This is a genomic window from Vibrio sp. SCSIO 43140 (genome assembly GCF_023716585.1).
Lineage (GTDB): Bacteria > Pseudomonadota > Gammaproteobacteria > Enterobacterales > Vibrionaceae > Vibrio > Vibrio maritimus_B.
Genome location: NZ_CP071851.1, coordinates 1 through 230,686, shown reverse-complemented (window position 1 = coordinate 230,686; position 230,686 = coordinate 1). Strand labels below are relative to the sequence as shown.

The window sequence follows — 230,686 nt, the reverse complement described above, 5'->3', positions numbered from 1 at the left end:
GGGAAATATGCGGATGGTTAACGACCCATGTCAGCACTGGGCTGTATTCCGCCGCCTATCTGAGCCGCAAAATGGATCATCGGCACAGATCTCCATCTTGAATGTCGGCGATGAGCCAAGGATCTACTGCTGCGAGTCGATTAATATGACGGATCCTGCTGGGAACAATCGAGTCTTGTGCGCCGGGATTGACCTTAACCCGGCAATCGACGCTCAAGGCGGCAATGCATTAGAAATTGCTAGCGAGCTTAAGCGATCATGCGTAGAAGGAGGGGGAAGTGTTGCTATTCCTCGCGGTATCAAAAAAGATCTACAAACCGTCGCCAAGATACTCAACATCAATTGGGTTGAGAGAGGAATCGAAGGAGATGCTCGTTTGATTTGTTCTCGCGGGGCGGTATGCCCACGTAAACCTAGTTGTTATGAAGGATGCCAAGATGAATCGGAAAGCCCACTGGGGGATATTTTCTAACGGAGTCATTCTTTTCACAAAAAGCTAGGTTGATAGACAGTCGACCTGGCTTTTTTGATGTTAAAAAAGAAAAAAAGCCAGCCACAAATTGTGTGACTGGCTATATACAAGTGTGAACAATAGAGGTTCACTAACAACGTCAGTTGGCTAGGTGACCCTCGGCTTAAAAAGGGTCGCTTTAATTAATGCAGTATGCGTGCCAACTTTTAAAACGTACAATTTTATTGAATTCGGTCAAATATAGACCGCTTTCAGGGAAATAGCGTTCATATTAATTTTGCAATTTGCAAAATTAGATGCAAATTGCAATTACAACCATTCCCATACTGAAAATAATGATAAATTACGCACTTTGAAAGTTATACTTGTTTCATATGTTAACTATATAGAAATATCTAAGTAGGCTTCATCATAAGGCAGTCAAATGATAGGCTCATCGCTGTCAAGAGCTAGACGACTCCAATTCTAGTAACTTTAGTTTTCGTTCTACGCCACCAGCATAGCCCGTTAATTTACCATCCTTGCCAATCACTCGATGGCAAGGTACGACAATAGAAATTGGATTTCTCCCATTTGCCGTCCCGACAGCTCTTACCGCCTTTGGGTTCCCGACTCGATTGGCAAGCTCTTGATAGCTGATCGACTCCCCGTACGGAATACTACACAGCACTTCCCACACCTTACTTTGAAATTCTGTCCCTTTCGCTGCTAATGGCAATGAAAACTGCTGGCGTGTTCCCGAGAGATACTCCGTCAATTGCGTTGCCGCATCAGATAAAACTGGATGCTCAGGCTGATAGTGACCCAGTTCATTTGGCAAAGTCGTATGTTGTTCAAACCAGATACCTAATAGCCCTTCGTCGCTTGCCTGAATGGTAATAGGGCCCAAGTCGCTTTCCAATATGGTGTAGTAGTTCATTAATAGTGGCTCCAACAATGTAGGGTGGCATAACTTCCCCAAGGGGAAACGCCTTCCTCACTCATCAATTTATTAGTTTTTAGGTATTTTTTAACAATCAGATCAGAGCTCAAGAATAAGTCCGGCTCTGATTGCCCTCGCATCAGTGCGTAGTTAACGGTCCATGGACCAATTCCCTTGAGCGCTAACCAGTTATTCGGTGAATCATCACAGTGTTCTCGAAGGTGGCTTGCTAAGCGCGCCAGTGTATCTTTACGGCTTTGCGGCATACGTAAAAAGCTCAAATCTGCATTCGACACTACGCCGGGTGTTGGAAAAACCAATTGACCAGACACGCGATAATCAAGCGACTCACTAAGCAGGTTTAACTGACCAATTGCCGCTTTTACCGAAACTTGCTGCCCGAGGACCGCACGAACGCCCGCTTCCCATGTTGACCATACTCCAGGTAGCCTCAATCCAGAGTGAACGATTAACTCGTGATTGATGCCATTCAGATGTGACTCAACCGCGGTGATGTCGGTATCGAGGTCAAACACCCGTCTGATTGTCGTAAGGAGAGTTGACAGTTTAGTGACATCCTCTATTTCAAACTCAATCTTGACGGTTTGCTTGCCCTCATGATCCGCGAAAATCTTGAACCACGCCAAACTGCCGCTGATCTCCACATATCGCTCATAACTTGTATCAGTCACTTTCTCTATGCCATTAATGGCTCTTTTCTGATAAAAGCTGAGCAGTGATTGCCAGTCATAAGCGCCTCTATACGCCAAATAAACAACGTTTCGCGCTTCTTTGTCCAAGCCATGACGACGAAGCTGAGAGGGTGTGAGATTCAGCGTCTTCTTAAAGGCATCATTAAACCGCCTAGTACTATTGAAGCCACAAGCAAAACCGATGTCAGAGATCGATAACATACTATGATGCAATAATTGCTTGGCGAACATAAGCTGATGATATTGAGCATATTTTTTCGGCGAAACACCCAGATGTGTTTTAAAGAGCTGGCGGAGATAGCGGCTACTGATACCAAGCCTATCGCTGAGTTCCTCGCAGCTTGATTGGTTCAATGCACCTTGCTCTATCAAGGTTAATGCGCGTCGAAAACTTGTCTCAGCGCCTAGCCAGGCCCAAGAGTTTGGCGCACTTTCTGGACGACACCTCAAACAAGGCCTATAACCGGCTTCGAGTGCCATATGAGCGTTAGTGAAGTACTCCACATTCTGCTCTTTTGGTGGATTTGCCGGGCAGATTGGGCGACAGAAAATGCCTGTGGTTTTCACCGCAATAAAGAAGACACCATCAAATCGTGAATCTCTAGAGAGTCTTGCACTTTGATACTGCTCATTGGTCATCGAGGCTCGATTCAACACCAAAATACACATCCTTATTTTCTATTGATGCCAACAGTGTAAACCAAGTAACTCTATAAACTAGCCATTTTCGGAACCAAATGATGCAAGAAAACCTTCACGGATTGGTCATTTAACCTTCAAATTAACAAGTAAAAGTAACGTCCTAACAGACACTTAAATTTTTCATTGGTTAAAATTTAACCAATAGACAAAGCTCTGTCTATACTGTGGCAGAGTTCGATGATAAACGTCATTTTATGAGGGTGACTATGCAAAATGTAGATTTTCGTCTTGGGAAGAAACCGTTCTACGACAACAAACGATTTCGACGTGGATTTGCAAAATCCGGAGATTTTACCATTGCTGAAGAGGAGATCCTGATTCGCTTCGGGGACACAATGAACTTGTTAGAGCTGGGAGAACTATCTCCAGAAACTGACGAAGAACGTCACTTTTTACAGGTTCTATCCGATGAAAAACAAGCGGAAAATAAGCTAGAAAAGACGTGGGTCAAGTATATCCACCTCGCAAGAGATAGGAAAAAGTTTCATACGCTGAATGGTAAAAAAGCAGCGACAGAACCCGCTGACGCTAACATTGACTATGACGACAACGACGATATTGGAGACGATATTGTTGATGACGACTCAACGTCAGATGATTAATATCAGGGCAGTATGGATACGTACTGCCTTCCTAAACTTATAAAGTTACTGCAAAAATTAGAGTAAGAGCTCATTTTTGCCAGTTCAAGCCTCTCGTTTTCATAGTTGCCGTATCACTCGCCGTTGTATCAGTCTAATCTTTTAACTAATAGGATTAACAATACAAGGAAAGCCATGCCCACAACACTGGAAGAGGTATACCAAGTTCTCTCTTGCCTTCCCGACCCCGTTTTCATTCTCAGTGAAGATGGCGAGTACGTCGATATTTTAGGGGGCACCGACTCTCAATCATATCACGATGGCTCTGTGTTAGTAGGGCAGTCATTACATGAAGTACTTCCTAAGGACAAAGCTGACTGGTTTATCAGTCAGATCGTTTTCGCGCTCGATCATAATGAAGTTATCACTGTCGAATACGATTTAGGTGCCTCCGATGTTGACGGGCTGGATGAGGCGTCAGGTCCATCAGGAACACTTAGATTCGAAGGTAAGATCTCTCCCCTCTCCTTTACAAGAAATGGACGAAGGGTTGCATGCTGGTTAACCCGAAATATCTCTACTCGATACCACCTCGAAAAACGGCTACGTAAGCAAAGCGAAACCGACTCACTGACTCATATCGCCAACCGGCGTTTCTTTTTTGACACCTTGAAGTCAACCTTAGCCAGCAAATCGCCAAGCTCGTTGATTCTTTTCGACATTGATTACTTTAAGAACGTCAACGATACCCACGGTCACCTAGCTGGTGACTTAGTATTAAAACAAGTAGCTAAACGAGTGAATGCTATCATCCGCCCAGAAGATACGTTTGCGCGGGTCGGTGGAGAGGAATTTGCCGTATTACTCCCTAGATTAGATCGTGAGGCCGTAACAGTGATTGCAGAGCGACTACGAGAGGCTATTGACAGTGACCCATTTCTATTTGAGGGTCAACAGATTCATGTCACAGCGAGTTTTGGAGTCACTAGGACTGTCGATAGTGACCAAGATACGAGTGTCTTCTCTCGAGTAGACACCGCTCTCTATCAAGCAAAACTGCAAGGTCGAAATCAAGTCGTCTACATGGAGCACTGTTGAATAGAAAGTTGGAGACTGAGGTAAAGGCGTGCTCTTGATAACGCCCCAACTCATCCACCGATTCAAGATAGGTCCAGCCAGAAGTGAAGCTTACGTTGAACTGCAATAATATATTACAAAGTCAGTTGCATATATAATTGATATGCAATTAATTTTCCATATCATTCCTTTCAAAAATAACAAAAGGAACATGATATGAATATTAAAAAGCCTATTAGCCTACTCGCCGCAGCTTCACTTTCATTCGCTGCAAATGCTCAAGTCGTTCTAATCAACCCATTTGCAGTTACTGAAGGTCATGTGGAAGAAACCCTGGTGTTTTGGGAAACGGCACGTGATTTTTTGCAAGAGGAAGATGGATATGTGTCCACGAATCTTCACAAGGCACTCAGCGAGGGTGCAACGTTTGAGTTTATCAATGTTGCCATTTGGGAAAGTGAAGACAGCTTCAAAAAAGCGACCGGTAATATGCAAGCCTATTTCAAAGAGAATGGCATCAAAGCACCCGAAGGTGTAAAACATGATCCTGCACTGTATCAAGTGATCAGAAACTAGTAAAAAAGCCGCCACTTTTGAAGTGGCGGCTTTTTTGTTCGCTAGTCGATTAGCTTTTTGCTGTTTACTAACTCATAGCTAGGTCCAGCGGTATCTGCCGTCACAAGCTCCAGCTTCTCTGTATCTGCACCCGCGCCTTGATACTGGTTAAAGCCGTTAGTTACCGTCATTTCTGGTAGTTCAAGTGAATAGCTGCTTAGCTGGTCTTCACCTACTAGCGTCTGAGTGTAGAACTCGTTCTCGTAGGTCGCATTCACAAGCGGGAAATCCTCTGTCGCACGCACACTTACGAACGCAGGATTCTTTGAGTTATCAACAACATTGTTTTTGAAGTTGATATCCACGCCAGCAAAGATGTTTTCAACTTCATCGTTGTTAAACAGACTTACGCGGTGAGTTTGGTTACCGTAAACCATGCCCCACTCTGTATCGACAAACGTGTTGTTTTCAATATCGATGTTTTTAGGTGTCCATTGCTTATTGAGTTCTTTGCCCTTCACAGACTGGTCTAGCTGTTCACCATTTTTGACGTCGATGATACCCGTGTTAATCACAACAGCACCACGTAGGTCAGCATTACCCTCGATCAAGCCATCACGGCCACGAGTGTTAGCGATGTAGTTGTTGCGAATCACATGGTCCTCATCATAGATACGAATACCGCCCGTTAGCAGCTTCTCGTTACCTAGGATGATATTGCTCTCAACCTTATTGCCTTTGCCGTGACGCAAAGAGATTAGTGCAGCACTTTCAAAGATAGTATTGCCTGAAATCTCGTTATCACCAGATTTGATCGAGATAAGCTCACGCTCACCATCCATATCTACAAGCAGGTTGTTGATAAACTTAGAGCTTGAATCCCATTGAGATGCTTTTGAATCACCAATTCGAATCGCTTCCCAGCTGTTACCGTTATAACGAACCGCTTCTTTGATCGCTAGCTCATTAAATTGGTTTTGCTTCTGATCAACAAAGATGTTGTTCGCAATCAGGTGGTTGTCAGGTGTCTCATCTTTTTGAACACCGATGAGTGTACCGCGCTTTTGCTTACCTTCGAAACGGTTGTTGATCACCTTGCCATCTTTACCCCATAGAGAAACCCACAGGTACTTCGGATACTCAGAGCGACGCTCATCAGGCTCGTATGCATAATCGTGGTTAAAGTAGTAGAAGGTCGAGTTTTGCAGTGTATTGCCATTACCCATCATGCGAACGCCACCAAAACGCTCTGCAGGACCACCTTCAGTAAACACTAGGCTATCAAGCGTAATATCATTACCCGTCAGTTCAAACTGAACTAAACCGGTCAACCATACCTTGCCTTCTGTCTCTGCCTTAATTGTCACACCGTTTGCTTTTACTAGCATGTGACCAAGGTTGCTGTACTTACCGTCAGCGATGGTGATGGTTTCACCGTCTTTGGCATTTTCGATCTGAGCTTTAAGTGCTTCAACTTGCTCAGCAGACACTTCGGTAAGCTCTGCACCATCTACTTTGACCAAACGGTCACTTGAAAGTAGGTAATCGCGCGTCACTTCATTAAATGCAACGGTTTCAGCTGCAACAGAGGCTTCTTGCGATTGAGCGTCGGTATTTGAGTTTGCACCACAGCCAACCAGGACTGCAGACGAGAAAATTGCTGTCAGGGACAGCGCAATAGCTTTCTTTTTCATAACGAAGATATCTATCTCATGGAACAGGAATAGAGGGAGAAAAAGCGGCCAAAGTGGCCGCTTAATTTAAAGTAAATACGATTACGCGTTGTTCGTTACTGCTTCCGCATCTTCTTGCTCAACAGACTCATCGACTGCTTTCACAAGTAGAAGACCAACAGCAAGTACAATCACACCACACAGTACGAAGATCATGCGTCCCCATAGTGGGTTAGGTAGAAGGAACATCGCCATCACACCAACACCCGCACAAGCAATTAGAGAACCAAGCATGCGACGCTGTTTGTTGTCTAGCTTCTTCTGCTCTGTAGACTCAGCTACTAAAGGTGTTGCTAGGTTGTTGAAGAACTTGTCTACATCTTGCTGACGCTCTTCAGATAGTGGCTTGTAGAACAGTGTTGTTAGGCAGAAGAAACCTGCTGTGAACACTAGGTGACCAATCAGACCGATAGCAACTTTCAAGTCAGACCATTCACGACCTGTTAGCGGCTCTAGGTTGAACCAGTTAGCAACCATTTCTGCATTGATAACAAAACCTACGTAGTAAGAAACAACCGCACCAACCACTAGTGTGCCCCAACCTGCCCAGTCTGGAGTCTTCTTGATGAAGAAGCCACAGAATGCTGGAATGGTCATTGGGAAGCCAATTAGTGCGCCAACATACATCATAGTGTCGAATAGGCTTAGACCTTTAAGCGAGTTGATAAAGAGTGCAACTAGGATAATCGCAATACCAAAGAAGGTAGACGTTAGCTTAGAAACAACAACGAGCTCTTTCTCTGTTGCGTTAGGACGTACGATTGGCTCGTAGAAATTCTTAACGAAGATGCCCGAGTTACGGTTTAGACCAGAGTCCATAGAAGACATCGTTGCCGCGAACATCGCTGCGATTAGTAGACCAACCATACCTGCTGGCATGAATTCTTGTACGAAGTACAGGTAAGCAAAATCGCCCGCCTTAGAACCTGCATCTGGGTAGTGAGCAGCAAGATCAACACCTTGACCAGCGATGAACCAAGAAGGCATGAACCAAATTAGTGGGCCCATAGTCATCAGGATACAAGCTAGAAGTGCTGCTTTCTTCGCGTTCTTTGAGTCTTTCGCCGCAAGGTAACGGTAAGAGTTCAGCATGTTGTTAGTAATAGAGAACTGCTTGAAGAAGATAAAGAATGCCCAGATACCGAAGATGCTTAGGTAGTTCAGGTTGTTACCAGATACAAAAGACGCGCCTTCTTGAGTTGGGAAGTTATTGATGATTTCACCAACACCACCACCTTGAACAATAGCAACGACAGCACAAGTCACGGTTACTGCCATGATGATAACCATCTGCATGAAGTCAGATGCGATTACCGCCCATGAACCGCCTGTTACTGACATCACTAGTACAACAAGACCTGTCAAAACAATCGTCGTTGTCATGTCGAAGCCAAAGATACCGGATGCAATGATCGCTAGACCATTTAGCCAGATACCAGCAGAAATCACGCTATTTGGCATGCCAGACCAAGTAAACACTTGCTCGTTGAACTTGCCAAAGCGCATACGAATCGCTTCGATAACCGTTACAACACGTAGCTGACGGAACTTCGGCGCGAAGTAAAGGTAGTTCATAAGGTAGCCGAATGCGTTCGCAAGGAAGATGACAGCAACGGCGAAACCGTCAGCATAAGCTTTACCTGCAGCACCGGTAAACGTCCACGCACTAAACTGCGTCATAAACGCCGTAGCACCAACCATCCACCAAAGCATACTGCCGCCCCCGCGGAAGTAGTCACTGGTCGTGCTTGTAAATGTTCTAAACATCCATCCTATTGCGATTAGAAACAGGAAGTAGATGCCAACAATGGTAGTATTGAGATCCATCTTGAAACCTTTTGATGAGTTATTGGGTTATCTTCACTATACCCTTGCTTCCTTCTTTTTGTAGTACAATATAATTATTGCGTGACCTAGATCGTTAATTGTTAAACCGATATTGTATTACTTATGATCCGCCTCATATTTTTAATCCTAATGAGATCAACATCACAAAAACTCATGCTAACTCGCTAATTTTTATCAATATACAAGATTTTCAGTGGGTTACTAACTAACAGGACAGTAAGAAACTTGGTAGGAAAGACTGGATGGCAGCAGTGCTTATTGTCAGACATAAAAAAAAGACCCTCGCACCACCTGTAATAATGCGAGGGTTAAAACGACATTAGGAGATCCATAGTTAAAGGGGGTGACGCCCACTTCAACTCCGGGGGTAAGTGAACATTGCTCAATCGACAATGCCCTAGTTCTTATCAAGTAGGTTTGGTAATTACCTCTATCGCTTGGGGTCGAACGAGATAATGGGGTCGCTAAGCCGCATTTTGCGACTCAACAGATTCTTGAGACACACTGTGCTCTCGAACGCTATTAATCTTAATGTATTACAAATAAGATTAATGAGACATAGATCAAGTTTTGGAGATATTCATATTATTCAGATAGCTGACAAATGACATGACATACCAAACAATCTTCATAAATAACTGTTTTGTAGAGCAATTAAGCTCACATTACTGTTCAAAACACCGTTATAACTCTGAGAATTATTTTAGTTATGAGTTGGGTCACAGAACCAAACCGTACATTTATCGTACCTTTATTGTATTACATAACAGTCGCTAAATGTTCGTTCTGCCTGACACTTATCGATGAAATGTCAGGCGAGACGTCATAGGGACAACCCTTTCAGCAAACCTAAGCTCTGAGCAAACAAAACTTTGAACAAGCCCGGCTTGCTGCGATCAGAATAAATGGAACACGGAGTATTATTCTGCGATGGACAGATTCAACATGGGCTTTAAGTCCAAACTCATCTTAGCCCTGACCACCACAACAGCTATCTCGCTTTTGGCCACCAGCTACTTCTCCCACTCTATGCTCAGCGAACAGGTCAATCAGCGGATATTGTCGGACATCGACCACTCGCTCACCATAGAAGTGAACGAACTTGAAAACACGGTGCAAAGAACCATTGATACTGTCAACGCCGTCGCTCAAGAGTATCAAACCAACAATAACCAAGGCATTCCTAGTGAAAAGTTGATGCATATGGCCTATCGTTTTGGCGGTATCGACAAAATGGTGATTGGGTTTGACGACGGCTCCTCTTTTACCTCACGTCCGTCAGAGTCATTTCCTGATGGTGTCGGTATCAAGAGCAAGTACAATCCAACTGAGCGCCCCTGGTATCAAGATGCGAAGAGACAGAGTGGTTTGTCTTTAAGTGACGTGTTCTTTACCAAGAGCGACCAGACCCCAATGATCGGTGTCATGTACTCATTGGGTAATGGTGTCATCATGGCAGATATCCGATTCAACGATGTTCAGCAAAAGCTCACAGAGCTCGAAACCATCAGCAATGCGACCGCCTTTGTTATCGATGATAAAGGTATGGTTATCGCCTCAACATTAGAAGGTGTAGAACCTCAGCGCCGCGTTCAAGATTCAGTTATTGCTGCCGACGTAACGAGTATTATCCGCCAGCCAGAGCAGTTTTCTGAACTCAAACTGGCAGGTCAAGATCTACTGGCCATTTCGAAGCCAATTGAGCTTGGCAATCAGACCACATGGCAGATGGTGGTCGCTCTAGACAAGTCCCTAGCTTTGTCAGAACTCGATAGCGCGAGCCAAAAATCGATGATGATTATTGTTGTGGCGCTACTGGCAGCCCTGGCAATCGTCGTGCTGGTGCTGAATAAACTCTATCAACCTATCGTATCACTCAAGGCGATCATTGAAGATCTCGCCAAAGGGAACGGCAATCTAACACAAAGGCTTGAAGTCCGTTCAAGCGATGACCTGGGTAAGATTGCTGAGGGCATCAACCGATTTATCGACGGATTGCAGTCCATGCTTAAAGAAGTGCAAACCTCGACCCGAGATTTGGGCACAAAAACACAACTTATCGAGTCTAGCTGTCAAGATACCCACACGACACTCGATACCCATACTAACGAGACAACTCAGATAGTCACTGCGATTGATGAATTGTCTCACTCGTCGGTTGAAGTAGAAAAACACTCGCGAAGTGCAGCAGATGCCGCACAAACAGCGTCTGGCCTGAGCAACGAGACCAAAGTCATCAACACCTCCACTCAGCAGCACATTGCCGATTTGGAACAGCAAATCACAGCAACCTCTAGTGATATTTCTCAGATGGCCCTTGAGACACAGAGTATCCAATCTATCGTCAATGTGATTGGTGGGATCGCTGAACAAACCAACCTGTTGGCACTCAATGCCTCTATCGAAGCGGCACGTGCCGGTGAACATGGTCGAGGATTCGCTGTCGTTGCAGATGAGGTTCGCGCACTCGCTAACCGAACTCAAGTCAGTACTTCAGAGATAGAAGCGGCACTGACTAAACTTCAAGAACAATCTGACAGCTTGGTTCAGTCAATTGAGCAAACCAAACACAACTGTGAGGGAACACGTCAGCAAGTCGATCAGTCGATGGAAATGCTCGAAACTCTCGATCAACAAATCGAGACCATCAGCCGCTTTAACGACGAAATCTCAACCTCTTCCAGTGAGCAAAATACTGTGATTCAGAGCGTGAATCGTAACATTCACCGAATCAACGACATCGTCAACGAGCTCAATCAGCTCAGCGACAAGCAAGTTGGAGAGTCTCAAGAGGTGATTGCACTTAACAGCAATGTAGTAGAGCTAGTAGGACGCTTTAAAGTCTAATATCGCTCTCTAAGCTGACCCTAGAACCCGCTATCTGCCCTCTGTTTTTTGACAACAATAGAGGGCACTTTTTTGCCTATAAAAAAAGCAAGCTTTTCGACAAAACCTAGGTTATTATCCGCGCCCTAGTTTTGTATTACAAATATTCTCAATGTCCAAACACGCGAATCAAGCTATTCTATTATTGGTACTTGCCAACCTACTCGCCTCCTTTTCAGACGTATCGCTAAAAGTGCTCAACGGTGAGGTGCCTACCTTTCAGTATGTGTTTATCAGGCAAGTACTTAGCGTACTTTTGCTATTTCCCGTTTGGATACGTTTGCCTCGTCAAACTCGCATGGATGGCTGCGGTTCTATCGCTTTTTTACGCGCTCAGTTTATCCTTGGTGGCAGTGCTTGTGCGATGGTAGCCATCACTCACCTAACGCTTGCGACAGCAAATGCGATGTTTTACGTGGGCCCTATTCTTATGATTCCACTCGCCATGACGCTGCTAAAAGAGAGACCAACCAAGGATAAGGTCATCGCGACGTTGATCGGCTTCAGCGGCGTCGTGGTGGTACTTAGACCTGAGCATTTCCATTGGGCAGCCATCGCCGGACTAGGAAGCGCATTAGCAATGGGTGTAAGCAACATACTGGTGAAAAGACTCCCCGCTGAGCAGCATATCGTCTCGACGCTGTTTTGGACCGGGGTGATGACCCTTCCCGTTGCCCTGATCTTAGCAGTGCAACAGTGGCAACCACTCAACCTCGTCCAGCTCGGATGGATAATGGCGATCAACCTGTTTGTATTAGGCTATCATGCGCTGATCGTTATCGCCTATAAAAAGGCACCAGCCAATCAGATCGCACTTGCTGAATATTCAGGTCTTGTGTTTGTTACTCTATTTGGCGTGATGTGGTTTGATGAAGTACCTGACGTTCTAACATTTATTGGGATTCTATTAATCGTATTGCCTATGATGCCAATCAACTGGAAAAAACGCTTCAGCACCTCGAAAGAAGCCATTAACATTTCGAATTAATTCAGATCACAGAGTGGTGATATAACTTCGCCACTCTTAATCTTTATCATCTATCCAATGGTCATTATTGATATAATCATCACTGAAAATAACAACTCATGGATGAATGATAGATGTCACAATATACAATCTCTTCTATCCTACCAAAATTAAAACATTCAAATCTATTTGGAGAACTCACTTCAAAGTCAATGTTTGGTGGTTTTGGTATTTTCTCTGATGGGAATATCTTTGCTTTAATTAGCAAAGGTAAAGTATTTCTACGTATTCCAGAAACTAAAGTTGCTGAGACTCCAATAGAGCAGAGATTCAGCTACGAGAAACAAGGGCAAATCGTCATTACACGCTATCAGAGCTTTGAACCTGATAGTGACGAACAGCTTGTAGAAAACTGCCGAACAGCTTTAGATCGGGCAATGCAAGAAAAAGAGCAGCAACAAAACAATGATGTCGTTCGCATAAAAGACCTGCCGAACATGAAATACACCACAGAACGGATGCTCGCCAAAGCAGGTATCAAGACCATTGGTCTACTGCGCGTTCGAGGCGCAGTGGGCGCATACCGAGCGCTAGCTAAGTGCCATAAAAATGTTAGTGAGCAATTACTTTGGCAGATTGAAGGGGCACTGACAGGCATGCATTGGATGGTTATTCCAGATAAACGTAAGAAAGAACTGCTCGCAAAAGTGAGGCGCTAATTAAAAAGAAGGTCGATACATTTACATGTATCGACCTTCTTTATTTGGGGTGTTAGTTAGATGTGTGCCTGATTTCCACCTCAGAGAAGCTTACTTCGAACAGCTCGCCTGCATGCTTCTCATCTGGTCTAAATTGGGGGTATATCCCCGCCTTAAAGTAATACGCCACGTCTGCGTCTGCCCAGCCCTCAGCTAGTGTAACAGTGCCATTATTGGTGTCATGGTACTCCTCTCCCCAAGCTAGTTCGTGTTGGTTAACATTGCTGCCGTCGGTATCTGAAGTACTCACCAAAATGCCGTTACCATCCACTGTTATCTCGTAGTTCCAATCCATGTTGGCGGGATAGGTGCCAAGGTTAACGCTAAACGACCAATCCTTACATTCCGGATACTTCGACGTGCCCTCTTCGCAGCTTTGATTATTCTTATAGAAGTCTTTGTTGAGTATCGCTCGAACCGGTTTTGATGGACCATCCCATTGAATCTTTACTAATGCCTGCTTAATCTTCCAGCCGTGAACCTGCCCAACGATGACTTTAGGCTCTTGTCCGGAGATATTTGGGTACTCATCAACGCTTACCGTAGACTTTAAGGTGTGGCTTTGAGTATTAGTCGCCTTATCATCGATAAACCAGCTTGTGTTGCTTGAACTAGTACTGCACGTTCCCATACGTTGAGCGTTAAATAGCTCTCTTAACTCAGAGCGTATGTAATTGGAATTAGCCGTTGTGGTTCCAAATCCCATGTTGGTCCGAAACACCATTCTCTCGTCTTTAACTTCAAAGAAAGTGACGTCATGCGGCTTGTGGAAGATCACCGAATCGTTACTCAGCACGTCTTTGCTCGATACACAGTGTAGAGGTTCTAGTTCAGCCGCACTCGTACCGCCACTGCCGTACCAATCATCTTTACTAGCAGGAATGGTTATTTTCCATTGGTCGATATCCCAGGCGTATTCACCTTCATTTGGTGGAGAACCCTCTTCTGGTGGAATGGTACCGCCTGATGAGGAATCACTATTACAGCCAGCCATCAGCAGAGAGCCCAGCATTAAGCTTAATAATTTTGTTCTATTTTCCATACTTCTATTCACAAAAAAGAGCGCAACGAGTAGGTCTAGTTCCTCGCAGCGCTCCTATCTTATTTACCTAATTATTAGAAACGATATTTGTAGCCAAACTCGATGGCGTTATCGCGCTTGCCATACCAATCGTACGCGCTGTTTGCATGGCTATCTTTAAGCAGTTTTTGCTTTAGCTTAAACTTGCCATAAAATGCATGGGCGCGCGCTTCTGGTAGACGGTATTCGGCGCTAAACTCGTTCTCCATCGCAAAGCGTTCGTTGTTGTCGTATACGTGTTGCTCGACACCACTGCTATTCTCGAACGAAGAGACTTTTTGTAGGAAAATCGCATCCCAAACGAAGGTCCAGCTGTTCCAACGATAGGTTAGCCACAAGTCGTAACGCATCTCCTTGTTGAAGTCTTCACGGTCGCTACCTGGCTTAAGGTTGCCACTACTGTCATAACTATCTAGACGCAAGCGGTCGATGTTTTGTGAGTAACGTGCACGAACTTTCGCATCGAAGTTACGTGTAAAGCGGTAACCATAGAAAGCACCAACACGCACGTTTCTTGCTGTCTCTTTCAACTGATAATCCAGTACCGGACCAGCTTGATGCTCATTACGATCACCCCAACGATGACGATAGTCGGTTTTGAACGTCAGCTCATACTGCTCTGGCGCGTAGCCTGTCTCGTACTTATCTTTACTACGGTCATACTGCCAAACTTGCTCAAAGCCAAATTTGAAGCCGTTATCCATACGGTGGCCGAACTCGAACTTAGGACGGTCGGTACGGCCATCGAGTAATTTATGTTCCCACTTAACGGTAATGGTGCTGTCGGCTGCGAATGCAGCGCCAGAAGACATCGCAAATACACCAGCTGCTAGGGCTAATTTCTTCATCATAATATTCTCTATATAAATTTCTACTAGTTCAGGTCATTTAAGAAAAAAGTGTTATCTGTACGTACATTTGCGTTCTCACTTGTAACAGCATCGTCAGTAGCAAATATAGACACTATTCTTTCCTTCCCTGAGCCTGATAATGAAGATAGGTCTTGGTAATATCCATCAAATGTATTTCCTTGAATATATACATTACAACCTACTGCTGTCTGTTCTCCTCGGCTTGAATTGCCTACTTTTATCGCTGCAGTTTCTTTATCACCACTATCATCTATGTAGAACTCATTATTTATTAATCTAATCCCTAGTTTGTTAGCATTATCATTGCATGGCGTGTAGAAAGCATTATTTTGAATATTGGATTTAAGATTATCAAAAATACTTTCCGAAATATGAACATGTCCAGCAGAGTAGACCCAACTAGCTTTCTTATATAGTCCTTCTTCTGTGATTAAACTTGAATCAAAGTGTAAGCTTTTCAAAACAACTGGTTCATCCTTATCAGATGCCCCTTTTTCAATAGTAATCGCACCACGGCGACCATCGCTGTCTTCAGCACTACACTCAGCACCAATCGCGCTGTTATTGAAGTTAACACCAATGACAGAAGCACCAGGAACCGTTACTGTGATACACGCACTACCATTAATAGTCGCTTCTCTCTCACCATCTAGTGTCACCGCTTTGTTTAACGTAATCATGCCTGCTGAGTAATCACCATCCGCCTTGAGCTTAATTACATCACCCACGCTGGCGGCCGCGATCGCCTCATTGAGCGCTTCTACGTCGTTATCTGGATCCGTTGGAGGTGGCGAACCTACATCGGTATAGGTATTATCTGAAATGATGTTGGCACCTGAGGCATCACCGTCGATGACCGCAGCAATGGTATCTTCTAGTGCCGTTTCTTCAATGGCAAAGCCAGCAAAGCTATTATTTGTAATTTTCGCCGCACACTGTTTAGTGGGGTCAAACTGACCAGCAACCACGCCTGAAATATTTGCAGAGTTGGCAACCAAAGCAACACTGTTGTTTTCAAAAGTCGGATTACCAAGCCTTGCACTACCACCATTGATTCGGTTACTACCACAGTTCAGATAAAGGATACCTGTTGCAGTATTGGCTACGGTTTTATTACTAAACTCGCTCTCCGATACATTGACCAAACCACGAGAGTAGATCCACGCTGTCGGTGCGCTTGTTGACTCTGCAAAGCTTGCTCCATCAAACGTTAGGTTTTTCAGGTAAACCGGCGTGTTGCCATCGCCGACTTTACCAATATTAATGATAGAGCGAGATGTATCTTCGGTACCACAAGTGGAAAGCTCTACACCCTGGAACTTAATGTTATGCAGTGTAATACCCGTGGTACCTTTTAGAACTTGGTCAGCGGTTGTTGGAACATCGATACAAGTTGCACCACTGATCACCGCTTGGTTCTCACCATCTTCACTGAGATCACCGTCGGCAGTGACCGATGTTAGCGTGAGAGGCTTTTCAAGAACCACTGTCCCCATTGAGGCATAGTCACCGCCTTCTTTAAGGCCGATGATTTCACCCTCTTTCGCCGCAGCAATTGCAGCAGCGAGCTCAGCAGCGTTTTCAACAATAATATCAACACCTTCAATCGGTGGATTGCCACCACCTGGCTCTTCTGGAGTTTCACCACCAGGAGGCTCATCATAAAAGTTACAGCCAGAAAGTGTCCCTGCAGTTAACGCCACTGCAATTAGCGTAGATAAAGTCTTGAGCTTCATATTGTAAATTCTCTTGGGTTAAGGGGCCCAAGGTGAGCCTCTAAATAGTAAGGGGATTACTTTGAGTTATTTGGTGATTCGGTAGCTTGCACCAGTGTCATTCATGGTGAGTACAGTCAGGTTACGAGCGCCGCCGTCAAAGTTGGTTGCTTCTAGCAAGCCATTCTCTGCTGGGGCAAACTTAGGGTCGCGATACAACACACCTTCCCATGGCAGCTCAGTACCTGTCACTGGACCAAAGTAGATGTCATTGTCGTAAGTTGGATTCACAAGCGCGGCAATAGAATCGTTACCTTTCAGCGCAAGGCTATTTGATACGCCTGCGTAAGAGATGTTGTTTCTAAAGGTCACGTCTGTGCCGGCAAAAACGGTCGTCACTTTTGAGTTATCGTAAAGGCTCACGCGGTGACGCTTATCTGAGTAAAGGAAGTTCTGACGCGAATCGATGATTGAGTTATTCTCAATTGTCACATTGTATGGAGTAGCTTGTTTATTAAGCTCTTTGCCTTTGACGTCTTGCGATAGTGTCTCACCGTTAACAACATCTGTGATACCCGTGTTAATCGCAATGCCACCACGTACATCACCGGTACCCATTACGCGCTCGATGTAGTTGTTACGAATCACGTGACCAGCGTCGTAGAGACGAATACCACCGCTGAAGCGCTTGCCGTTACCAAGGATAACGTTGTTCTCAACCGTGTTATTTACACCGTGACGCAAAGAGATCATGGATGCGTTATCAATAAGTGTATTGTTACGTACCACGTTGCCCGCTGACTTAAGTGAAATCAGCTCTGTCTCACCATCACTTTGCAAGAATAGGTTGCCTTCGATGGTCGTCTCTGAAGGGTAAATTGAACTCTTTGAATCACCCAGACGAATTGCTTCCCAGCTATTAGAGTTATAGCGTTTCGCTTCTGCTATATCGAACTCATTATACTGGTTGTGTTTCTGGTTGTAGAACAAGTTGCCCTTGATCAAGTGGTGATCAGCGGTTTCATCGCCTTTAGCTTTTTGTACACCAATCAAGGTGCCACGCTTGTGTTTACCTTCAAACGTGTTGTTCACAAGCTGGTTGTTCTTACCATACATAGCAATCCAAAGTGTTTTTGGATACTCAGAACGTCGATCGTCTGGCTCATACGCGTAGCGGTCATTGAAGTAGTAGAACGTGGAGTTCACCAATTGGTTGTCATTACCACGGAAGATAATGCCACCCATACGCTCTGCCGGGCCACCATCGGTAAAGACTACGCCTTCCAACTTGATATTGTTGCCACGTAGATTGATTTGAACCAGGCCTGTTAGCCAAGCTTTACCCGCTTCTTCGGCTTTAATCGTCACGTTACTGGCGGTTATGTCGAACTGGCCAAGGTCCTCATATTGTCCGACAGGGATGATCAGTTCATCGCCATCCTTCAGATTGAGTAGCTGACTCTTTAAGCCTTCTGCATCGCCTTGTGGGATCTCGCTGGCTGCAATAAAAGGTTTGGTATTGGTTGCAAGCAGCGTTTCGGTATCTAAACCACGTTCTGCAGCTGAAGTCACTTCACTTGACCCAGTCGAGCTACATCCAGCCATAGTTGCCGCTGCTATCATCAATGCCACAAGATTCTTTTTCATCTAAAACTCCTCATTTGTATGATGATATTTTTTATTATTTTTTTAGCTACGACTGTGACATCAGACATAATTCCATTTATGAAATATATATTTACATCCATGGGTATCATTTAGAGTGATGCGCTTGAAACGCTAAGTCATTGATTAAAATAGACCAAACAAGAAAGAATGGAAAACAGATCACATTTTATAATTTTTTGGGAACGTTGAATTAGATCACATGAAGTGCAGTGGGAGTAGAATGATAAGTTCGTGCTACTTAGAGTTTTTTGTCCTACATATTTATGAAATTGTTAAATCAATGCTATCAAGCATTAGCATTTACTGTACGGGCGACGTTAATGATAATTGGCCTAATCGAGCTTGATTGAAAACTATTATCACCTAAAAGCTAAATCTCTAAGCTATTGCCTCTGAAGCTAGGAGACCGTCACTGGCACGCGAATTTGGTTTTGTAGTATAAATAGTCCTAAAACCTTCATTATGTACATCACATTTCTATCCATAAAGGCAATCGAGCATCTCACAACCAATTAGAAAAAATAGCCATTAAAATAAGTAGTTTAACTAAAATTCACGCTTTCTCCCATTCTAAAGAGACCTAAAACCTACCGTACTTGGCGATCTAAGTCACATAAAAATGGCGTTTATAACAGTAATATATTTGTCATACATTATCATAAACAATAAACCTTAAGGGCTATAGATGAGCACTCTAAACAAAGTAACAGTGGCATTAGTTTCTGTGTTCGCAACGGCAGCAGTAACCGCTGCTTCTCTCGACTTACGTCAAGAATATAAGCATGACGATGGTAGCTACGCTAGCCGCGTTAAAATCGGTTCAAGCGTTGGTAACCACTACTTCGGCGTTGAAGCTAAACAAAAAGGTAAGCCTTTCTCTGACCTAGAGGCTGGAGACAACGAATTCGAGTACGGCTATAACTTTAACCTAGACGAACATTGGCGCATTCAAACTTCTATGCCTATCACTTTCGGTGGCGGTCAAACCACTTATAAGCCTCAAGTTCGTGTTCAATACAAATTCGATAGCGGTCTAACGGCTAAAATGCGCTACCGCCACGAGTTCCGCAACTATGCTGGTGATAGAACAGCGACAGGTCGTGATGGCGATGAGCACGGTTCACTGAACCGCAGCAAACTAACGGCTAACCTAGATTACAACTGGAACAACTGGCAGTTTGGCGCTGAAGCAAACTATGCAGAAGATGTGTTCAACAAAGACTGGCGCATGGGTACCAACGAGCGCTACGAGTGGGATTACAACTTCAAGATTGGCTACAAAGAGTCTGATTGGGCGTGGAGACCATATGTTGAGTTTGGTAACGTTCAATGCACTAGTAGCGATGTATGTGACTCAGGTCGTCAGCTACGTAGCCGTGTCGGTGTAACGTACAGCTTCTAAGAAACACTTTGGGAACAGATCGAAAGAGGCGCTGAAATCAGCGCCTCTTTTTTGTTTCATTACTGGCTCAAGCGATAGAGCTTACCTATGCTAGGGTGCCCTTTGTTATACAGTCGGTTGGATTGCGCCAAGAAAAGCTCCGCTGTTGCGATAGCATCTATTAACGCCTCATGACCATTGTACTCAGGCAGTCCATATCGCTCTCGAGTTTCCGATAATCGAACATCAATATCCGCTTCTTTATTCACCGCGACCGCCATTGCTTTCTCCATGGCTAGAGTGTCTAGCCACATCACAGGTAAACCATTGATGCCATACTTTTCGTGCAGATATTCATTCACGAACTCAGATTCAATCATGGCACCATGCGCAATCAATACCTTGTTTTTCGCCGCTTCAAACAGCTGCCACATTGCGCTGTCCAGTGAAACGCCATTTTGCAGCATCTCTGGCACAATATGGTTGATGATAGCGGTCTCTGCTTTGACTTTATCTGGAGTTTCAATAAAAAGCTGTCTAGCAGTGTGAACATTGATGGTCAGGTTACTCACCTCAACCCACCCCATGCTAAGGATGCTGTTACCTTTGGCGTCGATGCCCGTGGTTTCAAAATCGACCACTAGATACTGCAAGGAGCTAGAATCCGTATCCATATCCGGCGCAGACTCACTCAGAATCGACAACACCTCTTTGGGCACTGAGTTATCGCCTAGATATTTCTCTCGCTCTTTTAAGTAATGGTTGTAGACGTGAAACTGGTTCATCACCTGTTTGAGTATGCCTACCATCGATTACATTCTCCCAGCAAAGCGGACTTTTGCTGCCTCTTGCAGTGACGAGATAATTCTAAATGCATCTTTTAGATTACCACGCTCGAAACTACCAAATGAGTCCGGATTGATATGGTTATCCGGCTCTTCTCCTTTTTTGAGCGCTTCGAGCTGATGATGTTGTCTAAACATCAGGATATATTGATAGGTGTTAAGAATATTCTTGTAAGCATCTTCGCTCAACATGCCACGCTCATTGGCTCGAGTAAAACGCTCTTCAGTATTAGAAGAGTCACACTCAACTGCAAGCCCATAGATACGTGCCAAATCAATAATTAGGTTGATGGCGTACTTCTTGATATCAAGCGTTTTTTTGTTCTCGCCAGTTTTCTCAAGCACCAAGCTATTAAAGACGCCTAATGGTGGTTGAGTATTGATGGCATCACGAGTCAGAATGCCAAGGAACTCGCGGTTGGCGCGGATGTTGGCGTGGAGCTCATCGCGCAGAATCTCTGCGTAACTCGCCTCACCGTAAACACAGCGAATCTCTAAAAATACACTGATGTTGAGAAGACGTTCGTATTCCGGGTTAGCGACCCATTTCTTATAGTAATGTTTCCAAGTCGATAGTGGTTGACACCATTTTGGCGTGGCAGCCATAAACTTACCTGGACACAACGGATAACCGCATGCAGCAAGACCATTGGCCACATACTGTGACAGATGGCGGAAATAAACTTTATCGCTTTCCGTTGCATCATCACTCAGTACCAGTGCATTGTCTTGGTCTGATAACATGTGGACTTCATTTCGGGCATGAGATCCCGCGACAATCCATGAGAACTTACATGGCGGCTCACCTAACTTATCAATAGCAATCTGAATAAGGCGACGGTTATAGGCATCCATAATCATCGACATCACACGCCCGATGATATCTGGCGCCACGTTGCCATCAACCAAGGCTTCAAAAATGGCTTGGCGCTCGGTAGTAAAGCTTGCCAAAGAGCGAACACTATTCGCGTATTTAATCTTTTCAATCAGGAAGATAGCCTGCATTCGGTGATTTTGAACCAGATGAGAAGTAGTCAGCAACCCTACTACCTTGCCCTCTGATACAACGGGCAGACCACGGACATTGTGCTGCATCATTAGCGATGCAGCGTGTAACACGAGATCATCAGGACTGACGGTTAGAGGCGCCGTCGTCATGACCTCTTTGATCGGCGCGCTTGGATCATACCCTTCAGCGATCACACGCTTAGTCATGTCTCGATCGGTAATGATCCCCACCAGTTTGCCGTCATCACAGATCACCGCGGTCGATGAACGTTTTACAATCCGCATCTCATGGGCGACATCCTTAATGGATGTCGACGCATCAACAATGGCAATCACACCACTGGCAACATCCGATACCTTTTTGATGAACAGCCCTTTCTCTTTGTTCGACCATACGACGTCCAGGGCTGACTTTAAGCGGATTTGAGCCTGTGAGGCGAAGTGTTCTGCATACTCAGGATTGGTTTTGAAGATTCTCTCAAGCGTTGCGTGTGGAATTAGGTACAGAAGTGTATTTTCCATCGCCACCGCATGATAACCGCTCTCAGACGTTACGTTATCGTCTAGAAAGGTAAAACCAAATAGGTCTTCAGAGCCTAATCGAGCTCGCAGAACACCGTCAGCTTGTCGTTGCTCCATGGAGCCGGTACGAATTACATAGAGGTATTTGTGCTTTTTGCCTTCACCCTCAATGTTAGGTTGTGAGTCATCCACCGGGCCTACCTGTTCACCGCAGGGATCGATCGTATCACCTTTACCCAAATAGGTAATTTTGATCTCAGAGGCGACTTCACGAACTAACTCTTTCGGAAGCTTATCAAAGGGATCAATATTACAGAGAAACTGAGTAATATTGGGTAGCAAGGCGTTCGGCATAACGGGCTCCAATGGATTTATTTTGTATTATTATATCAACACATTTTGGTGTTTGACCTAGTGAAAACAAAAAAAGGCAGCGTCGCCGCTGCCTTTTTATTCAAAATGTTATCTGGAACATAAAGTTACCGGTTAACTTGCTACCGGAAGACGGTGATTTTCTTCACGTAGGTGACTTGCTGATGCTTCACGAGCTTTGTCTGCGTCACCAGCCATAATCGCTTCATAAATCGCACGGTGTTCATTGATACAGGTAGAACCGCCGTCTGAAGAGTACTGAATAAAGTTGAAGAACATCGTAGTTAAGATGTTACCGAACGGAAGGTAGAAGTCGTTACCCGTCGCATTGAAGACAAGACTATGGAAGCGAGTGTCAACGTCCAACCATTTCGCTTGGTCGAAGTTCTCTTCTTTCGATACTTCCACCATTTCTTGGAAAGTTGATGACAGTTCAATACGTTGCTCTGCCGTTGCAAACTTAGCCGCTAAGGCACATGCCTCTGGCTCAATCGCGCGGCGAAGGCCAAGGAATTGACCGCAGAACTGCTCAACATCGTTAAGGCCGTCCATCCACTCAATAAGCTGTGGGTCGAGGAAGTTCCAGTATGCACGGTCAACGACACGCGTACCGATCTTCGGTCGAGACTCTAGTAGACCTTTCGATGTTAGTAGCTTAACGGCTTCGCGAAGTGCAGTTCGGCTAATGCCAAACTGTTCACATAGCGCCATCTCGCCTGGGATGATAGATCCTTCTGGTAACTCACCAGAGAGGATGCCACGTGCAATCTCACGAGCAACCTGAACATGGATGCTTCGTTTTGAGCCCGTAATAGAACTGAACTTACCTGACATAGTATTATCGCTTACAAAAAGTGTTTATGTATTATTTTAGCAGTGATTCTACCACCATTCGCGTTTGAATAGATGTGACAAAGCGCATTTATTCGATATAAGTCGCCTTTTGCTTCGTGATTTCCTATCACTTCTACGAGTAAAACCGCCTAATTAGTGAGTTCCATGTCACATTTTTCTCAATATCTTTCTAGAATTATTGATGGGAATTGTCATTTCTACCAATTCCCTATTGACGCATTAAAGTGCTATTGTATGATTAATAAATCAAACCAATGATAAGGCTTAAACTGATGTTTGAAGATCTCAGAGGAAAACGCGTTCTAATCACCGGTTCCACCGCAGGGATGGGATTAGCGGCAGCTCGACTTTTTGCGCAACATGGTGCAAAGGTTGGTCTCAATGGACGACGAGTAACCCCAGAATCACAAGCAGCAGTTGATGAGCTAAACAAGCTTGGTGGTGAAGCCGCTTTTTTTCAAGCTGACTTAACCAAGAGCGATGAATGCGAACGTTTAATCGACGCCTATACCTCTCACTTTGGCGGGTTGGACGTTCTCATTAACAACGCAGGTGGTCTTGGCGGTCGTAAAGGGCTGGAAAGCATTGACGACGCTCTGTTCGACCACGTAATGAACCTAAATGCGCGCAGCGCGCTTATGGTCACTAAATATGCCATCCCTCATCTACGCCAATCAGCAAAGGAATCTGGTCAAACTGCAAGTGTGATCAGTACTGGCTCAATCGCGGGTCGAGAAGGTGGTGGTATTGGCGCAGGTATGTACGCTGCATCAAAGGCTTGGTTGCACGATATTCATCGCAACTGGGTAAAAGAGTTCACTAAAGATGGCATCCGCTTCAACATCGTTTCTCCTGGTACCATTGATACCGCCTTCCACGATGATAAAAGCGACGACCTAAAAGGCAATATTGCTAATAGTATTCCAATGGGCCGTTTTGGCACCATTGAAGAAGTGGCACCAACATTTGCCTTTTTTGCCTCTCATGCCTGCTCTGGTTACATCACAGGTCAGATTCTTGATGTAAACGGCGGACAAATCGCGCCCTAATCAACCCAAGGTGTATACATGGCCACGTTCCATACAGTAGCAGATTCAAGTCGTCGAATTCATGTTCAGGTTGCTAAAGAGATCGCCATTAAGATCCTTACTGGTGAGCTGAAACCGGGTGAAAAACTCCCGAGCGAGTTAGAACTCTGCGAGAAGTTCGGCATCAGCCGTACAGCGCTTCGCGAGTCAACCAAGCTTTTATCGGCAAAGGGACTTATTACATCAAAGCCCAAAGTCGGTACCAATGTAATGTCTCGTCAGCATTGGCACTTCTTAGACCCTCAGTTTTTAGATTGGGTAAAAGACACAGACAACGTTCAACGATTCTTAACCCAGTTCCTTGGTTTAAGAAAAGCGATCGAGCCAGAGGCGTGCTCACTAGCAGCAAGAAATGCTTCAATCGAACATCGTAAAGCGCTGTCGGTCTGTTTCCAGAACATGAAGCATGCGGCGTTTACTCACAATTATTCTTCGTGGACGTTGAACGACCACGAGTTTCACAAAACCATTTTTTTAGCGACCGCAAATCCGTTTTATATCCCGTTCTCCAATATTTTGGAGTCGCTGTTCAAGACCTTTATTGATGAAGCCGCGGTCGGCGGACGATTCTGTCTTGATGAACACGGGGCTATCTACGACGCGATTATGATGGGTGATGCTGAGCGAGCAAAAGCGGCATCTCAACTATTACTTAATGATCACAACCAGAGGCTTGCCCTACTGGAAGCGGTCTAACGAATACCTAGAGGAAAGACAATGTTTGTATACAACAAAGACTCAGTACTTGAAGATCAGGGTGGCGGTCTACGTCGTAAAGTTCTAGCATACTGCGAAAACATGATGACTGTAGAAGTTCACTTCGAAACAGGTACTGTTGCACCAATGCACAACCACCCACACGAGCAAATCACTTACGTGGTTTCTGGTGAGTTCGAATTCACTGTAGGTGACGAGACTAAGATCGTTAAAGCTGGTGACACTGTCTATAAAGTGCCAAACATCATGCACGGTTGTAAGTGCCTTAAAGAAGGCATCCTAATCGATAACTTTACTCCAATGCGTAAAGACTTCGTATAATAGCCAAGCTATTAATAAAAATATTATAAAGGAACGGTTTCATATAACCGTTCCTTTTTTATATTTACAGGATGATATTAAATTAAGTAGACATCACATATTCGACATAATCGTATTTACCTATTTAGACCAAGTGATAATATGAAATAAATAATTACAAATTATAAACGTAGCCATGGAAAGCACAAAAGAGAGTATTCACGTAAAGATTTCCAGTGAAATTGCTAAAAATATCATTACAGGTCAGTATAGTAATTGTTCACTACCGACCGAAATGGAGCTTTCTAGCCATTACTCTGTGAGTCGAAATAGTGTTCGCGAAGCACTCAAAATTCTCGCATCTAAGGGATTATTATGTTCCAAGCAGAAAGCAGGGACAAAAGTTACCCCGCGGAGTGAGTGGAATTTCTTAGACCCACAGTTGTATGAGTGGTTTTCTGAACTACCAGAGATGGAAGGCGTTATCGCAAAATTCATTCGCATGCAAAAGCTATTGATACCAGAGGCTTGTGCAGATGCGGCACTGAATGCAACCGGTGAACAACGTGTACAACTATCACGGGTTTTCCAAGCCTTTTCAACCCATATTCGAGAATCAGAGAACGACTTACTCAGTTCAAAACCGTTACTCAGTAGCTTCTACAGAACTCTCTTCATCGCATCCAATAACGAGCTTTTTTCTCCATACGCAAAAATTCTAGATATTTTATTCCACTCGAAAGATTATCAACTTTCTCAACCGACGATAAACACATTAGAAATATATCAAAAAATTTACGATTCCATTATGATTGCTGACGAAATGTCAGCACGAAAAGCTGCGCGAAAATTATTCAACTAGGTACTAAATTTCAAAATTTAAAAAGCCCGCTTCAAGCGGGCTTTTGTTTTACATTATTTATTCATAACGTTAATAAGCATAGCCTTGGTGTTTATTTTCGACTTTATAGAACGTAGCCTGAACATAGTCATTCGCATCACCGGTGTTATTCTGATTATATACACCCGCTTTAAAATACATATACTGCCCACCAGCATCATAACCACTGCTCGACATATCTACTTCTTGAACAACATCAGCTTTACCTTCACGCATAATCGTCACTGTTAAGGTATTACCTACCACTTTGATTTGATAGCTAAAGACCTCGCCGAGTTCAATACCGTCTGATGGGTTGCTCGCACTACTCGAGCGGCTACCGATCATATCGTACCAACTGTCTGAACCACCATTTGGTTCATGTGCAATATATATCGCGCCTTTGCTGTTGCCTGGAAGTTTACGATAGTAGATTCGAACCGGTTCATCATCATTTGCATGTATTTGCCCAACAATGACACGTCCAATTTGGCTACTGCTACCTGTTGTCGTGACATGATCTACTTTAAGCGTTGCATCTAAAGTACCATCAACACCACCAGCTGCAGTTTGGTCACTCGATGGCGCACTTGAGAATACCCAGTTATTTTTGCCGACACCCTTGGTACTATGTGAGGTATCGCCGCGACGCAGCATTTCACGCAGCTCCGAACGAGTGTAACTCGTATTGGTCGACGTTTTCGCGCCATCGACGGGTGCTTTAAAGGTCATGCCACCATCAGCTGCAGTAAAGAAAAACTCATTGTTTTCGTAGCTTGCCGACAACTCGTTCTCTTTAATAGTATCTGCTTTACCATCACCGTCGGTGTCTACTGGGATGCTGAGCGTCCAGTCCAACAAATCAAAATTGCCTGACGGTGCGACATTCGGATCCAAATCACCACTTGGTGGAGGCGTTACTGGAGGAGGCGTTCCATCTGAGCAGCCAAGGATTTCTGTTTCAAGGATACTGTTCCAGTTATTTGCGGAATTGCCTTCCCCAGTGATTCGAACGTAACGAGCACTCGTTTCTGTAACAGGGTAATTTTCAAAGCCAGTCGTGTTACCACTTGACGTCTGGTTTGATAGTACTCGCGTCCAACTGCTGTTGTCATCTGACACATCAACACTAAAGTAAGAGCTGCGGCTATTGCCTTTAAACCAGGCGATATTAACTTGTCCTACTGTTGTCGATGACCCGAGATCATAAGTAATGGTTTTGCCGATACCTTCTGATGACCATCGAGATTCATCGGCTAGACTTCCATCAATCGTCCAACCAGGTAAATGGCCATCGTTGGTTCCATCATCCGTTGCTGAAACAATAGTAATATCACCACTTTCACAGTTACCACCAGACGATGAGCTACCTGTCAGAACAAAGTCGTCAAACCTTCCTTCAGATTGGTAATAAGCACCACCAATTTCAATTGATGTTGCACTGCCAGAATTTAATGTCAGTTCAACTTTCGACCAACTACTCGAATTAGACGTTTTGCTGTAAACGGAACCTGCGACATTAGCACTGATCTCACCGCCACCTTTTACATAAGCAGATAAGGTGTAATCGGTATTAGAGCTGACTGAGACAGACTGGCTAAAACTGCCGCCCGAGCCAGAAATTTTTGCAGAGTGAAGCCCTGTATTGGCATCACCAGAGATTGAGGAGGGATCGGCATCTTGCCATCCGTCCCAATTACCATTTTCAAAACCATGGTTAGTTATATTAATAGACTCTGCCCATAGGGTACCGGGAGCAGCAGTCATAGCACTACACAACAAAACCTTATACATTAACGTGCGTTGCATGTTATTTCCTTGTATTGGATTGAGGGAGCCCTCGACAACTTACTGAGGGTAGAAAAGTTGTTGTCTTTCTTATTGTCTGAATTTTGGATAAAAAAATAGGAAGGCCCGATCCCTTCCTATTTCTAATTTGATTGCGTTACTTCGCTTCTGCTTCTTGCATGTTCGATTCAACACTTTCGTCGACAGCTTTCACAAGCAGCATACCGACTGCGAATACGATAGCACCACACAAGATGAACACTCCGCGCCCCCACAGTGGGTTAGGTAGTAGCGCCATTAGACACACACCAACACCTGCTACCGCGATTAGCTTACCAAGCATTTGACGCTGCTTGTTATCCAGTTTCTTCTGAGCCGCTGACTCAGAAACAAGTGGCGTTGCTAGGTTACCGAAGAACTTGTCTACGTCTGCTTGACGCTTCTCAGTTAGTGGCTTGTAGAACAGCGTTGATAGTACGAAGAAGCCACCTGTTAGTGAGATATGAGCCATTAGACCAATCGCTACTTTCACATCAGACCATTCACGCTTAGTTAGCTCTTCTAGGCCGAATGCCGCTGAAACCATCTCTGCGTTGATAACAAAACCTACGACATAAGAAACGATACCACCAACGACTAGCGTACCCCAGCCAGCCCAGTCAGGCGTTTTCTTGATAAAGAAGCCAAGGAATGCTGGAATCGTCATTGGGAAGCCGATCAAAGCACCCACATACATCATGGTATCGAACAAGCTCAGACCCTTCAGTGAGTTGATGAACTGTGCGATTAGGATGATAGCGAAACCAAATACTGTTGAAGTGATCTTAGAAACCGTTACTAGCTCTTTCTCAGACGCTTGACCCTTACGAACGATCGGCTCATAGAAGTTCTTAACAAAGATACCTGAGTTACGGTTAAGGCCAGAGTCCATTGAAGACATGGTTGCTGCAAACATTGCGGCTACTAGTAGACCTACCATACCTGCTGGCATGTACTCTTGAACAAAGTATAGGTAAGCAAAGTCACCCGCTTTTTTGCCTTGTTCTGGGTAAGCAGCTGCTAGGTCAACACCTTGACCTGCAATGTACCAAGACGGCATGAACCAGATGAATACACCACAAAGCATTAGTACACACGCTAGTAGTGCAGCTTTCTTCGCGTTCTTTGAGTCTTTCGCCGCTAGGTAGCGGTATGAGTTAAGCATGTTATTTGTGATAGAGAACTGCTTAACAAAGATGAAGAATGCCCATAGGCTGAAGATGCTTAGGTAGTTTAGGTTGTTACCCGCTAGGAATGAACCACCTTCTTGTACTGGGAAGTTGTTAACGATTTCGCCAACACCGCCGCCTTGAACGACAGCAACGACAGCACACGTCACGGTTACCGCCATGATGATAACCATCTGCATAAAGTCAGATGCGATAACCGCCCAAGAGCCACCAGTTACTGACATCGCCAATACAACAAGACCTGTTACCCAAATGGTAAGGTTCATGTCGAAACCGAAGATGCCTGATGCGATAATTGCTAGTGCGTTTAGCCACACACCCGCAGATACGACACTGTTAGGCATTGAAGACCAAGTAAATACTTGCTCGTTCGTTGCACCAAAACGCATGCGAATCGCTTCAATAACGGTTACTACACGCAGCTGACGGAACTTCGGCGCAAAATACGCGTAGTTCATAAAGTAGCCAAATGCGTTTGCTAGGAAGATAAAGGCGACTGCAAAACCATCGTTGTATGCTTTACCTGCTGCACCTGTAAATGTCCAAGCACTGAACTGAGTCATAAAGGCGGTAGCACCAACCATCCACCAAAGCATGTTACCGCCCCCGCGGAAGTAATCACTGGTGGTATTAGTAAATGTACGGAACATCCAACCTATTGCCATTAGGAAGAGGAAATAGACGCCCACAATAACTGTGTTTAAATCCATGATCTGTGAATCCTTGTTGTCTTACTTGTTGTTACAATTCAATATACTCAGTTACGACGAACAATTGTAATACAATATACCCATACGTGACATGGTTATCGTTTTTCGCCAAGAAAAAGTCCAACTTAGTTACCCCGATCAAACTTTGTTACGCTTGTCATCCAAGCCTTACACTTTCTCTGCACCAACAGTAAGCAAATGACGCTGTTTGAATCTTTTTTCAAAACGACGTTTCAGCTAGCTTTTAGTGATTTTTATAGTCAATCATAATAAAAACCATGTAATTCATAGCACTATAAAGAGAATTCGCTCATTACACTCCCCCGCGAGGTCACACTAAAATGGGGCACCAAGTGTGAACAGATGTAAAAAAGTGTGAGCCAAATCTGTATATCAACAAAAACCAAGGGAACTAAAATGAAATATTGAGCCATTTCACAGAAAGTTCCCACTGACCCCATTAATATTTGTCATACATTAATTCAATAACAAAATAATTAATGAAATGGACTACCACGAGATAGGCTTTTGTCGGATGTTTCGGGAATCAAAGGGAAAACACCCAGCATTGGCTATTAAGTGAACAAGAAACACAGTCCCTCTCTATATACGGTGATAAACGATTATTGCGCTGACATCTAGCCGGCACAGTATCCGTTTGTCTCCACAAAGAAATGAAAATATAAATACACAAATAAGGGAAATATCAGTATGAAACTTAAGCAATCTGCTCTTGGTGTTGCGCTTGTATTACTGGCTGGTTCTGCAGCTGCGACAAGTTTGGATTATCGTACGGAATATAAGCATGATTCTGAAGATTGGGCTCACCGTATTAAAATTAGTGACTCAACAAAAGTTGCCGGTGGTAAATTGGCATTTGGCGTAGAGCAGAAGTTTCAAAGTGAAACTAATGATGATGAAGTAGGTAGCCAAGATTTTTGGAAAGGTGTATCACGTGGCGATTCTGAGTTCTCATGGGACTACACAAAAACAGTTGGCGAAAGTGGAAAATGGTATATCCAACCAGGTATGCCAATTACATTCGGCAGCAACAAAACAACCTGGAAGCCTCAATTCCGCGTTGGTTATAAAGCAGACTTCGGTTTGACTACAGCACTACGTTACCGTCATGAGTTCCAAGTATTCAACGCGAACGGCGGTACGACTAACCTAGCGGGCGGCGGTAAACTAGACCGCACAGATTCAACGATTCAACAAGGTAAGTTGACTCTAACGGGTTCATATAAGTTTGCTAAAGATTCTCAGTTCAAAGATCTAAAATTGAGCTACGAAGCAAACTATAACCACAACTACGATAACGTTCGTCTAGCGAACGACAAAAACTGGGAATGGGATCTAGGTATTAAAGCGGGTTACCAAATTGGTGACTTCCAGCCATACCTAGAGCTATGGACTATCGATGGCCTATCATCTGCAACAAACGAGCGTCAGCTACGTACTCGTCTAGGTCTTAAATACAGTTTCTAATTATCGCAGTAACAAAACAAGTAATGCCCAGATCTCTGGGCATTTTCCTTCATCTATTTAATAGAGAAGAAAACGATGAACCCGAATACTTTAGCGAAGTACCTAGGCTCTGCAGCACTTGTTGTCTCTTTTGTTAGTTTTGCGGATACTGCTCCATACTCTTACACTCAATACCAGTCAGTTCTTGACGATTCTTACCTTCAAGCCCCGACCAGCACTAAGCTGATCAAACAAGGGGACTTTGCAGGTCAATACAATCAATATTTCCACGTCCCTGATTTTGGTAATCAGTGGATGACGTTCACCGTTACTGGCGACCACAAACGCTCTGAGTTACGCCAAGTCTATGAATGGTACAGTGACGATGGCGACCTCAACAAAATGATTGGCGAAGTCTTTATTGACTCCCCGCTATCTGGCTCAGTGGACGAAATCACCTTCATGCAAGTCCACGACGTAACGAACAATGGCAATGCCATTAACAAACCCCTCCTTAGACTCGTTTGGTTGCGAGAGAGAAACAATATAGAGAATGGCATTTGGGCTGTTATTAAGAAAGATGCCGATGCATCGAGTAGTAGCTACGACAAGATCTATATTACCCAACATCTCGAATCTCAACCGATTAAATTCGAAGTAAGAATTCAAAATAATGAAATGACCATCAAAAAAGATGGTGCCGCAATAAATGGCCTTTCTAAATACAACATCTCCTATTGGAGCAATCTAGAAAGTTACTTTAAAGCGGGCGTTTACAATCAGGATGATGGTACTGGTACGGTTCAATTCAAGAGCCTCAAGTACTACACGCAATAATTTCTTTTTCTTAGAAAGTTACAAAAGAACCACGTTTATTTGGTTGCCCCGTCGGCAACAAGGAGTAGTTATGTCTGGTGTTCAGTTAAATAACATCGTGAAAGCGTATGGCGATACCAGTGTCGTGCATGGAATTAATTTAGAAGTAAAGTCGAAGGAGTTTATTGTTTTAGTGGGTCCTTCCGGCTGCGGGAAGTCAACGACACTAAGAATGTTAGCTGGCCTAGAAGAGATCACCGATGGTGATATTCATATTGAAGACCGCCGAGTTAACGAAGTAGCACCAAAAGACCGTGACGTCGCTATGGTGTTCCAAAACTACGCGCTTTACCCTCACCTCAGTGTTTTCGAAAATATCGCGTTTGGCCTGAGAATTCGCAAGGTACCAAAAGATGAAGTCACTAAGTCGGTTAATGATGTTGCGGAAATCTTAGGTTTAACCGAGCTCCTAGAGCGCCGTCCTGCCGATCTGTCTGGTGGTCAACGTCAGCGCGTTGCCATGGGTCGAGCGATTGTTCGCCATCCTAAAGTGTTCCTATTTGATGAACCCCTTTCGAACTTGGATGCCAAACTACGCACTCAGATGCGCGCTGAGATCAAACGCCTACACCATCGCCTAAGTGTCACCAGCGTCTATGTTACCCACGATCAGGTCGAAGCGATGACACTCGCAGACCGTATCGTCGTTATGAGTAACGGCAAGATTGAGCAAATTGGTACCCCGATGGAACTGTTCAATAGTCCGGTTAACACCTTCGTTGCTACGTTTATCGGTTCACCACCGATGAATCTTATCGAAGCACGTGCCTCTTTACATGAAGATGGTTGGTACGCTGAGTTTGAAGAAATCGAATGCAAACTGCCAAATGTCGCAGGTCTTGAGCACAACAAGAGCATTCTTCTTGGCATCCGACCTGAATACATTGATATCGAACCTATCGATCATGCTAGTGCTATTCCAGTTCACATCGACCTTGTGGAGACGTTGGGCTCAGAAGCACTCCTCCACACCAAGTTTGTTGGTAAGCCATTTGTGGTTAAGGCAGAAACCCATGGTCGAATCGATCATCTCGATCGCGTGAACACGCTCTATTTCCGTGAAGATGCCATCACTGTATTTGACCAATCTACGGGCAACGCCCTCGAGCGTATTGCGGTGAACTAAACGGAGCATGTGTTATGGAAAACCTTCATCAGAACTCTGGTGAGACACTTAAATCGTCTACTCCGCAGAGCAAACTGCAGAAAAAAACAAAGTGGCTCATCAATCACTTCAAAAATGAGTGGCAGCTTTATGTGTTGCTCGCTCCGACCGTAATTTGGTTTTTAGTCTTCCTCTATAAACCTATGTACGGCCTGCAAATCGCCTTTAAAGACTACAGTGTGTTCCGTGGTATCACTGAAAGTCCTTGGGTTGGCTTTGAACACTTCGTAACCCTGTTCGAGAACGATCAGTTCCTTCGAGCCATTCGCAACACCGTCATGATCAGTGGTGCCAGCCTTATCTTTGGCTTCCCCGTGCCGATTATTCTTGCGTTAATGTTCAACGAAATTCTCAATGCCAAGTTTAAGCGCACGGCACAAACGATTGTGTATCTGCCGCACTTTATCTCAGCGGTTATTATCGCCGGTATCGTGATCACCGCATTTTCACCCTCTACTGGCGTGGTGAACTTGTTCCTCAATGCGCTTGGTTACGACTCGGTTTACTTCCTGACCAAACCGGAATGGTTCCGTTCAATCTTTGTCGGAACAGGTATTTGGCAAGAAGCGGGCTTTAGCTCCATCGTGTTCCTCGCTGCCATTGCTGGCGTTAACCCATCGCTTTATGAATCCGCAGTCGTAGACGGCGCTTCACGCTGGCAAATGATGTGGAAGATCACGCTACCTTGCATCTTACCGACGATCATCATCATGTTGATCATCCGTATCGGTAACATCCTAGAAGTTGGCTTCGAGATGATCATCATGCTCTATCAGCCAGCAACTTACGAAACCGCAGACGTCATCAGCACCTTTATTTACCGTCAAGGTATTCAAGCTGCTCAGTACGATCTCGCCGCTGCCGCAGGTCTGTTCAACGCTGTCATCGCCTTTATTTTGGTTATGACCGCCAACAAGATCAGTCGCCGCGTCTCTTCAACATCGCTGTGGTAATGGAGTAAGTTATGAGCCAAGCAATGAACATGAACCTCTACTCCCGCGGAGATAAGGCGTTTGTCTATCTGAATATGTTCCTCGTGGGTATCTTTACGATTAGTACGCTTTACCCGTTCATCTATGTCGCTTCTATGTCGATAAGTGCCGGTGATGCGGTGACAGCAGGTCAGGTTGTGCTAACGCCAGTCGATATCACCTTCGCGGCTTACGAAAAGGTCGTTACCGATCCTGCGTTTTGGATCTCTTATAAAAACACCTTTATCTACACTTTCGGCGGAACCCTGGTCAGCCTACTGATTATCGTTCCGGGCGCTTACGCGCTTTCTAGACCACAACTACTAGGCCGTAAGTACTGGAACATCTTAGTGGCGTTTACAATGTGGTTTAACGCCGGGATGATTCCGTTCTTCTTGAACATGCGTGACTTGGGACTACTTGATAGCTACTTCGGTATCATCATTGGTTTCGCCTGTAACGCATTCAACATCATCCTATTGCGTAACTTTTTCGAAGCGATCCCAAAATCGTTTGAAGAAGCCGCGCGAATGGATGGTGCGAATGACTTCCAAGTGCTCTGGAAGGTATTCATCCCACTCGCAAAACCTGCCCTCGCAACGGTCACTCTGTTCTGTATCGTCGCACGTTGGAACGGCTTTTTCTGGGCCATGGTGTTACTTCGTGACGAGAGTAAGGTTCCACTCCAGGTTTATCTGCGTCAGATCATCACTCAACTTACCGACGACGATACGTTCGCCAGTACTTTGATTAGCTCAGCCTACTCATTTGAAACAGTCAGTGCGGCAATCATGATCTGCTCAATCATTCCAGTACTTCTGATTTATCCATTTATTCAAAAGTACTTCAACAAGGGAATTATGTTGGGTGGGGTTAAAGAGTAACCCCCTCTTCCTAATACAAAAACAATATAACGAGAAAGGAAACAAAAGATGAATGTAAAAATCACTGCGTTGTCTACCCTGATCGCTGCCACGCTTGCTACCCCAGCATTCGCAGCGGAAGATGGTGCATACAAAGTGGCAGATAAGCCAATCAAACTCGACATCCACCTGCATCAGAAGAAATTTGTATACAGCAACGACTGGCCGGTAGAGAAAGAAGCGGCGCGTCTAACAAACGTTCACCTAAACAACGTTGCATCCATGGCGACAACCAAAAGTGAGGAAGCTTTTAACCTACTGATCGCATCAGGTGATTTGCCTGATATCGTTGGTGGTTCAAGCATGAAGAACAACGTAAACACCTATGGTCCAGAAGGCGCGTTTGTTCCCCTAAACAAGCTGATTGAAGAGCATGCACCAAACATTAAAGCCTTCTTTGACGCCAACCCAGATGTCTGGGCATCGATCAAAGCGTCTGACGGCAACGTGTATTACATCCCTTACCTTCCAGATGGTAAGTACGGTCGTGGCTACTTTATTCGTTATGACTGGTTAGAAAAACTTGGTCTAGAGCCACCTAAGAACGTTGATGAAATGTATGAAGTGCTTAAAGCCTTCCGCGATAAAGATCCAAACGGCAACGGCAAAAAAGATGAAGTACCTTTCTTTGCTCGTCACTGGCAAGAGATGGTTCGTCTGGTCACACTATGGGATGGCCGCACATCTGGCTCTGATGTCTTCCACGACTTCCATGTGGTCGACGGCCAAATCAAGCATGGTTACGCCGGTGAAAACTACAAAGTGGGCATCCAAAACCTAGCAAAATGGTACAAAGAAGGATTGATTGACGCCGAAGTATTCACGCGCGGCAGCCGTTCACGTGAGTACTTACTATCTGCTGACCTAGGCGGCATGACACACGACTGGTTCGCATCGACCTCTGGCTATAACGACTCATTGGCAGATAAAGTTGAAGGCTTCCAATTTAAGGCGTTCGCGCCACCAGCCTCTATTAGTGGCCAGCGTGTTGAAGAACACCGCCGCGCAAAAGTAAAACCTGACGGCTGGGCTATCTCCTATACCAATGAGCATCCAATCGAAACCATTAAATACTTCGATTTCTGGTTTACTCAAGAAGGTAAGCGTCTGGCTAACTTTGGTATCGAGGGTGAGCACTACGATTTAGTTGATGGCAAGCCTATGTTCAAGAAGGAAGTTCTCGAGGCAGATACACCAGTGAATGCGCAGATGTGGGCGATTGGTGCTCAGGTTCAACGTGGCTTCCCGATGGATTACCAAAACGAAGTGCAATGGTCCAACAAATACGCGCTTGAAGGCATCGAGCTATACGATCAGGGTGACTACCTGCTAGAACCATTTATGGGCGTCTCGCTAAATACAAAAGAGAAAGACATCTATGACAAGCACTGGGTGACGATCCGCGACTATATGGTGGAGATGCAGCAAGCTTGGATTCTGGGCTCTCGAGATATCGAGAAGGATTGGCCTAAGTATCAAGAAAGCATTGAACGTATGGGTTACAGCAAAGTGGTTAGTGCAATGCAAGCCGCTTACGACCGAGCATACAAAACAAACTAGTTGTTTCTGGGAAGAGAGAAGTTTAAGGGAAAGCGGCCGCTTTCCCTTTTTTAGTTAATGGGAGTCAGCTTCCAAACGATTGCCGCTCTAGATTTTGGCATTCGACACTGATTGCAGTAGTAACCTACGTTACCGCATGCCTTCATTGCGTCTAGTTTATGGCTACAATCTGGGCAAAATGGCGTTTTGTCATAGCTAACTTTGCAGTGACTGCAGGTTCGACCGCCCTCATTTTGTACATCAATGTGACAGGTCGGACACGGTAATGTGAGTGCCTGTATTGTCGCGTGATCCATATTTCCACTCTCCACTAAACGATTACCACCACGTCACTTTTCATCGCTTGCAATGGATAGACTTAATCAAAGCGCCAGTATAAATGCTTCTTTTCGATGGAGAAAAATTCACCGGCATCCATACCCACAATTATCGAATGGTACGGCACAGCACCTATAGTTGTTATGCAAAGATTCGTTATCGTGAGCGCGTTTGGGGATTACGTGAATGAGATCAAACAAATTTAAAACTGCATTTCAAATTTGTTGATTAGGACGTGTTTGTCATATAGAGTTAGCATTATATGTCATACATTATGACTAGATAAAGTCATTCATCGATTCGCGTAACGGGACGCAGACTATGATTCTCAATGCATTCAATCTAGAAGGGAAAGTGGCCATCGTCACTGGCTGTAATACGGGTCTCGGTCAAGGGATTGCGGTCGGCCTAGCAGAGGCTGGCTGTAATATTGTGGCAGTAAACCGCTCTGCGCCAACCGAAACGGAATCGAAGGTCACAGCGTTAGGTCGTCAGTTTCTCGATATTCGAGCAGATCTCATGACCACTCAGGATATTCCATCGATAGTTGAGAAAACGATCGAAACGTTCGGTCGCATCGACATCCTTGTCAACAACGCTGGCATTATTCGCCGCGCCGATGCCATTGAATTTACTGAAAAAGATTGGGACGACGTGATGGATGTGAACGCCAAAACCGTCTTCTTTTTATCTCAAGCCGTTGCAAAACAATTTATCGCACAAGGCGAAGGCGGCAAGATCATCAACATCGCGTCCATGCTGTCATTCCAAGGCGGGATCCGCGTGCCTTCTTATACGGCTTCAAAAAGCGGCATCATGGGTGTGACACGCCTAATGGCAAACGAGTGGGCTAAGCACGGTATTAACGTTAATGCTATTGCGCCTGGCTACATGGAAACCAACAACACCGAGGCTCTGCGTGCCGACGAAACTCGTAATCAAGAGATCCTAGCGCGCATTCCAGCTGGGCGTTGGGGAACACCAGAAGACCTAGCTGCGCCATGCGTATTCTTAGCCTCACCAGCTTCTGATTATGTGAACGGCTACACCCTCGCTGTAGATGGCGGCTGGCTGGCTCGCTAATAGCACCGACAACGAATTTAACCTGGAGATCCAAATGAAAATTGCACTAATGATGGAGAACAGCCAAGCGGGGAAAAACGCGGTTGTACTTAACGAACTTGAGCAAGTTGCACGGACACAAGACGATACCGTATTCAATGTGGGCATGAGCGATGAAAATGACCACCACCTTACTTATATTCACCTAGGTATCATGGCTAGCGTTCTTATCAACTCTAAAGCGGTCGATTTTGTTGTAACGGGTTGCGGCACCGGACAAGGGGCAATGATGTCTCTGAACATCCACCCTGGTGTTGTCTGCGGATACTGCCTAGAGCCGTCTGATGCATTTTTGTTTAACCAAATCAACAACGGTAACGCCCTGTCTCTTGCTTTCGCAAAAGGCTATGGTTGGGGTGCTGAGCTCAATGTCCGCTATATTTTTGAGAAGGCATTTACGACTGGTGAACGCGGTCAAGGCTACCCACTAGAGCGTGCTGAGCCACAGCAGCGCAATGCAGGATTGCTTAACGATGTTAAAGCAGCAGTAGTGAAAGAAAACTACCTTGAAACACTAAAAGCTATCGAGCCAGAACTGGTTAAGACAGCAGTCAGCGGCGAGCGCTTCCAGCAGTGTTTCTTCGAGAACAACCAGTCTCCAGAGATCGAAGCTTATATTCGTTCAATTTTGGACTAATAGATAAAAGTCCGCTCCGGTATGTACAGACATAGCGGAGCGGATACTGAGTTAAATTTCTACAACTACCTTGCCAGTAGCCTTGCCTGCTGACAATCTCTCGTGTGCCTTGCCGATATCTTCCAGTGTAAACTCAACATCATCCAACACCGGAGATAACTGTCCAGATTCTGCTAACTTAGCGACTTCTTTAAGAATATCTTGATGCTCCTGTTGGCGTACGCCGTGAATCATTTGAATCAGCATAAACACCACATGCAGCGATAATCCCTTCATATGTACCAAAGAAAGATCAAGCGACAGCAAGGTTACGGTAGAGGCTACATGACCGTTCAACTTCGCCGCTTCAAATGACTTCAGCATGTTCTCACCACCGACAGAATCAAAGACCACATCAAACCCAGCGCCACCTGTATATTTGGCGACATAGTCTTCAACTTTATCAGTTTTATAGTTAATCACTGACGCGCCGAGCAAGTTCATCAATGGGACATGTTCATCACGCCCAATCGTGGCACTGACGTCTGCGCCCATCGCTTTAGCAATTTGAATCGCGATATGTCCTACCCCACCAGCGCCGCCATGAACTAGAACCTTATCCCCTGCTTTGGTATTGGCACGCGTTAAGCCCTCATAAGCAGTGATGGCAACCAGAGGCAGTGCGGCGGCCTCTTTCATAGATAAGTTACTCGGCTTGTGAGCGATTAGCCTCTGGTCAGCGGGCATGTATTCCGCTAATGAACCTTGAAGAGCGCCTAAGCCACCCGCGCAGCCATACACTTCGTCACCAACCTGAAAATCAGTCACATCATCAGCGACAGCTTCTACCGTTCCGGCAAAGTCCATACCCAAGATCGCAGGGGTCGCCGGGGAGAATGGGAGCGCCTCACCGAGTTCGCGTATCATTGTATCGACCGTGTTGACGCTAGAGGCAGCAACCTTAACGAGAACTTGTCCTGATTGAATGTCAGGCTTGGCGACATCCGCCACTTCAAACGCATCGGGACCACCATAACTATTAACTACCATCGCTTTCATTGTGACTTTCCTTACTGTTGGGTTTGGTGAAGCTATGAACAGTATAGGTGGTAATGGAGGGATTCGATCAGTCAGTTTTGGGGCCCGCTAAAGCATAACAGCAAGCAGAGAAATCATTTTTCAGTACCAGAAATTTACACTACATGACTGGTACTGAAAGTTGTAGGTTATTACTTTAAGCAAGATTGACGTTTATTAGCTTACTTTGCACACTCACTATTATTAATTTCTGCATCACTGGAAACGGTACATACTTTTGCAGTGCCGTTATTTAGAGCTTGATTTAAGTCTTTGGCAGTAGGATTGCCATTAATAACAACATCTTCAAACTGATTAATCTGAGCTTGACTTAACACACTATAATCAAGACCATAGTTGCTGATAATAGGGTCTTGTGTACCATTCTCAAAACAGTACTCATTTAACGTATAGTTAAAGACCGTTATAGTATCATTACTATATTCACCATCAACAAAAGCTTCTAACTTACACACCAGCGCTCCCTGATTTTTTTCATCAGTAGATGGTAGTCGAGGTACACCCGCAAACATATAAAACTGATCTGAATCACGGGTCAGGGTAAAGGTCTCTGAATTATGATTCCAGTATCCAGTGTCTGGAAGTCCTTTTCCATAGCCCCAAATTGATGTCGTATCAATGTTACCTGTATACATAAGGTTATTACAGGTATTATTGAAAAAGTGGTAACTATCCCTTTTCTCATTTTCATCAATAACACGAACAACTTTCGAGTTATTGGCACAAACGCTGCTTGTACCACTGCCGTCAACACCATCCCCGTCGCCTGAACCACAGCCATAAAGCACACCCAAAACACTAAATAGTACAATTGTCTTTTTCATTATTAATTCCATGTAAACCACTGATATATTTTTATAAATTCGTGGCAATTATTCCAAATATTAAAATCAGTTGCTTATTGAAATTATAGTTTTTTAGTTGTCATCACGTTTTGTAGGGAATTGATGGGTATATTCGTCACATAATGTACAAACTTAAAAGAAATAACACGACCGTTTAGTAACATACTAATATAATGCCAGGTGTTTTTATTCGATATGGAAATAGTAGAAATATATGTCGACTAATTTATCCTCTTTTTAAAAGACAAATATGTCAGTACGAGCGTATTTTCCATACGCTCCCTAAAAAACAACGAAATTTTCACCAAGTATCAATGCAAACTTGCTATAACTATTTTGTGCTCGAAGCAAACAGCGCACCACCAGCAGACATAAAGAAGCCCCCCATCACCTTGTTAAAGCGCTTGATGTTTTTCTTACTCGATAGCCAGGGGTTAACCTTAGCGCCAAGCCTTGCATACACCAACATGATCAAGGTATCGATCACAACCCATGTCAGAGCGAGCACCACAAACTGGCTAAGTTGAGGCGCATTCACGTTAATGAAGTTGGGAAACAGCGCGGTAAAAAACAGTAGGTCTTTAGGATTGCTGATACCCACCATATAGGCTTTTTTGAGAATACCACGCTGGGTAAACGCGACTTTCTCTTGTCCGGTATCTGCACTCAACCCCGACTCAGTTCCCGTATCTCTCCAAGCCTGGTATCCAAGATAAACAAGATAGAGTGCACCAAAGATTTTCAGAAGCAAAAAGACTTCTGATGATGCCGCCAAAATAGCGCCCAAACCGACAGCAGAAAGGAACATCAAGGTTAGCGACGCGAACGTCCCGCCAAATACAGTCGCAAGGGCACTAGACTTCCCATATTTAACGCCGTGTGCAATGCACAGCATCGCCGAAGGACCGGGTGATGAGATTAACACCGTAATCACGCCCACATACGCCAACCATAAGCTCCATTCCATTTTTCGTCCTCCTTGCGTGTAGCCTATTCTTCAAACGTATGCTCTGAAGCACACATATCCCCCAACCTTACCGCTGTCGCCTCTTCAAGTCGAACAAAAAATATACATACCATTGAATAAGCTAATCTAAAGAGGAGGATTCCACCCATCAAAAGCGATTCGTCTCCGAAACCATTCTCCCGTAGTTTTTCCTCACCACTTATTGAATCTACTTTCGAGGACTAACTATGAAAGACGTAATTTTTGGCATCATGGGAAACATGGGACCGCAAGCCGATGCGCTATTTCAAGACATCATCGCACGTGAAGAAAACAAACAAGGTGCGCAAAGCGACCAAGAGCACATGAGCTTGGTTGTGATCAACAACTCAGATATTCCAGATCGCTCTGAAGCCATCAACGAAGGTGGACCCGATCCTGTCCCTGAAATGGTTCGCTCAGCACAGATCATGGAGTTGAACCACGTTGAGTTTGCAGTAATGCCTTGCAATACTGCGCACCACTTCCGCCCAGACGTTCAAAAACAGACCAGCGTCTATTTGGTGGACATGCTTAAAGCAACCACAGAGAAGATCCAAGCGCAAAACCCACAAGCCGTGGTTGGCGTGCTTTGTACTACTGGCACCTACAACTCTGGGATCTACGATCGCTACTTGACTGAAGATGAGATCACTTACTTCAAGCCCAACACTGAAGAGCAAGAGAACTACGTTCATAGCGCAATCTACGGACACAAAACGGGGGACAAAACCCCAAGTGGCCAAGACATTCGCGAAAAATGCGGCATCAAAGCGGGCGAACTGGACAAAAACGCTGACCTTCTCAGCAAAGCCATTGAGTCTCTAAAAACTCAAGGTGTGAATACCGTTATCCTTGGCTGCACTGAGCTGCCACTGGTGCGCCCTGCGCTTGAGAAAAACTTCCCAGAGATCTACTTCATCGATCCAATGGAAGCGGTTGCAGAGCGTGTTGTTCACATCTATCGACGCGCAGATAAAATCCTGAACAGCACCCCCATCACAGACACCACACCAATCAACATTGCCGATATCGTCAATGAAGACGACATGGTGACGTATGTAGTGGAAAAAGCTCGTCAGGCAAGAAGAGAAGCGCTACTCAAAGCATCATAAGTATTATGGTTTGAGTCATCGCATCGTTAAGAGCGGTGATAAAGTCCAGTAGTAGCGGTTAGCGCTATCGACTGTTATTACTGGCCACTAAGCAATCATAAAATGCCAACGCAGCAGGCGATAATGCGGTCTTTGCTCCCTTTAATACAACCGAAAAGTCACTCGTAAACCACCACTGTTCTGGGTTCACTGCCACCAGTGACTGTTGAGATCGGTTGCTTTCAATAAGATGACTAGGGAGAAAGCTCAAATGCGTACCCGCCATCGCAAGCAAAGCGCCAGATTCAACATTCCAGCCATCGATAAGTTTTAATTGTTGGTATTGGCCTACATTCAAAAGCTTACGCATTACCTCAGAGGCGTAACCACCAATGTTAATGCGTCGTCCCTCGAGCGAGTGATTGCGAGTTTCAATTTCCTTTGCAACGTCTTCACGGGCAAAAAGATAACTCTTTTCAGTGAACAGAAACTCTGTGTGACTGAAAACATCAACTTGATGTTCGGCAAGAACGACGATCATCATATCTAGCTGGCCCTTCGCCAGCTTTTCATTAAGTAAGGTGTAATCGCCAACTTCTAGCATGAGCTCCACGCTGTCGCTCAGCTTATAAAAATTTTCGATAGCGGTCGGAACCGGATTACTAGGAAGCGTAATGGTATTATCGAGAATACCGACACGCACTTGCCCCGTCAGTTTTGACTGTACTCCCTTCAATTTAAAGGCAAAATCACTAAGAACATTACTTAGCTCATTTGCATAACCATACACAGTGTGCCCTTCACTTGTTAAATCAAACCCACTTCGGCCGCGCTTACAAAGCGTCACGCCCAAGCTCTTTTCGAGCTCTATTAACTGATTACTTAGCACTGGCTGACTCAGCCCAGTACTTACGGTAGCATTGCTGATGCCGCCCTGCTCAACGATCTCGCAGAAAATCTCTAATCGTCTCAGGTCGCGCTTGTCCAGTTTCTCAATATGAATAGCCATAATTTAATACATAACTAAAAACGAATGTTTGTATCTAATAATATGTATTTATTTGTATGTAACAAGCTGCTAACTTTTTTTATGTGAACTTTATGGATAATTATTTAGGAGCTTAGGATGGCGAACACACAAACAACACGGAAGATTGATGACTTTGAGTTAGAGCCCGTACCCGAGAAGGCAAAACGCTCGTGGTACGTCATCAGTCTGATCTGGCTTGCAATTGGTATTGATATCTCTGGTCTGTTCTTGGGTGCGTTTCTGAGTACCGGCCTCACCATTCACGACGCCCTATTTGCGACGTTCGCAGGCTCTGCCATTCTCGCCGTACTTGCCATGCTTTGCGCTAATATTGGTTTCCAATCTGGCGTCTCCACACCGCTAATGAGTAGCTCTGTATTTGGTCGCCACGGTGGTAAGGTCCTCGGCGCTATCAACGGTATTTCTCTTGTCGGCTGGTTCGCGTTTCAAGCGGACTTTTTCGCCTACATACTTGTCGATGCGCTAGCGCAGTATGACATCGTCGTCTCTCACTTTATTGCGCTTGTTGGCGGTGGTGTACTCATGATGATCACCGCTATCTATGGTGTCCGAGCGCTTGGTAAGCTGAGTGCCTATTCTGTACCACTCATGGTGACACTGATTACCGTTGGCCTATTTATGGCGGCAGGTGCACAGAGCGCGGGTGACAAGGTTATTGAGTCACCATTATCTATGGGTGAAGCGATTTCCTATGTCATGTCGATTTGGATCCTTGCTGCTGTCGCGGCTCCTGATATTGCCCGCTACGCGAAAACGCGCAAGGACGCGATTCTAGGTGCCGGTTTTGGCTTCCTATTTGGTAACAGCGCAACGATTGTGGTTGCACTGCTGCTCACGCAAATGACCGGTTCCGACGACCTCGTCAATGTGTTCTTCGGTATTGGTTTGGGTATGGCTGCAATCATCGTGCTGGTGTTTGCTCAGTGGACGACCAACAGCAGTAACCTTGTCTCGGGCGCTCTGGGCATGTCGGTTGTGTTGCCAAATGTACCGCGTCCTATTTTGGTCATCATGATGACCATTCTTGGCCTCGCTATCGCTCAGCTTGGCATGATCGATATGTTTACTGCGTTTCTCACACTTCTGGGTGTGACGATTGCGCCTTCAGCGGGTGTTTACCTAGCTCAATACTACTTCTTAGATAAGTCTGCACTTGAGTTTGAACGTATTCAAAGTGCGCCAAACTGGATGCTAAAAGGCTTGGTTGCTTGGGCATTTGGTAGCACGGTGAGTGCATGTACCGCAGGCGAATTCTTCAACCTATTCTCATTAACCAGTATTTCAGCGATTGACGGCATTCTTGCGTCATTCGTTGCCTACATTGTGCTTGTGAAGCTGTCAGTATCAAATAAGGAAGCGGTTCGTGATTTTCAATGATCAAATGATTGATGACATTGCCCTTGGTGCCACTGTACTTGGCACCGGAGGGGGTGGTGATCCCTACAGTGGTGCGCTGATGGCTAAAGTTGCCATCGCCAATGCGGAAAAGCCTGTTGAGCTTATTTCGCTGGATGAGGTGAAAGATGACTGGATGACAGTGCCTTCGTCTATGATCGGCGCGCCAACCGTCGCCATTGAGAAACTCAACTCCCAAGATCAAATGTTGGTCGCGTTTGAAGCGATGGAACAAGCCGTCGGTGAGCGTATCGAAGCGACCTTCCCTATTGAGGTTGGCGGTTTCAACTCATTGATCCCTATTTTGGTTGCGGCTCAAAAAGGGATCCCAGTGATCGACTGTGATGCTATGGGGCGCGCATTCCCAGAGTCGCAAATGGTGACCTTTTACTTGGACGGTCTACCATCCGCACCCAACACGCTTGCTGATGAAAAGGGTAACGTCGTGACTTTACATCCTATCGACGGTGTTTGGTCTGAGCGATTTGCTCGCCCAATCACTGAGCAAATGGGTGGCTCTGCAGCGATGTGCGATTATCCTATGTATGGTAGAGAGCTCAAACGCAGCGCACTCGGTGCGACCCTGACCAAAGCCATGCAAATTGGTAAAGCCATTCGTGAAGCCAATGCTCGTGGTGACAGTGCAGTCGATGCCGTGTTGGACATCGTTGAAGGACACCGAATTATTAGCGGAAAGATTGTCGATATCGACCGAAATACCGGCGGTGGTTTCGTCACTGGCGGTGTCGTCATTGAGCCGCTTAAAACCTCTGAAAGCAATGCGGATCCCGTCTACGTTCATTTCCAAAATGAACTGTTGCTCGCTCACAAGGGAACTAAGGCGAGTGATATGAACCAAGAGTCGCTCCTAGCGTGCACACCCGATTTAATCAGCATCCTAGACTATGAAACTGGGCAGCCCATAACGACCGAACAGCTTAGATACGGACAGCGAATTGAGCTTATCGCTTACCCTTGCGATTCCAAATGGCGAACCGCTAAGGGTATCGAAGTCGCCGGTCCCGATTACTTTGGCTATGGCGTTGAGTATGTCGCCATCGAAAACCTTTCGAAACGTACAAATACGGAGGCAGAACTATGACAACCGCTATTTATCGCCTCGGTATTGATGTCGGTGGAACTAACACAGACGGTGTCCTTTTGGATGAGTCGCTCAGGGTTATCTCTAAGGTGAAAGTAGCGACAACACACGATATTTCGACGGGCATCGATAACGCCATTGATGAACTATTGCATCAAGCAAACCTGACAGGTGAGAGTGTCAAACATGCCATGCTTGGCACGACTCAATGTACCAATGCCATTGTTGAGAAGCGAGGTCTCGACAACGTAGGCATGCTTCGCCTAGCACTGCCGAGCGGCAGCGCTGTGCCACCTCTTTGTGGTTGGAGCGCATCTTGGCAAACCTTACTCGGCGAGCATTTCTATCAAGCCCACGGTGGCTATGAGTACGACGGTCAAAAAATCGCCGACGTGGATGAGCAAGAGATCCGTCAGCTATGTCAGAAGATGAAGGGCAAAGTAGATTCTATCGCGATTTGTGGTGTGTTTTCTCCCGTTAACGGTGACCAAGAGCTATTGGTTGAACAGTGGGTGAGAGAGGAACTGCCAGAGGCTAATATTTCCCTTTCACACAAGGTTGGCAGTCTAGGTATCTTAGAGCGTGAGAACGCCACTATTTTAAATGCGGCCCTGCAAGGCACAGCGAAACGCTTTGTCGAAGGATTTTGCCACGCGCTAGAGAAACACCACATCACTGTTACGCCCTATTTCGGACAGAATGACGGAACACTGATGTCGCAAGAATTTGCGCTTAAGTACCCTATTCTTACCGTAGCGTGCGGTCCTACCAACTCCATTCGCGGTGCTAGCCACCTGACTAAGCTTGATGATGCCATTGTGGTCGATGTCGGCGGTACTACGTCAGATGTAGGTGCACTGACACATGGCTACCCTCGCGAATCCAGCGTAGCGGTCGAGCTTGGTGAAGTGCGCACTAACTTTCGCATGCCGGATATCTTGGCCATCGCCATTGGTGGTGGTACCAAGGTGACGCTCACCGATGGTGATGTTCAATTAGGTCCTGAAAGTGTCGGTCATGAACTGACTCAGAAGGCGCTCAGTTTTGGTGGAGACACGTTAACCCTCACCGACGTAGCACTCACTAAACAAGTGATGGAATGGACAGGTAAGGCAAAGCAAGAGTCTATTGATTTGGAATCAGAAACGGCCAATCAAATATACGCTCATATGGTGGAAAAGGTTGAAGATGCCATCGACCGAATGAAGACCTCTGCCACTAAAGTGCCCGTTATTCTCGTTGGCGGTGGTAGCGCGCTAATGCCCAATGAATTTGAAGGTGTCAGCTCTGTCGTTCGTCCTGAACACTTTGAAGTCGCCAATGCGATTGGTGTCGCGCTCGGCGAAATATCGGGTCAGCTAGACAAGATTGTACCCATCGAGCCTAACCAAAGAGCAGAGGTACTGGCTGACCTGGAGAAAGAAGCCTGCCAACTCGCCATGGAAGCCGGTGCGTGTGCAAACAGCGTGTCAGTGATCGAGCGCAGTGAAATCCCCCTGAGTTACCTTCAGGGCAACATGGTGCACATCAAAATAAAAGCCGCAGGCAGAATCGCTTAAGTTATTGCTTTAAAAATAAAAACGCCTCATCGAATAATCGTTCGACGAGGCGTTTTAGTATCAATAGAAGATTAATACTTAAAGCGACGAATCTGGCTATCTAGCTCTGTGGTATTCGAGGTAATCGCCTCTGCAAGTACTTGAAGCTCATCGTTGACAGTGCGCATGTCAGCGGCGCTAGTATCGAGTTCACGCATGTCTTGCGCGACCGTATTACTTACATTGGATTGCTCTTCACAAGCACTTGCGACCGAGTCCACCATTGCGTTGATGCTGGTTACCGCTTCAATCATCTTAGTCAGTGCTTCTTGAGCTTCATCAGAGCTCACCTTAGTTAACTCAACCAACTGCTTGGACTCTTGAGTTGCATTGAAAGACTCGGTTGCCTCTTGCTGAAGGCTCTCGATAATAGACTCAATTTCACTCGTTGAATCATGAGTCTTGCTAGCGAGCGCTCGTACTTCGTCCGCTACTACCGCAAAGCCGCGTCCGCTCTCACCTGCACGCGCAGCTTCAATCGCAGCATTAAGTGCCAGAAGGTTTGTCTGCTCAGCAATGGCCTTAATAACCTCTACCACTCGACCGATGTCATCACTGCGATTCTTAAGTGCGTTCGCACGTTCTGCTGCTGTTTCGAGGTTAAGGGATAAATCCTCAACGTTTGATACGTTTTGAGCGATCGCCTGCTCACTCGATGCGCCTAATGATAGTGCGTCATTAGACTTAAACAGCGTATTTTCGGTGTTCGCTGCAATCTCGCTGGTTGCCAGATTAAACTGCTCAATCTTACTCAAACTTTCGTGAGTGAGCTGAAGCTGATTCTCTGTTTGCTCACTCACTGAAGAGCGCACTGAAGTAATAGCAGAACCGTTTTGTTTTAGGCTCTCTGTTGTGCGAGCGGTATCGATAACAATCTCTTGAACTGTCTCCACAAAGCGGTTGAACGCCTTCGCCAAGTCGCTTACTTCGTCATTAGACGTTGCGGTAACGCGAGATGTCAGATCACCTCCACCAGCGGCAATGTCATTCATACTTTTCGCCATGCCTTTGATTGGCGTAACGACCAAGCGATCCATGATGTATCCCAGTGACACAATCACCACAAGATACAAGGTGCCAAACATCATAAGCGAACGAAGCATTAAGCTTTGCAGCTCGTTTCTCGCTTGCTCACTGTTAAAGCCCAGTGATACTGAACCAATGGGCAAACCGTCCCATTTAATGTCAATACGCGATTCAAACTCAGCCGCTTGCTGGCGAACTTGGTTCATCTCTTTACCATTTTGATCGCGGACCACAATACTCGAGATGGTGCCATTTTTGATATAGGCATCAAGGATGCTGCCGATTAGCGCTTTATCGTATACGTAAACCGGCTCTTGCAAGATAACTTGCAGCTCTTGCTCAATTTCTGCTGTGACCTGTGCAAGGTCCGCCTCGACATTCTTCTTGGTTAAAACGTACTGCGTTGATAGAGCAATCGCAGTCACAAGTGTCATGACTAGCGTCACAACAAGGATTATTTTTTTCGTCAATCTGTTCATAGTGCTACCGTGATTACTCTGCTAACGGGTCAAAAAAGAAGTGCTCTGGGATCGCTTTGGTCGCGCGGGTGATATTTGGGTTGTCGAGATCGAGAATGACACGCTCACCTAAATTTGCCTGTTTCAATGCGGCTTTGATTTCGTTATCCGCAAAGAACATGGTTTCGTAAAGCCCCTCATTGTGGATATCGAGCATGATATTAAACAGATGCTCTTTGAGGGCATCATTACCCTTACGCACAAACAGGAAGTACGGCATCTTGTAGCGAAGCATCACGTTACTATCCACCTTCAGTGGCAGATGAGGATGAGATTTCACCTCTGCCCAAGGCTCCATAACACCACGCATAAACGCATCACAGCGGTTACCTGCCACCAGCATGTCAAAGATGTTTGGGTATTTGAGCGATTTAGCAATCGATAGACCGTTTGCTTCCATAATGGCAGTATCCGGCCAGGTTTTGCCTGAACAAATTGATAGACGTTGCAATTGTCCCACAGACTTTACCGACTCAAGCTGGTTAGCTCGCTCTTTACTTACCAGTCCAATACGCATCCCCAACATGCCACGATAGATAGGAAACGGAATGGCATCGAAGCGCTGCTCAAGCTCTTGACTGGTCGCAGTCCAAACGACGTCAAGCGCGCCATTTTCAAGATCGGCAAGCAGACGTGTACCAGCAGGTTCGCCGGTTTTTGCGTAGATGTAATCGATGGAAGAATACTGCTCGGAGCGAGAAATGATCTCTTTAATCAAGGTTAGATGGAGTTTGTCATCATCTGGTTTACCGGCCACTTTGAGCGGTTGAGCTAAAGATGAGAAAGACAACACCCCACACAAAGTAGCCAAAAGCAACTTTTTCATGGTGCACCTAATATTCTGATACTAATAACCACTGCGACATCAAACGACGCCTCAGTACAACGGGGTATGCCTGAAAGACTCAGGTTTGTAAGGGGAGGTGTAATCGCTATTTGCAGTCTTCGCCACAATACGCAATTTGTCGTTATTTTGGCGGGAATGTAACCGCTTAGTATTTTACAGTCAACGATTCGGTGAATTGAAAAATACAACCGTAACAGATTTTTTGACCATAGTCACAGCCTGTAACTTGAAGTTAATTTTTTACTAAAGTTAAAACACAAAACTAATATCTATTCCCTGAATTCATCGTGCTACAAATGCGCAGACATCCGTTTGAACAAAAGTTAACCACAAATTTCTAGAAGCCAGCTAGGTTAATAAAGCCCACACACTGACGTCATAGATTTATTAAGAACTTTCTGACGTAAGTAACCGCGTCAAAGTATTCACCGAAACACATTTTTACACTCGTTGCTGCAATCAAATTTCCTTTACTAAGGTCGTGTTGTTGGAAGTAACACAACCCTAAAGGAAAAAGTAATGACAACCACATTTGAACCAAAATTAAACACGCAACTCGCTATTGGACTGTTGCTCACAAGACTGAGCATCGGCTTGGTCTTTCTTATGTGGGCATTAGACAAGGTACTGGTGCCGGAGCATGCCATAAAAGTATTCGCTGGGTTTTATGGGCTCAATATCTCTAGTGGAATTTCTATCTTACTCGGTGCTTTGCAAATCGTTTTTGTGCTAGCGTTCGTCGTCGGATATAAGAAAAATATCACTTACCTATCTGTTCTAGTTCTTCATGGCATCTCAACGCTGATCTCTTTTCCTAAGTATCTTGAACCAATGAGCAATCTCCTTTTCTTTGCTGCTTGGCCTATGCTGGCAGCCTGTTACATTTTGTATGTGTTGAGAGACTATGACGGTTTCGTAATTACTGCATCACGCAACAACTCTTCAACTGTTGTTAGTTAGGCGACAACTTACTGTTGATAAAAAAGCCAGTGGAGGTATTCCACTGGCTTGACGATTTTCTATTTAAAGATAATACCTAGTTCGCAGCAAACTTATTATGTGACTTCTTCAACTGATAAAAGGTCGCTTGAACATAATCATCCGGGTCACCCGTGATATTTTGGTTGTAAACACCTGCTTTGAAGTACATGTATTTACCGCCAACGTCGTAGCCACTCTCGCTCATGTCAACCACCTGAACCACGTCTGGTTTGCCTTCTCGCATCAGCGTGACCGTCATTTCGTTGCCGACAACCGCAATTCGGTAGCTGAACACTTCACCAAGAGCGATACCGTCACCGTCTTTTGGTACACCTGTCATATCGCCGACAAGATTGTAGTACTTGTCAGTGCCTTTAATGGTATTTTCATGAGCGAAGTAGACCGTACCTTTTTCTTGGTTTGGAAGCTTACGGTAGTAAAGACGAATAGGCTCATCATCCTTGTCGTGGATCTGGCCAATAATAAAGCGACCCACTTCGTTGAGTTCTCCGGTTGTCGTGGTGTGGTCTATCTTCAGTGTCGCTTCAAGAACACCATCAACGCCGCCTGCGACTTTTTGGTCCTCGATCGGTGCCGAGCTAAATACCCAGTTGTTCTTATTCACACCTTTGGTATCAACACTCTTATCACCTTGACGTAGCATCTCGCGCATCTCTGTACGAGCGAACTTAGTGTTCTTCGATGTACGGGCACCTTTAATGTAGGTCTTGAATACAAGGCCACCATCATCGGCCGTGTAAAACAGTTCTGGGTGCTCGTAACCGTTAGCAAGATCCCACTCATAAACATTATCTGGTTTGCCGTTTTTATCATGGTCAAACGGCATAGATATATACCAAGATGTTAGGTCAAAGTTCTCACCAGGCTTATTGCCCGCTTTTGGCGTGTCTGGCAACACAGGTTGTTGTAACGGTACATCCCACTTACAGCTTGTTGCACACGGCAACGCGACAACGGCACCAAAGTTACCCTTGCGAAGATCTTTTCGCTTATCATCCACTTTCGCTGTCGCTTTTTTCTTTGCTTCTGCGGCTTTTTCTGCTGCAATCACCTCTTCGGTGATGATGTGATTGGTAGGACAGGAGTTAATGGCACAATTCAACGCGGCAAACTCAGTCACACTGTTCCAGCTACTCTTTGAATTGCCTTTACCCACGTATCGAACATAACGCGCTTCTACCGGATCGAAAGAAAAACGCTCATAACCGTTGACCGCACCAGAGCTTGCGCCTCCTTCCAAGGCTTTGGTCCACGTCTTGCCATCAACACTCACTTCAATATCAAACAGCGTTGAGCGAGCATTACCTTTATGGAAAGCCAGACGAACCGCATCAAACGTATTAACGCTGCCGTAATCATAGGTGACATTTTCACCGGCACCATTAGCGGACCAACGGGTCTTCAAATCATTATCAAACATGCGCTCAGGGCCATTACCATCGTGGCTAGTCGCCTCAATAAGCACAGGTTTTAGAATATCGGCTCTTGGCAGCTCTTGGTCTGAACAAAAGTCCGTTTTACAGTTCACACCGACAAACTCAGTCACACTGTTCCAAGCACTACTACTGTTACCTTTGCCGACATAGCGAATATATCTTGCCGTCGTTTCTGGAAAATCAAAGCGCTCTAGGTTGAGCGATTTACCTGTGCTTTCGCCATCCGTCACGGCCTTGGTCCAAGTTGACCCATCTAGGCTGGTTTCGATATCAAACTTGGTCGTGCGTTTATCGCCTTTGTGGAAGGACAGTTTCACCGCATCAAATGCCAAACTCTGACCATAGTCGAATGTCATCGACTCACCGACACCATTGGCGGACCAACGTGTTTTCGTGTTTCCATCAAGCACCATTTCCGGAGCATTTCCGTCATGGCTTGATGCCACCACTGAAACAGGGGCGGGTGTATTGATTGTCGTTGAATTCGCTGCGAATGCACTCCCGGTCATTGCAAGCACGATAGATGAAGCTAGTAGGGATTTGAGATAGTTTTTCTTCATGGTTCCATCACTTATGAGTTGTTCAACCACCCATAAAGCAAGATGTACTACCTAAGCTCTTGCTTACACAGGCTTACCTTTTGACACATTTATAATCTCATAATCTTGTATTACAAAATAAACAGAAAAAACCTCAAATGAGAGAATCGTCGGATAATTGTGGTCTTTTGTGATGGCGGTTAGATTTTAGGCAGGATAAGAAATGGCTCTCCCTGTTGCGACAGAGAGAGCCTCTAGATCACTTGGTGTAACGCTTCATGCTCATCGTATTGGCGTCAAGGTGAGACATAAACTCTTTCGCCGCTTCCGCTGTCATGAAACTGTTCATCGAGGCGTCAGCATCTTCAATGGTTTCCCAATGAACGACCACCAGCCACTCACCATTTTCACCATGTGCCGCTTCACGTGAAATGAAACCAGGTTGCTGCGAGACGTGCTCCATTTCCACCGCTTTGTCGAGTGGGGCAAACTCTTCTACTGAGACACCTTCGTTGAGTTTAAATGTCGCAATTTCAATCACTTCCGCATTAGCGGAGACTGAAAATAACGACGCGGTGAGTAGTCCAAGCATTGTTATCTCTTTCATAAGACATCCTTTATACCAAAACTCAAAATAGTTGAGCGAACTACTTAGGTATTGCCGAAGAGCGTTCCGTTGTCAATGTAAGTCCCGCTACATGGGCTTGTGGCTTATTCTTGAGACGCTAAAAATAGAAAACCCGCCTTTAGTGACCTAAAGACGGGCAAATACATCCCAGAGATTATCAGCTAGGCGCAGAAGTCTCTTTCTCTTCGAGTTTAACCTTTTCTTTAGGTTTACCCTTATCGTTCTCCGCTTCTACCCACTTCATAAACACTTGATAACCGGCAGTGAGGAAAGCGGCGCCAATAAACATGCCTAAGATACCACCCGACATCATGCCCCCTATCGCGCCGATAAGCACCACTGGCATTGGGACACTTAATCCCCTACCCAGCACCATAGGCTTAAGGATGTTATCGACCAAACTCGCAGCAATAATCAATACTGAAAAAATCGCATTGTGAACCGTCGAGCCATCGGTGTTCGACCAAAGCATTGTAACGGCGACAATCGCGATGATAGTGACGGGAAGCTGGGTAATGGCAAACACTAAAGCGACGACCGTAAGCAAGGCAGCTGCTGGTACACCCGCTAACGCAATGACGGCGCCAAATATGGTTGCGGTGAGAAAAGCAATCCCAATAACACCAACGGCCACCTGCCTGATGGTTGCTGTTGTTAAGTTGTGTAACTCTGGGCCTTTCTCGTCGTCTGCAAAGCTAGTGAAGATGCGGCGCATTGCCTTGGTCCCGTCTTCGGCCCAAGCGAGCATAATGCCTGCGATTATGACCGCGCCAATCAGTAAGAAGACACTGCTGGCGGCACCACTCGCTTTATCAACAAACCACGCCGAGGCGTTCTTAAGCTGAGGTTGGCGCTTATCAACAAAGGTCGGGAGATCTCGCGCGGCTTCGCCCCAAGCTAGGTAAGTATCCTCACCAATCAAAGGCCACTCTTTAACCTTTTGAGGCGGAGGCGGAACATGTAGCTCACCATCTTGATAATGCTGGTAGGTCTGCAAAGTTTTGACTGCTAGCGAGTTACCCACCAGTGCTACCGGTGTACCAAGCACCAGTACACCAACCAAGGCTATCGCTGTTGAACTGCGTTTCGATGTCCAGTTGAACTTCCTTTCAAAGAATTTTCTTACTGGGAACAGAGCAATGGCTAATACCAACGCCCACAAAAGAATCGGTAGGAATGGGGCAAATGCCCACCAACACATAATCACAATAAACACTATGGTTGAAAACCGAATCAAAGACGCGGTAAACGCTTCTGATAGGGCTTTTTTGAGGTTGTCCTTTTCGTTACTCACTGGAGACTCCATTTCTAGTGAAAGCATTAATGGTAAGCCAAGTTCTCTTCAACACTTTACTTTTCCGACCCAAAATCTTGGCTAACGTATTGATCCCATTAGGCTATATTATGAAAGTTTAGCTAACTTCAACTATAGTTCACCAAAGTGGGCTAGCAAGAAGATAGACAAAATAAAAGCCAGCAACGGTGCTGGCTTTTATTACGTTATTTGAGTCGGGGTTTAATTGGCGGATAGCTCACAAGGCTCATCGCCTCCTTTTCGGGTACGGTATAGGTGTGTACCAGCGAGCAGTATTAGCGCACCAATCACAACGAAGATACTGGCCCCATGCAAAGAGTCCGCAGTAATACTGACTAACATCACCAAGAAACCAAGCACCTGACACATACGGCCAAGATACGCACCTTGCCTATAATCCACCGGCGCCTCTTCCTCTTTGCTTATTGGTGTTGCTAGATTGGTTTTGAGTTGATTCAACTCACTCTTTCTCGATCCAACTGGGTCGCGATAAAACAGAGTAGTGAACATAAAGAATCCACCGGTAATAAAGATATGCGCTAACATGGTCGAGGCCACCTGCAGGTCTACCGTTTCACGGTGGGTAAAGCTTGCCGCGTCAAACAACGGCAGCAACCAACCCACTTGAAACACGAACTGCATGAATGCCGAGACACATAAGCCAACCACAATTGTCGCCCATCCAGACCAATCTGGCGTCTTTAAAGTGACAAATGCGAGTAACGACGGAATTGAGATTGGCGTTTGTAGCAATGCGCCAAACAACATCATGATGTCGAAGAAGCTGTACTCTTTAACCGATGCAAATAGCAAAGCAGCAAACACACACAGCACACCGTTTACTAACGTCGCGACTTTGCCAACTGTCAGTTGCTGGCTCTCGGATGCTTGAGGGTTAATGACCGACTGATAAACATTACGCACAAAAATACCCGCGTTACGGTTAAGTGCCGTCGTCATCGGCGCTATTGTCGCTGCAATCATTGCCGCAAGTACTAGACCCAGCATCCCCGTCGGGAGATAGTGGTCGATGTAATAAACGTATGCCGCGTTATTAGCACTTTCCGCGAGTTTGGGATAATAGGCCATCAAATCCACGTTCATCGCCGCAGTAACCCAAGGCGGAATGAACCACATCACAGGTCCAATGATAAACAGCACACCCGTAACAAACGCTGCTTTCTTAGCTTCTCGCTCGTTAGTCGTCACCAGGAAGCGATAACATGACAGCGCGTTGTTGGTGTTCATCGTCTGCTTCATCATCATGATCACGCACCACAACCAGAAAATCTGCCAGTAGCTGATGTCATGACCCATAAAACTATCTGTCGGATAGGCGTTAGCAAGTTCGATAGGACCGCCTATTTCAATCAGTGCAAACGCACCAACAGTCATGGTAATCGCCACTAGCAAGATAAGCTGAATAACATTCGTTGCCGACACCGTCCAAGAGCCGCCGCTAACAGCAATAAAGGTCACAAGTACGCCAACACCTATGATGGTGACCATCAAATCGATATTGAACACGGCTGACGCGAAGATCCCCAATCCATTGAGCCAAATCGCTCCAGACAATATGGTCAAAGGGAATGAAATCCAGGTATATACTTGTTCTGAACTTCGACCGAAGCGAATCTTAATCACCTCCATCGCTGTTTCAACGCGCAGTTTTCGGTATCGCTCAGCAAAGTACCAAGCGGCGACAAAGAACCCGAGTGCGTTGCCCCAGAAAATAAACAGTACAGTAAGACCATCTTCGTAGGCTTTGGCGGCTGCCCCTGTGAATGTCCAGGCAGAAAATTGAGTCATAAAAGCCGTTGCACCCGCCATCCACCACATCATGGCACCGCCGCCTCGAATAAAGCCTGATGAGTCAGTAGTAAACCGTTTGAACGCCAGTGCGGCAAAGAGCACAAACGCGAAGTAGCCAACAATAATTACACCGTCAAGTGTCTCCATGATTCTCCTTACTTACAAACGCAAAAAGCCGGGCAATGCCCGGCTTGAATTAAAAACTGTTTTATAGCTTAGCGAATGAGCCAGTAAAGCTGACTGTCTCTTCTCCTAGGCTAACCTCGTGAAGAGAGTCTTGCTCTGCTTCTACTCGGTTGCTAATAGCGAAGCGATACGCATTGCCGGAAGTCGTCTTCACTTCGATAATGGTGGCATCGTCATTGTCAGCAAGCGTTGCTACCGACTCAACCAAACCGCGTGCACCTACGGATGCTTCGAACTCTTCGTTGAAGTAACCGTGAGTTTCTAGCACAGATGCGAATACGTGGTTTTGACCAGACTGACGCAAGATCAGAGCCGGCTCGCTACGAAGGTTGAAATCTGGATCGTTAGCGCCAAGGCGTGCGAAGAACACTTTTGAACCTTCAACTGCACTTGTCACTAAGCTGTAGTAGCTGTTGCCATGTAGCCAAGACACAAGTGAGCTACCTTCAACATCGCCGCTACCTAGGTTCCAAAGGTGCTGATAACCGAAGTTTTCACCCATCGGACGTAGCGTAGACTCTGCGTTGTATTCAAAGTCGGTGCGAATGATCTGACCAGAGAAGTGAACTGGTAGGTCATAAGAGTGCTCTTTGTCTGCCTTGATACGGTAAACGTCGATAACCAATGGTTTTTCGAACTCTTCAATGTCAGCCAGTAGTACGGAACGCTGCATGTCAACGCCGTCGAAGTACTCACTGATTTTACCACTCATACCTTGCAGTTTTGCGTCATCCGCTTTAAAGAACTGCTTCGAGCCAAAGCGAGACTCAGCCGTTGCCGTGTCAAAGTTGTTTTGCGTTCTTTGATCAACCGTAACTGTGTTATGAGCAACCGTCTGCTTACAGTAAGACTTGTTCTCAGGAATGTAGCGACCACCAAATTTCGGCTCTACGTTTACCCAACGACCGAAACCATAGTCGTGCAAGACTTCTTGGCCGCGGTTAAAGACGCTGAGGTGAAGGCCATCATAATGACCGTGGTCAAGAGCAGAGTGATACTGGTGATCAGAGCCGTGTTGACCAAACCATAGAAGAGCCATCGTATCATCGTCTTGAGCATCACGATGGCGGAGAATAGTAAGTCCACCTTTCTCACCTTTAGGACCGTCAGTTACGTATAAGCTACCCCAGTTAAACGGTTTGATTTCATCCGCAGCATCCACTGCATCAGACAGAGTTTTACCTGCTGATTGAACCCAAACATCTTGTTGGTGGTTCGCCATGCTAAGTAGCGTTTCGCTTTGCTCATAGCGGTGGTAGCACACGCTTGTCGCCATGATAACGCCTTCATCATTAATGCTGATGGTTTTCGACGAATCGTTGAGTGCTGGTAGCGTACCGTCTGGGAATGCTGTAGAAAATACCGCGTAAGACGTTGTCTTGATCACTGAGTCGTTGAACTCATAGATACCGATCTCTGGCTGACGACGCTCAATCGCTTCTGCGAACAGGTAAATTGGACGCAATGAGAAGCGGTGGTAGTAAGGACCTTCCATGTAGTAGCCATCAGGCGAGAACAGTTGGTCTAGCTGCGCTAGGAAACCGCCGCTTACTTTGTCTAGCTTCAGACCGTAAAGCGCCTTGTCAACAGATTCTTGATCGTTGATCGCGTAGCCACAAATACCCACAGCAGCTACTGCCCACAGACCGTGGTTGTGTACGATGTCGAAGTCGTGACCGTAAGTCACAACGAATAGGTCGATCATCTGTTTGAATAGGTCTGTTTCGATGTGTTGCTTTTGCTCATCCGAAAGCGTGTGGAACACACAGCTGTATGCGCAAGATGCGTAAAGCATCCACATGTTTTCGTTCAGCGTTTGGTGGAAGATCTTACCCGGAGGGTTAGTATCACGGCTAACGTTGCTTTCCAGTGTTGGATAAACGTTCGCGTACGCTGTTAGCATCTCAACGATGTAGTCACGGTATTTAGTTTCCTCAGTGATAAGGAACAAACGGCCTGCTAAATCGATGTGGATGTAGTTTTGCTTATGACGGTTATGCTCGTAACCGCCGCCTTCACCGTGGCCAGGGACTTCAATGCCCACTTCAGCCATGTAGTCATTCACTTGAGCAATATCACGCGCTAGTTTCTTACCTAGCAAGGTTTCCTTACCTAGATCTTTGCGCAGCTCCGCTGCTTCCTCAAAGTTCAATAGTAGTGGTTGATAGCTCATTTATAGTGTCTCCTGCTCAATCGCGAAACAGCCAACCCAAGAGTAGGTTTTGCCTGCGATCTCAGCATTGTTGGTTGTATCTTTAGTAACTTGTGGGTCGTTGCTCACCATTAGCGTAAAGCGAGAGGTTTCCGTCTCAATCTCTACCACTGACGCCTGTGCGTTGTGACCAACAACTTGAATATTTTTAACGCTGCCACGGGCACTGACAGATTGTTCAAACTCTTCGTTGAAGTAACCGTGTGTCTCGAGTACCGATGCGAATAGCGTGTCTTCACCCTTAGTGCGAAGGATAAAGCTTTGCTCACTACGTAGGTTAAAGCTTGGATCATTAGCGCCCGTGCGAGTGAAAATAACCTCGCCATTGTTATTCGAGCTGGTGCCTAGCCAAGTATAGTAGCTGTCTTCTTGTAGCCAGCTGACTAGCGCCGTCTCGTTTGCTTCGCCTTGTGCCACATTCCAAAGATGACGATAGCCAAGCTCTTCGCTCAATACATTAAGCTCTTTATGTGCCTGGTATTCAAAGTTTGTGCGGATCACCTGACCATCAAACTGATGCGAATAATCGTACTGGTGCTCGCCCTCGCCTGTTAGGCGGAATAGATCGATGAGTAATGGCGCTTCAAGATCGTCATGTTTGAACATGAACACGCTGCGCTGCTGCTGCACACCATCATAGTGCTCATTAGCAAATGCACTCATACCAACGATCTGCTCGTTGTCTGCAGCAAAGAAGTGTGGCAGACCGTGTACGCTGTCAGCACGCTCTACGTCAAAGTAGTTTTGGCACGTTTCGTCAACCGTCACTGCGTTGTGAGCAATCGTCTGACGAGCATAGGTTTTGTTCTCGTCTAGGTAGCGTCCACCAAACTTAGGTTCAACGTTAACCCAACGGCCAAAGCCGTATTCACGAAGCACTTCTTTACCTCGGTTGAAGTAAGAAATACCCAGCGTATCAAAGTTGCCATGTCCCATACCGTGCTGACCATAGTTCATCACTAGCTGGAATACGTCTTTGTTTTTGTCCTGCACGCGCATAAAACCTTGCGCACCGCGGTCTCCATTTGGTCCTTCGTTGAGCTCAACGCTTGGCCAGAATGGAAGACCCACATCCGTCGCTTTTTCAAACGCTTGTGATAGCTCCAGACCACAGCCGTGAACCCACACAGAGTCTTGGATCTTCGCCATACCAAGTAGGTTATCGTTGATACCATAGTGCTTCGCGTACTGACTTACTGCGACCTGTACACCTGCATCATTGATGCTCATCGTACGAGATGCATCGTTAAGTGCTGGGAACTGACCATTCGGGTATGCCGTTGCAAGCATGGCTTCAACCGTATTACCAATCACACCATCTTTGTAATTGAAGATGTCGAGCTCTGGCATATGACGATGAAGCACCTCAGCAAACACACACAGTGGACGAATCGCATAGCGGTGGTAGTAAGGACCTTCAATGTAGTAACCCGACGGAGCAAACAGTTGAGTGATCTGCGCTAGGAAACCACCCGTGCCGTTGTTCTCAAGACCAAATACGGATTTCTCTAGGAACTCACGACGGTTAACCGCTAGGCCACAAATACCAACGGCCGCTACTGCCCAAACACCGTGGTTATGAATACGATCGAAATCATGGCCGTATTTCACCGTGAACATGTCCAGCATTGGGTTAAACAGACGGTCAACCACGTTTTGGCGTTCTTCTTCACTCATGGTTGCAGCAACACATGAGTATGCAAGGCTAGTAAACATTAGCCATACGTGTTCGTTCAGAATTTGGTGGAACAGACGCCCTGTTGGGTTCGTGTTCTTTTGAACATGAAAATCGAAGGTGAGATATAGGTCTGCGTACATTGCCAGTAAATCACGCACAAACTTAGCGTAGCGATCATCACCCGTGATAAGGAACATACGACCCGCTAGGTTCATGTAGGTATAGTTTTGCTTGTGGCGGTTGTGCTCGTAGCCACCCGCTTCACCATGACCTGGCACTTCAAGAGGAAGCTTCATGAATGCTTCAACATCTTTGATGCTTTTTGCAATCGCTTTACCCATTAGAGTATCGCGGCCAACTTCTTTCTTCAGTTGTTCAATTTCGCTATCACTTAGCAAAATGGGTTGCACTAACGTAGACATTTTCACCCTCAATCTAAAAATTCCATATCATCTGCGCTATAAAGTAATACAATATGCCTTTTGATTACATTGAAAAGTGAAAGAAAACGGACTTTAGTCACATTTAATCGTTATGTCTTTGTAGAAAAGCTACTAATCAAGCCCGTTTACTGCTAAATTAGCACCAATTAAAACGATGTTTCAAAAAAACAAACTCGATCAAGATCACAATAGCTTAAGCTTATTGTATTACAAATCTCTTGATTTGGTTATGATGTCGTCATCAAAGTATGTAGAAGTAGACAGTCACATCGTCTAGGAGTCAGTTAGTGCACAAGTTTTTCTCTGCTGATGAACACCCGTGGGAACAGGTAAGTCAAGGCATCAAACGCAAGGTAGTGGGTTTTACAGACGACCTAATGGCCGCACATCTTTGTTATGACAAAGGTGCAAGCGGCGTGATTCACAGACATGAGATCCACGATCAGATTGTCTATGTTGTCAGTGGTCGTTTTGAAGCCATTGTGGATGGTGAACGACGTGAGCTCAAAGCAGGTGATGCTTTTATGGTTAAGAAACTACTCGACCATGGCACCAAGGCACTAGAACAAGACAGCGTTCTACTCGATATATTTTCTCCTTCACGTGAAGACTTACTCAGTTAATCACACCAAAGTTGGATAGCAATCTATGAACCAATTCAAAATCGCAATCATCGGCGAATGCATGGTAGAGCTGCAGCGCAAAGATGAACTACTAAAGCAAAGCTTTGGTGGTGACACATTAAACACAGCTCTATACCTGTCTCGTCTGACTCAAGGTCGTGACATTCAGGTGAGCTATGTTACTGCTCTGGGCAACGACCCATTCTCTGCTGAAATGATCAACGCATGGTCAGAAGAAGGCATCGATACCTCTCTTATTCCACGTCTGAATGACAAGATGCCAGGCTTATACCACATCGAAACTGACGAAACTGGTGAGCGTACTTTCTTCTACTGGCGTAGTGATGCTGCTGCAAAGTTTGTTTTTGATCAGCAAGATAGCGCGACGCTTATTGAATCACTGCTAGAGTACGATGCGGTTTACCTAAGCGGTATCACCTTAGCTATCTTGACTGAAAACGGTCGCGAAAAGCTATTTAGCTTCCTTGAACAATTCAAGGCGAAAGGCGGTAAAGTTTTCTTCGACAACAACTATCGTCCAAAACTGTGGTCTGACCGTCTAACAGCAGTAAAAACTTACAAAGCTATGCTAGGCTTCACCGACACTGCTCTTCTAACATTTGAAGACGAGCAAGAGCTATTCGGTGATATGTACGTTGAACAGTGTATCGAGCGTACAAGCCAAGCTGGCGTAGCTGAAATTGCAATCAAGCGTGGTGCAAAAGAGTGCCTAGTGATTGCAAACGACAGTGCAAATTATGTTGCGCCGAAGCCAGTAGACAACGTTATTGATACAACGGCTGCTGGTGATTCATTCAGCGCAGGTTACCTTGCTAAACGCCTAACTGGCGGTGATGCGCTTGCATCTGCAGCAATGGGACACAAAGTCGCGGGTACAGTTATTCAACACCGCGGTGCTATTATTCCTAAAAACGCAACTCCAACTCTTGATTAGTAGGACAAATAACATGACGACATTGAACGAACAGCTAGCAAGCTTAAAAGTAATCCCAGTAATTGCGATCAACAAAGTTGAAGACGCAATTCCACTAGGTAAAGCGTTGGTAGACAACGGCATGCCTTGTGCTGAAATCACTTTCCGTACAGAGTGTGCAGCAGAAGCTATCGCTGTAATGCGTAAAGAATTTCCAGAAATGCTAATCGGTGCTGGTACCGTACTAACTAACGAGCAAGTAGACCAAGCGATCGACGCGGGTGTTGACTTCATCGTAAGCCCAGGTTTCAACCCACGTACAGTACAATACTGCCTAGACAAAGGTGTTGCTATCGTACCTGGCGTTAACAACCCAAGCCTTGTTGAACAAGCAATGGAAATGGGTCTACGTACACTTAAGTTCTTCCCAGCTGAGCCTTCAGGCGGCGTTAACATGCTAAAAGCACTAACAGCGGTATACCCTGTTAAATTCATGCCTACTGGCGGTGTAAGCCTTAAGAACGTTGATGATTACCTATCAATCAAATCTGTTCTAGCGTGTGGTGGTACTTGGATGGTACCAACTAACCTAATCGACGAAGGTCGTTGGGAAGAGCTAGGCCAGCTAGTTAAAGATGCAGTAGCGCACGTTAACTAATCGAGCTATCCTCTCATTTATCGGGAACAAAGCGAGCCTCCGGGCTCGCTTTTTTTGTCCCACAAATAGGGTAGTAATCTGCTCACATGCGATGCAAACCATTACATTCGCAATCGACCACGCCTATCAACCTCCAATCCTTGTCACAGCTTGAATTACACTTAACTAACTGTTTATTAGAGAATTTAATTTGTGACAAAATATGTTCTACAAATAACCCCAAACAAAGATGCGTGCCCCATCACACTTTAGGCGTATTGTATTACAAAAGTACAAGGAAATTCTTTACTATAATCGACAGTATGAATGATATAAGGCTGAAACATGACTATTGATACTCTTGTAGTACTCGCCTACTTCTTTTTCCTAATCGCTATCGGTTGGATGTTCCGTAAGTTCACGACATCGACAAGTGATTACTTCCGAGGGGGCGGTAAAATGTTGTGGTGGATGGTGGGTGCTACCGCCTTCATGACACAGTTTTCAGCATGGACGTTTACAGGTGCCGCAGGACGCGCGTTCAACGACGGTTTCGTTGTTGTAATCCTATTCTTAGCCAACGCGTTTGGTTATTTCATGAACTACCTCTACTTCGCACCGAAGTTCCGTCAACTACGTGTAGTGACGGCAATTGAAGCGATTCGTCAACGCTTCGGTAAGACTTCAGAGCAGTTCTTCACTTGGGCTGGTATGCCAGACAGCTTGATCTCAGCAGGTATTTGGCTGAACGGTCTAGCAATCTTCGTGGCAGCTGTATTCAACATCCCAATGGAAGCAACAATTGTTGTTACTGGTCTAGTACTGATGCTAATGGCAGTAACAGGTGGTTCATGGGCGGTTGTAGCGTCTGACTTCATGCAAATGTTGGTTATCATGGCTGTAACAATCACTTGTGCAGTTGCAGCATACTTCCACGGCGGTGGTCTAGGAAACATCGTAGACAACTTCCACGGCGACTTCATGTTGGGTAACAACCTGAACTACGTGAGCATCTTTATCCTTTGGGTAGTGTTCATCTTCGTTAAGCAGTTCGGTGTTATGAACAACAGCATCAACGCTTACCGTTACCTATGTGCAAAAGATAGTGAAAACGCGCGTAAAGCAGCGGGTCTTGCATGTATCCTAATGGTTGTTGGCCCACTAATCTGGTTCCTACCACCATGGTACGTAGCGGCATTTATGCCAGACTTCGCTGACCAGTATGGTTCAGTAGGTGGTGACGCAGCTTACCTAGCATTCGTACAAAACGTAATGCCAGCAGGTATGGTGGGTCTACTAATGTCAGCAATGTTCGCAGCGACTATGTCTTCAATGGACTCTGGTCTAAACCGTAACGCTGGTATCTTCGTGATGAACTTCTACAGCCCAATCGTGCGTCCACACGCATCACAAAAAGAGCTGGTTGTAGTAAGTAAGCTGACGACTATCATGATGGGCTTCATCATCATCGGTATCGGTCTGTTCATTAACTCGCTACGTCACCTAAGTCTATTCGACATCGTACTTAACGTTGGTGCTCTAATCGGCTTCCCAATGCTGATCCCTGTACTACTTGGTATGTGGATTCGCAAGACTCCAGACTGGGCAGGTTGGGCAACACTTATCGTTGGTGGTTTTGTTTCTTACATCTTCGGTATCTCACTACAAGCTGAAGACATCGAAAACCTATTCGGTATGGAACAAGCACTAACTGGCCGTGAGTGGGCTGACCTGAAAGTTGGCTTGAGCCTAGCAGCACACGTAGTGTTCACTGGTGGCTTCTTCATCCTAACGACGAAGTTCTACCGTGGCCTATCACCAGAGCGTGAGAAAGAAGTTGAGCAGCTATTCACAAACTGGAACACACCTCTTGTGGCAGACAGTGAAGAGCAGCAAAACCTAGATACGAAACAGCGCGGTATGCTTGGTAAACTAATCAGTACAGCTGGTTTTGGTATCCTAGCAATGGCACTGATTCCAAACGAACCAACAGGACGTCTACTGTTCCTACTATGTGGTTCGATGGTACTGACTGTAGGTATTCTACTGGTTAATGCTTCTAAATCTGGCAACAAGCAAACGCAAACAGCCAGCTAAATAAGTAAGCAACACAAGTCTCAAACGCCTCACTGTTAAGTGGGGCGTTTTTCTTTGCAGGAAGCGTTTCTGCGCTGAAATGACATCTACCATTATCTCTCCATACCAGTTGCCAGTTGCATCCAATGCAATCGAGACAGACCAAAGTCATTTTAATCTCCCTATATCCCCTCCCTACTCTTATCTCAGTCCTGCACGAGCATTAACGCAATGATTTGAGTTGGTGGAGTTTAATCACAATGAATCAGTGCTACCTATGCACAGGGAATCAAATCGCATTTCGCTAAAGTTAGGGATAATAATTCGTGGTGGCACGAGACAACCTTTTTCTGGTCACCTCCTCCACCTCTTTACTATTGTACGGCTAAGTTCTCACGACTCTCTGTTTCATCCACGTTGGGTTCAATCGATACCAACTTATGTGCACAGTCATAACAGATTGGGCGACTGCTGATGAATGAGATGTATCGAAAGTAACTTCGATCGCGTCTTTTTCCGCAGCAAGTACATTTAGCAAATCCATGAGTGGTCATTCAACACCTCCGATAAATTCCATTTAAATAAAGACTGATTGCTTCCTGCTATCGCTCTCTGCAGCGCATAAACACGAAGTAAAAAAAAGCCAGTCTCGAAGACTGGCTATTAAATTCCCGATAAGGAATGGAGGACAAACATTTGAACTGGTATGTCCTAGAGGCCACATAGTGTGCCTTAGTCAATCAGTGTGCGAACGTACTCAGCAATTTCAGGAACCTGGCAGTGAGCGAAGAAACACTCTTGGAACTGAGTGCTGCCTACCGCTTGCTTAACTAGCTCTTGGTCGATAGCTTTCAACGAAGAAACCACATCTTTGCAAACCGCAGCTTTAACTTCATTCAAGATTGCAGCATTTTGTTGTTGCGGTACAACACGCTCAACTGGGTAACCTTCACCGCGAGCGCCTGTGAATGCTTTTTCAAAGATATAACGAACATTAAGCTCACCAGCCCAACCAAAGCCTTTCGCAAATGCCAAAGAAATCGCATTACCATTGTTAATTTGGTTGAAAAGGAATGCATCAGATGGCTCAAGACAGTAACCACATACAACACCAGGGTGAAGGTTACTTGCCATTAGCGCACCTTGACCCGTACCGCAGCCCGTTACAACGAAATCTACCGCTTTTGAGTTCAGTAGGATGCTCGCCATAATACCAAGGTGGATATAGGTCAGATGATGATCGTTCTCATCCGTCATACCCGTGTTAAACACGTCATGACCTAGGCCGCCCGCGACATGGTTTAGCTCAGACAACACCATAGCGTTCTTTGGTGCTTGGCTGTTTTCCAACATTAGTGCAATTTTCATAACTTTTCTCCGGCGAGATTCATCGCCAATAATTTAAACTTTTAAACGAAATCTTTACGCATTGGTGTGAACGTGTCGATGAGCGTACCCGCTTCAACACAAACACAGCCGTGTTCAATATTTGGTTCTTTATACATGGTGTCACCCGCCTTCACGATGTGCTTTTCATCACCGATCGTAAACTCGAACGCACCTGATAGTACGTAGGTAAGTTGCTCATGCGGATGCGAGTGCATCGCGCCCACGGCACCTTTTTCAAAATGGACTTCAACCGACATCATGTTGTCGTTGTGCGCCAAAACTTTGCGACTTACGCCATCGCCCAAATCTTCTAACTGAATATTTTTGTTAAATACGAACATGTTTAAAACCTAGTATGATTGTATCTTGGTCGACGATTCTGTGTGCATTCGACATATGGTTGTAATATTCGTGGCGATAAGCGTCGCTTCGAGCAGCATCCCGCCGATAGAGCCCACTAAGATATTGTTTACCAACCAACACGCTGCCCCTATCAAAAAACCTACCCGCATAGCAATGCCCGAAAGAGCGAACATGCAATAGGTTCCTATTGCCGTGCCAATTATTGGCCACAGCTGTGACACGTCCTCGGCAAAATAAGCACCAAGAGCAGCAGCGAAACTTATAAACAACCAAGCCACTAACTTGGATTGTGTATGAATTGATGCAAAGGTTCTCAATGCCGACAATAAAGCCGCAACTGCAGAGATAAGTGAACCAAGCAATAAATAGTGGAGAAGATGATTGATATTAAAGACCAGCATTAGGATTTTGAGCTGTCTGTCATTTTTCTGGTAAAAGGTGGAGATTCCTAAACCAAAACTCAAAAAGCCTAATGCTTGTCCGACAGAAAATAGGTCAACCATCTTCTCGCAACCTAGTTAGCGAGACAGCCAGCCGCCATCAACCGCAATGGTGTAACCGTTGATGTAATCAGAAGCTTTTGATGCCAAGAATACGCATGGTCCTGCCAAATCTTCTGGCGTGCCCCAACGATCCGCTGGAATACGCTCTAGAATTTCTGCATTACGTTTTTCGTCTGCACGCAATGCAGCTGTGTTATTAGTCGCCATGTAACCAGGAGCAATGGCATTCACATTAATGCCTTCTTTTGCCCACTCGTTTGCCATTAAGCGAGTCACGCCCATAACACCGCTTTTTGACGCTGTGTAAGATGGCACGCGGATACCGCCTTGGAATGAAAGCATCGATGCAACGTTGATGATCTTGCCGCCTTCACCTTGTGCGATAAACTGTTTAGCCACTGCCTGAGACATAAAGAACACCGACTTGATGTTGATGTTCATCACGTCATCCCAGTCTTGCTCTGAGAAATCAATCGCATCGTTACGACGGATAATACCCGCGTTATTGACCAGAATATCGATTCTACCCAGCTCGGTCACCGCACGGTCTACAATACCTGGGATATCATCTAGCTTCATAAGATTGGCACGAATATCAACGAACTTACGTCCTGTCTCTTCCATCATCGCGATGGTGTCTGTTGGTTCAACGATGTTCACGCCAACGATGTCACAACCCGCTTTAGCAAGTCCTAGTGCCATACCTTGACCAAGACCAGTATCGCAACCCGTTACGATTGCTACTTTACCTTCAAGGCTGAATGAATCAAGAATCATAGTCTGTTCCTTTGTAGTGTTTGTTTGGTGAACAAAGGGGGTTGCTCACTGTGTTAAAACAAACATACACAAAAAATGACACGATCAAAAGTTATTTTTGAAATTGCGTTTCAATTTTTTATTTACCTTTTGTTTATTGTGATAGCCGTCTCACAAATTGGTTTCAAATTAATGAAATGGCTTTTTGAAATTGCTGACGTACACATTCTTGTCGGGTATAATTCATAACCATTGGAAACAAAAGCCAGAGCATGACATGGAAAAATCAACCCAACCAGAAGCAGTATCCTCCGTACTAAAAGTGTTCAACATTCTGTCTGCACTAGCAGAACAAAAGGAAATTGGTGTATCAGAGCTGTCACAGCGTTTGATGATGTCGAAAGCAACGACATACCGTTTCTTGCAAACAATGAAAACACTTGGTTACGTAGAGCAAGAGGGTGAGGCTGATAAATATGCTCTCACATTGAAACTATTTGAACTTGGCTCTAAGGCCTTAGAACATGTTGATCTGATCGATTTAGCAAATACTGAAATGGCTAAGATTTGTCATGTCATCAATGAGACTTCTCACCTTGGTGCGATAGATGAAGAGTCGATAATCTACCTGCATAAGATTGACTCAAGTTATCACCTAAGAATGCATTCACGTGTTGGTCGTCGAAACCCCCTATACAGCACGGCAATTGGCAAGGTCTTGATGTCACATATGTCTGAAGACGAAGTACGTGAGTTGTTGGCGAATGTTGAGTTTAAAAAGCACACTGAACATACTCATGAAAATGTCGAGCAGTTGCTTGAAGAGCTGAAACTCGTGCGAGAACAGCACTATGGTGAAGATAACGAAGAGCAAGAACCTGGTTTGCGTTGTATTGCCGTGCCGATCTACGATCGCTTTGGTGCGGCTATTGCCTCCATTTCAGTTTCTTTCCCAACGATTAGATTCGATGAAGAAAAGAAAGAAGAATACATTGCCCTGTTGCATACCGCAGGCCGTAACGTTTCAGAACATCTGGGTTTCCATAACTACCCAGTTTAAACAGCACCTCACCATTGAGCAGCATTCGTGCTGCTTTTTTTGCCGCCAGAATAATTAGTGAAACAGCGTTTTGATTTAAGGACATCTATGGGTACTTCGGCTTCCAATAACGTTTATGATTTTCTCGTCCACCTCGATCCGTTTGATCTTCTCCCAAACCATGTGGTGGAGTTACTCGCAGGCGCAGTCACCGTCAAGTATCTGGCTAAAGGTGAAAGCATCGAGTTCCAAGCAATGTGTGAGAAGCGTTTTCTCTATGTGATTCGAAAAGGAGCCATCGAACAACGCACTCAACTTAATAAGCTCAGAGCCCGCCTGGGAGAAGAGGATCAATTTGGGTTTACCTTTTTAGAGCCATTAAAGGATGCCGAAGATGGCTATCGAGCTGAGGCCATTGAAGACTCTTTACTGTACCTTATTCCTCACGCCATTATTCAAGAAACCTGCGAACAGCATCCTGAATTTAAGGACTACTTTGCCGCGACGGCTAAGACACGACTTCATTCTGCAATACGCTCCATCGTTAACAAAGAAGATAAGGGACTCTTTTTTCGCACGGTTGGTGAGGTGGCGAGTGAGAACATTACGGTGGTTAGAACAAGCGACTCAATAAAGTATGTCGCCAAAGCCATGTGCGGTAAAAAACGCAGCTCATGTGCGGTTGTGCTCGAGAACGAGGAAATCGTTGGACTGGTGACCGACCGAGATATGACGCAGCACGTTGTTGCGGAAGGTGTTGATACCAGTCGTCCCATTAGTGATGTTATGACCACCAATCCTATTCTTATCAATAGTGAAGATAAAGTCATTCAAGCCATCTCGCTCATGCTGCAATACAATATTCGCTGTTTACCTGTGGTAGCTAACCATCGAGTTAAGGGCTTATTAACTACTACTCATCTCGTTCATAACCACAGAACCCAATCTTTGTTTCTGGTAGAAAAAATTAAGTACGCCGACTCCATTAGCGCGCTCGCCAATCTTCGAGACGAAAAAGAGACCATATTCCAAGCCCTCGTTGAGAGTGGAGTCAGCGCAGAAATCCACGGTCAGGTCATGTCAATGATTATGGATGCCTTCACAAGACGTATTATTCAACTAACAGAAGAGGTGCTTGGCAAGCCCCCATGTGACTATGCGTGGATGGTGGCGGGCTCCCATGCTAGGAATGAAGTCCATATGTTGTCTGACCAAGACAATGCGCTCGTCTTAGCTAAAGACGCCACAGAAAATGACCGATTCTATTTCTCTTACTTCGCCATGCGCGTATGCAATGGTTTAGCCGCTGTGGGCTATCCACTTTGCAGTGGCAAGTACATGGCAGCAACAGCAAAATGGAACCAAAATGTAGAACGCTGGAAAGAGTATTACACAAAATGGGTGGCAAGCCCTGAATACAACAAGCTGCTAAGTATCAGTGTTTTCATGGAAATTCGCTCTGTTTATGGCAACGCCGATCTTGTCGAACAACTACAAAATCATCTGCACAATACCATTCATGCTAACCCACGCTTTATCCCCGCGTTGACCCGAGATGCGATAGAAACCTCCCCACCGCTTGGTATCTTCAATAGTTTGGTGTTAGAGAAAACTGGTGACAATACGAAATCACTTAATATTAAGAAATTCGCACTGAATCTAATCATCGATCTAGCTCGGATATACAGCCTAGCTGCAGGAGGCTCCCTTACGGGGACAGAGGAGCGTTTTCGCTATGCGGTAGAAAAAGGCACGCTTTCCCAAGAGAGTTGCGACAACATTATCGGTGCTTACCGTTTTCTGACTCAGGTTCGCTTTAAACATCAGCTAAACGCAATTCTTAGAGACGATACCCCTGATAATCACATCCGACCAGATGAGTTCAGTAGCTTTGAACGCAAACACCTCAAAGAGGCATTCAAGATCATCAGTGAACTTCAGGATGTAGCCAAGCTTAAATTTACTAGTGGATTCTGACATGTTAGCGAAAACACTTAGACGTCTTTTCTCAGATGAGAATAGAACACAGGTGATACACTCACAATTAGCGAATCAAAAATGGAATTCTGATTCTTTAGCGCATTTTTTTAATCGACCGCTTCCAGATCTTAAATCTCCGCTCAGCGAGCTAGAGTTTGTTGCGATTGATTTTGAAACAACCGGTTTAGAACCTCAGTCCGATCGTGTCCTCTCAATAGGCAGTGTAGAGCTCAACTACGAAGAAATTAATCTTGGTAGCATGAATGAGGTCTATTTACGTAATGAGAGCTTTGTTCGCGCGGAAAGTGCGGTAGTGAATGGCATCATGCCGCAGCAAGTATTGCTTGAGGGTATCGACTCAAGCGAAGCTTTTGACCAACTTCTCGAACGTATCTCCGGAAAAGTAATCATCGCTCACAGTGCTTGTATCGAGTATGGCTTCATCCAAACATTTCTGTCACAACGTTATGGTTTAGCCGATTTCCCCTGCTACATGGTGGATACTTTGGCCCTCGAAAAACAATTTAGCTACCTTGGAAAGAACCGAGGTCACAGTAGCTTTCAGCTCGATGATTTACGTCAACACTACAATCTTCCCCCGTATCAAGCGCATTCCGCTGCCAGTGACGCACTTGGATGTGCCGAGTTATTTTTGGTACAAGTCAAGCGGCTAAAGCTTTGCCACCGCCCACTTGCAGAAGTGCTTTGGCGACCATAATAAACTAACAAAAAAAGACCACTCTATGATTCCATAGAGTGGTCGAAACAACGTCAACAAGTAGAACGACTCATAAATCAAAAGCTATAGGTAATACCGATACGACTTCTAAGTTGACGGTCGCTAGATGTGCTTGAAACGGAAACATTGGCAAACTCTACATAAGGTCTCCAGTTCCAATCTTCTCCTTTGTATCCAAGCTTGAATAAAGCGTCCCAGTTAGTGTCACCATTGTTGAAGAACTTCTGGTCATCGTGACCTTTCTCGTAGTTACCTTCTAAACCAAACTGAAATCCGTTGTAGTTGTAGTCAATATTGGCTGTCACTTTACTCTTTTGCTCTCCAGAACGGTCATCCGAGAACTGTCTGAACTCATGACGATAGCGAAGCTTAGTGACTAGCCCAGAATCGAATTTGTATTGAGCGCGTAGTTGAGGCTTATAGGTAACATGTCCAGGGAAGAAGGTAATTGGCATACCTGGAATTAAAGTCCAATGATCATCAATCTTATATTTATAACCAAAGTCGAATTCATTCCCTTTCGACTGCCACTCGGAAAAAGGTTTTCCTTTTTGCATGGCCTCTACGCCAAAATATACGTTACCAACACCCGCTCCAATTTTTACTCGACTAGCATAAGTTTCACTTTCATGTTTATATTCTTGACGAAAGTCTAATGACGCAGCCGAAATTGAGGTACTAGCAACTAATGCTACAACCGCAGTTGCAGCTAATTTATATACTTTAGACACGATTTAATTCCTTTTTATTTAAATAATAGATTTGCTACTTTTTTGCTATTTACTTTTTCTTTACCAAGCTCAGAAAGAGCGTCTGTAAATAAGGGGGAACCATAAGCTTTTTGCGCATAGAGCAGATTCACATAGGCTTTAGATCCATCAAAACCTTTGAGTTCTTTATATTTCCATTCAGTCGGTTTGTTTGCGTGCTGGGCAATATACTCGTAACCTTTTTTAAGCGAGTGTTTGTCAACCTCATACAGCCAAACATCAACGCCTAACTTGTCACCAAAATGGCCCAGATGGTTATAAGCCTCTAAATTGAAATTTGAATAATGCCAAGGGCGAGTTCGCTCAAGTTCGCCATGCTGGCGACCGTTCATATCGAATTGACTGCCGATTCTTCGCATCTGGGTAATTCTGAGACGCTTCTTAGCGATATCATCATCGCCCACAAAAATTGCAAAAGCGGCAACTTGAGCGTCATACCACGTACCATGGTTGTTATGCCAATTGTCTTCTTCAAAGCCGTGATTACTGGTGAGTAGCCAATCATTGAAATCGCTGAACCAGGCCACAATCGCTTCGTATTGAGAAGGCTCTATCTCATCTTTGAGGATGTTAATGCTATCAAGTACTGGAATAAGCAAACGGCTATCGATGATACCTATGCCCCGACCATCAACAATACCGGGTATCGCTTGAGCGTGATTGAGGTTTGGATTCATTCTTGTTGTTGGGTCAACAAACCAGGCATTTAGCTGCGCGACGGCCTTGTCTGCATAGGCCTTGTCATCAGTAAAGTAGTAAGCCAGACCTAAATCCGTGACATCTTTTGCGAAGCGGATAAACCGGTGTTTATCTGTAGCAGCACTTTTTGTTGCCATGTTGTATTCACCATCTCGACGAACATAAGGCAATCCATCCTTAGTATCTGGATTTGGCCACCAATAAGGCCCGAAGCTAAAGTAGTCGTGCTTATCTCCACTCGCTGGTAATAGTGTCTTATTAGTTACTGGATCAATGTCAGCCTCTAATGCTTTATTGGCTTTTTGCACCAGCATTTCAAAGGAGTTTTTCTTGATATAAAGGTGCTGCTTATTATATTCCATGGCAGATTCATCATATGATATAAAATTAATCTCACCAGCTACAGAACCAAAAGACAATGCTATTGAAGCGACTAGAAAAGCTTTGCGAAAAATCATAAAACCTCCTTAATTGATTTACTTACATGCTAATTGAAACATCGGTTCAAAAAAGAGATCAAGATCATTTAACTTCATTTAAAGATAGATAAATATGTCAAATGTGACTTTCATCAACAACTGTACACTGAAATAAATTGTGGTTTTTAAAACAAAAAGAAAGAGCTTATGGAAAGCTCTTTTTACAATTAAAATGGTATATTAATACGCCCTAAACTTTACGTACTGACAGTTATTATCACTCGTAAACGTTATTGTAGTGCCTGTAATTGCGCTACCGCTAACATAATTTGAGCTAATATTCATGCTGCCATTGCCATCAATGCTCGACAGTGTGCCTCTAAAATCACAGCTATCGTTGCTATCACTATCCCAAACCTGTACGTTTTTGCCTGCAAGATCCCTATCTAGCGTAATGCACTCGGTTAAAGAAAGATCGATCTCCATCTTACTGCCCCAAGCATATTGAGCTGTTGTCGTACAATCACCTGAGACTGGAGGATCTACTGGCTCTACTGGTTCCCCTTCTTCTGGCGGCCAAGAGCCTCCAGCGATGCTCACCCCTGAACTTGGTATTTGCTGGTAGACCCCTTCTGCCAACTCTTGATTCCATGTCGAAACTGGCTCACCATTAATATTCAGATGTTGGTATTTCGTCCCATCCCAGTTAAGTGCATATTCCACCCCAGGTTCGTCGAACAATCCCCAACGCACTATAGTAGCACCTGCACTTTTCGCTTTCTGGAGTGTGTTATCAACCAGAACATTGTTTGGCCCTGTTGGACCGGACCATTTACTCGCATGATCACCCGATCCCACCCAAATAGGCTGCCAAGTTGCACCAGATTCCGGAGCACCATTTGACCAACTGCGATGTTCGAACGGGACCTCAATTTGGTTGGCACGAATGAGATTATTGCGCTCCCAACCGCCATGAAGATTCATATCAACATTGAGTACATTACGCTCGACGATATTACCGGTCGCGGACCATTGTAGGGCTAAGTGGCGAATGTTTCGGATATCGTTGTTGTGAATCCAACTATTGTAGAGTTTCGAGCCTCTAATATAGCCGTTACCACCAGCACCTTTGTTCCATGAGCCGTCAATCTTGTTGTTCGAGATGGTAATATCTTTTGCAAACTCGGTAACGATAGGATGAGAACCTATCATATCGATTTGAACGTTATCGACCCAACCATTGTTCGCCCATTTAAGGATGATTCCATGAATGGCATCTTGCGCACAGACATTCTCATATCGGTAGAGAACACCATTAGGATTACTCTCTGATACCTGGTTGCGATTGTATCCCTCACAATGACTGCCCTTTGTATCCAATGTGAGGTAGAAATCTTGTAACCCAAAATTTTCTATTGCACTTACTGGCATCACACGGCTGTTGTAACCATTTTCATTGTTGAGCGGGACATCAAACTCAAGCGGTCTATCCAGCGTCACGGTATTAGCGCCACTATTCACCGACGCAATATTGAAGATTTGCGTGCGCATGTGACCCGTTTTAATATGACTTGCGCTGCGTCTTGACTCGGGCACCTGCCCTAGATCAAGAAACGCCTTGTCGCTAGCTGCGCCAACATAAATCAAATCACCTTGGCTAAACTCCGCTGCTTTCCCTGATTCCAAGATAAGCGTGCGATCCCCCATTTTGGCAGGTTGCCCAAACTCTATACTATGCTTCCAATGGAAGTTGACACTACCTTCGTAAGCTTGTTCTTTGGGGTGTTTTTCACGTGTCTCTACTCGGAACACACCAAATCCAGGCCAGTACTTTTTATCAAAGTCCGGCGCATTACTCGCATCGACACCATAAGGCGACCATGAGCGAGCCACAATTTTTGTCCCTGTGAGTGGATCACTACCTGCTCCTTTGATCACCACGCCCGATTTGTCGATGTGGATTTCGTCGCTCAGATTAATCTCACCTTTGGGTAATACGATGACAGTATTCACCTCGCTAGAGGCACTGATATGGTTATCGATGATGGCTTGAAGTGCTTCTGAATCATCGATGCCATCGTTGGCAATCACACCATGGTCGACAGCATAAATCGTATTCTGAAATTGCGTAGGCAATGCTTTACCTTTTTCATAACCAGGTGAAGCTAATCCATAGGCACTATAGAGGGTAATTGGTAGCAGCAGTGCTAGTTTGTTCACTTTCATTTTCACGTTGGTCTCCCTTCCGTGTTTATTGATATGTTATGTGGGTGATAAAAGAGGAGCTACTGTGAACTGCGTAGCTCCTAATTAAGGGGGGATAGAGATGTAAAACCTTAGCTCGCCGTGCTTGCGGTTAGCTTATCGGCTTGCTTAGCGCTTTTAAGTAACAAACTACCTACGGTGACAATGACAGCTCCACAGAACACGAATGCCATTCGACCCCAGAATGGATTTGGAATCAGCACCATTAAGGTAACCAGTGCGCCAAACACAAGAATCAGCTTACCAAGCATATTACGTTGCTGGCGGTCGTACTCGTCCTGACCTGCTTCTTCAATAACTGGTGTCGCAACATCATCCCAAAACTCCGTAAGTTCTTGTTTGCGCTCGCCAACAGGTGCTTTGTAGAACTTAGTTGTTAGGCAGAAGAAACCACCAGTAATGAATAGATGACCCATAATGCCGAGTAGGACTTTAAGATCTTTTGCTTCGCGACCGGTAAATGGTGTCTCTAGATTCAGCCAGTTAGCGACAACATCTGCCGTGATAACAAAGCTCACTAAATAAGAAACAACGATACCCACTACCAATGTTGCCCATGCAGCCCAATCAGGAGTTTTCTTAATGAAAATACCGAAGAAAAGCGGAACTAGGATTGGCATCTGAAGCAAAGTACTTACATACATCATCGCGTCAAACAAGCTCAAGCCGCGTAGCGAGTTAATGAACAATGCCACAAGGATAATCAAACCGCCGAAACACATAGTCACAAGTTGACTAACACGCATTAACTTTTTGTCGTCTGCTTTCTTGTCGATGATCGGCGCATAGAAGTTACGCACGAAGATACCAGAATTTCGGTTTAAGCCTGAGTCCATTGAAGACATAGTCGCAGCAAAAACAGCTGACATCAGTAGACCGACCATACCAACAGGCATCGCATTTTCTACAAAGACCAGATACACCGCATCTGCCGCTTTTTTACCAAGCTCAGCCGCATGCACCGTCGCCGCATCTGGATACATTACCGCTGTTACCCAAGGTGGCAGGAACCAAATAGCCGGACCAATAAGCATTAGCACAAAAGCAAGTAATGCGGCTTTACGAGCGTTGGTCGAATCTTTTGCTGTAAGAAAACGATAGGAATCTTGCATGTTGTTGATATTTTGTAGCTGCTTAACAAACATAAAGATAAACCAAGATACGAACAGCAATGAATAGTTCATATCAGAGCCCATGATCGAATCCGCTGGGAACTGCTCAATCAGATTTGACGGACCACCAATTTTAATCAATGCCGCAACCGCACAAACCACGGTTACCGCCATGATCACCACCATCTGTACAAAGTCTGACGCCACAACGCCCCACGCACCGCCAATCACTGAGATAAACAGTACGATCAAACCCGTCACCACAATGGTGGTTTCGATATCCACTTTAAATACCGCACTCACGAATAGAGCAAGGCCGTTTAGCCAGATACCCGTGTAAACAATGCTGGTTGGCATGGTTGCCCAGGTAAAGACCTGCTCATTGGTGGCCCCAAAACGGCGGCGTACACCCTCAATAGGAGTGACAACGCGCATTTGACGGAAGCGATAAGAGAAGAACAACCAAGAGAGTAAGAAACCAAACGCGTTGGCCATGAACACAACCATAATAGGGAAACCGTCGGTAAAGGCTTTACCTGCGGCACCTGTAAAGGTCCAAGCACTGAACTGAGTCATAAAGGCGGTAGAGCCCACCATCCACCAGAGCATTTTACCGCCCCCACGGAAGTAGTCACTTGTAGAGCTACCCGCGAAGCGTTTAAAGATGACGCCTATCGCTATCATAAAGATAAAGTAAACGCCCACGACGAGCATATCGACATTCATTCTGAACTCCTTTTACATTTTTTGTCTTTGTAACTTTTTAAAACTCCGTTTCATTATTTGATAAATACCGTTTTTATAAAGATCAATTCGCATGATATGTGACCTATGTAACTAAATATGTCCAACAAGTCGCTTTTGTGTTAATGCGATCAAATAATGCGCAATGGGAGGAAAAAACACGTCAGATACCGATAGGCTTCTGAGCTAAAGAAGTAGTTAAGCCAAGACTACAACAGAGTAGAAAACCAAATAATTACTTTAAAATCATCAACCTAAGACTTAACTGAGAGAAGCAAATTATCATCAAACCAATGACATATCCTCAAGCTAGCTCTGACTGGTACTCATCCTTAGATAGCTTTAACCCTCTGACTTTGAGAGGTCATAACCCATTGAAGTTGAGAGTTCCGCCATCAACATGCCCCATCTTAGTCACCTAGCCTCTCAATGCATTCACTCTTCAAATGACTCCCCACATTACACCCCCTACTTTCATAAAAAAATGAAAAACCGTTTCATTCATCACAAAAATGGATAGAAGTGTAGCGCCCACACCTCAGTTATTGCATTATTGAACCACTGTTTTAATTTTTAAAGTTCACAATTTCATTTTAGGGGTAAGTGTAATGAATATCGACATTTTCGTTGTCGGCGTCTACTTCATCTTCATGATCGCTGTAGGTGTCATATTCAAGCGTCTCGCTGGCAGTTCAACCAGCGACTACTTCCGTGGGGGCGGCAAAATGCTCTGGTGGATGGTGGGCTCTACCGCCTTCATGACGCAATTCAGTGCCTGGACGTTTACTGGTGCTGCAGGTAAAGCTTTCACAGATGGCTTTCCGATTATGGTCATCTTTATGGCTAACGCCTTCGGCTTCTTGCTTTCATGGTTGTTCTTCTCTTATCGCTTCCGCCAGATGCGTGTGGTAACGCCTGTAGAAGGGGTTCGACGTCGTTTTGGTGCAACCAATGAGCAGGTCTTTACCTGGGCAACCATGCCAACGAGTATCGTATACACCGGTATTTGGCTTAACGGTCTTGCTTTGTTTGTGAGTGCGGTGTTCAAGATCGACATTGAAACTACGATTGTGGTTACAGGTTTGATCGTACTGTTTATCTCTGTGATCGGCGGCTCTTGGGGTGTGGTCGCGTCTGACTTTGTACAGATGGTGGTGATCATGGCGGTAACTGTGGTTTGTGCAGTTGCGGCATTGATTAAGATTGGCGGTCCATCAAACCTGATTGAGCAGTTCCCAGCAGACTCGATTATGGGTCCAAACATGAACTATCCACTACTATTTGTAGCTTGGTTTATCTTCATGTTTGTCAAACAGCTTCAAAATATCAACAACATGCAGGACTCTTACCGTTTCCTAACGGCTAAAGACTCTACCAATGCACGCAAAGCGGCATTGCTTGCCTTCGTTCTCATGCTAATCGGCCCAGCGATTTGGTTTATGCCGCCTTGGGTAACCGCGGTTCTCTATCCAGATGCGGCACTGGCTCACGCTGACGCGCTGGGTGGAAAAGCAGCAGATGCTGTATATCTGGTATTCGTAGAGCGAGTCATGCCTGTCGGTATGGTGGGTCTTCTGATGTCTGCTGTGTTCGCAGCAACCATGTCTTCGATGGACTCAGGTCTAAACCGTAATGCGGGTGTCTTTGTTCGCAATTTCTACAGCCCGATCATCAACAAAAATGCGTCTGAGAAGAAGCTAATGCGCGTGAGTCAGGGTGTAACCGTTGTCTTCGGTGCTCTAATCATCGCAGTCGCACTCTTCATTAACTCGCTGCGTGGTCTAAGCCTGTTCGATGCCATGATGTACGTCAGTACACTGCTGCAAATGCCAATCCTAGTTCCTCTGTTCTTCGGTATGTTTATTAAGAAGACACCAGACTGGGCAGCATGGGCAACATTGGCTGTCGGTATGGTGGTGTCTTACATGGTGAGCTTTGTGATTACGCCTGACGTTATCGCTAACCTGCTTGGTATCGAGGGTGGTTTCACTAGCCGTGAAGCAGCAGACATGACCGTCATGAACGGCATCATTGGTCACCTAGTATTTACCGGCGGTTTCTTCTGCCTAACAACTAAGTTCTACAAAGAACCTGTGGGCGAGCGTGAGACTGAACTCAACGAGTTCTGGACTGACGTAGCCACTCCAGTTGTTGAAGAAGCGGGTCAAGACACGGTGGATCGCCAGCAACGTAGCATGCTTGGAAAGTTAATCCTGGTGTTTGGTGCTTTGGTTATCACCATGGTTCTTATTCCGAACCCATTCTGGGGTCGCATGGCGTTCCTATTCTGCGGTGGTGTTGTTCTAACGGTGGGGGCTTTACTGCTTAAAAGCGCAAAAGAAACCACAGTTCTCACTCCACAAGCACAAAGCTAATTGACCTTACAGGGGCTGGTCACCAGCCCCTTGTTTAGAGTGTTAAGTAAGGCAAAAAATCAGTGTCTTACTTAGTATTTTGAGACAAAGCGTATGAGCAAAGACTATATCAACGACAATTTTCTTTTAGCATCACCTCTCGCGCAGCATCTTTATCACAGCTTCGCAAGCGAGATGCCAATTATCGATTATCACAACCACCTTGATGCCAAAGAAATTTGGGAAGACTACTGTGCTAGCAATATTGCCCAAAGCTGGTTGCACAGTGACCATTACTTGTGGCGTGCCATGCGTAGCAATGGTGTGGATGAGTACTATGTTACTGGTGATGCAAGTGATAGAGAAAAGTTTGAAAAGTGGTGCGAGACTGCCCCGTTTATTTTAGGTAATCCCCTCTATCAATGGTCGCATCTAGAATTAAAGCGATTCTTCAATTGCGAGCTATTGCTAGATCCCAAAAACAGCGACGCCATCTGGGCACATTGCCAATCAGAATTGGCGACGCAAAGACTCAGCACTCGAAATGTGTTGAAGCAGTGCAAGGTCAAAACGCTTTGCACAACCGATTCTCCCTTGTCAGAGCTTAACTACCACCAGCTCATCGCCGAGTCTGATTTCGAGGTAGACGTACTACCGACATTTCGAGCTGATGATCTGTTTGGCTTTACCGATGTCGAAAGCTATCGCCGCATTATCAATACATTAGAACACCTAACGGAATGCGACATAACGTCTCTTAGTGATCTGATGCATGCCATCACGATAAGAATGGACGTATTCCATAACTTGGGCTGTCGACTCTCTGACCTTGGGCTGACTATCGTTGAATTTGAGTCTTGCTGCCAAAACAAAGCATCAGACATTTTCCAAAAAGTCCTCGAGCAACACCCCCTAACAGACAAAGAAGTCATTCAGTTCAAAACCTATCTATTTCAGGAACTTGGTAAGCAATACCATGCGCGCGGCTGGGCAATGCAAGTTCATATCGGTGTACTCGTCAATGTGAACGAGAGAAGAAAGCTGGCTCTCGGTGGTGGGACTGGATTCAGTGTGATTAATGATCGTTTGATCGCCGAAGGGCTAACACAACTGCTCAGCGCGCTCGATGCCAGTGACCAACTACCAAAAACCATCCTCTACAGCGTCAATCCAAATCACAACGCCCTACTCAGCTGTATTGCTGGGGCATTCCAAGACAGCGATACCGCAGCCGGAAAAATTCAGTTTGGCGCAGCATGGTGGTTTAACGACCACAAAGATGGCATGGAGGCTCAGCTAACCACGCTCAAAAACCTCGGAGCGCTCGGTCGCTTTGTTGGCATGTTAACGGACTCACGAAATATTTTCTCAATGAGTCGTCACGAATACTTCCGCCGCGTTCTATGTAACCTCCTCGCATCTTGGGTAGAGAGTGGGGAATTGCCCAACGATGAGAGTCTTCTCAAACAAACGATTCAAAATATCTGTTATTACAATGCACTGCGCTATTTCAACTTTCCTCAACATGAAGTCACAGGGGACGCACAATGATCCAATTCAGTGAACAACAAATCCAAACCATTAGACAGCGCGCCTCTGAAGAGACTATTTCACAACTAATTAAAGATAATGAGGTGGTACTCAACAGCGACACACTAGTACCATCAGACGGTCGTGCAACCTGGAACCTCTATTATTTTTGCCCCGAGCACGGCGTTCGTCTGACTTGGGATAGAAACAAACCTAACTCTCACTGCTGTCCTGTCGATGGCAAAGAGTTTACTGGTGAACCTTATGACGGTGCATGGTGGCGTTGGCTGAACGGATTAAATGCAAAGGCTTGCTATGACTTAGGTCTACTTTGGAACCTTACTGGGGAGTCGCGCTTTCTTGAGAAAGTAAAAGAAATCCTGCTGCAGTCTGCCAAATATTATCCGGACTACGAAGTGCATGGTGGCATTCCCTACAATGGTCCAGGTAAAGCCAACGCACAAACACTTTGTGAAGCCAATTGTCACTTGGATCTAGCTCGCGGCTATGATTTTGTTCGCTCCGAGTTTACTGCCGAAGAACGTGACTACATAGAACAGCGTTTATTGCGTGAGGGCGCTGAGTTCTTGATGGAGTATCGTACCGATCAGTTGCACAACCATGAGATGAAAATCAATGCCACTATCGGTGTGATCGGATTAATACTCGACGAAAGCCGCTACATCGAATTCGCGCTGAATACTGACTACGGTATTCACTACCAACTCAATAATGGTTGTACCGAAGAGGGGATGTGGTTCGAAGGCTCAATCCATTATCATTACTATGCCCTGCAAGCACTGTTAAACTTCGAGAAAATGGCGTATCACACCCCTTACTCGGTGAGCTCAAATCCGAACTTCCTGAAGATGCTCAAGTTTCCATTGAACCTGGTACTAAATACAGGCGACTTCCCGCGCCTTAACGATTGTATTGCTGGGCAAGAGAAAATCACGCACTCTCATTTGTTCGAGTTCGCTTACGCTCAATACCCATGTGACGAGTTTGCAAGTGCTCTCTCTAGCATCTATCAGAACATCTCACGCGACAATATCGATGCACTGCTCTACGGTGTCGATAACTTACCGAAAGCGCTGCCGTTACAATGCCGCTCAATTCATACTCCGCAAGCAGGTGTGACGATTCATTACGATCAACTGCAAAATAACGCCATGCTTCTTAAGCACAGCCCATACGGCGGTGAGCATGATCACTACGATCGACTAGGCCTTATTCTGGTACGTAATGGCAAAGAGATCCTGCCCGATCTCGGTACCACTGGCTACGGAGCAGAGCTTCATTATGGTTACTACAAAAATACCGCCACCCACAACACACTCGTTGTGAATCAGCAAAACCAATCGCCAATTAACCCAACATTGCTGCACTTCTCCGACTCTCCGATCTGTAAGGTCATCGATACGTTAGCAGATTGGAATCAACCACCAGCGAAAGTTGATAGTCACACCATTGAGCAATGGGATAACGCCTCTTATCAGAATGTGATGTTTAGACGCATTCTATTTTGTGTGGGAGATGCGTACATTGAAGCAAACTTCATAGCGAACCCGCATAGACAACAGCTCGATTTGACCTACCATGTTCGAGGTACTCACTTCGAGCTTAAGGACTTTGAATCTTGCAAAAACCCGCTAAATGGACCGCTAGAACGGATGACCGAGACTCATATTTTAACTTCGGTTCAGGCCTACAACGGACATTACGACATAGAAGGTCAACAGCCATTTAAGCAACACATGCGCTTTGATTCGCCTTGTGATGTATTGATTGGTGAAGCACCGGATAATCCAGCAACGTCAAATTTAGCCTACACGCTAGTACGCTCTGATGCGGCAACATTGAATACAATAGTGCTGCACGATATGTCGAACTCGGATGGTGATACGACTCTTAGTGATGTCTCTTGGAATGACAACGAAGTATGCTTCAGCATCATTCAACAAGGGCAGACAACCGCGATCACCTACAACTTGCATTCACATTCTTTAAGAGTGCGCGCGTAAGTCAGAGAAACCTTCAAACACCAGTAAGCCCCGCATTCAATGCGGGGCTTACTGTTTACGGTGCACTGATCACGATGCAATATCGAGCGGGTTGCTATTTTGAACTATCTGCGGACTCGAAGAAGAGTGTAAATCCCAATCCATAATATTGCTTGAGCTGGTATTGTTATAGAGCAGTTTATCACTGACACTATTTAGGATTGTCGCCGCTCGCCAAGCGGCTAAGCTCAATTGGGGCTCAATAATACCGTGGTTGTGAGTACCCGAGTTCACGACAAATAGTTTGCTGTCAGTCGGCTGCTTCCAAAACGCCGCATAATCCTCATTCAATAAAGGACGCCCCAGCTCATCAAGTTGTAGCTGGTCAGCAATGTTCTCTAAACACGGCGCTAGCACTCGCTTGAACCCAGTACAAAGAATCACGACATCAGCCTGTAGGGCCTTAATATTATTAGTAATCCCATGCTTGAGTGTGAGCTGGTTTAGCTCATCTGCCGTTTCTAAACCTACTAGTTCCTGATGAGGCTGAATGCTCCACCACTTAGGGTTTTGCAACACATACTTGTCATGATACAAAGCCTGATAAAGGGTACTCAGGCAGTCGTCTGTAATACCGTCGCTGGTGAGTTTTTGCCGAGAGACTTCGCGTGCTTGCTGCGCTTTGTCCAGATGATAGAACTGATTCACGTAATCTGGCATAAAGAACTGGTCGCTGAAGCAACTCTCATCCAACCCTTCAAGATTTGCTCGGCGCGATACCCAATCAAGCTGACGCGGCTTACCAAAGTCACCCGCAAAGATGTGCTGAAAGATGTCAGCACCAGTTTGTCCGCCACCAATAATCACCACTCGCTTGCCGCGGAGATCAGGTTTGCGTTGCATCATTTCGTGAGCGTGGAAACAGTTGTCGGTCAGCTTACCCTTTGCACAATCCGGCACGACAGGTTGGGTTCCGGTCCCTACTAAAAGATGTTTGCTAGTGAGAGTCTGCCCGTTGGACTGAATAACAAAATGATCGCCTTCGAAACGCACATCACTCACCCCAGCATCGAACTGGGTGTTTGGTAGCTGTTTCGCGACCCACGCCATATAATCTGAGAACTCTAGACGAGAAATCATAAAGTCGCCGCGCGCCGTAAACGGATAGAACTTCTGTTTTTGGACCAAATAGTTCAAAAACGAGTATGGGCTTGTAGGGTCAACCGCGGTGACTAAGTCTTTTAAGAAAGAGGTCTGCATCTTGGCATGGTTTAGGAGCAATCCGGGATGCCACGTAAACTCTGGCTTTCGCTCCAAAAACTGCGTGCTGATCTCTGACTTCGGTGCTGCTAATGCTGCAATACTTAAATTGAACGGGCCAATGCCGACACCTACTAAATCAAAATCTATTGTTTTCATTCTATTACCTACCTAGCCTGGGACGTATAAAACTCAAAGAAGCGTTCGCGCTTGCATTGCAGCATCGCCGCTCTCTTATGTGGGAAATCGAAATCAAACAGATGCTCAAATCCAATCCGTTCGGTGAGTGCGAGGACTTTTTTGTTATCCGCTCTCGGCTCTCCCATTACATTGTTGGTATGGGCGTTAACCAGGAAGCAGTAGTGCACGATGCCTCTAGACCAAACTGAGAAATAACGCCATCCACGAAAACGAGGATTAGCCGAGAGCATATGTACGCCCCGGTCAAAGCCTTGCGCTTGATAGTATGGCCCTAAGCGATCTTCTGGCGTCCAGTAGATTTCAAAGTACCCAAATGGCACCCCATCAAACTCACCAATAACTGGAAACTGATGAGGATCCGATTCCATTTTAGTTAAGTAGTCGATATGGTCTTGGTGAGACCCTTCCAACTCCCATACAGGCGAAATCGCAGGATCATTGTGCCAACGATTGAAGCACTCAAGATCTCTGGAAAGCGACGCCTTTCGAAACGTCAGCACCTTATTCAGACCGTAGATATAGCGCTGATAAAAAACGTCTACCGGCTTAGCGGGTCTCGGCGGATGAGTTAAACCATTACTCGCCGCTAACCTAATTTCATCGGTCGGATTATCATCTGGGTGATGCCAAATTGGGGCATGTTCCAAAAAACTCGCTCTCGTCATTCGTTGCTCAGTATCAAGACAACCTCGGACAAACTCGGGTGCGTGTTCACAGGTGATTTGTTGACAATCCAGCGCAAAGAAAGCGTGCTCTAGACCGGACCAATAGATAAGCGGGTCGTCAGTATCGACGTTGACAGAGATAGCACCGCTAGTCTCATGTACGTTTAAAAGACCGCACTCAATCCCATTGGTTCTGAGAGACCATTGATTTGTCGCGACCGAATAAATCGCCACTTCAGAGCCATCTGGCAGGGGCTTTACGCAATCAGGGAGCGCGCCCTCACTGAGCGGGTTAGCGATTTCACGGTAGATCTTAGTCGGGTCGCTAAGTGTGGCTTCATTATGCTCTTCTACAAAACATAAAAAGTTTCGCTTCCAGTGCAGGGTATCTGAGTTCAACAAGTAGCTATAAAAACTAGAGTCAACCGGAGATGCTGCTGCCAACGCCGCTAGCTTTTCTCGGCATACCTGATATAGCGCTTGTTCTGTCACCATACCGCTTGCCGCAATGGCAGCCACTGTGTTGATCAAAGAGTTGCCAATCAGATAATAGGCAAGGTAAGGATTCACAAACTCACCTTCCATGAAATATTCTGGCTTTTCACCTTCAAACACTGAAGCAAAATGCTCTAAGGCAAGTTCTGTCAAGCCACTGCCTTGGCAGTCGCGATACATCATGCCCGCTGGCATTCCGTTCTCAACCCGTAAAAGTATGTTCTGTTGATGGGCAAGCATAACCACACCGTAATCGCTGCGCGCAATACATAGTGGCGCAATGACGTTTTGCATAAACGCACCAATCCAATCGCATGCCGCTTGATGTTGAGAAATGCCTTCGCGCTTCGCGACTTGCTGAATCCAACTGACAACTTGAGCTTGCTGCTGTCCTGCGCAGACTTGGTTAACCGTTGCAAGCAGATGAGTATTGTCTTCATTCACTGAAGTGCTCACCGAGCGGGTGCGCTTTTCAGCAAAGAATGAATTATCGCGCAAACTAATCAAAGGCAAGTCTAACCCCTCTCCTTGTGGGTTTGTGACCGTTGCCCATGCAGGCTCCTCGATAAAGGTTGTCGTTGGTAAGCGCTGAGCCAATTCATGCCCGGCTTCATGCGCCAATAAGCGGCTAAACAGAGTACCGCGTTTTGCCTCTTTAACTGACAGCAAGCGCAGCGAATTGGTCAGCTTGATAGGGAGTGAAACCTTAAGCATCCATGGCATATCAGGATGATAAATAGCACGCGTCGAAGAGGTCGCCCGCCACCCTGAGCTGCTTGTGTTCAAATCAACCATGTCACAGCCCATCGCGGCGTAGTCATCACTCTTTCGCCACGCCTTTGCTTGCAGAGGGTGCATTGGGAAAGCCACATGATTTTCGGCGATATTCGGTCGCTCGCTATCCGCAGTGCTTAACTTAAATAGCGTCTCCAGTTTGGAGTGAGCAGATTCCCCAACCGACTCTGACATCAGGCGATCTTTCGCGACGGAAAACCACTCTATCTCAAAACTGTTTTCAAACTCTGGAAGGTATACTGCTTGCTGCTCTTGAGTCAGTGGCGCACAGCTTTTTGGTGTTGGGTGCATGCTATGCCCACCAATCAGTGACTGTTCCGATTCGATAAAGGTCACAGGCTCGCCAACACCACGCTTTTGCTTAGATTGGCTCGCACGCTGAACAAACTCATCTGATGCACCAACGCGCTGAATGAGTCGATCTCGCTTCGCCGCATCGCCATCATCGTAGTTTGCTAACACCCAATCTAGCGCTTCTGGGAAAGATAGAGACTGGCAATGATCATCTTGATTGAGATAAAGCGTCCCCTCATACCGATGACGACCTGTTGATGAGCAGTAACTAAGTGGCAACCAAAGTTGGGCATTATTAAGCTCAAAGGTCGCGCACTGTACCGCTTTGTGTTTGATTTGGCAGAGGTTCGTACTTCCCTGCATATCGACGAATAAACTGTTAAAGAAGGACTGAAAAGTCAGTGAATGTGTCATGTTTTGCTAATCCTTAATGCTCGTCTAACCAATGAGTGACTTGGTTAGGTCCGTGCCAAACTTGAGTATGTGCGCTCACACTGCCTCTGTTTTTAGTTCGCTTTTCTATTGGTGTTCCGAACACCATAAAGCCCACGGGGACGTGTGCTTCCATAAGTCCGAGTAACTGTCGAATACCCGGCAACTCAATCGCATCGGTGGAGTACCAAACGCCGCCAAAACCTAATTGATCGGCGGCGAGTAAGGTCATCTGACACGCTGCCGCCGCAGAGAGCAGTTGATCTTGTTTGCTCACTTCGCGATGGTCTTGCACCTGCGCAGAGATCAGAACTAGGCTGGGCGCCTTAGCGAGATAGTCCGCTAGTCGATTCGCTTGCGCGGTTGATACCTGTTTGTCGTGTGCGAGCCACGCATCACGTAAGTTCGCGATCATATGAGGAATTTGTGATGGCTCGATCACCAAGAAATGCCAAGGTTTTAATCTGCCATGATCTGGAGTGCTCATTGCAGCCTGGAGAATGGCTTGCATTTGTTTATTGTCGGGCGCAGGCACGCGCATTTCATGCACGTGATAGGACACGCGCTGGTATAGATAACTGAGTTCTTGTTTCATTGTTATATTTCTTGAGCCAACTGACGTTTGATAGAAGTTTGTCGTTCTTAAGGTCAATCTAGATACTCACCCCCATCAGGGGAGGTGAGCCATAATTTGACTAGAACTCAGCACTGTAGCTAAGTGCGAAGGTTCGACCCTGACCGTTGTATTTGAATAGCTCTGGTGCCGATACTCCGCTGTAGAGCACTTGCGCTCGTTGACTCCAGATCGTTTCGTATGTTGTGTTGAATAGGTTCTCAATACCGAAGTTGATCTGACCAACAGGCAGCATGTAGTAGCTAGACAGGCCCACGATGTTGTAACCATTTAGCTTGTTGTTATCGGCATCTTCATAGTCAGCCAGTGACTGCAAGAACACTTCCACACCATAATCAAGATTGTCGTAACCAACGCGAGTTACCGCGCTTGATGGGCTAGCAAACTGGACGGTCATATCCTGCCAAGCACCTTGGTTTTTCTCTTCGCTACGGATCCACTGGCCTTGTAAACCAGCGTAAATATTCTGAGTGAAGTAGTAATCAAACTGGCCTTCAATACCGTAGATTCTGCTCTCTTCACTGCCGACGTCCAACGTCAGATCACTGGTATTAATCTTCTGCGTTTTATCCGATAGCGAGTAGTAGCCTGCAATCTGAGTTTGATAGTTATTACCGCTGGCACGCCAACCCAGCTCGACCGAGTTCGTTTTCACCCCTGGTAGCGGTGTATTATTGATGTTAACACTGTTAGTTAGTGTTGCGTGTCCTGGGTTGGATGTCAGATCATAGGTACCTTTTCCGTAGAATTTGGCAGGGTCCGGTACGTTAAATCCTTGGCTAAAGTTCGCCCAAAGCTGCTGGCTATCCGTTAAGTCATAAACACCACCAGCATTAAACAACCAAACGTCTGTTGATGAGCTGCCACCAGGGATAGCATCGGCACCAGAGAGTAAACCTGCAGCGACATACTCTTGCTGCGATAAGCCGACAAAATCACTGACATCAAAGCTGGTCTTCTGATAGCGCACGCCACCCGTTAGTAACCAATCTTCCGCCACGCGCCAGTTAGCCTGAGCAAACAGCGCTGCGTTTTGCGTATCGATATCAGGGTAGCGCTGCAGTTCACGAAGCTTTTCAAACTCCATCGCACCAGACGCCATCGCTTTTTGCAGATCAAATACGCGCTGCTTTGCACTGAAGGTTTCCGAGGCGTATTCACCACCGTAATTTAGTGCCACATCTTGCCACTCTTTTTGCAGCATCAACTTGCCGCCAAATATGCTGGTATCCTGAACCGAGGAGCCGTACATCGGTGTCGTTGTGTCAGGAAATGGGAAGAAACCTAATGACTCGCTTCGATAGTAAAGTTGAGCAAGCAAGGCGTGGTCTAACACGCTGTCATGTTTGTATTGTGCATTCACAAAGACGCGTTCTGTATGTGGTTGCTCGTCGAGCTTAAGTCCTTTGCGGATCTCAATGAGCTCAGGAAAACCAAATAGACCGGCTAAGTTAGGACCTAAGTATGCGCCATACTCGGTATCTTGCTGACTATCGTAGTACTGAGCTGTTAGAGAGAGCGATTGCTGCTCATCAATATTGACCTCCAGATTACCCATGACATCGATAGCTTGGTTAAACTGCATATCGGTCTGAGTGATATCTGGCATGATCATGTTACCGTCACCATCATAAGCGGCCCCTTTGCCCTCATAAGCGACAGAGAGTCGACCCGCAACAGTCTCATTACCACCAGAGATGGCGAGCGCCGCTTGTTTGGTCAGATCTTCACTGCTGTTAAAGCCAGATACGCCTCCGACTCGCGCTTCCACTTTGGTGTCGCCAGCCTCACCTTTCTTGGTGATAATGTTGATGATACCGCCCGATGCACCCGCGCCAAACAATGCCGTTGCACCCGATAACACCTCAACTCGAGCAATATTGAAAGGGTCAATACTGTCAAACTGACGACTGATTTCACGTGTCGAGTTAAGCGATACGCCGTCAATCATGACTAGTGCAGAACGACCACGAAGATTCTGTGAATAGTTGGTTCGACTGCCACTACCAAAATCAAAACCTGGAATTAGACGACCCAATGCACCTTTCAAATCCGTCCCGGCATTGATGTGCTTTTCTAGCTCTTTTTGATCAATAACCCACATAGTGGTTGCAGAATCTGCAATCGTGGTTTGAATCTTAGTACCCGTGACAATCACAGTATCCAGATCGTTCTTTGGCTCGGCGTAAACCGTGCTGTGGACTAAAAGAGCTAAGGAGCTTAGGGGAAGTCCCTTTCTCACTAGAGTGTTCATAATGTTCCTTTATTTTTCTGATATAGACATAGTTGAAGGTGACAATGACGTGCTACCGATAGCGCACATCGAGATCAAAAGAAGTAAGGCAAATAGGGCTGAAGCATAGAGCGCACTTACGCTCAGGGACAAAAACAGTGCCGTGGCTCCCGTTCCGAGCAGATGCCCTATGGAGTGGCTTTGCGCAATCAAACCACTGACAGACACCTTGCTTATGCGCTCATCCGCATTGTGATACGTTACTTGGCTATACCAAGTAGGAAGAGCCGACACCGCCAATGCCAATCCCACTCCTGCCATCACAAAAACTGGGTAAGTCGCTGGTTTGGAGATGATTAAAACGGTGAATACAAGCAGCCCAAGAACCATCAAGCTGATACGCACCCTAATAAATTTGGCGAGTAAGGGCATAAGCACAGCCTGACCAAATAAGGCGACGACCGAGACTCCGAGTAGAAACATCGCCAATTGGTGACTCGCCTCAGCAGGCGTAGGAATCAGACGGTGAACCTCAGGAGCTAGCGCTAACTGAAAACTTGCAACCCAAGCGGTGGTGAGCAGAGCACAAATGAGCGTCCAAACTGGGACAAGTTTAAGCCTTTGCATAACAGGCAAGACCTGGGACTTGCGGTCTTGTCTATTGCTGTCAGTAGAAGGACATTGGAAGTAACTCCACAACATGGGGAGAAGCGGAACCACCAATATCAACAACCAATTTATGGGGATAAGCGCTAAGCTCGGCCCGATTAAACGACCAAGTGTTAGTGCACTGCTTGCTCTAGAGAGCTGTTTATACTGCGAAGCATGGTCATGGTTCTGAGCCAATATATATCCATGAGCAATAGGGAGAAATGCACTGGAAAAATACCCCATTGCAAATCTTGTCGTACCAAGAATAATCAAAGATAACCAATGCCAAGATAAATCAAACGACAATAGCGTTAATACAACAATAAAAATCACGCTAACTAAAGCATAACCCGCAAAGGCAAGACGAGCGCTAACAGCAAAACCATCACTTGTTATTTTATTAGGCCAATAGATTGAACCAATAAAATAACTCAGCAAATTAACGTTCAATAAAATTATGACGCCAGACCATTCTAACGAACTACCAGATATGCCTAACACATCTGCTACATACGGCAGAAAACTAAATAATAAAGTCTGATTTAGCCCCATTGAGAGCAGGGCACCTAACATCCACATGGCTACAAGAGTGCAACAAAAGTTACGTTAATGATAATAATTATCACTATGATTGTTGATCTCACTATCGTTTGTCAATACATTATCTATAAATTGTTTAACATTTATATTGATAGCATTATCAGATAGATAGCATTTAAGAGGTTCATAGTAGTGAATAACCAACGTTGGGAAATGGCTAACCAGAAGCTAATGGCTAAAGCATTTAGTGAGCTAGATTTTGAGGATTTGTTTGAATTCGACATTCTAGTGCAAGCTAAAGGCGGCATTGAAAATATAGAGATTGTTTTAAATGGACACTGCTGGTCTTATCAAGCAAAGCAAAGTATTTGGGGGATGAGAAACCCAATTGCTGGGTCAATTAAATGTAACGACAAAAATAACCCTACAATTACTCAGCTTTTAATTGATATACAAGAAACGGTTTCGATTAATGATATTGATTTATCAGGTCTTTTAGAGGAAATACAGCAAACACTGTTCAGTGAAATTAAGCGATTGGAGATATTAGATAAGGTGACGACTCAAGATATTGTCTATTGCTCTGAAATTCAAAGGCAAAAATATCTCGATGCACACCCTAAAATCATCGCCAATAAAGGTCGATTAGGTTGGGGAGAAGCAGAACTTGCGCGGTACTCACCAGAAACAAGCGAAGGCTTCCAACTCAGATACATCGCTATCAAGAGGCATTTGTGTCACTTCGGCTTTCGCTCTGACCTTACTCCGCTTGATATACTAAGCAAAACAATGTCTGAGCAAGACTACTCAGACATAGTCGCCAAGATCCCACAGCGAGACCTGAATGAATATCTGGTGCTTGCCGTTCATCCATGGCAATACCAGCGCTTTATCACTATTCAGTTTCAAGAGTACCTCCAAAATGAAGACATCATTGATCTCGGCTTGCTTGGCGGAAGCTGGTTCCCTCAGCAATCCATTCGTACTGTGAGCACTTTAGACCACTCTGTGCCATATGATGTGAAAACCGCGCTCACCATACTCAACACCTCCTGCTATCGAGGCATACCCGGAAAGTACATTCAGCAGGGACCCGAGATTTCCAAATGGTTAGCAAACATCGCAAGCCGTGATCCTGTCCTAAAGAAAACCGGCCTTCATGTTCAACAAGAGTTAGGGGGCGTTTACTGCCCTCACCCCTACCAATCCAAAATCGAAGGCGCATACCGCTACAGCGAAATGCTGGGCTGTATTTGGCGAGAGCGAGCTGAGGCAGTGCTGAGTGATAACCAAAGACCACTCTCTATGGCGACGCTCATGCAAGACGACGGGCAAGGTAATGCGTGTATTAATGAGCTTATCGCTTCAACAGGCCTATCTCATGAACAGTGGTTGCGAGCTATGTTTCGGCATGTTGTCATACCAATTTACCATCTAATGTGTCGCTATGGTGTCGGTCTTGTTGCCCACGGTCAAAACGTGACACTTGTATTGGAGGATAATGTTCCAACTGGCTGTATTATTAAAGATTTCCATGGGGATCTTCGACTGGTTGATCAACCTTACCCCGAACTAGCGTCCCTAGAGCAAAGCATTCAAGACAACCTCACCCGTTTGCCGCCGCACTACTTGGTTCATGACTTGCTCACGGGTCATTTTGTTACTGTGCTACGCTTTGTCTCTCCTTGGCTAGAGAGTGAGGGGGTATCAGAGACACTGTTTTATGGTTACTTGGCAGATGAAGTAAAAACGTATCAGACATCGCACCCAGAACTAGAGGATCGCTTTAAACAGTTCAACTTGCTTAGCGAAAGCATCGACAAGCTCTGTCTCAATCGAGTTCGCTTCAAAATTGGCTACGGTGATAGCAGTGAACGCCCTTTGCCTGAGCTTGGCAAACCTATCCCTAACCCGCTGCTCATTGGGCTTACCGCGCTAGACAAACAGAAGCGCTAGATAAACGGTAGTCACTGAAACTATGCTGCTCTGTGAACGTCAGAGCAGCATCTTAAACTAAGCGACCCAATCGTTGTTAACTCATTGTATTTATGAAACTAAGCAGATAATCTGGCTCTATCATAGCTAACATCGGAGCCGTTCATGCAGTACCCGAAACCACTATCAGTCGGCAGTACCATAGGTATCACCGCCTTTTCCTCTGGCATCGCGCCTCAGCATCTTTCACGCTTCGAATGTGTTACTCAGCACCTTGAATCTCTCGGCTTCAACCTTGTGATTGGCAATTGTCTATTCGACAAAGGGAAACATGTTAGTGGCACCGCGACTGAACGAGCGGATGAGTTAATGTCTATGTTACTGGACGACCATATTGACGCTATTTACCCACCATGGGGTGGAGAAGTCGCGATGGAGCTTCTGCCACTTATCGACTTTAAAAAACTCACTACCGTTCGCCCTAAGTGGATTCTCGGTTTTTCGGATGTCAGTACCATCTCTGCAGTCTTCGCGAGTAAACTTGGCTGGGCAACCGCCCATTGCTCGAACTTAATGGACCTCTCGCCAAATGCGATTGACCCACTGACTTCAAGCACCATCGCCAATTTAGGCACCCCATTAGGCGAAAGCTTCATACAAACAGAGCAAACTCACTATGCAAGTCGATGGCCCGACTTTGTCAACGCACCAGAATCAGGACTAAATCTCGACACACCAACACAATGGCGCTGGTTCAACAAGCCGAAGTCAGGAAATACAGTGGAAGGAAGATTGATTGGTGGATGTTGGGACACCTTATCGCATCTGTTTGGTACTGAGTATCTCGATCTAGACGCGTTCGCGAATAGATTTCCCGAAGGTGTTGTCTTGTATTTGGAGAATGCAGAAATGCTGCCAACAGAAGTGGTTAGAACGCTGCTCAGCATGAAATTTCGCGGCGTATTTTCTAACATCAGCGCACTGCTTATTGGACGCAATGCGGCCCCTGACTCGGGCAACCCGAACGACCTAGGCTACTATGAGGCTTTAGAAACTCACTTAAAAGAGCTCGACATACCTGTAATGATTGATCTCGACATTGGTCATCGACCTCCCAACCTGACTCTCATCAACGGTTGCAAGGCTCGTATAGATCTAACTGATACGCTTGGTACCCTCACACAAACATTAAGTTAATCACGGACACTTTGTTCCAAATCCCCCATTGCCTGTCGAACTGGTCTATTAAGGCTGGTTCGACTGTTCTAATTGCTGTTCACATAGCTCGACTTTGAGCTTAATGATTTCCGCTTGCTGATCAGCCGTCACCGCATGCGCCGAGAGCCCTGAATGGTTACTTCCACCAGCAGCGAAACTTGCCAAAGATAGTGCAGCAAGAGCATTAGCTTCATTATGACTGGCTTGAACTCCTGAAGGGTCGCATCCATTCTCTGGCGTGGGCTCCACAACAGCACATCCCCCAACGACTAGAGTGATACAAAACAAAATTAACGTTCTCATAAAATGGTTTCTCACAGGTAGCTTGCTAGAGCTTTCGGCACTATCAATCGATAGGGCGCGTAAAAAACCAAGTCTGAATGAATTTTGTACTGCGAACAAAATGGGTCCTATAGGAACACGGCATAGAACACGGTTCACTCCTAGCTAGCAACCCAAATCAGTGACCATCATCAATAGATACCAACACAGAACAAACTCGCTGGATGATGTCAGTCTTGAAAACGTTCTAATAGCTAAACTTGTGATAATAAATGAAAGGCGAGGGTTCAATTAGAACACTCGCCTTTCTGTTTAGTTTAGCTTTTAGCCTTATTGGTACTCAGGGTAATCGATATACCCTTTTTCATCGCCGCCATATAAGCTTAAACGAGCATCCGCATCAAACTCGGCCAGCGGCCAGTCGTTTTTGAAGCGAGCAACAAGATCTGGGTTGGTTACATAAGGCGTACCAAACGCAACAAGATCCGCATAGTTGTTCTCTAGTAGTGCTGTTGCGCTCTCTTTGGTGAGTTTGCCCGCAATCATAATTGGATTCGGGTAGATATCACGAACCTCTTTACGGAATGCCTCTGGTGCTTCCACGTAGCGCGAGATATTCTCTGAGAAGTGTACGTAGGCGAGATTCATCGGTGCTAATGCAACCAATGCCTTTTTCACGACATCAACAATCTCAGGATCTTCATCAGCGAACCCCTCCATCACGTGTGGAGAGACACGAATTGCCACTTTGTCGCCGCCAATCTCATTCACAACAGCTTGCATTACCTCAACCAAGAATCGAACGCGATTCTCTTGTGAGCCACCGTATTGGTCTGTGCGCTTGTTGCTAGAAAGACGCATAAACTGGTCAATCAAATAGCCGTGCGCTGCATGTATCTCAACGCCATCGAAGCCAGCCTCCACCGCATTTTTTGCTGCCTGGACATAATCGGCGATGGTTTGCTGAATATCTTGCTCCGTCATAGCGCGAGGCACGCCAGTTTCAATCATACCGAAACCACCTTCCGGTAGTGGACCAAAGACCTGATCGGCTTCTTTAATCGCTGACGACGATACTACCTGCTCACTCGTGATGGATTCATGGCTACGACGACCCACGTGCCAAAGCTGAACAAACACCTTACTACCCTGGTCATGAATGGCTTTAGTCACTTTTTTCCAGCCTTCGATCTGCTCTTGAGTATAAATACCCGGCGTCATCGAGTAACCGCGTCCAATAGCCGAGATAGGCGCACCTTCAGTGATGATCAGACCTGCATTGGCGCGCTGTGCGTAGTAAGTCGCCATCATGTCATTCGGCACATCACCCGGTTGAGTGGTGCGAGAACGGGTCATCGGTGCCATCGCGATGCGATTGCTTAGCTCAAGTTGGCCGTAGTTGAAATTAGAAAAGATCATGTCGTATGCCCTCAATATCGTAATGGGGACAGTTTAGCCATGAGTGACGTTAAGATTGAGAGCAATAATCGCAAATGGCTTTTGTCAAAATCGCAAAAGCCATGTCTCTACAATGAAGAATAAAGCTAAAGCGATAACCTAGGTTGAATAAACTCAATAAAAGCCGTGATACGCCTTGCGACAGAAGACGAGCGATAATACACGGCGTTAACTTGTTCACGGCCAGTGGTCGTCAATTTATCAGACTCAAGCAATGGCACTAACCTGCCCTCCTCAATATCCTTTTTGACCATAAAGCCAGACATACAAGCGATACCGTTGCCTGCCAACGCAAGCTGTCTGACGGTTTCACCATTGCTAGACACCATGCTGGGTTGAATCGTCGGAGTACCTGGCAGCGGCCACTGGTTTAACACCTTAGCGCCCACAAACCCTATTAAGCTGTGAGTACCAAGATCGCTGACCGATTTCGGATATCCTCGCTGAGCTAGGTAATCGGGAGAGGCCACGAGAAAGAGCAGACTTTTTCCGAGCGGCTTGGCGTGCAAAGTTGAGTCCGTGAGTTTACCGATTCGAATCGCGACGTCCGTCCGCTTCTCCAGCAAATCCACGAAGCCTTCGTTGGAGGTTAGCTCTAACTCTATATCAGGATATTCCTTATTAAACTCGGCAACCAACGGTACTAGTTGATGAAGTACAAAAGGACTGGCGGCATCGACCCTGAGGCGACCTTTTGGAAGCTCACCTCTTGCGACAATATCCTCTTCAGTTTGCTGAAGAATACGCAGACCCTCTCTAACCCCATCGACAAACTGTCTACCTTCATCGGTGAGCTCAATACGTCTCGTGGTTCGATTAAGAAGCGTTACACCTAGCTGAGTTTCAAGCTTACTGACACTGCGAGAGACCTTCGCTACTTGAATATCTAGAGCCTCTGCAGCTGCGGAAAAGCCACCGCTATCAATAACAGACAGCAGTATTTCTAAATCATCAGAACGGGTGAGCATATTTATTTCATTAATTGCAAAAGTAAGTTCTAAGTGTATATCAATTTGGCAATGATCGACGAGACAGATCGCGAGCAAGTATCAGAGCAAGCCCCAAAATCTGCAGGAAAACAGCGATGTTCTTGTAATACGCCATTTCCTCTTCAATACTCGCAAGCGTTTCAGATAGCCCTAGATTATCAAGATAAAGCTCGTCGATGAGTTCACGTTGCGTGTCCTGAGCACTATTGATCATGGCCATTAAATCGTCGAGGTGTTTACTGTGGATCGGTGGGACTTGTGCTGTAACCCATTGAGATAGTTGAACCCTTAACATATCGGCTATTTCGGGATCGATGTTATTACCGTCTAAGTGTATTAGCAGAGCTTCACGCTTTCTCTCTAAGGTTTCCACCTGATTCCATGCCAGTTGCATCGAGTATAAGTTGGCTTCTTTGCGCTCCTGAATCATCGCAATGTCACTCGACATTTTATCTAGCACCTGGCTAGACAACACAATAGCCATGACGTTCAGAATAAGGCCTATTGACACCATCACCCATGCGGGTGGCAGGAGCGAGCGCATCATCAAAGTAGCCTATCGAACGGAAGATAAAAAAGATTAGAGACAATCAAACCCGCCATGGCAAAAATTGTCACCTTCATTCCTCTAACGCGACCTTTAAAGCGCTTATTGAGAATACCATCCGCGTGCATCCAACGCCCCACCAGAAAGCTTACCCCAATAACGTGAATCCAAACTGCTGGCGCACCATTATATTCAACCAAAGCCATTAGAATTAACGTAATCGGAATATAGTCAACGGCATTGCCTTGTGCACTGCGCGCAATCTGCAGCGATTCAACACCTCCATCAGCATACGCGACTTGGTTAGACCTGCGTTGCTTGATGACTTGAAAAGATAACCAAATCATCAAAGCGGCAAGCAGTGACGCATAAAGTGCTGTAATCATTAATATCCCCTAATTTTTCGTCAGTATCGCTCAGACAAGTGTCTAACTTGCTGATATAAACAGATAATACTAGTCAGTGTAGCCGAGAATTCTAGGTTCTCCACTGACAGAACTGGCATAAAATCAACTAGGTACCTAACCTTATGGATGCAAAAACGAGAATTAATTACCAAGCTGGGATGGTACGAGTGAAAATGTATCTAATGCTGTTAGCCCTTCTTGTCTCGGCACCTGCTGCTACCTATGCAAGTTGGTTTAACGAACACAATATCGATAAGTTTGATCGAATTGAAACTCATCGAGTGTGGGGTTTTGGAGATTTAGTCGACAATAAGTTCACTACATTTGGTATACGCTGCGATGACCGCTCCAAGCTCCTTGTCACGTTTGGCCTTGCTCAGGAGCTCGACAATGAAAACGCTAAAGTTGATCTAGCGTTTCGAGTCGACCAAAACGAGCCTCTTTTTTTTGAGGGACAGTTGTTCTCGAATAGCAAAGAGTCTGGGTTTGTGAGAGCGACGAAAGAGAATTTAGCGCTTATTAATCGCTTAATACTGCAAAGTAAACAAGGCAAGAACGTAGATGTAAGAGCATCAAACAAAGAACAGAGCCAATTTGTTGAATACTCTGTATCGCTTGACGGGTTTACAAAGTTTAGCCATGACACTCGCGAGGCATGCGGAGTTGGGACGGTAAAATTGGCGGTCACGCCGAAAGACAAAGCCGAGCTCATCAGGTTGAGACAACAACTTAAAGCTATCGAAAAGAAAATAGCGGAAATTGAAGCGAAGTACTCGACGGGATTCTAATAAGCCCTTTAGCGGAGAATTCCGCTAAAGGGCTTAACGACGTTTAGCCTCGGTATTTATAGAATACCGTTGATAGTGGTGGCAGTTTAAGTGATAGCGATTGAGGTTGAGATTCACTCTCTACAGCCTCAGTCTCTGCCACTGGAACAACGCCAAAATCACTGCCTGCATACAAGGCATCATCGGTACTTAGCAGTAACTCATAGCGACCTGCTAATGGCACACCCAAGCGGAATGCTTCGTGAGGAACTGGCGTAAAGTTACTGACAACCAATACACGTTCACCATCTTCACTGATACGCTCGTGCGCCAAGATGCTCGCCTCTGCAGCATCCTGTAGTCGCCACTCAAAACCTTTCGGATCTGAGTCTTGATCGAACAGAGCTTTTTCAGCGCGATACAGCAAGTTCAAGTCTTTCGTCAGTGCTCTCACACCTTGGTGGCGCTCAAAATCAAGCAAGAACCATTGAAGTTGATCGTCGTGGTTCCACTCACCGGTTTGACCGAACTCGGCGCCCATGAAGTTTAGCTTCTTGCCTGGCTGAGCGTACATATAACCAAGATAAGCGCGTAGGTTCGCTGTTTGCTGCCACTCATCACCTGGCATCTTGTTATGGATCGAGCGCTTACCGTACACCACTTCATCATGCGATAAAGACAGTACATAGTTTTCGCTGTGAGCATAAACAAGCGGGAACGTGATGGTATCGTGGTGGTATTTGCGGTGAATTGGATCTTCTTGAATATACGATAGACTGTCGTGCATCCAACCCATATTCCACTTAAACCCAAAGCCTAGACCGCCCGCAAAGGTTGGTGCCGATACGCCTGGGAAAGCGGTAGACTCTTCAGCGATCGTCATGGCATTCGGGAAGTGCTTGTACACTTCTTCGTTCATCCACTTCAGTGTTGCAATCGCATCATAGTTCTCTCGACCACCGTCAATGTTCGGAATCCACTGATCGTGGCTACGCGAGTAATCGAGATAAAGCATCGATGCAACGGCATCCACACGAATACCATCGATATGGAATTGCTCAAACCAGTACAACGCATTGGATACTAGGAAGCGGCGAACATGTTCACGACCTAGGTCATAAATGTACGAGTTCCAATCTTGGTGCCAACCGCGGCGTGGATCCGGATCATGGAACAGTGGCGTACCATCAAAGTTCGCTAAGCCGTGATCGTCCGATGGAAAGTGTGCTGGAACCCAATCCAGTACTACACCAAGGCCCGCTTGGTGACACTGATCAACAAAGTACTTGAAGTCATCTGGTGAACCAAAACGACTGGTTGGTGCAAACAAACCTACTGGCTGATAGCCCCATGAACCGTAGAACGGGTGCTCAGAAACGGGCATCAGTTCAACGTGGGTGTAGCCCATATCGGTTAAATAAGGGATCAGCTCGTCGGCAAGTTCACGATAATTTAGGAAGTCGCCGTTGTCATTACGTTTCCAAGAGCCAGCGTGCAGCTCATAGAATGACAAGGCTTCTTTGCGTTTTTCTGTTACCGGACGCTGCTGCCAATTGGCATCTTGCCAGTCATAACGATCATGATTATAAGTAACAGAAGAAAATGAAGGGTACTGCTCAGAGTAGAAACCCCATGGATCCGCCTTGTGTGGCAGACCTTCACCATCAGGACCTTTTAGCTCAAATTTGTATTGAGTGCCCTCTGGCAAATTCGGAATGAAGATCCCCCAGATCCCGTAGTCGAGTCTCTGCATTGGGTTGCGACGTCCGTCCCAAGCGTTGAAATTGCCAACGATACTGACGGCAGAAGCATGTGGTGCATACACCAAGAAACGGGTACCTTCGACTTGCTTACCGTCTCTCTCTTGCGAAATGAATTGTGCCCCCATCTGGTGGTACATTTCTTTCGGCGTGTGTAGCTCTTCGTATTCGGCATATAAACCGTGGTATTGGTATGGATCGTCGAGCAACTGCTCAGTGCCATTCCAATCGACAGCCAACTGATAATGGGTAAATCGTAAATCAAGGTCCGATTCAAGGACAAACCCCGACGCCTGATCTCGCACCATTGGCATTCTTGTGCCATCTTCCAAAACAACCGCGACAGCGTCTGCGCCTGGCATCCAAACTCTAAGCGCATGTGTCTCATCCTGTAGGTATGGACCTAGGAATGAGAATGGGTCAGCAAACGATGCACTCGAGAGTAGATCGTACGCCTTTTGTTGTCTTTTAAGCCCTTTTTTGTTCAACGTTCATCTCCCTCGACCTAACACTCTGCCCCCCCTTTTTATTGTTGAGTCTTAGCCAGTGGCTAAAACGTCGGGGGCAAGAAATAAAAAGCCCGCGATACGCGGGCTATCTGCAAGGTTTCATTGTACTGGAAACATGATGTACGGGAAGTGACAAGCACCCAATTTTGCAGTGCAATCGGTCAATTTCACCGACAATTTACAATATAAATTTGCAAATGATATATTCAAGTCGTCAGAAAAAAGAAAAGCACGATTCTTTGGAGATGACAGAACAAATATCCAATAGAATCGTGCTTTGTTAGCGATTTAAAAATCAGTGATTAGCTGGCTTTCGCGCGAACTTCCGTTAGGCGTTTAGCGATACGATTTACCCCTTCTTGAGCGAAAATTTCTTCAAGGTTCATCGACAGTTTACGACGCCAGTTCGGGTACTCATTAACCGTACCTGGAATGTTTACTGGTTTATCCATTTCTAACCAGTCTTCAAGCTGAACACTGAGTAGTGCAGATGAGCCTGCTGCTACATGAAGCTGCAGTGCTTCGCTTAGGTAAGCATCCATTGGAACTAAGCTTGCGTCACGGCCGACACCTTCAGGCAGGTAACCGTGCCACGCAACGCTATCAATGATGCCTTGCTTGCACTCTAGACGGTCATCAAATAGACCCGCTAGCTGCTCTTCGTTTGGATATAGACCAATCTCACGACCCATTTTAAGGTCATCGCAATGCCAGAAGCCGCGTAGCGTTGGCATATCGTGAGTACATAGTGCAGACATAGATTGATCCGCATAGTGCTCAGGCGAAATAAAGCCGCCATCCTCTGCTGTTTCGAAGAAGAATACCTTGTACGAGTGAACACCTGCATCGCGCAGAATCTCAACGATTTCGTCTGGCACAGTACCTAAGTCTTCACCGATAACGCTACATTGATGACGGTGCGACTCAAGCGCTAGGATTGCTAGCATGTCTTCAACTGGGTAGTAGATATACGCACCTTTCGTCGCGTTTTCACCTTTTGGAATCCACCAAAGACGTAGTAGACCTAGCACGTGGTCGATACGTAGTGAACCACAGTGCTTCATGTTCGCACGCAGTAGCTTGATGTATGCATCGTACGATGTCGCTTGCAGTACTTGTGGGTTTAGTGGAGGTAGACCCCAGTTTTGCCCCAATGGACCCAAGATATCTGGTGGAGCACCGATGCTTGCATCCATCACTAGGTTGCCATTGTCTGCCCATGTTTCAGAGCCAGAATCCGCAACACCAACAGCTAGGTCACGGTAAAGACCAACGGCCATACCCTTCTCTTCTGCTAGTGCTTGAGCTTCATTGATTTGAACATCAGCAATCCACTGCAAGTACATGTAAAGCTGAACTTTATCTTGGCTATCAGCAATATATTTTTGAGTCGCTGCATTTTCAAAACGACGGTACTTCTCTGGGAATACCGGCCAGCCCCACATATTGCTGTCTTCTGCGTGAAGCTCAGCGTGGATCGCATCGAATGCGGCTTGATGAAGTAGGCTTTCACCGCCTGCCTCAACGAAATCTAGGAATAGTTTTGCGCGCTCAGACTGCTTGTCTAGGTGACGAGATTTGAACTCATCGAATAGCAGTGGCAATACGCTCATCTTAAGCTCAGCCACTTCGGTGTAGTTCACCCAGTGTGACTCACGCGCTTTTTGCAGGCGTGCTTGGAACTCAGAGCCACCAACGATTTGCTGTGCATCTGCACTTAGCGCAAATTCTGCGACAGAGCTAACGTCGATGTAAAGAATGTTCAACCAGCGGCGAGAAGATGGGCTGTATGGGCTCGCACCTTCTGGGTTAGCAGGGAACAATGAGTGAATTGGGTTAAGACCAACAAAATCACCACCACGTGCAGCGATATCCGCTACAAGCTGTTTAAGGTCACCAAAATCACCGATACCCCAGTTATGCTGAGTACGAAGCGTGTAAAGCTGGATACTTGGACCCCAAAGCTTTTTACCTTCATCAATCGCGCTTTGTTTGTAACAAGCACGTGGAGTACGGATAAGTGTCATCTCGTAAGGTGCTTTACGGCGCTTACGCTCTAAGTAAAGCTTGTGGTAACCCCATGAAAGGTTGTTTGGTAACGCAAATACTAAAGGGCCACCCTCAGCACGTTCATCACGAACGATCTGAGATTGAAGATAGCCTTCAAGTACTTCTCCTTGCTCAGTCTCTAGACGCCAGCTGAAATCGCTTTCTCTCGCGCTCACACCTAAATGAAGTTCTACTTCAACGGCATCACCGTCTTTAACAACCAGTACAGGGTCTAGCACTTCCTTCTTATGCTTTTTCTCTGCAGATTTTAGTAGTGATTCATCATTAGTCGTGTCGTAGCCTAAAGACGCAAGCAGACGAAGAATGGTTTCGTCCTCAACTCTGGCTTCGTCGCCCCACGCACTTACGTAGCTGTCGGCTATTCTTGCCATCTCAGCAACTTGTTTTAATGCTGTTTGTTCTGTCATCGCTCTCTCCGAAGGACTTCTCTTAACCTTCAAATCGGTAGGGTTATTATTAATTTTAAAGTAAAAAGCCAAGGTACCTCTGTCCCTAAAGGAACTGAGGTACCTTAATTTTATTTATTAACGAGAAACTGATTCTAGTTTCCAAATGTTGTTCACGTAATCGCGAATTGAGCGGTCTGATGTGAACTTACCAACCAATGCGGTGTTAAGAATCGCTTTCTTAGCCCAACCAGCTTGGTCTTGGTACTGTTTGTTCATGTCTTCGTGCGCTTTCACGTAAGATGCGAAGTCAGCTAGACATAGGTATGGGTCACCACCGTCAAGTAGGCTGTCGTACGTTGCACGTAGTAGACCTGGTTGACCTGGAGTGAACTCATCACCTAGTAGTAGATCTAGAGATGCTTTCAATAGTGGGTCAGCGTTGTAGTAGTCGTATGGGTTGTAACCTGCAGCTTGCGTGCGTTTCACACCATCAACATCAAGACCGAAGATGTAGATGTTCTCGTCACCGACTTCTTCACGGATCTCAACGTTAGCACCATCCATCGTACCGATAGTAAGTGCGCCGTTAAGAGCCATCTTCATGTTACCTGTACCTGATGCTTCTTTACCTGCCATAGAGATTTGCTGAGAAACGTCAGCAGCTGGAATCAACATTTCAGCCATGCTTACACGGTAGTCAGGGATGAATACCACTTTCAGCTTACCGCCTAGGCGTGGGTCGTTGTTTACTTTCTCAGCAACCTTGTTAATCGCAAAGATGATCTCTTTCGCTAGGTGGTAGCCAGGTGCCGCTTTAGAACCGAAGAAGACAACACGTGGAGCCATATCAAATGTTGGGTCATTCAATAGGCGGTGGTATAGAGACAACACGTGTAGCAAATCTAGCTGCTGACGCTTGTACTCGTGCAGGCGCTTGATCATTACATCAAAGATAGCATTTGTGTCTAGCTCGATACCCATGTTTTCCAGAACCCAATCAGCTAGACGCTGTTTGTTTTCTTTCTTAACAGCCATGAATTCTTTTTGGAATTTCGCGTCTGTTGCGTATTCAGCAATGCCTTCTAGCTGCTCTAGTTTCGCTGGCCATTCTGGGCCCACTTTTTCAGTGATTAGCTTAGAAAGACCTGGGTTACAGAACTTCAACCAACGACGTGGCGTGATACCGTTCGTTACGTTGTGTAGACGAGTTGGGTACATCTCATGGAACTCAGGGAATAGGTCTGCTTTCACTAGCTCAGAGTGAAGTGCTGCTACACCGTTTACTGCGTATGAACCGATAACACACAGGTTAGCCATACGAACCATGCGGTGGAAACCTTCTTGGATGATAGAAAGCTTAGCTTGCTTCTCACCGTCACCAGGCCACATTGCACGTACTTCTTGTAGGAAGCGGTGGTTGATTTCAAAGATGATTTCCATGTGACGTGGAAGTAGACGCTGGATTAGCGACTCAGACCAAGTCTCTAGTGCTTCTGGAAGTAGCGTGTGGTTTGTGTACGCGAAAGTCTTGGAAGAAATCGCCCACGCGTCATCCCAGCTCAAACCTTTCTCATCAAGAAGGATGCGCATTAGTTCAGGGATAGCGATTGTTGGGTGCGTGTCGTTAAGCTGAATAGTTTCTTGCTTAGGAAGATCCGCCAGCGTGTAACCTGCAGCCTCGTGACGACGTAGAATATCGCGTACAGACGCTGCTGAGTGGAAGTACTGCTGCATTAGACGCAGTGTCTTACCTTTCTCGTGGTTGTCGTTCGGGTATAGAACCTTAGTGATGTTACCCGCATCGATTAGCGCGTGCTGTGCTTCGAAGTAGTCACCGTTGTTGAAGCTTTCTAGAGAGAATGGTGCGATTGCTTGACATTCCCAAAGACGCAGCGGATATACCGTGTCAGATTCGTAACCAACAATTGGAAGATCCCAAGGCATTGCTTTAACCGTCATGCCTGGAACCCACTTACGAACTTCTTTGCCACCTACGTTTACAACTTCAACGTGACCAAAGAAACCGATCTCTTGTGCGAGTTCTGGACGAGCTACTTCCCATGGGTAGCCTTCAACACCGCGCCATGCATCTGGAGCTTCTTTTTGACGACCATCTTCGAAAGATTGCTTGAATAGACCGTATTCGTAGTGAAGACCGTAGCCTACAGTTGGGAATTCTTGAGCGGCACATGAATCCATGAAACATGCTGCTAGACGACCTAGACCACCGTTACCTAGTGATGGGTCACGCTCTTCTTCTAGAAGGTCAGTTAGGTTGTGACCTAGCTCAGCCATTGCGTCAGTTACTTGCTCGTAAAGACCCATGCTGATTAGGTTGTTACCGGTTAGACGACCAATTAGAAATTCTAGAGATAGGTAGTTAACGCTTTTTGCGCTCTTAATGCGCTCATCCGCTTCAGTTTCAAGCAGGTCAAAAGTCGTTAGCTCAGCAAGCGCACGGCCCATTGCTAGATACCACTGACGCGAAGTCGCAGTTTCTACTGTCGTTGCGTAAGTTGCTGATAGGTGTTTCTTAACACTTTCTTGGAAAGAAGCTTTATCAAATTTTTTCTGTTGCGCAGGTTTCATTACGAAATCTCACTTTCAAGTTTTATCCATCTGTCACATATCGTGCATGGTGACGTATCCATAAACATCCTCCTAAGTCCGACTCCCTGAAGGATGAGTGAGGAGGGCGTAGGGGGCGTACTCCCCTTCACTAAGTGATCGATGTCCCATTCCGATATTGGATTCGGTTTTTTCTGGTGATAGCGATCACGCCAAGCTCAGTTTTTAATCTAAGCGCTATCGAAGAAACATTTACTATCGCATCGGTGACTAAATACAAAAATTGCTGTTGAGATCACAGTTAGCCGTAAAAAAGCCCCCAAAAAATCTGAAATTTTGTATACATGGCTGACCAATACCCTTTCGAATGCGTACCAATAAGTGACGAACTTCACATATATGAGGCGTAGTTGGGGTGTGGGACACGCAATAATTAAAATCTAGCGCTCGATCAAACACTGTATAACCTACTGTTTCATAACATCGAGGCTGCTCTATAAAGCTGTGGTAAACGCTCCCTCCTCCTTGAGGAGTAGAAACAATAATTAGTAGGAAATATCTTATGTGGATTCCTTCAAAACTGACTCGACCAGGCCGCTTGCACAACGCCATCGTTCGCCCTCGAGTATTAGATCTGCTTGCACAGGCTCCCTTTTATAAACTTGTTCTTTTTCGCTCGCCTGCAGGTTACGGTAAAACGACCATGGCCGCTCAATGGCTATCGGATAAACCACATGTAGGTTGGTACAGCATCGACGAAAGCGACAATGACCCGTTCCGTTTCGTTAACTACTTGCTGCAGGCCATCAATAAGGCCACCAACAACACCTGTCCTAACGCACAAAAGCTGGCAGAACGTCGACAGTTCTCATCGCTGCATTCTCTCTTTAGCGAAGTGTTTGCCGAACTGACTAGCTATCATCACGAGTGCTACATCGTCCTAGATGACTACCACCTGATTACTGACGAAGAAATTCATGAAGCAATGCGCTTCTTCCTTAAGCACATGCCAGACAACATCACGCTAGTGGTGACAAGTCGTGGAAATCCGCCACTGGGGACGGCGAATTTGCGCGTACGCGATCTGATGATTGAAATTGGCAATGAGCTTTTAGCATTCGATACCGAAGAAACAACGCGTTTCTTTAGTCAGCGACTGGCCAGTGAAATTGACAATGAAACCGCTAACTCACTGCGCACCTATGTTGAGGGTTGGCCTTCTGCTCTGCAGCTTTTTGCATTGCAGGCCCAGCATCAAAAACGCACCCTGGCGCAGTCAGTAGAAACCATGTCTCAGTTCAACCATGCGCACCTTTGGGACTACCTCGTGGAAGAGGTCTTCGACCTTCTTGATAAAGAGACTCGCCACTTCCTGATGCAGTGTTCAGTACTCGATCACTTTAACGACAGCTTGGTCACCGCACTGACCAAACGTGACGACGCGCTTAGTATGATCGAATCGCTAAACCGCTTTGGTTTATTTATTTACCCACTTGAAGGTGAGAACAACTGGTTTAGGTTCCACAACCTATTTGCAGAGTTCTTATCTCATGAGCGTAAAGCGCGTATTCCTCAGCAAGAGCATGAGCTGCATCTAGCTGCTGCAAACGCATGGCTGCAGCAAAAAGTCCCACACCAAGCCCTTCGTCACGCTCGCCTTGCGAATAACAACGACTTAGTGGCTGAAATACTGCTTGAGTTTGGTTGGAAGATGTTCAACCACGGTGAGCTAGCAACGCTTGAAGACGCGATTGATGTACTCTCTGCTGACCAGCTCTATAGCCAACCTAAGCTCTGCATGCTGCAAGCTTGGCTTGCTCAAAGCCAGCACAGATATAATGATGTCGGTGAACTTATTGCAAAAGCCGACGCTGAAATGGCGGATCGCAAAGTCAAACTGACCGCAAAAGAGGAAGGCGAGTTCCACGCGTTACGCGCACAAGTTGCTATTAACCAGAACTCTCCTGACAAGGCGATTGAGCTTGCAGAACTCGCGCTAAGCGAGCTAGATCATTCTGAGTATCGCAGCCGAATTGTGGCGACCTCTGTTGTCGGTGAGGTCAACCACGTCATCGGCAACCTCAGCCGTGCGCTGTCAATGATGCAGCAAACTGAGAAACTAGCGAGGCAATACCATGTCTACCATCAGGCGCTATGGGCTCAGTTGCAGCAAAGTGAAATCCTGATCGCACAAGGCTATGTTCAAGCGGCGTTTGAGATCCAAGAAAGTGCCTTCAAACTGATTGAAGAACAACAACTGCATCAAGTACCTATGCACGAGTTCTTGCTCCGAGTTCGAGCGCAAGTACTCTGGTGTTGGAACCGCCTCGATGAAGCGGAAGAGTGTGCGTACAAGGGCATCGATGTGCTCGGTAACATCGACCCAAGTAAACACCTACACAGCTACTCTATGATTGCACGCATCGCGATTGGTCGAGGTGAGCTAGACAAAGCTTCAAAAGTCATTGAGCAGATCCAGCACCTAATGAAGCAATCGACTTACCACGTTGATTGGACCGCGAACGCATCTCTATCACTGCTTCTATACTGGCAAGCGAGAAACGACATTGAATCGATTGAGCAGTGGCTAGAAACCGCGACTAGACCAGAAGAAGCGTGTAACCACTTCTCTCAATTGCAATGGCGTAACATTGCTAGAGCGCAAATAAACCTTGGTCAGTACGAGCAAGCTCAGGTTACGCTCGACTTCCTCGATAAAGAAGCGAAACAGCATCAGCTCGTAACTGATCGTAATCGCAACCTTATCGTCGAAGCGATTCTCAACGTCCACAACCGTAACGAAGAGAAAGCGAAAGAACTCCTGAAAGAAGCGTTAGTACTTACTAACCAGACAGGCATGATCGGTAACTTCCTCATTGATGGCGCTACCATTGGCCACTTGCTTGCTAACTTGGTTTCAAAGTCTGACTTGGGTGATCTCGAGCGTCACCGCGCTCAATTGCTGATGAAAGACATCAACACCACTCAGCGTAGTCGCTCAGTGCACTTTAACGAAGAGTTTGTTGAAAAGCTGGTCAACCACCCGAACATCCCTGAGTTAGTACGTACTAGCCCGCTAACCCAGCGTGAGTGGCAGGTTCTTGGTTTGATATACTCTGGTTTTAGCAATGAACAGATTGCTCAAGAACTGGATGTAGCAGGCACAACGATTAAGACTCACATTCGTAACCTGTATCAAAAGCTCAACATTGCCAATCGTAAAGAGGCAATCAGTACCGCAGAGAACTTGCTGCAGTTGATGGGGTACTAGTCCTAATCAAACACAAACCATAAAAGCAAACGCCCAGTATTTTAACTGGGCGTTTTTTTATTTTTCTAGACTTGCCTACGATGACAGCGTGTCTCCTCTCCTTTCGCATCAACAAGTACCATAGAACTCTCCGTTAATACTGAAACCTCTGTGCTAAGCAGTTGAATATCGTTTAATTCCTTTTGTATCGTTTCTGAGAGTTCATGCCCAGATGAACTGTTGCTGTCCAATGCCAGCACTTCAAACTCTTCCGTTATCGTCGACCCTTGCAATGACCAGTGACCGCTGGTGATCAACTCTACTCGAGCAGCACCTTTACCCGTCGCTATAGGAAAATTCAAAAATACCCGTCCGCTAAACTCACCATTATCACCGTAAGCTACATACACCTTAGTTTTGATCTCCGTCAGCTTGTAATCACACTGCCAAGCGCCCGACACATTTTGTTGTGTAATCGCCAACCTGTCCTCTTGCTGGCTCTTCGGCTCTCCACAGCCGACCAACAGCGCAGCCGTTAGCCCCACTACTATGATTTTATTCATGACACATCCTTGTGTTGACTGCATTTTATAAATTGTAGCGAATCTATTGTTTTCTCCGGCTATGGCATCGTCTAATTTAGGCAGGCATCACAATTAAACCTAGTGGTTCTAATAGCTGTGCCTGCTGCCAATCACAAATCTTAACACCGGTCAGATCAACCCGTCTTGGGTCTAATCCTTCAAGTTCAACATGGCATAAATCGGCGCCCTGAAATCGGAACTGTGGCCAAGCATCAGAAGAAAAAACACCACGACTTAAATCCGATTCGCGAAAAGACGCGCCTTGCAAGTTTGCACCTATCCAACGATTCTCAAACAAATCGCATTTCTCGATGATTATGCGCTCGAAATTGGTGTAGGACAGGTTGCATCCGGTGATGTAAGCCGAGCAGAAGTACATGGTATGACTCACTTGGTTGGCAAAGCGTGCTCTCACAAAGTTAGCACCCTTCAGGTCACACTCTCTAAACTCGATACCAAAGCAGTCCGCCCCTTCAAAGTTGCACATCGCCATTTGACAGTGCTTAAAGCTGGCATCTTTCAAATTGGTGTATTGAAAATGACACCCCTCTAAATCCAAGGGTTCAATAAACTTGCAGCGCTCAAAGCGAGCTTCTGAGAGGTCGGCGCGAGAAAAGTCACACTGGTAGAATTGGCAGTTCTCGAAAATTTCCCCTGAGAGATCGTGATGGCTGAAATCATGGTGTTCAAAAATTTTGTCTTTCATGGATTTTATCTTCTAGTTCGCATGGTTGAAGACTAGCATCTGACGACATTGGAATCGACAAAAACAAAACCTTTAAAAACAGCACTTTAAGACACCCAAAAATCGCCATTTTAAGGGGTCATTCGGCCACTTTTAGGGGGGTATTTTTGATTGAGCGGGCACTCAGGTGATGAAAAAAGTTTTAAGAGCTAAAGAGGCTTACAGGAGGTCGCCTCTCCAATAATCAAAAAGCCAGCATGTCACGTTGCTGGCTTTGAAATTAGTACCTTGAAGCTAAGACCTTGAAACTAAGACCTTGAAACTAAGACCTTGAAACTAAGACCTTGACGTCAGCGCCCAAAAGCTTATTTAGTCGGGGTGTACAAGGCGATGTTTTCACCCACTATGTATTTTTGTCTTAGGACGCTAGAGACCTTATCTAGTCCCATGATAATGGCGACAAGCACTAGGGTGATAAAGGTCACCACATCCCAGTTCCATAGTCGCATGTTCTCAGCATAGACCAGACCAATACCACCAGCACCTACAAAGCCAAGAACCGCAGCCGAGCGAGTATTTGACTCAAGCTGATATAGGCTCAACGCCAAGAAAGTCGGAAATGATTGAGTAAAGATACCGAATCGATGTTTCTGCAGGTTATTGGCACCCATTGCTGTTAAACCGCGTGATGGCTTTTTATCAGCCGCTTCGTGGCTTTCTGCGTAGAGTTTACCAAACAGACCTAGATCCTGGATAAACACCGCCATCACACCGGCAAGTGGGCCAAGACCCACTGCACGAACAAAGATCATCCCCCATATCGCCATATCGATACCACGCAAAACATCAAAGATACGGCGCATCATGATGGCAATCAGTCGAAACGGTCCTGTCATCACATTGCGAGCAGCCAAGAATGAAAGCGGCAGAGCAACTAACGAGGCCGTTAGCGTACCACCGAACACGATCGCTAGCGTAATACCAATTTGCTTGAAGTAGTAACCAAATGGCCAATCCCAGAAGTCGCGCCACACAAACATGTGTAAGAAGTAGCTCATGATCTTGCTGTTACCCATCTCAAATTGCTGAGACGACACACCAAAGAAGTGGAAAAACACCAAATAATAGAGAACAACCGCAGCGACGCTCGCGGCAACAACCGTTAAGTAACGACGCTGTTTATCAAAAATGGCTTTGTTTTCTTGTTTGATTTGCTCAAGGGTCATTTCAGTCATTGGCTGTCTCCATTGATGACTTTCTTCCTCAGTACGCCAGACGTGGTATCTATAATGGCCACCACCAGGATGATTAGAAGCAGCGTAATACTGACCTGGTCGTTGCGTCCCAGACTAATGTTTGTCATTAGCTCCTGTCCGATACCTCCCGCGCCAACTAAACCAAGAATGGTCGACGAGCGGAAGTTAATCTCAAATCTCAGGAACACATATGAAAGGACCGTCGGTTTAACCTGTGGCCAGAATGCAAATCGAATGCGTTGGATAGGTCTTGCGCCTGATGCTGTAAGCCCTCGAACCGGTTTGTCGGAAACCGTCTCGATCGACTCATAGAAAAGCTTGGTCAAGCTGCCAATAGTATGAAGCGTCAGAGCGACGAAACCAGGGAACGTACCCACACCATAAGCCATCACGAACATCACCGCCCAAGCTAGTTCTGGCATTGTGCGTAGAAACGCCACAAAAGAACGAATACCAAAGCGAACAGGCGCAGGCGCATAGCTGTTACTGGCAGCTAAGAATGCCAACACAATCGCAATCACAGAAGACACTAAGGTGGCAGCAATCGCAACATTTATGGTTTCCCATAACAGCGGGATCTGGATGTGTAGCCGATAACCCCAGTAGATGAGCGAGCCTGGCACGGCGCGTCCGTTTTCATCTCGACTGGCGAACAGAACGTCCCATGATAAATTCGGGATAGTGTCGTAGATGTAATCAAATAACGCTGGAGCATTACGTATGATGGTCGACAGGCTGAACTCAGCGTAGTGACCAGAAAGCAAATAGAGCAACATAAACAGAGAGGACCACATAAGAGCGTCCATTTTCTGCTTACGGCGAACCTGTTGATAGTATTGTTCGAACTGCATGGAGTAACCGTAGAAGTAGCAAAGCCGGCTGCGAACAGCCAGCTTGATTAACAGAGGAGATTAGCGCTGAGCAAACTTAGTCGCTTTTACCAGATCGATGATCGATTGGTATTCAGCAACGCTGGTCTCTTCTAGGTGAAGAGAGCCACCCGCAGCTTTGCTAAAGCAGTCGTTATTTTCACGATCTAGCTTCTTCACAGCCGCCACTAGGTCGTCTTTGAATTTCGGGTCTAGACGGTTGCTCACAATCGTAGGACCGTTTGCAATAAGTGGTGATTCCCAAATGATACGAATCTTGTTCATTAGCTCTGCATCATGGTCCATGTAGCGAAGCAGTGCGCCGGCACTGTAACCTTTACTCGCATCACCAACCATAGAAGACCAAGTTACTGCGGCATCGAACTGGCCGTTCAGTACACCAACGATGTCTTGTTCGTGGCCACCAGAGAAGTTAACTGAGCTGAAGAAGCCGTTGAACTGGTTGTCCATATTGCCGCCTAGCGTCTGCTCTAGCTGGTTGTTTGGAATCAAGAAGCCTGAAGTAGAGTTTGGATCGGCAAACGAGAACACCTTACCCTTAAGATCTTCAATCGACTGATATGGGCTATCTTCCTGTACCAAGATAACCGAGTGGTAACCGCGCGAGTTATCTGTGTTATCAACCGTGATACCAACTAGTTCTACCGCTTCTGGGTCATTAAGATAGATCTCAGCGTATGACTTTGGCGACATGTTAATAACCAAGTCGATTTTTTCACCCAAAAGACCTTGAATAACCGCGTTGTAGTCACTTGAGTTACGAATATTGGTTTTAACACCTAGCTCAGCATTTAGAAAATCCGCAACACACTGGTTGTCACCGATCTGCTGTGCTGCGTTTTGACCACCAAGAATACCTAGATTGATCTCTTTTGGTGCCGCTGCTTGAGCGTTAAATGCCAAAGCAGATGCCGCTGCAACACCGAGGGATAGAAGCTTTTTCATGACTTGTCCTTAAACGTATAGTCCACTTAGTTTTTTTGATTAACTGATCTGGTCGATTTCGTCGCCATAAAGACGATGCAAAACCTGATCATTGAGCCCAGAAGGGTGACCGTCGTAGATGACCTGCCCTTTGGCGAGACCAATAACACGAGTACAGTACTCCTGAACTAATTCGATAGAGTGAAGGTTGACCATTACCGCAACGCCATCACTGCTGACTTTTTGCAGTGCTTCCATAATTCGCACGGTATTTTTCGGGTCTAAAGAAGCAACAGGTTCATCAGCCAAAAGGATTTTCGGGTTTTGCATCATGGCGCGGCATATCGCGACACGTTGCTGCTGACCACCTGACAAGTTCTCGGCACGTTGCAACGCGTACGGCAGCATATTCAGCCACTTAAGCAGCTGAATCGCTTGCGCCTTGTCTTTGTCACTGAAGACTTTTAACAATGACTTCAGTGTTGAGGTATGGCTTAGACGACCGAGCAAAACATTCGAAATGACATCAAGGCGAGGCACTAAGCAGAAATCTTGAAAAATCATTCCGCAGTGGGTGCGCCACTCACGAAGCTCTTTACGGTTCATCATCAGCACATCATCGGTACTTTGGTCGCGATGCACATTTAAGATGTTTCCGCCTGTTGCGGGAATCGTACCGTTAAGTGTGTGAAGCAAGGTCGACTTACCAGCACCAGAACGACCGACTACAGCAACAAACTCGCCAGCTCGTAACTCAAAGCTGATGCCATCTAAAACCATCTTGCCTTGTTGATAGGCTTTCATTAGCCCGTTGACTTCTAAAACTTTACGACCAAAGTCTTGCTGTAACTGTTCACTGTTGTCCGACACGAGGGACAACTCGGGTGCGCTTAATGCCATACCCTTTCTCCGAGTAGCTATTTACAAATTGAACAGCATTACATCGCAGTAATTTGACGGATTTTCGATGTTTTTATGACCAATTGATGAATCACAGGTCTCGACAATTGTTTAACCCGTCAAAAAACATATGCTCGAAATCAATATATTAGCCCCTCAATCCCCTTCGCTCAGCCAAACACCAGTTACAGCAAACTTTTGCGAGAACTGAGAAGTATTAGTTGACTTAATCAACAATATCGATACCATTTGTTGACTAGATCAACTAATTCATCCATTGAATACACCATGACAGATTATCGAGCCATCAATCACGCGCTACGCGAGATAAGAATGAAAACCCGTGGAAAGATGATTGCGGAAGTCACAAGACAAAAAGTCGAGTTTTCTCCACTAGAACACAAGGCAATGTCTGATATTCGTGCCCTTTGCGAAGCCTCTCAACAAGCCTTAGTGGAATCAATGAATCGTGACAAAGCACAGATCGCCAGAATCATTGCAAGACTGCATAGACAAGACTTGATCATTAAAGAAAGTAGCCCAAGCGATCGACGTTCGGTTCAGCTTACTCTGAGTGAGAAAGGTGAAAAACTGCTCAAACGACTCGACCAAGTTGAAATGGAAATGATGACAGAAATGCTCACAGGATTTTCTGACGACGAAGCGGACACTCTCAAAGTGTTATTAGAACGCGTCAACAACAACCTGAGCTACTAACCCGGTTTATAGGAGAACAACTTGAAACAAACCCAACCCATCCTCGGGCAAAAAGGCACGCTATTTTTTCTCGTCATTATTAGTGCATTCCCACCACTAACGATTGACCTCTATTTGCCAGCCTTGCCGACTATGGTGGACATCTTTGATACCACAGAATCCATGGTTAACCTGACGCTAAGCAGCTATTTCGTTACCTATGCGCTTGGTCTACTTTTCTGGGGACCGCTGAGTGAAAAATTTGGGCGAAAACCCATATTACTGACCGGTATTGGGGGCTATATGCTAGCGAGCATTGCCTGTGCAATGTCCAATGATATCGAGCATCTTATTGCAGCTCGCGTCCTACAAGCATTTGCGGGTAGTGCCATTACCGTTGTCTCGACATCCGTAGTCAAAGACCTGTTTGACGGACGCGAGCGTGAGCGGATTATGGCCACCATCATGTCGCTGGTTATCATTGCCCCTATGGTCGCTCCCGTACTCGGTGCATTCTTGCTGCAAATTGCCTCGTGGCGCATGATGTTCGTCACCCTTGCTGTCTTTGGTGCCTGTGCCTCTATCCTCGCATTTTGCTATAAAGAAACGCTCGAGACTCGTTACACGGGCTCATTAGTCCGCTCCTGGACCCGCCTTGGTGTGGTGATTAGAAACCCGCGTTTTGTAATTCTATTGTGCATTTTCTCTATCGCACCAATGGCGCTCATGGGCTTTCTCGCGGCAGGCTCTTATATCTACATTAATGGCTTTGGTTTGACAGAACAGCAATTTAGCTACTTCTTCTCATTTAATGCCATCGTCGCGTCTTTTGGACCGACTATCTATATGAAGCTGTCTCGTCACATTGCAGTGCAGAACGTTATCTCTGGGTGCTTTGCAGTGTTAGTCGCGGTAGGCGTAATGACACTGACCTTTGGTGACACTTCGCCATGGGCATTCGCCTTGCTTGCCGCACCTGCAACACTCATGGTGATCATGATGCGCGTACCGGCAACCAACTTAATGCTCGATCAACAAGACAAAGACACTGGCTCTGCGGTCGCCCTGATTCAGTTCTTCGCCATGATCTGCGGGTCTATCGGAATGGTTCTTGTCTCAATCCGACCAGAGTCATTAATTGCCAACTTAGGAATGATTCAGCTGTGTATCGGTATTGTGGGAGGCGTGTTGTGGCTAGTAGTACGAAACCGCACGTTTGTGACTGATAATCTAGTGAAAGCGAGCTAGCAATCCACATCATTTCAAAAGGGGCATATCGCCCCTTTTTTTGTATACTCGATAAGCACTTAGATATAAGGAATCTGTCGTATGAAATTCTTGGTCTTTCTCGGTTCTGTTCGCGAGAGTACACCCCCGCGCCCTGCTCGGCTTGGTGCCAGAGTGAGTCTTGCCTGCGAATCTCTTCTGAAAAAAGTCTATCCAGAACACGAAGTAGAGATCATCGATCCGCTAGATCTCGACCTTGGGGAGATTTTCAAACCCGAGTTTGCCTATAGTCGTAAACAGGTTCCGGCTGACCTGAAACAGCTAGCCGACAAAATCGCTGAAGCGGATGGCTACGTGATGGTCTCACCCGAGTACAATCATTCTATGAGCCCTGCTTTAGCGCACCTTCTCAATCATTTCGGCAGTTCACTATTTTCTTACAAGCCGAGTGCTATCGTCACTTATTCTGCGGGTCAATGGGGCGGAGCCAGAGCTGCTGTTTCGATGCGAACTTTCCTCTCAGAGCTTGGATGTCTGCCAGTTTCTGCCATGATCCATATTCCAAACGCCGCTAAGGTGTTTGATGAGGAGGGCTGTGCAAATAGCGATGAAGCTCAGAATGAGTGGGACAGCTATATGGATCGAACCATGGCTCAGCTGGTTTGGTGGGCAGAGGGAGCTAAGCAGCAACGTGAAAATCTAGACCCAAATACACTCATTCAGGCATTTCAGCGCGACCCTTCACAAAGAAACGCGCCAAAGTAATCGGATAGCAAAAATGACGCGTGTTTATCGCTTGTATTTGTGAAGTAGATTTTTAGAGATGTGGCAATAGTCGTCTGGACGCAAGGTTAATCTGTCTTGATGCTCTTCATCACTCTTGACGTAATTGCTAAGCGGCAACACCTCAACCACGATTTTTTCTGCGTCTGGGCGAGCTGCAATATACTGCTCGACAAGCTTTAAGTGCTGAGGATTCACACTGTAAACTCCAGTGCGGTATTTCGTCCCCACATCTTCACCTTGTTTGTTAAGGCTATACGGGTCGATGATCTCAAAGAAGAAATCCATGAGCTGCTCAACAGAGACTTGCTCAGGGTCGAACTCGGTCAACACACACTCGGCATACCCGTCGTAGTCAGTTTTTGTATTGTCGGTTGTGCCATTGGCTCGGCCTGCTTGAGTGTTAATCACACCTGGCAAGTGACGCATAAACTCCTGCACTCCCCACAAGCAGCCACCAGCAAAATAGATTTTTTCCATATGTATGACACCTAAAACAATTCAATGAATCTGCGTTGGAGACAAGAAAGTATCACAGTTTTATAGGGGATGGGACAGCAAACAGAGAAGGCAGACCACTCGGCCTGCCTGCTCTGTTTCTACCTTTGCAGCTTTAGTCTTCATTTTTAATATCTTGGATGTCGATGACCAATTTCTCCCAATTCTTCTGATTTTCAAGGTCGAACTGTGCCCCTTGCTCATCTGCCCAGGTAAAACGCTTGATCGCCGCCGTTTTACTCGTCGCTTGGTATAGCCAGTAAGCCTCAGCCTTAAGTGCATCATCGATGGGCTTATCAATAGATTCATAAACGGTCTGTTTACAAGCGTTAATGGATTCGGCTGGGAACTGAGCAATACGGCGCGCGAGATTTTCCACGTACTCCCCAATCTCGTCCGGCTCTAACGCTTTGTTGATGGTTCCGTACGCTTCTGCCTCGTCGGCATCAAAATCTCGGGCACTCAAGATTATTTCGAGCGCACGTCCTAAGCCTACTTGGCGAGCCATGCGTGAAGCACCGCCACCACAAGGCAAGATCCCCATTGCGACTTCCATCTGCATAAACTTGTATTTACCTCGAGCAGCAAATCTCATGTCGCACGCCAGTGCGAACTCATGACCGCCGCCTCGGGCAAAGCCTTCAATTTTGGCAATAGTTGCTTGAGGCAGCTTACTGATTCGTTCCAACACTGCTTGAAGATCCAATAGCTTAGCTTCGTCTCGTGGTACCGTATCCATTGACATATCGCGAAGCAAATTGGTGTCGTAATGACAAACCCAAATATCTGGATTCGCCGACTGAAACACCACGACCTTTACCTCTCTATCGCGTTCGAGGCGCAAGGCAAGGCTACTTAAGTCAGCCAACATTTCTTGCCCTTGTACATTCACTGGCGGGTAATCAATCGTCACCCAAGCAATGCCATTGTCGATTTCTACTGAGAATGTCGTGAAGTTTTTGTATTCCATGGTCTATCCCTCTTATCCTGTTCCAACCGAATTAATCAAACCGAGAAGTTGGTTTGTTTTGGAAACAACCAAAGCGTAGGAAAGACTACCCAAAAGGATTAGGCGCCATTTCATGATTTAGAATTCGGTATTTTCGGGTAATTGTTGGACTATACTTTGCTTCTAAACTACTAGGTCATTGCGTTCAAATACTTAGGAAACAGGATCTATGGAAACAGAGAGCCTGCGACTGTTTATCAAGGTCGCGGAGGTGCTCAACATCAGCGCCGCGGGAAAATCGCTAGGGCTCGCCCCCGCGATTGCAAGCTCTCGCTTATCTAAATTAGAAAACCAGATAGGCGCTGACTTATTCCATCGCTCTACCCGAAAAATCACACTTTCCACCCAAGGCGAGCAGTTTCTTCCGTACGCCAGAGAGATATTAAAGCAACACGATGCAGCCTTGAATGTAATCGGTAAGGATCCAGATGACGCTTCTGGGACCATTCGCTTTGCCGTCTCAAGCACGTTTGCTCAGCTTTATATCGTTCCCATTTTGCCTGAGTTTCTTGACCGCAATCCTAACATCACTATTGACCTCAAACTTGGTGACAAAGAGTTAAATATTATCGAGCATGGTATCGATCTGGCGCTAAGAAATAGTGCTATCAAAGACAGCGGCTTGCGCGCTCGAAAGCTTGCTGATGATCGCCGCATACTCTGCGCATCACCAGACTATCTTTCTCGAAAAGGGATGCCCGGAGAGCCAACCTCGCTTATCAATCATGACATCATCATGTTCAAAGACGCCAAACCGAGAAAGTTACACAGCAACAGGGACAATAGCGCCATGTTTCCTCCTGATAACAGCAAGATACGGCTAATTTGCGACGATGGTACTAGTATGCGAATAGCTACAGCTGCTGGAATAGGCATCTCAATGAACGCCTATTGGAGCGTCTATCATGATTTAAAGGCTGGAAAGCTCGTACAAGTATTGCCTAACTATGAAGTAGAAGATAACACCTCCATATGGCTTGTTTACCCTAAAGCAAACGCACTGAGCCCAAAAGTGCGTCTATTTATAGATTACCTCATCGACAAGTTTGGAAGCCCGCCTTCTTGGGAGCGCTAGCGCGTAGGTCGAGGTCAAAGACTAGAGAGTTGAGAAGTACTCATCATTTCTATGCGAAGCAGGTAACAACTCACTCGTCCGCTTCTATACCGAGTGCTAGGATGTGGATAGTCACAGACACGCCGCATTATTGGAATCGCGGCTTAACGGAGAAAAACTATGCGTAATCGGCATTTAGGCGAGCTCGTTTTGAGTGAAGCGCAGATACAAGCTGGCACAAAGAAAGTTGCTGAGCTTATCAATCAACAGTTTGAAGAGGTGGTCGTCATCTCTGTTGTACCGGGAGGCATCTTATTTACTGCCGACCTAGTCAGACAGCTGGAAATTGAAGTTAGAATGGATACGATCTCATGCCCACATACACCAGGCGATCGAAACAATCAGTCCAAGATCGTTTATCACCAAAATATCGAGATTGAAGGCAAAGATGTTATCGTCATTGACGATGCCATTGAGTCTGGCGGTACTATGAAACGTCTGGTCGAGTATTTGTCGACTCACTATCAACCAAAAACGTTGTCCATTGCCACTTTGTTTGTCAAGCCAGGCAGAGTCGATATCCCCTTCCCTCAGCTTTACGCTTATGAAATGGAAAATGACGACCTACTCGTCGGTTACGGCTTACCTTGGCAAGATAAGCTGCGCAATGTGCCGTATGTCTCCAAGCTCGTAAAATAACGTAATTCTAGACTAAGTTATTCATTTCATAATCCTTCAGTAAATATATTCTCATTTGATGAGAATATATTTACTTATAAAAGTTCGAATATAAATAGCAGTTTTATTCCTACACACTCCTTTTATTTCTATGCAACTAAACTTTCTTTCCATAACGACAAATTTCTCTTATAAACAATATCAAACCATTGACTTAAATAATCATAAACATCTGTTTTATAAAGATTAAACCCCAACCGCTCATATACTTTAATTTTCACCATTTACTTATCGTTAATATTAAATTTTCTATATTTTTTTATACCATCACACAATTAAAATATAATACTACAATTAAAAATAACTCTAGATATGATGTCGACATATATCAACGAACGTGAGATTACCCAAGATGGAACTCAATACTTTTATTGTCGGCATCTACTTTCTTTTTCTAATCGCTATCGGTTGGATGTTCCGCACATTTACCAGCACAACCAGTGACTACTTTCGCGGGGGCGGTAACATGCTTTGGTGGATGGTAGGTGCTACCGCATTCATGACCCAGTTCAGTGCTTGGACATTTACCGGGGCAGCGGGCAAAGCATACTCAGATGGCTTTGCTGTTGCGATCATCTTTGTCGCAAACGCATTTGGTTATCTGATGAACTACTTGTACTTCGCCCCTAAGTTTCGCCAACTGCGCGTTGTTACACCAATCGATGCGATTCGCATGCGCTTTGGCTCCAAAAACGAGCAAGTTTTCACTTGGTCTTCAATGCCGAACAGCGTTATCTCAGCTGGTATCTGGTTAAATGGTCTAGCGATCATTGCTTCGGGTATCTTCGGGTTTGATATGACAACAACGATTGTGTTGACCGGTCTCGTTGTGCTAGTCATGTCAGTAAGTGGCGGCTCTTGGGCGGTTATCGCATCTGACTTCATGCAGATGGTTATCATCATGGCTGTAACCATTACCTGTGCTGTCGTCGCGGTGATTCATGGCGGTGGTGTTGGTGAAATTATCGATAACTTCCCAGTACAAGAAGGGGCATCATTTGTTTCTGGTAACAACCTAAACTATCTAGGCATCTTTAGTATCTGGGCATTCTGTATCTTCCTGAAACAGTTCAGTATCACTAACAACATGCTCAACTCGTACCGTTACCTAGCAGCAAAAGACTCGAAAAACGCTAAAAAAGCGGCGCTACTAGCGTGTGTGTTGATGACCATGGGCCCTGTTATTTGGTTTATGCCTTCTTGGTTTATTGCCGGACAAGGTGTTGATCTTGCTGCCCAATACCCTGATGCAGGTAAAAAAGCAGGTGACTTTGCCTACCTATACTTCGTAGAAAAATACATGCCAGTTGGAATGGTGGGTCTACTTATCGCGGCCATGTTCGCTGCGACCATGTCTTCGATGGACTCAGGCTTAAACCGTAACTCAGGCATCTTTGTGATGAACTTCTACCAGCCTATCTTGCGCCCAAATGCGACAGAAAGAGAGCTGATGTTTGTCTCTAAAGCAACATCAGCCGTATTTGGCTTAGTCATCATTTTGATTGCGCTGTTCATCAACTCTCTAAAAGGATTAAGCCTGTTCGATACCATGATGTACGTGGGCGCATTAATCAGCTTCCCGATGACCATCCCTGCATTCTGCGGTTTCTTCGTCAAGAAAACGCCTGACTGGGCTGGCTGGGGCACGCTATTGGTTGGTGCCATCGTTTCTTACATTGTTGGCTTTATGATTACCGCCGACCACATTGAAGCCTGGTTTGGTCTAAATGAGCTAACAAAACGTGAGTGGGCAGACGCAAAAGTCGCTATTGGCTTGGTCGCACACATGGTAATTACAGCTGGGTTCTTCTGTCTAACTACATTGTTCTACAAACCGCTTGAAGAGCAACGTCAAAAAGATGTCGATAAGTTCTTCAATAACTTGGCAACTCCACTAGTCAGCGACTCCACTGAGCAGAAAAAGCTGGATAACAAACAGCGTAAAATGCTGGGCTCATTGATTGCGGTATCAGGTATCGGCGTTATCGCAATGTTTGCCTTGCCAAACCCACTTTGGGGACGAATGACCTTTGTGTTGTGTGGTGCCATCGTGCTGGGTGTTGGCTTACTACTCGTTAAAGCTGTCGATGACTCAGTGGAAGAAAAAGTCGTGAAAACAGCAACAAACAACTAATATCGACAAGGTATCACTGTTAAACGAGGAAGGAGAGCCGAGGCTCTCCTTCTTACTTATTTTTCGATCACCGCAGAAAACTCTTCTGCAAACGCTCTAAACGTTCTCGGCTTGTTGCCAGTCACTCGCTCCACCGTATCGGTAACCGATGCGTAGTGCCCCTCTCCAAACCAAGCCATAATTTCTGCGAGTTTCTCAGCTGTCCAGTTATCCATACCCGCCCCTTTCATTGCTGACTCAGCAGCCTCTTGAGGCACTGCGATATAGTCAATCTGCTTGCCAGAAACTTCTGTCAGAATCGCCGCCTGCTCAGCAAATGTCAGCGCCTCTGGACCTGAAATAAGGTAGGTTTGGTTTTCATGTCCAGATTGAGTTAATGCGGTCACAATGACAGAGGCCACATCGCGAATATCAATGACGCTCTGCTTCGCTTGCGCCAGAGGTAAAAAGAACTGCCCCAACGCATTTATCGTTGGCAGGCTGCCAAACAGGTTTTGGAAAAAAGAGTTCGGCTGAACAATGGTATAAGCAATACCTGACGCCTTAACGATATTGTCAGTTAAAACGTGAGTTCGGATGATCTCAGAGCCAGCGTCCGCTCTCGCCCCCATACCAGAAAGCTTAACAATAAGCTCAACACCTGCTGCTTTTGCGGCAGCTACCGTGTTCTCAATCCACTGCTGATTACTAGGGTGAGCAGGCATCGCCACATAAATCTTCTTCACTCCCTCTAGAGCCTGAGTCATTGCCTCAACATCATCGTAGTTGCTGACGCGAACTTGGTTGGGGTTAAGGTCTAGCTTATTTGCGGCGTCAGCGCTGCGTGCCATGATACCGAAATCGGCGCCCGCCTCTTTTAGCTGTTTAACCACTTCTGAGCCCGTGTTACCTGTTGCGCCTAGTACTAAAATTTCCATCATCAACCCCTTGGTTCTTGTGTCAGTTTTACCCGATGAGCAGCACGCTGCCTTGATATGGATTTACTATAGCTAAGCCCATAAATATTGATTAGAGGGTTAAAATGAACTTTACTATCCCTTATTTGGGATAATAAGAGTCATATTGAAATGAAAGAGCTTTCTGCGCTGCCTTTGTTCGCTAAAGTTGTGGAACTGAAAAGCTTTGCCGAGGCAGCAAGACAATTAAGTGTCCCCACGACGACGGTCAGTCGAAAGATTCAGCAACTCGAACACGACCTTGGTGGGAAGTTACTGAACCGCTCAACCCGCTCACTGTCACTAACAGAGCTCGGTACACAGGTGCTGCCCAAGGCTCAGCTGATTGCTGATACCGTCACTGAGCTGTATAGCGATGCCGAAGAGATGGCAAATCAGCCCATTGGCACCTTAACGATTTCGGCACCAAAGGCGCTAAGCCAAGATATCCTCGCACCAATGCTGGCAGAGTTTCGAGCGCGTTATCCGACGATCCGCCTTAACCTTGCGTCTTCGAACCGCTTTCAGGATCTCACCAAGCAAAGTATCGATTTTGCCTTTCGACTTGGTCCGCTTCATGACTCAAACCTTGTGGCATTGACACTCTCTCCAGTGAAATATGTGCTCGCAGCGTCAAAGTCATTCTGCGCTAAATACGGAAAGCCCTCCCACCCCCTCGATCTTTATCAGCTGCCCTGTATTCGAAATCATGTAGACGGTTACTTCCTGCCATGGCGATTTTCTTATAAAGGGGAGGAAGTGGAGATCAACAATCAGTCCGATATCGTTTCAGATGATTTCAACGTAGCGAAAGCACTCATGCTCAACAATGCTGGCATCTGCTATCTACCGTACTCTCTGCTACGTGATGAGCTACTAAGCCAGGACGTAGAGATTCTGCTTGAACACTGGGTTCCGCAAGATAGAACCATGCTGCTAGTCTACCCGGACAAACGTCACCTGCCGCTTAAATCGCAGTTGTTTATTGAGTTTATAAGAACAAAGCGCGCGGACTTCAGAGAAAAGCTGTCAGGTGTTTCCCAAACTGCTACCAACGAGTGATGGGCGTCTCATTCAGCGTTCTCTCTAGCTATTTATTTGTGTGAAAATCAGCTATCATCATTTCAAACTTATATAGGTGATATAATATGACAAATACTTTTAAGCAAGCTGCCTCTGAGCTGCTAGGTCGCCGTGTGGCGGGTACTAAAGCGCCGCGTCTTGACGAGACACAACGCCCGAAAACTCTCGACGATGCACTGCAAATCCAATCTTCAATGATTGATATCCACAGTGACAAAGTGGGTGGTTGGAAGTGTCTGCTTCCTTTGGCAGATGATAAGTTTGTTGTTGCGCCGATCTTTGCTGGTAGTGTGCAGACTGGCGAAGTCTGTGAGCTTTTTGCAGACAACAACGTGGCGCGTGTTGAGCCAGAGATCGCATTCGTACTGAACAAAGCCCTACCGGCTAACCCTGAAGGCTACAGTGAAGAGCAGATCAACGACGCGATTGGCTCTTGCCACATGGCGCTAGAGTTGATGCAGTCGCGTTTTGCTGACGACAGTGGCGCTGAATTCTATGAAAAGCTGGCTGACTGTCTAGTCAACCAAGGTCTGTTCATTGGTCCTGAACTCCCTCGTGACAAAGCGTTCGATGCAGCAAATATCAACATTGCGGTTTCTCAAGGCGACGATGTACAAACCTTCGCAGGTGAGCATCCAAATAAACTCGCCCAAACGCCAATCTACTGGCTGATCAACACAATGACACGTCGTGGTGTTGACTTCCAAGCTGGCGAAGCGATCATCACGGGCTCTTACTGTGGCATTGTTGAGGTGGCATTCGATAAGCCAACAACGATTCAGTACGAAGGCTTTGGTGAATACCAAGTCACATTTAAGGCGAAAGGCTAAGCCTTAACTCGTTTAAAAGCGCGCTTACCCCTCGGTATTGCGCGCTTTATACCGCACTAGCTCTCCTCGTCAGGGTGTCAATGCACGGTTTTGATCGTAAATTCGCTCCAGCGCTTCGATTCGACGGATCTGGCGGCTATCAAACAAAGGCTCTCTAAGTTCTGCAATGGCTTGCTCTCGGTCATACTCCGACAATGACTCATTCTCAATGATCTCAGCTCGCGCCAGCATATAGCTTTGAACGCTTCGCTCAAACTGTGCCCGTTTCTCATCCAATGCCGCCAACCTTTGGCTCGCTTCAGTACCAACTAATGACTCGCGAACTAAGAACTGACTTTGCTCATCCATAGAGTTTATCTCATTCAGCGCGGTCAGTAAGTTTGCGTTGTGATAGCTTTTCTGTAGCTCTGGGGAGAGTTGCGCTAATTCTTGTTGCCACATCTGCTGGTACTCCTCTGGGCTCTGCGCTATCTGTTTTAGCTCTTTTTGCCTAAGTGCAAGCTCTCGCATTTGGTTTTCTTCTGCAAATAAGCGTTGTTGCTCCTCAACGGTAAAAAAGCGCGCTTGAAGTGCCAAGATTTGCTGATGAAGAGCATTGAAGTCTTCCGTTGCCCCCAGATCTGCCAATTCGGCTTTGTATCGGATGAATTTCTTAAACAGTACAGAGTCCATTCCAGTAGAGTTGTCGCTGTAATGTTCAAACCTTTGCTTGATTGTCTTAACGTCAGTTTGACTAGCATCAGACAAAAAGTAATCGAAGGTGTCACGAAGTGACCCCTGATCGACTTGAGTATCCTGTTGCGAGGAGGCCTGTACTGGCAGCTCCGAGCTATCGTGGGTTTCAGTCCAAATCCAAGCGCCCGCAACAGCAAGGCTAACAACGGACAATAACATCAGCACTTTGGTTGTCATTCGCATGGCTAGAGCCCCTGAAGCTGAAGTCGATTCGCATGCTGTCGGTATAAGGTTTTCGGGTCGGTTTCAAATAAGTGGTGAATCCCGAGCAGACCATTAATTTCATCAAGGTGATTCATCTTATAATCATCGCCAATCACCTTGCCCAAATGAGTGCTGCATTGACCCACAAGACCATCATTAGGTTCATCAAAGGCTAACCCTAAGATGAGCATTGCCGGGTCGGCGGGGTCGAGTACATTGGTGTAGGTTGAGGTGCCTGTCCAAGAGTAATAATAAACACCATTATCAGCTTGCCAGTCACCATCGCCGCAGGTTGAAGTCGGTACACCTTCTGGATAATGGGCATTAAAAACCAGTGACCCCTCTGTTGTGAGCGCTTCAAGTGAGCTCAGTCCGTCTTGAGGTAAATCGGAGCCACCAGAGAGCAAACCAATCAGTGTGGTCAACCCACCCGCTAGTTTTACCGCAACTGCTTCCGCAGCAGAGCCTTCAGGGACGGTACTGCGCACCAGATCTGCCACTTTAGAGCCCTTGTTAACACCACCGACACTGGTCACGGAGGCCACCATTTCCGGTGCTACCGAAGCAACATATCTAGCAGTAGGCGCACCATGACTATGTCCAATAAGATTGACCTTTTCCGCGCCAGTGACTGCCAGTACATTCTCTACCTGAGTAAGTAACTGCTCACCTCGAACTTCCGAGCTGTTGGTCGCTGAAATCTGCGCGACGAACACTGTGGCTCCATCTTTACTTAGCGTTTGCGGGATGCCATAGAAGTAGTCAAAACCTGCTAAGGAATCAAAACCAAATAGCCCATGAACCAAGACTATGGGGTATTTGGTTTGTGTATACCCGGACTGATGACCAAACAGTTTTGCTTGGCCGTTGAGGGCTATTGCCGCACACAAAATAAGCAGTGATATGTGTTTCATTATTGCCTTCCTTGTCAGACCTCCGATGAGTCGATCAGCGTAGTAGAGCAAATTTTAGGTCGCCAAAGTGGATTTTAAAAAATGTGAATTTGTGCCCACATTTGCATATCAACGTCATTTGAAATGATCACATTCAACCAATAAGCAACTATTGTCATACGGATTTAACGTGCAAGTCATACAGATAAATAAGAATAATTACTCCACCCTAAACCACGGATATCAAAATGAATTACAACAAGTTAATCTTCTTATTTGGTAGCTTACTCGCGCTACCAAGCGTTGCAGATACCGATGTCTACCTTACGAATAACTCCGCTCAGCCACTGACCATTCAAGTACAACACCAGGGAACCTCCGAGCTTAATTACGGTGAAGAATGGCAACAACATGTGCAAACACTGGGTCCTTGGGAGACCAAGGCAGTGCTTAGTTTCAATCGCTGGGAAGGAGTAAAATCCAATCACACCTATCAGTTTGAGACTGTGGTTTCTAATCCAACGGGTGAGAGCGTCACTCTCAGCCAAGTGATGAAGGGACATTGGTACAATTCCACCATTGAATATGGTGTCTCTTCAGCGGATGTCGATCTAGAACTAAAAGATGATCGCGATATACACAGAAAAGCTACCGACGCCTTTGATAGAGGTACAGAACTCGCGTTTAAGTCAGTCAAGACGGCCCGTTACGACGATTTGTACTACACCATCACCCCAAAAAAAGTTGATGAAACCATCGACAGCAACGACAAAAACCTAAAGCTGATGACGTACAACATTTGGGCGCTTCCAGCTATCGCTTCACACATAGGCGATCGCTACGAACTGCTACCCAACTACGTCAAGGGCTATGATGTGCTTGCACTCCAAGAAGTATTTGCTAGTGGCCGAGATGCCTTTCTGCGAGAGTTGGCAAAAGAGTACCCCTACCAAACTAAGATGCTAGATAAGGAAGGCATCAACATCTACGACGGTGGCGTCATCATTGTCAGCCGCTACCCTATCGTTAACGAGGCACAATATGTGTTTCCTGACTGCTCTGGCACTGACTGCTTCGCCGACAAAGGAGTCAATTATGCCGAGATCATTAAAGGTGGTGAGGCATACCATGTCTTTGCTACGCACACCGCTTCGTTTGACACGGACACAGCGCGTGCATTTAGGCAAAAGCAGTTTCAACAAATGAAGGCACTCGCGCATTCATTAAATATTCCCGCTCACGAGACCGTGGTCTACAGCGGAGACTTCAATGTTAACAAGCGCAAATTCCCAGATGATTACCAACAGATGATTGCTAATTTAAGTGCCATCGAGCCAATGTATTCTGGCTACACTGAATCGACATTTGATCCTCGTATTAATGACTTTGCGGGCGAGGCGTTATCTGGTGGGGAAAACATCGAATACCTCGATTACGTCATGGTGAGTAACGAATTTGGTCAGCGAACCTCTAATGACAATCGAGTCGATATACCCCGCTCAACCGACGATAGCTTGTGGAAGCACTACAACCTGTCGGATCATTTCCCAGTTGCGGCGGCGATTAAGCCATGAAGCGCCTGGTCTTATTAACTGTGTCCGTCATTTTGGCGGGCACAGTGATGCTGTGTATTAGCAGTATTAACCCACCCCAAGTGCAAGACGCGACCCCAGAAAGGGCAGAAAAAGACACAGACAATGCCGTTCTGATTACTGATTCAACGAGTAAAGTCACTACGGGCGGATCTGCAATACCAAAGACGAAAAAACAAGATAGGCTAACTACCAGCCTTGAACATTATGCTCATCAGCTTCCATCTTATAAAGGTAAAAAGCTAGTTGAGACACTCGAGTCCTTCTGGCGCAGCTGCTTGTCTCTGAGTAACTGCGAAGACAACCTTAACGCCTTAAAGCAAATCATGGCCCCAGATTACTTTGAGCTTACAAAAAACTACCCTGAGCTCAGTCGTCTTTGGCAGCAAAGGCTTGGCATTTTGGTCTTTGAGAGCAATCAGTCACTAACATCACGTATCGCTCATTTTAAACACCAAGCTAAACTTGTTTGGGGCGAGTGGGCAGAGGTTTTGTTGAGCGATGAATTTGCGGCTTATGATTTCCAACTAAAGCAGCAAGACCTGTCACAAGAAAGTCCAGCGCAATATCGTGAGGCGTTTGAGGCACTTTTGGAAGCATCCCAAGAACATGATTTAGGCTTATACACCGATGTAGCGAAGTTCGAAAAAGCGTTGAGTTCATTACCAGACAGTATGAGTAAAGATAAAAAAAGCACCTTTATTGCTGAGCTTGAACGTACCTATTTGTCGCCACATCAGAGAGAGGATATTCGAAACAGGGAGCGTCAAGTGACGACACAGCAAAATAGAGTGCGAGACTACCACATCGAACTCAATCAGCTAGAAAGTCGGCTCTCACAACAAAGAAGATCTGATTATTCCGGGCTAACCGACGCTGAATGGCAGACTCTCTATCAAGCGAAAATCAGCGAGTTTCGACAAAGGTTCTTTGCCAACCATGGGAGTTGAATCATTTTGCTCAACCGTTATCAATCATTTGCTGTCCGCCAAATTTACTGATAAATTCCCGCTGAAATTTCATCAAATAGCAAGGAGGACCTTCCAATGATTCGTTTTCTATCTACTACTTTATTTATGCGTCCTTGCGCATTGTTAGGTTAATCAACTCACCTAACAATCCTGTAAGGACGACACATTAACTTATTGTCGGAATTACAAAACATGTTCAATAAACTGAACGACGCTACTGAAAAACCACAGGTTTGGTCAGCCTACACTGCCGATCTACTGTGGACAGATACACACATTGCCAAACAGATGCTCGCGTTTCATCTAAACCCTGACATCGAAGCGGCATCGCGTTCATTCTCATTCATCGATGAGTCTGTTGACTGGTTAGTTAACGAGTTTGATCTAAACGCATCTTCTAAAACCATCGACTTTGGTTGCGGCCCAGGGCTTTATACACATCGGCTAAAGTCACGTGGTATTGGCACAGTCGTCGGATTAGATTTCTCAGAAAACTCTCTACGTTACGCCAAGCAACAGGCAGAACAAGCAGGGCTGGAGATTGAGTATCGTCTTGGCAACTACCTTGACCATCAAGAGACGAGAACGTTTGATTTGATCACTATGGTGATGTGCGACTTCTGCGCTCTAAACCCAACACAGCGCTCGTCATTACTGGCTAAGTTCAAGTCGATGCTTGCACCAACTGGATCTATTGCCCTCGATGTTTACACGACAACAAGGTTTGCTAAGCAATCCGAGTCACTAACACTCGACAAGAACGCAATGAATGGTTTTTGGAGTGCTCAAGACTATTGGTGTATCCAATCCAATTTCACCTATCAAGATGAAAAAGTGACGCTAGACAAATACGTGATCTATGAAGAAGAAAGTGAAAAAACCGTATATAACTGGCTGCAGCACTTCTCACTCGAGCAGATCAAAGCGGAGCTTGAGGTTCACGGGTTAACAATCAAGGCGAGCTATCGCGACCTGCGTGGTAAGCCGCTTGTAGAGGCGGACGAGATGGCGCTGGTGATTGGGCATACGCCTAACAAATAATTCAACGCAAGGGCACTAAGGTGCCCTTTGCCATTTCCTTATTCAACCATCGGAGCAGAACAGGAACTACGTCTCACCAATTTGCAGGGTATAACCACTTTATTAGGCTTATCATGACGCTCTGAAACCGCCTCTATCGCTAGTTTCGCCGTCTCCCACCCAATCTGATAGGCATCTTGCTTAACAACGGAAACTGGTACTTTAAACAGATCCACCATAGGGATTTCATCAAAGCCTATTACTGATAGCTGACCAGGAATGTCGATATTTGCCCTGTTCAGTGCGTGAAGTAGGTCCGTTGTAATAGCTAAATGCTGAGTAAAGACCGCAGTTGGAGCTTTATCAGTGTTTAGTGTGAGTGTGGGATCTTGCTGGAAGCCGGTTTCCCGATCCCAATATTGAATCCAGCTTTGTTCAGGGGTGATGTTGTGTTTACGAAGTGCATCCACATACCCTTGATATCTCGCTTGTCTCGATAAGCTACTAGAAAAATCCTGAGTTAAAAAACCAATACATCGGTGACCAAGTTGAATCAAATACTCCGTCGCCTGAAAGGCCGCTTCTTGATAATCAGAGAGTACAATATGCCCCGGGCTGTCCTTGTATTCCAACTGGAACTGGACGATAGGCATACCCGAAGACGAGTACTGATTGATAAGCTCTGAGTTTTGCCCCGATGAGGTAATGATGATGCCGTCGACGCACATCTGCTTTAGAGATTGTAGTGCCCGTTTCTCGGCTTCAGCATCAAAATCACTATTGTAAATCAGAACGTTATATCCTTGTTCTTTACAGTAATCATCGATACCGCGCATAACACGACTGGTGTTGTAGCCCGTGATATCTCGAACCACGACACCTATTGTTTTGGTCTTCTCTACTTTTAAGCTTCTCGCAATTGGGTTTGGTACATAGTTCAAGTCTTTGATCGCCTGCTCGATCCTCAGTTTTGTATCGGCGGACATATGACCAAATCGTCCATTGAGGTACTGGGATACGGTGCTCTTCGACACCCCAGCATGGGTGGCTACATCGACAATTCGAACTTTCTTCATACAGGCTTCTTATAAAAACGTTAACTACATCAAAATCAGATCGTTGACATTCTATTCGTGGATCCTGATGATATCAAGTAAACCGATTTACCAAATCGATTTACTAGACCGGTTTGGAGAAATGACTAAGAGAGAATGAGATGAAAATTGAAGACATCAAAGTATTTGTAACCAATCCGGGTAGAAACTTTGTCACAGTCAAGGTTGTGACGGATGAAGGTGTATATGGTTTAGGTGATGCAACAGTCAACGGCCGTGAGATGGCTGTAGCAACTTACCTCGAAGAACACGTGAAACCTTGTTTGATCGGTCGCGATGCTCATTGCATTGAAGATATCTGGCAATACCTTTACATGGGAGTGTACTGGCGCAGAGGCCCTATCACTATGGCTGCTATTGCGGCGATAGATATGGCTCTTTGGGACATCAAAGGTAAGGTCGCGGGTCTACCCGTTTACCAACTTCTTGGTGGTAAGTGCCGCACTGGCGTTAAACTCTACGCTCATGCCAATGGTGAAACCATCGAAGATACACTGGACAAAGCTGAGCAATGTATTGAGCAAGGCTTTAAAGCCGTGCGTCTGCAATGTGCCATACCAGGTCTTAAAGAGACCTATGGTGTATTGGGTGACAAAAAGGACTATTTTGAGCTTCAAGGTAATCGCCCTCTGCCGCCAGAGCAAGAGTGGTCAACCAGTAAGTACTTCAAGCTGGTCCCTGAATTATTTGAACAAGCAAAAGCGCGTTTTGGTGACCAAGCTGAGTTCTTGCATGATACGCACAGCCGGCTTACCCCTATAGAATCCGCAAAGCTCGGGCAGATGCTAGAACCCTATAACCTGCTGTTCTTGGAAGACGCTTCAATCGCTGAGAACCAAGAAAACTACAAACTTATCCGTCATCATACCACCACGCCTCTCGCACTCGGAGAGACCTACAACACCGTATGGGATTGCAAAGATCTTATCCAAAATCAATGGATTGACTATATCCGCACTGCAGCTACTCACGCGGGTGGAATCACGGGCATGAAGAAAATCGCTGACTTTGCTGCAGTGTACAACGTGAGAACTGCCCCTCACGGTGCCCCAGATCTTTCTCCTATCTGTTTTGCTGCTCATATGCATCTCAATATCTCGACACACAACTTTGGTATTCAAGAGTTTGTAGGGTTTGGCAATGAAACGTGTCAATTCATCTTCAAGCATGACATGAAGCTGGAAAACGGCATGATTCTGGTTAGTGACGCACCTGGACTCGGGGTGGAGTTTGATGAGCAAGAAGCCGAGAAGTATGAGTACAAGCGCTCATATCTTCCTGTTAGTCGCTTGGAAGATGGCACACTTTGGCACTGGTAAGGGAATTGCACAAGCTGGGGATCACACCGTGGTCTCCTGATACTGACTTAATAAAGTTTTGGGAGTAATACATGAAAAAGGTACTGGTATTTGGAACTGGATTTGCGGGACAAGGCCATGCTAAGGCGTTTCGTGATGCAGGAGCAGAGGTCGTCGGCATTGTAGGGCGCACAGAGAGCGTAGTGGATGACGTTGCTCAAAAGCTATCGATCCCCTACTCGGGTACAAACTGGTCTCTTGCGTTAGAGCTTTGCAAGCCTGACATTGTCTCTATTGCTACGCCGGGTGGCGCTCATGTTTTTGCAATAAAAGAAGCAATTGCGTTTGGCTGCCATGTTTTTTGCGATAAGCCTTTAACCGAGAGCGGCGAAACAGCGATCGAAGTTTATGAGCTAGCAAAACAAAAAGGTGTAAAAACCGCCTTTGCATCTAGCTTTCGCTATATGCCTGAAATCCTTCATGTGAAAAGACTGATCGCGGACGGTGCTATCGGTAAGCCAACGGAGGTCGAGTGTATTTCGCACTTTAACCTCGACCGTCACATTCCATTCGGGTGGTCTCATCGCAGTGAAGCCGGAGGTGGCCGCTTGAATAACAACTTCACTCACCTCTTATCTATTGTCAAATCGGTTCTCGGAGAGGAAATCTTATCCATTTGCGGTGAAGTACGTAACGATATGCCATCAGCACCTGTGGTTGAGGGAGTCCATAACTTCACAGAACGTCGAAACTTTATCCCTAAAGACATCAACGACCCTGAGTTAGAATGGAAAGCATGTGATGTAGAATGGTCATATACAGTCATGGCTCAGATAGGCAGCCCTTTAACATCCCAACCCGTCTCAGTATTGTTTAAACATGGTGGATTAACACCGAGGTTTCACGATGACCATATCGTATTCCATGGCAGCGCAGGCTCCATCTATATCAAAGGGCACTATGGGGATGGTCCGCTGTATCTATTCAAAAATGGCGAGTGGCAAGAGACACCGCTACCAAACGATATTTCACAATCACTACCAGATATCGAGTGTGATACCCAAAGAAGCTGGACACATCTCGCCAAACTGTTTGTGAGTGATATTTCCGGACTAGAAGTTGAGTCCTATCAGTCCTTTGAAGATGGATGTCGATATCAGTTGATCATTGATTTAATTAGAAAAAACGATCGTTGGGTCGACGTAAGCAACCTGTTGCTATGAAGATTAAGCAAAACGTAGATTAAGTCACAGTTTTATCTACAGATCGTTTCAAATATTTGTATTACAAATAATATAATCAGTAAATGATAATAAGTATGATTATATTATGAAAAAGACTGCACTCATTAGTTGTTTACTTCTAACGCCAGCGTTTCTCGCTGGCTGTGGCGGAGATTCTGATACCTCTGCCACGCCTTCAAACCCAGGAATCACCGACCCAACGGAGCCTGAAGAACCAACCGACCCAAGTGAACCTGTCGATCCTACTGACCCAGTAGATCCTGTTGACCCGGTAGTAAAACCGGTTGCGCCATCTTTGTATTCCAAGTACGACGCTGTACTAACCGCATCAAAGCTTCAGCGCTCAGATCCATCAGAAGGCGACGGGAACAAGTCTGATGTAGCCGATAGCGATGACCTAATGGTCGGTTACTATGATGAGTATTTCTATGCTGATGAAAATACTAAAGACCTGATTTTTAAAATGAGCGGTGATAGCAATCGCTCAGAGCTTCGAGTTAATGAAAACTTTGATACTAGCAAAATTGGCGTATCACGAACGTTGAGCACCAGTTTCCAACCTATTGATATCAAAAATGTTCTCCAGCAGAGTGTTGATGGTGATGAAGTGACCTTTCTGCAAGTTCATAACAAAGGAACAAGCTCAGATGGCACTGGCTACATTCCACACCCATTATTGCGCGTTACCTACGAATTAGAGCGAAACGGCGAGATGGGGCACTATTGGGCAGTGCTAAAGGTTAATGCTCTCGATTGCAGTAGCGGTAGTGAGCATGCTGGTTCAAGTGATTGCAACAACGCTTATCAGCGTATCGACCTTGGTGAAGCAAATCTTGATGCGATGACCGATATGGATATCACCATCCAAGAAGAGCGCCTGGTTATCGAAGTAGACGGCGTACAGAAGCTAGATCACGATATTAGCTATTGGGCAGATCTACTCAGCTACTTTAAAGCGGGCGTCTACAACCAATACGATGATGGCGATGGCATCAATACTTGGTCTGAGGTGAGATTTTCTAAACTCGAGGTTCAACAAGAGAGCTTTGAACAAGGCATTAACTGGGATATCGACCAATGGAAAATCACCATTCCTGTCAGCAAATCTGAGTGGGACTCTAGTGAAAGTAGTAGCTCTGCCGCTGAGTTCAAGCCGTATCATTGCTATAGCTCTCCAGAGTCAGAAGAGTTTGTTTTCAACAATGACTCCGACATCCTTTATCACTATGACTCAGGCGACATTTCGTTTTTCAAAGTCGTTGATAACCGTGTTCACTTCGCCACAGACATGGGCTACGGCACATCGACGTCTAACAGCAGCTATATTCGCTCAGAGTTTAGAGAGCTCTTTAACGCGCAAGCGCTAGACACATGTAGCACGAGCTCTGATGCCACCAGCTGGAAAATCAATGACTCAGCGACGGGGACGGATGTCCACACGCTAACTTCGACTCTGAGAATCGATGACTACCCTCAGATCTCAGGACAAGATCCTAAAGTCGTCGTCGGTCAGGTGCACGGTTGGGAAATCAGCCAAGCTCTGGTTAAGCTACTGTGGGAAGGAGAATCAAAGCCAACGCGTGTGATACTTAACCAAGACTTCTTCACGGACAATAAAAAGTGCTCGGACAACGAAGATGGCTGTGACGATTGGCCTTTCAGTGTCGAAATGGGTACCTACGCTGCCAATGAAGAGTGGCAGTATCAGATTACCGTCGATGACAACGGCATTACTTTGATGACGCAAAAAGAAAACGGCGAAGGCAAAGTTGAACGTTTTCTTGGCTGGGGTGCTGCGTACTCCGATACCAAAGATGGTGACACGATTACCATGAGCACGGACTGGGCAGAGCCAGAGATCGCCTACTACTTCAAAGCGGGTCTCTACCCTCAGTTTAAGCCTGATAGTGACAATGCCGGACAACGATTTGAGGCGAGTTTCTCCCAAATAGAGATAGAACACACGGCGAACTAGCGATTAACGCTGTTCCCCACTCCAAAAGAAAAAGGCACTGCTCAAATTGCAGTGCCTTTGTCTATCTTCCGATGCCGTTACTCAATCTCAACCATAGGTCTGAACGTCATCTCATGCATCACCACATCCGCAGGTAACTCTAAGACCTGAATCACCGCTTTAGCAACACTGGCAGGGTGCATATATTCTGGTCGTTCTGCTTCACGAAAGTTGGTGTCCGTACCACCTGGGAATAGCGAGGTCACTTTGATGCCATGCGGCTGCGCTTCTTTCATCAAAATAGCACTAAATCCTGCCAAACCTTGTTTCATCGCCGAGTAGATACTCATGGTTTCATTGGCGCGCTTAGCCGCAGTGCTCACTACATTGATGATTTGACCGGACTTGTTCGGCTTCATCACTTTAAGCGCTTCACGGCTGAGCAGTGCCGGCGCACGAAGATTGATCGCATATTGCTCTTCGAACTCTTCTAGTGTGAACTCTTCAATAGGGCATTTGCGAGAAATCATACCTGCATTGTTGATCAGCACATCAATGGTGCCCACCAACTCAATGGCTTTGTTGAACAGGCTCACGGTTTGATCGGCATCGCTCAAGTCAGCTGTCACTACCTCGCAGCCTGTTTCTTGTTTTAGTTTCGAAAGCTTCTCTTCATTGCGGCCGCTGGCGACGACAGTGAAGCCTTTCTCGCATAGTTGTTTAGTAAGCTCATAGCCGATGCCACTCGTGGCACCTGTAAGAAGGATGTTTTTCATTGTCTGTCTCGTTATAAGTCTGCATTTTTCCTTACGGTAGCAGAGATAGCATCGGAAAAGCAGTGAGTTACTGTAAACAACGTTTAATCACAGTGCTTTCGAAACACAAAAAAGCGCCACCTAAAAGGTAGCGCTTTTTACTCAGTTCAGATTAAGCCTCTTCGGCGACTTTCACTGGCGCCGGATTACGAATCAAGAAATCAAAGGCACCCAAGCTCGCTTTTGCACCCTCACCCATCGCGATGATGATTTGCTTGTAAGGAACAGTCGTCACATCACCTGCGGAAAACACGCCTTTCATGCTGGTTGCGCCGTGGGCATCGACTTCAATTTCACCGCGTGGTGATAGCTCGACTTTTGTCCCTTTTAGCCATTCACTGTTTGGCACCAGACCGATTTGAACAAAGATACCTGCAAGCTCGATTTGCTTGATTTCATCTGTGTTGCGATCTTTGTACTCAAGACCTGTCACGCGAGTACCATCACCAAGAACTTCTGTGGTTTGAGCCATCGTGATGATATCGATGTTTGGCATGCTGTTCGCCTTGTCGATAAGTACTTGGTCTGCACGAAGTACATCCGCAAATTCAAGAACGGTAACGTGCTCAACAATTCCTGCTAGGTCAATCGCCGCTTCAATACCTGAGTTACCGCCACCGATAACCGCTGTGCGCTTGCCTTTGAATAGTGGGCCATCACAGTGTGGGCAGTAAGCCACGCCTTTATTGCGGTACTCTTGCTCACCTGGAACATTCATTTCACGCCAGCGTGCACCCGTACTTGTAATGACAGAGCGAGCTTTTAGCACAGCGCCACTTTCAAGAACTACGTGGGTGTAACCGTCATCGGTATCTTCCGCGTCAATGATATTCGCTGCGCGCTGCTCAGTGATGACTTCAACGCCGTACTCTTTAACGTGCTCTTCTAAACTTGCCACCAGCTTAGGACCTGTGGTCGCTTTCACTGAAATAAAGTTCTCGATTGCCATGGTATCCATCACCTGACCACCAAAGCGATCGGCAACCACACCAGTGCGGATACCTTTACGCGCTGCATAAATAGCCGCTGAAGAGCCAGCAGGACCACCACCTACAACCAGTACATCAAACGGCGCGGTTTCATTTAGCTGATTGGCTTTTTTCTCCGCAGCACCTGTGTCGACTTTATTTAGAATTTCATTCAGTGACATACGGCCTTGGCCAAATAGCTCACCGTTAATGAACACGCTTGGTACCGCCATGATATCGCGCTGTTTTACTTCATCTTGGAATGCAGCACCATCGATCATAGTAACGTTCACCAGCGGGTTAATGGCTGCCATCATGTTGAAGGCTTGAACCACTTCTGGACAGTTTTGGCATGATAGAGAGATAAAGATCTCGACATCCAATGGTGAGTTCAGCTCTGCGATTTGCTCGATAGCTTCAGCTTCTAGCTTAATTGGGTGACCACCTGTGTGCAATAGCGCTAGCACAAGTGACGTAAATTCGTGACCCATTGGCAGACCAGCAAAACCAATAGCGGTGCCCTTCTCCGGGTTTACAACGCGCATGACTGGTTTGCGCGGGCTTGCAGCGTCGTCGCGAACGACGTCAATTTTGCTACTAAGTGATGCGATGTCATTAGCAAGAGATTCGATCTTGCTTGCCGTATCACTGTCATCAAGGCTTAGAACCAATTGAACTTGGGTTTTAACGTTTTCTAGATACGCTTTTAATTGCTGCTTCATTGCTTGATCTAACATACTGATACCTATTCTATAAGACTGCTTAACATCAGAAGGAATTTGAAAAGGGATAATAAAAAGGGGACCCTTTTGATGTTGAATTAATAATGTATTTAAAGGGTGCACGCCCCCACTTTTACAAGCCAATGGTAGAAGCCATAAAAGTGACTGCGGGGCGTGCAACACGGACACGAATGCCGTTTATTGCTGCGTTTGGTTAAACTCTACGAGCGTTTAGATTTTGCCTACTAGGTCTAGAGATGGCGCCAGTGTTTCTTCACCTTCTTTCCATTTCGCTGGGCAAACTTCACCTGGGTTAGCCGCTACGTATTGGGCTGCTTTCACTTTACGCATTAGGTCTTCTGCGTCACGGCCGATGCCTTCTGCAGTGATTTCCATAGCTTGGATTACGCCTTCTGGGTCAACTAGGAACGTCGCGCGGTCTGCTAGACCTTGACCTTCACGCATCACACCGAAGTTGTTAGTGATAGTGCCTGTTTGGTCGCCAACCATGTAGTAGTTGATCTTACCGATAGTGTCTGAGCTATCGTGCCACGCTTTGTGCGTGAAGTGCGTGTCTGTTGATACTGAGTAAACCTCAACACCGCGCTCTTGAAGCTCTGCATAGTGGTCAGCAAGGTCACCAAGCTCAGTTGGACAAACGAATGTGAAATCGGCTGGGTAGAAGAAGAATACTGCCCATTTGCCTTTCACGTCTTGCTCTGTGATTTCTACAAAGTCGCCCTGTTTGAATGCTGTTGCTGAAAATGGCTTGATAGTGGTGTTAATCATAATTATTACTCTCTCAAAGTGTTTGTGTTGCGCTGTCCTGCGCCGATGTAGATAGTTTGCAACAGTCACTTATTTTTGAAAATTCGTCCTTTCCTATTCATTTGATAGGAGATTCCTATTAAGTTTGTGGGGCTATTCGAGAGCAAGAAAGAAGCCGCTTCCTAAAAAGAAGCGGCTTACTTAACACCTTGATATTAATGAGCAGGAATGGTCACTGAGGCAGGCATTCCGGTATAGAGGTCATGTCGACCTTGATACACCTTATCCTGTTTATCTGGCAGTTCGATAGTCAATTCCGATTGATTGCCGTAACTGTTCACACTCACGCTCTGTCCGGCTTTATCTTCAACCTTGCGACCGTGGGTTTGATAGCTATAACTGCCCGAACGAAGCGGACGGTTGATGGTCACGTTCAAGGTGTTGCGGTCGCCGCGAGTAAAGAAGCGCATGCGTCGGCTCTCATTCTCTTCCATCGCATTTCGATCAACATGATGAAGCGGATCTTGTGCTGACACTTTCCAGCTATCGCCATCACGTTCTAGCAGAATCAAAGCTGGCTTGCTAACAGACACTGTCAGAGGCTCGCCGTTTTGCGAAGCTAGGCTCTCCGTGCCCGCCTCGCGAAATGCCATCGCAACATACTCTTTGTTCGATGCACTTGAATAGTAAACCGCGTGCGTTGTTGCTGTTGTCTTTGTGACTAATTGACGCTTAAGTCTGTCTACCAACTCTGGCATCTGTTCAGCTGTCACGTTCGGAATCGCCACATATTGATACGTCGAGCCGTGACCTTCACCGCTTGGATGCTGGCCATGGTCAATCGCGATGTGGAACACAGACTCCGAGTCACCATGAGTGCTGTTGATTGCATCACCACCACGCAGCATTACCGACGTTTCGGCGTTCGCCAGTACCACATAACCCACCTTGTCTTGGTGGAACCACGCACCGTCTTGCACTGACAGGGTCTCGTCTAGATAACTGCCCTGCTCCACCGTCTCTTGTGATGCTCCATCAATTTGGTAGGTCAACGCTCCATCCCATGACGCTTGATCTAGGGTGGTGATAATAGAAGCCACCTCCCATCCGTCGCCATTTTTAGCGCGCATGACTTGGGAGCCAAGCGCCACGGCCATATCATCGATGAACGCTACGGATTTGTTCGCAGTTGCTGAGTTATAGGGCGCTTCACTGTCATATTTGAACGAAGCAAAACCATTGTGGTTATTCGACACAACACCTGCAAAATGTTTCGGGTTAAAGAGCTTAAAGTCGCTCTTCATTGGCAGTTCATCGACTCTGAGCTCTTCGGTGAGACCCGGCAGTGCGTGCCAATCCCAGCTATCCATAACTTTCGAATACTCATCACCATCCACTAGAACTTGAAGAACGCCACCGCCATTATGATAACCGACATCTGGCTCAAAGCTCTCTGCGCCCATAGAGCGAGAAGAGTTCATTTTAAACGACATATAGTACGCAGGAGTGCTTTGCCCTGACTGCCTATGAACCATGAAGTCACTGTTCCAATACGCGCGATTGACCGATGCCTCATGCGTATTGTTCTCTAGCTTGTCACGAAAACTGTTGAGCTCGTTCTCACGTTTAATTTCTGTATCTGAGCTTTTGGCTCGCAATACGGTATTAATGCCGTGTGTCAGTCTTGTTGAACCAAATACAGGGGTTGCCTCTGAAGCGTGCTTGCGCCCTGCCGTCTGAAAATCGAGGCCACCTCGATAGACAAAATTTGGGTAGCTATCGAGTAAGAAGTCTGCCGATTGATCATAAGATTTATTAGTCAGCTTCCAAGGCGTATCCGCGAGAACGCCTGCCACTTCAAACGGTGTATTTGCCATCCACTCGAAACCATAAGCGAAGAATGCCATGTCTTGACGAACTCCGACGTGATGGGAGATGGTGCCATCTGGCAGTATTCCTGATTGACCGTACTTAAACGCGTATCTGGCATTGGTCTCAAGCCAAGTTTTTAAATCCACCAGCGCGCCTTTTGGCGTCCACCCCGGAAGCAGTGAAGTGTTATGCGCAGCAAATGGCGCATAGTCGCCATGCCACCAAGGTTGATACGTCAACGGCTGGTTATAGTCGCTCCAAAGCACGCTCATCATTAGCCAACTTCTCATACGGTGATGACGGTTGGCGTCCGCCCAAGCACCTGGACTGCGCTTAAGATCTTCAGGCAAGTAGTAGCGATTGTATTCTGGCTGACGCTGACGGTACGGGATATCAAATGCGATTTGTAGCAGTTCTTGAAAGCTCGCTTTTGCTCGTTTCGCGAGTGATTCACCATTAGCAATATCGCGATTCATCGCAGGCGACATGACAAAGCCAGCCGCACTGATTGGGTCGGTGAAGCGCCACTGGTGGGTACTCATGTTGCGCATCAGCGTTGGGGTATTCGCAAAATCTTTAAGTGGGAAATGCGCCGTATAACGATTGATCGCCTTATACAGCGCCCTCATTAATCGCTTACGCTCAGGCGCATCGCCCTGATAACCAAACTGATCACTATAAGTTAGAGCGTAAGCGAGAGAGTTGATTTGATTCGCCGCCAACATCAGCTCTTTACCTAGCACTCTTGGACGGATATCAAGCAGTTCATCTTCGCTATGGGCATGGTAGAAGTCCATACCCTCAAACGCACCATCATTGTCGTTCAGCTCTTGGATATAGTCTTCAATTTCATCATCGGCATAAACGAATAGACCTTGCAGTCGCTTTTCACCTTCTAAGAAAGACATGGCACGCTGATGCAACTGGCTCCATTGAGTTTCGCTAACTACATGAACAGTTATCGTGCGCGACTCGACCGTGGTTTCACCATCTTTGAGTGCAATGGGTATAGAGTATTGACCCATTGACAGGTCGGCTCGTTCACTCAGCACTAACTCAGCAAATAGACGGCCTTTGTCATCGCGCTGATTTCTGATCTCGAAAGGAGAGTTCTCACCTCCCGAAATTTCATACTGAAGCGTGCTGCTGATATGGCTTGGTTTGTAATTGAGCGGGTGATTCAAGCGACCAAAAACCGCATCGCCAGCTTTTGCGTGGACATTAATATCGAAGTACTCGTGCGCATAGTCAGCAGAAGAAAGTGCATGTACTTGGTTTGATGTAGAAGTGCGCTCTTCCAGCATTGCCATAAATGGCAGTTCAGAGGCAAAAAGCGGTGGATTGAAGGCAAGCACCACCACGCATGCCAATTGCGTTTTGTTGAGCATTGAGATTCTCTATTTATGTTGGAACAGGAGCGGAGAATCTAATGGCTCGACGTTATAAATTTAAGTCAAGGTTTTGTTATTAAATCAGTCATTTACTTAGCCTATATATACTCAGATCAAGTTAAAGACAGGTTTGAAAATACAATGTTACGAACAAAGGCTTGGGGATTCATGCCCAGAATACGTCCTCTACCGAATCTGCTCTCGGACAACTAGCAACTCAACTCTTCTGAATGCACCTCTCAGTTTCACATTCCGAGACCAATGACCTAACCATAACCGCCGCCAATAGCTTATCCCTAACTCGCTAATAATAAATTCGCAAATTAGAGACAGCGCTTTTTTTAGAAGTACGTCACATTACTACTAGACTTAGTTCTGTGAAAGCAACGGAGTGCCACAAATGAAAACCACCATCTTATTGATTCTTAGTTTATTCTGCGCCGTCGTCATCGCGCAGGATAGTGACATTACTGTCACGGGGGAGACATTCGAAATCCAAGTAGGCAGTAAAAATGGAGATCGCGTGGTTGGTACCCTTGGTGCAAGCCGCAACGTTACAGGTTCTGGTTACAGTTTCTCATTGGTTGATAGTGAAGAGAGTTCGGCCTACCGAATCGAAACCGAGCTTGACTATGCAAACCGCCCACGAGGTGTGCTTTACGTCAAAGACAACAGCCAAGTAAGCGAAGTAGACAACGTTTCGTTGACGGTTTTTCTCAATGACAGCAACGGGCTTGTGGCGACAAAAAACATCACTGTTCGTCAGGTCAGCGAAACACAGTGGAGCAAGTATCTCTCCCATCTAAAAGAATTCGTTCTGACCAGCAAAAGAATGTGGGGTGAGCGTTATTACTCTTCAGATGAAGTCACGACCTTGGTCAAAAGCATTAACGATAGCGAAGGGAAGTTTAATGATTTAAAAGCGTATACAAGCAGCCTTAGTGACAACAAGGCGACTCAAAATGGCAAAGACTTTGAAGAGGCCGTAAACCGCATTGGTGGGCTTGGTTACGCCTACTACAGTGAGAAGAGTGAAGAGCAAAAAGAAGTCCTGCGCGCTGCTATTGTGAAAGCATTCAATGCTTTTGTAGATCGCTTTCCTAGCCAAGGTTTTGCCGACAATCGCAATATGACTCACGCAGATAGAACACACCAATGGCGATTCACTGACGCACTCTCTTTGCCGCTGGTATATATCCTAGAAGATACAATGAAGAAAGAGTTAGCTGGCGACGAGGACGCTAAAAAGTTCAGAAAAAACGTCAATGCTCTCTATCAAATTGCCTTTGACCTGCCAGAGACAGACCGAGACCCAGAGCGTTTGCGCTACTTCATTGAAGATGATTTTGCAGCGTCGATGGGAACATGGTCTGACGCTAACCGAGGACACAGGCTCCGCAGCTGGGCAGTCTACGTTGGCTTACTCGCAGACTACAACAAACCTATTACGAATGTGGCGTGGTGGTACGCCGATTATGCCCCGCTAAAAGAAAAGGGCAGTACCCTCCTTCCGGGTTGGGAACCAAGTGGCAGCTTTAGTGATCTTAAAACTTGGCTCGATACCAACAGCCGACGCCCTCATCGATACGGTCAATCGGGTTTACTACCTGATGGTACGCTATCTCATCACGTTGGACATCGACAAGACCTAGCAATGCTCGCGTACGGATTTGAATGGTACGCAGAGAGTGTCTTTGAAGTGGCAGAGCTTTTAAATGGGACGGATTGGGAAATGAGCACGCTTCCTCTGGAAGAGTCTACTGAAGTAATGCTCTATACCTATAGTGCACTGCTGTTTAAAGATGTACTGGATTTCCAATCATTAGGTCGAACCTTCCTATCTAGCAATGCCAACAAGTTCGGTACTAAAAACCTATCCCGTTCTATTGAGCACATGGAAAAAGCAAGCGACGACCGAGCCTTCAAAGGCGATAAGGAACTCGATGCGCTGCACTCTAGCCTCAATGATGAATCACACAAAGCGCCCGGCACGTACGCATTTTGGAATGCGGATATGTTGGTACACCGACGCGTTGATGGTAGTGACGAATGGTACTCTTCGTTCAAGATGCAATCTTCACGAACGCGAGGTGCAGAAAGCTTTAACAAAGACCCTGGAATGCACAACGGCTCCGGTATTCTACAAATTAAAGTGGATGGCAAAGAGTACGCTGATGCCCGCTACAACTGGGACTGGCATGTTCTACCCGGACTTACCGAAGAATGGAAAACCGACGCTATTCCGATGCAATCAGCAGAAAGCAAATTCAACCCTAGCGCATTTGCAGGCACCTTAAGTGATGGCAACTACGGTATTGCGAGTTTCCATTATGGCAGCGAAAACTCATACACCAGCGCCACAGCCAAGAAAAGCGCGTTTTTCTTGGATGACATGGTCATCGCGGTAGGTACGGACGTGGCACGTGTCGAGCGTGGCAATGATGAAAGCACCTACCTGCCCATTGTCACCACCATCGACCAGCCAAGATGGCACGATACACTCACCTACTACACCCAAGAAAAAGGCGAGAAAACCGTGGCCTGTTGTATCGTTAAAGACAGTAAGTTCAGCTCGGAGCATCCAACGTGGTTCCACCAAGGAAACATCGGCTATATTACGATCCCGAAAACGGGTGAGAAACAGCGACATACCTTGGTCACGGGGACTTCCGTTGTCGATACTATCGATAGCATAGGTACTGACAGTGTGTTTGTTATCGCCCTCAACCACACGCCGAACCCAACAAGCAAAGAAGACAGCTACCACTATGTTCTTGTGCCGAATGTCGAGGCAGACGACATGCCCGGCAAAGTCAAAAGCTACGGAGAAAACGTAACCGTCGTAAACACCAGCGCAGTCCAAGGCGTGCACTATAAAGACAGCGCTAAGGAAGTGTATCAGTTGGTTTTCCACAAGGCAGGAAGTGTGACGCTGAGCGGTGCTACGTTTACCGCATCACAGCCTCTGCTATTACAACTTGCTAACAATGGCGGCTGGGTCGTCACTGCGCAAAACCCAGAGGCATTCAACAAGCACATTGATCACGAAGATGACAAGAACCATAAGTTTGAAGTCGTGCTTAAAGAGGGTGCACATGCGCTTGATTTTACGACATCGCTTAGCCTTCCTACCGGTTCTTATCAGTACAAAACACAAGGGCTGACTAACGAATTTGTAGACGGCCAAACGGCAACAGTCACTGCTGTTGAAAGTGGCGGCAGCCAAGTAAGCTTTAACATGCCAGATAATGTCGACAAGAAGGCTTATGAGTACCGCCAAGAGCTCTACTCTGGAATGCCCGCCAGTATTAATCTAGGTGCTTCTAATTGACTCTCAGAATCGAATAGAAAAAAGAAGGGAGAGCACTTTTGCTCTCCCTTCTCTTTATGCCTAAATAATTAGTTATCTGAGCCAGTTTCTACTTGCTTGGCCCGCTTCGCTTCCTCTAACCACGAATCAAACAATGCCCTGTTTTTTATTATCCACGCTTGCATGTAGGCAACGGTATTATGCTGACCCTTTTCCGCTTTGTGCAGCAAGTGGTTTTCAGCGCTGACTTCATTGGGTTTCAGTTGAATAATTTCAAACAGGCGATGAACGTCCGGATGAGCCAAAGCCAACTCTTTATTGGCGACAATGCGCTGACTATTCATCTCAAAGCCATAGTTTTTGCCATGGGGCAGTGTTGTATCTTTGTTTTCCGGTAGAGCCGAGAAAGGCACCTCTAGCCAGATACTCTCTTTTTCTGGCTGAAGTTCATAGCTAATCCAATGCGGTGTCCAAGTGTAGTAGAGAACCGGTTTACCAGCTCTTTGTTTATCAATCACCGAATCCATCAAAGCATTGTAGTCACCTTGGATCTGCTCCACCGTATCAGAAAGTCCATACCTTTTGATTTGATGATCGATAACTTTGGAACATACCCAATCAGGCTGACACCCGATAAGCTCAGCTTTGCCATTACCGTCGTGATCGAACAATTTCGCGATAGCTGGGTCTTTCAATTGATCCATCGAAGACAACTTATGTTTGTCTGCCGTCGCCTTATCGATTTGATAACCTTGAGCTGATTGAGGGACGTAACTACCACCCACATAGACTTGCCCATCTTTATCACCACTACTAAGCAACTCTTGATGAGTCGGTAACCATGCGGCCGCAAAAAAAGCGCCAGAGTTCGCAGAGACGTATTGATAAGCTTCCGCGTATGTCATGGTTTTGGGTGCGTTCAACTCATAACCAAGCTCTTTAAGAGCATGCATCACAAGTTCAGTTTGAAAAGATTCTTCTTCTAACGAGGTTTTGATTGGCTGAAGCGTTGTTTGGGCAAAGGACGATAGTGGGAATAAAGCGGCTGTGCTCAGGGCACAAACGACGAGAGGACGAGACTGTTTAGGCATGAACTCACTCCATAAGTTTCAATGAATACAGGTTGTTGCTTGGCTTATATGCAACTTACAACCCTAACTATAGGAGCGTTCTTTCAAGGATGCGTAAATCTCATTTGAGACTCAGCGAAATTAAATGGATGCGCGCCCTAAACTCCTTACGTCAAGCAATCAGAGTCTAGGGCGCGCAACACGGACTTGATAATCCGGTTTACATCAGGCGATTCGCTTAGATTTTACCAACTAGGTCTAGAGATGGAGCGAGTGTTTCTTCACCTTCTTTCCATTTCGCTGGGCAAACTTCGCCTGGGTTAGCCGCTACATACTGTGCTGCTTTCACTTTACGCATTAGGTCTTCTGCGTCACGGCCGATACCTTCTGCAGTGATTTCCATTGCTTGAATAACACCTTCTGGGTCAACTAGGAAAGTAGCACGGTCTGCTAGGCCTTGACCTTCACGCATCACACCGAAGTTGTTAGTGATAGTGCCTGTTTGGTCGCCAACCATGTAGTAGTTGATCTTGCCGATAGTGTCTGAGCTGTCGTGCCACGCTTTGTGAGTGAAGTGCGTGTCTGTTGATACTGAGTAAACTTCTACGCCGCGCTCTTGAAGTTCTGCATAGTGGTCAGCAAGGTCGCCAAGTTCTGTCGGGCAAACGAATGTGAAGTCAGCTGGGTAAAAGAAGAATACTGCCCATTTTCCTTTCACGTCTTGCTCTGTGATTTCTACGAATTCGCCTTGTTTGAATGCTGTTGCTGAAAATGGCTTGATAGTCGTGTTGATCATAATTCTACTCTCTCAATATGGTCTTGTTATCTTGTGTGGCACTGTCCTGCGCCGATGGATACATATTGCAATGAGAGCGCGTTTTTGAAAATTCGTCTGTGCCTATCTATTCGATTGGTATTTTCTATCAATAGTGATTGGCTTTATCTATGACCCACGTAATCTTTCGCAGCTAGAGGTTCGCACACCGGATTCGATTAGACATCATACGTTGATTAAAGCAAAAGACTGCTTGGCTTAATCAAAGTAAAACGCCTTCCTTTCTACTCCATAGAAAGGAAGGCGTTTTTGCATCTTACTTCTTCACACAAATGTAATTGGTTCGAAACTCTAAGCCATTCTTCTCAGATACGGATTGCTGCCATGCTTTGCCAGCGGTCTCACATATTTGTTTACTAGTGAAATCACTAATGTGTTCTATCTGGCTGATTTCAAAATTTGTCGTATAGGAAGTTAATATCAGTACCCAAATAACCATCGTACAACCCTCTTTACTTGAATTTAATCTTCGAAGCTAAATGTGAAGCTTGTGTTTGTTTTGCCAGTTGGTGCTCCAACTCTTTTATCTTCATCTCGAGTTGTTTTGTGTGTGCCTCTTGCTCTCTCTCCACGATAGATTGGAAACGTGAGCAATCAATCTGTTTTGCACCTCCAAACGAGTACTTTATTTGAGCGCCAATGTACTTTCCTTTGTCTTCTGTTTGGGTTCTTTCGTATGAATCATAATCAGAATAGTCACGATTATCTTGACCACCACCGAAGCTAAGTTCCCAAGGTTGGAAATCTGACTGTTCACAGGTTGCACCTGACGAGCTGCGGATTTCACTTGATGCGAAAGATTGTGCCGATACTAAAAGTGCGACAGCTAGGATTAAGTGTTTCATTTATTGCTCCGATGGATACAAGTTGAATAGCTCCACCTTGGAGCAGATACGCGAGCCCGCAGCCTCAGTAAGACTTACCGAGCACACCTTGAATAGTTGAGCGCCTTGTCGATTTTCAAGTGTCACTGGAACATCCACAGAGACTTTCTCATTTCCTTCCAAAGTAAATAATTCAGTGACTGGTTCGTTATTGACCTCCAAGTAATAACGAGTAGCTTCACCTATATGGTTGATCGTTAGAGGGACAAATGCCTCTCGAGGCTGCCAACGCTTTAGACTATCTTCACTCCACTGGTCAGCAGCAGAGCTATGTAAATGTTCATAAGCGAAAGATGGAGCTGCCAAAACGGCAACTAAGACAAGCAGCTTTTTCATGACAACTCCTTACTCGGTTACTTACAAGAGATGCTTGCAACGAGATGAGTAGTGAAATCACCTGACTTAAGCGCGCGATCACCACGTCCTGCAAATTCAAGAGTAACCTCGTTAGTAACCACTTGACCGTTGTCAGCTTCAAGGACAACTTTCGCATTCTTACTATCTAAGTTATCCAGCATCGGAGGCTTTCCTGTAGCACCCTCTATATCAACCATAATTGAATCCGCCGCATTCGTACCATTCATATATTCCATATTCGTTTTGCCAGAGTATTGAACGGTAGTCTTGTTAGATACGTTGTTTTTAAAAGCAAATTTCACTGTGGTTTTAGCTTTTTTATCAAGTTCAATGGACTCAAAGTCCTGATCAACTACAACACCACATACAGAAGGAATATGCGTTTCGAACTCAGCACCATTAGATTTCGTGCCGAATTCAGCTGCGAAAGTAGAACCAGAAACAGCAACCAAAGCGAGAGCAATAATAGAGTTTTTCATTTGATATACCTTTACGTACTAATACTAATTAAAAATAAAAAAGCAGGGGCAGCATTAGAATGTATTTTGTGTCGCCCCTGTGGCTTGGTGGGCATATTAATTGGTACCAGTACCAATTGCAACAATTTTTTAGTACTAGTACAAATAAATTTTGCATGCTAAAATTTAATTCATGATTTTAAGCACTTAGGACACAAAGCTGGTAACATGGCTAGAATTACAGCCCAGGAAAGGCGCGAGAAGAAAGAGAAAATGGACGAATGCATCGTCAACATTTTTCTTAATGAAGGTTGGTCTTCAGTCACTTACGACCGATTAGCAAAGGAATTTAACGTAAGAAAAAGTAGTATCCAAGCTTACTACCCGAGCAACGTGATGTTTGCAACCGCGCTACAAGGTGTGGTTTTTCCCATTGTTTTGGAGGTTTTGAATTTCGAGTCTAAAGAAAAGTTTATTGACTCTTGGCTCAACGCTTATCAAGACAAAGACAATCATGTCTTTAGAGAGACAGTGGAAATGCTTTTACAGAATATCCTCAAAGATGGTACTAGCCCGCACTCTCGCAATGGAGTACTGAGACTGCAACACCACCTAAGCGCAGAAATTGGAGAAGAAGAAGCGATCGCTGCGATCAAATCTGTTTTTGGCGAGTTAATCTATCGAAAGATGTATGACTAATGACTCTACAGAGAAAGTGGGTTAGCCAGCTAACTTTGTACTTTCATAAATTGAAGAACAGTGATGCCAAGGACTTTTTCGATGGCATCCTGAGCGGCATCCTTTCCAAGGTTCCCTTCCAATCGATTAAAAAACCGAGTGTAACCAATCATACCTAAGTCTGAATCCGGGTTACTCACCATGTGATTAACCATCATCATTACTACGTCTCGAAAGATACGGTGCTGTTCTAATGCAGAAATCCACGAGTCAACAAACTTATCATAAGAGCTAAAATCCAAGCACTCCGCTGCCATCGGAAACATCTTTCCACGTAACGCTTCAATAAAGTGTGCAGATGACGGGTAATACGCCTGAAGAGAGGATTTTCTTGGTAATCCTAACTCTTTTGTCAAACGATCATAGGTAATGGATTTCCAGCCTTCTTCCAAGAAAAGATCTACGATCATTGCATCATAAGTGCGTTTGTTTTTTTGTCTTTGTTCTGACGTTATGCGTGCCATAAAACCTCTCGATATTAACTGGGTTACGATACTTATGAGGAAGCCTTTTGTCTACGGCTTAAAGACCAACGACCCTTCTCAAACCATGTTTAAGGTAGCGATAAAAATTAATGAAAGACTTTCTGCTCTAACTCGGTCTGGTTAAGTTTATAAACGACAAATTCGTCGCTTGCGAACACGCAAGCATCATCAGGGGAAGAGTATGTTAATCAAGAAGAACCATCGCTGGGCATTATCTGAAAACGACGCCACGCCAGAGTCGGTTTACAAAGAGCGACGAGAGATTTTAAAAAAGCTCGGGATTGCGGTGGTAGGAATGCCACTGGCAGCCAATGCCCAAGCTGGGATATTTGATATTTTCTCCTCGAAAGAGACGACAGCAACAACTGACCCTAGAGTTAACCTTGACGTCACTAAACCAGAGCAATATCAAGCAAAATTATCTCTCACTCCTGAAAGCAAGGTACTTAAATACAACAACTTTTACGAGTTTGGCACTGACAAAGGCGACCCTGCCAACAATTCGTCTGAGTTCATCACTGATCCTTGGACAGTTGAGATCGATGGTTTGGTCAACAACCCAATCAAGCTCGATTACGATGACATTTTCAACAAGTTTACACTTGAAGAGCGAATCTACAGATTGCGCTGCGTGGAGGCTTGGTCGATGAATATCCCTTGGATTGGTTTTCCGCTTGCCGACCTAATCAAAATGGCAGATCCCCAAAGCGGAGCGAACTACGTGGCGTTTGAAACGCTTTACGATCCAAAACAGTTTCCAGCACAGCGCTCATGGAGCAGTATTGATTACCCTTACGTCGAGGGACTAAGACTCGATGAAGCGATGAACCCGCTCACGCTTATCTCTGTTGGACTTTACGGCAAAACGCTTGCCCCGCAAAACGGTGCACCACTAAGGCTTGTTGTGCCATGGAAGTACGGTTTTAAAAGCATTAAGTCCATTGTTCGTATTCGCCTTACTGACAAAGAGCCGCCAACAACCTGGAACCGCTCTGCGCCAAGTGAGTACGGCTTTTATGCCAATGTTAATCCTCAGGTCGACCACCCAAGATGGAGCCAAGCAAGCGAGCGCTTTATTGGTGAAGGAAGCGTGCTGAGCAGTCGCAGACAGCCGACTTTGATGTTCAATGGCTATGAAGAAGAGGTAGCACATCTATACAAAGATATGGACTTGAGGAAGTTCTATTGATGAAGCTCACCCCAAAGTCGATTATCGCACTGAAGGTACTTATTCATACGGTGTCGCTTGGCTTTTTTGCGTTATTAGCGATAGCCATCATCAATGACAACTTGGGTGGTGACCCAGTGCAGTACATCATTCACTTCACTGGCATCAGTGCGCTCAATACCCTGTTTGTCACCCTACTGGTTTCACCGCTAGCAAGATGGAGTAAACAAGGGTTGCTAGTTCGAGTCAGAAGATTACTCGGGCTCTACAGCTTCTTTTGGGCGGTGTTACACCTCACCGCTTTTGTGACATTAGATCTCGGACTAGACTGGAGCCTGCTCGCCTCCGAAATAGTCAAACGACCGTACCTAACTGTTGGTGCCGCCGTCTGGATTATTTTACTGCTGCTATCGGTCACATCAACACAAGCCATGATGCGTAGGTTGGGATCAAAGTGGCAGAAGCTGCACAACTGGGTCTACTTGGCAGCGACTCTTGCGCCTATCCACTTTTATTGGTCGGTCAAATCAGAGATAGCAGAGCCGGCCATGTATTTGGTCGGCGCTGGGCTACTTTTGATTGTACGAAGGAAAATTCTAAAGAAAAGGCTGGGAATCAACGCAAAACGCTAAAGTCTATTGCGATTAGTCATCGAATGTTGCATAGAGCGGGGTGCCCCAAGCGCCCCGCTTATCGTTTTCTAGCAGAGACGCTTAGCATAAGTTGAACGCCTACTTATTAAGTACGAGAGTTTTGGTTAACCCATCAACTAACTCAACACTCAGTAGCGTGGTGTCACTACCACCATTGCAAGTTACGCCGTCAATCGAGGAACTCAGCTTCCAACTTCCTTCCAGCTCGATAGTTATTACAGCTGGGGCGCTGTACGTTTTATTACCACTCACATTGTATCCAGTAAGAACACCATCAAATAAACGTAAGTCTGGGTAGGCTACAGCGACTTCCATACGGTCTGCGTTTTGCCTAACAATCGCAACAATGGCATCATCAGCTTCCAGCATCTGCTCCTTTTCATTGGCTTTTGCTTCTGTCAACATCGCTCCTTTTAACGGCCCGACAGGTAAATACTGGTCGCTAGAAAAGAGCGCATATGCCCAAATATTTTCACTTTTATCATGCACAATGTGTTGGTGTTCATTTTTGACTTCAACACTGTACTCTTGTCCGGCTAGGTAACGTGTTTTGAAACTGTTCACTTCATCATAATCATGATTTGGCAACACAACATATTCGTACCCTGCGTTACTCGGGCTTGAGCCATGATCAAACCAAACAACATTCCGGTGACCTTGATTAGTAATTGAGCCATCTTGAGACGTTCTATCACGCGATGTCATATTGCCTCGCTCAATCTTCACACCATTGTTATCAGGAAGAAAGTAACCTGTCTGATAGTTATCTACGAGTATCAAGGCGTCACCACTTGCAAATTCACTACTGTACTCGACATCTGAAATTGGATTCGCACTGTCTACGTAGATCGGCTCAGAGGCACTGTCTTTAATGCTACGAGTTTGCAATACCGTTGTGTGAATAGGGTAGTCTTTGATTTTCCCCTCGATCTCAGTCGCTTGGTTACTAATAGAAGATCCTAACGCTATGATTTTATTACCTAGCTGAAAATAGCTCTTACGCGCGGTAAAGTGAACGTCTTTTGCTGCCGGTAAAAAACCAGAAAGATCAAGCATATATATTCCATGACTTGTTCCATCTTGCGAGTTAAGGCCAACACCGCCAGTGCTTGTCTTCTGAAGTCTCAATCGAGACTGCACCCGATCCTCTAGCATTTCCTCAGGTGTTCGATATGGTACCGTCGTGCCGGCAACATGTGACCACTGGTGCCCATGTTGATAACCCACTTGGTTTGTCGCTTCGCCGTCCGTTGGTGTACTTTTATCGAAATAGTTCACCTCCAACGAACCGTAATTATCATATAGGCCGTATAGGTTCTCCTTATTTGATGCTGTAATCCCTCCCTCATAACTCCAACTCCAGCGGTCAAATCCCTTGATAGTCGCTAGCCAGTTACTCTGGCGCGCGGCATACAAGCTGCTATAAGGGAAGTAATGAGCACCAGATATCAGCTTGGGTTCTGCGCCACTATTTATTTTGTCCGTCAGAGCCTCCAAGGGCTTTAAAACACCCGGGAAGCCCATTTGATTTAAACGATAAGTAGGAGAGTAATTATTTGCTATTCCCTTTTGATGGTAATTCACGACCATTTGCTGCAAAACATCATCATTGGGCAAAATATCGGCTAATACATAGGTCATCTCATACATTCCTTTCGGCATACCTACCGTATAAGGAAACCTACCACGCCCACCGGCTGGGGTTGTATATAAGCTGCAATAGAAGTAATACCCTTTTACATATTCTGATAATAAGGAGAACTGTTCTTCATCTAGTGCCCAATGCGTTCCACTCAATAAATACCCTAAACGGGTCAAACTATATACACCATGGCCTGAGTAAGCACTCATATAATTAGTATAGTGATGGTACGCGCTACCATCAGGCTTAAGGAAGCTATGCAATCCTGCTGTTGGCAACAGCACTTCGGCTAGATATCGTTTAAACTGGGTGAGTTTAGCAACTTTGTGGCTAACTTGATTAGATGTGTTCTCAGGTAGAAGGATAATTCCAGCAAAATGATAAAATATTTCGGTTCGAAGTAAGTCGGCACTATAGTACCTATCATCACGAAAATCCACATTGGAATAGTCAAAATTGACCAACTCATTAATACCGGATTTACCCACCCTTCCTTGCCACATTAACGACAATAAGTACTCATGGAGACCATAGGTATCAAGTTTACCCTCCAGTAGCAAGACGGCTTGTCCAAATACACTTAGATACCAACCATCCATTAGTGAGACATCATTATGCTTTATTCCGTTCCATCGAAGCCACTTAACTAGATTCATGGCTTTCAACTCTAGTTGCTTAGCAGCTTCGTCTTTTTCTAGGTGACTTCCAAGCACTAAAAAATAAATATCTTCTACCGTACTTCCAAACCTATCCTGTGTTAATCGATTAGCACTGATTATGTTTCCCTTCTCGTCAAACTTTAAGTTATATGTTTGACCATCTTCATAATGAGCGATAGCCGCCGTCACTTTAGACTCAACTTTCCTTGTTTTCACTCCTACCTGAGAATAAACAGAGCTCGATGGATCAATTTCTAATGAACCTAATCCTGTATTAAAACTCACAATCCGTTCTTTTAAGGTTGTGATGTCTTCTCGGCTACCACCACGATTTACAGCACTGCCGTCTTGGTTATCACCAATTCCATTAAAGTTGGCATCAGTAAACTCATTGGGGTCATTTGGAAAATCATCATAGATATCTGGAATCTGGTCTAAATCTGTATCCTCTAGTTCGGTAAATACATTACTAGGGGGGACAGGTTCAGTGTTCGTCGACTTTCTTTCACATCCAGTCACATTACCGATAAGTATAGCCACCATCAGAGACGCGGTTGCTTTGCAAAATGGTTTCAAATTTAATTTCCTATCTATCTAAACACCCTGCCTTTGCCGGTGCTATCTTCTATTTCGTCATCGCTCAACAGCAATCACTGCCCACATTCATTAATACGGACCATTATTTGTACCTCACTAATACACCCAAAAAATAACAATCCCTGCCTTTATTTTTATTGCAGGAGAATATTACAACCAATCTCTTTTTTCATTGATACAAGTCTTGTCTATAAACCTCTAACTAAATAATCGATTAACTCTGCTCTGAAATGGAGTGCTTTCCGGGATATTCCGAGTAACCAGTAAATTAATGATTGCACGACTCACGATGCCACTATAAAGATACTCATGAAATTTACTGAAAAATAGGAACAACGACAAAGGCATCTAAAGTTTGAAGCGTTCGAGTTTGATGACGTCAATATCGAGAAAAAGACCAAGTGCTTAAAATGTGCGTTCGAACTAACTGGAACCTCTAATTGTTGATCGCGCGAAGTTTTTTTGTGAATCAAATGTTTTACAATTGTACTGTCCGCAGTCGTTTTAACACTGACATAGATGGGTGGTAAAAAATGGAATCAACAAGTACGAGCTGTACACCTCGCCAAGCAAACATCAACGCCGCTTTCGGCTCTCTCGTCGTTGTCGCAGTTGCAATCTTCTATATGGATATTATGGATGGTACCCCAGCCTTGCTCTTCGCTATCGTCGCGTCCATAGCGTGTATCGCAAACCTGCGCTATGTATTTGCGCGCCCCAGAGCAGATACCGAAGAAACCAAGATGGTTAGTGAGTCCGTTGAAAATACTCCTGTCGCAGAGCAACAAACTCCGCCGCCGCGCAAACGACCACACCTCTATTTGGTTAAATAGGCACTCATAGTCGCGACAATGGCAAAATCAGGAAGGCATGATTTTGCCATTGTTTAGTGATGTGGATTGGTGTCAATAATTGGTCATTGTCGACGTTCTCTCTCGCGCTTTTTCAGCCGACAATACAAGGATGATAACCATGGCTAATGCGGTCAATACCATGATCGCAAATGGCACCGCCGCCCACCCTAACGATTCAGCAATAAACCCGCTTATACCGCTTCCAAATGCAAACCCAATCGAGATGAAAAACATCATCAAACCCTGGGTATAACCGCCACCACATGTGCTTAAACGGCACGCCACTGCGGGAGAGGACATATCCGTTAAGGTGATTCCCTGCAGGTAAGTCACAACCAACGCAACCGGGATAAGATAAAACACCTCCGATGGACTTTTAATGATCATCACGAGACATAACGCCACCAATACAGACACTATGGTGCAAACTCGAAATAGAGCGATCGGCCCCTTAACCGAAGAATACCGTTCCGCAAAAAGAACAACCACTAACCCAAGCACTGCAGAGATTGATAACGTAGCGGCAGCAATAGATTGAGGAACAAGAAATGCCTCTCCCACAAGATTTGGATACTGCGCTTGAAAAATCCCTTGCCCCGCACAGAGTGCACCAACGGCAAACAGAAATAATCCAAATCTTGAGCGAAGAATCGAAAGGATACTTGAGCCTGTCTCTTCGCTGTTAACTCGCTGCTGAGGTTCTTGCTGCTTAACTTCTTGCGGTTGCGCACTTTGCTGCAACTCACTTTGCTGAAGAGCATAGTCCAACACTCTTTGCGCAGCCTGCTTATTCGAGACGAGTGTGATCAATGCGAGCACAGAGATGATAACCATCATGACTCCGAAACAAACCTCATAGCCTACTTGAGCGTCCATTAGCATCGCAATAAGACCGCCGCCGAGTAGCGTTCCAATGATGGAAACCTGAATTAATCTACCAAGCTTAATTGCCTCTGTTTTACTGTCTAGCCCCGCAAAGGTGATGAACACTGGATTAAGCATAAGCAGAGTTGCAGAACCAATACCAAAAAGCGCCGAACCCGCCAACATTAGTGGCAAGTCATGACCCGCAAAAATGAAGCATGCTCCTGCTAACACATAGCCGCCCATTCCCATCACTTGGACATAGCGGTGTGACTTAAACCTATCAGCCAGCCAACCAATGACAGGGGCAAGTAACCCTGCGATACCAAAAAATCCCATCGCGATACCCGCATTGGCAAGACTGCCTGTTCTCTCTGCAACAAAGGCGGGCAGAATAACGGGTATAAATACCAGTTGAACAAAGCCATAGGCAAGGTGCGAAGAAAACCAGAGTTCTATTCCAAGTTTGTTTAACACGTTTTTTATCATAAGAATTACACGCACGTCCCCTCAAGAAAAAAGGGCCAGGCCAAACATGACGAACCTGACCCACTATGCAAACGGTGGTCTGCTATCACCTGTGGTATTGGCGATAACAAACAGCGCCTATTAACGTTCTCTGAAAGTTTCGGTGGGTGTCCTTTGTGGAGTTATAGATTCATTACAAGCACTTTATTCAGTTTGTTTTGTGGGTACATTGGCAAACGAAAATGAGGGGAAAAAGGGGACCCAATGAGCGGGGAGCATCAACTCCCCACTTGTTACATTAAGCGGCTAGCGCTTTCGCGATTGCATCGACGCTGTCTTTGGCGTCACCAAATAGCATCGAGGTATTTTCTTTAAAGAACAGAGGATTTTGAACACCCGCATAACCTGTGTTCATAGAGCGCTTGAACACTACGACGTTTGCAGCATTCCAAACCTCTAGCACTGGCATGCCAGCGATAGGACTATTTGGGTCTTCCATTGCTGCTGGGTTTACGGTGTCGTTTGCACCGATCACCAGAACAGTATCGGTTTCATCGAAGTCATCGTTGATTTCGTCCATTTCGAGTACGACGTCGTACGGAACTTTTGCTTCCGCCAACAGTACATTCATGTGACCAGGCAAGCGACCAGCGACAGGGTGAATACCAAAGCGAACATTGACACCTTTCGCACGAAGCTTTTCAGTGATCTCGTGTACTGGGTACTGAGCTTGTGCGACGGCCATACCATATCCCGGTGTGATGATCACGTTGCGAGAGTTTTTAAGCATCTCCGCGACTTCTTCCGCTTGAACTTCACGGTGCTCGCCTTGTTCTTCATCAGAAGAAGACGCCGTTTGAGTAGACCCAAAGCCACCTGCAATCACACTGATGAACGAGCGGTTCATCGCTTTACACATGATATAAGAGAGGATTGCCCCAGAAGAACCTACCAATGCACCCGTTACGATAAGGAGATCGTTGGCGAGCATGAAACCGGCTGCCGCGGCGGCCCAACCCGAATATGAGTTCAGCATTGAAACCACAACTGGCATATCCGCACCACCGATAGACGCAACTAAGTGGTAGCCAAACACCAGCGCGACAAGTGTCATGATGACCAGGGGTAGTATGCCACCGTCAGTGTTCACGAACTGAACCATTAGCGCCGTTGAAGCAACGATAGCCGCTAGGTTTAGCTTATGTTTATGTGGCAAATTGAGCGCTGAAGAGTTGATCACGCCTCTGAGCTTACCAAACGCAACAATAGAACCTGTAAACGTCACTGCACCAATGAACACACCGAGGAAAACTTCCACTAGGTGAATCACGTGTTCAGCATGTGTCGCCACTTCTGGAGCTTGCAATAGGCTGTTGTAGCCTACGAACACTGCCGCTAGACCTACAAAGCTGTGTAGTACAGCAACAAGCTCTGGCATTTCCGTCATTTCGACTTTTTGCGCGTAGAAGATACCAATGGCGCCACCGACGGCCATCGCCAATAATATCCAGCTGATGCCACTGGCATCTGGACCAAATACCGTTGCAACTAGAGCAATCGCCATACCTGCGATGCCATAGTAGATACCTGCTCGCGCAGACTCTTGCTTAGACAATCCCGCCAAGCTCATGATGAATAAAATCGCAGCAACAATATACGCTGCTTGAACTAGTCCTGCAGACATAGAAAACCCCTATTAATCTTTACGGAACATATCGAGCATGCGACGTGTGACGGTAAAGCCACCGAAGATGTTAATGCTCGCAATCAGGATGGCGAAAAAGGATAAGGCCGTGACAATGTCGTTGCCTTGTGAGATTTGCAGCAGTGCACCAACAACAATGATGCCTGAGATAGCGTTAGTGACCGACATGAGCGGTGTATGTAGCGAGTGGCTGACATTCCACACCACGTAGTAACCCACTACACACGCGAGAGCAAATACAGTGAAGTGCGCTAAGAAAGCGGCTGGAGCAACCGAGGCTACCCACGCAAACGCGCCCACACCGACACTTAGTGCAATCAGCTTGTTCATTGGTGAAGCAGGCTTTTGTTCTTTTTCTTCGGGAGCCGCTGCTGCCTGCTCTTGAGCTTGAGGCTGCGCCGACACTTGAATTGGCGGCGCAGGCCAAGTTAGCTCGCCTTCTTTAACGACCGTTACACCACGAAGTACAACGTCGTCAAAGTCAATGTTCACGCTACCGTCTTTTTCTTTATTAAGAAGTTTTAGTAGGTTAACAATGTTGGTCGCATACAGTTGAGAAGACTGAGTCGGTAGACGACCCACCATATCGGTATAACCGACAATAGTGACGCCATTGTCTGTCGTAATCACTTGGTCTTTAACTGTGTACTCACAGTTACCGCCATTCGCCGCGGCCAAGTCCACAATCACGCTGCCAGATTGCATGCTATCCACCATCTCTTTGGTGATTAGCGTCGGTGCTGGACGTCCCGGTATAAGTGCAGTTGTTATGATGATATCAACGTCTTTGGCTTGAGCCGCGTACAGTTCAGCAGCCTTAGCGTTAAAATCGTCCGACATTTCTTTTGCATAGCCGTCGCCAGCGCCAGAACTTTCCTCAAAATCAACTTCGAGGAACTGCGCGCCCATTGACTCAACCTGCTCTTTTACCTCAGGACGAACGTCAAACGCACGTACGATAGCGCCAAGGCTACCCGCAGCACCGATAGCCGCAAGACCGGCAACACCTGCCCCTGCAACGAATACCTTTGCAGGTGGAACTTTACCCGCAGCGGTTATTTGACCAGTAAAGAAACGACCAAATTCATGTGCCGCTTCAACAACAGCACGATAACCCGCGATGTTTGCCATTGAACTCAGCGCATCTAAAGCTTGTGCACGAGAAATACGTGGCACGCAATCCATCGCCATCACGTTGATAGACTTCTGTGTTAGCTTTTGCATGAGCTCTTCATTTTGAGCAGGCCAAATAAAGCTGATTAAGTTTGCGCCTTCTTTAAAGAGCTCAATCTCTTCAAACGTCGGAGCGTTGACCTTCAAAATAAGGTCGCTTTCCCAAACTTCATCCGCCAAACCAACATAGGCACCTGCAGCCTCGTAAGCTTCGTTGTCAAAGCTTGCCAACGCACCAGCGCCTTGCTCAATCACAACCTCAAACCCCTGTTTTGTCAGCATTTCTACTGATTTAGGGGTAGCGGCCACTCGAGTTTCTCCTGCGAGAATCTCTTTAGGTACACCAATAATCATAACTTCTACCATGTGGTTACTAGATGCGCCCACTATGCAGAGAAATTACGGCTAGAAATTGACATTTAAGACATAAATTGACATTTATATCCATAAAGTGCCTACGGAGATCTCAGTTTTTTGGCAAAAAACCTAGAACGGAAAATGTTTATGATTAACCAACGAAAGGGTCATGTTGACTTAATCGGTATTGCAAAGGTGAAATGGCATAAAAAGATTTGAAACTGCGAACAAAAGCGCTCGCTTCACTATAATTGAGGGTTTCGGCAATGGTACCGATGTCGAGTTCGGTGTCGATAAGTAGCTTTGAGGCGACGTTCATTCTCGCTCGCAGTACAACATCTCTGAGGCTCACATTCGAGCGCTGCAAGTAATAGCGGAGCTGTCTTGGTGACATTGAAAACTCCTCAGCAATGTCAGACATATTGCTTTTGACAAAGTGTGAACCAATGACGACTTCCGAGATCTTTCGCTCGACGGCATTGAGCTTGTGGGTGCCTTCCTCAAACTCCACGATCAGTTGCTTTGACAGCAATAGGTCTATTTTAGAGCGTTCAAGCGAGATCGATTCACTCAACCAACTTGCAGGTAACTTAATTCGGGTAATGGGTTGATTGAACCTTAGCGTACAGCCAGAAAACAGCGATTCATAAAGATCAGAGTAAAAAGGTGCGGGGTAACAAAACTCAAGGATGAGGCCATCCATATCACCACGATGCCCCACTATGATTTGTTTGAGCAGCGCCCAGTATCCAGCCGTGAAGTCTTCACTCAAAATTTGCGCAGAGTGATGCTGATGGTCAATATTCGGCACAATGGTTAGGTAATCACTATCTTCTAGTAGCGACTCTTCGTAATACGTTGTCGTCATCGACAAGAATTGCTGAGACAGCGTGAGCCCACTACGCACGGTTGAACTGGATGCGATCGCATAGCCATACAGACCGAAATCCCCCAATGTGACACGCGCATAAATCTTAAGATAAAGACCGTTAATGTGCTTATTGTAATGATTGACGAGCTGCTCAGCGCGCTCCAAATCGATTTTGGATTCACTCGATACCATCTCATTCAACTGACGCTTTAGTGATGCAGCCATAGAAGGTCGCTCACTCTCTAGCACTTCCATTAATCTCATCACCAAGGTGGCAGCAAAGTGATGTTTTTCGTCTCTTAGGTTCATAAAAATCCAGTGTTATAAGCATATTGCAGACACGATTGTCAAAAATGTCAATTATAGATGATTTTGTCAATTTTTTTCGAGATTCAGCTGTCACTATGAGCTCATCTTTTCCAATAAGGTTAATGAAAGATGAAAATCAACAAAGTACTCGAAATTAAAAAAGGCAGCGCAAAAGTGCTGGAAATGCCAGTTGCTGAACCTGCCGCTGGGTTTGTGCGCGTGCGTCAAACGATTGCACCAAACTGTATTGAACACCGCGTTTTCAAAACGGGTTTTATCGAGTGGCATGAAACACATACTTCACTTGGTCATGAAGGTGTTGGCGTTGTTGAGGCTGTAGGTCCGGGTGAAACCCGCTACAAAGTAGGTGACCGTGTGGTGATCTTCCAAGGCTGGGCGTGTGGCGATTGCTGGGTGTGTGAAAACGGCCTAGGTGCTACTCACTGTATCAACATCAAAGGTCCACAAGAGATCGAAGAAGCGAACAGCTCTGAATCTGGCGGCGCAGGTTTCTGTGAATATCGCCTCGTCCCGAACAACATGCTTTCTAAGATCCCCGAAGGCCTATCTGACAAGTATGCTTCTGCGGCTAACTGCCTGATCGGTTGTACTTACACGCCGGTACGTGAGCACCACATCACTCAAGAGCACGTTTGTGTGGTGGGTGGTGTCGGCTTTATCGGCCTTGCAACTATCGTCAACCTAAAATATCGCGGCGCAAAAGTGATTGCTATCGGTCGTGATACTAAGCGTATGGCTCGTGCAGCGGAACTGGGTGCAGACGTTATCATCAACTCTGAAGATGAAGATTGGCTAGAGCAAATCCAAGCTCACACGATCGACAATCGTGGCGCTGACTTCTCGTTCGAATGTTCTGGCTACCCATACTACCAGCAGAAGTGTCTAGACTCTCTACGTCACTACGGCACCATGATTCAACTTGGTTACGCCGCTGACCAAGGTACAGATCTGAAATGGGATCTCAACACTGAATACGGTGTTTGCTGGCCTAAGAAAACCATCACAGCTTCATTCGATGTGGACTTCCGCCACCGCCGTGAAATCCTAGAAACACTGTGCGACCCGTGGATGCAAGAGAAAGTCGACAAGCTAGTCACGCACACGTTCCCAATGTCAAAAGCGGCAGAAGCGTTTGAGATGCTCAACGACCGTAACGGCGTTGAAGAGTTTGTCGGTAAAGTTCACCTGATTCCGGGGGAGTAAGCCATGAGTACGCCAGCAACATCTAAAGCCGTTCCTGTCACGCTAGTGATTGGGGCACTAGGTGTAGGAAAAACCACTTTCTTGCAACAGCTACTAGAAGCCAAGCCCGAACAACAATCATGGGCGGTTCTCGTCAATGATATCGGCGAAGCTCAAGTGGATGGTCGAGTGTTATCTCCTTTAGCCAATGGTTTTCAAGCCATTGAGGGCAACTGTTTATGTTGCTCTGGCAAGGTAGAGTCTGTCTCGGCAATCGAAGCATTGATGGAAGATGTTGCTGGCCCTTTTGAACGCTTGGTGATTGAAGCCTCTGGGGTTTCTGATCCGCTGAACTTAATTGGATTGCTTGGAGACAAGCACTTCATCGGTCGACTCAAACTCGAACGAATTGTCACAGTGATCAATGCCCAGACGCCGATCATTGAAGCGCTCAAAGATAACACGACAAGTCGTGCTATCGCATGCGCAGACATTATTGCACTTTCTCACAGCGATATTGCCGAGCCGAATGAACTGTCAGGTTGGACTAACGCGATGCAACAGCTATCTCCTCAAAAAGCGATAGTGTGCAAAACATCAGAATTAACCCTTGATAGCCTTGCTCTGAGTACTTCTCAGCATTGGACAAAGAGTGTGTCTATTGGTGGCGAGTTTGGCTTGTCGATACCCAAACCGGAAGTGAATAAAGCACACTTAAAGCGCACAGGGCGCATGGAACTGTTCAACCCGCATTGGTCACGTATCGACCAATACTATGAACACATGACCACCGCCCTGTGGCGCTTTGCTCCTGAGAGTGAGTTCAACTACAGCGAACTTACCAAGCTCTTTGAAAACAATGAGTTCCAAAGGGTGAAAGGGATCCTAAAAACCGATCAAGGTTGGTGCTTTATCAACAGCACCTCAAACGTACAGAGTTTTAATTTGATCCCGAGTGAGCAAAGTGCAGGCTGGACTGAAAGCCGCTTAGAAGGCATCGCAGAAGGCGACGTTGCTTGGACTGAGGTAGAGCTTCTACTTACCAAAGCACTTCAACCGTCCACCGCTGCTGCCTAACGTCAGTAAGCTCGACAACACAATAGGTATAACTATGTCTGAGACGATTCCTAATTTCTATGCACCGCCTCGCACCTTCATGGGTGCAGAGCGCATTACCGATCTTTCGGCACAAAAGTTAGACTACGCCATGCTAGGCGTACCCTTCGCGGAAGGGACATTTGCCCCCTATATTCAAGCAGGTCAGGCAGATATGCCTAACGCGCTACGCGACAACCCTGTGACCGTATTTTTCGATATTGGCGACGTAGGCTTATACGACGTTGATACCGACCTCACCCTACTTGAAGGGGTGAAAATTGGTGACATTGGTGATGTCATCATCAGCCCACAAGAAGGCGAACTCAACCGCAGACGCATCACCGATAGTGTCAGAGCGATTCTGAACGCTGGGGCGGTACCAGTGACTGTGGGTGGCGATCACTCTATCACATTCCCACTCATTCGTGGTTTTGAGGATTGGGGGCATCAGATTGATTTTATTTACTTCGATGCACACCTCGACTTTGCCGATATGCCGCTGGAGTCTGAGTTCAATCACGGCACACAAACTACGCACATTCGTAAGTTACCTTTCGTACGCAACATCACGGTAGTAGGCGCTCGCAACTCGACAGCCGAAGAATTTAAGCGTGCAAGAGAAGCAGGCATTCGCATTGTTCCTGTACACGAATTAGATGAGCGTGGTGCAGAAGCCATCATGCAAGAAGTGATTGACCCTAATACCCCAACTTACACATCACTCGATATTGATTGCATGGATGCGATTTATGTACCGGGGACGACTCACCCAGAATCGGGTGGCGTCACCTTCAAACAGCAAAAAGATATGCTGTTTGAGCTCAACAGAGCAGCCAAAGGCAATATCTGTGGCTTTGATATCGTTGAGCTTTGCCCTGCTCATGATGTTAACCACATTACTGCGCTGACCGCATCCAAATTGACAGCCCTAATGATGGGCTATCGCAGCCACTTTTTAAATCAATAGGTACTGACTATGCCAATCATGCAAGAGAGTAAAACGTATTTCCCAAAAAGCGGATACGGCAAAGACGAAGTTCTAGGAAAACTAGACGAACTTAAACAGGAAATGGTACCTGTTGAAGGCGGCCGTTTTGGCATGTACTCGCTAAAAGGCAGCGAAGACATTCAAAACATCGTAGAACAAGCGGCACTTAAGTTCTTCTCGTTCAACGCGCTGTTTACGTTTATGAACAAGCCAGCGGGCCAAATAGAAGATGAGCTCATCGAGATGATCCGCGAAATCTTCCACGGTAGCGATGACATGCGCGCTAACTTCACAACCGGTGGGTCTGAGTCCATCTACTGTGCAATGAAGGCAATGCGAGATTGGGCACGCGAAACGATGCCGCACATTAAAGAACCTGAGATCATTCTTCCGTACTCAGCGCACTCTGCGTTTTCTCGCGGTGGCAAGTACTTCGGCATCAACATCGTTCGAACGCCAGTTGCCGCAGATAACCGCGTGGATATCGAAGCGACCAAAGCCGCCATCAACGAAAACACCATCGGTCTTATTGGCTCTGCGCCATGCTGGCCATTCGGTGTTTACGATCGCATTGAAGAGCTGTCTGATCTGGCAACAGAAAAAGGTCTGTGGCTTCACGTTGATGCATGTGTCGGTGGCTACCTTGCACCTTTCGTTAAGAAAGCGGGCTACGAGCTTCCGAACTGGGACTTCACTGTACCGGGCGTGCGCTCTATTTCCGCTGACATGCACAAGTATGGCTATGCTCCTAAGCCGATGTCGACTGTGATGTACCGTGGCGGTGACGAGCAGTTCCACCACTACACCGTTGTTGACGACTGGCCATGTGGCGCATACTTTACCCAGTCACTGGGAGGTAGCCGTACCTTTGCTTCAACTGCGGGTGCATGGGCGGTAATGAATTACCTTGGTGAAGAAGGTTACGTCGAGAACGCAAAACGCATCATGACCATCAAACAAATGATCATTGATGGCCTAGCGGAATCCGCTGATCTTCGCACCGCTAAAACAGATCTGTCGCTGCTGATCATTGACTCCCCTACGCTGGATATCACCAAAGTCGTGGGTGGTATGTCACAACGCGGTTGGAGCTTATTGGGTAACTCAACACCTCCGGCGATTCATCTTGCCATCGACCCAATCTCTGACGAAGAGGTAGAACGCATGATCGGCGATTTCTATGAGGTTGCGGAAGAGGTGAAATCAGGCGAGTCAGACCAAGAAGGCTCGCTCGCCTACTCAGGAGGGCAAGGTGACGGCTATACACCGAAGTGGGTAAGTCAAGTCTTGGAAATGCTACCTAAAAAGCTATCTAAGTAATTCTAATCATCTCAATCAAGGCTAGCATTATTGCTAGCCTTTAGTGTTTGGAGCCGCCATGACTTTTAAACATCGCCACCAACTTATCCCACACGATCTCGTCGTCGAGCAGCTCACCCGCATCTTCGACAGTCCCGAATTCCACAGCAAACCCAAGCATAAAAAGCTGTTGAGCTATATCGTTCATCAAGAGCTATTCCAACATGGTCACGCCTTAAAGCAATCAACCATCGCGATTGAGGTGTTTAATCGCCCAAGCAGCTTCGATGCTAAAAACGACACCATTGTGCGTAGCCATGCTAGGCAGCTTAGAGCGATGCTAGAACAGTACTATAAACGTACCGGACAAAGTGATCCTATCCACATCTCTGTTCCTCGTGGCAGCTATCGCCCAGAGCTCATTCAAGTCGCGATGAACACATCAAACGCTGCTGGGAATAGTGATGTAGAGGCGCTAAACAAACCTCATCTTGCCCCTTCATTGGCGGTGGTTCCTTTTACCCCAATCTGCGAACAACATGGTGTTATTGAGCTACTCAGTGGTACGCACGACAACCTGACGACGGAGCTCGCGAAATTTGACATGATCACCGTCATTCAAACCTTCACGCATCCGAAGCCAGATAGTACGCATCTAGATATTATTTCTGCCCTCACAACGGCCGCTCAAACCACTTTCCTCCTGTCAGGCTCCATACAACCACTCGATGATGGGGTTCGGGTTCATGCCAAACTGCATCTAACCGCAACAGGGGAACAAGTCTGGGCAGAGCGCTATACACTCAACCTAGATACAGGCAATGTTTTTGAGTCGCAAGACGAACTCGTTAGCCTCATTTCTGCCACCATTGGTTCCACCTTTGGAGTGATTCACCGAGAGCTTTATCAAAGATACTGTCAGCAAACTATTGTCGTGACTCCAGAGTATGAGGCTGCCCTTCTCTATCGCCATTATTTAATGACGCTATCCAAAGAAAGACACCAATGCGCCATCACCGCCTTACTTGCACTGGATGCCAAAGGAGAGCTTCGCAATGGATCGCTCTATGGCATGTTGGCCTGCTTGTATCTTGATACAGAATTACTTGGCGTCACTGATTATGACAATGCGGTAGAGAAAGGCAGCCATTACGTCAAACTAGCACTGGAGTTTGCTCCTAGAAGCCAGTTTTCGATGATTGCCGACTACCAGCTCAATCGCGCTTTAGGCGAAGTGACGGATCTAGAGCAGTATCTCGATCAAATCGTGACCCTAAACCCTAACTCGTCCTATTTGATCGGCCTTTGTGGATGGGAGATGTGCATGACGGGGCAGTTCACAAAAGGATTGAAGACAATTGAACATGCTAGAAAGCTGAACCCCTACTTTCCCATATGGTTTTCTATCGCAGAGTGCGTATTCTGGCTTATGGAAAGTGATTACCAGCGTGCAGACAGTCTACTGGCACAGATCAACCTAGAGCAGCACTATTGGACGCACCTACTCCGAGCCGTCATTTGTAGCTATCGCCGCAATCAGACAGAAGCCATCACAAGCTACCAGCGTCTATTGGAAATAGAACCACTGTTTGCGACCGACGCTGAGCGCTGCATAGATAGGTTTGTGAGTGATGGCGACATGAAGAATAAGATGATGAGTGCAATCAGCCTCATCCAGCACAATTATTCACCTAAACACAACTAGCACACCTAAAAAAAGAGGCTCCTGCCTAGGAGCCTCTTAAGCAAGGTAATAGCTAACGCCTTGCGAGCCTAATTGCCAGTAACCCCGCGAATATCAAAGACACGAACATAGACACGGTTGAGAAAGTAATCACAGAACCAAAGCCAAACTGGTCAATAGAGACCCCCGCCATCATGGTGCCCGCTGCAAATCCCCCAGCAATCGCAAACATTAAGGTTCCTTGTGTCAGCGCTGGCGTTAACGGTGAGAGCCTAGCCGCTATCGCTGGAACTGACATATCTGACCAAGAACACGCCTGCATCAGCAGAACCATAAACAGAACTGGCAGAAAGGATTGCACTTTGTGGCCTATCATCAAATACAAAGCCACACCAACCACCATATAAGCGGCCAACGCACAGGACCAGACTTTGAATGGCCCAGAACGCTGGATCCATCTTCCCGCCGGTTCAAGCAAGACAATGGAGAGCAGTGCCGAACCCGCCATGCCAATCGCACTGCTAGATGTCTGAACCGCAAACAGCTTTTCGAGTAGTACCGGGCCCATTTCCAGTAGATTCGCCGAGAGAAACATAGAGAAGAACACGGCTAGTAAGAACAGCCACCAAGGCGCGTTCGTAGGAGCTTGAGTTGCGACTTTTGCTTGTTCTGACTCCATCTGCGTCACAGGCTCTGGAGGAAACACAATCAAAATAACTAAGATGCCCCCAGTAAGCGACATCAACGCGAGAAGCTGAGTGTGTACCGTGAAACCAAGCGACTGGAGTCCTGCCACTAACAACGCAGCTAAAATGACACCCACAAACTGCGATTGATACAGCCTTGCCAAACCCTTACCTTCTTGCTGCTGATTGTGGCTGCTAGATAGCACAAAGGTTGGATTGAGGAGCATCAAGGTGACGGTACCAAACCCAATTAATCCACCAATCACGTAATAAAGAAATGCGCCATTGCCCGAGAAATAAAGTAGCACCAACGCTAGCAAGTGGGCCAAAAGGGCGATTTTCTGCAAGGATCGATGCAAAGCGTAAATGTCAGCCAATTTACCAATGAAAGGGGCGCTAATCCCAAAGCCGCCAATAATCGCAATGACCATCCCCATTAAACCGCCACTGCCGGTGTTTTGAATAATAATGGGAGCGAGCAACAAGGAGACCGATACCCATTGCACGACGCCGACACTGCCTTGGGCAAGATACCAAAGTTTTGATGGTTTCATATTTCCTCCGCCAAAAGAAAATGGCTCTACCCAAAGCAGGCACAGCCATTGAATTTCGATAAAACGTTGAGCTTTTACGCCGTTAGGCTTTGCTGCGCGCCATTACCGCTTTGGCGCCAACAATTAGAATGCACACCAAAGACAGCGCTGACAAACCTCCGATCGCGAGTGGTAAAGAGGCCCAGCCGAAACTGTCTACTGCAATACCGCTCACTACGCCACCAAAACCAAAGCCAAGTGAGATGTAGAACATCATCAAACCTTGAGTGTAGCCACCGCCGACAGGCGTCAATCGAGAGGCGATTGCCGGACACACCATATCGGTGACCGTAATGCCTTGTAGATAAACCATGACCAACGTTAGAACGATTAGGTAGTGAAGTTGCATGTTGCCGCTTGCGATAACAAACAAACCGCCGATGACCACAATCGAAATGATGGCACACAGTTTAAAGAGGCTAATTGGGCCACGCGCTGCAATGTACTTTTCCGTCGCGAACAGCAAGAAAATACCCACTACAGAGGTGACGGATAGTGTTGCTGTCGACATCGACTGGGATATGCCGTAGGCGTTCTCCATCAGGTTAGGAAACTGCGCTTGAAATGCACCTTGACCCGCACATAGCAATAGCACCGCTAGCATAAACAAACCAAAGTTTGAGAACACGATCTTCAAGATATTGACCTTGGGTGCGTCGGCTTCCAATGCGGCTTGTTTCTTGCGTGCTTCCGCATTTTCCAAAATACGCTGCGCCGCTTGCTTGTTGGTTGCCATAGTGACAACGAGCAGCAAAGCCACAACTGCCATCATCAACATAAAGCGCGCTTCGTAGCTCCAACCAAGATCCGTCACAAATGCGAAGCCAACCCCCGCAATGAGAGAACCAAGGATAAGGATTTGCGCCATTCGACCAAGCTTGGTGGCTTCAGTCTTATCATCATAACCGGCAAAGGTAATAAACACAGGGTTGAGCATCAGCAAGATCGCCGAGCCTGTACCAAATAGGACAGAGCCAACAGCCATCAAGGTGAAATCCTCTCCGGAAGCGACGAAGCAGAGTCCTGCTAAAAGGTAGGTAATTAAGCCAAGCGCTTGTGAGGAGCGGTAAGCTTGAAACTTATCGGCAAGCATACCGATCAAAGGCGCGAACAATCCCGCCAAGCCAAACAGCCCCATGGCCATGCCCGCTTGAGTTGCAGAGCCAGTGCGAGCCAGAATAAACGCAGGTATGGTGACGGGAATAAATACGATTTGCACTAAGCCATATGCAAAGTGCGCTGAAAACCAGCCCTCTAAGCCAAGTTTCTTAAACATAGTGATGCCTCTATCGGTAATGAGGTAAAAAGTAAGGAGGTAAAAAAACGGTAGCCGACTAGATGACTGTCCCTCCCTGTACACCCTGAACTTGTACAAACAATCATCTAGTGGCTACCGAGGTCTGCCCTGTAGTGTCTACTGAATCAAAAGTGCTTCAGCAGACCGATAGCTTTGACGCTAAATTAGAAGAACCAAGTCGCACCAACACGTACTTCACGGTTGCCGTCGAGGTGTTTCATGCGAGAATCGTTGCCGCCCTTAAAGAAGTGCTCCGAGTAAGTCACGTGTCCCCATACCGCGCCATCTTGAGACAGTGGAATACCACCTTCAAAGTGCATTTCTAACGCTTGCGCATTCTTACCTGTTTCGTCCGCATAGTTTGAGTACTGTGGGTTCACTTGTAGGTAGCTGCCTTTCTCTGTGAGATAAAGAGAGTTAAACCAGTTCGCTTGGAAACCATCGCCAGATTTGCCGTTGTCATACTCATTGCGCATAACCGTCACGTTCGGGTAAGACACCCAGTTGTCCCAAGGTGTCAGAACTTTCGCTACTGCACCCACTGCTACTGTTGTTTTCACACCTGAATTTTTCGCCACCCAGTTTTTGTCATAACCGATGTAATCAAGAGAGAAACCCACTTCAGGCATTAGGTCTAAGCCTGTGTTGTGTACTTGGAAATAACGTGCACGAATGCGCGATAGACCAAAGTCTTTCTTCTGACCTTCACCCGCATCAAGGTTGGTTTGTAGGTCACCTTCAACCAAACCGAGGTAACCGATGTTCTCGGTCCAAGCACCCGCCATGTTAAGTTGCAGACGAGTTAGGCCATCTTTGCCTTTTGCACCAGAATCGATTTTTAAGAAGGTTTGTGGGCGCGTAACATCTGCTGGGTCATTCACTTCAGCCTCGTCAGCGGCCATTGTAGAAGTGCTCATTGCAGAAAGAGCAACCAGTGTAGCTAGAGTAAGTTTGTTCATAAGTTCGCTTTCCAATTCACGTAAAACTTGGAGCGGATTATGACGCTGGGGAAAAAGAGATTTGAGTATCTAGGGGGGTGGGGACGTATTAAAAAATACGATATGTCCGAGCTAAAATTGTTGATGTTTATGTCAGGAAATGACGATTTCACCCCATTGAGATCGATAGACGCTTGGGCAAAGCGATATCAATGAGGTGTATTCTAAGAAAGTATGTTACTCAAATCTATAAATGCCTACTACTGCACATTCTCAAAATGCGCCAAAAACTCCGCTGTGTCTTTCTGAAACAGCGGCAGTGCCATTGCGATTTGTTCATCGCTCCAGTTCCACCATGCCAACGCCTCTAGCCTAAGTCCAAAGGTCTTATCTTCAAAACGTGGGCGCAGTACGCGAGCTGGATTGCCGACCACAATGGAATATGGAGGAACATCTTTGGTGACGACGCTGCCAGCCCCCACGATAGAGCCGTTGCCGACTGTAACACCTGGAAGAATAATCGCGCCGTGTCCAATCCAGACATCATGACCAATCACGACCTTATCTTCCTCGCGCCAGCTAAACACTTCGTCATCCAGTGTGGATGGGTTCTCGCCTAGTCCATACTTTCCCGGACGATAGGTAAAGTGATGCAATGTTGGACGCCACCATGGGTGGTTGCTTGGGTTGATTCGCACTGCGGCAGCGATAGAGGTGAATTTGCCAACGCTGGTGAACATTAGGTTGCTATCGTTTTGGATATAACTGTAGTCATCCACGGTTACATTGTTGAGCACGCAGCGCTCTGCAATTTCGGTCCAGCGACCCAATTCTGTGCGATGTAATCTGCTGCAAGGTGTGACGCTTGGTGCTGCGGATAGCGTTGGTGATAGCGGCTGACTCATAATAGGATCTCCTGTCCGTCATTGAGAATTTGAAAATGGTCTGAAAAGCGTTGTGGGTTGTGTTTTGCCCAAAGTAGCAGCTCATGTCCCACATGCATGATGCCGATGTGTTTCGCTTGGGTATCTTTTGCTATTTTCTCCACTTGGTAGAGATCGTTGTGATTGTTGCTAACCCTCGTTTGCTCGCATTCGATGGGGGGGTAATTACAATCAATGATGATCCAATCAAGGCTTCGCTCTTTAAGCCACTGAGTCGTTTCACTTGGTAAACCGTTGGTGTCCGTGAGATAGGCAATACTCTGCCCCTCAAATTCAAAGGCGTAACCTAGAGTCAGCTTGGAGTGGATAAGAGGAAGCGGCGTGACCGTGATACCCTGCCACTCGAAGGATTCGAAAGGATAAGCACGGAAAGAAAAGTCGAGTACGCCAGGGTGTTTGTAGAGATCATCACAGCCCTTAGCATCGTCTGGTGAGTGAACCGGAATCGACGCCCCTTTCCCCCAGCGCAAATCGAACAAGCTATGGACATGGTCCATGTGATAGTGTGTTAACAATATTTTATCGATCGTACCTGAGGGGAAACGATCGAGAAGATCGGAGGCATTGGCATCCAAAAGCAGTTTGCGACCTTGGAGCTCGAGATACGCGGAGCTTTTTTCTCGGCGCAGTGTCTTATCAAGCCTCGCTGCGGAGCATATCTCACAGTCACAACCCCATACAGGCACCATGGCACTGTCGCCAGTGCCGAGCATCACCAATTTCATTACTGCACTTCCTCAAGTCTGTCTCGTACCTGACGAAATTGGTCGACACTGTGGGCGATGTCACCGCTGTTATCGATATGATGACAGCCTTGCTGACTAGCAATGGCAAAGTCCGTTGCTCGCTTGAGCCTGCGCTCAATCTCTTGCGCTGATTCACGACCACGAGACTCTAGACGTTCACGAAGCACTTCTAGGTTTACATTCACAACAACGGGCACTAGACCATCACTAAAAGTCTGCTTTGCTTGGTCAAGCTCCGCTCGCGAGCCATTGAGAACAACCGAAAGTCCACTGTTTAACCAAGACTTCACTTCCACACCAACGCCATAGCAAAGACCGTGAGCTTGCCAACTCATCGCAAACAACCCTTTGGTCTGTCTAGAGAAGTACTCGGTTTCGCTGATAGCGATATGGTTTTCTCCACCAGCGCCAAACGGGCGAGTGATATAACGATGGGCAACAATAATGTCTTCGGGAAATTCTGCGCGAATCGCATCAATTAGGGTATCTTTGCCAGCGCCAGAGGGACCAATGATATAGTAGATCTTCCCCTTGGTATTAGTCGCCCCAGACATCGAGGATGCCGTTGATGAAAAAGAAGCATCCGAGGATGCTTCTAAATTAAGTACGTCTATCATCGGCTAGAATACCTTCTTGCCTTCACGCCACACGCGCGCCACCAATGGATGACCATCAACTTGCTTGGCTAACACCAAGTCTGCGCGCTTGCCTTCCGCAATAACACCTCGGTCATTAAGACTCAAGGCCTCAGCAGGGTTCTTGGTCACTAGCTGTACTGCTTTTGGCAAGGTTAGGCTGTTACGCTCATCCCAAGAGAGCTTGTAGATACCTTCAAGCAAACTCATTGGATAGTAGTCTGAAGACAAGATATCCAGAACGCCATGAGACGCCAGTTCATGCGCTGCCACGTTACCAGAATGAGAGCCACCACGAACAACGTTAGGCGCGCCCATCAGTACCTTCAAACCTAGCTCATGAGACTTTTTAGCGGCTTCTACCGTCGTTGGGAACTCAGCAATCACCATATCAAGATCTTTTGATTCTTGAACGTGAGCGATAGTCGCATCATCGTGACTTGCCATCGGGATACCAAGCTCACGACACTGACGACAGATCTCATTGCGGTTTTGCGTTGACCAGCGGTTAGAGAGCTCAACCTGCTTTCTCTCAAATTCCGCCATCTCGCTGTCTGACAAGTTATGCTTACCTTGGTAGTAGGTACGATATTTCTCTACATCAACAAACTGACGCTGACCCGGCGCATGATCCATTAGCGATACCAACTGCACCTCTGGCAAATTGGCATACTTTTCAAACATGCCAACGGTCGTCTCATGCGGCACTTCACAGCGCAGGTGTAGCCTGTGTTCTGCGCGTGTCAGGTTGCGTTTTTGGCTGTCGACGACCGTGCTGATAAATAGATCTAGGTTAGTTTGGCGCTTTTCATCTCGAAAATCACCGAGCGCAACAGCATCAAGCACAGTAGTGATACCCGATCCAATCAACTGGGTGTCATGCGCACTCATCGCGGAGAATGGCGGCCAATCGACTTTAGGGCGAGGGGTAAAATATTGCTCTAGATTATCGGTGTGCAGCTCGATAAAGCCCGGCATCAAGTAGTCACCTTCGCCATCGTACGCACCAGCAACCTGACTTTGTGAATCCGACATGCTGACAATCTTGCCATCACGCATTTCGATTGAGCCTTTTACTACTTCGTTCTCAAGAACCAAATTTACATTGGTGATAATCATGCTGCGTTCTCCCGTTATGCGCATGCTGAGATTGGATTCGACTGAGCATTCTCCTGCTCAATCTGCTTTTTCACGTCATAAAGTCGGTCTGCTACTTGATCGCGTGTCGCTGCATCGTGGAAGATGCCGACAATGGCTGCGCCACGCTGCTTGGCTTCATGAATCAAGCTAACGACAACAGCGCTGTTGGTAGCATCTAATGAAGCCGTAGGCTCATCGAGCAGAAGAATTGGATAATCAACGATAAAGCCACGCGCGATGTTGACGCGCTGCTGCTCACCACCTGAGAACGTCGCAGGTGCTAGATTCCATAGGTGCTCTGGTACATTTAGACGAGTAAGCAGGGTTTTCGCTTTTTGCTCAGCGAGAGTGCGGCATCCGCCCATTTCAAGCATCGGCTGCATAACGACTTCAAGCGCACTAATGCGTGGAATCACGCGCAGAAACTGGCTGACCCAACCGATGGTGTGTTTGCGAACATTAATGATTTCACGTGGCTGCGCTGTTGCGATATTGACCCAGCGACCTTGGTGCTCAACCTCAATATCACCGGTGTCGACCAGATAATTGGCGTACAAGGCGCGAAGTAGCGTTGATTTACCTGAGCCAGAGCGACCGTTCAGTACTACACACTCGCCACTCGCTACATTGAAGTCCGCGCCTTGTAGTACGTCGAGCTCGATGCCATTTTGATTATGCAGAACAAAGGTTTTGCTCACGTTTGAAACTTTGATTTTGGTCTGAGTTGTCATGATTGAAAATCCTTAGTTCGGCGATCAGTTCTGCAAGACAGAAGAAACTAGTAGCTGGGTGTATGGGTGTTGAGGATCGTCGAGAACCTGATCCGTTAGTCCAGTCTCAACGACTTCACTGCGACGCATCACCATCAAGCGATGAGCAAGCAGGCGAGCCACGGCTAAATCGTGGGTTACGATAACAACAGCAAGTTCCAGTTCTGTGACAAGGCGACGCAGTAGGTCGAGTAGTTTCGCCTGTACCGACACGTCCAATCCGCCAGTTGGCTCATCCATAAAGATAAGCTTTGGATGTGTCACCAAGTTACGGGCAATTTGCAGACGCTGCTGCATACCGCCAGAGAAGGTCGTTGGCATGTCATCGATGCGATCCTGTGGGATCTCAACATCCGTTAGCCATTTTGTTGACTCCTCACGGATATCACCGTAATGGCGCTTGCCAACCGCCATCAAACGCTCGCCGATGTTACCGCCCGCGGAAACACGACCACGCAACCCGTCCATAGGGTGCTGATGAACCACGCCCCATTCAGTGCGCAATAGCTGACGACGCTGGCTTTCTGCCATTTCATACAAGTCTTCAAGCTGAGTAATTTGGTCCTCGCCACGACCGCGAATATAAAGCACGTCGCCACTGTCTGGAGTTTGACGCCCAGATAGCGATTTCAGCAAGGTACTTTTACCTGAGCCAGATTCGCCGACAATGCCGAGCACTTCGCCTGGAAACAGATCAAACGACACGTTAGTAAAGCCCTTGCCCGGCGCATAAAGCTTAGTGAGATTACGAACTGATAGAAGTGGCTGCTCACTATCAGTATGCTCATTGCTATGTTTGGTTTGATTGACTAGCGCTGACGTGCTCATGCGTAATTCTCCATCTTCTCAGCTTGCTGTTTTTCCACTTGTTCGCTGCAATAGTCCGTATCGGAGCAGACAAACATGTGGTTGCCTTCATCGTCCATCACGACTTCATCTAGGAAAGTGTCCGTCGCGCCACAGATAGCACACGGCTCATCCCACTTTTGAATCTCAAACGGATGGTCTTCAAAATCTAGGCTTTGCACCTTGGTGTATGGAGGAACGGCGTAAATACGCTTTTCACGACCTGCACCAAATAGCTGTAGTGCCGCCATGTTGTCCATTTTCGGGTTATCGAACTTGGGAATTGGCGATGGGTCCATGATGTAGCGGTCATTAACACGAACGGGATACGCGTACGCTGTCGCAATGTGACCAAAACGAGCAATGTCTTCATACAACTTAACGTGCATGATTCCGTACTCTTCAAGGGCATGCATTTTGCGAGTCTCGGTCTCACGAGGCTCAATAAAACGCAGCGGTTCAGGGATTGGCACTTGGTAAACCAGAATTTGATCCTTCGAAAGCGCGATCTCTGGAATGCGGTGACGGGTCTGAATAATCGACGCATCGACCGTTTTTTCGGTAGTTTTCGCACTGGCCACCGACTTGAAGAACTCTCGAATAGAGACAGCATTGGTCGTGTCATCCGCACCCTGGTCAATCACCTTTAGTGTGTCGGCTTCACCAATGATCGCTGCGGTAATTTGCACGCCGCCAGTCCCCCAGCCATAAGGCATTGGCATCTCACGACCACCAAACGGGACTTGATAGCCCGGAATCGAAACGGCTTTAAGTAGCGCACGGCGAATCATCCGTTTGGTTTGCTCATCAAGGTAACCGTAGTTATAACCGGTCACACCTTGTGCATGGGTATTAGTTTGTGTTTGGCTCATGACTGGCTCTCCTGCTGCTCGCCTTGAGTTTGAGTAAGTTCTTCATGCTCTTTGTGCATCTTGCGAAGCAGTTCAAGCTCTGCTTGGAAATCAACGTAGTGAGGCAGTTTCAGGTGGGAAACAAAGCCTGCTGCTTCTACGTTGTCAGAGTGAGACAGTACAAACTCCTCATCTTGAGCCGGACCATCTACCGCTTCATCGTATTCAGCGGCTTGCAGCGAGCGGTCGACCAAAGCCATCGACATTGCCTTACGCTCAGTAGAACCAAATGTAAGACCATAGCCACGAGTCAGCTTGGCTTTCTCAGTCTTGCTGCCCACAAAGCCATTGACCATCTGACATTCCGTTAGCTCAATCTCGCCAATATCGATAGCAAACCCTAACTCTTCTGGCACCAGGGATAGGTCGCAAAAACCGATGCGAATCTCCCCCGCAAACGGGTGATTGCGTCCGTAGCCACGCTGGGTTGAATAACCTAGCGCCAATAAAAAGCCTTCATCACCACGCACGAGATTCTGCAGGCGCGCGCTGCGATCACATGGATAGTTCACCGGATTCATCGTAATGTCTTCAGGAACCTGTTGATTGTCTTGCTCAGCCGTCATCAGATCTAGTTTTTCCAGAATTCCCATCACCTGAGGGCACGCTTCCATTGCTGTCGATTCCGACGTATCAACCTGTGGATTTTCCCCCGCAGCAAGCAAGCTAAAATCGAGCAAACGGTGCGTGTAATCGTAAGTCGGACCAAGAACCTGACCGCCCGGAAGATCTTTGTAGGTTGCCGAAATACGGCGCTCAATACGCATTTCGCTGGTATTCACGGCTTCAGATACCGACAAGCGAGGAAGGGTCGTTCGATAGGCTCTTAGTAAGAAAATCGCTTCTACTAAATCGCCGTTTGCTTGCTTCACTGCAAGTGCGGCTAGCTCACGGTCATAGATGCCGCCTTCGGTCATTACACGGTCAACACTGCCAGATAGCTGCTCACTAATTTGTGCAACAGTAAGCTCAGCAAGTTCTGGATTACCGCGGCGTTTTTGAGCTTGGAGTTGATGAGCGTTGTTAATGGCTTTCTCGCCACCTTTTACTGCAACGTACATTAGTTCACCTCGATATGAGTGGTGCGTGGGAGACAAGCGATGGCATCATCACTAACCAATACCAAGTCAATGCCAAGCGGGAAGGCAAAACGTTGTTGGCGCTCAAGCAAGAAATGTTGAAAACCCACAGGTACATCGCCGATGTTAAGCGTGGTGGTTGATTTAATACCTGGACCAGCAAGCGTCAGTGATACGCCGTCTTGCGCTAGGTTTTGGTTTGCACTGCTGCTAAGCGTGCCTAGTTCCACAATCACAGTGGTCGATTGATCTGGATACTCTTCACAACCAAGATTAAAAGCCGCGTTGTTCCAATCAAAGGAAGCAAGATCGTGCTCAGCAATCACGGCAAATGAGGCATCGTGTTGCTCTTCTGTCATTGGGCTACCGCAGTGAAAGCGGATGTTCTCACGAATCGCGGCATCATCATGATGCGATGGTGATAGCCAGATTGGCGTCGCGTTATCAGCAAGGCTCAGTAGCGTTTGTGTCGATGCTTTGTGCATAGCGCCAAAGCCTTCGCTTTTAGTGAGCGTAACAATCTCGCTCGGCTCCGACATTGCTTTTAACAGCAATCGAAAGCAGTGCTGGCTGTCATGAACTGCGTCTTGGAATGCAGTGGTGATGGTTGTCATGGTGTTCTGCCTATTTGTGTTGGCTGCACGCCAACGCTTCATTCTTGTTTGTCACCTGCGAGTTGGGGAATCTACCTTGGGCGTGCGCTTGGGGTAGATTCCTGCCTGCGCAGGAATGACGGAAAGTTGGGCTAAGGTGTTAGCCTTTAATTGGTCTCAATGCTGACCTAGTCTTCTCCGCGAACCTAATCTTCACCACGGACCATAGTGAAAAAGTCCACCTTGCTGGTTGCGACTTCTTTGGCGCGCTGTTGCTGCTGCTCTTGTTTGATTGCTGCTAGCGGCTCTATCACGGCATTCATCAGCAACTCATTGTGAGTTGAGGTTTGCAGAAGACCGTCGATCACCGCCGCGAGCTCAGCTTGCGCTTTGTTTCTTCCGCGCAGATAGCTGTAGCCCATCTCTCCGCTTGCGAGCTTAACGACAGCACGAGTAATCGTTGCGTCACCCATGTTGAACTCACGCCCTGTGCCACCCATGCGAGCACGAACTTGAGCAAGCCCGATTTCTGGTTGGCGAACCATTTGGTAGTCCGCTTCTAGGTTGGTGGCGCTCCATAAGCGCTCTAGCTCGTTGTGTTGGCTTTGTGCCAACACTGACATCCAGCTTTGTCTTTCAGTCACAGCCGTCATTTAATGCTCCATTACTATTTCGGTTGCGTCGGAACGGCTATTGGAGCTAGAAAACTCAGCCACAATGTTGGTTCCTTTGATAACGTTTTTGGTTTTGACTTTAAGAATTGGCGTACTCTGCGTAATTTGCAGCAAACGACATTCTTCGTTGGTAGGGACTTTGGCACCGACTCGCGTCTCCTTGCGCTCAAGCTCGATATCGAGACCACGTTTGATAAACCCGTGCAGAGACCCATTGTGAAAATTCTTCAATACTCGCCACCAGCTCAGATCAGGAAGGTAGTGGTCGATGATGGTACGCGGGCACTCTTCTGTGCGTCGAAGAGTACGGATATGGATGATTTTGACGCCTTCCTCAATACCTAAGTACTCGGCAATCTTCATCGGTGCGGCAACAACACGACTCTGAATCACTTCACATCGCGGTCTGGCACCTTGCTCTATCAGGTTCTTGGTAAAGTGAGCGCCAGAGTGAATGCGATAATCACTTGGCTGTCTCACCACCATGTTGCCCTTGCCTTGATGTCTTTGAACCATCCCGGTATTCACTAGCTCATCGATAGCACGGCGCAGCGTATGACGGTTGACCTCAAAACGCTGCGCGAGTTGACCTTCCGACGGTAGGTACTCTCCCGGCGTATATTGCTCTCGAACTTCTTGGTCTAAGACCGATGCGATATCTAGGTAAACTGGCATATCCACTCCTTCCATTTGTGAGTTGTCTAGACAAGTTTGGCGAAATAGAAAATGAATCTAGCTCACTGCACTCGTCGTCTTGGTGCCTTATTGATGTAGAGATACTTTGACGAGCTTGTATGAAGGTTTCGTGTCCGTTCCTTTGCAGATTTGCAACATAGTGGTATCGACCTCCACTTATCTAGACAAGCTGCAGGCGTTGATTTGATTGGGCTTTCGGGGTGTTATGGGAAGAAGAGTATGGACTTATATAGATTGGGAATTCATATTAATTTGACGCACTTAACGGTACTTGCCATGGCAATTTCTCTAGTGCACTAAATTACGCATGCATATATACTCTGCTCCAACTTTTTAAACCAAGAAGAAACCATGAAGAACTATCTGACTACATTCTTAAAAGGAATGGCGATGGGTGCAGCCGACGTTGTACCTGGCGTATCGGGAGGTACGATCGCCTTTATTACTGGTATTTACGATACCTTGCTAGAAAGTATCCGACGCGTTAACCCTAGCCTGTTCGGTATTTGGAAACGTGAAGGCTTCAAAGCGGCGTTTGCCCATATCAATGGCTTTTTCCTTATTGCGCTGTTTGGTGGCATCCTGACGTCGATTCTGTCACTTGCGAAGTTCATATCTTGGGCGCTAGAAACCCACCCAGTACCGGTATGGTCGTTCTTCTTTGGTCTGATCATGGTGTCTGTTTATCACATGATTAAACAGGTTGAGCAAAAGACACTTTCTCGCTTTATCGTGCTGCTGATCGGTGCGGTGTTTGCTTACAGCATCACGGTACTCAAGCCTCTTCAGATGGACCCAACCAGCCTAAACATCTTCTTTGCTGGTTGTATCGCTATCTGTGCAATGATTCTTCCTGGTATTTCAGGTAGCTTCATTCTGCTTCTTCTAGGTATGTACACACCGGTTTTGGGCGCAGTGAAAGGTCTACAAATTGATGTCATGGCTCTGTTTGCGACAGGCTGCTTGGTTGGCTTGCTGTCATTCTCGCACGTACTTTCATGGCTGCTAAAGCGCTTCCGCGATTTCGCATTGGTGTTCTTGACAGGTCTGATGCTAGGTACGCTTCCAAAGCTATGGCCATGGAAAGAGACCATCTCATGGCGCACCAACTCAAAAGGTGAACAGGTTCCTCTTATCCAAGAAAACCTATCGCCATTCAACTTTGAGTCTGTGACTGGCCAACCTTCACAACTCGTTATCGCAGTTGTTCTGATGTTGGCGGCAATTGGTCTGGTGCTGGCGCTAGAAAAAGTTGCGGAGAAAGGTGAGAAATAATCTTACTAGCTCAAAAGAAAAGGCTCACTAAGTGAGCCTTTTTTAGTTTTAAGCGATGCTTAGAACACGAAGTTAACCATGATGGTGTACATGTTGGCGTCGGTGTCTTGCTCTGGTGACTGAATAAATGGACCACTCTGACCATTCACAGCATTAAAGCGCTGCCATTCGGCATTCAATGAGACGTTGTAAAGTAGATCGTACCGTAGTCCCAATGTCCAACTATCGCCGGTCTTACCTTCGTAAGGGTTGTTATCACTACCTTCACTATAAGTTTCGCCATAGACCAAATACGGTGTAAATTGGCTAATTCGGTAGGCAGCACTTGCGTACCACGATGATGACAAATCGTTCTTTTGCCCCTCAGCCATTAGCTTCAATGCATCAAAATCATATTCCGCGCCTAATGAATAGAGTTTGATGTTCTGATCTTTTAGCGGCTGCTCTAAGTAAGGGATGGTCATGAAAAAACCAGGAGCAACTTCAACATCAAGATTACGTATCTTGTTGGTCTGATCAAAATTCGAGTCGAGGAATGCAAAATTGACACGGAAGTTATCGCCTATCAACTGCGCATTCAGACCCCACATATTTTTAGTTTCAAACTCCAATGTTAGGTTAGGATTAAAATCCACTTCATTGTTGTCTTTGAAGCCTACAAATGGGGTGAGCGACAATTGCAGCTCGTCAGTCAGGCTATAGTTCCAAATGATGCTAGCGCCGTTGTATGCGGTTACACCCAAAATACTGTTGTAGACCTCTTCATTGGGTCTTGCGGTAGTATAAGCATGCCCAACATAGTAGTACTCAGATGCCAAGAAAACAGGAAGGCGAAGTCGCCCAGCTCGCACCTCAAAGTCACCGATGGAGTACCCCAAATAAGCCCACTCAAGTTGTGGCTCGCTCCAATGATCTTGTGGTCGTTTGACAATCTGTACCGAAGCTTTAAAAGCCTCATAGAAATAGTCTAGCTGCACCCCAAACGTGGTGTCACAGTCAAAACAGTCTTCATCTCTAATGTTTCGATTTACGAGCAGCGGGGTTTCATTGTCGCTACGAGCCCAAGACGTCGAACCAAAGCCGCTGATAGAGAAGTTGTCGGTGATATCTATTGCTGCCGTTACTGATGTTGATGCCACTGCTAAGCTCATTGCAAGAAGTTGTTTTTTCATTGTTATTTCTCCTTACTCACTACGTACAGGACTTTAGCTTCACTTGGCACTTCATTTAGAGGCGCGTAACCTATCCTGTTTGGTTTCTCAATTAACCAAGCAATGAGCGTATTCACATTGGCATTCCCTATTTCTTTTGGTGGTCGAGCTTTCCCAGAGAAGGACAAGCTCGCCCAATAGGCATTCATTTGTGCCACGTCTTTACCGAGAAGTGATTGATAGAATTCTGAACGTTCTGTCGAAGTTTCGGGCCAATCGGATAGCTCGATTCGTTTACCTTGAAGCGACTTGGCTTTACCACGATACAACATGCGCGCTTTACTGCGCGTCAGCTCATCAAAATCTTGGTTCAGGGTGAATACTGCATATTCAGTTGCCGCAAAAGCTCTACTATCGGGAGGAATCACAACGAGGCCTATCAATAACACGGTCAAAATAGACAACGTGCGGCAAGGTCGAGTAAGCCATACAGCTTTGAATTTCAACATCGTAACCTCTTCATTCAAAATCCTTTTTAATAAGAGATAATTTAGTACTGGGGATGTGAGTTTCTACTTTATTGCACGTTAGAAAACGAAATTAACCATTATCGTGAACAGATTGGCAGTGTTGTCCTCTAAGTTATCCGATGAGATTGTTCTCTCCGGCGCAAATGCTCCCGAGCCATCGTTGAGCACTTTGACATATTGATACTCTGCGTTAATGGAAACGTTGTTCAAAACGTCATATCGAGCACCCAACGTAGTTGTCATGTTAGAGCGCTTATCCTCCTGATAAAGCTGACCGTAAGCGACATAAGGCGTGAATGGCGCTAATCGATAACTCAGCATGCTGTACCAATCCATACGTCGAGATTCCGTCTTTTGAAACTCGAATGTTGCTTTAAGCATGTCAAATTCATACTCAGTGCCTATTGAATAAATTTTGACGGTATTCTCATCCGTTGAGTCTATTGGGAAAGATATCTCATATGGAGGGAAAGGAATATCAGCAAAGCCTGTACCCCTAGATGTAACATCGAATTTTCCGTCCATTACAGAGAAGTTCCAGCGATAAAAATCGCCAAGTAGCTGAGCATTGATGCCGTAAAGTCTTTGCGTCTCAAATTCCAGCTCAAAAGTGGGACTAAACGTCACGCTGTTCTTATCGTCAAAGCCAACATAAGGCGTTACCGTTAACTGGAGTTCATCGCCAATATACGTGTTCCACGTTGCCGCTATTCCGTTGTATCCCGTGATACCAAGAAAAGCGCCATACACTTCCGTAGGAAGTCGTGCCAGCGTGTAAGCCTGTCCGACATAAAAGTACTCTGACGCTAAATAGAGCGGCAATCTCTGGCGTCCCACTCTGATATCAAAATTCTCGAACTCATAACCAACGTAAGCCCATTCCAACGAAGGGTTGCTCCAATGGTCTTGGGGGCGCTTCACGCCTTGAACTGACGCTTTGAATCCGTTGTTGTAATAATCTAATTGCAAACCAAATGTCGTATCGCAATCAAAGCAGTTCTCGTCTTTGATGAACCGATTGATGAATAGCGGGGTGTCATTGTCTGAACGAGCCCAAGAAGTAGAACCAAAGCCACTAAACGACAGCGTATCAGTCAACTCAATGACGGCGTGTACAGGCGAACTCAGTAAAGTGGCTGTTAGGATAATTGGAAGCTTCTTCATCATTATTTACCTCCCTCAACCACATATAAAACATTGGCGTCATCCGGCAGAACGCTCAAAGGGGCATACCCGATTCGTTCAGGCTTCTGGCTTAACCACTGAATGAGGTCATCAATACTTGCAGAACGGATTTCTTTAGGGGGACGAGCTTTGCCTGAAAAAGAGAGACTTGCCCAATAGGCATTCATTTGAGCGACGTCTTTACCGAGCAGAGACTGATAAAACGTCGCTCGCTCAGCCGAATTTTCAGGCCAATCAGAGAGTTCGACGCGCTTTCCTTGTAGGGACTTGGTTTTGCCGCGATAAAGCATTCTCGCTTTACTTCGGCTCAGCTCTTTAAAACTTTCGTTCATCGAAAAGATAGCGTAATCATCTGCAGCCTTCGCGACCTGTGCAAAAAGCAATGCGTAAGTGAATATCAGGCTGACCGCAATCAAGCTAATGATATTCACCGATTTTCTGCATTCTAACCGACTGCGCGTTTTAGTCATTATTATTACACTCTAGAGGATTCCTTTCCTAAACTACCGATAGATTAGTTTACAAGCAGTGATGTTCAAGAATATTTGTCAGGAATGGGCTATATGGATGTGTTAAACAAGATGTCGATCAAAACTCGAATCATTTTAATGGCTATTTTGCCCTTAATAGTGATTTTAGTCTTTTCCGCTTGGGAAGCGTTCCGAACGCAGAGAAACCTGCAACAGATGTCAGTACTTTCTCATCAATCACAGGCACTTAGCTATCTAGAAAAGTACAGCGCGATCCTACACCAGGCGCGCTTAGAAAAACTCCAACGAACATTTAACAGTAACAAAACTGTCATATTCCCCAAATTAGATGAATGTCTCGATAAATTACAGCTTGTGCTCGGCAAAGCCTATTACCTGACAGATGTAGATAGCGTCCAAAATACACTCGATGAACTTCGAGAAGCACAAGCGGAAATAGAGTTTGTTGAAGATATCGAGGAGCTCGAAGAGTGGAGCTCTTGGGTCGAAGAATTGATTACGGTTCTTATTGCCAAACTTGAAAGCGTCAAAGTTGATACTGGTGCTCGCTCCATTGAGTCTCATTTGAGTGCATTATTTACGTTAGAGTGGATACGCTTCTGGGCAACGGAAGAAAACTGGCTCATTCATATAGACATCTATGAAGGGCACGGAGTACACCATGAACACCATAAGGAAAGCCACGAAGCACTAGGGACTCTATTTGAAAGGCAGCAGTACCTCATCGACCGATTTTTGAATATCAACGCCGATGCCTCTCAGGTAAGTTTACTGCTCAAAACCTTCTCTGATGAGTCTTTTATTAAGAGTATTCAATTTCGAGATCGAGTATTGAATGACGAGGGGGCGAAGCCCAAACTGCCTGAAATTGTTGCCGGTGTCGAAGCTTTAGATCGTCGCTTAGAGTTGATTCAACAAGCGACAGAACAAATCAACAAGCAGCTTTCTAATGAAATGAGCATAGGCATCCGTGCTCTAGAAACTCGGTTATGGCTCACCATAGGTATTACCTTGTCCGTAATGCTAGCGTTGCTCATTCTCAGCTTTAATATCGCTCGTCGCATCATCTTTTTCCTCAACAATACCCTAGAGACATTTGAGAAGATTGAGAAGCATGATGGTGATAACGTACTGGCTTCTACCGAAGGGCACGACGAGTTTAGCCGTTTCGGCGGGCAAATGAATCGCCTAATTGAAGAGCGACGTGAGAACGAACGTCGAATGGTGGCGGCCAAGGATGAAGCGGAACGGGCCAATGTCGCGAAAAGCTCCTTCCTAGCTAACATGTCCCACGAAATACGCACCCCTTTAAACGGCATCATAGGTATGTCTGGGATCTTATCGGATTCCCAACTCGATCCCGTACAACGCGACTACCTCAACACCATAGAAACCTCATCACAGACGCTGCTGATCTTGATCAACGATATCTTAGACATCTCCAAGATCGAGTCTGGCAATTTACTTATTTCACTGCATAGCTCAAATTTACGTGAGATAGCCTATGACACAATCGCCATCGTGATGTCGAAAGCCAAAGAAAAAGATCTCGATCTTCAAGTGCGCTTCACGCGTGGTATGCCACATATGCTCATAATCGATGATCACCGTCTACGCCAGATCTTAATGAACCTCATGTCTAATGCCGTCAAGTTTACGAGCGAGGGTCATGTGGGCATCAGCATTGATGTTGAGCATATTGGCGGGGAGCGATGTGCGCTAACGATAACTATCGAGGACACGGGGATTGGCATCGATAAAGAAAAACAAGACTCGATCTTTAAGCCTTTTACTCAAGAAGACAGCTCTGTTACCCGTCAATTTGGAGGAACCGGTTTAGGGTTGGCGATTTCCTCTCAACTGGTTGAGCTTATGGGAGGACACATAGAGATCGATTCAGAAAAAAGCAAAGGCAGCCGCTTCTTCTTCACTATAGAGTCAGGGATTGCTCAAGAGAAAGCCCCAACGTCACCACTGTTGAATCAAACGCAATTTGTAGTCATTACCAATCAACAAGGGTTCGCGCAATTGGTAACCGATGAGCTCACCCACTTCGGACTACAGCATCAAGTGATACACACACAGATTAGTGAAATAACGGATGTTACTGGCAACAGCATCATCATCTATTGCATGAGTGATAGCCAAAGTGCTCGTACAGAGTTGATGAAGCTTGGCGTTACTTGGTCTTCAACTCCTATTGTTCTAGTTCAAGCTCAAAATGCAGCTGCTGGTGACTATCAGGGGCTGATTGCGGGATTGGTCACCTATCCGCTTCTCGGTGCTCGATTAATTGATGCTCTCACTAATGCGCCAAAACAACACCAAGCGCTGGGTAAAACGAGGGAGCCGAAACTTGAAGTGGTCGGTAGCGGCGATCCCGCAGACCATATCAGGGTCAAGTCGACACAACCGACATTACAAGAGATGGCAAAAAGTCCCGATAACCAATCCATCTTGCTGGTAGAAGATAATCTGGTTAACCAGAAGGTGGCCTCGTTACTACTCAAAAAGTCTGGTTACCACGTAGACATTGCCAACAATGGACAAGAAGCGTTGAACTTCCTTTGCGATGACAGTAATTACTATCACGTGGTGCTGATGGATTGCATGATGCCAGTGAAGGACGGTTTTACCGCGTCAGAAGAGTTTCGACTGTATGAAGAGCAATACAACAAGGCACGTACGCCAATTATCGCCCTTACGGCTAGTGTGCTCGATGACGACATCCAGCGCTGTACCGATAGTGGGATGGACGACTACGTCTCTAAGCCCTTCAACAAGTCCGTGCTACTCGAGAAAATCAAAACCATTCGAGAGCTACCAGAATAGTTTTCCAACCTTATCTAACTCACTGATTCAACGTGAGGCTTTTTATGCGCTGATTTTTTCTCTAAAATCAGCGCAACGTTTTCTATCAAGATCGAACTATGAACAAAAGCTTCATTACCAATTTCATCGCACTTGCGCTACTAGGCGCAGGTTATCAACTGGACAATAGCCTACTGCTATACGCGGGTCTTTTCGCGTTCTCCGGCGCCGTTACTAACTGGCTCGCAATCCACATGCTGTTTGAGAAGGTGCCAGGACTATATGGCTCCGGCGTCATCCCAGCTCGCTTTGAAGATTTCAAACTGGCTATCAAGAACCTCATGATGGAGCAGTTTTTTACCAGCGAGAACATCGACCGTTTTCTTAACAAGGAAATGAGCTCAGGTATCAACATCGATCTAGAGCCAGTGCTAGAGAAAGTAGACTTTAACCCAGCTTTTGACTCTCTGGTTGAGGTCATCGAGAACTCTCAATTTGGCGGTATGCTCGCCATGCTTGGTGGCTCAGAGGCACTTCAGCCGATGAAGCAGCCATTCGTCGAGAAAATGCAGCAAGCTGTTATCGACATTAGCCAGAGCGACTCGGTCAAACAAGCGCTGATTGAGCAGCTTGAATCCCCAGCCATGCTTGATGAGGTGAAAAGCAACGTGGAAGCGATTATCGACCAACGCTTGAGTGAGCTAACGCCAAAGCTGGTGAAAGAGATCGTTCAAAAGATGATTAAGGAGCACCTGGGTTGGCTCGTCGTCTGGGGCGGCGTGTTTGGTGGTGTGATTGGGGTTATTTCTTCGTTGGTGATGTAGTCACTTTTTATCCCGTAAATAACGAAAACCCGAACTAATATTAGTTCGGGTTTTTATTTACGGTAAAACAAAACAAAAGCGAAAAATATAAGCACATATTATTTACCACTTAAATATTAACGTAAAAATAGAAAGGCTTTTTCTTTCTAAAAATTTATACGTAAAAAAAATAAGAGCCGAAGCTCTTACTTTTTCACGTTGCTTTGTGACAACAGGGGTTAAAATAGCGGACTACTTCTCGACTTGCCCACCTAGGCGTCCGCCCATGGCATAGCACATATTGGCTTGCACCATGATGACTTTACCATCAAGGGTACACATTTGATAAGGCTGAGAGCTTGGCATACGGCTTTCACTCGCCATTGAAAGCGGCGACAATATTACCATCATGACAAGGGCTAAAAATTTATTCATACTACCTCCTCAGTTAGACAATATTAATAATAGACTGCTTTATTATATTCTCAAGAAAATTAATAATACGCCATCTATTAATTGTTGCAAAACATATATACTATTCTCACTCTACGTAAAACACTTATTTTTTACGTAGCTGTCTAACTCATAGTGCTCTCTTTATTATCCTTTCCAAATATAGTCTAGACGGCTAAAGGATGAAGAGTTAGCCCCATCCTTCACAAGATCAGTCTCTATCAGTTTGCTTGTTTTACTTTCAACCACATCACATCATAAGCATTGAGCTTAAGCTCCGTGCCATCAACATGCGCATCCGACAATAGATCCACCACTTGGTCACCATCGAGGCAGTCACAGATCGATGTCGGTAGAGTTTCAGGGTGCTCACTAAAGTTACAGATAGCCAGTAATCTGTCACCATTGTCATGTTTACGCACGTAAGCGAACAGATGAGGGCGATAGGTTTCTAAGATTTCCGTTTGCGCGGCACCAAAAACGGTATCAGCCTGTCTTAAGGCAATCATCTGCTTAAGATCAGTGTGTATACGGTTTGGGTAACCATTCCCCTCTAATGCACGCGTCATCGCATCTTCTGTAATCGCCGGACGATTTACCCAGCGCGAGTCATCGCGTTTGAACTCATCGCTCAAATAGCTATGGTCATTCAATATTCCCAGTTCGTCACCTTGGTAGATTAGCGGTATGCCGCCAATACTCAGCACAACACTATTCAGCAAACGAACGCGCTTTAATGCGTGTTCAATTTGCTCGGCATCATCAAGTTCAATGGCTTTCTCAAGACCTGCGAGAGAAGCCAGTGAGCCGCAGACTCGGCAGTCGCCTGTGCTTGGGTTTTCCTGAAATGGCACACCTTGAGAAAACGAACCGTCAAACTTGCCCGTGTAAAACTGATTTAGAAAACGGCGATGCTCGAAGCCATCGATACCAAGATCACTCGCTACGGCGTCATCAAACGTCCAGCCGATATCGTCGTGGCAACGGATATAGTTCACCCAGCTCGCCTCTGGCGCGATAGTAAAGCTCTTCTTCAGTGACGCAGTAAGTAGCTTAGTGTCTCGCGTCGCTAGACTCTCCCACATTAACGCCATCATAAGCGGGTTATAGGAGAGCTGGCATTCCTCGTCACTGATATACTCAACAACTTCATCAGGGTGCACTATCGCTTCTGACTTAAACAGCACGGCCGGAGCAACAATTTGCAAGCAGGCATTGAAGCACTGGATCAGGGTATGCGCTTTAGGCAAGCTCTCACACTGCGTCCACTTCTCTTTCCAAATGAACGCCAACGCGTCAAGGCGCAGCCCTTCACAGCCGATGTTTGCCAAGAACAGCATCTCGTCGGTTATCGCATTGAAAACAGCTGGGTTGGAATAGTTAAGATCCCACTGAAAACTGTTAAACGTCGTCCACACCCACTTTTCGACATCCTCAAGGTAGCTAAAGCTGCCTCGTCTTACCGTTGGAAAGATTTCACGGCAGGTTTGATTGTACTCCTGTACCTCTTTCTCATCGGTGAAGAAGTAATAGAAGTCCTCAAACTCTGGGTTACCTTTGCGCGCCTCGATAGCCCAGTAATGCTCGTCTGAGGTATGGTTAAACACAAAATCGAGCACTAGGCTTATCCCTTCGGAGCTCAACGCATCGGCAAGCCGTACCAAGTCTTTCTCATTGCCCAGTCTTTGATCCACTTTGCGATAGTCTGATACTGCGTAACCGCCATCACTGTCACCCTCAGGTGATTTGTAGAGAGGCATTAGATGCAAATAGTTGATACCTAGCGATTTAAGGTATGGGATCTTGGCATGCAACGCATTGAGATCACCCGCGAAGAGATCAACATACACCGCCATTCCAAGCATCTTCTCGCTTCGATACCATTGTGGGTTTGCGAGACGCTTTTCGTCTAGATTTTTCCATTTACGCTTACGGCTTGCGAAATTAGTTGCTAATAACACCACCAACTTCTGCGCATGAAAAAAGAAGTCGTAATGACCGCCATAAAGATCATGAAGTTTGCTCAATAGATTAGGAAAGTGACGTTCTAGTCGCGCTAAGAACACTTTCTCATCTTTTTTAGTGAGTCTTGGTAACTCGACCGAATCTAGTATCTGACGCAGTGCCTTACGCGCTTTTGATTCCGTTAGCATGTGCCCTCTCCCATTAGGCTTTTCGTGGTTAGGTTACTCAGATGCAAGGTGCCGCTATCAACGCTCAGCGACGCACTGGCTTGAGTATTATTTGGATAGATAAGGTTAGTAAAACTGTACTCTCCTCCGTTAATGAGAAGCTCGACCGAGCCCTTGTCAAAAAGTACCTCTAATCGAAACGCGCCATTTGTTGGCAATACTGTTCGATAATCATGAGGAAAATGCTCATCAATGCGCTTTGAGCCAAACTGACCTCTTCTGACAGAGCGCACTTCCAGACTCGTTTCTCCCGAGCCTGTAGTGATTTTTCTAAACTCGTAAAAGGCAGCATTATCTTGGTACAAGCCTAAGTGCAGCGTCTGCTCATCATCTAAGGTAGCATCGCATTGGAAATGCATCACAGCGTCTTGGTGGTAGAGGGTCAGAGCTTGCTCGCTTTCTGGCTCTAGCTGCTGTGAGTCGACTTGAAAGGCTGCACCTAGCTCTTTGGTAAAGCGCTGTCCCACCCGGATACCGTCACCACTCTCAAAAAGATAAAGCTCACGAGGCATCGCCATGGTTCCTCTAAAACGTTCAGAGGGAAGCTCCAAAGAGTATTGATGATTATTCATCCATGTGCTGACAATACGGCGACCATCTTGTTCGGGAACATCAGAAAATGATTGTGTCGCATAGTAATCACGACCGAAATCTAGCCACAAAACCTTGTCTGGATGATTGAGGTTGGTAAAGGTTTCACCATCAAAATTGCCCACAAAATACTGCGTGCCGGCACCATCGCAATGGGCACCTTCTCCAATACCGACCACCAGCACCCAATAGCGCTTATTCGTCCCTTCCAGTGACAACTCAAAGAGATCAGGGCACTCCCAAGGACCTTTGCTGTGTGCACCTTGGCGATAACCAAACTCGCTGACTAGACGCCATTCGAGCAAGTCACGCGAGCGGTAGAATTCGATATGCTGACCACACGAGACCACCATAACCCAAGCCTCGCTCTCTTGATGCCAGAAGACTTTAGGGTCACGAAAGTCTGGATTGCCACGCGCAGGGATGATTGGCACACCTGACTTATACTTGGTCCAGGTGTTGCCATCTTGGCTATACGCGAGTGATTGCTGTTGGATCGGATTTTCAATCGACTCGCCATTATCTAAGATAACCGATGGTTGTAAGAAAGAGGTGTAAAACGCGAGTAGACCCGGACGCCCATCCGCAAACAAACCAGACACATTATTCCAATCGACGATTGCACTGCCTGAAAAGCACATACCCGATTCATCTGGGCACAATGCAGGGGCCAGCTCTTGCCAGTGAATCAGATCGCGACTGACTTTATGCCCCCAGTGCATCGGTCCCCAAACGGTATCATGTGGGTAATACTGATAAAATTGGTGGTATTGTTCATTGAAATAGACCAAACCATTGGGGTCATTCATCCAGCCTTGATTTGGCGTCATGTGAAGCGTTGGGCGATATTTTTCAGTCATGGTCGAGTTCTCATAGAAAAAAGACCCTAGGCGACAGTACCTAGGGCCAAGCATGGATAATTGGGGTAATAATCCATTAAATGTGAAGGTTAGAAGCTGTAGTTAATGCCTGCGATAAAGACGGGAATGTAGCCGCCAAACTCTTCATCGTTGCCATCTTTGAAGTCTTGCCATTTGTAGCTCGTTTCGCCGAACACACGCCAGTTTTTAGCAATTGGGTAGTTGGCAGAAATACCGACTTTAGAGTAGGTCTCAGTCCAAAGATGAGCGCCGGTTGCAGAGGCTTCTTTCTCAAATTTACCGAATTCTCCCCACAGTGAAGCCGATAGCTTGCCCCAGCTGTACCAAACGCCAGGTTTGATGATCCATTCGGTTTCAAGCTCCTTAGCGCCCTGCTTGGGTACCCACTCACCTTGCTGCAAGCGGAAGTTCAGCCAGGCACCAGAGTTATCTGCGATCTTGTAGCCAAAACCAGGCTCAAGTTCCCAGTAATTGAAGTTTCCGCGGTTCTGTTTAATTTCGACGTGATACATAGCGTAGCCATGAATATCTAAGCGGTCAGTAATTTGGTAAGAGCCGAAAACCTTGCCTTCTGGAGTGGTTCGCTCGTCAATACTTTCACTCTTTAACGCAACGCCCCAACCGATGTTACCCTTCTCGAAACCGTAGTTTCTGTTAACGAACACCTCTTGGATTGCATTGGTGCCGCGATCATAGCTCGCACTAAAAAGATCACCGCTGTATAAGTATTCACGACCGGAGTAGAAACCAAAGTCCCAGCCAGGTAAGTCGTCATGTCGAAAACTACCTTGAGCGAAGGTGTACTTTACTTTGCCTTCATTAATGCCATCATCTCGACGCACTTGCTCTACTTCTAGGTTTGTACCGAGCGTGCCATGGAAACGTCCTTCTTCTTTCGGCACATTAACCGCAGTAAGCAGCTCTGCTTTTGAGAGTCCCTGCTCAATACCCTGAATGCTGCCATCTTTTAACGCTTCGTCGTTAGGAGACTCTTCACCCGAAATGCTTCCGGCTTGTAGTGTCTCATCGGTGGCAGACTCTTCTGCTAGTACGACGGTCGGAAATAGAGTGCAACATATTAGAGTGCTGACCACTGCTTTATTTTTCATGTGATTTACCTTATGTTTATCACGCCTTGTCACAAAGGCTTGAGACTGTCGTCGACTGCAATCGAAACGACAGTTTGACAATGCTCTGCCGTTTTTAGGCAAAGCGAACCCTATCCCCCCTAGCTCTGCAAAGCTCATGGGGGGATTTTTAAATTATTCTTATAATGTTTTGCTCGTTGTTTTCGCTAAAGTTAGCTGATCGCTTTTAGCTCATTGACTGGCACTTCAGGTGGAAATGACACCAACTGCTCCATCGTCATTTGTCTTGGCAATGCATGACCTTGATTGTCGAATAGATGGCACTTTTCAGCAGGAATACGAATATTCAGTCTTTGTCCAACCTCAACGTGTACGGTTCCAGGAACGCGTACTAAGACCTCTTGACCGCCCTTAACCAGCGTGGTGTAAAGCAAAGACTCAGTGCCTAAACGCTCTAGTCCTTCGACTATCACACCGACACCGTGCGCATCCAAATGAATGTCCTCTGGTCGAATACCAAGCGTCATCAAGGCGCCTTGTGTTGCTCCTTTTGCGTCTACATCGGCTTGGAAGGTGTGGTCGCCCACCTCAACTTTGGCGTGCTCATCATTCGCTTCAAGCAAAGTAGCCGGAAGCAAGTTCATCTTTGGCGAACCAATGAAGCCGGCGACAAACAGCGTTTTAGGGAAGTAGTACAGCTCTAACGGCGAGCCAACTTGCTCTATCACGCCTGCACGAAGGACGACAATTTTGTCGGCAAGTGTCATCGCTTCTACTTGATCGTGCGTTACGTAAATCACGGTCGACTTGAGCTTTTTGTGGTAATCCGCAAGCTGCAGACGCATACGAACACGCAGAGAAGCATCTAGGTTTGACAGCGGCTCATCCAATAGAAACAGTTTTGGATTGCGTACGATAGCGCGGCCAATCGCAACGCGCTGACGCTGACCACCAGAGAGCTGGCTTGGCCGCTGCTCAAGCAGCTTAGTCAGTTCAAGCATTTCAGCAACTTGTCGAACGGCATCATCGATTTGTTGTTTGGACTTTTTAGCAAGCTTTAAACCGAATGCGATGTTCTCGTACACCGTCATGTGTGGATACAGAGCGTAAGATTGGAACACCATGCCAATGCCGCGATCGGTTGGTGATAGGTTATTGACAACTTCGTTGTCTAGACACATTTCGCCTGAGGAAATCTCTTCAAGACCTGCGACCATTCTTAGCATGGTTGATTTACCGCAACCTGACGGTCCAACGAAAACGGTGAACTCACCATCTTCGATCGTAAGGTTGGCATCCTTGATGATGTGTGCTCCGTCAGGATAGATTTTATTGAGATTTTTCAGTTCTAAACGCGCCATGAGTAATTCCTAGTAATGTCTTTAATAGGTGGGGCGTGATGCCCCACCTCGATAATGCAGCTAAGGTTAACTAACGATATTGGCTAGCTTCAGCCCGTTGGTATCGTCGAATCGCCAAGTCGCGTGACCAACACGTTCACCTGGGCCAATACCAACCACTTTCATGCCGGCTTCTTTCGCTGCATCCACTCCAGCTTCCGCATCTTCAACCACAATGCACTCATCAGCATTGACGCCAACCTGACCCGCAGCGTGAATAAACACGTCAGGGGCAGGTTTTGAACGAGACACTGACCAACCATCACCGATTGCATCGAACAGTGGTGTCAGACCTAGCCTATGCAGAATTGGGCGCGCGTTTTTACTCGCCGATGCCAACGCAACTTTGATACCGCGAGCATTAAGCTCTAGTAGGAACTGCTCAACACCTGGCAGCACGTCTTTTGCTGAGATGGTGTTGAGTAAATCCACGTAGTAGTCGTTCTTACGCTGCATAAGCTCTGCAATTTTCTCTTCACTAAGCTCACGTCCATCAAGAATGATCTCAAGAGATGCACGGCGTGACACGCCACGCAGTTGCTCATTGATTTCACGATCGAAGTAGAAGCCTTCTTCGTTCGCCATGCGTTGCCACGCTTGGTAGTGAAGCTCTGCGGTGTCGGTAATCACACCATCTAGGTCAAAAATAAACGCCTTACACATTGAAAACAGCCTCTGTTGATTCGATAACACGTGGCTCATTTGCCACCTCGATAGCTAGTGCTTGACCATTGAACTCAGGGCGAGATACACGCACCTGATCTTGGTCTACGGTGATTTCCAAACGCTCACCTTTCCAGTAGATAGGGAAGTTTAGGCAATCCCATTGCTCTGGCAGATTAGGGTTGATGCGAAGCTTGCCACCTAGCATGCGAACACCACCGAAACCGTACACGACACACTGCCACATACCACCGATGGAGGCTGCGTGGATACCGTGGTCAGAACTCTTCATGTTTTGACCGATATCGATAGATGCCGCTTGTTGGAATAGGTCGTAAGACAGCTCTGGGTTACCTACATCTGACGCAAGTACTGAGTGTGTAGACAGGCTCAGAGATGAGTCGTGCAGTGTCTTAGGCTCGTAGTAGTTCCAGTTTGCTAGCTTAGTTTCTAGGTCGAACTTGTCTTCTTGCTGCAGGAACAACACCATGATGTCTGCCTGCTTAGAGACCTGCATCTCGTTAACTTGTTCTAGGTTGTAGTCTTGGAACAGGCCACCAACAAATGGCTGCTCTTTGTACTTAGTCAGGTCGATGATCTCTTTTTGCAGGTACGTATCATCTTGTGGAATCACCTTATCTTCTGCGCGAGGTTGCGGCAGGTAGATGTTGTCTACGCGATCAAGCCACATTTGACGAGCTTCAACCAGGTTTAGCTTGTCAGATAGCTTAGCAAGCAGCTCTGGGTTGGAGGCCTCTAGGTCTTCGTAGTAACGAATCGCTAGTTTGATGTTCTCAACTGCCATGTAGTTAGTGAAGGCGTTGTTATCGATGTGCTCTTTGTACTCATCAGGACCGATAACGTTGCAGATACCCCACATGTTGCGATCTTCGAGCCAGTCTAGGCGGCTAGTCCAGAAAGTTGCCGTATCGAACATGATCTCGTAGCCCATGTCGTCCATGAACTTCTGGTCACCGGTGATTTGGTAGTACTGCCATAGCGCGTATGTGATATCACACGTGATGTGCTGCTCGATAAAGCCAGACCAGATCTTAGTCGACTTACCTGTGATGATGTCTACTGCGCCCCATACTGGCGTCACTTCTTCGCCTGTTAGTGCTGATTCCCAAGGGAACTGTGCACCGATGTAGCCATTGTCTTTTGCTTTCTTGCGCGCACCGCCCAGTGTTTTGAAGCGGTACTCAAGTAGGCTGCGAGCCACCTCTGGCATCGTGTAGATGAAGAACGGCAGCATGAAGACTTCGGTATCCCAGAAAGAGTGACCCTTATAGCCTTCGCCCGATAGCCCCTTCGCACCAATACCAAAGCGAGAATCGTGCATTGGCGTAAAGATATTGAGCTGATACTGCGCAAAGCGAATCGCCAGCTGGTCAAAATCGCTACCACCAATTTGGATGCTCATGCCTGCCCAGCGCTTATCCCACTCAGCAGCACTTTCTTCAAGTAGCTCATCAAAGCTGCGATCTGCATTGGTCTTAAGGTTTGTCAGAGCGTGGTCACGCAGTGCTTGAAGCTCGTAGCCTTCAACATCAAACTGCTTGTCGCGAGATGTGTGTACGACACCCACTTTTTCAGTACGGAAGGTGTCACCTGCCTTAAGCTCTTGGTTGATGTTCAGCCATACTTTGCGGCGGTCCATCTGTAGGCCTGGATCGATTTCCGCCTCTTGGCCGTTTACGAAGTAACGATGAGACGTTAGGAAAACAAAATCGACCTTACTTTCTGTTGTGTGTTGTAGAAGCTCAATAAAGCGCTTGTCGTAGATACGCTTCTCACCTTCGTGGAAGTGTTGAGCGCCTGAGTTAGACAGCTGAGCATCGACACCTGAGCGGATCTCAATCTTTGCATCGCTATTTAGCGCTTTCACTTCAACATCAAATGCCATCAAGTGCAGGTTTGCTTGCGAGAAGAAACGACGGAAGCGCATTTCGAAGCTGTTGCCTTCGTTGTTCGTCCAAGTAAATTCACGCGTCAGCTCACCGTTTTTAACATTAAGGCGGCGTGAGTAGTTACTCACTTCACCCGACTCAAGGTGGAAGCGGCGACCATCGATAAAGATCTCGATAGCACTCATGTCGGCTGCATTCGGTAGCTCTGTCACTTCATCAGCATCGAACTTGTTGTAAGTACCCGCGACAAACAAGTTGCGAACCTGACCAACGTATTTCTCTTCTGTTGCACTGCGAGCACCCATGTAGCCGTTACCTTGGCTCATTACGACTTCACATTTACCTTGGAAAGCAGAGTCGAACGCCGTCTCTTCAACGATCCAGTTTTTTAGTTCGCCTTGACCAGCGTTGTAATTCATAAACATCTTAAAATATCCCCGAAAATTAACCTTTAACAGCGGAAGAAATATCGTTTCCGACGAAGTAGCGTTGGAAAACCATAAACACAATAAGTACTGGGATTGTCGACAGGAAAGCGCCTGCCAAGATCAGGTTCCAGTCACCTGCTACGCCATAGGCGTTACGTAAACTCAATAGACCAACGGGCAAGGTGAAGGCATCAGCTGGGCTGTTGATCACCACTAATGGCCAGAAGAAATCGTTCCATGCACCTTGGAAACCCAAGATGGTTACCGACAAGATGGCCGGCTTGGCGAGAGGCATAAACACCTTCCACAGAATCACAGCTGGGCTCGCGCCATCGACAATCGCCGCCTCTTCCAGTTCTTTCGGAATGTTCTCGAAGAACTGCTTCATAATAAGAACCTGACCGGATGCCACGACCGCGGTGATCACCGCCCAAGGCGTGTTCAGAAGACCAATGTCTTTGTAGATCAGGTAGTTCGAAATAAACGTCACCTGCCCCGGAATCATCATGCTGAACAACATGAAAGCAAAAACAGCGCGCGCTCCAGTAAACTTCAGTCGTGCAAGGGCATAACCCGCAGTACAAGCAAAGAACAGCGTCAGCAGCACCTTACCAATCGCGATAAAGAACGAGTTGATGGTCCAGCTCATGAACAGGCTCTTGCCGGTATCCAAACTCACAGACTCGGTGTATACGCGAACGTAGGACTTAAACACGTAACCAATAAAGCCAGGTGCCGCGTTATCCCATGCCGCCACGCGGCCACGACGCTCCATCTTGCTTGGCGCCAGCGTGCTATCGATCAGTACCTGCCCACGTGGCGCTTCGACAGTAAGTGGTAGCGTAGCGATTTCAGGACCTGCACCGTCATAACGAATCGAGAATGACCATGTCTGGCTGTGACCCTGCTTCTCAACTTCGCGGCGGCCGCGCTTTTCGATATAGGTCACGTCTTGATTGGTGCTCACCAGGACTGGCTCACTTACCAGCGCGTAGTCAGCAGCAAAGTCAGTCACAATCGCTGCTGCCATGCCCGTGCCCGGACGGCGGCGAGGCACTTCGATTTTCGGTGTTACCAGCTCTTCGCCCGCTTCCACGGCATACGTCACGGTGAAATTAATGTCTGCGCCCGGCGCAAAACCGCCGAACATCGGGGCATTATTACCTTGCTTGCCGAGATCATAGGCTGCGCTCCAGTTACTTGGCTGAACCTGAGCAAAGCTAAACTTAAAAGGCTGCTCGAGTGGGTCATCTTTCAGACTTGCTAAAAATGCCACCACAAAGGTGCCTAGCATCACGGTCGCGACCAGCAGCAATGAGCTGTAAACCCAGGCCACCTTTGCCCAGCGGCGACGCGCCTGAAACTTGGCAATCTGCTCCATCGTTGGCTGGATAGGCGAGCTATCTGTATTGCTCGCGGTGAGTGAATTAGCCATCTGCTTTCTCCTTAACACCAAAGATTTTCTGCAGATAAACCACTGCCAATGTAATAAATGCCAGTACTAGTGCCGCTGCACTTGCCATACCGATTTGTGGCGTGCCACCCGGTGGGAATGCGTTGTGGTATACGTAGTAAGCAAGCGTGATTCGAGACTCCAATGGTGCAGCCGAGCCAAGCAGTGCCACCTGGTCAAACATTTGCAGCGTACCTATGATTGAGAATGTCACGACGACAAACGTCACAGGGGCCAACTGAGGAATCGTGATGTTCCAATGCTGCTGCCATTTGTTCGCCCCATCGATGTGTGCCGCTTCATACAGCTCACCCGGTATGCCTTGAAGACCGGCCAGGAACAGCAACATAAAGGTTGGGATCGTGGTGTAGATGTTCTGAATTACAATTGCCCAAAGCGTCAGTGGCATAGGACCAACATGGTCACGAGTGTTAAGCCAGTTCACCTCGACCACTTGTTGATTCACTTCAACCCAGCCCATTAAACTAGCAACGAGAGTGGCAACACCTGCCACCATGAATGACATGATGGCCCACGCAGGATCAAACCATCCCACAGGTAGCCCTTTCAGGCGGTCTTTGGACACCAACACAAACTGAGTTGCTATCGCCACCAAAGCAAAGCAGCTGATGTGCGGGAAGTGGTTAACAAGGTCAGTCACAAACCCATTGAGGTAACCATTTTTTTGGTAGAACCAAATGAAGATAAGCGTCACCGCCGCACTCGACAGAATACTTGGCAGATAGAAAGCCGTTCTAAAGAAACTCTTGGCGCGAATCTTAGAATTCACCAAGATAGCCAAACCCAGCGCAAGCACCGTCTGCACACACGTGACAATCAGTGAGAACCAAACGGTGTTTGCCAATGACAATAGAAACAGGTCATCGCTCAATAAGGCGGTAAAGTTTTTCAGTCCGACCCATACCGCATCGCTAAACAGGTCATAATCAGTAAAACTGAAGTAAACCGTGCGAACCAACGCGTAAAGGAAGAACACCACAAGAGTCAGTACAAATGGCCCAGCGAGGAGCCATCCATAGACTTGTTGACGTAAACGTAGAGAATTCATCGCTCAACTCACCTACTTTGCCGTCATTGCGTTGTATTTGTCTTGAGCTATCTTGATCGCTTGTTTTTGCGACATTTGACCAAGTAGAACGGAGTTAAGCGCTTCGTTGATTGGTGTCATCCACGCTGTTCCATGCTGTCCGAATGCAAACGGCTCAACGTTGCCTTCTAATGCACCTTTAAATACCTGCTGGGCTAGGTTGCTTTCGGCTGTGTTTTGCGAGAAGAACTCGGATTTACCCAGAGATTCTCGGCTTGGAAGAGCAAGCCCGGAGTCCAATACCCACTCTTGCGCTTCTTGACTGGTTAGAATTTCAACCGCTTTTTGCGCCGCTGCGATATTCTTACCGTCGGCGTTGATGCCCCAGGCTACGGTAAACAGTAAGTTACCTCGCTCACCAGAAACTGGGTCTTTTGGCATCATCGTCGTGCCGTACGGTAGGTTTGGTGCTTTATCACGCAGGTAGCCACTGATCCAGTTACCCTCTAAAGCAATGGCAGTTTCTTCCGTACCAAAACAGCCACCACCCCAGCCTTGACCGAGGTCAGTGGCAAGAATGCCTACCTCATCTTCAGTCACCAGACCGGTATAAAAGTTAAATGCACGTTCAAAGTTCTCATCAAGAACCGTTTGGCCTTTCTCATTAAACGGCTTCCAGCCTGTCGCTAACGCAAATGGTGCAAATCGAGCGTAATCAGGCATCACACACACACCCGAGACTTCGTCGCCCAGTTCTTGCTTTACCGCCACTAGCTTGTCGCGAAGCTGATCCCAAGAGTCTTCGCTCGTCGGATAATCAACACCAGCATCATCGAAAATGTCTTTGTTGTATTGTAAGGCGATGGTATTGAAGTCTTTGGCGACACCGTATTGGTCACCTTGAAGAGTAAAAGACGCGTTTAAGCTTGGAATCATATGCTTAGCGACAGAATTTAGTTCTGCGCTGTTAGCAGCCACTTTTCCCGATTGCACCATGGTGTTTGCGAAAACGACATCAATGTAGAATGCGTCTGGCGCAGTACCTGCAGAAAGGGAGTTAGTGATAAATTGTGAGAAATCCCCCTCTACCGCTTGGTACTTAACTTCGATGCCTGCCTTGTCAAAGTCATCAGCAAGCACATCGTTTACCAGTTTATTGAGAACCACGACATCGTTCCCTCCCCATCCAGCAATAGTGACTTCTGTCTTTTCTGCTGCATGCAAACCAAAACTAGCCGCGATAATCGCAGTCGCTGTCAGTGTCTTTTTCATCATGCTTCCTGTTCACGTTAAATTGTATACGTGGATTATGCATGAGTCACGTAAGCGCTTACGTTGCATCGATCACATTTTACTTTATGATGGATGGCGAGGTTCTTATTTATGCAATGAAGATCATGTTTTCTATAATTTTAGCTATTTCATTGCATACATATTGATGAAATGTATGTTATTAGCGTGCTAGATAGGTGGGAAAACAGGTGTTTCTTTGAAAGCCAAATGTCAGATACGTAAATTTTAAGTAAAAAAAACCGCACGACGAGGTGCGGTTTTTAAATAAGTAAAAAGCAGTCTAGCTACTTTCCCCTTTCCTGAGCGTAACTGAGACAACAGAGCCCACCGGCTCTTCACCTAGCATGGCACTTTCCAACATTTGCGCGACTTTGTCGGAGATTGCATCGGTATCTTGGACAATGGTGGTAAGCCCAGCAGCAATACCAGGCAACCCATCGTAACCAACAATAGAGAAATCTTGTGGTAGCTGGTAGCCACGGTCTTTTAAGGCGGCGATGACGCCCAGCGCTGTCTCATCGCATTCACACACGAAGCCTTGATAGGACTCAAGCTGCTTCTTATCCATGTTCATAAAATGTCGGTAAGCCGCAATTTCACCAAGCGGATCAGCACCCGTTCTTAACTCTCGCACTGGTAAAGCGTTACTTGCCATCACAGATAAGTAGCCTTGGTGTCTAAATTGATAGCCATCGCCATAGGTAGTAGGCGTTACAAAGCCTATCCCCGTCAGACCGTTATCTACCAGATGCTGAGCAGCCATTCGGCCACCATTAAAGTCATCAGGAGCGACCCAAAAAGAGCCCTCCGCCATACCAATACATACGTATGGAATGTTGTGCTGCTGGCAGTACTCTATCCTAGGGTCATTCGCCGTGATGCCTAGCAAGACGGCGCCACCAACTTGTGAGATCTCCAGCTCAGCAAAGCTCGAAGGTAAAAGGTTTAAGCCTGATTTACGCAACGCACCAGAGAGCGAGGGCCAAAGCATACCAATATAGCGCGACGCGTAGGCATCATGCGGGCCCAAAGAGATGGCAATGGTGTTCTTTCGACTGCCTGTTAATTCACGGGCGGAGCTGCTGGGTACATAACCCAACTGCTTACACGCTTCTAAGATTTTCTCTCGAGTCTTTTCAGAAATTCCAGGCTTGTTATTGAGCGCACGACTCACGGAGGCTATCGACACACCGGCAATTCTAGCTGCTTCATGGATCGTTGCCTTCTTGAGTTTCTCTTCATCTTGTTGAACCTGCACGGTCACACCCTCAAACTACGTAAACATTTACGCAATAATGGAGCATTTACGTAGTTTAAGCAAATGATTTATGCAGTAATGATAAACAAATCAAATTTAATCAGAGGCTTGTAGGTGTAAACCGATAACAAGACGTAAACAGCAACAGAGGTTTTCTCTATTGCTGACATACAAACTCCTCCAAAAGACTTTGGTAAACCACGTAATCTCGGTCGCTGAACACATTAAACACCACGCTATTAAGCTTGTTGGGATTGGCTTTTATCCATTCCACCGTCTCTTGAATCGCAATTGGTGTGGCCTGCTCAATGGGATAGCCATACACACCGGTTGAAATTGAGCACAGCGCAAGAGAATCAATACCTGACACCTTTTGCGAGATATCCAATACAGAGCGATAAGAGGAGGCAAGCGTCGCTCGGTCGGCTTCTTGCACTATCCCAGAAACCACTGGGCCTACTGTATGTATCACGTAGCGCGCTGGCAGATGATAACCACGGGTGATCTTCGCCTGTCCGGCGGCTTCATCGTGCCCTTGGATCTCCATAATGGTGTTGCAATCTCTTCGCAACTGAACACCGGCTCGGTTATGGATCGCGTTATCAATACATTTATGTCCCGGCTGAAAGCACCCAAGCATCTGATGATTGGCTGCATTCACTATGGCATCCACTTCCAACGTCGTAATATCGCCCTTCCATAAAACAATCTTGGTACTGCCAATCGTCAAGAACGGCATGGCCAACAGTGACTCGATTGACGTCATCTCTCGCTGCTGTTTTTCGGCCATAAGCAAAGCATCAAGTGCCGCTTCACCTTTAGGGCTCAGTGCGTTCGGCGGCAATAGGGTGATTGCAGCATCAATCCATTGTCGCTGCCGATTGGCATCACAATCAGCACGTTCCGGTGCACTCATGGCTGCCAACGTAGGCTCAAGCTCGCGCCAAAGCATTTCTAATGCCTCGTTCACCTCAAGCGCCACAGGCATTACTTGATAAGGCGTATTTAGCTCGATAGCCGATGCGTAGTCTTCTATATTTATCGTTTTCATCACGGCTCCAACTGAGTTTTAAGAAATAAAAAGGGTCACTGTGATAGTGACCCTCCTTGGAACGACTCGGTGTATTTACTGAAAACCAAACTTACCGTTGTCGTTTTTCCATTCAGATTTTGGCGGAATCACTTCAATGGTGTCCCAATGCTCAACAATTTTGCCATTGTCGACGCGGAACAAGTCGTAAAATGCCACGTGTTGATTCATGAACTTGCCTTCACTGACGGAAAGCACAAAGTTGCCCTCACCAATAATTAAGTGGTTCGCGTCGTAAACCATCGGCATACCCGCTTCAGCCAGCGCCTTCATCGCAACGCCTAACCCACTTAAACCGTCGGCAACGCCCGTGTTGTGTTGAATGTAATCAGAATCTTTGTCACCGATGAACATGCCAATCTTCGACATGTCTCCTCCCATAAGAATCGTTTTCACAAAGTCCGTGACTAAGGCTTTGTTGGCGTCGGTTTTATCTAGGTCTATGATTTCTGTTGCACCATCAAACTGGGTTCGACCACTTGGATTGGGCTCGGCCACCTCTTGCAGGTTATCCCAGTGCTCAACGATTAGACCATCTTCAAAGCGGAAGATGTCAAAGCCAGCTTTAGGGCCAAAGAAATTGTATTCCGTGTGCAGCGCTACATAATCACCGTCTTGAATAGTGCGAATCACATTCGCTTTCGCGCTGCCTTCGGGAAGCTGCTGTAACACCTCGCCAAAGCCTGCTAGTCCATCAGCCACACCCAAGTTATGTTGCGTGTAATTTTCGGGATTGATAAAGCCGATGGCACTTTGATCGCCAGTCTCAATGCTAGAAATGACGGCAACGGCCTTTTCGCGATTGGTCATTTCTTCTGCGCTTGCAATCGCAGTAACAGATAGGGCTGAAGCGGCTACAGCTGTCGTAGCGAATAGACGAGTAAGCTTGTTCATATTGTTTTCCTCTTGTTGGCTCGCAAACAATAATAGGAACAAGCTCGATGGAATTCCGTGTAGAAGTGAGTCGGAAAATGGTCAATATCGAACCCAAGACACAGGTTTTCGGCTAAATATGAGGGTCGGCGTACTGCTTTTGGAACTGACTTGGCGTCATATCTGTTTGGTTTTTAAAGTACTTTACAAAGTTACTGGCATCTTCAAAGCCAAAATCATAGGCGAGTTGCTGAGTTGTCACGCTACTCACTACCAAACGACGCTTCATTTCGATCGTCACAAACGCATCGATCATCTGCTTTGCGGTGAGATCCGTTGCCAGCTTGCAGATCTGATTGAGTGTTTTATAGGTCGTACCGATCTGTGAGGCATACCAGTTGGCGTCGCGTGTGCGCTCATAGTGACTTTGTAGAAGATCGAAAAACCGCGCTAACTTGACACTTTGCTCCTGCGACAGCTTATCGTGACGCTCTTCAGGCCTTAGCCTGTGCAGCATCAACGCGAAGGCAGAAAACAGATACATCACCACTAACGGATCTGTCTTGTCATGGGATATCTCTTTTAACACCTCATCAATGATTCGTTTGGCACTAAGGCAAGTATCACTATCTAAAGCCAATACAGGCGAGCGAGATTGATTCAGGTGCGTTGGCGTGTAGTTAGGAAGACGCATATTAGCGTGGACTTGGTCGAGAAATTCCTGGGTAAATATCACCACCTTGCCGACTGGTTGAGAGGCAAAATCGAAGCAGTGAACCTGTTCACGGCGCACAAAGACTATGCTTCCTGATTCAAATGGGTAGTTCTTGAAATCGACCATATGAGTACCCGACCCGCGTTCGATGTACACCATCATGAAAAAGGTGATGCGATGAGGGCGCTGCGGCGAGTGATCTTTGTATTCTCGTTGGTACAGAGATTCCAGATCGAAGATCTCTAACTCCGCTTGATTGGTTTTCTTATGGTCAAAGCCTATGGTGGGTATCTGCATCCATCCTCCCCATGTTACTGCTTGTATTTTAGTTAATTTTTACACACTCTGACACCAGACGTTTGGTCGCAATCGACAATTTTGAGTGTCATAATTGAGAGATGGTGTATTTGGTATGGTCAACATGAGCAATAAGATAAACGTCATCACCCTCCCGAAGGGAAACCCCTGTCAGATCATCGACAGTGCCATCGATGATGAGGGCGGGATTATTGGTGCTCATCGACATGATTACTTTGAGATCATTTGGTGTCTGGATGATGTCGGCAAACAGAGCATCGATTTTGTCGAATACCCGAGTAAAAAAGGACGCTTTTTCACCATCGCACCGGGACAAGTACACGAGACCGCCGAGCTCACTGACAATTATCGAATGATGATTTTCTCAACCGACTTTCTGGAGAATCGTCCGCGCCATCAACGTATGTTCAATGCCGTGTTTCGCGCCCACGATGACCAACAGCCCTACTTTGATACCTCTAATGATGGGCTAGACTATTTCGAGCCTCTATTTGCTCTGTTATTGGATGAATTCCACCAGCCACAAACCGATTGGGATCTGATTGAGTCACTGCTAACCAGTTTTTTGCGCTACCTACTGAGATTTTCCATCGACACAGAAGACAAACAGGTGGTCAAAGATGCCCGCATGACCAAGGTCCTAGAGTTAATTGAACGCCACTATCGCTCGCAGCGCCACGTTCAGTTTTATGCCGATGCCCTATCCATCACCAGTAAACGCCTCAACGAACTCACCAAGAAGCATGTAGGCAAAACCATTACTCGCCTTTTGCATGACCGAATCCTCTTGGAAGCCAACCGAGACTTACTGTTTTCCACCAAAACCGTAAAAACCATCGCTTTAGACTTGGGCTTTGATGATCCTTCTTATTTTGGACGCTTTTATCGAGGTCAAATGGGTGAGTCTCCCGCTGAATTTCGAAAACGAACGTCCGAATAGTGCCAGATAATGGTCACAATCTCCCTTTCTTAGCCCAGTTTTGGTAACGATAATACCAGTAATAGAGTTCGTATTACTTTCAACGTATTTTGGTTATCAATGAGCATAAATCTAAAATCTGATCCGATTCAGAAATCGTTTATTCAGTATTTATTGCCCGCTTTATCGGGCATGGTCATCAAGTCCATCTTCATCATGGGAGATGCGTGGTTTGTAGGCAAAGGTGTCGGTGCCGAAGGTCTAGGTGCTATTGCCCTCACGATTCCCGCGTACTCGCTGTTTTCTGCTATCGCCATGATGATAGGTATTGGTGGTGCTGCGTTGATGTCGATTGAGTTTGGTAAAGGCAACCTCAAGATCGGTCAAACCTTGTTTAGCCAATCGATGCTAGCAACTGCGATTATCACAACGATTACTGTCGTGTCTGCTTTAATTTGGCTTGATGAGATCATTGCTCTAATGGGAGCCAGCGGCTACATGGCACAGCTCGCGCACGACTACTTAGACATTATGCTCAAGTTCTTCGTGCTCTACGCATTAGCTTGGGTCATGTCTTGCTTTGTGCGCAACGATACCAACCCGAAACTTGCCATGTATGCCATGTCATTTGGCGCAGTGACAAACCTTGCCCTTGATTACCTATTCGTACTCGAGTTTGGTTGGGGTATGAAAGGCGCCGCCTACGCAACCGCTATTTCACAGGGCGTCATTGCAACGATTCTACTGACTCATTTTTGGCAGCAAAAAGGACAATTACGTTTTAGTCTGGAAGGTCTAGGGCTCGATAGAATCGGTCAAATTTTGAAAATTGGTGTACCGACATTTTTTATTGAGATCACCTCAGCGCTGACCATCTTGTTGTTTAACTATGTGTTGCTCAGCCAATTTGGAGAGGGACATATCATCGCTTACGGCTTAACAGCCAACGTGGGTGTGTTTGCTTTGTTTGTGATTGTTGGCATTAACCAAGCGTGTCAGCCAATTATTAGCTTTAACTATGGCGCCAGTAAAACCGATCGCGTAAACAGTACGCTCAAACTTGGACTCGTGACCTCTATTGGCAGTGGCTTTCTGTTCTTGTCGGTCATTTGGTTTACTGCAGAAGACGTAGCGCGTTTTTACTTAGGTGCCGACAGTGAGCTGCTAGAGCTTTCGGCCACTGCACTGCTGTTTTTCTTCTACGCCACACCATTGATGGGATTGAATCTGGTGGTAGCGAATCTGTTTCAAGCGATAGCTAAACCGAACCAAGCAACCGTTATTTCACTGGCTCGTGGTTTTGTGTTCGTCGCGCTGGGTGTCATCTTATTACCAGGCGTATTCCCAACCAATGGCATCTGGGCAAGTATCTTGTTTGCCGAAGGCGCCACCGCGTTAATAAGCCTAGTACTCCTATTTGCCTTTATGAGAAGACAGAAACTGACCCTAGCCGAGGCTTAAGGGTTGTGCAAAGGCGCTTAATCTAAGACATAAGAGAGCAGCTTCTCGCGCAGCCAGATATTGGCTTTGCTATTCTGCTCTCTTTTGTGTCCCATCAGTACATAATCAACCGACAGAGAGTTAAACGGAGCCTCAAGGATCTGCAAGCCAAACTGCTCCGCAAACTGCGTTGCCATACTGACACTTGTCATGCCAATACTTTCACTACTTGCCACTAAGGCCATCAAAGCAAGTAAGGACTCACACTCTGCAGCAACCTTGCGTGGCTGAATATGCTCCTCGGTAAAATAATCGACTAGAAATATCTCTTCACGGCGCAGCTTCAAGGTAATGTGCTTTTCTTGATAGTAATCTTGAGTACTGATGTTGCCTTGGATTCGTGGATGGTTTTTGCTGGCTATGACGCATATTTGATCGGAGAAAAACGGCTGAGTAAAGTGGCTCGACGTCGAGGACTCAGAAAACTCTATCGCCAAATCGGCTTGTCTTAGATTGAGCTTTTCAAGCAGCTCTGCCTCACTGACTGTCGTCGGACACAAGACGACCTCACAGTTGCCCAAACTCTTATCTGCTTCAATTTTCGGTACCAGTTTGAGCATGACCGGCTCTGTGGTGTAGACAACAAATCGGCGCTTACCCTCAACGGTGAACTCCTGCGCATCAGTCAGCGTGTTCTCAATCGCCTCTAATGCAGGCTCTATCTGACGTGCCATTTCATGCGCTAAATGTGTTGGAGCAATGCCTCGACCGTCTCTCACAAACAACTTCTGCCCAAGCTGGTTTTGCAGTCGCTTTAGTGCGCCACTAACACCCGGTTGAGTGAGATTTAACACCTCTGCAGCCACCGTGATGGATTGGCAGCGGTAAACGGTTAAAAACACCCGCATTAAATTAAGGTCGAAATCGGAAAGCGTCATAATTCATAGCCAGCTGTTATGTATTAACTAAATTACATTGCATGTTTGCTTATGAGTCAAGTGGGTATAGTGATCTCGTTTCCTGTTAATTCTGTGATGAGGTTATTTATGCTTCGAGCTCTAACTCCTTCGACTCTCGCTATCGCTGTTATGGCATCTTTTGCGGCCCACGCTGACTACGCTGGTCTTGAAGACTACCAAGGCAAACCAGCCAGTGCCCATACTCTTGAGGCTAACCAAGCGCTTGCTGCCACACTTCCGTGGGAAGATACCTCTGCCTTTGATCGCACCAAGCGCGGTCTTATCGCCGAGTTTGGCACTCATGAAGCGGGCGAGCTAAAGAATCGCTTTGAGTTTATGGCTGAGCTGTCTGTGGATGCGATCCCGCCTACGGTCAACCCTTCTATCTGGCGCCAAGGTATGCTCAACTACGCGGCTGGTGGTCTGTATGAAGTAACGGATGGCGTTTATCAAATCCGAGGCGCCGATCTTTCTAATATGACCATCTATCGCACCGATAATGGCTACGTGATTCACGATCCACTGCTGTCACGCGAAGCGGCAGCGGCGTCATGGGATTTTGCTAAGCAGCATCTACCAAAGATCAATGGCGAGCATAAAATCACGGGGATGATTTACTCACACATGCACGCAGACCACTTTGGTGGATCTCGTGGCATCTACGAGTCTGGCGACTTTAGTGAAGGCGCACCTATCTACGCACCAAAAGATTTCATCAAAGAGTTGGCGGATGAAAACGTCATCGCAGGTACCGCCATGGGTCGCCGCGCGAACTATCAATATGGCACAACGCTGGATAACGATGAGAAAGGCATTGTCGATAACGCTCTAGGGCTAGGCACCTCTCGTGGTGAAGTGACCTTAGTTGCGCCAACTACAGAAATCCAAGAACGTGAAAAAGTCATTACCATTGATGGCCTCGATTTCCACGCGATCAATATGCCAGGCGCTGAAGCCCCAGCTGAAATCGTGCTGTATGTGCCTCAGTATCGCTCACTGAACACCGCAGAGCTGACTTATGACGGTATGCACAACATCTACACTTTCCGTGGCGCAAAAGTTCGTGACGCGCTTGTGTGGACCAAGTACCTCACTGAGCTGAAGATGCGTTATGTAGACTCAGGGTTAGTCGACAACATTCACGCAGCTCACTCGGCGCCAGTTTGGGACGATCCAGAGACAAAAATCAACGAAATCTCTGAGTACATGACGCTACAACGCGACAACTACGGTTTCATTCACAACCAAGCAATGCGACTTGCTAACCACGGTGTGACGATTCACGATGTTGGTCGTGAGATTGAAAAGCTAGTGCCTGAGTCTCAAAAGCAGACATGGCATACCAATGGTTATCATGGCTCATACAGCCACAATGCGCGCGCAGTGGTCAACCTATACTTGGGTTATCACGATATGAATCCGGTTAACACCAACCCTCTACAAACTAAAGAGAAATCGTGCGTTTACGTGGAAGCGGCGGGTGCGGAGGTGTTGTATGGCGCAGGTATGGAACACTTCAATCAAGGTGCGTATCAAGAGGCATCACAGCTGTTTAACGACCTAGTGCAATGCGACCCGAATAACGTGAAATATCGTTATGCCCTAGCAGACAGTTTTGAGCAGCAAGGGTATCAGTCAGAAACCATGGCATGGCGTAACTCCTACCTTCAAGGTGCGGTTGAGCTTAGAACCGGTGAAATCAAACCATCGATCAAACTGGCATCTGCTGACGTGATTGCCAACACGCCAACAGGCATGTTCTTAGACTTCATCGCCGTGCGCCTCAATGCAGAAAAAGCAGAACAAGCGGGTCTAGACTTTACCTTTGGGCTGTATCACCCAGATGTGGAAGAGCGTTACTATGGCGAAGTATCAAACGCAAACATGAGTAACATCGAAGTGGAGACATTGCCTCTGACCAACGTCGAGCTGGTAATCAATAAAGCCGACCTTACTCAAGTAGCGCTTGGGCAGACTACGCTTGATGAGCTACTAAAATCGGGGCAAGCGGGAATCAAGGGCAATGCTGAGCTTATAGGACAGCTAGCCGCGTCGCTTGATGAGTTTGACGGCATGTTTGAAATTCTGCCAATGCCGACTAAATAGGCTTTCCACTGAGCATCGGCTCAAACAACACTCACACCATAAGAAGCCCAGAGCACACGCTCTGGGCTTAGTCATTTTAATATAAGCCAATTATTTTACTTAAAACAGACATCCGCCCATCTCGCCAACCCGGCCGTCACTGAGCCAAAATAATTCCCCGACACAACTGGGATATTCGGCAATACATCCTGAACCGCAGTACGCAAAACAGAAGAGCGCGCAGAACCGCCTGTCATGTAAATCACATCAGGTAAGGTGCCCGCTTGCTGCGCCGCTTCTTTCACCAGCGCTTGAATTTTCTTCGTTGGATTATCGATCGCCACCGCCATGTCTGATTGAGTTATCTCGATACCCACATGCTCAGAATACAGATCGAGCATGGCTTGGTAATCAGCGCTTTCCTCTAGCGCAATCTTGGCTTTTTCTGCTTCACGAATCACCGCATAACCAAGCGTTTCTTGATGCAAAGCGACAAGGCGATTGACTTTTTCTGGCTCAAGGGCTTCTTTTGCCAATAATCTCAGCTCTTTTAAGTTATCGTGAGCGTAAAATTTTCGCTGAGCTTGCACATCGTTAATAGCAATAGGATTCCAGAACTGTGTCACGGGAATATCTAAGCCAGAGTGGCGCTTGGTGCCCATACCAAACGCATGCATGAAGCGGCGAAACGCAATATAGATATCCAGATCATTACCGCCCACCAGCTGTCCGGTATGCGCGATAAGGGATTGTTGTCGGTCGTTTTTTCCAACCCAAGACGGCCCCATCTGAATATAGGAGCAGTCTGTGGTACCACCGCCGATATCGACAACAAGTACGTTCTTGTTTTCGGTTAAGGTAGACTCAAACTCTAGCCCGGCTGCCACAGGCTCGTACTGAAACTCGACGTCTTTAAAACCAGCACGATTTGCCGCACGCAGCAATATCCCTTCAGCTTGCTGGTTAGATGCATCGCCACCACGTCCAAGAAAGTTAACAGGTCTACCAATGACCGTCTGCTCTATCGCGCGGTCGAGATTTGCTTCAGCGCTGCGCTTTACGTTACTCATCATGGCGCAAACCAGATCTTCGAAGAAGGAAAGCTGCATATCACGCAGCCCCATGGCACCTAGGAAGGACTTTGGTGACTTGATGTAATACACGTCTTTCGGATCTTCTAAGTAAAGATTAAGCGCTTGCTCGCCAAACAAGACATCACTCGGAATCACCTCTATACCTTCTTCACGGTTCAGCTTAACGGCGCGCCTCAACACAGCCTCACCAATGTCGTTAGACGGACGTATGTCCAGACAGCGAAACAGATACTCTGAGACCGTTTCGGCAGTCGGCGCGCACAGTGTTGATGCAATGTAGCAGTTATCCCCTACCAGTGGGATTTGCTCTACGTTGCCATTATTTAGGTGTGCAACGGAGCAGTTTGCGGTTCCGTAATCAAAACCGATAGCCATAGAAATTACCTCAACACGTGAAAAAGGGCGGCAAAGGATAGCAGCCTGAAAATGAAGTTCAAGTGGCGTAACGTAAACCCGTCACTGGTAGATGGGTCAAATGCAAAAAGGGCTGCAAAACGTCGCTGCACCCCATGATGTTTGTTTACACTGTAAAGCGAGATTTAGTCGAAAATAGCGATGCTCTGCCTACTCACCGCCACTAATTCTCCCCGATTATTCCAAATGTTCGCCTGCGCGTGGGCGTAGCCTTCAGCAGCCTGTCGTGTGTGAGACTGATAAGCAAACCAATCTTCAGGCTGAACGGGACGATGAGGATGAATAAACTCTAAGTTCCACATCATAGAGCTCGCCGGCGCTGGCGTGTCCATCATTTGCAATACGCCTGGAGGCCATGCATCGACTAAACAAATAAGATGGGCATCAGAGATGAGTTTTGGTGCCACTTTAAAGCGCATCCAACCCCATGTGTGGGAGTCTTTACTCCCAGTGAAAGGCAGATGTCCGCGAGCTAATGCTAAATCAATATGAGAGGTGTAGTTTGGTGCCCCCTGTTCTATGGTTGGAAACCTAGGAAGATCATCGGGCACTGGCATAATGTGATTATCGTTATTTTTAACGACAATGCTAGAGTCACGATCTGCGCCAAAGCAACCTTGTTGGAACACCGCAACCTTTCCATTTTGAATCAGTCGCGCACTCAGTTGAGAGACACTTTTTCCTTCACGAAGCACTTCTACTTCGAAGGTAAACGGCACATCTACGAGTAAGGGTCCGACAAAATTTGTGTTGAGAGACCGTAAAACGCGCTCCCCACTCAGATGAGACTGCATCACGGTATACAGCAATGATGCGGATAATCCTCCAAAAACCGTACGCCCTTGCCCCCATGACGTAGGGATCGACATATGCTCACCAGTTTGCGCGCAGAGCTTGGCTTTTGCTATTAATTCGTCGAAGTGCATCCCTACCACCTTATGTTAACGCCTTGTTACTTAACAATAACTGGTCGGATGGGTTGCTGCAAGAGGCGTAACCTAATTTTGTTACACTTCACACACATATTGCATTAACATTTTATTATTAACCCAAACAAATCATTAACCAAAGAGTCTCTATGGTTCTAAAAGCTGATAGCGCCTACCCAACTGGTTTAATTCACGCAATCCAACTTGATGGGCAGGGCGGACTAATCCCATGTAATAAAGGGATCAATAAGATCTGGCAAGAGCGAGAGAAGCTTGTTTGGCTGCATTTCGACTACAGTGTCGCCACGACGGTTGACTGGATCACAGCGCATAGTGGTCTCAACGAGATTGCTATTGATGGCTTGACCAGCGAAAGCAGTCGCCCGCACATTCTGAAAAGAAAAAACAATGTGCTTGCCAACTTTAGGGCTATCAATCTCAATCCAGAGTCCGATCCTGAAGACATGGTCTCACTAAGGATTTGGACTGATGGAACTCGGATACTCAGCACGCGACGTCGTCCGCTAATATCCACCAAAGAAGTACTCGAGTCGCTGGAACGTGGTGAAGGTCCTCAAACAGTTCCAGAGCTGCTCATCAACTGGCTTGACGCCATTACCGCGAAACAAGAAAGCAGTCTTAGCCGGCTAGAAGATCATGCACTTGAGCTCGAAGAAGCGGACTTTACCTCGAGCAACAACGATTATCGAGAGCAAGTCAGCCAATTGCGTAAGGTCTGTATCAAACTTCGCAGACATCTATCTCCCCAAAAAGAGACGTTGAATCAGCTCGCAACCTCTAACTTAGAGTGGCTCAACGAGCTCGACAGTCTCAAGATCAAAGCGCTGCTCGATAGACAGCTGCGCTGCCTTGAGAATATCGAAATGCTACGAGAGCATTCCATTTTGATGATGGATGAGCTAAACGCTATCGACGCGGAGACGCTTAACCGACGTACCTACGTATTCACAATCATCGCTGGGTTATTTCTGCCCCTGGGTTTTTTCACAGGCTTGCTAGGCATCAACGTGGGTGGTATGCCAGGCACAGAAAATCCTTTTGCATTTTGGGTGGTTACCGCTCTGTGCGTCTTGTTTGGTGCAGGCTCTGTGGGATGGGCACTGGCCAAGCGTTGGCTGTAGGGTTTCGATCACCATTGACGACTGTAGAATGATTATTCTACACTATGGGTAGTATAATCATTCTACCTTGTGGTGTTTTCTATGTCGCAACAACAAATTGCAGAGAACCTAGAACGTGCTTTTTCACAAAAAGGCTTCGCTGAGCCGAGTGTCGCTGAGCTAAAAGCGCTGTCTGGCGTAAGCATGCGCACTCTATACAAATACTTCCCCTCCAAAGAGAGTATGGTCGTTGGCGCATTGGACTATCGTCACCAACGCTATCTCGCGCTACTAGAGCAGTGCGCACAGCACAGTGGCCTAGACGCTACACTTGCAGCGTTTGATGTTCTCGGTAATTGGATGAAAGAACACGCCCCGAAAGGCTGCCTTTCAGTCAATGCTCTGGCCGCCTTTCCTGACAACTCGGACATAAATTCGACAGTTGAAAAGCACAAACAACAGGTTATCGATTTACTCGCCAAATTAAGTGGACGAGATGATCTCTCTCATGCTCTTTTTGTATTGCATGAGGGAACGACAACCGCTTATCCCATTTTAGGTGAATCGGCGATTACCGCTGCCAAAGTAGCCATCACTACTTTGTTTACCACTAATTCAACAAGCTACTAAGAAGGAATCCACCTATGAGCACGGTAATGACTGGCGTACAGCTGATTGGTCATGGCGAGCTAGACCAGCTAGACATTCGAAACGATATTCCCGTACCAGCGCCTAAAGCCGATGAAGTTCTGATAAAAGTCAGCGCGGCTGGCGTCAATAACACCGACATCAATACACGTATTGGTTGGTACTCAAAAGGCGACAACGACAGTGAAGATGCAGGTTGGGCTGGAAATGCGCTAAAACTACCTCGTATTCAAGGCGCGGATGTGTGTGGTCATATTGTTGCGGTAGGTTCGAATGTAGACGCGAGTCGCATCGGCGAACGCGTACTGATTGATCCATGTTTGCGTTACGTCGACGGTCAGAAACTTGAGCATTTTTGGTACTTTGGCTCTGAGTGTGATGGCGGATTCGCGGAATATACGACTGTAGACGCTCGTCAAGCTTACAGTGTAAATTCTAGCTACACCGACACTGAGCTTGCGTCATTTCCGTGTTCTTATTCGACCGCAGAGAACATGTTAACGCGCGCTAAGGTTGCCGCTGGCGATGTCGTGTTGGTGACCGGTGCTTCTGGTGGCGTCGGCTCTGCAGCGATTCAGCTAGCCAAAGCTCGCGGAGCAACAGTAATTGCCGTCACCAGCGAATCTAAGGCTGCCACCTTACTTGAGATCGGTGCTGACAAAACCGTCTCGCGTGGTCAAAACTTAGTAGAAGCGCTGGGACAAAACAGCGTGAACGTCGTCATTGACCTTGTTGCGGGACCTCAGTGGCCGGAACTGCTAGACGTGATGGCATCAAAAGGACGATATGCGGTTTCTGGTGCGATCGGTGGACCTATGGTTGAGCTGGATGTTCGTACCTTGTATCTCAAGGATCTTTCTTTCTTCGGTTGTACCGGACTGGAAGACGAAGTGTTCCCGAACCTCATCAGTAGAATTGAAGCTGAGCAGATCAAACCGCTGGTGGGCAAGACATTTGAACTTGCCGAGATTAAACAGGCTCAAATCGAGTTTGTTGAGAAAAACCACATTGGTAAGATTGTTCTGAATGTGAGTGCGAACTAGCACGGTAGAGATGACGCATTCATACTGAAACTCTCGAGGGCGCTTAGGCGCCCTCTTTTCTTTGATTATTTTCTTCTCGCTGGCAGCATATCCGTCATAGAGCCTTCTACGACTTCAGCGGCAAACGCGAACGTCTCCGCGAGTGTCGGGTGTGCATGAACCGTATGAGCAATATCCTTCGCTCGGCCACCTAGTTCAAGCACAGCTGCAGCTTCATGAATCAACTCTCCGGCATTTTCTCCGCAGATACCAGCACCAATAAGTGTGCCTGTGTGTTTGTCGAACAGCGCTTTCGTTACCCCGTTGGTGGCATTAACACTTTGCGCACGTCCACTTACTAACCAAGGCACTTTACCAACACTGTATTCCAGCTCTTGCTCTTTCGCTTCTTTCTCTGTTATCCCTACCCATGCAACTTCAGGGTGGGTATAAGCCACTGAAGGAATCGCAGCTGGAGTGAAGGTGGAATCTAAACCCGCTATCACCTCAGTTGCCACTTTACCTTCGTGCGTGGCTTTGTGCGCAAGCATAGGGCCTTTGACTATGTCACCAATCGCGAAGATGCTTGGCACATTAGACTGCATCTTTTCGTTCACCTCGATAAGTCCCTTCGCATCTGTGGTAACACCTATGGCTTCAAGACCGAGATTCGATGTGTTTGGCGCTCGACCTACGGCGACAAGCACGGCATCAAATAACGTTGGCTGTGGCGCCTTCTTCCCTTCGAAGCTAACTAAAATACCCTCAGCTTCAGCGCTCATCTGTGTGACTAACGTTTTGGTTAAGATTTGGTAGGCTTTCTTGGTCGCCTTTTGTAGCGGCTGGATAATGTCTCTATCTGCACTCGGAATGATATGATCTAGCGCCTCCACTATGGTGATCTTAGATCCAAGCGCTGCATAGACCTGAGCCATTTCGAGCCCGATAATGCCACCCCCCACGATAAGAAGGTTCTCAGGGATCGTCGACACCTCAAGTGCGTCCGTCGAATCCCAAATACGGGGGTCATCGGGTGCAATAGGCAGAGGGATAGAGTGCGAGCCAGTAGCGACGATCGCTTGTTTAAACTCAATTTTTTGTTCACTTTCCCCATTCACAACCAGGCTGGTGGGAGAAATAAACTGCCCTACTCCATGAACACGGATGACTTTTCTCGCCTTGGCAAGATTCGCAATACCTTTGGTAAGGTCAGCTATCGTCGACTGCTTGTACTCACGTAGCGCGTTTATATCCACCGTCGGCTCACTGAAAGCAATACCCATGGATTGACCGCGTCTTGCTTGCTCAATCAACGACGTAGCATGAAGCAAGGCTTTTGATGGGATACAGCCAACGTTGACGCAGACACCACCTAAGGTCTCTCTGCTCTCAACAATGCATACCGAGAGCCCTAAGTCGGCTGCTCGAAAAGCTGCGGTATAACCGCCGGGTCCACCACCGAGTACGGCAACATCTACGTTGATAGAATCCGTCATGCTATCTCTCCTTCTATATCTGGTTGGATTTGCGAGTATTTTGCAAAGCGAGCCCCAGTATAGACTGGGTAAATGTCTGAGCAGTGTTAATTTTTGTCGGTAAGTGACCTAGGTTTCAAACTTCCCTTTATCTGTCATAAATAGCGGTTAGTATTAGCGCTCTTGCAAAAAACAAATGATTCACGCTACCCAACATGCGAAATAAAGCACTACTCACTATTCTGGCACTGTCTCTTTCTGGTTGTTCCTCTTATCAAATGAACCAGTTAGGATTTCGTTCGTCTCCTGTTAATGTATACCCAAACTACATGAACACTATCGAACTTTGTGAGGTCGCAAATGGGTATCGTCCGACTAATCAAACCATGGTAGCAGTCAGCAGCGAGCAATCTAAGCGCAGTCTTACTCATGATCGTTGTGACGACCTAGTCAAAGAGCTCTACTTCAGCCGTTTCATCAAAAACATTACCATTACGCGTCCAGAAAAAACAGAGGAGCCGGTGCCGACTCCACTTCCCGCTAAACCGCTCCCTCACCCTGTAGTTCAGCCTCAATAGGGTGATAAGCCAGCACGTTAGCTCGCTTCAGCATCCACATCGCAATTGTCGCCACTATCATGACCAAGGCAGCAACGGCAAATCCTACTTCTATGAGCTGGTAGTGTGCTAGGTAGGCAATCAATATGTAGCTACCGCTCTGTGCCGCTGTTGTAAATAGTTTCATACCGCCGTCCACTCGTCCCCTGACTGAGTTATCGACGTCATGATGTAGCTTGTTTACCCTCGCAATTCGGTTCGTCGCGTTAAACAATCCCATAAACAGTGCAATAACAACGATGGATAAGGGAGAGAGCGTCATTGCCATTATGGCGAGCAGCAAACACATCATCACCATACTCGCCACCATCAATTTTTCGTGTCTCACACGCGTCATCACTTTAACAATCGCTAAGCCACATAGCATCGCACCGATACCATAGTTTATCTGCCACCAGGCAAACCACTCGCCCGATACCAAGTTCTCTGATAGATAAATGGGCACTAACTTCGACAAGTACGTCATCATTGGGTAACTCACGCACGATAAGGCAATAAACAAAAAGAACAGTGGTGATTGACTGAATATTCGCTTCGACTCTCCCAATTGCTGATGGAAACGAACAACGTTCGCCGTTTTTCTCGAGGTCTGATGCTGAATCGCCATAAAACACAGTAGGGCTAAAGCTGTGAGTGCACTTGTGAGCATTGCGAAGCGATCAATTGTCCAGACTTCCAACAACCACACGCCCATACCACCGGCACTCAAAGTGGTGATCTGCATGACAATTTCTTGCTGGCTCGATACTCGACCATATTCACTCGCCTTGTATAGCTCCTGAGTAAATGCCCCGTTAGTTGACCACGCTAAATCACTAGCTAGCCAAAATACCAACAAACACGAAGCGAGGATCCAGATATTTACTCCAACAAACCAACTAACTACGACAACGCTGATGGCTGATAGCATTTGGATTAGCTGAGAAACAGCCAAAATATGTTTACGAGAGTAACGATCAATTGCGGTTGCGAAGAACGGAGTAAACATAAAAGAGAGCAGCGTACAGACTAAAGTCACGACGGCGAGAAATGTGCCGTTATTCCCTTCACTTAATATGGACCAAGGCAATGCCATGAGCATCATTCCCGATGCAATTCCATCAAACATCAATCCTGATAAATGTAACCTTCTGTTGTGCATTGTCGCTTCTCCCTGTTCCTGTGACTGAAATCAAGGATAAAAGCTCAACTTAACTTGAGGTCAAGCTATAATTAGAAGAAAAATAAGGAGAAGTTATGGAACTTTCAGTTGGCCAGGTCGCCAAACGTGCAGAGGTTGCGGTCTCCGCACTGCATTTCTATGAGCAAAAGGGGATGATTACCAGTTGGCGTAATCACGGCAATCAGCGTCGCTATGACAGTTCTGTGTTACGACGAGTCGCTGTTATCAAAACTGGACAACAACTAGGACTGAGTTTAGAAGAGATCAAACACGCCCTATCTAGTTTGCCTCTCAATCGAGCGCCTTCGCAAGAAGAGTGGGAACAAATGGGTAAAAACTGGAAAGAGATTCTGGATCACAAAATTTGGCTAATGACCAAACTCAGAGATGAGCTAGGAGAATGCATTGGCTGCGGCTGTTTGTCGATGTCGCGCTGTCGTTTACGTAATCCACAAGACACGCTTGCAGACACACTCGGAAATGGCGCGACCTTATGGAAATCTGAATAGACGCTGTACGAGTCCCATTTAAAACGACTTAAACTAAAATGTCCTCTTCTTTGAGTTTAGGCGCGAACGTAATAATTTGTTTGTTGTAACTGAAGGTCGCAGGCCCGTGTGTGGACTTAGTCGTGACTTTTTCGTCATCAAACTGAACTGTGACCCTAGTATGCGTTTGAACTAAAGACTCGACCGTATTAAGTTCTAGCTTGGCGTACAGTTCGAGTTCGATACGCTCTTTCTCTTCATTAAGTTTATCTATCGCTTCAGTGTCAGCACTGTTTAATGCTGCAAGTTCAGCGTTCTGCTCTTCTGTGCGTGATGACTTCGGAATCTTCTTCAACTCAATCTCACGACGAATCGACACCATTTTTTGTTCTTGAAGAGCCGTATATCGAGATTGTAGCTCCTCAAACTTTTCAGCATAGTGTTTGTAGTTTGCGAACGCCTCAATATAAGTGGCCGTATCACCCTCAACACCAAGTTGGTTACAGATAACTTTGCCACCGACCTTAGCTTCACCACCGCTAAGCGTACCTTGTTTCTTGTTTCCACCGGTGACCAACAGATCACCGCTACAAGCGATGTCGTTATTCAAACTGTGTACAGTAAACTGAACGTCCCCACGCGCCTTGATGGTGGCAAACTGCGCGTAGTTTGCAACAACATCACCACCAGACTCTATGTGGCAAGACTTGGGTTCGCCATCATCTACATTATGCCCGATGATGCCTTTTGCAATGGCTATATCGCCCTTCGCTTTAAGAGAAGCAGATTCGACGAAACCGCCGACAGTGATCGCCCCCGTCGCGGTCACTTCCATATTAGGTTCAACGTTTCCAGATATAACAACACTACCTTTGAACTTGATGTGTCCAGTGGAAATATCAACCTTACTCAAACAAAGCGCTTCATCAATTTCAACGCCTGATGCTTTAATAACAGGCATTCCTGACATGGTAGAGAGTAACGTATTAGGATTGTCTGGCGAAAAGCGGGTTCCGGCACCCGGCTTTAATGGCAAATCTTTCACTGGACGAGGTGGAATAATAGCCCCCGTGACGGTGTATCCATTCTCACCTGGTTTAGCTGGAATGCGGCGCATCACTTGTTCGTTCTCACCAACAGTGACTACAGCCCCGAGATCTCGCATATCTACCTTGCCATTTGGTCCTGAAGCTTGAGGCTTCAATACCCTATCTTTAGGGTCGGCAACCAACGGAATAAACTGAGCATCTTTACCCTCTTTTGGTCGCTTGCCTATTGCTACAGGCTGCGTGTAGCTTTCGCCACTTTTAAGTTGCTGACTCAACAGCAGCACCTTCTTCAGTGCTTTCTTATTAATGCCTTTTACGACGCGAGCCTGAGTTAGCGCAGAAATGATATCCGTTGGCGTCAAAGCATCACCACCATAAGCACCTTCAACCTTGATACTTGCCAACATATCTTGCTCACTGAGTATGACCTCAGCCGTTGCATTTTTCACTTGAGCAAGTGTTAGCCCTGAAAAAGCGTCGCCTTTAGCGGCTTGGGCAGATTTGATAAATTGAATGACCGAAGTCTCATCGACAAAGAATGCTTCTGCATTTAACTCTTTTAATGCATTTCCTAGCAATGCGACTTCCAAAGCCAACCCCTGCTCATACTCTTTTGGTAACTGAGCAAAGACTTGTTTTTGATCTGATGAAAGGCTGAGTACACTTTTCCACATGATTGACGATCATTTCCTTATGCGATTTCACGCTCGCATACAGAATGCGAATGTGATCATGCTTCAATAACTATCAATTATATTAGTGAAGTCTCACTACTGAGACTACATGAGTTTTCTAAAACTACGGGGGCGCTCACGGTAATTAGTTCAATAGTTTGAATGTCGTAGGAGAAACATTGTTCGGTATGTCCAGCAGTCATCAACAAGGTCTCGTCGATTTACACTGTAAAAATAGAGAGGCAATTTACACTGTAAAAGCATAGTCAGCTTTACAGTGTAAATCAGGGAAAGAGACTATTTACACTGTAAACGTTCAATGAGCTGCTTTAGTTGTTGCCGAAAAGCCTGCTCTGTTTGTTTTCTTCCAGTAAAGCCAAAGTGCTTTGCAGTCTGCTCCCACTCCCATTCTTGAGCTATGACGGCCACTAATAGCAAAGGAAGCTGCTCATTTATCTCTTGCTCATTGCATTGAAGCAGTGGCAACAGAAACGGGCTAACTGTGTTGAAGGCATTACCTCCCTCTGCATAGTTAATGACGAGAGGATGGATACTAGCAGCCTCTACATGACTGATAGACTGTGAAAGCAACAAACCCGCCAACTCTGGAGAAAGCGCTTTTGCCGATGAACGAAGCCAGAAAGGCAAAGACTGACGATATAGGTCAAAAGCCTGTTGATACCATTCATGGCTTTGTTCAGAAATTGGAGAAACAAATGTGGCGCTATAGGTACCGCTTGCTTTATCTCGTGAGCTACCTAAACGAACAGCAGAAAAATGGTTTTGACTCCAGAACTGAACAAGCTCATTCGTCGCACCAAATGTTGTTGCTAAGTAATCAACATCTCTACATAGGCTTTCGCGTAATCGGGTCAACATTGAGCTGCCAATACCACGTCCTTGTATAAGTGGGTGCACCGCTATTCGCATCACTCGAGCACAGCTTTGTAGTGCAGGGACTTCCAACGCCAAATGGTTGCACAACTCTACCGGTACGAGGTGACCCGCGGGGCGAGACTTTCCTAGATAGATACGTTCAATGAGCTCACCTTCCAACTGCCCTTCTCTATTTACAAGCACGCTACCAACCACCAAATCTCGATGTTTAATAGTGTACAAACTCATGTTGGGGTTATTGAGCAACAGCATTAAGTCATTTGGAGAGGTTTGGTAATGAGCATTCACCAACAAAGCAAATGCACTCGACAATGTGGCTACCTCTTGCATTACCTTGTCTTTATTCAGTAGCTCCCAGTGAAATTCTGTCTCATGAATACTTTCCCCAGACAATGCATCCGGCAATTCACTCAACTCTGCATTCAGCAAAAACGTATCTTTTGACCAATGTTCTAATGGGTCATCGACATTCCAGCGAATAGGTTGACTCAAATGGAAAGTACGAGAACCCTTTCTGGTCTCCAATAGCCAAGGTAGAAACTTAAGACTGAACCCACGACCACAACCTTCATAACCATAAATGGTGGTACTTATCACTAGACGGTGATAGCTGTCGACAATCTGTTTAAGTATAGGAATGGGAATGGCCGCCGCTTCATCCACAAACAACAAATCACAACTCGGCTGCGTGTTTAGCAACTCATCAGGTGCAATAAAGTTAAGCGATACTGTCGAGCTATCGACATCGGACTTTTCTAACTCAGATTCAAAATGAAAAATGGCGGAAGCTACAGCCGCTTTGTTTGGCGCGGTAATAATTACGTCTAGTGGTCTTATCAATGCAAGTCTCGCTGCAGCGATACCCAACGCACTGCTTTTACCTCGGCCTCTATCGGCAGTCATGACAAATGGACGTTTACGATGTCCTGTTAGGACTTGTTGAATGTGGTCAATTGCGAGTTCTTGCTCGATGTAAGGATTGGTTTTAGTGCCGGACTCAGCTTCTTCGGTACTCCAATATTCTGAGCTATTCTTCAAATCATCACTGTCTTGCTCGATAACAGGCAGTTTTTCTAATCCTGATTGCAACCAAGTGTTCGCTGATAAATTGCCGCTTACTAAGATGATTAGCAAACCACCGCCGACCAGCGTCCCAACCGCGGCATTAAAGCTGTTCGCATCGAAGTCACTACCACACTCGACAATGAGTAACTTGGAATCTCGGCCAAGGATACGCTTGCCTTGATTCGCTGGAAGACACGTGAAACCATCAATTGAGTGCTTTCCTATGTAGAAGCAGGACTCTGATTCAAGATTAGTTTTACTGACTAAAGTGGACACTAAGCTATTTTGCCAACTCCCCTCTCCCCTCAAGACAACAGTCGCACGGTGATTAAGAGAGTTGGCAATATCAAGTTGGCTAACGATCGCGTTCGACTGCGACTCTAGCAAAGATGTATTCGATTGGTTTAGCATAAACGCATCATAGTGGAAGACTTATACCAATATTAACATAAAAAAATACCCCGCTGATGCGAGGTATTTGCTATGCGAAACGCGCGAAGTTTATTGCATTTTTTCCTTTAAGAACTCGAGAATTTCTTCCATCGTCTTGTCATCAACCTTTTTAAGATTGATCGCTAGATTTGGACCTTTTCTCGTGTAGCTAGCGCGCCCTTTCACCAAGTCAATCTTGCTAACTTTTGCGCGCTTAGGTGGTGCGAGTTCATGCATCCAAGCCTCAAGAGTTTCAGAGACTTCCTTAGTAATGCGAGCGACACCTTGCGCTTGGCTATTCTGCCAAACGTAGCCTTCTGAATCCTGGCAACGTTCAATGAGTTTTACTTGGTTATCCTTGTCTAGCTCACAGAACTGCTTGTGAAGACGAACAATGGTTGGACGCCCTAAGTCACTCACGTTTGGGTAAGCTTGTAATAGTGGTAACGGCAGATCTGCCGCTTTCAAAGCGCCACTGACTAACGCTTCACTACACTGGAACATCTTAGCTAACGCCTTTTGGTCTTCGGCTTCACCACTTTCTAATTTAGCCAGCATCTCTTTGCCTTTCTCGTAAAGAGACAGTGGCTTATGCGCATTTGCTACGTCAGACAAGAACTTGGCATGTTCTGAGTTGATGTTTTCCGCAACGTAAATCAAAAACTCTTTTTGCGCCAGGATACACGACATACGACGACGACTACCATCAAGAACCTCGATAGTACCATCAGCCTGACGACGACCAACTGCAGGGTATTGTTGTCCCTTTTCACGAAGCGTCGCCAAAACATCCGACAGAGCGTGCTCATTCAAAAAAGATTGCTCACGCGCATTCTCTTGAAAAACAAACGTCTTAGATTCAACCTGGTCAGCAGGAATACGGACCAGTTCAAACGACACAAGCTCTTCGCCCGCTACAGAAAGTTCAATAACTTGCGCCTGTTCTTTCGCTGCAGTCTGCGCTTCTTGAGGTGTGGTTGCTCGTCGTTTGTTGGCTTTGCCAAACAGTTTTGCATTTAGTTCTGAAGTTTTAATTGCCATTTGTCACGTTACCCTTGATTCAGTGAAGACCAGTTGCTGTGCAGTACTCGTTCTAACTCTAGTGCACTTTTTTGAACAGCGTCTTGAGCAACGGCCAAAGTTTTCTTACCACCTTCGAAATCAGATGCGGTTAAATCGAAAACAGTACTGTAGGTATCAGCACAGGTTTCGAAAGCACGGCTTCGTGGAATCGTCGCCATCATCACCTGATCACCAAGGAGGTAGTTCATTTCCGTTAATACAGAGACTTGCTTTTTGTTGTCGTCTTCAAACATCGTTGGCATCAGTCGAACAAACTCGAGTCCTTTCCAATCTTCAGGGAACATCTCATAAACAGTCGGCAAATGTTGGAAGAAGTTAACTGTTGAAGCCCAGTCAAGACGCTTTGCTGCACAAGGAATAAGTAGCGCATTTGAAGCGTACATTGCATTCCAAACCAATGGGTCAACGTGAGGACCTGTATCTATCATGATGACGTCAAAGTCATCAGCAATTTTGTCGATTAGCTTTTCTTTTAATAGCTTAACAATATCTAGAGATTGGTTTTTAGATAGGTTTTGCCACGCTTCAGCGTTGAACATCGCATCTTCAGGGAATGCAGAGATCGTCTTCAAATTCGGGTACTGGGTTGGTAGTAGGACGTTATGACGTAAGAAATCGATGTCGATATCGGTCCCTTCAGGAACGTTTTCTAGCATAACATCAACCGCAGAATAAATGTTCTCGTGATCCGCGACACTGATTTGTGGGTTTAAGAACAAACGAAGTGACCCTTGAGGATCTAGATCGATAAGACAAATGCGGTAGCGTTTATCTAGATTGAGAGCCAAACAAGCTGCAAGATGTACCGCACTCATTGACTTACCTGTACCACCTTTCTGGTTTTGCACGTTTATAATCCACGGCTTATTGTTAACGCTCTGCTTGCGTTCATGAAACTTAGGCACGCCTGCAGCGTCCATGAGCATGTGCGCTTCTTGAAGAGAAATAGAATAATGGTTGGCATTGTTTTTAGTAAACTGATGCCCCCCCTCTTCCATTTTACTGATTGCATCATCCAATTTTCGGCGAGTAAGTCCTGATCGTGTTTCCATCATGGCTTTTGACATCGCAGGGAAGTGGTCATCACTACGTTCTTCCAATACGATTTCAATACGATCAGCTTGAACTTGCTGAGTTTGCTCAGCAAGCTGGTAGAGATTATCTATTGTTTGTTCTCTTTTCATACCTAGTTCCAACCAAGTAACCTATTTATTTATGTACAGCAATATCGTACATTCTCACAAAAAAGCTGTCCATACATCTACTGAGATTATTTGCATTAATTTGACCAATATCTAGCTCTATGATGAATATTTGCGCAAAGTGTTTTCAAAAAGCACCAATTTCTATGCTTATAACTCGCCTCAAACTCTACTACTTTAAAAGTGTTACCGCGTCACTCATTTACAGTGTAAAGTAAACTATTCCCGGAACGATACTGAAAGACGGATAAATTACGGAGAGTGTGACTTTGATTCATCCTAATGACCGATATATCTCTATTTAAACGCGGCCACCTTGGATTCAACTTTCCACTTTGCAATCAATTCGCCTAGTCAGGAACAATGATCAAGGAAACACCATGATCATTGTTTCGGGACCAACGGTGATTGTGAAAGCATGATCAAGGTTCATAGCTATTAACCGGCAAGCTAAACTTGAGTGCACTTCAGATCAAAACTCTCGGAACAATGATCAAGAGACAAAACCTTCCGGAAGCATGTAAATATCTAGCTAAATTACGGCTCAAGTCCCACGAACACTGGGATCAATGCGGATTTAAGTATCAAA

The 230,686-nt window shown here is 46.3% G+C and carries 188 protein-coding genes and 1 pseudogene (1 of these 189 cut by a window edge); 74 read left to right on the top strand and 115 right to left on the bottom strand.

What is annotated here, in order from left to right; genetic code table 11:
• Nucleotides 1–472: the 3' end of a DUF3612 domain-containing protein gene (locus J4N45_RS19630; protein WP_252016237.1), read on the top strand. Its footprint begins 1,076 nt before the window's first position; only the last 472 of its 1,548 coding nucleotides appear in the window; its start codon lies off the left edge, out of view; it ends in the stop codon at nt 470–472.
• A gap of 442 nt (nt 473–914) precedes the next feature.
• On the opposite strand, the gene J4N45_RS19625 is transcribed toward J4N45_RS19630, so the two are convergent.
• Entirely contained in the window at nt 915–1,391 is a 477-nt protein-coding gene (locus tag J4N45_RS19625; protein WP_252016235.1) for a methylated-DNA--[protein]-cysteine S-methyltransferase, read from the bottom strand.
• Complete coding sequence (locus J4N45_RS19620) at nt 1,391–2,770, bottom strand: DNA-3-methyladenine glycosylase 2 family protein (protein WP_503058251.1); 1,380 nt, start codon at nt 2,768–2,770, stop codon at nt 1,391–1,393. The genes J4N45_RS19625 and J4N45_RS19620 overlap by 1 nt, the downstream gene beginning before the upstream one ends.
• Nucleotides 2,771–3,015: 245 nt before the next feature.
• On the opposite strand from J4N45_RS19620, the gene J4N45_RS19615 reads away from it, so the two are divergent.
• The 3 genes from J4N45_RS19615 to J4N45_RS19605 all read left to right on the top strand — a co-directional run bounded on the left by J4N45_RS19615 (nt 3,016) and on the right by J4N45_RS19605 (nt 5,043).
• On the top strand, nt 3,016–3,411 hold the full coding sequence (locus J4N45_RS19615; RefSeq protein WP_252016233.1) for a MaoP family protein: 396 nt from the start codon (nt 3,016–3,018) through the stop codon (nt 3,409–3,411).
• Between the two features lie 174 nt (nt 3,412–3,585).
• On the top strand, nt 3,586–4,488 hold the full coding sequence (locus J4N45_RS19610) for a sensor domain-containing diguanylate cyclase (RefSeq protein WP_252016231.1): 903 nt from the start codon (nt 3,586–3,588) through the stop codon (nt 4,486–4,488).
• Nucleotides 4,489–4,683: 195 nt separating this feature from the next.
• Entirely contained in the window at nt 4,684–5,043 is a 360-nt protein-coding gene (locus J4N45_RS19605) for an antibiotic biosynthesis monooxygenase family protein (RefSeq protein WP_252016230.1), read from the top strand.
• 41 nt (nt 5,044–5,084) lie between these two features.
• On the opposite strand, the gene J4N45_RS19600 is transcribed toward J4N45_RS19605, so the two are convergent.
• On the bottom strand, nt 5,085–6,716 hold the full coding sequence (locus J4N45_RS19600) for a polysaccharide lyase 6 family protein (protein WP_252016228.1): 1,632 nt from the start codon (nt 6,714–6,716) through the stop codon (nt 5,085–5,087).
• A gap of 81 nt (nt 6,717–6,797) precedes the next feature.
• Nucleotides 6,798–8,582: a sodium:solute symporter family protein gene (locus tag J4N45_RS19595; RefSeq protein WP_252016226.1), complete on the bottom strand. Its 1,785-nt coding sequence runs from the start codon at nt 8,580–8,582 to the stop codon at nt 6,798–6,800.
• Nucleotides 8,583–9,533: 951 nt separating this feature from the next.
• Between J4N45_RS19595 and J4N45_RS19590 the strand changes: the two genes are divergently transcribed.
• The 3 genes from J4N45_RS19590 (at nt 9,534) to J4N45_RS19580 (ending at nt 13,175) form a co-directional block, all read left to right on the top strand.
• Nucleotides 9,534–11,450, top strand: coding sequence for a methyl-accepting chemotaxis protein (locus tag J4N45_RS19590; RefSeq protein ID WP_252016224.1), 1,917 nt, complete (start codon nt 9,534–9,536; stop codon nt 11,448–11,450).
• 151 nt (nt 11,451–11,601) lie between these two features.
• A complete protein-coding gene (locus tag J4N45_RS19585) occupies nt 11,602–12,477 on the top strand; it encodes a DMT family transporter (RefSeq protein WP_252016222.1) in 876 nt (291 codons plus the stop codon).
• A gap of 113 nt (nt 12,478–12,590) precedes the next feature.
• Nucleotides 12,591–13,175, top strand: a complete 585-nt coding sequence (locus J4N45_RS19580) for a TfoX/Sxy family DNA transformation protein (protein ID WP_252016220.1) — start codon at nt 12,591–12,593, stop codon at nt 13,173–13,175.
• Between the two features lie 52 nt (nt 13,176–13,227).
• Here the strand turns inward: J4N45_RS19580 and J4N45_RS19575 are convergent, their stop codons facing one another.
• The 4 genes from J4N45_RS19575 to J4N45_RS19560 form a co-directional block, all read right to left on the bottom strand.
• On the bottom strand, nt 13,228–14,256 hold the full coding sequence (locus tag J4N45_RS19575; protein ID WP_252016219.1) for a polysaccharide lyase family 7 protein: 1,029 nt from the start codon (nt 14,254–14,256) through the stop codon (nt 13,228–13,230).
• Between the two features lie 74 nt (nt 14,257–14,330).
• Nucleotides 14,331–15,146, bottom strand: coding sequence for a hypothetical protein (locus J4N45_RS19570; RefSeq protein ID WP_042474663.1), 816 nt, complete (start codon nt 15,144–15,146; stop codon nt 14,331–14,333).
• 23 nt (nt 15,147–15,169) lie between these two features.
• Nucleotides 15,170–16,903 (bottom strand): hypothetical protein, encoded by a 1,734-nt coding sequence (locus J4N45_RS19565; RefSeq protein ID WP_252016217.1) that lies wholly within the window; start codon nt 16,901–16,903, stop codon nt 15,170–15,172.
• A 66-nt stretch (nt 16,904–16,969) separates the two neighbouring features.
• Nucleotides 16,970–18,529 carry a polysaccharide lyase 6 family protein gene (locus J4N45_RS19560; protein WP_252016215.1) on the bottom strand — a complete coding sequence of 520 codons (1,560 nt, stop codon included), beginning with the start codon at nt 18,527–18,529 and terminating at the stop codon, nt 16,970–16,972.
• A gap of 706 nt (nt 18,530–19,235) precedes the next feature.
• On the opposite strand from J4N45_RS19560, the gene J4N45_RS19555 reads away from it, so the two are divergent.
• A complete protein-coding gene (locus J4N45_RS19555) occupies nt 19,236–19,952 on the top strand; it encodes an oligogalacturonate-specific porin KdgM family protein (protein ID WP_128648410.1) in 717 nt (238 codons plus the stop codon).
• Nucleotides 19,953–20,011: 59 nt separating this feature from the next.
• Here the strand turns inward: J4N45_RS19555 and J4N45_RS19550 are convergent, their stop codons facing one another.
• The 3 genes from J4N45_RS19550 to J4N45_RS19540 form a co-directional block, all read right to left on the bottom strand.
• Nucleotides 20,012–20,740, bottom strand: a complete 729-nt coding sequence (locus J4N45_RS19550; RefSeq protein ID WP_252016213.1) for a 3'-5' exonuclease — start codon at nt 20,738–20,740, stop codon at nt 20,012–20,014.
• Nucleotides 20,741–20,743: 3 nt separating this feature from the next.
• Nucleotides 20,744–22,660, bottom strand: coding sequence for a DUF294 nucleotidyltransferase-like domain-containing protein (locus J4N45_RS19545; RefSeq protein WP_252016211.1), 1,917 nt, complete (start codon nt 22,658–22,660; stop codon nt 20,744–20,746).
• A gap of 132 nt (nt 22,661–22,792) precedes the next feature.
• The gene (locus J4N45_RS19540; protein WP_042474672.1) at nt 22,793–23,512 is read right to left on the bottom strand and encodes a FadR/GntR family transcriptional regulator; all 720 of its coding nucleotides are present in this window, start codon (nt 23,510–23,512) and stop codon (nt 22,793–22,795) included.
• Nucleotides 23,513–23,805: 293 nt separating this feature from the next.
• On the opposite strand from J4N45_RS19540, the gene J4N45_RS19535 reads away from it, so the two are divergent.
• The 4 genes from J4N45_RS19535 to J4N45_RS19520 all read left to right on the top strand — a co-directional run bounded on the left by J4N45_RS19535 (nt 23,806) and on the right by J4N45_RS19520 (nt 26,500).
• Nucleotides 23,806–24,582 carry an SDR family NAD(P)-dependent oxidoreductase gene (locus J4N45_RS19535; RefSeq protein ID WP_234497443.1) on the top strand — a complete coding sequence of 259 codons (777 nt, stop codon included), beginning with the start codon at nt 23,806–23,808 and terminating at the stop codon, nt 24,580–24,582.
• Nucleotides 24,583–24,600: 18 nt separating this feature from the next.
• A complete protein-coding gene (locus tag J4N45_RS19530) occupies nt 24,601–25,317 on the top strand; it encodes a FadR/GntR family transcriptional regulator (protein ID WP_042474675.1) in 717 nt (238 codons plus the stop codon).
• 21 nt (nt 25,318–25,338) lie between these two features.
• Nucleotides 25,339–25,659 (top strand): cupin domain-containing protein, encoded by a 321-nt coding sequence (locus J4N45_RS19525; RefSeq protein WP_042474678.1) that lies wholly within the window; start codon nt 25,339–25,341, stop codon nt 25,657–25,659.
• Nucleotides 25,660–25,834: 175 nt separating this feature from the next.
• The gene (locus J4N45_RS19520) at nt 25,835–26,500 is read left to right on the top strand and encodes a FadR/GntR family transcriptional regulator (RefSeq protein WP_042474682.1); all 666 of its coding nucleotides are present in this window, start codon (nt 25,835–25,837) and stop codon (nt 26,498–26,500) included.
• A gap of 69 nt (nt 26,501–26,569) precedes the next feature.
• Here J4N45_RS19520 and J4N45_RS19515 read toward each other — a convergent pair whose 3' ends face one another.
• Nucleotides 26,570–28,327 (bottom strand): polysaccharide lyase family 7 protein, encoded by a 1,758-nt coding sequence (locus tag J4N45_RS19515; protein ID WP_252016209.1) that lies wholly within the window; start codon nt 28,325–28,327, stop codon nt 26,570–26,572.
• 136 nt (nt 28,328–28,463) lie between these two features.
• Nucleotides 28,464–30,245, bottom strand: coding sequence for a sodium:solute symporter family transporter (locus J4N45_RS19510; RefSeq protein ID WP_252016207.1), 1,782 nt, complete (start codon nt 30,243–30,245; stop codon nt 28,464–28,466).
• A 711-nt stretch (nt 30,246–30,956) separates the two neighbouring features.
• On the opposite strand from J4N45_RS19510, the gene J4N45_RS19505 reads away from it, so the two are divergent.
• The 6 genes from J4N45_RS19505 to J4N45_RS19480 all read left to right on the top strand — a co-directional run bounded on the left by J4N45_RS19505 (nt 30,957) and on the right by J4N45_RS19480 (nt 37,207).
• Nucleotides 30,957–31,733 carry an oligogalacturonate-specific porin KdgM family protein gene (locus J4N45_RS19505; protein ID WP_042474689.1) on the top strand — a complete coding sequence of 259 codons (777 nt, stop codon included), beginning with the start codon at nt 30,957–30,959 and terminating at the stop codon, nt 31,731–31,733.
• Nucleotides 31,734–31,808: 75 nt separating this feature from the next.
• Complete coding sequence (locus J4N45_RS19500; protein ID WP_252016205.1) at nt 31,809–32,549, top strand: polysaccharide lyase family 7 protein; 741 nt, start codon at nt 31,809–31,811, stop codon at nt 32,547–32,549.
• Nucleotides 32,550–32,619: 70 nt separating this feature from the next.
• A complete protein-coding gene (locus J4N45_RS19495) occupies nt 32,620–33,714 on the top strand; it encodes an ABC transporter ATP-binding protein (protein ID WP_252016203.1) in 1,095 nt (364 codons plus the stop codon).
• Between the two features lie 14 nt (nt 33,715–33,728).
• Complete coding sequence (locus J4N45_RS19490) at nt 33,729–34,706, top strand: ABC transporter permease (protein ID WP_252016202.1); 978 nt, start codon at nt 33,729–33,731, stop codon at nt 34,704–34,706.
• 11 nt (nt 34,707–34,717) lie between these two features.
• Nucleotides 34,718–35,608, top strand: a complete 891-nt coding sequence (locus J4N45_RS19485; protein ID WP_234497449.1) for a carbohydrate ABC transporter permease — start codon at nt 34,718–34,720, stop codon at nt 35,606–35,608.
• Nucleotides 35,609–35,656: 48 nt separating this feature from the next.
• Complete coding sequence (locus J4N45_RS19480; RefSeq protein ID WP_252016200.1) at nt 35,657–37,207, top strand: extracellular solute-binding protein; 1,551 nt, start codon at nt 35,657–35,659, stop codon at nt 37,205–37,207.
• A gap of 50 nt (nt 37,208–37,257) precedes the next feature.
• Here the strand turns inward: J4N45_RS19480 and J4N45_RS19475 are convergent, their stop codons facing one another.
• Complete coding sequence (locus J4N45_RS19475; RefSeq protein WP_252016198.1) at nt 37,258–37,503, bottom strand: YfgJ family double zinc ribbon protein; 246 nt, start codon at nt 37,501–37,503, stop codon at nt 37,258–37,260.
• 343 nt (nt 37,504–37,846) lie between these two features.
• Between J4N45_RS19475 and kduD (J4N45_RS19470) the strand changes: the two genes are divergently transcribed.
• Entirely contained in the window at nt 37,847–38,608 is a 762-nt protein-coding gene (gene kduD / locus J4N45_RS19470; RefSeq protein ID WP_252016196.1) for a 2-dehydro-3-deoxy-D-gluconate 5-dehydrogenase KduD, read from the top strand.
• 34 nt (nt 38,609–38,642) lie between these two features.
• On the top strand, nt 38,643–39,284 hold the full coding sequence (locus tag J4N45_RS19465; RefSeq protein WP_252016194.1) for an RpiB/LacA/LacB family sugar-phosphate isomerase: 642 nt from the start codon (nt 38,643–38,645) through the stop codon (nt 39,282–39,284).
• A 51-nt stretch (nt 39,285–39,335) separates the two neighbouring features.
• On the opposite strand, the gene J4N45_RS19460 is transcribed toward J4N45_RS19465, so the two are convergent.
• The 3 genes from J4N45_RS19460 to J4N45_RS19450 form a co-directional block, all read right to left on the bottom strand.
• Nucleotides 39,336–40,322 carry a zinc-dependent alcohol dehydrogenase family protein gene (locus J4N45_RS19460; RefSeq protein ID WP_252016192.1) on the bottom strand — a complete coding sequence of 329 codons (987 nt, stop codon included), beginning with the start codon at nt 40,320–40,322 and terminating at the stop codon, nt 39,336–39,338.
• A gap of 200 nt (nt 40,323–40,522) precedes the next feature.
• A complete protein-coding gene (locus J4N45_RS19455) occupies nt 40,523–41,185 on the bottom strand; it encodes a hypothetical protein (RefSeq protein ID WP_252016190.1) in 663 nt (220 codons plus the stop codon).
• A gap of 352 nt (nt 41,186–41,537) precedes the next feature.
• Nucleotides 41,538–42,173: a LysE family translocator gene (locus J4N45_RS19450; RefSeq protein WP_252016188.1), complete on the bottom strand. Its 636-nt coding sequence runs from the start codon at nt 42,171–42,173 to the stop codon at nt 41,538–41,540.
• A 227-nt stretch (nt 42,174–42,400) separates the two neighbouring features.
• Here J4N45_RS19450 and J4N45_RS19445 point away from each other — a divergent pair, with 227 nt between their 5' ends.
• The gene (locus J4N45_RS19445) at nt 42,401–43,306 is read left to right on the top strand and encodes an aspartate/glutamate racemase family protein (RefSeq protein WP_252016186.1); all 906 of its coding nucleotides are present in this window, start codon (nt 42,401–42,403) and stop codon (nt 43,304–43,306) included.
• Between the two features lie 64 nt (nt 43,307–43,370).
• On the opposite strand, the gene J4N45_RS19440 is transcribed toward J4N45_RS19445, so the two are convergent.
• Nucleotides 43,371–44,294, bottom strand: a complete 924-nt coding sequence (locus tag J4N45_RS19440) for a LysR family transcriptional regulator (RefSeq protein WP_252016184.1) — start codon at nt 44,292–44,294, stop codon at nt 43,371–43,373.
• 117 nt (nt 44,295–44,411) lie between these two features.
• Here J4N45_RS19440 and J4N45_RS19435 point away from each other — a divergent pair, with 117 nt between their 5' ends.
• The 3 genes from J4N45_RS19435 to J4N45_RS19425 are packed head-to-tail and all read left to right on the top strand — an operon-like array spanning nt 44,412 to nt 48,392.
• Entirely contained in the window at nt 44,412–45,713 is a 1,302-nt protein-coding gene (locus J4N45_RS19435; RefSeq protein ID WP_252016183.1) for a cytosine permease, read from the top strand.
• The gene (locus J4N45_RS19430) at nt 45,700–46,833 is read left to right on the top strand and encodes an S-methyl thiohydantoin desulfurase family protein (protein ID WP_252016181.1); all 1,134 of its coding nucleotides are present in this window, start codon (nt 45,700–45,702) and stop codon (nt 46,831–46,833) included. Before J4N45_RS19435 ends, J4N45_RS19430 begins: the two co-directional genes overlap by 14 nt.
• Nucleotides 46,830–48,392 (top strand): hydantoinase/oxoprolinase N-terminal domain-containing protein, encoded by a 1,563-nt coding sequence (locus tag J4N45_RS19425; RefSeq protein WP_252016179.1) that lies wholly within the window; start codon nt 46,830–46,832, stop codon nt 48,390–48,392. Before J4N45_RS19430 ends, J4N45_RS19425 begins: the two co-directional genes overlap by 4 nt.
• 71 nt (nt 48,393–48,463) lie before the next feature.
• On the opposite strand, the gene J4N45_RS19420 is transcribed toward J4N45_RS19425, so the two are convergent.
• On the bottom strand, nt 48,464–49,936 hold the full coding sequence (locus J4N45_RS19420; RefSeq protein WP_252016177.1) for a methyl-accepting chemotaxis protein: 1,473 nt from the start codon (nt 49,934–49,936) through the stop codon (nt 48,464–48,466).
• Nucleotides 49,937–49,949: 13 nt separating this feature from the next.
• Complete coding sequence (locus J4N45_RS19415) at nt 49,950–50,801, bottom strand: transporter substrate-binding domain-containing protein (RefSeq protein WP_252016175.1); 852 nt, start codon at nt 50,799–50,801, stop codon at nt 49,950–49,952.
• Between the two features lie 540 nt (nt 50,802–51,341).
• On the opposite strand from J4N45_RS19415, the gene J4N45_RS19410 reads away from it, so the two are divergent.
• A complete protein-coding gene (locus J4N45_RS19410; RefSeq protein WP_252016173.1) occupies nt 51,342–51,782 on the top strand; it encodes a DoxX family protein in 441 nt (146 codons plus the stop codon).
• 76 nt (nt 51,783–51,858) lie between these two features.
• Here J4N45_RS19410 and J4N45_RS19405 read toward each other — a convergent pair whose 3' ends face one another.
• From J4N45_RS19405 to J4N45_RS19380, 6 genes are all read right to left on the bottom strand, one after another.
• Nucleotides 51,859–53,769, bottom strand: coding sequence for a polysaccharide lyase family 7 protein (locus J4N45_RS19405; protein WP_503058249.1), 1,911 nt, complete (start codon nt 53,767–53,769; stop codon nt 51,859–51,861).
• A gap of 289 nt (nt 53,770–54,058) precedes the next feature.
• Nucleotides 54,059–54,406, bottom strand: coding sequence for an antibiotic biosynthesis monooxygenase family protein (locus J4N45_RS19400; RefSeq protein WP_252016170.1), 348 nt, complete (start codon nt 54,404–54,406; stop codon nt 54,059–54,061).
• A 178-nt stretch (nt 54,407–54,584) separates the two neighbouring features.
• Nucleotides 54,585–55,721, bottom strand: a complete 1,137-nt coding sequence (locus J4N45_RS19395; RefSeq protein ID WP_252016168.1) for an AI-2E family transporter — start codon at nt 55,719–55,721, stop codon at nt 54,585–54,587.
• A 222-nt stretch (nt 55,722–55,943) separates the two neighbouring features.
• Complete coding sequence (locus J4N45_RS19390; protein ID WP_252016166.1) at nt 55,944–57,701, bottom strand: sodium:solute symporter family transporter; 1,758 nt, start codon at nt 57,699–57,701, stop codon at nt 55,944–55,946.
• Between the two features lie 61 nt (nt 57,702–57,762).
• Entirely contained in the window at nt 57,763–59,913 is a 2,151-nt protein-coding gene (locus tag J4N45_RS19385) for a heparinase II/III domain-containing protein (RefSeq protein ID WP_252016164.1), read from the bottom strand.
• Nucleotides 59,914–62,052, bottom strand: coding sequence for a heparinase II/III domain-containing protein (locus J4N45_RS19380; protein ID WP_252016162.1), 2,139 nt, complete (start codon nt 62,050–62,052; stop codon nt 59,914–59,916).
• Nucleotides 62,053–62,360: 308 nt separating this feature from the next.
• Between J4N45_RS19380 and J4N45_RS19375 the strand changes: the two genes are divergently transcribed.
• From J4N45_RS19375 to J4N45_RS19360, 4 genes are all read left to right on the top strand, one after another.
• Nucleotides 62,361–62,696 (top strand): cupin domain-containing protein, encoded by a 336-nt coding sequence (locus tag J4N45_RS19375; RefSeq protein WP_042474713.1) that lies wholly within the window; start codon nt 62,361–62,363, stop codon nt 62,694–62,696.
• Between the two features lie 25 nt (nt 62,697–62,721).
• A complete protein-coding gene (kdgK, locus tag J4N45_RS19370; RefSeq protein WP_128648386.1) occupies nt 62,722–63,651 on the top strand; it encodes a 2-dehydro-3-deoxygluconokinase in 930 nt (309 codons plus the stop codon).
• A gap of 13 nt (nt 63,652–63,664) precedes the next feature.
• Nucleotides 63,665–64,288, top strand: coding sequence for a bifunctional 4-hydroxy-2-oxoglutarate aldolase/2-dehydro-3-deoxy-phosphogluconate aldolase (locus J4N45_RS19365; RefSeq protein WP_042474720.1), 624 nt, complete (start codon nt 63,665–63,667; stop codon nt 64,286–64,288).
• Nucleotides 64,289–64,612: 324 nt separating this feature from the next.
• A complete protein-coding gene (locus J4N45_RS19360) occupies nt 64,613–66,364 on the top strand; it encodes a sodium:solute symporter family protein (RefSeq protein ID WP_252016160.1) in 1,752 nt (583 codons plus the stop codon).
• Nucleotides 66,365–67,075: 711 nt separating this feature from the next.
• Here J4N45_RS19360 and J4N45_RS19355 read toward each other — a convergent pair.
• From J4N45_RS19355 to kduD (J4N45_RS19340), 4 genes are read right to left on the bottom strand one after another with little or no spacing between them, the layout of a single operon-like run.
• Nucleotides 67,076–67,711 carry an RpiB/LacA/LacB family sugar-phosphate isomerase gene (locus tag J4N45_RS19355; RefSeq protein WP_252016159.1) on the bottom strand — a complete coding sequence of 212 codons (636 nt, stop codon included), beginning with the start codon at nt 67,709–67,711 and terminating at the stop codon, nt 67,076–67,078.
• Between the two features lie 41 nt (nt 67,712–67,752).
• The gene (locus tag J4N45_RS19350) at nt 67,753–68,073 is read right to left on the bottom strand and encodes a cupin domain-containing protein (RefSeq protein ID WP_252016157.1); all 321 of its coding nucleotides are present in this window, start codon (nt 68,071–68,073) and stop codon (nt 67,753–67,755) included.
• 9 nt (nt 68,074–68,082) lie between these two features.
• On the bottom strand, nt 68,083–68,598 hold the full coding sequence (locus J4N45_RS19345) for a YgjV family protein (protein WP_252016155.1): 516 nt from the start codon (nt 68,596–68,598) through the stop codon (nt 68,083–68,085).
• 15 nt (nt 68,599–68,613) lie between these two features.
• A complete protein-coding gene (kduD, locus tag J4N45_RS19340) occupies nt 68,614–69,375 on the bottom strand; it encodes a 2-dehydro-3-deoxy-D-gluconate 5-dehydrogenase KduD (RefSeq protein WP_252016153.1) in 762 nt (253 codons plus the stop codon).
• 256 nt (nt 69,376–69,631) lie between these two features.
• Between kduD (J4N45_RS19340) and kdgR the strand changes: the two genes are divergently transcribed.
• The 3 genes from kdgR (at nt 69,632) to J4N45_RS19325 (ending at nt 73,091) form a co-directional block, all read left to right on the top strand.
• Nucleotides 69,632–70,414 carry a DNA-binding transcriptional regulator KdgR gene (gene kdgR, locus J4N45_RS19335; RefSeq protein ID WP_252016151.1) on the top strand — a complete coding sequence of 261 codons (783 nt, stop codon included), beginning with the start codon at nt 69,632–69,634 and terminating at the stop codon, nt 70,412–70,414.
• Between the two features lie 87 nt (nt 70,415–70,501).
• A complete protein-coding gene (locus J4N45_RS19330; protein ID WP_252016149.1) occupies nt 70,502–72,370 on the top strand; it encodes a DUF294 nucleotidyltransferase-like domain-containing protein in 1,869 nt (622 codons plus the stop codon).
• Between the two features lies 1 nt (nt 72,371).
• The gene (locus tag J4N45_RS19325; RefSeq protein WP_252016147.1) at nt 72,372–73,091 is read left to right on the top strand and encodes an exonuclease domain-containing protein; all 720 of its coding nucleotides are present in this window, start codon (nt 72,372–72,374) and stop codon (nt 73,089–73,091) included.
• A 77-nt stretch (nt 73,092–73,168) separates the two neighbouring features.
• Here J4N45_RS19325 and J4N45_RS19320 read toward each other — a convergent pair whose 3' ends face one another.
• From J4N45_RS19320 to J4N45_RS19305, 4 genes are all read right to left on the bottom strand, one after another.
• Nucleotides 73,169–73,846, bottom strand: coding sequence for an oligogalacturonate-specific porin KdgM family protein (locus J4N45_RS19320; RefSeq protein ID WP_446570081.1), 678 nt, complete (start codon nt 73,844–73,846; stop codon nt 73,169–73,171).
• A gap of 11 nt (nt 73,847–73,857) precedes the next feature.
• Entirely contained in the window at nt 73,858–75,039 is a 1,182-nt protein-coding gene (locus tag J4N45_RS19315) for an alginate lyase family protein (RefSeq protein ID WP_252016143.1), read from the bottom strand.
• 201 nt (nt 75,040–75,240) lie between these two features.
• On the bottom strand, nt 75,241–77,232 hold the full coding sequence (locus tag J4N45_RS19310; protein ID WP_252016141.1) for a hypothetical protein: 1,992 nt from the start codon (nt 77,230–77,232) through the stop codon (nt 75,241–75,243).
• Nucleotides 77,233–77,336: 104 nt separating this feature from the next.
• Nucleotides 77,337–79,103, bottom strand: a complete 1,767-nt coding sequence (locus tag J4N45_RS19305) for a sodium:solute symporter family protein (protein ID WP_252016140.1) — start codon at nt 79,101–79,103, stop codon at nt 77,337–77,339.
• Nucleotides 79,104–79,729: 626 nt separating this feature from the next.
• Between J4N45_RS19305 and J4N45_RS19300 the strand changes: the two genes are divergently transcribed.
• From J4N45_RS19300 to J4N45_RS19290, 3 genes are all read left to right on the top strand, one after another.
• Nucleotides 79,730–81,496 carry a sodium:solute symporter family protein gene (locus J4N45_RS19300; RefSeq protein WP_252016138.1) on the top strand — a complete coding sequence of 589 codons (1,767 nt, stop codon included), beginning with the start codon at nt 79,730–79,732 and terminating at the stop codon, nt 81,494–81,496.
• Between the two features lie 93 nt (nt 81,497–81,589).
• Nucleotides 81,590–83,026 (top strand): glucuronate isomerase, encoded by a 1,437-nt coding sequence (gene uxaC, locus J4N45_RS19295; RefSeq protein ID WP_252016136.1) that lies wholly within the window; start codon nt 81,590–81,592, stop codon nt 83,024–83,026.
• The gene (locus tag J4N45_RS19290; protein ID WP_252016134.1) at nt 83,023–85,029 is read left to right on the top strand and encodes a heparinase II/III domain-containing protein; all 2,007 of its coding nucleotides are present in this window, start codon (nt 83,023–83,025) and stop codon (nt 85,027–85,029) included. The genes uxaC and J4N45_RS19290 overlap by 4 nt, the downstream gene beginning before the upstream one ends.
• Nucleotides 85,030–85,098: 69 nt before the next feature.
• Here J4N45_RS19290 and J4N45_RS19285 read toward each other — a convergent pair whose 3' ends face one another.
• The 5 genes from J4N45_RS19285 to J4N45_RS19265 form a co-directional block, all read right to left on the bottom strand.
• The gene (locus tag J4N45_RS19285) at nt 85,099–86,427 is read right to left on the bottom strand and encodes a lysine N(6)-hydroxylase/L-ornithine N(5)-oxygenase family protein (RefSeq protein WP_252016132.1); all 1,329 of its coding nucleotides are present in this window, start codon (nt 86,425–86,427) and stop codon (nt 85,099–85,101) included.
• 8 nt (nt 86,428–86,435) lie between these two features.
• Entirely contained in the window at nt 86,436–89,132 is a 2,697-nt protein-coding gene (locus J4N45_RS19280) for a GNAT family N-acetyltransferase (RefSeq protein WP_252016130.1), read from the bottom strand.
• Nucleotides 89,133–89,145: 13 nt separating this feature from the next.
• Nucleotides 89,146–89,745 carry a nitroreductase family protein gene (locus J4N45_RS19275; RefSeq protein WP_252016128.1) on the bottom strand — a complete coding sequence of 200 codons (600 nt, stop codon included), beginning with the start codon at nt 89,743–89,745 and terminating at the stop codon, nt 89,146–89,148.
• 100 nt (nt 89,746–89,845) lie between these two features.
• Nucleotides 89,846–92,038, bottom strand: coding sequence for a TonB-dependent receptor (locus J4N45_RS19270; protein WP_252016126.1), 2,193 nt, complete (start codon nt 92,036–92,038; stop codon nt 89,846–89,848).
• Nucleotides 92,039–92,047: 9 nt separating this feature from the next.
• A complete protein-coding gene (locus tag J4N45_RS19265; RefSeq protein WP_353505892.1) occupies nt 92,048–93,241 on the bottom strand; it encodes an MFS transporter in 1,194 nt (397 codons plus the stop codon).
• A gap of 159 nt (nt 93,242–93,400) precedes the next feature.
• Here J4N45_RS19265 and J4N45_RS19260 point away from each other — a divergent pair, with 159 nt between their 5' ends.
• Complete coding sequence (locus J4N45_RS19260; RefSeq protein WP_252016122.1) at nt 93,401–95,164, top strand: IucA/IucC family protein; 1,764 nt, start codon at nt 93,401–93,403, stop codon at nt 95,162–95,164.
• Nucleotides 95,165–95,308: 144 nt separating this feature from the next.
• Entirely contained in the window at nt 95,309–96,340 is a 1,032-nt protein-coding gene (locus tag J4N45_RS19255) for a S66 family peptidase (protein WP_252016120.1), read from the top strand.
• Between the two features lie 48 nt (nt 96,341–96,388).
• Here the strand turns inward: J4N45_RS19255 and J4N45_RS19250 are convergent, their stop codons facing one another.
• From J4N45_RS19250 to J4N45_RS19230, 5 genes are all read right to left on the bottom strand, one after another.
• The gene (locus tag J4N45_RS19250) at nt 96,389–96,664 is read right to left on the bottom strand and encodes a hypothetical protein (RefSeq protein ID WP_252016118.1); all 276 of its coding nucleotides are present in this window, start codon (nt 96,662–96,664) and stop codon (nt 96,389–96,391) included.
• Between the two features lie 309 nt (nt 96,665–96,973).
• Nucleotides 96,974–98,062, bottom strand: coding sequence for an alkene reductase (locus J4N45_RS19245; protein ID WP_252016116.1), 1,089 nt, complete (start codon nt 98,060–98,062; stop codon nt 96,974–96,976).
• Between the two features lie 125 nt (nt 98,063–98,187).
• Nucleotides 98,188–99,069: a LysR family transcriptional regulator gene (locus J4N45_RS19240; RefSeq protein ID WP_234497491.1), complete on the bottom strand. Its 882-nt coding sequence runs from the start codon at nt 99,067–99,069 to the stop codon at nt 98,188–98,190.
• Nucleotides 99,070–99,109: 40 nt separating this feature from the next.
• Complete coding sequence (locus J4N45_RS19235; RefSeq protein WP_252017267.1) at nt 99,110–99,634, bottom strand: DNA mismatch repair protein; 525 nt, start codon at nt 99,632–99,634, stop codon at nt 99,110–99,112.
• Nucleotides 99,635–99,636: 2 nt separating this feature from the next.
• Nucleotides 99,637–100,023: an MAPEG family protein gene (locus J4N45_RS19230; protein WP_234497492.1), complete on the bottom strand. Its 387-nt coding sequence runs from the start codon at nt 100,021–100,023 to the stop codon at nt 99,637–99,639.
• Between the two features lie 143 nt (nt 100,024–100,166).
• Here J4N45_RS19230 and J4N45_RS19225 point away from each other — a divergent pair, with 143 nt between their 5' ends.
• Complete coding sequence (locus J4N45_RS19225) at nt 100,167–100,832, top strand: hypothetical protein (protein ID WP_252016114.1); 666 nt, start codon at nt 100,167–100,169, stop codon at nt 100,830–100,832.
• A gap of 43 nt (nt 100,833–100,875) precedes the next feature.
• Here the strand turns inward: J4N45_RS19225 and glgB are convergent, their stop codons facing one another.
• The 3 genes from glgB to J4N45_RS19210 form a co-directional block, all read right to left on the bottom strand.
• On the bottom strand, nt 100,876–103,059 hold the full coding sequence (gene glgB, locus J4N45_RS19220) for a 1,4-alpha-glucan branching protein GlgB (protein WP_252016112.1): 2,184 nt from the start codon (nt 103,057–103,059) through the stop codon (nt 100,876–100,878).
• Nucleotides 103,060–103,382: 323 nt separating this feature from the next.
• The gene (gene malQ / locus J4N45_RS19215; protein ID WP_252016110.1) at nt 103,383–105,557 is read right to left on the bottom strand and encodes a 4-alpha-glucanotransferase; all 2,175 of its coding nucleotides are present in this window, start codon (nt 105,555–105,557) and stop codon (nt 103,383–103,385) included.
• Between the two features lie 117 nt (nt 105,558–105,674).
• Nucleotides 105,675–108,128: a glycogen/starch/alpha-glucan phosphorylase gene (locus tag J4N45_RS19210; RefSeq protein ID WP_252016108.1), complete on the bottom strand. Its 2,454-nt coding sequence runs from the start codon at nt 108,126–108,128 to the stop codon at nt 105,675–105,677.
• A gap of 541 nt (nt 108,129–108,669) precedes the next feature.
• Here J4N45_RS19210 and malT point away from each other — a divergent pair.
• Complete coding sequence (malT, locus tag J4N45_RS19205; RefSeq protein ID WP_252016106.1) at nt 108,670–111,378, top strand: HTH-type transcriptional regulator MalT; 2,709 nt, start codon at nt 108,670–108,672, stop codon at nt 111,376–111,378.
• Nucleotides 111,379–111,443: 65 nt separating this feature from the next.
• On the opposite strand, the gene J4N45_RS19200 is transcribed toward malT, so the two are convergent.
• From J4N45_RS19200 to phnC, 6 genes are all read right to left on the bottom strand, one after another.
• Nucleotides 111,444–111,920 (bottom strand): hypothetical protein, encoded by a 477-nt coding sequence (locus J4N45_RS19200; protein ID WP_252016104.1) that lies wholly within the window; start codon nt 111,918–111,920, stop codon nt 111,444–111,446.
• 76 nt (nt 111,921–111,996) lie between these two features.
• Nucleotides 111,997–112,647 (bottom strand): Qnr family pentapeptide repeat protein, encoded by a 651-nt coding sequence (locus tag J4N45_RS19195; protein ID WP_252016102.1) that lies wholly within the window; start codon nt 112,645–112,647, stop codon nt 111,997–111,999.
• 344 nt (nt 112,648–112,991) lie between these two features.
• A complete protein-coding gene (gene phnE, locus J4N45_RS19190; protein ID WP_252016100.1) occupies nt 112,992–113,861 on the bottom strand; it encodes a phosphonate ABC transporter, permease protein PhnE in 870 nt (289 codons plus the stop codon).
• Nucleotides 113,858–114,733: a phosphonate ABC transporter, permease protein PhnE gene (gene phnE / locus J4N45_RS19185; protein WP_252016098.1), complete on the bottom strand. Its 876-nt coding sequence runs from the start codon at nt 114,731–114,733 to the stop codon at nt 113,858–113,860. Before phnE (J4N45_RS19185) ends, phnE (J4N45_RS19190) begins: the two co-directional genes overlap by 4 nt.
• Before the next feature lie 60 nt (nt 114,734–114,793).
• The gene (gene phnD, locus J4N45_RS19180; protein ID WP_252016096.1) at nt 114,794–115,717 is read right to left on the bottom strand and encodes a phosphonate ABC transporter substrate-binding protein; all 924 of its coding nucleotides are present in this window, start codon (nt 115,715–115,717) and stop codon (nt 114,794–114,796) included.
• Between the two features lie 39 nt (nt 115,718–115,756).
• Nucleotides 115,757–116,596 (bottom strand): phosphonate ABC transporter ATP-binding protein, encoded by an 840-nt coding sequence (gene phnC / locus J4N45_RS19175; RefSeq protein ID WP_252016094.1) that lies wholly within the window; start codon nt 116,594–116,596, stop codon nt 115,757–115,759.
• A 288-nt stretch (nt 116,597–116,884) separates the two neighbouring features.
• Between phnC and J4N45_RS19170 the strand changes: the two genes are divergently transcribed.
• From J4N45_RS19170 to J4N45_RS19160, 3 genes are all read left to right on the top strand, one after another.
• A complete protein-coding gene (locus J4N45_RS19170) occupies nt 116,885–117,313 on the top strand; it encodes a MarR family winged helix-turn-helix transcriptional regulator (protein ID WP_252016092.1) in 429 nt (142 codons plus the stop codon).
• Between the two features lie 21 nt (nt 117,314–117,334).
• Nucleotides 117,335–118,540: a multidrug effflux MFS transporter gene (locus J4N45_RS19165; RefSeq protein WP_252016090.1), complete on the top strand. Its 1,206-nt coding sequence runs from the start codon at nt 117,335–117,337 to the stop codon at nt 118,538–118,540.
• Between the two features lie 81 nt (nt 118,541–118,621).
• Entirely contained in the window at nt 118,622–119,284 is a 663-nt protein-coding gene (locus J4N45_RS19160; RefSeq protein WP_252016088.1) for an NADPH-dependent FMN reductase, read from the top strand.
• Nucleotides 119,285–119,308: 24 nt separating this feature from the next.
• Here J4N45_RS19160 and J4N45_RS19155 read toward each other — a convergent pair whose 3' ends face one another.
• Nucleotides 119,309–119,782: a peptide-methionine (S)-S-oxide reductase gene (locus J4N45_RS19155; RefSeq protein WP_252016086.1), complete on the bottom strand. Its 474-nt coding sequence runs from the start codon at nt 119,780–119,782 to the stop codon at nt 119,309–119,311.
• Nucleotides 119,783–119,915: 133 nt separating this feature from the next.
• Nucleotides 119,916–120,770: an enoyl-CoA hydratase/isomerase family protein gene (locus tag J4N45_RS19150; RefSeq protein WP_042474788.1), complete on the bottom strand. Its 855-nt coding sequence runs from the start codon at nt 120,768–120,770 to the stop codon at nt 119,916–119,918.
• 208 nt (nt 120,771–120,978) lie between these two features.
• Between J4N45_RS19150 and J4N45_RS19145 the strand changes: the two genes are divergently transcribed.
• The 3 genes from J4N45_RS19145 (at nt 120,979) to J4N45_RS19135 (ending at nt 124,735) form a co-directional block, all read left to right on the top strand.
• Complete coding sequence (locus J4N45_RS19145) at nt 120,979–121,884, top strand: LysR family transcriptional regulator (RefSeq protein ID WP_252016084.1); 906 nt, start codon at nt 120,979–120,981, stop codon at nt 121,882–121,884.
• A gap of 159 nt (nt 121,885–122,043) precedes the next feature.
• On the top strand, nt 122,044–122,562 hold the full coding sequence (locus J4N45_RS19140) for a phosphoribosyltransferase (protein ID WP_252016082.1): 519 nt from the start codon (nt 122,044–122,046) through the stop codon (nt 122,560–122,562).
• A 391-nt stretch (nt 122,563–122,953) separates the two neighbouring features.
• Nucleotides 122,954–124,735, top strand: a complete 1,782-nt coding sequence (locus tag J4N45_RS19135; protein WP_252016080.1) for a sodium:solute symporter family protein — start codon at nt 122,954–122,956, stop codon at nt 124,733–124,735.
• A 56-nt stretch (nt 124,736–124,791) separates the two neighbouring features.
• Here J4N45_RS19135 and J4N45_RS19130 read toward each other — a convergent pair whose 3' ends face one another.
• Nucleotides 124,792–125,652 carry an SDR family oxidoreductase gene (locus tag J4N45_RS19130; RefSeq protein WP_252016078.1) on the bottom strand — a complete coding sequence of 287 codons (861 nt, stop codon included), beginning with the start codon at nt 125,650–125,652 and terminating at the stop codon, nt 124,792–124,794.
• A 150-nt stretch (nt 125,653–125,802) separates the two neighbouring features.
• On the opposite strand from J4N45_RS19130, the gene J4N45_RS19125 reads away from it, so the two are divergent.
• Complete coding sequence (locus J4N45_RS19125; protein ID WP_252016076.1) at nt 125,803–126,732, top strand: LysR family transcriptional regulator; 930 nt, start codon at nt 125,803–125,805, stop codon at nt 126,730–126,732.
• 86 nt (nt 126,733–126,818) lie between these two features.
• Nucleotides 126,819–127,583 (top strand): hydratase, encoded by a 765-nt coding sequence (locus J4N45_RS19120; RefSeq protein ID WP_252016074.1) that lies wholly within the window; start codon nt 126,819–126,821, stop codon nt 127,581–127,583.
• A 69-nt stretch (nt 127,584–127,652) separates the two neighbouring features.
• On the opposite strand, the gene J4N45_RS19115 is transcribed toward J4N45_RS19120, so the two are convergent.
• Nucleotides 127,653–128,501: a lipase secretion chaperone gene (locus J4N45_RS19115; RefSeq protein ID WP_252016072.1), complete on the bottom strand. Its 849-nt coding sequence runs from the start codon at nt 128,499–128,501 to the stop codon at nt 127,653–127,655.
• Between the two features lie 2 nt (nt 128,502–128,503).
• Nucleotides 128,504–129,436, bottom strand: a complete 933-nt coding sequence (locus tag J4N45_RS19110; protein WP_252016070.1) for a lipase family alpha/beta hydrolase — start codon at nt 129,434–129,436, stop codon at nt 128,504–128,506.
• A gap of 227 nt (nt 129,437–129,663) precedes the next feature.
• Between J4N45_RS19110 and J4N45_RS19105 the strand changes: the two genes are divergently transcribed.
• From J4N45_RS19105 to J4N45_RS19095, 3 genes are all read left to right on the top strand, one after another.
• Complete coding sequence (locus tag J4N45_RS19105) at nt 129,664–130,989, top strand: sphingomyelin phosphodiesterase (RefSeq protein WP_252016068.1); 1,326 nt, start codon at nt 129,664–129,666, stop codon at nt 130,987–130,989.
• The gene (locus tag J4N45_RS19100; RefSeq protein ID WP_252016066.1) at nt 130,986–131,957 is read left to right on the top strand and encodes a hypothetical protein; all 972 of its coding nucleotides are present in this window, start codon (nt 130,986–130,988) and stop codon (nt 131,955–131,957) included. Before J4N45_RS19105 ends, J4N45_RS19100 begins: the two co-directional genes overlap by 4 nt.
• Nucleotides 131,958–132,170: 213 nt before the next feature.
• Complete coding sequence (locus J4N45_RS19095) at nt 132,171–133,019, top strand: class I SAM-dependent methyltransferase (RefSeq protein WP_252016065.1); 849 nt, start codon at nt 132,171–132,173, stop codon at nt 133,017–133,019.
• 38 nt (nt 133,020–133,057) lie between these two features.
• Here the strand turns inward: J4N45_RS19095 and J4N45_RS19090 are convergent, their stop codons facing one another.
• On the bottom strand, nt 133,058–134,074 hold the full coding sequence (locus J4N45_RS19090) for a LacI family DNA-binding transcriptional regulator (protein ID WP_252016063.1): 1,017 nt from the start codon (nt 134,072–134,074) through the stop codon (nt 133,058–133,060).
• Nucleotides 134,075–134,214: 140 nt separating this feature from the next.
• Between J4N45_RS19090 and manD the strand changes: the two genes are divergently transcribed.
• The 3 genes from manD to J4N45_RS19070 all read left to right on the top strand — a co-directional run bounded on the left by manD (nt 134,215) and on the right by J4N45_RS19070 (nt 138,630).
• Entirely contained in the window at nt 134,215–135,432 is a 1,218-nt protein-coding gene (gene manD / locus J4N45_RS19085) for a D-mannonate dehydratase ManD (protein WP_252016061.1), read from the top strand.
• A gap of 71 nt (nt 135,433–135,503) precedes the next feature.
• A complete protein-coding gene (locus J4N45_RS19080; protein ID WP_252016059.1) occupies nt 135,504–136,634 on the top strand; it encodes a Gfo/Idh/MocA family protein in 1,131 nt (376 codons plus the stop codon).
• 106 nt (nt 136,635–136,740) lie between these two features.
• A complete protein-coding gene (locus tag J4N45_RS19070) occupies nt 136,741–138,630 on the top strand; it encodes a polysaccharide lyase family 7 protein (RefSeq protein ID WP_286036914.1) in 1,890 nt (629 codons plus the stop codon).
• Nucleotides 138,631–138,707: 77 nt separating this feature from the next.
• Here the strand turns inward: J4N45_RS19070 and J4N45_RS19065 are convergent, their stop codons facing one another.
• The 4 genes from J4N45_RS19065 to J4N45_RS19050 all read right to left on the bottom strand — a co-directional run bounded on the left by J4N45_RS19065 (nt 138,708) and on the right by J4N45_RS19050 (nt 145,142).
• A complete protein-coding gene (locus tag J4N45_RS19065; RefSeq protein WP_252016058.1) occupies nt 138,708–139,385 on the bottom strand; it encodes an SDR family oxidoreductase in 678 nt (225 codons plus the stop codon).
• A 151-nt stretch (nt 139,386–139,536) separates the two neighbouring features.
• Entirely contained in the window at nt 139,537–141,129 is a 1,593-nt protein-coding gene (gene ahpF / locus J4N45_RS19060) for an alkyl hydroperoxide reductase subunit F (RefSeq protein WP_252016057.1), read from the bottom strand.
• A gap of 216 nt (nt 141,130–141,345) precedes the next feature.
• Nucleotides 141,346–141,903, bottom strand: coding sequence for an alkyl hydroperoxide reductase subunit C (gene ahpC / locus J4N45_RS19055; protein ID WP_042500071.1), 558 nt, complete (start codon nt 141,901–141,903; stop codon nt 141,346–141,348).
• A gap of 194 nt (nt 141,904–142,097) precedes the next feature.
• The gene (locus J4N45_RS19050; protein ID WP_252016056.1) at nt 142,098–145,142 is read right to left on the bottom strand and encodes a polysaccharide lyase family 8 super-sandwich domain-containing protein; all 3,045 of its coding nucleotides are present in this window, start codon (nt 145,140–145,142) and stop codon (nt 142,098–142,100) included.
• A gap of 403 nt (nt 145,143–145,545) precedes the next feature.
• Here J4N45_RS19050 and J4N45_RS19045 point away from each other — a divergent pair, with 403 nt between their 5' ends.
• A complete protein-coding gene (locus J4N45_RS19045) occupies nt 145,546–148,476 on the top strand; it encodes a polysaccharide lyase family 8 super-sandwich domain-containing protein (protein ID WP_252016055.1) in 2,931 nt (976 codons plus the stop codon).
• A gap of 68 nt (nt 148,477–148,544) precedes the next feature.
• On the opposite strand, the gene proX is transcribed toward J4N45_RS19045, so the two are convergent.
• The 5 genes from proX to J4N45_RS19020 form a co-directional block, all read right to left on the bottom strand.
• Nucleotides 148,545–149,546, bottom strand: coding sequence for a glycine betaine/L-proline ABC transporter substrate-binding protein ProX (gene proX, locus J4N45_RS19040; RefSeq protein WP_252016054.1), 1,002 nt, complete (start codon nt 149,544–149,546; stop codon nt 148,545–148,547).
• A 217-nt stretch (nt 149,547–149,763) separates the two neighbouring features.
• Nucleotides 149,764–150,321: an alkyl hydroperoxide reductase subunit C gene (gene ahpC, locus J4N45_RS19035; RefSeq protein ID WP_006069782.1), complete on the bottom strand. Its 558-nt coding sequence runs from the start codon at nt 150,319–150,321 to the stop codon at nt 149,764–149,766.
• A 491-nt stretch (nt 150,322–150,812) separates the two neighbouring features.
• A complete protein-coding gene (locus tag J4N45_RS19030) occupies nt 150,813–151,205 on the bottom strand; it encodes a hypothetical protein (RefSeq protein WP_252016053.1) in 393 nt (130 codons plus the stop codon).
• Entirely contained in the window at nt 151,206–151,580 is a 375-nt protein-coding gene (locus tag J4N45_RS19025; RefSeq protein ID WP_252016052.1) for a hypothetical protein, read from the bottom strand.
• 17 nt (nt 151,581–151,597) lie between these two features.
• The gene (locus tag J4N45_RS19020) at nt 151,598–152,080 is read right to left on the bottom strand and encodes a hypothetical protein (protein ID WP_252016051.1); all 483 of its coding nucleotides are present in this window, start codon (nt 152,078–152,080) and stop codon (nt 151,598–151,600) included.
• A gap of 207 nt (nt 152,081–152,287) precedes the next feature.
• On the opposite strand from J4N45_RS19020, the gene J4N45_RS19015 reads away from it, so the two are divergent.
• On the top strand, nt 152,288–152,758 hold the full coding sequence (locus J4N45_RS19015; protein ID WP_252016050.1) for a TetR/AcrR family transcriptional regulator: 471 nt from the start codon (nt 152,288–152,290) through the stop codon (nt 152,756–152,758).
• A gap of 29 nt (nt 152,759–152,787) precedes the next feature.
• Here the strand turns inward: J4N45_RS19015 and J4N45_RS19010 are convergent, their stop codons facing one another.
• On the bottom strand, nt 152,788–153,261 hold the full coding sequence (locus J4N45_RS19010; protein WP_252016049.1) for a TetR/AcrR family transcriptional regulator: 474 nt from the start codon (nt 153,259–153,261) through the stop codon (nt 152,788–152,790).
• 202 nt (nt 153,262–153,463) lie between these two features.
• Between J4N45_RS19010 and msrP the strand changes: the two genes are divergently transcribed.
• Both msrP and msrQ read left to right on the top strand, forming a co-directional pair.
• Entirely contained in the window at nt 153,464–154,471 is a 1,008-nt protein-coding gene (msrP, locus tag J4N45_RS19005) for a protein-methionine-sulfoxide reductase catalytic subunit MsrP (protein WP_252016048.1), read from the top strand.
• Nucleotides 154,468–155,082, top strand: coding sequence for a protein-methionine-sulfoxide reductase heme-binding subunit MsrQ (msrQ, locus tag J4N45_RS19000; protein WP_252016047.1), 615 nt, complete (start codon nt 154,468–154,470; stop codon nt 155,080–155,082). The genes msrP and msrQ overlap by 4 nt, the downstream gene beginning before the upstream one ends.
• 99 nt (nt 155,083–155,181) lie before the next feature.
• Here the strand turns inward: msrQ and J4N45_RS18995 are convergent, their stop codons facing one another.
• Nucleotides 155,182–157,980, bottom strand: coding sequence for a polysaccharide lyase family 8 super-sandwich domain-containing protein (locus J4N45_RS18995; RefSeq protein ID WP_252016046.1), 2,799 nt, complete (start codon nt 157,978–157,980; stop codon nt 155,182–155,184).
• A gap of 554 nt (nt 157,981–158,534) precedes the next feature.
• On the opposite strand from J4N45_RS18995, the gene J4N45_RS18990 reads away from it, so the two are divergent.
• The gene (locus J4N45_RS18990; RefSeq protein WP_252016045.1) at nt 158,535–158,834 is read left to right on the top strand and encodes a hypothetical protein; all 300 of its coding nucleotides are present in this window, start codon (nt 158,535–158,537) and stop codon (nt 158,832–158,834) included.
• Nucleotides 158,835–158,906: 72 nt separating this feature from the next.
• On the opposite strand, the gene J4N45_RS18985 is transcribed toward J4N45_RS18990, so the two are convergent.
• The 4 genes from J4N45_RS18985 to J4N45_RS18970 form a co-directional block, all read right to left on the bottom strand.
• Nucleotides 158,907–160,196 (bottom strand): MFS transporter, encoded by a 1,290-nt coding sequence (locus J4N45_RS18985; protein WP_252016044.1) that lies wholly within the window; start codon nt 160,194–160,196, stop codon nt 158,907–158,909.
• 289 nt (nt 160,197–160,485) lie between these two features.
• On the bottom strand, nt 160,486–161,871 hold the full coding sequence (gene pntB / locus J4N45_RS18980) for a Re/Si-specific NAD(P)(+) transhydrogenase subunit beta (protein WP_252016043.1): 1,386 nt from the start codon (nt 161,869–161,871) through the stop codon (nt 160,486–160,488).
• Nucleotides 161,872–161,883: 12 nt separating this feature from the next.
• The gene (locus J4N45_RS18975; protein ID WP_252016042.1) at nt 161,884–163,419 is read right to left on the bottom strand and encodes a Re/Si-specific NAD(P)(+) transhydrogenase subunit alpha; all 1,536 of its coding nucleotides are present in this window, start codon (nt 163,417–163,419) and stop codon (nt 161,884–161,886) included.
• Nucleotides 163,420–163,573: 154 nt separating this feature from the next.
• Entirely contained in the window at nt 163,574–164,602 is a 1,029-nt protein-coding gene (locus tag J4N45_RS18970) for an AraC family transcriptional regulator (RefSeq protein WP_252016041.1), read from the bottom strand.
• A 129-nt stretch (nt 164,603–164,731) separates the two neighbouring features.
• Here J4N45_RS18970 and J4N45_RS18965 point away from each other — a divergent pair, with 129 nt between their 5' ends.
• From J4N45_RS18965 to J4N45_RS18945, 5 genes are read left to right on the top strand one after another with little or no spacing between them, the layout of a single operon-like run.
• On the top strand, nt 164,732–165,826 hold the full coding sequence (locus J4N45_RS18965; protein WP_252016040.1) for a zinc-dependent alcohol dehydrogenase: 1,095 nt from the start codon (nt 164,732–164,734) through the stop codon (nt 165,824–165,826).
• 3 nt (nt 165,827–165,829) lie between these two features.
• The gene (locus J4N45_RS18960) at nt 165,830–166,882 is read left to right on the top strand and encodes a GTP-binding protein (RefSeq protein ID WP_252016039.1); all 1,053 of its coding nucleotides are present in this window, start codon (nt 165,830–165,832) and stop codon (nt 166,880–166,882) included.
• 34 nt (nt 166,883–166,916) lie between these two features.
• Complete coding sequence (locus J4N45_RS18955) at nt 166,917–167,870, top strand: arginase family protein (RefSeq protein ID WP_252016038.1); 954 nt, start codon at nt 166,917–166,919, stop codon at nt 167,868–167,870.
• Between the two features lie 9 nt (nt 167,871–167,879).
• Nucleotides 167,880–169,211, top strand: a complete 1,332-nt coding sequence (locus tag J4N45_RS18950; RefSeq protein ID WP_252016037.1) for a pyridoxal phosphate-dependent decarboxylase family protein — start codon at nt 167,880–167,882, stop codon at nt 169,209–169,211.
• Nucleotides 169,212–169,269: 58 nt separating this feature from the next.
• Nucleotides 169,270–170,895: a hypothetical protein gene (locus J4N45_RS18945; RefSeq protein WP_252016036.1), complete on the top strand. Its 1,626-nt coding sequence runs from the start codon at nt 169,270–169,272 to the stop codon at nt 170,893–170,895.
• 52 nt (nt 170,896–170,947) lie between these two features.
• On the opposite strand, the gene J4N45_RS18940 is transcribed toward J4N45_RS18945, so the two are convergent.
• The 14 genes from J4N45_RS18940 to phnF all read right to left on the bottom strand — a co-directional run bounded on the left by J4N45_RS18940 (nt 170,948) and on the right by phnF (nt 183,401).
• Nucleotides 170,948–172,114 (bottom strand): MFS transporter, encoded by a 1,167-nt coding sequence (locus tag J4N45_RS18940; protein ID WP_252016035.1) that lies wholly within the window; start codon nt 172,112–172,114, stop codon nt 170,948–170,950.
• 82 nt (nt 172,115–172,196) lie between these two features.
• Complete coding sequence (locus J4N45_RS18935; RefSeq protein ID WP_252016034.1) at nt 172,197–173,429, bottom strand: MFS transporter; 1,233 nt, start codon at nt 173,427–173,429, stop codon at nt 172,197–172,199.
• A gap of 185 nt (nt 173,430–173,614) precedes the next feature.
• Nucleotides 173,615–174,409 (bottom strand): outer membrane protein OmpK, encoded by a 795-nt coding sequence (locus J4N45_RS18930; RefSeq protein ID WP_252016033.1) that lies wholly within the window; start codon nt 174,407–174,409, stop codon nt 173,615–173,617.
• Nucleotides 174,410–174,648: 239 nt separating this feature from the next.
• On the bottom strand, nt 174,649–175,293 hold the full coding sequence (locus J4N45_RS18925) for a DapH/DapD/GlmU-related protein (protein ID WP_252016032.1): 645 nt from the start codon (nt 175,291–175,293) through the stop codon (nt 174,649–174,651).
• Nucleotides 175,290–176,057 (bottom strand): phosphonate metabolism protein PhnP, encoded by a 768-nt coding sequence (gene phnP / locus J4N45_RS18920; protein ID WP_252016031.1) that lies wholly within the window; start codon nt 176,055–176,057, stop codon nt 175,290–175,292. The genes J4N45_RS18925 and phnP overlap by 4 nt, the downstream gene beginning before the upstream one ends.
• Nucleotides 176,057–176,695, bottom strand: coding sequence for a ribose 1,5-bisphosphokinase (phnN, locus tag J4N45_RS18915; protein ID WP_252016030.1), 639 nt, complete (start codon nt 176,693–176,695; stop codon nt 176,057–176,059). Before phnN ends, phnP begins: the two co-directional genes overlap by 1 nt.
• Before the next feature lie 3 nt (nt 176,696–176,698).
• On the bottom strand, nt 176,699–177,832 hold the full coding sequence (gene phnM, locus J4N45_RS18910; RefSeq protein ID WP_252016029.1) for an alpha-D-ribose 1-methylphosphonate 5-triphosphate diphosphatase: 1,134 nt from the start codon (nt 177,830–177,832) through the stop codon (nt 176,699–176,701).
• Between the two features lie 14 nt (nt 177,833–177,846).
• On the bottom strand, nt 177,847–178,584 hold the full coding sequence (gene phnL, locus J4N45_RS18905; RefSeq protein WP_252016028.1) for a phosphonate C-P lyase system protein PhnL: 738 nt from the start codon (nt 178,582–178,584) through the stop codon (nt 177,847–177,849).
• Nucleotides 178,585–178,608: 24 nt separating this feature from the next.
• Nucleotides 178,609–179,451 (bottom strand): phosphonate C-P lyase system protein PhnK, encoded by an 843-nt coding sequence (gene phnK, locus J4N45_RS18900; RefSeq protein ID WP_252016027.1) that lies wholly within the window; start codon nt 179,449–179,451, stop codon nt 178,609–178,611.
• Nucleotides 179,448–180,341, bottom strand: coding sequence for an alpha-D-ribose 1-methylphosphonate 5-phosphate C-P-lyase PhnJ (locus J4N45_RS18895; protein WP_252016026.1), 894 nt, complete (start codon nt 180,339–180,341; stop codon nt 179,448–179,450). The genes phnK and J4N45_RS18895 overlap by 4 nt, the downstream gene beginning before the upstream one ends.
• Nucleotides 180,338–181,441 (bottom strand): carbon-phosphorus lyase complex subunit, encoded by a 1,104-nt coding sequence (locus tag J4N45_RS18890; RefSeq protein WP_252016025.1) that lies wholly within the window; start codon nt 181,439–181,441, stop codon nt 180,338–180,340. Before J4N45_RS18890 ends, J4N45_RS18895 begins: the two co-directional genes overlap by 4 nt.
• A complete protein-coding gene (phnH, locus tag J4N45_RS18885; RefSeq protein WP_252016024.1) occupies nt 181,441–182,115 on the bottom strand; it encodes a phosphonate C-P lyase system protein PhnH in 675 nt (224 codons plus the stop codon). Before phnH ends, J4N45_RS18890 begins: the two co-directional genes overlap by 1 nt.
• Nucleotides 182,116–182,258: 143 nt before the next feature.
• Complete coding sequence (gene phnG, locus J4N45_RS18880) at nt 182,259–182,705, bottom strand: phosphonate C-P lyase system protein PhnG (protein ID WP_042474921.1); 447 nt, start codon at nt 182,703–182,705, stop codon at nt 182,259–182,261.
• The gene (gene phnF / locus J4N45_RS18875) at nt 182,706–183,401 is read right to left on the bottom strand and encodes a phosphonate metabolism transcriptional regulator PhnF (protein WP_234497574.1); all 696 of its coding nucleotides are present in this window, start codon (nt 183,399–183,401) and stop codon (nt 182,706–182,708) included.
• 372 nt (nt 183,402–183,773) lie between these two features.
• Between phnF and J4N45_RS18870 the strand changes: the two genes are divergently transcribed.
• Nucleotides 183,774–184,697 carry a polyprenyl-phosphate transporter gene (locus J4N45_RS18870; RefSeq protein WP_252016023.1) on the top strand — a complete coding sequence of 308 codons (924 nt, stop codon included), beginning with the start codon at nt 183,774–183,776 and terminating at the stop codon, nt 184,695–184,697.
• Between the two features lie 59 nt (nt 184,698–184,756).
• Here the strand turns inward: J4N45_RS18870 and J4N45_RS18865 are convergent, their stop codons facing one another.
• The 4 genes from J4N45_RS18865 to J4N45_RS18850 form a co-directional block, all read right to left on the bottom strand.
• Nucleotides 184,757–185,869, bottom strand: coding sequence for a porin (locus J4N45_RS18865; protein WP_252016022.1), 1,113 nt, complete (start codon nt 185,867–185,869; stop codon nt 184,757–184,759).
• Nucleotides 185,870–185,871: 2 nt separating this feature from the next.
• Nucleotides 185,872–186,357: a hypothetical protein gene (locus J4N45_RS18860; protein ID WP_252016021.1), complete on the bottom strand. Its 486-nt coding sequence runs from the start codon at nt 186,355–186,357 to the stop codon at nt 185,872–185,874.
• Between the two features lie 78 nt (nt 186,358–186,435).
• Nucleotides 186,436–187,542, bottom strand: a complete 1,107-nt coding sequence (locus tag J4N45_RS18855) for a porin (RefSeq protein WP_503058248.1) — start codon at nt 187,540–187,542, stop codon at nt 186,436–186,438.
• A gap of 2 nt (nt 187,543–187,544) precedes the next feature.
• Nucleotides 187,545–187,988 carry a hypothetical protein gene (locus J4N45_RS18850; protein WP_252017264.1) on the bottom strand — a complete coding sequence of 148 codons (444 nt, stop codon included), beginning with the start codon at nt 187,986–187,988 and terminating at the stop codon, nt 187,545–187,547.
• Between the two features lie 138 nt (nt 187,989–188,126).
• Here J4N45_RS18850 and J4N45_RS18845 point away from each other — a divergent pair, with 138 nt between their 5' ends.
• Nucleotides 188,127–190,886, top strand: a complete 2,760-nt coding sequence (locus J4N45_RS18845; RefSeq protein WP_252016019.1) for a hybrid sensor histidine kinase/response regulator — start codon at nt 188,127–188,129, stop codon at nt 190,884–190,886.
• 98 nt (nt 190,887–190,984) lie between these two features.
• Nucleotides 190,985–191,689, top strand: a complete 705-nt coding sequence (locus tag J4N45_RS18840) for a DUF445 domain-containing protein (RefSeq protein ID WP_234497577.1) — start codon at nt 190,985–190,987, stop codon at nt 191,687–191,689.
• A gap of 231 nt (nt 191,690–191,920) precedes the next feature.
• Here J4N45_RS18840 and J4N45_RS18835 read toward each other — a convergent pair whose 3' ends face one another.
• From J4N45_RS18835 to J4N45_RS18770, 14 genes are all read right to left on the bottom strand, one after another.
• Nucleotides 191,921–192,103, bottom strand: coding sequence for a hypothetical protein (locus tag J4N45_RS18835; protein WP_042474933.1), 183 nt, complete (start codon nt 192,101–192,103; stop codon nt 191,921–191,923).
• Between the two features lie 239 nt (nt 192,104–192,342).
• The gene (locus tag J4N45_RS18830; RefSeq protein WP_252016018.1) at nt 192,343–194,274 is read right to left on the bottom strand and encodes an amylosucrase; all 1,932 of its coding nucleotides are present in this window, start codon (nt 194,272–194,274) and stop codon (nt 192,343–192,345) included.
• Nucleotides 194,268–195,764, bottom strand: a complete 1,497-nt coding sequence (locus J4N45_RS18825) for a glycoside hydrolase family 32 protein (protein WP_252016015.1) — start codon at nt 195,762–195,764, stop codon at nt 194,268–194,270. The genes J4N45_RS18830 and J4N45_RS18825 overlap by 7 nt, the downstream gene beginning before the upstream one ends.
• 89 nt (nt 195,765–195,853) lie before the next feature.
• Nucleotides 195,854–196,894, bottom strand: a complete 1,041-nt coding sequence (locus J4N45_RS18820) for an OmpG porin family protein (RefSeq protein ID WP_234497580.1) — start codon at nt 196,892–196,894, stop codon at nt 195,854–195,856.
• A 191-nt stretch (nt 196,895–197,085) separates the two neighbouring features.
• Nucleotides 197,086–198,234 (bottom strand): ABC transporter ATP-binding protein, encoded by a 1,149-nt coding sequence (locus J4N45_RS18815; RefSeq protein WP_234497581.1) that lies wholly within the window; start codon nt 198,232–198,234, stop codon nt 197,086–197,088.
• Between the two features lie 66 nt (nt 198,235–198,300).
• Nucleotides 198,301–198,975, bottom strand: a complete 675-nt coding sequence (pgmB, locus tag J4N45_RS18810) for a beta-phosphoglucomutase (RefSeq protein ID WP_234497583.1) — start codon at nt 198,973–198,975, stop codon at nt 198,301–198,303.
• Entirely contained in the window at nt 198,929–201,271 is a 2,343-nt protein-coding gene (locus J4N45_RS18805; RefSeq protein ID WP_252016013.1) for a glycoside hydrolase family 65 protein, read from the bottom strand. The genes pgmB and J4N45_RS18805 overlap by 47 nt, the downstream gene beginning before the upstream one ends.
• Nucleotides 201,272–201,290: 19 nt before the next feature.
• Nucleotides 201,291–202,709, bottom strand: coding sequence for a carbohydrate ABC transporter permease (locus tag J4N45_RS18800; RefSeq protein WP_252016012.1), 1,419 nt, complete (start codon nt 202,707–202,709; stop codon nt 201,291–201,293).
• Entirely contained in the window at nt 202,702–203,796 is a 1,095-nt protein-coding gene (locus J4N45_RS18795) for a carbohydrate ABC transporter permease (RefSeq protein ID WP_252016010.1), read from the bottom strand. Before J4N45_RS18795 ends, J4N45_RS18800 begins: the two co-directional genes overlap by 8 nt.
• A gap of 12 nt (nt 203,797–203,808) precedes the next feature.
• Nucleotides 203,809–205,047 carry an extracellular solute-binding protein gene (locus J4N45_RS18790; protein ID WP_252016008.1) on the bottom strand — a complete coding sequence of 413 codons (1,239 nt, stop codon included), beginning with the start codon at nt 205,045–205,047 and terminating at the stop codon, nt 203,809–203,811.
• A gap of 301 nt (nt 205,048–205,348) precedes the next feature.
• Nucleotides 205,349–206,326, bottom strand: a complete 978-nt coding sequence (locus tag J4N45_RS18785) for a LacI family DNA-binding transcriptional regulator (RefSeq protein WP_252016005.1) — start codon at nt 206,324–206,326, stop codon at nt 205,349–205,351.
• Between the two features lie 157 nt (nt 206,327–206,483).
• Nucleotides 206,484–207,377 carry a protein-ADP-ribose hydrolase gene (locus J4N45_RS18780; RefSeq protein WP_252016003.1) on the bottom strand — a complete coding sequence of 298 codons (894 nt, stop codon included), beginning with the start codon at nt 207,375–207,377 and terminating at the stop codon, nt 206,484–206,486.
• Nucleotides 207,378–207,452: 75 nt separating this feature from the next.
• On the bottom strand, nt 207,453–208,310 hold the full coding sequence (locus J4N45_RS18775) for a nuclear transport factor 2 family protein (protein WP_252016000.1): 858 nt from the start codon (nt 208,308–208,310) through the stop codon (nt 207,453–207,455).
• A 112-nt stretch (nt 208,311–208,422) separates the two neighbouring features.
• Nucleotides 208,423–209,301 carry a helix-turn-helix domain-containing protein gene (locus tag J4N45_RS18770; protein ID WP_252015998.1) on the bottom strand — a complete coding sequence of 293 codons (879 nt, stop codon included), beginning with the start codon at nt 209,299–209,301 and terminating at the stop codon, nt 208,423–208,425.
• A gap of 124 nt (nt 209,302–209,425) precedes the next feature.
• On the opposite strand from J4N45_RS18770, the gene J4N45_RS18765 reads away from it, so the two are divergent.
• Together J4N45_RS18765 and J4N45_RS18760 are read left to right on the top strand one after the other, a co-directional pair.
• Nucleotides 209,426–210,262: a helix-turn-helix domain-containing protein gene (locus J4N45_RS18765; RefSeq protein WP_252015996.1), complete on the top strand. Its 837-nt coding sequence runs from the start codon at nt 209,426–209,428 to the stop codon at nt 210,260–210,262.
• Nucleotides 210,263–210,361: 99 nt separating this feature from the next.
• Nucleotides 210,362–211,702 (top strand): MATE family efflux transporter, encoded by a 1,341-nt coding sequence (locus J4N45_RS18760; protein WP_252015993.1) that lies wholly within the window; start codon nt 210,362–210,364, stop codon nt 211,700–211,702.
• 17 nt (nt 211,703–211,719) lie between these two features.
• On the opposite strand, the gene J4N45_RS18755 is transcribed toward J4N45_RS18760, so the two are convergent.
• Entirely contained in the window at nt 211,720–212,619 is a 900-nt protein-coding gene (locus J4N45_RS18755; RefSeq protein WP_252015991.1) for a LysR family transcriptional regulator, read from the bottom strand.
• Between the two features lie 108 nt (nt 212,620–212,727).
• On the opposite strand from J4N45_RS18755, the gene J4N45_RS18750 reads away from it, so the two are divergent.
• Entirely contained in the window at nt 212,728–214,746 is a 2,019-nt protein-coding gene (locus tag J4N45_RS18750; RefSeq protein WP_252015989.1) for an alkyl/aryl-sulfatase, read from the top strand.
• A gap of 95 nt (nt 214,747–214,841) precedes the next feature.
• On the opposite strand, the gene yegD is transcribed toward J4N45_RS18750, so the two are convergent.
• Both yegD and J4N45_RS18740 read right to left on the bottom strand, forming a co-directional pair.
• A complete protein-coding gene (yegD, locus tag J4N45_RS18745; protein ID WP_252015987.1) occupies nt 214,842–216,194 on the bottom strand; it encodes a molecular chaperone in 1,353 nt (450 codons plus the stop codon).
• Between the two features lie 164 nt (nt 216,195–216,358).
• Nucleotides 216,359–217,159 carry an acyl-CoA thioesterase gene (locus tag J4N45_RS18740; protein WP_252015986.1) on the bottom strand — a complete coding sequence of 267 codons (801 nt, stop codon included), beginning with the start codon at nt 217,157–217,159 and terminating at the stop codon, nt 216,359–216,361.
• Nucleotides 217,160–217,311: 152 nt separating this feature from the next.
• Here J4N45_RS18740 and J4N45_RS18735 point away from each other — a divergent pair, with 152 nt between their 5' ends.
• The 3 genes from J4N45_RS18735 to J4N45_RS18725 all read left to right on the top strand — a co-directional run bounded on the left by J4N45_RS18735 (nt 217,312) and on the right by J4N45_RS18725 (nt 219,974).
• Complete coding sequence (locus J4N45_RS18735; protein ID WP_252015984.1) at nt 217,312–218,304, top strand: zinc transporter ZntB; 993 nt, start codon at nt 217,312–217,314, stop codon at nt 218,302–218,304.
• Nucleotides 218,305–218,385: 81 nt separating this feature from the next.
• A complete protein-coding gene (locus J4N45_RS18730; protein WP_252015982.1) occupies nt 218,386–218,913 on the top strand; it encodes a TetR/AcrR family transcriptional regulator in 528 nt (175 codons plus the stop codon).
• 14 nt (nt 218,914–218,927) lie between these two features.
• Nucleotides 218,928–219,974 (top strand): alcohol dehydrogenase family protein, encoded by a 1,047-nt coding sequence (locus J4N45_RS18725; protein ID WP_252015980.1) that lies wholly within the window; start codon nt 218,928–218,930, stop codon nt 219,972–219,974.
• 54 nt (nt 219,975–220,028) lie between these two features.
• Here J4N45_RS18725 and lpdA read toward each other — a convergent pair.
• Nucleotides 220,029–221,449, bottom strand: a pseudogene (lpdA, locus tag J4N45_RS18720) (dihydrolipoyl dehydrogenase); the annotation flags it as partial.
• A gap of 194 nt (nt 221,450–221,643) precedes the next feature.
• On the opposite strand from lpdA, the gene J4N45_RS18715 reads away from it, so the two are divergent.
• Complete coding sequence (locus tag J4N45_RS18715) at nt 221,644–222,006, top strand: hypothetical protein (protein WP_252015976.1); 363 nt, start codon at nt 221,644–221,646, stop codon at nt 222,004–222,006.
• Here J4N45_RS18715 and J4N45_RS18710 read toward each other — a convergent pair.
• On the bottom strand, nt 221,969–223,186 hold the full coding sequence (locus J4N45_RS18710) for an MFS transporter (RefSeq protein ID WP_252015974.1): 1,218 nt from the start codon (nt 223,184–223,186) through the stop codon (nt 221,969–221,971). The genes J4N45_RS18715 and J4N45_RS18710 overlap by 38 nt on opposite strands.
• 95 nt (nt 223,187–223,281) lie before the next feature.
• Here J4N45_RS18710 and soxR point away from each other — a divergent pair, with 95 nt between their 5' ends.
• Nucleotides 223,282–223,716 carry a redox-sensitive transcriptional activator SoxR gene (gene soxR, locus J4N45_RS18705; protein WP_252015972.1) on the top strand — a complete coding sequence of 145 codons (435 nt, stop codon included), beginning with the start codon at nt 223,282–223,284 and terminating at the stop codon, nt 223,714–223,716.
• A gap of 28 nt (nt 223,717–223,744) precedes the next feature.
• Here the strand turns inward: soxR and J4N45_RS18700 are convergent, their stop codons facing one another.
• From J4N45_RS18700 to J4N45_RS18685, 4 genes are all read right to left on the bottom strand, one after another.
• Nucleotides 223,745–225,418, bottom strand: a complete 1,674-nt coding sequence (locus J4N45_RS18700) for a flagellar assembly protein A (protein WP_252015970.1) — start codon at nt 225,416–225,418, stop codon at nt 223,745–223,747.
• A gap of 297 nt (nt 225,419–225,715) precedes the next feature.
• Nucleotides 225,716–227,791: a tRNA(Met) cytidine acetyltransferase TmcA domain-containing protein gene (locus J4N45_RS18695; RefSeq protein ID WP_252015968.1), complete on the bottom strand. Its 2,076-nt coding sequence runs from the start codon at nt 227,789–227,791 to the stop codon at nt 225,716–225,718.
• A gap of 90 nt (nt 227,792–227,881) precedes the next feature.
• Nucleotides 227,882–228,853, bottom strand: coding sequence for a ParB/RepB/Spo0J family partition protein (locus J4N45_RS18690; protein WP_252015966.1), 972 nt, complete (start codon nt 228,851–228,853; stop codon nt 227,882–227,884).
• An 8-nt stretch (nt 228,854–228,861) separates the two neighbouring features.
• Complete coding sequence (locus J4N45_RS18685) at nt 228,862–230,079, bottom strand: AAA family ATPase (protein ID WP_252015964.1); 1,218 nt, start codon at nt 230,077–230,079, stop codon at nt 228,862–228,864.
• Nucleotides 230,080–230,686: the final 607 nt, after the last annotated feature.

Excerpts from the sequence above, each read along its gene's own strand:
- J4N45_RS19625 (WP_252016235.1), bottom strand. The coding sequence starts at position 1,391 with ATGAACTACTACACCATATTGGAAAGCGACTTGGGCCCTATTACCATT.
- J4N45_RS19615 (WP_252016233.1), top strand. The coding sequence starts at position 3,016 with ATGCAAAATGTAGATTTTCGTCTTGGGAAGAAACCGTTCTACGACAAC.
- J4N45_RS19610 (WP_252016231.1), top strand. The coding sequence starts at position 3,586 with ATGCCCACAACACTGGAAGAGGTATACCAAGTTCTCTCTTGCCTTCCC.
- J4N45_RS19605 (WP_252016230.1), top strand. The coding sequence starts at position 4,684 with ATGAATATTAAAAAGCCTATTAGCCTACTCGCCGCAGCTTCACTTTCA.
- J4N45_RS19600 (WP_252016228.1), bottom strand. The coding sequence starts at position 6,716 with ATGAAAAAGAAAGCTATTGCGCTGTCCCTGACAGCAATTTTCTCGTCT.
- J4N45_RS19595 (WP_252016226.1), bottom strand. The coding sequence starts at position 8,582 with ATGGATCTCAATACTACCATTGTTGGCATCTACTTCCTGTTTCTAATC.
- J4N45_RS19590 (WP_252016224.1), top strand. The coding sequence starts at position 9,534 with ATGGACAGATTCAACATGGGCTTTAAGTCCAAACTCATCTTAGCCCTG.
- J4N45_RS19585 (WP_252016222.1), top strand. The coding sequence starts at position 11,602 with ATGTCCAAACACGCGAATCAAGCTATTCTATTATTGGTACTTGCCAAC.
- J4N45_RS19580 (WP_252016220.1), top strand. The coding sequence starts at position 12,591 with ATGTCACAATATACAATCTCTTCTATCCTACCAAAATTAAAACATTCA.
- J4N45_RS19575 (WP_252016219.1), bottom strand. The coding sequence starts at position 14,256 with ATGGAAAATAGAACAAAATTATTAAGCTTAATGCTGGGCTCTCTGCTG.
- J4N45_RS19570 (WP_042474663.1), bottom strand. The coding sequence starts at position 15,146 with ATGATGAAGAAATTAGCCCTAGCAGCTGGTGTATTTGCGATGTCTTCT.
- J4N45_RS19565 (WP_252016217.1), bottom strand. The coding sequence starts at position 16,903 with ATGAAGCTCAAGACTTTATCTACGCTAATTGCAGTGGCGTTAACTGCA.
- J4N45_RS19560 (WP_252016215.1), bottom strand. The coding sequence starts at position 18,529 with ATGAAAAAGAATCTTGTGGCATTGATGATAGCAGCGGCAACTATGGCT.
- J4N45_RS19555 (WP_128648410.1), top strand. The coding sequence starts at position 19,236 with ATGAGCACTCTAAACAAAGTAACAGTGGCATTAGTTTCTGTGTTCGCA.
- J4N45_RS19550 (WP_252016213.1), bottom strand. The coding sequence starts at position 20,740 with ATGGTAGGCATACTCAAACAGGTGATGAACCAGTTTCACGTCTACAAC.
- J4N45_RS19545 (WP_252016211.1), bottom strand. The coding sequence starts at position 22,660 with ATGCCGAACGCCTTGCTACCCAATATTACTCAGTTTCTCTGTAATATT.
- J4N45_RS19540 (WP_042474672.1), bottom strand. The coding sequence starts at position 23,512 with ATGTCAGGTAAGTTCAGTTCTATTACGGGCTCAAAACGAAGCATCCAT.
- J4N45_RS19535 (WP_234497443.1), top strand. The coding sequence starts at position 23,806 with ATGTTTGAAGATCTCAGAGGAAAACGCGTTCTAATCACCGGTTCCACC.
- J4N45_RS19530 (WP_042474675.1), top strand. The coding sequence starts at position 24,601 with ATGGCCACGTTCCATACAGTAGCAGATTCAAGTCGTCGAATTCATGTT.
- J4N45_RS19525 (WP_042474678.1), top strand. The coding sequence starts at position 25,339 with ATGTTTGTATACAACAAAGACTCAGTACTTGAAGATCAGGGTGGCGGT.
- J4N45_RS19520 (WP_042474682.1), top strand. The coding sequence starts at position 25,835 with ATGGAAAGCACAAAAGAGAGTATTCACGTAAAGATTTCCAGTGAAATT.
- J4N45_RS19515 (WP_252016209.1), bottom strand. The coding sequence starts at position 28,327 with ATGCAACGCACGTTAATGTATAAGGTTTTGTTGTGTAGTGCTATGACT.
- J4N45_RS19510 (WP_252016207.1), bottom strand. The coding sequence starts at position 30,245 with ATGGATTTAAACACAGTTATTGTGGGCGTCTATTTCCTCTTCCTAATG.
- J4N45_RS19505 (WP_042474689.1), top strand. The coding sequence starts at position 30,957 with ATGAAACTTAAGCAATCTGCTCTTGGTGTTGCGCTTGTATTACTGGCT.
- J4N45_RS19500 (WP_252016205.1), top strand. The coding sequence starts at position 31,809 with ATGAACCCGAATACTTTAGCGAAGTACCTAGGCTCTGCAGCACTTGTT.
- J4N45_RS19495 (WP_252016203.1), top strand. The coding sequence starts at position 32,620 with ATGTCTGGTGTTCAGTTAAATAACATCGTGAAAGCGTATGGCGATACC.
- J4N45_RS19490 (WP_252016202.1), top strand. The coding sequence starts at position 33,729 with ATGGAAAACCTTCATCAGAACTCTGGTGAGACACTTAAATCGTCTACT.
- J4N45_RS19485 (WP_234497449.1), top strand. The coding sequence starts at position 34,718 with ATGAGCCAAGCAATGAACATGAACCTCTACTCCCGCGGAGATAAGGCG.
- J4N45_RS19480 (WP_252016200.1), top strand. The coding sequence starts at position 35,657 with ATGAATGTAAAAATCACTGCGTTGTCTACCCTGATCGCTGCCACGCTT.
- J4N45_RS19475 (WP_252016198.1), bottom strand. The coding sequence starts at position 37,503 with ATGGATCACGCGACAATACAGGCACTCACATTACCGTGTCCGACCTGT.
- kduD (WP_252016196.1), top strand. The coding sequence starts at position 37,847 with ATGATTCTCAATGCATTCAATCTAGAAGGGAAAGTGGCCATCGTCACT.
- J4N45_RS19465 (WP_252016194.1), top strand. The coding sequence starts at position 38,643 with ATGAAAATTGCACTAATGATGGAGAACAGCCAAGCGGGGAAAAACGCG.
- J4N45_RS19460 (WP_252016192.1), bottom strand. The coding sequence starts at position 40,322 with ATGAAAGCGATGGTAGTTAATAGTTATGGTGGTCCCGATGCGTTTGAA.
- J4N45_RS19455 (WP_252016190.1), bottom strand. The coding sequence starts at position 41,185 with ATGAAAAAGACAATTGTACTATTTAGTGTTTTGGGTGTGCTTTATGGC.
- J4N45_RS19450 (WP_252016188.1), bottom strand. The coding sequence starts at position 42,173 with ATGGAATGGAGCTTATGGTTGGCGTATGTGGGCGTGATTACGGTGTTA.
- J4N45_RS19445 (WP_252016186.1), top strand. The coding sequence starts at position 42,401 with ATGAAAGACGTAATTTTTGGCATCATGGGAAACATGGGACCGCAAGCC.
- J4N45_RS19440 (WP_252016184.1), bottom strand. The coding sequence starts at position 44,294 with ATGGCTATTCATATTGAGAAACTGGACAAGCGCGACCTGAGACGATTA.
- J4N45_RS19435 (WP_252016183.1), top strand. The coding sequence starts at position 44,412 with ATGGCGAACACACAAACAACACGGAAGATTGATGACTTTGAGTTAGAG.
- J4N45_RS19425 (WP_252016179.1), top strand. The coding sequence starts at position 46,830 with ATGACAACCGCTATTTATCGCCTCGGTATTGATGTCGGTGGAACTAAC.
- J4N45_RS19420 (WP_252016177.1), bottom strand. The coding sequence starts at position 49,936 with ATGAACAGATTGACGAAAAAAATAATCCTTGTTGTGACGCTAGTCATG.
- J4N45_RS19415 (WP_252016175.1), bottom strand. The coding sequence starts at position 50,801 with ATGAAAAAGTTGCTTTTGGCTACTTTGTGTGGGGTGTTGTCTTTCTCA.
- J4N45_RS19410 (WP_252016173.1), top strand. The coding sequence starts at position 51,342 with ATGACAACCACATTTGAACCAAAATTAAACACGCAACTCGCTATTGGA.
- J4N45_RS19405 (WP_503058249.1), bottom strand. The coding sequence starts at position 53,769 with ATGACCGGGAGTGCATTCGCAGCGAATTCAACGACAATCAATACACCC.
- J4N45_RS19400 (WP_252016170.1), bottom strand. The coding sequence starts at position 54,406 with ATGAAAGAGATAACAATGCTTGGACTACTCACCGCGTCGTTATTTTCA.
- J4N45_RS19390 (WP_252016166.1), bottom strand. The coding sequence starts at position 57,701 with ATGGAGACACTTGACGGTGTAATTATTGTTGGCTACTTCGCGTTTGTG.
- J4N45_RS19385 (WP_252016164.1), bottom strand. The coding sequence starts at position 59,913 with ATGAGCTATCAACCACTACTATTGAACTTTGAGGAAGCAGCGGAGCTG.
- J4N45_RS19380 (WP_252016162.1), bottom strand. The coding sequence starts at position 62,052 with ATGTCTACGTTAGTGCAACCCATTTTGCTAAGTGATAGCGAAATTGAA.
- kdgK (WP_128648386.1), top strand. The coding sequence starts at position 62,722 with ATGAACCAATTCAAAATCGCAATCATCGGCGAATGCATGGTAGAGCTG.
- J4N45_RS19365 (WP_042474720.1), top strand. The coding sequence starts at position 63,665 with ATGACGACATTGAACGAACAGCTAGCAAGCTTAAAAGTAATCCCAGTA.
- J4N45_RS19360 (WP_252016160.1), top strand. The coding sequence starts at position 64,613 with ATGACTATTGATACTCTTGTAGTACTCGCCTACTTCTTTTTCCTAATC.
- J4N45_RS19355 (WP_252016159.1), bottom strand. The coding sequence starts at position 67,711 with ATGAAAATTGCACTAATGTTGGAAAACAGCCAAGCACCAAAGAACGCT.
- J4N45_RS19350 (WP_252016157.1), bottom strand. The coding sequence starts at position 68,073 with ATGTTCGTATTTAACAAAAATATTCAGTTAGAAGATTTGGGCGATGGC.
- J4N45_RS19345 (WP_252016155.1), bottom strand. The coding sequence starts at position 68,598 with ATGGTTGACCTATTTTCTGTCGGACAAGCATTAGGCTTTTTGAGTTTT.
- kduD (WP_252016153.1), bottom strand. The coding sequence starts at position 69,375 with ATGATTCTTGATTCATTCAGCCTTGAAGGTAAAGTAGCAATCGTAACG.
- kdgR (WP_252016151.1), top strand. The coding sequence starts at position 69,632 with ATGGAAAAATCAACCCAACCAGAAGCAGTATCCTCCGTACTAAAAGTG.
- J4N45_RS19330 (WP_252016149.1), top strand. The coding sequence starts at position 70,502 with ATGGGTACTTCGGCTTCCAATAACGTTTATGATTTTCTCGTCCACCTC.
- J4N45_RS19325 (WP_252016147.1), top strand. The coding sequence starts at position 72,372 with ATGTTAGCGAAAACACTTAGACGTCTTTTCTCAGATGAGAATAGAACA.
- J4N45_RS19315 (WP_252016143.1), bottom strand. The coding sequence starts at position 75,039 with ATGATTTTTCGCAAAGCTTTTCTAGTCGCTTCAATAGCATTGTCTTTT.
- J4N45_RS19305 (WP_252016140.1), bottom strand. The coding sequence starts at position 79,103 with ATGAATGTCGATATGCTCGTCGTGGGCGTTTACTTTATCTTTATGATA.
- J4N45_RS19300 (WP_252016138.1), top strand. The coding sequence starts at position 79,730 with ATGAATATCGACATTTTCGTTGTCGGCGTCTACTTCATCTTCATGATC.
- uxaC (WP_252016136.1), top strand. The coding sequence starts at position 81,590 with ATGAGCAAAGACTATATCAACGACAATTTTCTTTTAGCATCACCTCTC.
- J4N45_RS19290 (WP_252016134.1), top strand. The coding sequence starts at position 83,023 with ATGATCCAATTCAGTGAACAACAAATCCAAACCATTAGACAGCGCGCC.
- J4N45_RS19285 (WP_252016132.1), bottom strand. The coding sequence starts at position 86,427 with ATGAAAACAATAGATTTTGATTTAGTAGGTGTCGGCATTGGCCCGTTC.
- J4N45_RS19280 (WP_252016130.1), bottom strand. The coding sequence starts at position 89,132 with ATGACACATTCACTGACTTTTCAGTCCTTCTTTAACAGTTTATTCGTC.
- J4N45_RS19275 (WP_252016128.1), bottom strand. The coding sequence starts at position 89,745 with ATGAAACAAGAACTCAGTTATCTATACCAGCGCGTGTCCTATCACGTG.
- J4N45_RS19270 (WP_252016126.1), bottom strand. The coding sequence starts at position 92,038 with ATGAACACTCTAGTGAGAAAGGGACTTCCCCTAAGCTCCTTAGCTCTT.
- J4N45_RS19265 (WP_353505892.1), bottom strand. The coding sequence starts at position 93,241 with ATGTTAGGTGCCCTGCTCTCAATGGGGCTAAATCAGACTTTATTATTT.
- J4N45_RS19255 (WP_252016120.1), top strand. The coding sequence starts at position 95,309 with ATGCAGTACCCGAAACCACTATCAGTCGGCAGTACCATAGGTATCACC.
- J4N45_RS19250 (WP_252016118.1), bottom strand. The coding sequence starts at position 96,664 with ATGAGAACGTTAATTTTGTTTTGTATCACTCTAGTCGTTGGGGGATGT.
- J4N45_RS19245 (WP_252016116.1), bottom strand. The coding sequence starts at position 98,062 with ATGATCTTTTCTAATTTCAACTACGGCCAACTTGAGCTAAGCAATCGC.
- J4N45_RS19240 (WP_234497491.1), bottom strand. The coding sequence starts at position 99,069 with ATGCTCACCCGTTCTGATGATTTAGAAATACTGCTGTCTGTTATTGAT.
- J4N45_RS19235 (WP_252017267.1), bottom strand. The coding sequence starts at position 99,634 with ATGCGCTCGCTCCTGCCACCCGCATGGGTGATGGTGTCAATAGGCCTT.
- J4N45_RS19230 (WP_234497492.1), bottom strand. The coding sequence starts at position 100,023 with ATGATTACAGCACTTTATGCGTCACTGCTTGCCGCTTTGATGATTTGG.
- J4N45_RS19225 (WP_252016114.1), top strand. The coding sequence starts at position 100,167 with ATGGATGCAAAAACGAGAATTAATTACCAAGCTGGGATGGTACGAGTG.
- malQ (WP_252016110.1), bottom strand. The coding sequence starts at position 105,557 with ATGACAGAACAAACAGCATTAAAACAAGTTGCTGAGATGGCAAGAATA.
- J4N45_RS19210 (WP_252016108.1), bottom strand. The coding sequence starts at position 108,128 with ATGAAACCTGCGCAACAGAAAAAATTTGATAAAGCTTCTTTCCAAGAA.
- malT (WP_252016106.1), top strand. The coding sequence starts at position 108,670 with ATGTGGATTCCTTCAAAACTGACTCGACCAGGCCGCTTGCACAACGCC.
- J4N45_RS19200 (WP_252016104.1), bottom strand. The coding sequence starts at position 111,920 with ATGAATAAAATCATAGTAGTGGGGCTAACGGCTGCGCTGTTGGTCGGC.
- J4N45_RS19195 (WP_252016102.1), bottom strand. The coding sequence starts at position 112,647 with ATGAAAGACAAAATTTTTGAACACCATGATTTCAGCCATCACGATCTC.
- phnE (WP_252016100.1), bottom strand. The coding sequence starts at position 113,861 with ATGACTGAAATGACCCTTGAGCAAATCAAACAAGAAAACAAAGCCATT.
- phnE (WP_252016098.1), bottom strand. The coding sequence starts at position 114,733 with ATGCAGTTCGAACAATACTATCAACAGGTTCGCCGTAAGCAGAAAATG.
- phnD (WP_252016096.1), bottom strand. The coding sequence starts at position 115,717 with ATGAAAAAGCTTCTATCCCTCGGTGTTGCAGCGGCATCTGCTTTGGCA.
- phnC (WP_252016094.1), bottom strand. The coding sequence starts at position 116,596 with ATGGCATTAAGCGCACCCGAGTTGTCCCTCGTGTCGGACAACAGTGAA.
- J4N45_RS19170 (WP_252016092.1), top strand. The coding sequence starts at position 116,885 with ATGACAGATTATCGAGCCATCAATCACGCGCTACGCGAGATAAGAATG.
- J4N45_RS19160 (WP_252016088.1), top strand. The coding sequence starts at position 118,622 with ATGAAATTCTTGGTCTTTCTCGGTTCTGTTCGCGAGAGTACACCCCCG.
- J4N45_RS19155 (WP_252016086.1), bottom strand. The coding sequence starts at position 119,782 with ATGGAAAAAATCTATTTTGCTGGTGGCTGCTTGTGGGGAGTGCAGGAG.
- J4N45_RS19150 (WP_042474788.1), bottom strand. The coding sequence starts at position 120,770 with ATGGAATACAAAAACTTCACGACATTCTCAGTAGAAATCGACAATGGC.
- J4N45_RS19145 (WP_252016084.1), top strand. The coding sequence starts at position 120,979 with ATGGAAACAGAGAGCCTGCGACTGTTTATCAAGGTCGCGGAGGTGCTC.
- J4N45_RS19140 (WP_252016082.1), top strand. The coding sequence starts at position 122,044 with ATGCGTAATCGGCATTTAGGCGAGCTCGTTTTGAGTGAAGCGCAGATA.
- J4N45_RS19135 (WP_252016080.1), top strand. The coding sequence starts at position 122,954 with ATGGAACTCAATACTTTTATTGTCGGCATCTACTTTCTTTTTCTAATC.
- J4N45_RS19130 (WP_252016078.1), bottom strand. The coding sequence starts at position 125,652 with ATGGAAATTTTAGTACTAGGCGCAACAGGTAACACGGGCTCAGAAGTG.
- J4N45_RS19125 (WP_252016076.1), top strand. The coding sequence starts at position 125,803 with ATGAAAGAGCTTTCTGCGCTGCCTTTGTTCGCTAAAGTTGTGGAACTG.
- J4N45_RS19120 (WP_252016074.1), top strand. The coding sequence starts at position 126,819 with ATGACAAATACTTTTAAGCAAGCTGCCTCTGAGCTGCTAGGTCGCCGT.
- J4N45_RS19115 (WP_252016072.1), bottom strand. The coding sequence starts at position 128,501 with ATGCGAATGACAACCAAAGTGCTGATGTTATTGTCCGTTGTTAGCCTT.
- J4N45_RS19110 (WP_252016070.1), bottom strand. The coding sequence starts at position 129,436 with ATGAAACACATATCACTGCTTATTTTGTGTGCGGCAATAGCCCTCAAC.
- J4N45_RS19105 (WP_252016068.1), top strand. The coding sequence starts at position 129,664 with ATGAATTACAACAAGTTAATCTTCTTATTTGGTAGCTTACTCGCGCTA.
- J4N45_RS19100 (WP_252016066.1), top strand. The coding sequence starts at position 130,986 with ATGAAGCGCCTGGTCTTATTAACTGTGTCCGTCATTTTGGCGGGCACA.
- J4N45_RS19095 (WP_252016065.1), top strand. The coding sequence starts at position 132,171 with ATGTTCAATAAACTGAACGACGCTACTGAAAAACCACAGGTTTGGTCA.
- J4N45_RS19090 (WP_252016063.1), bottom strand. The coding sequence starts at position 134,074 with ATGAAGAAAGTTCGAATTGTCGATGTAGCCACCCATGCTGGGGTGTCG.
- manD (WP_252016061.1), top strand. The coding sequence starts at position 134,215 with ATGAAAATTGAAGACATCAAAGTATTTGTAACCAATCCGGGTAGAAAC.
- J4N45_RS19080 (WP_252016059.1), top strand. The coding sequence starts at position 135,504 with ATGAAAAAGGTACTGGTATTTGGAACTGGATTTGCGGGACAAGGCCAT.
- J4N45_RS19070 (WP_286036914.1), top strand. The coding sequence starts at position 136,741 with ATGAAAAAGACTGCACTCATTAGTTGTTTACTTCTAACGCCAGCGTTT.
- J4N45_RS19065 (WP_252016058.1), bottom strand. The coding sequence starts at position 139,385 with ATGAAAAACATCCTTCTTACAGGTGCCACGAGTGGCATCGGCTATGAG.
- ahpF (WP_252016057.1), bottom strand. The coding sequence starts at position 141,129 with ATGTTAGATCAAGCAATGAAGCAGCAATTAAAAGCGTATCTAGAAAAC.
- ahpC (WP_042500071.1), bottom strand. The coding sequence starts at position 141,903 with ATGATTAACACCACTATCAAGCCATTTTCAGCAACAGCATTCAAACAG.
- J4N45_RS19050 (WP_252016056.1), bottom strand. The coding sequence starts at position 145,142 with ATGCTCAACAAAACGCAATTGGCATGCGTGGTGGTGCTTGCCTTCAAT.
- J4N45_RS19045 (WP_252016055.1), top strand. The coding sequence starts at position 145,546 with ATGAAAACCACCATCTTATTGATTCTTAGTTTATTCTGCGCCGTCGTC.
- proX (WP_252016054.1), bottom strand. The coding sequence starts at position 149,546 with ATGCCTAAACAGTCTCGTCCTCTCGTCGTTTGTGCCCTGAGCACAGCC.
- ahpC (WP_006069782.1), bottom strand. The coding sequence starts at position 150,321 with ATGATCAACACGACTATCAAGCCATTTTCAGCAACAGCATTCAAACAA.
- J4N45_RS19030 (WP_252016053.1), bottom strand. The coding sequence starts at position 151,205 with ATGAAACACTTAATCCTAGCTGTCGCACTTTTAGTATCGGCACAATCT.
- J4N45_RS19025 (WP_252016052.1), bottom strand. The coding sequence starts at position 151,580 with ATGAAAAAGCTGCTTGTCTTAGTTGCCGTTTTGGCAGCTCCATCTTTC.
- J4N45_RS19020 (WP_252016051.1), bottom strand. The coding sequence starts at position 152,080 with ATGAAAAACTCTATTATTGCTCTCGCTTTGGTTGCTGTTTCTGGTTCT.
- J4N45_RS19015 (WP_252016050.1), top strand. The coding sequence starts at position 152,288 with ATGGCTAGAATTACAGCCCAGGAAAGGCGCGAGAAGAAAGAGAAAATG.
- J4N45_RS19010 (WP_252016049.1), bottom strand. The coding sequence starts at position 153,261 with ATGGCACGCATAACGTCAGAACAAAGACAAAAAAACAAACGCACTTAT.
- msrP (WP_252016048.1), top strand. The coding sequence starts at position 153,464 with ATGTTAATCAAGAAGAACCATCGCTGGGCATTATCTGAAAACGACGCC.
- J4N45_RS18990 (WP_252016045.1), top strand. The coding sequence starts at position 158,535 with ATGGAATCAACAAGTACGAGCTGTACACCTCGCCAAGCAAACATCAAC.
- pntB (WP_252016043.1), bottom strand. The coding sequence starts at position 161,871 with ATGTCTGCAGGACTAGTTCAAGCAGCGTATATTGTTGCTGCGATTTTA.
- J4N45_RS18975 (WP_252016042.1), bottom strand. The coding sequence starts at position 163,419 with ATGATTATTGGTGTACCTAAAGAGATTCTCGCAGGAGAAACTCGAGTG.
- J4N45_RS18970 (WP_252016041.1), bottom strand. The coding sequence starts at position 164,602 with ATGAACCTAAGAGACGAAAAACATCACTTTGCTGCCACCTTGGTGATG.
- J4N45_RS18965 (WP_252016040.1), top strand. The coding sequence starts at position 164,732 with ATGAAAATCAACAAAGTACTCGAAATTAAAAAAGGCAGCGCAAAAGTG.
- J4N45_RS18960 (WP_252016039.1), top strand. The coding sequence starts at position 165,830 with ATGAGTACGCCAGCAACATCTAAAGCCGTTCCTGTCACGCTAGTGATT.
- J4N45_RS18955 (WP_252016038.1), top strand. The coding sequence starts at position 166,917 with ATGTCTGAGACGATTCCTAATTTCTATGCACCGCCTCGCACCTTCATG.
- J4N45_RS18950 (WP_252016037.1), top strand. The coding sequence starts at position 167,880 with ATGCCAATCATGCAAGAGAGTAAAACGTATTTCCCAAAAAGCGGATAC.
- J4N45_RS18945 (WP_252016036.1), top strand. The coding sequence starts at position 169,270 with ATGACTTTTAAACATCGCCACCAACTTATCCCACACGATCTCGTCGTC.
- J4N45_RS18940 (WP_252016035.1), bottom strand. The coding sequence starts at position 172,114 with ATGAAACCATCAAAACTTTGGTATCTTGCCCAAGGCAGTGTCGGCGTC.
- J4N45_RS18935 (WP_252016034.1), bottom strand. The coding sequence starts at position 173,429 with ATGTTTAAGAAACTTGGCTTAGAGGGCTGGTTTTCAGCGCACTTTGCA.
- J4N45_RS18930 (WP_252016033.1), bottom strand. The coding sequence starts at position 174,409 with ATGAACAAACTTACTCTAGCTACACTGGTTGCTCTTTCTGCAATGAGC.
- J4N45_RS18925 (WP_252016032.1), bottom strand. The coding sequence starts at position 175,293 with ATGAGTCAGCCGCTATCACCAACGCTATCCGCAGCACCAAGCGTCACA.
- phnP (WP_252016031.1), bottom strand. The coding sequence starts at position 176,057 with ATGAAATTGGTGATGCTCGGCACTGGCGACAGTGCCATGGTGCCTGTA.
- phnN (WP_252016030.1), bottom strand. The coding sequence starts at position 176,695 with ATGATAGACGTACTTAATTTAGAAGCATCCTCGGATGCTTCTTTTTCA.
- phnM (WP_252016029.1), bottom strand. The coding sequence starts at position 177,832 with ATGATTATCACCAATGTAAATTTGGTTCTTGAGAACGAAGTAGTAAAA.
- phnL (WP_252016028.1), bottom strand. The coding sequence starts at position 178,584 with ATGACAACTCAGACCAAAATCAAAGTTTCAAACGTGAGCAAAACCTTT.
- phnK (WP_252016027.1), bottom strand. The coding sequence starts at position 179,451 with ATGAGCACGTCAGCGCTAGTCAATCAAACCAAACATAGCAATGAGCAT.
- J4N45_RS18895 (WP_252016026.1), bottom strand. The coding sequence starts at position 180,341 with ATGAGCCAAACACAAACTAATACCCATGCACAAGGTGTGACCGGTTAT.
- J4N45_RS18890 (WP_252016025.1), bottom strand. The coding sequence starts at position 181,441 with ATGTACGTTGCAGTAAAAGGTGGCGAGAAAGCCATTAACAACGCTCAT.
- phnH (WP_252016024.1), bottom strand. The coding sequence starts at position 182,115 with ATGAAGCGTTGGCGTGCAGCCAACACAAATAGGCAGAACACCATGACA.
- phnG (WP_042474921.1), bottom strand. The coding sequence starts at position 182,705 with ATGACGGCTGTGACTGAAAGACAAAGCTGGATGTCAGTGTTGGCACAA.
- phnF (WP_234497574.1), bottom strand. The coding sequence starts at position 183,401 with ATGCCAGTTTACCTAGATATCGCATCGGTCTTAGACCAAGAAGTTCGA.
- J4N45_RS18870 (WP_252016023.1), top strand. The coding sequence starts at position 183,774 with ATGAAGAACTATCTGACTACATTCTTAAAAGGAATGGCGATGGGTGCA.
- J4N45_RS18865 (WP_252016022.1), bottom strand. The coding sequence starts at position 185,869 with ATGAAAAAACAACTTCTTGCAATGAGCTTAGCAGTGGCATCAACATCA.
- J4N45_RS18860 (WP_252016021.1), bottom strand. The coding sequence starts at position 186,357 with ATGTTGAAATTCAAAGCTGTATGGCTTACTCGACCTTGCCGCACGTTG.
- J4N45_RS18855 (WP_503058248.1), bottom strand. The coding sequence starts at position 187,542 with ATGAAGAAGCTTCCAATTATCCTAACAGCCACTTTACTGAGTTCGCCT.
- J4N45_RS18845 (WP_252016019.1), top strand. The coding sequence starts at position 188,127 with ATGGATGTGTTAAACAAGATGTCGATCAAAACTCGAATCATTTTAATG.
- J4N45_RS18840 (WP_234497577.1), top strand. The coding sequence starts at position 190,985 with ATGAACAAAAGCTTCATTACCAATTTCATCGCACTTGCGCTACTAGGC.
- J4N45_RS18835 (WP_042474933.1), bottom strand. The coding sequence starts at position 192,103 with ATGAATAAATTTTTAGCCCTTGTCATGATGGTAATATTGTCGCCGCTT.
- J4N45_RS18830 (WP_252016018.1), bottom strand. The coding sequence starts at position 194,274 with ATGCTAACGGAATCAAAAGCGCGTAAGGCACTGCGTCAGATACTAGAT.
- J4N45_RS18825 (WP_252016015.1), bottom strand. The coding sequence starts at position 195,764 with ATGACTGAAAAATATCGCCCAACGCTTCACATGACGCCAAATCAAGGC.
- J4N45_RS18820 (WP_234497580.1), bottom strand. The coding sequence starts at position 196,894 with ATGAAAAATAAAGCAGTGGTCAGCACTCTAATATGTTGCACTCTATTT.
- J4N45_RS18815 (WP_234497581.1), bottom strand. The coding sequence starts at position 198,234 with ATGGCGCGTTTAGAACTGAAAAATCTCAATAAAATCTATCCTGACGGA.
- pgmB (WP_234497583.1), bottom strand. The coding sequence starts at position 198,975 with ATGAGCCACGTGTTATCGAATCAACAGAGGCTGTTTTCAATGTGTAAG.
- J4N45_RS18805 (WP_252016013.1), bottom strand. The coding sequence starts at position 201,271 with ATGTTTATGAATTACAACGCTGGTCAAGGCGAACTAAAAAACTGGATC.
- J4N45_RS18800 (WP_252016012.1), bottom strand. The coding sequence starts at position 202,709 with ATGGCTAATTCACTCACCGCGAGCAATACAGATAGCTCGCCTATCCAG.
- J4N45_RS18795 (WP_252016010.1), bottom strand. The coding sequence starts at position 203,796 with ATGAATTCTCTACGTTTACGTCAACAAGTCTATGGATGGCTCCTCGCT.
- J4N45_RS18790 (WP_252016008.1), bottom strand. The coding sequence starts at position 205,047 with ATGAAAAAGACACTGACAGCGACTGCGATTATCGCGGCTAGTTTTGGT.
- J4N45_RS18780 (WP_252016003.1), bottom strand. The coding sequence starts at position 207,377 with ATGAAAACGATAAATATAGAAGACTACGCATCGGCTATCGAGCTAAAT.
- J4N45_RS18775 (WP_252016000.1), bottom strand. The coding sequence starts at position 208,310 with ATGAACAAGCTTACTCGTCTATTCGCTACGACAGCTGTAGCCGCTTCA.
- J4N45_RS18770 (WP_252015998.1), bottom strand. The coding sequence starts at position 209,301 with ATGCAGATACCCACCATAGGCTTTGACCATAAGAAAACCAATCAAGCG.
- J4N45_RS18765 (WP_252015996.1), top strand. The coding sequence starts at position 209,426 with ATGAGCAATAAGATAAACGTCATCACCCTCCCGAAGGGAAACCCCTGT.
- J4N45_RS18760 (WP_252015993.1), top strand. The coding sequence starts at position 210,362 with ATGAGCATAAATCTAAAATCTGATCCGATTCAGAAATCGTTTATTCAG.
- J4N45_RS18755 (WP_252015991.1), bottom strand. The coding sequence starts at position 212,619 with ATGACGCTTTCCGATTTCGACCTTAATTTAATGCGGGTGTTTTTAACC.
- J4N45_RS18750 (WP_252015989.1), top strand. The coding sequence starts at position 212,728 with ATGCTTCGAGCTCTAACTCCTTCGACTCTCGCTATCGCTGTTATGGCA.
- yegD (WP_252015987.1), bottom strand. The coding sequence starts at position 216,194 with ATGGCTATCGGTTTTGATTACGGAACCGCAAACTGCTCCGTTGCACAC.
- J4N45_RS18740 (WP_252015986.1), bottom strand. The coding sequence starts at position 217,159 with ATGCACTTCGACGAATTAATAGCAAAAGCCAAGCTCTGCGCGCAAACT.
- J4N45_RS18735 (WP_252015984.1), top strand. The coding sequence starts at position 217,312 with ATGGTTCTAAAAGCTGATAGCGCCTACCCAACTGGTTTAATTCACGCA.
- J4N45_RS18730 (WP_252015982.1), top strand. The coding sequence starts at position 218,386 with ATGTCGCAACAACAAATTGCAGAGAACCTAGAACGTGCTTTTTCACAA.
- J4N45_RS18725 (WP_252015980.1), top strand. The coding sequence starts at position 218,928 with ATGAGCACGGTAATGACTGGCGTACAGCTGATTGGTCATGGCGAGCTA.
- J4N45_RS18715 (WP_252015976.1), top strand. The coding sequence starts at position 221,644 with ATGCGAAATAAAGCACTACTCACTATTCTGGCACTGTCTCTTTCTGGT.
- J4N45_RS18710 (WP_252015974.1), bottom strand. The coding sequence starts at position 223,186 with ATGCACAACAGAAGGTTACATTTATCAGGATTGATGTTTGATGGAATT.
- soxR (WP_252015972.1), top strand. The coding sequence starts at position 223,282 with ATGGAACTTTCAGTTGGCCAGGTCGCCAAACGTGCAGAGGTTGCGGTC.
- J4N45_RS18700 (WP_252015970.1), bottom strand. The coding sequence starts at position 225,418 with ATGTGGAAAAGTGTACTCAGCCTTTCATCAGATCAAAAACAAGTCTTT.
- J4N45_RS18695 (WP_252015968.1), bottom strand. The coding sequence starts at position 227,791 with ATGCTAAACCAATCGAATACATCTTTGCTAGAGTCGCAGTCGAACGCG.
- J4N45_RS18690 (WP_252015966.1), bottom strand. The coding sequence starts at position 228,853 with ATGGCAATTAAAACTTCAGAACTAAATGCAAAACTGTTTGGCAAAGCC.
- J4N45_RS18685 (WP_252015964.1), bottom strand. The coding sequence starts at position 230,079 with ATGAAAAGAGAACAAACAATAGATAATCTCTACCAGCTTGCTGAGCAA.